General features: G+C 70.4%; 231 protein-coding genes, 4 tRNA genes and 1 pseudogene (1 of these 236 only partly in view). 140 read left to right on the plus strand and 96 right to left on the minus strand.

The window, feature by feature from the left end:
* Positions 1–268: 268 nt before the first annotated feature.
* Positions 269–646 carry a hypothetical protein gene (locus tag GCN81_RS06055; RefSeq protein WP_197287516.1) on the minus strand — a complete coding sequence of 126 codons (378 nt, stop codon included), beginning with the start codon at positions 644–646 and terminating at the stop codon, positions 269–271.
* Between GCN81_RS06055 and GCN81_RS06060 the strand changes: the two genes are divergently transcribed.
* Together GCN81_RS06060 and GCN81_RS06065 are read left to right on the plus strand one after the other, a co-directional pair.
* Positions 633–1,439: a helix-turn-helix domain-containing protein gene (locus GCN81_RS06060; protein ID WP_231626404.1), complete on the plus strand. Its 807-nt coding sequence runs from the start codon at positions 633–635 to the stop codon at positions 1,437–1,439. The genes GCN81_RS06055 and GCN81_RS06060 overlap by 14 nt on opposite strands.
* A gap of 1 nt (position 1,440) precedes the next feature.
* The gene (locus GCN81_RS06065; RefSeq protein WP_156722468.1) at positions 1,441–1,650 is read left to right on the plus strand and encodes a DUF397 domain-containing protein; all 210 of its coding nucleotides are present in this window, start codon (positions 1,441–1,443) and stop codon (positions 1,648–1,650) included.
* Between the two features lie 48 nt (positions 1,651–1,698).
* Here GCN81_RS06065 and GCN81_RS06070 read toward each other — a convergent pair whose 3' ends face one another.
* Positions 1,699–2,868: a steroid 3-ketoacyl-CoA thiolase gene (locus GCN81_RS06070; protein ID WP_156722469.1), complete on the minus strand. Its 1,170-nt coding sequence runs from the start codon at positions 2,866–2,868 to the stop codon at positions 1,699–1,701.
* Positions 2,869–3,074: 206 nt separating this feature from the next.
* Here GCN81_RS06070 and GCN81_RS06075 point away from each other — a divergent pair, with 206 nt between their 5' ends.
* A complete protein-coding gene (locus GCN81_RS06075; protein WP_156722470.1) occupies positions 3,075–4,322 on the plus strand; it encodes a cytochrome P450 in 1,248 nt (415 codons plus the stop codon).
* Between the two features lie 126 nt (positions 4,323–4,448).
* Here GCN81_RS06075 and GCN81_RS06080 read toward each other — a convergent pair whose 3' ends face one another.
* Complete coding sequence (locus GCN81_RS06080) at positions 4,449–5,522, minus strand: peptidoglycan-binding domain-containing protein (RefSeq protein ID WP_156722471.1); 1,074 nt, start codon at positions 5,520–5,522, stop codon at positions 4,449–4,451.
* 191 nt (positions 5,523–5,713) lie between these two features.
* On the opposite strand from GCN81_RS06080, the gene GCN81_RS06085 reads away from it, so the two are divergent.
* Positions 5,714–7,756, plus strand: coding sequence for an MFS transporter (locus GCN81_RS06085; protein ID WP_156722472.1), 2,043 nt, complete (start codon positions 5,714–5,716; stop codon positions 7,754–7,756).
* A gap of 50 nt (positions 7,757–7,806) precedes the next feature.
* Here GCN81_RS06085 and GCN81_RS06090 read toward each other — a convergent pair whose 3' ends face one another.
* The gene (locus GCN81_RS06090) at positions 7,807–8,313 is read right to left on the minus strand and encodes a GNAT family N-acetyltransferase (protein WP_156722473.1); all 507 of its coding nucleotides are present in this window, start codon (positions 8,311–8,313) and stop codon (positions 7,807–7,809) included.
* A 76-nt stretch (positions 8,314–8,389) separates the two neighbouring features.
* Positions 8,390–8,740 carry an antibiotic biosynthesis monooxygenase family protein gene (locus GCN81_RS06095; protein ID WP_156722474.1) on the minus strand — a complete coding sequence of 117 codons (351 nt, stop codon included), beginning with the start codon at positions 8,738–8,740 and terminating at the stop codon, positions 8,390–8,392.
* A gap of 168 nt (positions 8,741–8,908) precedes the next feature.
* On the opposite strand from GCN81_RS06095, the gene GCN81_RS06100 reads away from it, so the two are divergent.
* The 6 genes from GCN81_RS06100 (at position 8,909) to GCN81_RS06125 (ending at position 15,224) form a co-directional block, all read left to right on the plus strand.
* Positions 8,909–9,310 carry a hypothetical protein gene (locus GCN81_RS06100; RefSeq protein WP_156722475.1) on the plus strand — a complete coding sequence of 134 codons (402 nt, stop codon included), beginning with the start codon at positions 8,909–8,911 and terminating at the stop codon, positions 9,308–9,310.
* 354 nt (positions 9,311–9,664) lie between these two features.
* On the plus strand, positions 9,665–11,704 hold the full coding sequence (locus tag GCN81_RS06105; RefSeq protein WP_156722863.1) for a bifunctional glycosyltransferase 87/phosphatase PAP2 family protein: 2,040 nt from the start codon (positions 9,665–9,667) through the stop codon (positions 11,702–11,704).
* Between the two features lie 204 nt (positions 11,705–11,908).
* Entirely contained in the window at positions 11,909–13,288 is a 1,380-nt protein-coding gene (locus tag GCN81_RS31740) for a serine/threonine-protein kinase (protein WP_231626405.1), read from the plus strand.
* 92 nt (positions 13,289–13,380) lie between these two features.
* Positions 13,381–14,517, plus strand: coding sequence for a DUF6777 domain-containing protein (locus tag GCN81_RS06115; protein WP_156722476.1), 1,137 nt, complete (start codon positions 13,381–13,383; stop codon positions 14,515–14,517).
* A gap of 36 nt (positions 14,518–14,553) precedes the next feature.
* Positions 14,554–14,793, plus strand: coding sequence for a ribbon-helix-helix domain-containing protein (locus tag GCN81_RS06120; RefSeq protein WP_156722477.1), 240 nt, complete (start codon positions 14,554–14,556; stop codon positions 14,791–14,793).
* Complete coding sequence (locus GCN81_RS06125; RefSeq protein ID WP_156722478.1) at positions 14,790–15,224, plus strand: PIN domain-containing protein; 435 nt, start codon at positions 14,790–14,792, stop codon at positions 15,222–15,224. Before GCN81_RS06120 ends, GCN81_RS06125 begins: the two co-directional genes overlap by 4 nt.
* Before the next feature lie 32 nt (positions 15,225–15,256).
* Here GCN81_RS06125 and GCN81_RS06130 read toward each other — a convergent pair whose 3' ends face one another.
* Positions 15,257–15,931: an HAD-IA family hydrolase gene (locus GCN81_RS06130; protein ID WP_156722479.1), complete on the minus strand. Its 675-nt coding sequence runs from the start codon at positions 15,929–15,931 to the stop codon at positions 15,257–15,259.
* Positions 15,932–16,076: 145 nt separating this feature from the next.
* Complete coding sequence (locus GCN81_RS06135) at positions 16,077–16,658, minus strand: TMEM165/GDT1 family protein (protein WP_156722480.1); 582 nt, start codon at positions 16,656–16,658, stop codon at positions 16,077–16,079.
* A gap of 410 nt (positions 16,659–17,068) precedes the next feature.
* Between GCN81_RS06135 and GCN81_RS06140 the strand changes: the two genes are divergently transcribed.
* The 4 genes from GCN81_RS06140 (at position 17,069) to GCN81_RS06155 (ending at position 21,208) form a co-directional block, all read left to right on the plus strand.
* Positions 17,069–17,728, plus strand: coding sequence for an HNH endonuclease family protein (locus tag GCN81_RS06140; RefSeq protein WP_156722481.1), 660 nt, complete (start codon positions 17,069–17,071; stop codon positions 17,726–17,728).
* A gap of 96 nt (positions 17,729–17,824) precedes the next feature.
* Complete coding sequence (locus GCN81_RS06145) at positions 17,825–19,537, plus strand: alkaline phosphatase D family protein (RefSeq protein ID WP_156722482.1); 1,713 nt, start codon at positions 17,825–17,827, stop codon at positions 19,535–19,537.
* Positions 19,538–19,798: 261 nt separating this feature from the next.
* Positions 19,799–20,281, plus strand: a complete 483-nt coding sequence (locus tag GCN81_RS06150) for a DoxX family protein (protein WP_156722483.1) — start codon at positions 19,799–19,801, stop codon at positions 20,279–20,281.
* Between the two features lie 303 nt (positions 20,282–20,584).
* Positions 20,585–21,208 carry a DedA family protein gene (locus tag GCN81_RS06155; RefSeq protein WP_156722484.1) on the plus strand — a complete coding sequence of 208 codons (624 nt, stop codon included), beginning with the start codon at positions 20,585–20,587 and terminating at the stop codon, positions 21,206–21,208.
* A gap of 29 nt (positions 21,209–21,237) precedes the next feature.
* Here the strand turns inward: GCN81_RS06155 and GCN81_RS06160 are convergent, their stop codons facing one another.
* The 6 genes from GCN81_RS06160 to GCN81_RS06185 all read right to left on the minus strand — a co-directional run bounded on the left by GCN81_RS06160 (position 21,238) and on the right by GCN81_RS06185 (position 27,104).
* Positions 21,238–21,468, minus strand: a complete 231-nt coding sequence (locus GCN81_RS06160) for a DUF2277 domain-containing protein (protein ID WP_156722485.1) — start codon at positions 21,466–21,468, stop codon at positions 21,238–21,240.
* Positions 21,469–21,499: 31 nt separating this feature from the next.
* Positions 21,500–22,066, minus strand: coding sequence for a PadR family transcriptional regulator (locus GCN81_RS06165; protein WP_156722486.1), 567 nt, complete (start codon positions 22,064–22,066; stop codon positions 21,500–21,502).
* Between the two features lie 302 nt (positions 22,067–22,368).
* Positions 22,369–24,438 (minus strand): NADPH-dependent 2,4-dienoyl-CoA reductase, encoded by a 2,070-nt coding sequence (locus tag GCN81_RS06170; RefSeq protein ID WP_156722488.1) that lies wholly within the window; start codon positions 24,436–24,438, stop codon positions 22,369–22,371.
* Between the two features lie 146 nt (positions 24,439–24,584).
* Positions 24,585–25,085, minus strand: coding sequence for an NUDIX hydrolase (locus GCN81_RS06175; protein ID WP_156722489.1), 501 nt, complete (start codon positions 25,083–25,085; stop codon positions 24,585–24,587).
* Positions 25,086–25,281: 196 nt separating this feature from the next.
* Positions 25,282–25,653, minus strand: a complete 372-nt coding sequence (locus GCN81_RS06180; RefSeq protein WP_156722491.1) for a nuclear transport factor 2 family protein — start codon at positions 25,651–25,653, stop codon at positions 25,282–25,284.
* An 86-nt stretch (positions 25,654–25,739) separates the two neighbouring features.
* Positions 25,740–27,104, minus strand: a complete 1,365-nt coding sequence (locus GCN81_RS06185) for a DEAD/DEAH box helicase (protein ID WP_156722493.1) — start codon at positions 27,102–27,104, stop codon at positions 25,740–25,742.
* A 211-nt stretch (positions 27,105–27,315) separates the two neighbouring features.
* Here GCN81_RS06185 and GCN81_RS06190 point away from each other — a divergent pair, with 211 nt between their 5' ends.
* From GCN81_RS06190 to GCN81_RS31745, 5 genes and pseudogenes are all read left to right on the plus strand, one after another.
* On the plus strand, positions 27,316–30,906 hold the full coding sequence (locus tag GCN81_RS06190) for a DNA polymerase III subunit alpha (protein WP_156722495.1): 3,591 nt from the start codon (positions 27,316–27,318) through the stop codon (positions 30,904–30,906).
* On the plus strand, positions 30,903–31,949 hold the full coding sequence (locus GCN81_RS06195; RefSeq protein WP_156722497.1) for a DNA polymerase Y family protein: 1,047 nt from the start codon (positions 30,903–30,905) through the stop codon (positions 31,947–31,949). Before GCN81_RS06190 ends, GCN81_RS06195 begins: the two co-directional genes overlap by 4 nt.
* A gap of 140 nt (positions 31,950–32,089) precedes the next feature.
* Complete coding sequence (locus GCN81_RS06200) at positions 32,090–32,422, plus strand: hypothetical protein (RefSeq protein ID WP_156722499.1); 333 nt, start codon at positions 32,090–32,092, stop codon at positions 32,420–32,422.
* 82 nt (positions 32,423–32,504) lie between these two features.
* On the plus strand, positions 32,505–33,041 hold the full coding sequence (locus tag GCN81_RS06205) for a hypothetical protein (protein WP_156722501.1): 537 nt from the start codon (positions 32,505–32,507) through the stop codon (positions 33,039–33,041).
* Between the two features lie 299 nt (positions 33,042–33,340).
* Positions 33,341–33,601, plus strand: a pseudogene (locus GCN81_RS31745) (hypothetical protein); the annotation flags it as partial.
* Positions 33,602–33,882: 281 nt separating this feature from the next.
* On the opposite strand, the gene GCN81_RS06215 reads toward GCN81_RS31745, so the two are convergent.
* Entirely contained in the window at positions 33,883–35,343 is a 1,461-nt protein-coding gene (locus GCN81_RS06215) for an MFS transporter (protein ID WP_231626406.1), read from the minus strand.
* A gap of 92 nt (positions 35,344–35,435) precedes the next feature.
* A complete protein-coding gene (locus GCN81_RS06220) occupies positions 35,436–36,836 on the minus strand; it encodes an MFS transporter (RefSeq protein ID WP_231626407.1) in 1,401 nt (466 codons plus the stop codon).
* Positions 36,837–37,482: 646 nt separating this feature from the next.
* Between GCN81_RS06220 and GCN81_RS06225 the strand changes: the two genes are divergently transcribed.
* Positions 37,483–37,656: a hypothetical protein gene (locus GCN81_RS06225; RefSeq protein WP_231626408.1), complete on the plus strand. Its 174-nt coding sequence runs from the start codon at positions 37,483–37,485 to the stop codon at positions 37,654–37,656.
* Positions 37,657–38,026: 370 nt separating this feature from the next.
* Here GCN81_RS06225 and GCN81_RS06230 read toward each other — a convergent pair.
* Positions 38,027–38,098 (minus strand) — tRNA-Val (locus tag GCN81_RS06230).
* Between the two features lie 104 nt (positions 38,099–38,202).
* On the opposite strand from GCN81_RS06230, the gene GCN81_RS06235 reads away from it, so the two are divergent.
* On the plus strand, positions 38,203–39,606 hold the full coding sequence (locus GCN81_RS06235; RefSeq protein WP_407697944.1) for a coiled-coil domain-containing protein: 1,404 nt from the start codon (positions 38,203–38,205) through the stop codon (positions 39,604–39,606).
* Positions 39,607–39,751: 145 nt separating this feature from the next.
* On the plus strand, positions 39,752–40,330 hold the full coding sequence (locus GCN81_RS06240; protein WP_156722504.1) for a DUF4383 domain-containing protein: 579 nt from the start codon (positions 39,752–39,754) through the stop codon (positions 40,328–40,330).
* A gap of 43 nt (positions 40,331–40,373) precedes the next feature.
* Here GCN81_RS06240 and GCN81_RS06245 read toward each other — a convergent pair whose 3' ends face one another.
* From GCN81_RS06245 to GCN81_RS06265, 5 genes are read right to left on the minus strand one after another with little or no spacing between them, the layout of a single operon-like run.
* Positions 40,374–40,604 carry an FmdB family zinc ribbon protein gene (locus GCN81_RS06245; RefSeq protein WP_156722506.1) on the minus strand — a complete coding sequence of 77 codons (231 nt, stop codon included), beginning with the start codon at positions 40,602–40,604 and terminating at the stop codon, positions 40,374–40,376.
* A 44-nt stretch (positions 40,605–40,648) separates the two neighbouring features.
* Positions 40,649–41,308: an O-methyltransferase gene (locus GCN81_RS06250; RefSeq protein WP_156722508.1), complete on the minus strand. Its 660-nt coding sequence runs from the start codon at positions 41,306–41,308 to the stop codon at positions 40,649–40,651.
* A gap of 59 nt (positions 41,309–41,367) precedes the next feature.
* Positions 41,368–42,228: an HAD family hydrolase gene (locus GCN81_RS06255; RefSeq protein WP_156722510.1), complete on the minus strand. Its 861-nt coding sequence runs from the start codon at positions 42,226–42,228 to the stop codon at positions 41,368–41,370.
* Positions 42,225–44,840, minus strand: a complete 2,616-nt coding sequence (locus GCN81_RS06260; RefSeq protein ID WP_156722512.1) for a phosphoribosyltransferase — start codon at positions 44,838–44,840, stop codon at positions 42,225–42,227. The genes GCN81_RS06255 and GCN81_RS06260 overlap by 4 nt, the downstream gene beginning before the upstream one ends.
* Entirely contained in the window at positions 44,837–46,015 is a 1,179-nt protein-coding gene (locus tag GCN81_RS06265) for an HpcH/HpaI aldolase/citrate lyase family protein (RefSeq protein WP_156722513.1), read from the minus strand. Before GCN81_RS06265 ends, GCN81_RS06260 begins: the two co-directional genes overlap by 4 nt.
* A gap of 235 nt (positions 46,016–46,250) precedes the next feature.
* Between GCN81_RS06265 and GCN81_RS06270 the strand changes: the two genes are divergently transcribed.
* Entirely contained in the window at positions 46,251–47,165 is a 915-nt protein-coding gene (locus GCN81_RS06270; RefSeq protein WP_156722515.1) for a TerD family protein, read from the plus strand.
* Between the two features lie 49 nt (positions 47,166–47,214).
* On the opposite strand, the gene GCN81_RS06275 is transcribed toward GCN81_RS06270, so the two are convergent.
* The 6 genes from GCN81_RS06275 to GCN81_RS06300 form a co-directional block, all read right to left on the minus strand.
* On the minus strand, positions 47,215–47,961 hold the full coding sequence (locus GCN81_RS06275) for a TerD family protein (RefSeq protein WP_156722517.1): 747 nt from the start codon (positions 47,959–47,961) through the stop codon (positions 47,215–47,217).
* 91 nt (positions 47,962–48,052) lie between these two features.
* The gene (locus GCN81_RS06280; RefSeq protein WP_156722518.1) at positions 48,053–49,210 is read right to left on the minus strand and encodes a DUF475 domain-containing protein; all 1,158 of its coding nucleotides are present in this window, start codon (positions 49,208–49,210) and stop codon (positions 48,053–48,055) included.
* Positions 49,211–49,299: 89 nt separating this feature from the next.
* On the minus strand, positions 49,300–49,875 hold the full coding sequence (locus GCN81_RS06285) for a TerD family protein (RefSeq protein ID WP_156722520.1): 576 nt from the start codon (positions 49,873–49,875) through the stop codon (positions 49,300–49,302).
* Between the two features lie 101 nt (positions 49,876–49,976).
* The gene (locus GCN81_RS06290) at positions 49,977–50,552 is read right to left on the minus strand and encodes a TerD family protein (RefSeq protein ID WP_156722522.1); all 576 of its coding nucleotides are present in this window, start codon (positions 50,550–50,552) and stop codon (positions 49,977–49,979) included.
* Positions 50,553–50,731: 179 nt separating this feature from the next.
* Complete coding sequence (locus GCN81_RS06295) at positions 50,732–51,190, minus strand: peroxiredoxin (RefSeq protein WP_156722524.1); 459 nt, start codon at positions 51,188–51,190, stop codon at positions 50,732–50,734.
* Between the two features lie 176 nt (positions 51,191–51,366).
* Complete coding sequence (locus GCN81_RS06300) at positions 51,367–51,804, minus strand: DUF3052 domain-containing protein (protein WP_156722526.1); 438 nt, start codon at positions 51,802–51,804, stop codon at positions 51,367–51,369.
* A 428-nt stretch (positions 51,805–52,232) separates the two neighbouring features.
* Here GCN81_RS06300 and aceE point away from each other — a divergent pair, with 428 nt between their 5' ends.
* Both aceE and GCN81_RS06310 read left to right on the plus strand, forming a co-directional pair.
* On the plus strand, positions 52,233–54,977 hold the full coding sequence (gene aceE / locus GCN81_RS06305) for a pyruvate dehydrogenase (acetyl-transferring), homodimeric type (RefSeq protein WP_156722528.1): 2,745 nt from the start codon (positions 52,233–52,235) through the stop codon (positions 54,975–54,977).
* Positions 54,978–55,081: 104 nt separating this feature from the next.
* Positions 55,082–55,897: a potassium channel family protein gene (locus GCN81_RS06310; RefSeq protein ID WP_156722529.1), complete on the plus strand. Its 816-nt coding sequence runs from the start codon at positions 55,082–55,084 to the stop codon at positions 55,895–55,897.
* Between the two features lie 31 nt (positions 55,898–55,928).
* Here the strand turns inward: GCN81_RS06310 and GCN81_RS06315 are convergent, their stop codons facing one another.
* The gene (locus GCN81_RS06315) at positions 55,929–56,360 is read right to left on the minus strand and encodes a peptidase inhibitor family I36 protein (protein ID WP_156722531.1); all 432 of its coding nucleotides are present in this window, start codon (positions 56,358–56,360) and stop codon (positions 55,929–55,931) included.
* A gap of 280 nt (positions 56,361–56,640) precedes the next feature.
* Here GCN81_RS06315 and GCN81_RS06320 point away from each other — a divergent pair, with 280 nt between their 5' ends.
* From GCN81_RS06320 to GCN81_RS06340, 5 genes are all read left to right on the plus strand, one after another.
* Positions 56,641–57,852, plus strand: a complete 1,212-nt coding sequence (locus tag GCN81_RS06320) for an alpha/beta hydrolase (protein WP_156722533.1) — start codon at positions 56,641–56,643, stop codon at positions 57,850–57,852.
* Positions 57,853–57,937: 85 nt separating this feature from the next.
* Complete coding sequence (locus tag GCN81_RS06325) at positions 57,938–58,795, plus strand: DUF4429 domain-containing protein (RefSeq protein ID WP_197287504.1); 858 nt, start codon at positions 57,938–57,940, stop codon at positions 58,793–58,795.
* Between the two features lie 93 nt (positions 58,796–58,888).
* A complete protein-coding gene (locus GCN81_RS06330; RefSeq protein WP_156722537.1) occupies positions 58,889–60,229 on the plus strand; it encodes a sensor histidine kinase in 1,341 nt (446 codons plus the stop codon).
* Positions 60,226–60,906 (plus strand): response regulator, encoded by a 681-nt coding sequence (locus tag GCN81_RS06335; RefSeq protein ID WP_156722539.1) that lies wholly within the window; start codon positions 60,226–60,228, stop codon positions 60,904–60,906. The genes GCN81_RS06330 and GCN81_RS06335 overlap by 4 nt, the downstream gene beginning before the upstream one ends.
* Before the next feature lie 145 nt (positions 60,907–61,051).
* Entirely contained in the window at positions 61,052–62,185 is a 1,134-nt protein-coding gene (locus GCN81_RS06340; protein WP_156722541.1) for an alpha/beta hydrolase, read from the plus strand.
* Here the strand turns inward: GCN81_RS06340 and GCN81_RS06345 are convergent.
* Genes GCN81_RS06345 through GCN81_RS06355 form a run of 3 tightly spaced genes read right to left on the minus strand, consistent with a single transcriptional unit; the run spans position 62,163 to position 64,499 of the window.
* Positions 62,163–63,191, minus strand: a complete 1,029-nt coding sequence (locus tag GCN81_RS06345) for an aldo/keto reductase (RefSeq protein WP_231626441.1) — start codon at positions 63,189–63,191, stop codon at positions 62,163–62,165. The genes GCN81_RS06340 and GCN81_RS06345 overlap by 23 nt on opposite strands.
* An 8-nt stretch (positions 63,192–63,199) precedes the next feature.
* Positions 63,200–63,628, minus strand: a complete 429-nt coding sequence (locus GCN81_RS06350; protein WP_156722542.1) for a MerR family transcriptional regulator — start codon at positions 63,626–63,628, stop codon at positions 63,200–63,202.
* A 52-nt stretch (positions 63,629–63,680) separates the two neighbouring features.
* Positions 63,681–64,499, minus strand: coding sequence for a pentapeptide repeat-containing protein (locus GCN81_RS06355; RefSeq protein ID WP_156722544.1), 819 nt, complete (start codon positions 64,497–64,499; stop codon positions 63,681–63,683).
* A gap of 93 nt (positions 64,500–64,592) precedes the next feature.
* Here GCN81_RS06355 and GCN81_RS06360 point away from each other — a divergent pair, with 93 nt between their 5' ends.
* Positions 64,593–65,411, plus strand: a complete 819-nt coding sequence (locus tag GCN81_RS06360) for a serine hydrolase domain-containing protein (RefSeq protein WP_156722546.1) — start codon at positions 64,593–64,595, stop codon at positions 65,409–65,411.
* Positions 65,412–65,466: 55 nt separating this feature from the next.
* Here the strand turns inward: GCN81_RS06360 and GCN81_RS06365 are convergent, their stop codons facing one another.
* Positions 65,467–66,123: a pirin family protein gene (locus GCN81_RS06365; RefSeq protein ID WP_156722548.1), complete on the minus strand. Its 657-nt coding sequence runs from the start codon at positions 66,121–66,123 to the stop codon at positions 65,467–65,469.
* An 80-nt stretch (positions 66,124–66,203) separates the two neighbouring features.
* Here GCN81_RS06365 and GCN81_RS06370 point away from each other — a divergent pair, with 80 nt between their 5' ends.
* The 5 genes from GCN81_RS06370 (at position 66,204) to fabF (ending at position 71,138) form a co-directional block, all read left to right on the plus strand.
* Positions 66,204–67,424: a PucR family transcriptional regulator gene (locus GCN81_RS06370; RefSeq protein ID WP_156722549.1), complete on the plus strand. Its 1,221-nt coding sequence runs from the start codon at positions 66,204–66,206 to the stop codon at positions 67,422–67,424.
* An 89-nt stretch (positions 67,425–67,513) separates the two neighbouring features.
* Entirely contained in the window at positions 67,514–68,434 is a 921-nt protein-coding gene (locus GCN81_RS06375; protein ID WP_156722551.1) for an ACP S-malonyltransferase, read from the plus strand.
* A gap of 17 nt (positions 68,435–68,451) precedes the next feature.
* On the plus strand, positions 68,452–69,462 hold the full coding sequence (locus GCN81_RS06380; protein WP_156722553.1) for a ketoacyl-ACP synthase III: 1,011 nt from the start codon (positions 68,452–68,454) through the stop codon (positions 69,460–69,462).
* 63 nt (positions 69,463–69,525) lie between these two features.
* The gene (locus GCN81_RS06385) at positions 69,526–69,774 is read left to right on the plus strand and encodes an acyl carrier protein (protein ID WP_156722555.1); all 249 of its coding nucleotides are present in this window, start codon (positions 69,526–69,528) and stop codon (positions 69,772–69,774) included.
* A gap of 101 nt (positions 69,775–69,875) precedes the next feature.
* Positions 69,876–71,138, plus strand: coding sequence for a beta-ketoacyl-ACP synthase II (fabF, locus tag GCN81_RS06390; RefSeq protein WP_156722557.1), 1,263 nt, complete (start codon positions 69,876–69,878; stop codon positions 71,136–71,138).
* Positions 71,139–71,218: 80 nt separating this feature from the next.
* Here the strand turns inward: fabF and GCN81_RS06395 are convergent, their stop codons facing one another.
* Entirely contained in the window at positions 71,219–71,713 is a 495-nt protein-coding gene (locus tag GCN81_RS06395) for a DUF3145 domain-containing protein (RefSeq protein ID WP_156722559.1), read from the minus strand.
* 216 nt (positions 71,714–71,929) lie between these two features.
* Between GCN81_RS06395 and GCN81_RS06400 the strand changes: the two genes are divergently transcribed.
* Entirely contained in the window at positions 71,930–72,838 is a 909-nt protein-coding gene (locus GCN81_RS06400) for an SGNH/GDSL hydrolase family protein (protein ID WP_231626409.1), read from the plus strand.
* A gap of 41 nt (positions 72,839–72,879) precedes the next feature.
* Here GCN81_RS06400 and GCN81_RS06405 read toward each other — a convergent pair whose 3' ends face one another.
* From GCN81_RS06405 to GCN81_RS06415, 3 genes are all read right to left on the minus strand, one after another.
* Positions 72,880–75,387, minus strand: a complete 2,508-nt coding sequence (locus GCN81_RS06405; protein WP_156722560.1) for a glycoside hydrolase family 3 protein — start codon at positions 75,385–75,387, stop codon at positions 72,880–72,882.
* 131 nt (positions 75,388–75,518) lie between these two features.
* Entirely contained in the window at positions 75,519–75,944 is a 426-nt protein-coding gene (locus GCN81_RS06410) for an organic hydroperoxide resistance protein (RefSeq protein ID WP_156722562.1), read from the minus strand.
* Positions 75,945–76,012: 68 nt separating this feature from the next.
* Positions 76,013–77,032, minus strand: coding sequence for an NADP-dependent oxidoreductase (locus GCN81_RS06415; RefSeq protein WP_156722564.1), 1,020 nt, complete (start codon positions 77,030–77,032; stop codon positions 76,013–76,015).
* 92 nt (positions 77,033–77,124) lie between these two features.
* On the opposite strand from GCN81_RS06415, the gene GCN81_RS06420 reads away from it, so the two are divergent.
* On the plus strand, positions 77,125–77,556 hold the full coding sequence (locus GCN81_RS06420; protein ID WP_156722566.1) for a MarR family winged helix-turn-helix transcriptional regulator: 432 nt from the start codon (positions 77,125–77,127) through the stop codon (positions 77,554–77,556).
* Between the two features lie 60 nt (positions 77,557–77,616).
* Here GCN81_RS06420 and GCN81_RS06425 read toward each other — a convergent pair whose 3' ends face one another.
* Both GCN81_RS06425 and GCN81_RS31750 read right to left on the minus strand, forming a co-directional pair.
* Complete coding sequence (locus tag GCN81_RS06425) at positions 77,617–78,903, minus strand: helix-turn-helix domain-containing protein (RefSeq protein ID WP_156722568.1); 1,287 nt, start codon at positions 78,901–78,903, stop codon at positions 77,617–77,619.
* A gap of 5 nt (positions 78,904–78,908) precedes the next feature.
* Positions 78,909–79,061, minus strand: a complete 153-nt coding sequence (locus GCN81_RS31750; RefSeq protein ID WP_197287505.1) for a hypothetical protein — start codon at positions 79,059–79,061, stop codon at positions 78,909–78,911.
* A gap of 254 nt (positions 79,062–79,315) precedes the next feature.
* Between GCN81_RS31750 and GCN81_RS06430 the strand changes: the two genes are divergently transcribed.
* The 12 genes from GCN81_RS06430 (at position 79,316) to GCN81_RS06485 (ending at position 92,775) form a co-directional block, all read left to right on the plus strand.
* On the plus strand, positions 79,316–80,281 hold the full coding sequence (locus GCN81_RS06430; protein WP_156722570.1) for a DUF3068 domain-containing protein: 966 nt from the start codon (positions 79,316–79,318) through the stop codon (positions 80,279–80,281).
* Between the two features lie 270 nt (positions 80,282–80,551).
* Complete coding sequence (locus tag GCN81_RS06435) at positions 80,552–81,682, plus strand: glycosyltransferase family 4 protein (RefSeq protein ID WP_231626410.1); 1,131 nt, start codon at positions 80,552–80,554, stop codon at positions 81,680–81,682.
* A gap of 236 nt (positions 81,683–81,918) precedes the next feature.
* Entirely contained in the window at positions 81,919–82,590 is a 672-nt protein-coding gene (locus GCN81_RS06440) for a class I SAM-dependent methyltransferase (RefSeq protein ID WP_156722873.1), read from the plus strand.
* A complete protein-coding gene (locus tag GCN81_RS06445) occupies positions 82,587–87,158 on the plus strand; it encodes an alpha-(1->3)-arabinofuranosyltransferase (RefSeq protein ID WP_156722875.1) in 4,572 nt (1,523 codons plus the stop codon). The genes GCN81_RS06440 and GCN81_RS06445 overlap by 4 nt, the downstream gene beginning before the upstream one ends.
* A complete protein-coding gene (locus tag GCN81_RS06450; protein ID WP_156722574.1) occupies positions 87,155–87,340 on the plus strand; it encodes a hypothetical protein in 186 nt (61 codons plus the stop codon). The genes GCN81_RS06445 and GCN81_RS06450 overlap by 4 nt, the downstream gene beginning before the upstream one ends.
* Positions 87,337–88,725 (plus strand): condensation protein, encoded by a 1,389-nt coding sequence (locus GCN81_RS06455; protein WP_156722575.1) that lies wholly within the window; start codon positions 87,337–87,339, stop codon positions 88,723–88,725. Before GCN81_RS06450 ends, GCN81_RS06455 begins: the two co-directional genes overlap by 4 nt.
* Positions 88,722–89,453, plus strand: coding sequence for a class I SAM-dependent methyltransferase (locus GCN81_RS06460; RefSeq protein ID WP_156722577.1), 732 nt, complete (start codon positions 88,722–88,724; stop codon positions 89,451–89,453). The genes GCN81_RS06455 and GCN81_RS06460 overlap by 4 nt, the downstream gene beginning before the upstream one ends.
* Positions 89,454–89,467: 14 nt before the next feature.
* The gene (locus tag GCN81_RS06465; protein WP_156722578.1) at positions 89,468–90,376 is read left to right on the plus strand and encodes a DMT family protein; all 909 of its coding nucleotides are present in this window, start codon (positions 89,468–89,470) and stop codon (positions 90,374–90,376) included.
* Entirely contained in the window at positions 90,366–90,626 is a 261-nt protein-coding gene (locus GCN81_RS06470) for a Trm112 family protein (RefSeq protein ID WP_156722580.1), read from the plus strand. The genes GCN81_RS06465 and GCN81_RS06470 overlap by 11 nt, the downstream gene beginning before the upstream one ends.
* The gene (locus GCN81_RS06475) at positions 90,623–91,435 is read left to right on the plus strand and encodes an FkbM family methyltransferase (RefSeq protein ID WP_156722582.1); all 813 of its coding nucleotides are present in this window, start codon (positions 90,623–90,625) and stop codon (positions 91,433–91,435) included. The genes GCN81_RS06470 and GCN81_RS06475 overlap by 4 nt, the downstream gene beginning before the upstream one ends.
* Before the next feature lie 50 nt (positions 91,436–91,485).
* Complete coding sequence (locus tag GCN81_RS06480; protein ID WP_156722584.1) at positions 91,486–92,085, plus strand: hypothetical protein; 600 nt, start codon at positions 91,486–91,488, stop codon at positions 92,083–92,085.
* A gap of 39 nt (positions 92,086–92,124) precedes the next feature.
* Positions 92,125–92,775 (plus strand): maleylpyruvate isomerase N-terminal domain-containing protein, encoded by a 651-nt coding sequence (locus GCN81_RS06485; protein WP_156722585.1) that lies wholly within the window; start codon positions 92,125–92,127, stop codon positions 92,773–92,775.
* Between the two features lie 4 nt (positions 92,776–92,779).
* On the opposite strand, the gene GCN81_RS06490 is transcribed toward GCN81_RS06485, so the two are convergent.
* Positions 92,780–93,130 (minus strand): MerR family transcriptional regulator, encoded by a 351-nt coding sequence (locus tag GCN81_RS06490; RefSeq protein ID WP_156722587.1) that lies wholly within the window; start codon positions 93,128–93,130, stop codon positions 92,780–92,782.
* A 108-nt stretch (positions 93,131–93,238) separates the two neighbouring features.
* On the opposite strand from GCN81_RS06490, the gene GCN81_RS06495 reads away from it, so the two are divergent.
* The 11 genes from GCN81_RS06495 (at position 93,239) to GCN81_RS06545 (ending at position 107,441) form a co-directional block, all read left to right on the plus strand.
* Positions 93,239–93,838, plus strand: a complete 600-nt coding sequence (locus GCN81_RS06495; protein WP_156722589.1) for a flavodoxin family protein — start codon at positions 93,239–93,241, stop codon at positions 93,836–93,838.
* A gap of 61 nt (positions 93,839–93,899) precedes the next feature.
* Positions 93,900–95,381, plus strand: coding sequence for an acyl-CoA synthetase (locus GCN81_RS06500; protein WP_231626411.1), 1,482 nt, complete (start codon positions 93,900–93,902; stop codon positions 95,379–95,381).
* Positions 95,374–96,720 carry a carboxyl transferase domain-containing protein gene (locus GCN81_RS06505; protein WP_156722591.1) on the plus strand — a complete coding sequence of 449 codons (1,347 nt, stop codon included), beginning with the start codon at positions 95,374–95,376 and terminating at the stop codon, positions 96,718–96,720. The genes GCN81_RS06500 and GCN81_RS06505 overlap by 8 nt, the downstream gene beginning before the upstream one ends.
* A gap of 197 nt (positions 96,721–96,917) precedes the next feature.
* Complete coding sequence (gene mreB / locus GCN81_RS06510) at positions 96,918–97,955, plus strand: rod shape-determining protein (RefSeq protein WP_156722593.1); 1,038 nt, start codon at positions 96,918–96,920, stop codon at positions 97,953–97,955.
* 75 nt (positions 97,956–98,030) lie between these two features.
* On the plus strand, positions 98,031–99,650 hold the full coding sequence (locus GCN81_RS06515; RefSeq protein WP_156722878.1) for a GAF domain-containing protein: 1,620 nt from the start codon (positions 98,031–98,033) through the stop codon (positions 99,648–99,650).
* 72 nt (positions 99,651–99,722) lie between these two features.
* A complete protein-coding gene (locus tag GCN81_RS06520; RefSeq protein WP_156722594.1) occupies positions 99,723–101,408 on the plus strand; it encodes a ribonuclease J in 1,686 nt (561 codons plus the stop codon).
* A 168-nt stretch (positions 101,409–101,576) separates the two neighbouring features.
* The gene (locus GCN81_RS06525; protein ID WP_156722596.1) at positions 101,577–102,170 is read left to right on the plus strand and encodes a DUF998 domain-containing protein; all 594 of its coding nucleotides are present in this window, start codon (positions 101,577–101,579) and stop codon (positions 102,168–102,170) included.
* Between the two features lie 246 nt (positions 102,171–102,416).
* Positions 102,417–104,519 (plus strand): SpoIIE family protein phosphatase, encoded by a 2,103-nt coding sequence (locus tag GCN81_RS06530; RefSeq protein WP_156722880.1) that lies wholly within the window; start codon positions 102,417–102,419, stop codon positions 104,517–104,519.
* Between the two features lie 164 nt (positions 104,520–104,683).
* The gene (locus GCN81_RS06535; RefSeq protein WP_156722598.1) at positions 104,684–105,793 is read left to right on the plus strand and encodes a Gfo/Idh/MocA family protein; all 1,110 of its coding nucleotides are present in this window, start codon (positions 104,684–104,686) and stop codon (positions 105,791–105,793) included.
* Positions 105,790–106,704 (plus strand): DUF6807 domain-containing protein, encoded by a 915-nt coding sequence (locus tag GCN81_RS06540; protein ID WP_156722600.1) that lies wholly within the window; start codon positions 105,790–105,792, stop codon positions 106,702–106,704. Before GCN81_RS06535 ends, GCN81_RS06540 begins: the two co-directional genes overlap by 4 nt.
* A complete protein-coding gene (locus GCN81_RS06545) occupies positions 106,701–107,441 on the plus strand; it encodes a cupin domain-containing protein (protein WP_231626412.1) in 741 nt (246 codons plus the stop codon). Before GCN81_RS06540 ends, GCN81_RS06545 begins: the two co-directional genes overlap by 4 nt.
* Before the next feature lie 498 nt (positions 107,442–107,939).
* Here GCN81_RS06545 and GCN81_RS06550 read toward each other — a convergent pair whose 3' ends face one another.
* The 3 genes from GCN81_RS06550 to GCN81_RS06560 are packed head-to-tail and all read right to left on the minus strand — an operon-like array spanning position 107,940 to position 110,827.
* Entirely contained in the window at positions 107,940–108,467 is a 528-nt protein-coding gene (locus tag GCN81_RS06550; RefSeq protein ID WP_156722604.1) for a hypothetical protein, read from the minus strand.
* Between the two features lie 9 nt (positions 108,468–108,476).
* Positions 108,477–110,063: a site-specific integrase gene (locus GCN81_RS06555; protein ID WP_156722606.1), complete on the minus strand. Its 1,587-nt coding sequence runs from the start codon at positions 110,061–110,063 to the stop codon at positions 108,477–108,479.
* Between the two features lie 35 nt (positions 110,064–110,098).
* Complete coding sequence (locus tag GCN81_RS06560; RefSeq protein ID WP_197287506.1) at positions 110,099–110,827, minus strand: helix-turn-helix transcriptional regulator; 729 nt, start codon at positions 110,825–110,827, stop codon at positions 110,099–110,101.
* Between the two features lie 88 nt (positions 110,828–110,915).
* Between GCN81_RS06560 and GCN81_RS06565 the strand changes: the two genes are divergently transcribed.
* The 10 genes from GCN81_RS06565 (at position 110,916) to GCN81_RS06610 (ending at position 117,577) form a co-directional block, all read left to right on the plus strand.
* Positions 110,916–111,095, plus strand: a complete 180-nt coding sequence (locus GCN81_RS06565; RefSeq protein ID WP_156722610.1) for a helix-turn-helix transcriptional regulator — start codon at positions 110,916–110,918, stop codon at positions 111,093–111,095.
* Positions 111,092–111,430 carry a DNA-binding protein gene (locus GCN81_RS06570; RefSeq protein ID WP_156722611.1) on the plus strand — a complete coding sequence of 113 codons (339 nt, stop codon included), beginning with the start codon at positions 111,092–111,094 and terminating at the stop codon, positions 111,428–111,430. Before GCN81_RS06565 ends, GCN81_RS06570 begins: the two co-directional genes overlap by 4 nt.
* A 19-nt stretch (positions 111,431–111,449) precedes the next feature.
* Complete coding sequence (locus GCN81_RS06575; protein ID WP_156722613.1) at positions 111,450–112,109, plus strand: DUF6907 domain-containing protein; 660 nt, start codon at positions 111,450–111,452, stop codon at positions 112,107–112,109.
* Positions 112,106–112,639 (plus strand): hypothetical protein, encoded by a 534-nt coding sequence (locus GCN81_RS06580; RefSeq protein WP_156722615.1) that lies wholly within the window; start codon positions 112,106–112,108, stop codon positions 112,637–112,639. Before GCN81_RS06575 ends, GCN81_RS06580 begins: the two co-directional genes overlap by 4 nt.
* 109 nt (positions 112,640–112,748) lie before the next feature.
* Positions 112,749–113,063, plus strand: a complete 315-nt coding sequence (locus tag GCN81_RS06585; protein WP_156722617.1) for a hypothetical protein — start codon at positions 112,749–112,751, stop codon at positions 113,061–113,063.
* Positions 113,060–113,302: a hypothetical protein gene (locus GCN81_RS06590; protein ID WP_156722619.1), complete on the plus strand. Its 243-nt coding sequence runs from the start codon at positions 113,060–113,062 to the stop codon at positions 113,300–113,302. The genes GCN81_RS06585 and GCN81_RS06590 overlap by 4 nt, the downstream gene beginning before the upstream one ends.
* 101 nt (positions 113,303–113,403) lie before the next feature.
* A complete protein-coding gene (locus GCN81_RS06595) occupies positions 113,404–113,706 on the plus strand; it encodes a hypothetical protein (RefSeq protein ID WP_156722621.1) in 303 nt (100 codons plus the stop codon).
* Positions 113,703–116,336, plus strand: coding sequence for a hypothetical protein (locus tag GCN81_RS06600; RefSeq protein WP_156722623.1), 2,634 nt, complete (start codon positions 113,703–113,705; stop codon positions 116,334–116,336). Before GCN81_RS06595 ends, GCN81_RS06600 begins: the two co-directional genes overlap by 4 nt.
* A gap of 191 nt (positions 116,337–116,527) precedes the next feature.
* Positions 116,528–116,731: a hypothetical protein gene (locus tag GCN81_RS06605; RefSeq protein ID WP_231626414.1), complete on the plus strand. Its 204-nt coding sequence runs from the start codon at positions 116,528–116,530 to the stop codon at positions 116,729–116,731.
* 138 nt (positions 116,732–116,869) lie between these two features.
* The gene (locus GCN81_RS06610) at positions 116,870–117,577 is read left to right on the plus strand and encodes a hypothetical protein (RefSeq protein WP_156722625.1); all 708 of its coding nucleotides are present in this window, start codon (positions 116,870–116,872) and stop codon (positions 117,575–117,577) included.
* Here GCN81_RS06610 and GCN81_RS06615 read toward each other — a convergent pair.
* Entirely contained in the window at positions 117,528–117,701 is a 174-nt protein-coding gene (locus GCN81_RS06615) for a hypothetical protein (RefSeq protein WP_156722627.1), read from the minus strand. The genes GCN81_RS06610 and GCN81_RS06615 overlap by 50 nt on opposite strands.
* A gap of 185 nt (positions 117,702–117,886) precedes the next feature.
* Between GCN81_RS06615 and GCN81_RS06620 the strand changes: the two genes are divergently transcribed.
* The 37 genes from GCN81_RS06620 to GCN81_RS06795 all read left to right on the plus strand — a co-directional run bounded on the left by GCN81_RS06620 (position 117,887) and on the right by GCN81_RS06795 (position 143,449).
* Positions 117,887–118,045 (plus strand): hypothetical protein, encoded by a 159-nt coding sequence (locus GCN81_RS06620; RefSeq protein ID WP_156722629.1) that lies wholly within the window; start codon positions 117,887–117,889, stop codon positions 118,043–118,045.
* Complete coding sequence (locus tag GCN81_RS06625) at positions 118,042–118,362, plus strand: hypothetical protein (protein WP_156722631.1); 321 nt, start codon at positions 118,042–118,044, stop codon at positions 118,360–118,362. The genes GCN81_RS06620 and GCN81_RS06625 overlap by 4 nt, the downstream gene beginning before the upstream one ends.
* The gene (locus GCN81_RS06630; RefSeq protein ID WP_156722633.1) at positions 118,359–118,733 is read left to right on the plus strand and encodes a DUF6907 domain-containing protein; all 375 of its coding nucleotides are present in this window, start codon (positions 118,359–118,361) and stop codon (positions 118,731–118,733) included. Before GCN81_RS06625 ends, GCN81_RS06630 begins: the two co-directional genes overlap by 4 nt.
* Positions 118,730–119,842: a hypothetical protein gene (locus tag GCN81_RS06635; RefSeq protein WP_156722635.1), complete on the plus strand. Its 1,113-nt coding sequence runs from the start codon at positions 118,730–118,732 to the stop codon at positions 119,840–119,842. The genes GCN81_RS06630 and GCN81_RS06635 overlap by 4 nt, the downstream gene beginning before the upstream one ends.
* Positions 119,839–120,015: a hypothetical protein gene (locus GCN81_RS31755; RefSeq protein WP_197287507.1), complete on the plus strand. Its 177-nt coding sequence runs from the start codon at positions 119,839–119,841 to the stop codon at positions 120,013–120,015. Before GCN81_RS06635 ends, GCN81_RS31755 begins: the two co-directional genes overlap by 4 nt.
* Positions 120,012–120,329: a hypothetical protein gene (locus GCN81_RS06640; RefSeq protein WP_156722637.1), complete on the plus strand. Its 318-nt coding sequence runs from the start codon at positions 120,012–120,014 to the stop codon at positions 120,327–120,329. The genes GCN81_RS31755 and GCN81_RS06640 overlap by 4 nt, the downstream gene beginning before the upstream one ends.
* A gap of 96 nt (positions 120,330–120,425) precedes the next feature.
* Entirely contained in the window at positions 120,426–120,593 is a 168-nt protein-coding gene (locus tag GCN81_RS06645; protein WP_156722639.1) for a hypothetical protein, read from the plus strand.
* Between the two features lie 86 nt (positions 120,594–120,679).
* Positions 120,680–122,839, plus strand: coding sequence for a P-loop NTPase family protein (locus GCN81_RS06650; RefSeq protein ID WP_156722641.1), 2,160 nt, complete (start codon positions 120,680–120,682; stop codon positions 122,837–122,839).
* A 202-nt stretch (positions 122,840–123,041) separates the two neighbouring features.
* The gene (locus GCN81_RS06655; RefSeq protein ID WP_156722643.1) at positions 123,042–123,260 is read left to right on the plus strand and encodes a hypothetical protein; all 219 of its coding nucleotides are present in this window, start codon (positions 123,042–123,044) and stop codon (positions 123,258–123,260) included.
* 41 nt (positions 123,261–123,301) lie between these two features.
* Positions 123,302–123,481 carry a hypothetical protein gene (locus GCN81_RS06660; RefSeq protein ID WP_156722645.1) on the plus strand — a complete coding sequence of 60 codons (180 nt, stop codon included), beginning with the start codon at positions 123,302–123,304 and terminating at the stop codon, positions 123,479–123,481.
* Positions 123,482–123,647: 166 nt separating this feature from the next.
* The gene (locus GCN81_RS06665; protein WP_156722646.1) at positions 123,648–124,073 is read left to right on the plus strand and encodes a hypothetical protein; all 426 of its coding nucleotides are present in this window, start codon (positions 123,648–123,650) and stop codon (positions 124,071–124,073) included.
* A 26-nt stretch (positions 124,074–124,099) separates the two neighbouring features.
* Positions 124,100–124,354 carry a hypothetical protein gene (locus GCN81_RS06670; RefSeq protein WP_156722648.1) on the plus strand — a complete coding sequence of 85 codons (255 nt, stop codon included), beginning with the start codon at positions 124,100–124,102 and terminating at the stop codon, positions 124,352–124,354.
* 290 nt (positions 124,355–124,644) lie between these two features.
* Entirely contained in the window at positions 124,645–124,803 is a 159-nt protein-coding gene (locus GCN81_RS06675; protein WP_231626416.1) for an HNH endonuclease signature motif containing protein, read from the plus strand.
* Between the two features lie 160 nt (positions 124,804–124,963).
* Positions 124,964–125,437, plus strand: a complete 474-nt coding sequence (locus GCN81_RS06680; RefSeq protein WP_231626418.1) for a hypothetical protein — start codon at positions 124,964–124,966, stop codon at positions 125,435–125,437.
* Entirely contained in the window at positions 125,421–127,055 is a 1,635-nt protein-coding gene (locus GCN81_RS06685; protein WP_156722649.1) for a hypothetical protein, read from the plus strand. The genes GCN81_RS06680 and GCN81_RS06685 overlap by 17 nt, the downstream gene beginning before the upstream one ends.
* A 9-nt stretch (positions 127,056–127,064) precedes the next feature.
* Positions 127,065–128,546, plus strand: a complete 1,482-nt coding sequence (locus GCN81_RS06690) for a phage portal protein (protein ID WP_156722651.1) — start codon at positions 127,065–127,067, stop codon at positions 128,544–128,546.
* Positions 128,543–129,508 (plus strand): VG15 protein, encoded by a 966-nt coding sequence (locus GCN81_RS06695; protein ID WP_156722653.1) that lies wholly within the window; start codon positions 128,543–128,545, stop codon positions 129,506–129,508. Before GCN81_RS06690 ends, GCN81_RS06695 begins: the two co-directional genes overlap by 4 nt.
* Positions 129,509–129,564: 56 nt before the next feature.
* Positions 129,565–130,356: a hypothetical protein gene (locus GCN81_RS06700; protein ID WP_156722655.1), complete on the plus strand. Its 792-nt coding sequence runs from the start codon at positions 129,565–129,567 to the stop codon at positions 130,354–130,356.
* Between the two features lie 20 nt (positions 130,357–130,376).
* Positions 130,377–131,228 (plus strand): phage major capsid protein, encoded by an 852-nt coding sequence (locus GCN81_RS06705; RefSeq protein ID WP_156722657.1) that lies wholly within the window; start codon positions 130,377–130,379, stop codon positions 131,226–131,228.
* A gap of 18 nt (positions 131,229–131,246) precedes the next feature.
* Positions 131,247–131,615 (plus strand): hypothetical protein, encoded by a 369-nt coding sequence (locus GCN81_RS06710; RefSeq protein ID WP_156722658.1) that lies wholly within the window; start codon positions 131,247–131,249, stop codon positions 131,613–131,615.
* A complete protein-coding gene (locus GCN81_RS06715) occupies positions 131,615–132,211 on the plus strand; it encodes a hypothetical protein (protein WP_156722660.1) in 597 nt (198 codons plus the stop codon). The genes GCN81_RS06710 and GCN81_RS06715 overlap by 1 nt, the downstream gene beginning before the upstream one ends.
* A gap of 19 nt (positions 132,212–132,230) precedes the next feature.
* Positions 132,231–132,827, plus strand: coding sequence for a head-tail connector protein (locus GCN81_RS06720; RefSeq protein ID WP_156722662.1), 597 nt, complete (start codon positions 132,231–132,233; stop codon positions 132,825–132,827).
* Positions 132,824–133,183 carry a phage head completion protein gene (locus GCN81_RS06725; protein ID WP_156722664.1) on the plus strand — a complete coding sequence of 120 codons (360 nt, stop codon included), beginning with the start codon at positions 132,824–132,826 and terminating at the stop codon, positions 133,181–133,183. The genes GCN81_RS06720 and GCN81_RS06725 overlap by 4 nt, the downstream gene beginning before the upstream one ends.
* On the plus strand, positions 133,176–133,514 hold the full coding sequence (locus tag GCN81_RS06730; protein ID WP_156722666.1) for a hypothetical protein: 339 nt from the start codon (positions 133,176–133,178) through the stop codon (positions 133,512–133,514). Before GCN81_RS06725 ends, GCN81_RS06730 begins: the two co-directional genes overlap by 8 nt.
* Positions 133,515–133,516: 2 nt before the next feature.
* Positions 133,517–133,696, plus strand: a complete 180-nt coding sequence (locus tag GCN81_RS06735; protein WP_156722668.1) for a hypothetical protein — start codon at positions 133,517–133,519, stop codon at positions 133,694–133,696.
* Between the two features lie 6 nt (positions 133,697–133,702).
* Complete coding sequence (locus GCN81_RS06740) at positions 133,703–134,077, plus strand: HK97-gp10 family putative phage morphogenesis protein (RefSeq protein ID WP_156722670.1); 375 nt, start codon at positions 133,703–133,705, stop codon at positions 134,075–134,077.
* Between the two features lie 2 nt (positions 134,078–134,079).
* Positions 134,080–134,499, plus strand: a complete 420-nt coding sequence (locus tag GCN81_RS06745; RefSeq protein WP_156722888.1) for a DUF3168 domain-containing protein — start codon at positions 134,080–134,082, stop codon at positions 134,497–134,499.
* Positions 134,500–134,540: 41 nt separating this feature from the next.
* Entirely contained in the window at positions 134,541–134,975 is a 435-nt protein-coding gene (locus GCN81_RS06750; RefSeq protein ID WP_156722672.1) for a phage tail tube protein, read from the plus strand.
* 17 nt (positions 134,976–134,992) lie between these two features.
* Positions 134,993–135,400 carry a hypothetical protein gene (locus GCN81_RS06755; RefSeq protein ID WP_156722674.1) on the plus strand — a complete coding sequence of 136 codons (408 nt, stop codon included), beginning with the start codon at positions 134,993–134,995 and terminating at the stop codon, positions 135,398–135,400.
* 47 nt (positions 135,401–135,447) lie between these two features.
* Entirely contained in the window at positions 135,448–135,753 is a 306-nt protein-coding gene (locus tag GCN81_RS06760) for a phage tail assembly protein T (RefSeq protein WP_156722676.1), read from the plus strand.
* The gene (locus GCN81_RS06765) at positions 135,753–137,654 is read left to right on the plus strand and encodes a phage tail tape measure protein (RefSeq protein ID WP_156722678.1); all 1,902 of its coding nucleotides are present in this window, start codon (positions 135,753–135,755) and stop codon (positions 137,652–137,654) included. The genes GCN81_RS06760 and GCN81_RS06765 overlap by 1 nt, the downstream gene beginning before the upstream one ends.
* A gap of 3 nt (positions 137,655–137,657) precedes the next feature.
* Positions 137,658–141,143 carry a hypothetical protein gene (locus GCN81_RS06770; RefSeq protein WP_156722679.1) on the plus strand — a complete coding sequence of 1,162 codons (3,486 nt, stop codon included), beginning with the start codon at positions 137,658–137,660 and terminating at the stop codon, positions 141,141–141,143.
* 11 nt (positions 141,144–141,154) lie between these two features.
* Positions 141,155–141,568: a hypothetical protein gene (locus tag GCN81_RS06775; protein WP_156722681.1), complete on the plus strand. Its 414-nt coding sequence runs from the start codon at positions 141,155–141,157 to the stop codon at positions 141,566–141,568.
* A gap of 70 nt (positions 141,569–141,638) precedes the next feature.
* On the plus strand, positions 141,639–142,076 hold the full coding sequence (locus GCN81_RS06780) for a hypothetical protein (protein WP_156722683.1): 438 nt from the start codon (positions 141,639–141,641) through the stop codon (positions 142,074–142,076).
* Positions 142,077–142,086: 10 nt separating this feature from the next.
* Positions 142,087–142,962: a peptidoglycan recognition protein family protein gene (locus GCN81_RS06785; RefSeq protein ID WP_156722685.1), complete on the plus strand. Its 876-nt coding sequence runs from the start codon at positions 142,087–142,089 to the stop codon at positions 142,960–142,962.
* Positions 142,963–142,967: 5 nt separating this feature from the next.
* On the plus strand, positions 142,968–143,201 hold the full coding sequence (locus GCN81_RS06790; protein WP_156722688.1) for a holin: 234 nt from the start codon (positions 142,968–142,970) through the stop codon (positions 143,199–143,201).
* Positions 143,198–143,449 carry a hypothetical protein gene (locus tag GCN81_RS06795; RefSeq protein WP_156722690.1) on the plus strand — a complete coding sequence of 84 codons (252 nt, stop codon included), beginning with the start codon at positions 143,198–143,200 and terminating at the stop codon, positions 143,447–143,449. Before GCN81_RS06790 ends, GCN81_RS06795 begins: the two co-directional genes overlap by 4 nt.
* A 127-nt stretch (positions 143,450–143,576) precedes the next feature.
* On the opposite strand, the gene GCN81_RS06800 is transcribed toward GCN81_RS06795, so the two are convergent.
* From GCN81_RS06800 to GCN81_RS31760, 4 genes are all read right to left on the minus strand, one after another.
* Positions 143,577–144,095, minus strand: coding sequence for a hypothetical protein (locus GCN81_RS06800; RefSeq protein ID WP_156722692.1), 519 nt, complete (start codon positions 144,093–144,095; stop codon positions 143,577–143,579).
* Positions 144,096–144,333: 238 nt separating this feature from the next.
* Positions 144,334–145,185: a helix-turn-helix domain-containing protein gene (locus tag GCN81_RS06805; protein WP_156722694.1), complete on the minus strand. Its 852-nt coding sequence runs from the start codon at positions 145,183–145,185 to the stop codon at positions 144,334–144,336.
* Between the two features lie 25 nt (positions 145,186–145,210).
* Positions 145,211–145,738 carry a DUF6879 family protein gene (locus GCN81_RS06810; protein ID WP_156722696.1) on the minus strand — a complete coding sequence of 176 codons (528 nt, stop codon included), beginning with the start codon at positions 145,736–145,738 and terminating at the stop codon, positions 145,211–145,213.
* Positions 145,710–145,976, minus strand: a complete 267-nt coding sequence (locus tag GCN81_RS31760; RefSeq protein WP_197287509.1) for a hypothetical protein — start codon at positions 145,974–145,976, stop codon at positions 145,710–145,712. The genes GCN81_RS06810 and GCN81_RS31760 overlap by 29 nt, the downstream gene beginning before the upstream one ends.
* Positions 145,977–146,134: 158 nt before the next feature.
* On the opposite strand from GCN81_RS31760, the gene GCN81_RS06815 reads away from it, so the two are divergent.
* On the plus strand, positions 146,135–146,566 hold the full coding sequence (locus GCN81_RS06815; RefSeq protein WP_156722698.1) for a DUF6415 family natural product biosynthesis protein: 432 nt from the start codon (positions 146,135–146,137) through the stop codon (positions 146,564–146,566).
* Between the two features lie 379 nt (positions 146,567–146,945).
* On the opposite strand, the gene GCN81_RS06820 is transcribed toward GCN81_RS06815, so the two are convergent.
* The 3 genes from GCN81_RS06820 to GCN81_RS06830 form a co-directional block, all read right to left on the minus strand.
* Positions 146,946–147,019: transfer RNA gene (locus GCN81_RS06820), tRNA-Ile, on the minus strand.
* A gap of 167 nt (positions 147,020–147,186) precedes the next feature.
* Positions 147,187–147,259: transfer RNA gene (locus tag GCN81_RS06825), tRNA-Asn, on the minus strand.
* Between the two features lie 5 nt (positions 147,260–147,264).
* A tRNA-Asn gene (locus GCN81_RS06830) sits at positions 147,265–147,337 on the minus strand.
* A gap of 148 nt (positions 147,338–147,485) precedes the next feature.
* Here GCN81_RS06830 and GCN81_RS06835 point away from each other — a divergent pair.
* The 4 genes from GCN81_RS06835 (at position 147,486) to GCN81_RS06850 (ending at position 153,121) form a co-directional block, all read left to right on the plus strand.
* Positions 147,486–147,794 carry a YtxH domain-containing protein gene (locus GCN81_RS06835; RefSeq protein WP_156722700.1) on the plus strand — a complete coding sequence of 103 codons (309 nt, stop codon included), beginning with the start codon at positions 147,486–147,488 and terminating at the stop codon, positions 147,792–147,794.
* A gap of 77 nt (positions 147,795–147,871) precedes the next feature.
* Complete coding sequence (locus GCN81_RS06840) at positions 147,872–149,317, plus strand: FGGY family carbohydrate kinase (protein WP_156722702.1); 1,446 nt, start codon at positions 147,872–147,874, stop codon at positions 149,315–149,317.
* An 88-nt stretch (positions 149,318–149,405) separates the two neighbouring features.
* On the plus strand, positions 149,406–151,139 hold the full coding sequence (locus GCN81_RS06845; RefSeq protein ID WP_156722704.1) for an ABC transporter ATP-binding protein: 1,734 nt from the start codon (positions 149,406–149,408) through the stop codon (positions 151,137–151,139).
* The gene (locus GCN81_RS06850) at positions 151,139–153,121 is read left to right on the plus strand and encodes an ABC transporter ATP-binding protein (protein ID WP_156722706.1); all 1,983 of its coding nucleotides are present in this window, start codon (positions 151,139–151,141) and stop codon (positions 153,119–153,121) included. Before GCN81_RS06845 ends, GCN81_RS06850 begins: the two co-directional genes overlap by 1 nt.
* Positions 153,122–153,149: 28 nt before the next feature.
* On the opposite strand, the gene GCN81_RS06855 is transcribed toward GCN81_RS06850, so the two are convergent.
* From GCN81_RS06855 to GCN81_RS06890, 8 genes are all read right to left on the minus strand, one after another.
* A complete protein-coding gene (locus tag GCN81_RS06855; RefSeq protein ID WP_156722708.1) occupies positions 153,150–154,556 on the minus strand; it encodes an RNA polymerase sigma factor in 1,407 nt (468 codons plus the stop codon).
* A 133-nt stretch (positions 154,557–154,689) separates the two neighbouring features.
* Positions 154,690–156,591 (minus strand): DNA primase, encoded by a 1,902-nt coding sequence (dnaG, locus tag GCN81_RS06860; protein ID WP_156722710.1) that lies wholly within the window; start codon positions 156,589–156,591, stop codon positions 154,690–154,692.
* A gap of 29 nt (positions 156,592–156,620) precedes the next feature.
* Positions 156,621–157,883: an NAD(P)/FAD-dependent oxidoreductase gene (locus tag GCN81_RS06865; protein WP_156722711.1), complete on the minus strand. Its 1,263-nt coding sequence runs from the start codon at positions 157,881–157,883 to the stop codon at positions 156,621–156,623.
* A gap of 127 nt (positions 157,884–158,010) precedes the next feature.
* Positions 158,011–159,363 (minus strand): deoxyguanosinetriphosphate triphosphohydrolase, encoded by a 1,353-nt coding sequence (locus GCN81_RS06870; protein ID WP_156722713.1) that lies wholly within the window; start codon positions 159,361–159,363, stop codon positions 158,011–158,013.
* A gap of 43 nt (positions 159,364–159,406) precedes the next feature.
* Complete coding sequence (locus GCN81_RS06875) at positions 159,407–159,610, minus strand: hypothetical protein (RefSeq protein WP_156722715.1); 204 nt, start codon at positions 159,608–159,610, stop codon at positions 159,407–159,409.
* A 101-nt stretch (positions 159,611–159,711) separates the two neighbouring features.
* Positions 159,712–160,146 carry a gamma-glutamylcyclotransferase family protein gene (locus tag GCN81_RS06880; protein WP_156722717.1) on the minus strand — a complete coding sequence of 145 codons (435 nt, stop codon included), beginning with the start codon at positions 160,144–160,146 and terminating at the stop codon, positions 159,712–159,714.
* Positions 160,143–160,472 carry a divalent-cation tolerance protein CutA gene (gene cutA / locus GCN81_RS06885; RefSeq protein WP_156722719.1) on the minus strand — a complete coding sequence of 110 codons (330 nt, stop codon included), beginning with the start codon at positions 160,470–160,472 and terminating at the stop codon, positions 160,143–160,145. Before cutA (GCN81_RS06885) ends, GCN81_RS06880 begins: the two co-directional genes overlap by 4 nt.
* A 141-nt stretch (positions 160,473–160,613) precedes the next feature.
* On the minus strand, positions 160,614–161,261 hold the full coding sequence (locus GCN81_RS06890; protein WP_156722721.1) for an NADPH-dependent FMN reductase: 648 nt from the start codon (positions 161,259–161,261) through the stop codon (positions 160,614–160,616).
* Positions 161,262–161,313: 52 nt separating this feature from the next.
* On the opposite strand from GCN81_RS06890, the gene soxR reads away from it, so the two are divergent.
* From soxR to GCN81_RS06905, 3 genes are all read left to right on the plus strand, one after another.
* The gene (gene soxR, locus GCN81_RS06895; RefSeq protein WP_156722723.1) at positions 161,314–161,769 is read left to right on the plus strand and encodes a redox-sensitive transcriptional activator SoxR; all 456 of its coding nucleotides are present in this window, start codon (positions 161,314–161,316) and stop codon (positions 161,767–161,769) included.
* Positions 161,770–162,023: 254 nt separating this feature from the next.
* Positions 162,024–162,539, plus strand: coding sequence for a hypothetical protein (locus GCN81_RS06900; RefSeq protein ID WP_156722725.1), 516 nt, complete (start codon positions 162,024–162,026; stop codon positions 162,537–162,539).
* A gap of 117 nt (positions 162,540–162,656) precedes the next feature.
* A complete protein-coding gene (locus GCN81_RS06905) occupies positions 162,657–163,415 on the plus strand; it encodes a class F sortase (protein ID WP_156722727.1) in 759 nt (252 codons plus the stop codon).
* A 94-nt stretch (positions 163,416–163,509) separates the two neighbouring features.
* On the opposite strand, the gene GCN81_RS06910 is transcribed toward GCN81_RS06905, so the two are convergent.
* Positions 163,510–164,301: a sulfite exporter TauE/SafE family protein gene (locus tag GCN81_RS06910; RefSeq protein ID WP_156722730.1), complete on the minus strand. Its 792-nt coding sequence runs from the start codon at positions 164,299–164,301 to the stop codon at positions 163,510–163,512.
* 155 nt (positions 164,302–164,456) lie between these two features.
* Between GCN81_RS06910 and GCN81_RS06915 the strand changes: the two genes are divergently transcribed.
* The 6 genes from GCN81_RS06915 (at position 164,457) to GCN81_RS06940 (ending at position 169,735) form a co-directional block, all read left to right on the plus strand.
* Entirely contained in the window at positions 164,457–165,041 is a 585-nt protein-coding gene (locus GCN81_RS06915) for a TetR/AcrR family transcriptional regulator (protein WP_156722732.1), read from the plus strand.
* A 96-nt stretch (positions 165,042–165,137) separates the two neighbouring features.
* On the plus strand, positions 165,138–166,526 hold the full coding sequence (locus GCN81_RS06920; RefSeq protein WP_231626420.1) for an MFS transporter: 1,389 nt from the start codon (positions 165,138–165,140) through the stop codon (positions 166,524–166,526).
* A 73-nt stretch (positions 166,527–166,599) separates the two neighbouring features.
* Positions 166,600–167,364: an SDR family NAD(P)-dependent oxidoreductase gene (locus GCN81_RS06925; RefSeq protein WP_156722733.1), complete on the plus strand. Its 765-nt coding sequence runs from the start codon at positions 166,600–166,602 to the stop codon at positions 167,362–167,364.
* Positions 167,365–167,465: 101 nt separating this feature from the next.
* Positions 167,466–168,407 (plus strand): oxidoreductase, encoded by a 942-nt coding sequence (locus GCN81_RS06930; RefSeq protein ID WP_156722735.1) that lies wholly within the window; start codon positions 167,466–167,468, stop codon positions 168,405–168,407.
* A 366-nt stretch (positions 168,408–168,773) separates the two neighbouring features.
* Positions 168,774–169,277: a hypothetical protein gene (locus tag GCN81_RS06935; RefSeq protein WP_231626421.1), complete on the plus strand. Its 504-nt coding sequence runs from the start codon at positions 168,774–168,776 to the stop codon at positions 169,275–169,277.
* A gap of 128 nt (positions 169,278–169,405) precedes the next feature.
* Positions 169,406–169,735 (plus strand): hypothetical protein, encoded by a 330-nt coding sequence (locus GCN81_RS06940; RefSeq protein ID WP_156722739.1) that lies wholly within the window; start codon positions 169,406–169,408, stop codon positions 169,733–169,735.
* Between the two features lie 91 nt (positions 169,736–169,826).
* Here the strand turns inward: GCN81_RS06940 and GCN81_RS06945 are convergent, their stop codons facing one another.
* The 3 genes from GCN81_RS06945 to GCN81_RS32850 form a co-directional block, all read right to left on the minus strand.
* Positions 169,827–170,081, minus strand: coding sequence for a DUF7848 domain-containing protein (locus GCN81_RS06945; RefSeq protein ID WP_456115045.1), 255 nt, complete (start codon positions 170,079–170,081; stop codon positions 169,827–169,829).
* A gap of 219 nt (positions 170,082–170,300) precedes the next feature.
* On the minus strand, positions 170,301–170,438 hold the full coding sequence (locus GCN81_RS32235; protein WP_231626423.1) for a hypothetical protein: 138 nt from the start codon (positions 170,436–170,438) through the stop codon (positions 170,301–170,303).
* Between the two features lie 77 nt (positions 170,439–170,515).
* On the minus strand, positions 170,516–170,683 hold the full coding sequence (locus tag GCN81_RS32850) for a hypothetical protein (RefSeq protein ID WP_156722745.1): 168 nt from the start codon (positions 170,681–170,683) through the stop codon (positions 170,516–170,518).
* 631 nt (positions 170,684–171,314) lie between these two features.
* Here GCN81_RS32850 and GCN81_RS06960 point away from each other — a divergent pair.
* Positions 171,315–172,073 (plus strand): GntR family transcriptional regulator, encoded by a 759-nt coding sequence (locus GCN81_RS06960; RefSeq protein ID WP_156722747.1) that lies wholly within the window; start codon positions 171,315–171,317, stop codon positions 172,071–172,073.
* 234 nt (positions 172,074–172,307) lie between these two features.
* On the opposite strand, the gene cutA (GCN81_RS06965) is transcribed toward GCN81_RS06960, so the two are convergent.
* From cutA (GCN81_RS06965) to GCN81_RS06995, 7 genes are all read right to left on the minus strand, one after another.
* Positions 172,308–172,640 carry a divalent-cation tolerance protein CutA gene (gene cutA, locus GCN81_RS06965; protein WP_156722749.1) on the minus strand — a complete coding sequence of 111 codons (333 nt, stop codon included), beginning with the start codon at positions 172,638–172,640 and terminating at the stop codon, positions 172,308–172,310.
* Positions 172,641–172,859: 219 nt separating this feature from the next.
* Entirely contained in the window at positions 172,860–175,580 is a 2,721-nt protein-coding gene (gene ppdK / locus GCN81_RS06970; protein WP_156722751.1) for a pyruvate, phosphate dikinase, read from the minus strand.
* Between the two features lie 347 nt (positions 175,581–175,927).
* Positions 175,928–176,626 (minus strand): HAD family hydrolase, encoded by a 699-nt coding sequence (locus GCN81_RS06975; RefSeq protein WP_156722892.1) that lies wholly within the window; start codon positions 176,624–176,626, stop codon positions 175,928–175,930.
* A 65-nt stretch (positions 176,627–176,691) separates the two neighbouring features.
* Positions 176,692–177,804 (minus strand): ABC transporter ATP-binding protein, encoded by a 1,113-nt coding sequence (locus tag GCN81_RS06980; RefSeq protein ID WP_156722754.1) that lies wholly within the window; start codon positions 177,802–177,804, stop codon positions 176,692–176,694.
* Positions 177,805–177,809: 5 nt separating this feature from the next.
* Positions 177,810–178,721, minus strand: coding sequence for an ABC transporter permease (locus GCN81_RS06985; protein WP_156722756.1), 912 nt, complete (start codon positions 178,719–178,721; stop codon positions 177,810–177,812).
* Positions 178,709–179,641, minus strand: coding sequence for an ABC transporter permease (locus tag GCN81_RS06990; protein WP_156722758.1), 933 nt, complete (start codon positions 179,639–179,641; stop codon positions 178,709–178,711). Before GCN81_RS06990 ends, GCN81_RS06985 begins: the two co-directional genes overlap by 13 nt.
* Entirely contained in the window at positions 179,641–180,798 is a 1,158-nt protein-coding gene (locus tag GCN81_RS06995) for an ABC transporter substrate-binding protein (RefSeq protein WP_156722760.1), read from the minus strand. The genes GCN81_RS06990 and GCN81_RS06995 overlap by 1 nt, the downstream gene beginning before the upstream one ends.
* A gap of 296 nt (positions 180,799–181,094) precedes the next feature.
* On the opposite strand from GCN81_RS06995, the gene GCN81_RS07000 reads away from it, so the two are divergent.
* Positions 181,095–181,829, plus strand: a complete 735-nt coding sequence (locus GCN81_RS07000) for a GntR family transcriptional regulator (protein ID WP_267904566.1) — start codon at positions 181,095–181,097, stop codon at positions 181,827–181,829.
* Between the two features lie 72 nt (positions 181,830–181,901).
* On the opposite strand, the gene dusB is transcribed toward GCN81_RS07000, so the two are convergent.
* Complete coding sequence (dusB, locus tag GCN81_RS07005; protein WP_156722764.1) at positions 181,902–183,053, minus strand: tRNA dihydrouridine synthase DusB; 1,152 nt, start codon at positions 183,051–183,053, stop codon at positions 181,902–181,904.
* A 103-nt stretch (positions 183,054–183,156) separates the two neighbouring features.
* On the opposite strand from dusB, the gene GCN81_RS07010 reads away from it, so the two are divergent.
* Positions 183,157–183,783 carry a Uma2 family endonuclease gene (locus GCN81_RS07010; protein WP_156722766.1) on the plus strand — a complete coding sequence of 209 codons (627 nt, stop codon included), beginning with the start codon at positions 183,157–183,159 and terminating at the stop codon, positions 183,781–183,783.
* A 77-nt stretch (positions 183,784–183,860) separates the two neighbouring features.
* Here the strand turns inward: GCN81_RS07010 and GCN81_RS07015 are convergent, their stop codons facing one another.
* A complete protein-coding gene (locus GCN81_RS07015; RefSeq protein ID WP_156722767.1) occupies positions 183,861–184,052 on the minus strand; it encodes a DUF6243 family protein in 192 nt (63 codons plus the stop codon).
* 234 nt (positions 184,053–184,286) lie between these two features.
* Between GCN81_RS07015 and GCN81_RS07020 the strand changes: the two genes are divergently transcribed.
* The 3 genes from GCN81_RS07020 (at position 184,287) to GCN81_RS07030 (ending at position 186,536) form a co-directional block, all read left to right on the plus strand.
* Complete coding sequence (locus GCN81_RS07020; RefSeq protein ID WP_156722768.1) at positions 184,287–185,291, plus strand: aldo/keto reductase; 1,005 nt, start codon at positions 184,287–184,289, stop codon at positions 185,289–185,291.
* Positions 185,292–185,316: 25 nt separating this feature from the next.
* Entirely contained in the window at positions 185,317–185,940 is a 624-nt protein-coding gene (locus GCN81_RS07025; RefSeq protein ID WP_156722770.1) for a TetR/AcrR family transcriptional regulator, read from the plus strand.
* A 77-nt stretch (positions 185,941–186,017) separates the two neighbouring features.
* Positions 186,018–186,536 carry a hypothetical protein gene (locus GCN81_RS07030; RefSeq protein WP_156722772.1) on the plus strand — a complete coding sequence of 173 codons (519 nt, stop codon included), beginning with the start codon at positions 186,018–186,020 and terminating at the stop codon, positions 186,534–186,536.
* 31 nt (positions 186,537–186,567) lie between these two features.
* Here GCN81_RS07030 and GCN81_RS07035 read toward each other — a convergent pair whose 3' ends face one another.
* Complete coding sequence (locus tag GCN81_RS07035) at positions 186,568–186,873, minus strand: DUF6247 family protein (RefSeq protein ID WP_231626427.1); 306 nt, start codon at positions 186,871–186,873, stop codon at positions 186,568–186,570.
* Positions 186,874–187,066: 193 nt separating this feature from the next.
* Here GCN81_RS07035 and recO point away from each other — a divergent pair, with 193 nt between their 5' ends.
* Both recO and GCN81_RS07045 read left to right on the plus strand, forming a co-directional pair.
* Complete coding sequence (gene recO / locus GCN81_RS07040) at positions 187,067–187,816, plus strand: DNA repair protein RecO (protein WP_156722776.1); 750 nt, start codon at positions 187,067–187,069, stop codon at positions 187,814–187,816.
* Positions 187,817–187,847: 31 nt separating this feature from the next.
* The gene (locus GCN81_RS07045; protein WP_156722778.1) at positions 187,848–188,675 is read left to right on the plus strand and encodes an isoprenyl transferase; all 828 of its coding nucleotides are present in this window, start codon (positions 187,848–187,850) and stop codon (positions 188,673–188,675) included.
* A gap of 25 nt (positions 188,676–188,700) precedes the next feature.
* Here GCN81_RS07045 and GCN81_RS07050 read toward each other — a convergent pair whose 3' ends face one another.
* The 4 genes from GCN81_RS07050 to GCN81_RS07065 all read right to left on the minus strand — a co-directional run bounded on the left by GCN81_RS07050 (position 188,701) and on the right by GCN81_RS07065 (position 191,972).
* Positions 188,701–189,120: a Fur family transcriptional regulator gene (locus GCN81_RS07050; RefSeq protein WP_156722780.1), complete on the minus strand. Its 420-nt coding sequence runs from the start codon at positions 189,118–189,120 to the stop codon at positions 188,701–188,703.
* A gap of 88 nt (positions 189,121–189,208) precedes the next feature.
* Positions 189,209–190,096: a metal ABC transporter permease gene (locus GCN81_RS07055; RefSeq protein WP_156722782.1), complete on the minus strand. Its 888-nt coding sequence runs from the start codon at positions 190,094–190,096 to the stop codon at positions 189,209–189,211.
* Between the two features lie 13 nt (positions 190,097–190,109).
* Complete coding sequence (locus GCN81_RS07060; protein WP_156722784.1) at positions 190,110–190,886, minus strand: metal ABC transporter ATP-binding protein; 777 nt, start codon at positions 190,884–190,886, stop codon at positions 190,110–190,112.
* 27 nt (positions 190,887–190,913) lie between these two features.
* Complete coding sequence (locus tag GCN81_RS07065) at positions 190,914–191,972, minus strand: metal ABC transporter substrate-binding protein (protein ID WP_156722786.1); 1,059 nt, start codon at positions 191,970–191,972, stop codon at positions 190,914–190,916.
* Between the two features lie 140 nt (positions 191,973–192,112).
* Between GCN81_RS07065 and GCN81_RS07070 the strand changes: the two genes are divergently transcribed.
* Positions 192,113–193,495, plus strand: coding sequence for a glycine--tRNA ligase (locus tag GCN81_RS07070; protein WP_156722788.1), 1,383 nt, complete (start codon positions 192,113–192,115; stop codon positions 193,493–193,495).
* A 141-nt stretch (positions 193,496–193,636) separates the two neighbouring features.
* Here GCN81_RS07070 and GCN81_RS07075 read toward each other — a convergent pair whose 3' ends face one another.
* From GCN81_RS07075 to GCN81_RS07100, 6 genes are all read right to left on the minus strand, one after another.
* Positions 193,637–194,665, minus strand: a complete 1,029-nt coding sequence (locus tag GCN81_RS07075) for a hypothetical protein (RefSeq protein ID WP_156722894.1) — start codon at positions 194,663–194,665, stop codon at positions 193,637–193,639.
* Between the two features lie 146 nt (positions 194,666–194,811).
* Entirely contained in the window at positions 194,812–195,741 is a 930-nt protein-coding gene (locus GCN81_RS07080; RefSeq protein ID WP_156722790.1) for a dihydrodipicolinate synthase family protein, read from the minus strand.
* Positions 195,738–196,841, minus strand: coding sequence for an oligopeptide/dipeptide ABC transporter ATP-binding protein (locus tag GCN81_RS07085; protein WP_156722791.1), 1,104 nt, complete (start codon positions 196,839–196,841; stop codon positions 195,738–195,740). Before GCN81_RS07085 ends, GCN81_RS07080 begins: the two co-directional genes overlap by 4 nt.
* The gene (locus GCN81_RS07090) at positions 196,838–198,862 is read right to left on the minus strand and encodes a dipeptide/oligopeptide/nickel ABC transporter permease/ATP-binding protein (RefSeq protein WP_156722793.1); all 2,025 of its coding nucleotides are present in this window, start codon (positions 198,860–198,862) and stop codon (positions 196,838–196,840) included. Before GCN81_RS07090 ends, GCN81_RS07085 begins: the two co-directional genes overlap by 4 nt.
* Positions 198,862–199,821, minus strand: coding sequence for an ABC transporter permease (locus GCN81_RS07095; protein ID WP_156722795.1), 960 nt, complete (start codon positions 199,819–199,821; stop codon positions 198,862–198,864). Before GCN81_RS07095 ends, GCN81_RS07090 begins: the two co-directional genes overlap by 1 nt.
* A gap of 74 nt (positions 199,822–199,895) precedes the next feature.
* Complete coding sequence (locus GCN81_RS07100) at positions 199,896–201,533, minus strand: ABC transporter substrate-binding protein (protein WP_156722797.1); 1,638 nt, start codon at positions 201,531–201,533, stop codon at positions 199,896–199,898.
* A 145-nt stretch (positions 201,534–201,678) separates the two neighbouring features.
* Between GCN81_RS07100 and GCN81_RS07105 the strand changes: the two genes are divergently transcribed.
* Positions 201,679–202,431, plus strand: coding sequence for a FadR/GntR family transcriptional regulator (locus GCN81_RS07105; RefSeq protein WP_231626430.1), 753 nt, complete (start codon positions 201,679–201,681; stop codon positions 202,429–202,431).
* A 21-nt stretch (positions 202,432–202,452) separates the two neighbouring features.
* Here GCN81_RS07105 and GCN81_RS07110 read toward each other — a convergent pair whose 3' ends face one another.
* From GCN81_RS07110 to leuA, 6 genes are all read right to left on the minus strand, one after another.
* Positions 202,453–203,688: a sialidase family protein gene (locus GCN81_RS07110; protein WP_156722801.1), complete on the minus strand. Its 1,236-nt coding sequence runs from the start codon at positions 203,686–203,688 to the stop codon at positions 202,453–202,455.
* Positions 203,689–203,832: 144 nt separating this feature from the next.
* Positions 203,833–204,537 carry a response regulator gene (locus GCN81_RS07115; RefSeq protein ID WP_156722802.1) on the minus strand — a complete coding sequence of 235 codons (705 nt, stop codon included), beginning with the start codon at positions 204,535–204,537 and terminating at the stop codon, positions 203,833–203,835.
* The gene (locus GCN81_RS07120) at positions 204,534–205,793 is read right to left on the minus strand and encodes a sensor histidine kinase (protein WP_231626433.1); all 1,260 of its coding nucleotides are present in this window, start codon (positions 205,791–205,793) and stop codon (positions 204,534–204,536) included. The genes GCN81_RS07115 and GCN81_RS07120 overlap by 4 nt, the downstream gene beginning before the upstream one ends.
* Before the next feature lie 74 nt (positions 205,794–205,867).
* Positions 205,868–208,009 carry an MMPL family transporter gene (locus GCN81_RS07125; protein ID WP_156722806.1) on the minus strand — a complete coding sequence of 714 codons (2,142 nt, stop codon included), beginning with the start codon at positions 208,007–208,009 and terminating at the stop codon, positions 205,868–205,870.
* Positions 208,010–208,220: 211 nt separating this feature from the next.
* On the minus strand, positions 208,221–208,916 hold the full coding sequence (locus tag GCN81_RS07130) for a TerB family tellurite resistance protein (RefSeq protein WP_156722809.1): 696 nt from the start codon (positions 208,914–208,916) through the stop codon (positions 208,221–208,223).
* Positions 208,917–209,088: 172 nt separating this feature from the next.
* Positions 209,089–210,783 (minus strand): 2-isopropylmalate synthase, encoded by a 1,695-nt coding sequence (gene leuA / locus GCN81_RS07135; protein ID WP_407697947.1) that lies wholly within the window; start codon positions 210,781–210,783, stop codon positions 209,089–209,091.
* A gap of 409 nt (positions 210,784–211,192) precedes the next feature.
* Between leuA and GCN81_RS07145 the strand changes: the two genes are divergently transcribed.
* Positions 211,193–212,275 carry a M4 family metallopeptidase gene (locus GCN81_RS07145; RefSeq protein WP_156722813.1) on the plus strand — a complete coding sequence of 361 codons (1,083 nt, stop codon included), beginning with the start codon at positions 211,193–211,195 and terminating at the stop codon, positions 212,273–212,275.
* Between the two features lie 49 nt (positions 212,276–212,324).
* Complete coding sequence (locus GCN81_RS07150; protein WP_156722815.1) at positions 212,325–212,591, plus strand: protealysin inhibitor emfourin; 267 nt, start codon at positions 212,325–212,327, stop codon at positions 212,589–212,591.
* Between the two features lie 66 nt (positions 212,592–212,657).
* Here GCN81_RS07150 and era read toward each other — a convergent pair whose 3' ends face one another.
* Complete coding sequence (era, locus tag GCN81_RS07155) at positions 212,658–213,620, minus strand: GTPase Era (RefSeq protein WP_407697945.1); 963 nt, start codon at positions 213,618–213,620, stop codon at positions 212,658–212,660.
* Positions 213,621–213,713: 93 nt separating this feature from the next.
* Positions 213,714–214,067, minus strand: a complete 354-nt coding sequence (locus GCN81_RS07160; protein ID WP_156722819.1) for a cytidine deaminase — start codon at positions 214,065–214,067, stop codon at positions 213,714–213,716.
* A 45-nt stretch (positions 214,068–214,112) separates the two neighbouring features.
* Between GCN81_RS07160 and GCN81_RS07165 the strand changes: the two genes are divergently transcribed.
* The 5 genes from GCN81_RS07165 (at position 214,113) to GCN81_RS07185 (ending at position 218,905) form a co-directional block, all read left to right on the plus strand.
* Positions 214,113–215,396, plus strand: coding sequence for an ATP-binding protein (locus tag GCN81_RS07165; protein WP_156722821.1), 1,284 nt, complete (start codon positions 214,113–214,115; stop codon positions 215,394–215,396).
* Positions 215,393–216,472 carry a tetratricopeptide repeat protein gene (locus GCN81_RS07170; RefSeq protein WP_156722823.1) on the plus strand — a complete coding sequence of 360 codons (1,080 nt, stop codon included), beginning with the start codon at positions 215,393–215,395 and terminating at the stop codon, positions 216,470–216,472. Before GCN81_RS07165 ends, GCN81_RS07170 begins: the two co-directional genes overlap by 4 nt.
* Before the next feature lie 81 nt (positions 216,473–216,553).
* Positions 216,554–216,919 carry a histidine triad nucleotide-binding protein gene (locus tag GCN81_RS07175; RefSeq protein ID WP_156722825.1) on the plus strand — a complete coding sequence of 122 codons (366 nt, stop codon included), beginning with the start codon at positions 216,554–216,556 and terminating at the stop codon, positions 216,917–216,919.
* A 57-nt stretch (positions 216,920–216,976) separates the two neighbouring features.
* Complete coding sequence (locus GCN81_RS07180) at positions 216,977–217,882, plus strand: ribonuclease Z (protein WP_156722827.1); 906 nt, start codon at positions 216,977–216,979, stop codon at positions 217,880–217,882.
* 30 nt (positions 217,883–217,912) lie between these two features.
* Positions 217,913–218,905 carry an adenosine deaminase gene (locus GCN81_RS07185; RefSeq protein ID WP_156722829.1) on the plus strand — a complete coding sequence of 331 codons (993 nt, stop codon included), beginning with the start codon at positions 217,913–217,915 and terminating at the stop codon, positions 218,903–218,905.
* A 186-nt stretch (positions 218,906–219,091) separates the two neighbouring features.
* Here the strand turns inward: GCN81_RS07185 and GCN81_RS07190 are convergent, their stop codons facing one another.
* The 5 genes from GCN81_RS07190 to GCN81_RS07210 form a co-directional block, all read right to left on the minus strand.
* Entirely contained in the window at positions 219,092–219,445 is a 354-nt protein-coding gene (locus tag GCN81_RS07190; RefSeq protein WP_156722833.1) for an MmcQ/YjbR family DNA-binding protein, read from the minus strand.
* A gap of 31 nt (positions 219,446–219,476) precedes the next feature.
* Positions 219,477–220,826, minus strand: a complete 1,350-nt coding sequence (locus tag GCN81_RS07195; protein ID WP_407697946.1) for a hemolysin family protein — start codon at positions 220,824–220,826, stop codon at positions 219,477–219,479.
* On the minus strand, positions 220,772–221,269 hold the full coding sequence (ybeY, locus tag GCN81_RS07200; protein WP_156722837.1) for an rRNA maturation RNase YbeY: 498 nt from the start codon (positions 221,267–221,269) through the stop codon (positions 220,772–220,774). The genes GCN81_RS07195 and ybeY overlap by 55 nt, the downstream gene beginning before the upstream one ends.
* 12 nt (positions 221,270–221,281) lie before the next feature.
* Positions 221,282–222,307 carry a PhoH family protein gene (locus GCN81_RS07205; protein WP_156722839.1) on the minus strand — a complete coding sequence of 342 codons (1,026 nt, stop codon included), beginning with the start codon at positions 222,305–222,307 and terminating at the stop codon, positions 221,282–221,284.
* Positions 222,308–222,472: 165 nt separating this feature from the next.
* Positions 222,473–223,603 carry a carbohydrate kinase family protein gene (locus GCN81_RS07210; protein WP_156722841.1) on the minus strand — a complete coding sequence of 377 codons (1,131 nt, stop codon included), beginning with the start codon at positions 223,601–223,603 and terminating at the stop codon, positions 222,473–222,475.
* Between the two features lie 86 nt (positions 223,604–223,689).
* On the opposite strand from GCN81_RS07210, the gene GCN81_RS07215 reads away from it, so the two are divergent.
* Positions 223,690–225,000 (plus strand): 6-phospho-beta-glucosidase, encoded by a 1,311-nt coding sequence (locus GCN81_RS07215; RefSeq protein WP_156722843.1) that lies wholly within the window; start codon positions 223,690–223,692, stop codon positions 224,998–225,000.
* Positions 225,001–225,022: 22 nt separating this feature from the next.
* Here GCN81_RS07215 and GCN81_RS07220 read toward each other — a convergent pair whose 3' ends face one another.
* Positions 225,023–225,591: the final stretch of an MFS transporter gene (locus GCN81_RS07220; protein ID WP_156722845.1), read on the minus strand. Its footprint extends 859 nt past the window's final position; the window shows 569 of its 1,428 coding nt (coding positions 860–1,428); its start codon lies beyond the right edge, outside the window; it ends in the stop codon at positions 225,023–225,025.

Below are 225,591 nucleotides of genomic sequence, written 5' to 3' on the forward strand. Positions count from 1 at the left end.
CAACCAATCCGCACCCGGCACGCAAACACCCGCCCCTCCCCCACCCCTCCCGCTGCCCCGCTTTTGGGCCGCCCGGTGTACCTCGCCCTCGCGGGTCCGGGACGGGTGTCAAGGGTGAAGCGAAGCGCAATCGGCGAAGCCGACGCGACCAAAGGGAGCGCCCTTTACACCCGGCCCGGACCCGCCACCATCCGACGAACCGGGCGGCCACCGGCAACCCTCCAGTACTGGCCCACCACAACGCAGCCCCGCCCCACCCCCACCCCCGCTACCGGTTCAGTCGGCGGGCGCGCAGTGCGGCGGTCAGCATCGGGAGGGTGAACTCGCCGTGGGCGGTTTCCGGACTGGTTGCGAGGAAGGAGCGGATTCGGTGCTGTGTGACTTCTTGTTCCTGTTCGGGCATGACCAGCATCCCCGCGCGCGTTGCGAGTGTCGCGACGAGGGAGTCGGCGGTGCGGGGCTGCCCGTGTGGGAGCTCGGTCTGCTCCGGCGAGCCGAAGCACACGACGGCCGCGCCGGTCTTCGGGAGGTGGGCGTCGGCCATCTCGGCGCGCCAGCTGGCGGGGGTGTCACGCGGGCCGATGGCCGGGGCAACGGTGCGACGAGTGCAGCTCGGCTTGGAGCTACGCAGGTTGCGAGAGCGCACCGGTCTCACACTGGCCGAGGTAGCGAGGGAGCTGGGGTGTTCGGAAGGGCAGCTCTCGAAGGTCGAGAAGGGCATGTCCGGGATGTCCAAGTCCTCCGACGTGCAGTGGCTACTCAACCGCTACGGAGTAGCGGACGAGAGCGACGTCGAGTTCATACTCGACCTGCACCGCAACTCGTTGAGCCGTGAGTGGTGGGCTCCCTACCGCAACATCATGCCGTCCGGCATGCCCAGCTTCCTGGGCCTGGAGGGTTCCGCAACGTACATTCGCGCGTGGCAGCCGACCGTGGTGTTCGGGCTGCTCCAGGCCGAGGGCTACATGCGGGCGATGTTCGAGACGGCCAAGCCGGTGGACGAGCGGACCACCGCGTTCGTGGAGCACGCCATCCGGCTGCGCACTGCCCGCAAGGAGATCATCACGCGCGAGGACAACCCCACGCAGTTGTGGTGTGTCATGGATGAGGCGATGCTGCTGCGAGTCATCGGCTCGGCCGACGTGATGCGGGAGCAGTACGAGTACCTCGCGGAGATGAGCCGCCGGGACAACGTGCGAATCCAGGTCCTGCCAAGGAGGTCTACCGGCTACAAGACGAGCCACAACTTCCTCGTCATGGAGATGGAGAAGCCACTGCCCACCGTGGTGGAGTCCGACACCGCATGGGGCGCCTCAGCGGTCATCGACAAAGAGGCCGACGTATGGCTGTTCAACCGCAGGTTCGACGAGCTCCGGGCGAACGCCCTCGGGCCTGACGAGACCCCAACCATCATGAAGCGCCTGTCAGGAGAGGTCTGACATGAAACACGAGCACAGCGCAGCCGCAGCCGACTGGTTCAAGTCGTCCTACAGCGGGGACGACAGCGGCGTCTGCGTCGAGGTCGCCAACCTCGGCACAACCGTCGGCGTCCGCGACTCCAAAGACACCACCATCGGGCACCTGGCCATCACCAAGCACGCCTGGGCGACCTTCGTCACCCACGCCCGCGCCCACGCGACGCGCCACTGACAAGCCCGCGCTTGCCACGGCCGCCGCGCTCACCGCAGCCAACGCCGCCTACAACCGCTGAATGATCGTCCCCGTCGCGAGCGCGCCGCCCGCGCACATCGTGATGAGCGCGAACTCCTTGTCTCTGCGCTCCAGTTCGTGCAGCGCCGTGGTGATGAGGCGGGCGCCCGTCGCGCCTACCGGGTGGCCGAGGGCGATGCCGCCGCCGTTCACGTTCACCTTCGCCAGGTCCTGGTCGAAGACCTGGGCCCAGCTCAGGACGACCGACGCGAAGGCCTCGTTGATCTCGACCAGGTCGATGTCCTTCAGCGACATTCCGGCCTTGCCGAGCACCGCTCGGGTCGCGTCGATCGGACCGTCCAGGTGGTAGTGCGGGTCCGCGCCGACCAGGGCCTGGGCGACGATGCGGGCGCGGGGCTTCAGCTTGAGGGCGCGGGCCATGCGCTTGGAGGCCCACATGATGGCCGCCGCGCCGTCCGAGATCTGGGAGGAGTTGCCCGCGGTGTGGACCGCGGTGGGCATGACCGGCTTCAGGCCCGCCAACGCCTCCATCGAGGTGTCGCGCAGGCCCTCGTCGTGGTCGACCAGGCGCCACATGCCCTGGCCCGCGCGCTGCTCCTCCTCCGTGGTGGGCACCTGGACGGCGAAGGTCTCGCGCTTGAAGCGCTCCTCGGCCCAGGCTGTCGCGGCGCGCTCCTGGGAGATCAGGCCCAGCGAGTCGACGTTCTCGCGGGTGAGGCCGCGGCGGCGGGCGATACGTTCGGCGGCCTCGAACTGGTTGGGGAGGTCGACGTTCCACTCGTCGGGGAAGGGTTTGCCGGGGCCGTGCTTCGAGCCGCTGCCCAGCGGTACCCGGGACATGGCCTCCACGCCGCAACTGATCCCGATGTCGATCACTCCGCCCGCCACCATGTTGGCCACCATGTGGCTGGCCTGCTGGGACGATCCGCACTGGCAGTCGACGGTGGTCGCGGCGGTCTCGTACGGAAGGCCCATGGCGAGCCACGCGTTGCGCGCGGGGTTCATGGACTGCTCGCCCGCGTGCGTGACCGTACCGCCGACGATCTGCTCGACGCAGTCGGCGTGGATGGCGGTACGGGCCAGGAGCTCGCGGTACGTCTCGCCGAGGAGGTAGGCCGGATGGAGGTTGGCGAGTGCGCCACCCCGCTTGCCGATGGGGGTGCGTACAGCTTCCACGATGACGGGTTCCGCAGCCACCACAACTCCCCTTTGAACGAGCCGAGCCGTCAGTAACTAGTACGCGTTCTAGTTCTCCTGGCAGTTTCTCGGGTGCCCGCCGGTCGCCGCAAGGGTCTTGCACGCACGACCTGCGCAACAGATGCCGCCGCGGCCCTTGCCAGTTGTAGAACCCGTTACTACCTTGCGGGCAACTTCTGATGGGCCGTCAGACACTGGAGTTGCCCATGTCCTGCCCCGCGCTGCCCGAAGGGTTCGACGCCACCGACCCCGATCTGCTCCAAACCCGCGTACCCCACCCCGAGTTCGCGGAGCTGCGGAAGACCGCCCCGGTGTGGTGGTGCCCGCAGCGGCGAGGCGTCACCGGATTCGACGACGAAGGGTACTGGGCCGTCACCCGGCACGAGGACGTCAAGTACGTCTCCACGCACCCGGAGCTCTTCTCCTCCACCACCAACACCGCCGTCATTCGCTTCAACGAGCACATCGGCCGCGAACAGATCGACGCCCAGCGGCTGATCATGCTGAACATGGACCCTCCCGAGCACACCCGGGTCCGGCAGATCGTGCAACGCGGCTTCACCCCGCGCGCCATCCGCAACCTGGAGGCCGCCCTGCGCGCGCGGGCCGCGCGGATCGTCGAGGAGGCGACACAGGCCGCTGGGCCGGACGGCGACTTCGACTTCGTCACCCAGATCGCGGTAGAGCTGCCCCTCCAGGCCATCGCCGAGTTGATCGGCGTCCCGCAGGAGGACCGGGCCCGGATCTTCGACTGGTCGAACAAGATGGTCGCGTACGACGACCCGGAGTACGCGATCACCGAAGAGGTCGGCGCCAACGCGGCCATGGAGCTCATCGGGTACGCCATGAACATGGCCGCCGACCGCAAGAAGTGCCCGGCCAAGGACATCGTCAGCCAGTTGGTCGCCGCAGAGGGCGAAGGGAACCTGTCGTCGGACGAGTTCGGGTTCTTCGTCCTGCTCCTCGCGGTCGCGGGGAACGAGACCACCCGTAACGCCATCAGCCATGGCATGCACGCGTTCCTGACCCACCCCGACCAGTGGGAGCTCTACAAGCGGGAGCGGCCGGCGACCGCCGCCGAGGAGATCGTGCGCTGGGCGACCCCGGTGACCGCCTTCCAGCGGACCGCCACCGAGGACACCGAGATAGGCGGCGTACGGGTCAGGAAGGGCGACCGGGTCGGGCTGTTCTACTCGTCCGCCAACAACGACACCGCCGTCTTCGACTCCCCCGAGACCTTCGACATCACCCGCGACCCGAACCCGCACCTCGGCTTCGGTGGCGGCGGGCCGCACTTCTGCCTGGGCAAGTCGCTGGCCATCAAGGAGATCGACCTGATCTTCGACGCGCTCGCGGACGCACTGCCTGACCTGCGGCTGACCTCCGCCGACCCGCGCCGTCTGCGCGCGTCCTGGCTGAACGGCATCAAGGAACTCCGCGTCACACGCGCCTGAAAGCGACCTGAGCGCCCGTTTGAGCGCCCGCTTGAACGCGCCCTGAGCGCGCGCCTGACCTCGTGTTCCGCCCCCTCGACAGGGAGGCAGGGGCTCCCCCTACGCCCGCCCCTGCCTCCCTCCCCCTCACTCCTCGGTCTCGCCCTCCAGCGCGGCGCGGGTGGCCGGGCCGTAGACGCCCCCGGGGTCGCCCTTGATCTGGCGGGTGAGCTGGTACGTGCGTACCGCGTCCTCGGTGGGCTGGTGGAAGTTGCCGTGCGGCCGGTCGAGGTACAGCGCCACCTGACGCAGCCGCCGCTGCAACTCCTCGACCTCGGGGCCCCTGTCACCGCGACGCAGCACGGTCGGCTCCTGGTCCTGATCCTGGTCGGGGGTGTCCGAAGCGGTGGTGGAGGCCTTGGGCGAGGCATTGCCCACGGGCAGCGCAGAGGAGGCGGAGGCGGAGGGCGCCGCGTCCTCGTCGGCGTCCGTCGACGAGGACGCGGACGGCTCCGACGTCGCGTCCGCCGACCCGGAAGCCGCCACGGACTCGGTCGCCGAAGCCGAAGCGGACGCGGAAGCGGACGCCGACGCCGACGCCGAGTCGGTCGCGGGTGGCCCGCTCGGGGCAAGCGTCACCGCGGCGCTGCTCGCCTGGTCGGGCCGGACCCGGTCCGATGCGTTCTCCTCGGAGTCCGAGGAGAACAGACCGCTCGCCACCCCGGTGACCGCCAGTACGGCGACGACGCCACCGGCGACCGCGAGCAGCCCGGTACGCCGCCCGCGCGCACCCGGCCGCCGCCCGCGCCCATGCGTCTCCCCAGCGTCCCCGGCCTCCCCGAGCTCGTATGCCGCGGTGACGTCCGGCCCGTACGGGTCGCCATCCCCCTGCCCGTCGGCGCCGCCCGCTTCCGGCCTCTCAGGGACGCCGGAGTCGGCGCCGGGCCCCGGTGCCGGGCCGCCATGGTCCACGACCCCGTCCGGGCCCACCACGCCCCCGGCCACGTACGGACCAGCCCCGGAGTCCGGGGGCGGCGGCTCCGAGGGCTCGGGCAGCTTCACGTACGGGCGTATCCGCAGCGGGTCGTAGCCCGCGGGGTCATCGGCCGGAGGGTTCCCGGCCGGGGGTATGGCCCCCTCGGCGAGACCCGTACAGGCGCAGGCCGGTGACTGCCCCGTACCGCTGGGCGTACCGCAATCGGGACACTGTCGTCCGCTCACTGTCCGGGTCCCTCCCTTGAGTTCCCAGCGATTATCCAGACCGGAACGCGGCGGTCCACAGCGCCTCCCCCAACGGGCACGTGCCCGGCGGTACTCGACAGGCCATAAGCGGGCACACCGCCCAGGATGGAAGGTGGAAGAGGACCCAGCGCGTACCCAGGCGGGTCCGCGGAGGCCTCAGGGAGGCGTCGATGGCCCAGGAAGCGAGCGACCAGGCGGCCGCGCCGGAGACGGAACACCCACGGCGCACCGTCCTGGTGTCGATCGGTGCGCTGCTGCTCGGCATGCTGCTCGCGGCGCTCGACCAGACCATCGTGTCGACCGCCCTGCCGACGATCGTCAGCGAACTCGGCGGGATGCAGCACCTGTCCTGGGTGGTCACGGCGTATCTGCTGGCCTCGACCGCCGCGACGCCACTGTGGGGCAAGCTGGGTGACCAGTACGGCCGCAAGAAGCTCTTCCAGATCGCGATCGTGATCTTCCTGATCGGCTCGGCGCTCTGCGGCGTCGCGCAGAACATGCCGCAGCTCATCGGGTTCCGCGCGCTACAGGGCCTGGGCGGCGGCGGTCTGATGGTGTTGTCGATGGCCATCGTCGGCGATATCGTCCCGCCGCGCGAACGCGGTAAGTACCAGGGGCTCTTCGGCGCCGTCTTCGGCGCGTCGAGCGTGCTGGGGCCGCTGCTCGGCGGGCTCTTCGTGGACCATCTGAGCTGGCGCTGGGTCTTCTACATCAACCTGCCGATCGGCGTGATCGCCCTCGCTGTGATCGCCGCGGTGCTGCACATCCCGGCTCGCCCGTCCAAGCACACCATCGACTACCTCGGCACCTTCCTGATCGCCTCGGTGGCCACCTGTCTGGTGCTGGTCGCCTCGCTCGGCGGGAGCACCTGGGGCTGGGGCTCGGCGCAGATCGTCGGGCTGGCGGCGCTGGGGGCGGTACTGCTGGTCGTCTTCGTCGCCGTCGAGCGGCGGGCGGCCGAGCCGGTTCTGCCGCTGAAGCTGTTCCGTATCCGTACTTTCGTGCTCGCTGCGGTGATCAGCTTCATCGTCGGCTTCGCGATGTTCGGCGCGATGACCTATCTGCCGACGTTCCTCCAGGTCGTGCAGGGTGTCTCGCCGACCATGTCGGGTGTGCACATGCTGCCGATGGTGCTCGGCATGCTGCTGTCGTCGGTCGGGTCCGGCCAGGTCGTCAGTCGTACCGGCCGTTGGAAGGTGTTCCCCATCACCGGCACCGCGGTCACGGCGGTGGGCCTGGTGCTGCTTCACCAGATGACCGAGGACAGCTCCGACCTCGCGATCAGCGCCTTCTTCTTCGTCTTCGGCCTCGGGCTCGGGCTGGTCATGCAGGTGCTGGTGCTCGTCGTGCAGAACGCGGTCCCGTACGAGGACCTGGGTGTGGCCACATCAGGGGCGACGTTCTTCCGGTCCATCGGTGCCTCGTTCGGCGTCGCGATCTTCGGCACCATCTTCACCAACCGGCTCGACGACAAGCTGCGCGCCGCCTTCGCTGGCCAGGACCTGCCGCCGACGACCGTACCGACGCTGGAGGCGGACCCGCAGGCCATCGCCGAGCTGCCGCCCGCGCTACAGCCCCCCGCCGTGCACGCGTACGCGACGGCGATCACCGACGTCTTCCTGTACGCGGCCCCGGTCGTCCTGATCGCGTTCGTGCTGGCCTGGCTGCTGCGCGAGGACAAGCTGCGGACCGCCGTCACCGCGCCGGATCTGAGCGAGACGCTGGCCAGCAACCCCGTCGAACGGTCGTCGCGGGACGAGGTGCTGCGCGCCCTGTCAGTCCTCGGCACCCGTGAGGGCCGCCGCGACGTCTATGTGAAGACCGGCGCGAAGGCGGGCTACGACCTGCTGCCCGCGGCCAGTTGGATGGTGCTGCGGATGGACCGGGACGGCTCGCTGGAGCCGGGCAAGCTGGCCGAGGACACCACCGTGCCGCTGGGGGTCGTGACGGCCGCGGCCCGTCAGGTGGAGGAGCGGCACCTCGCCGAACGTCGGGGCGTTGAGCTGTTCCTGACCGACCAAGGGCGGGAGGCGGCCAGGAAGCTGGGCAAGGCCCGCGAGGAGTCACTCGCCGAACTGCTCGGCGACTGGTGGGGGCCCGGCCGCCCCACCGACCTGGTCAAGCTGGTCGAGGAGCTGAGCGCCGAGCTGAACGGCTCGGACGAGGAGGGCCCCCACGACGGCCCACCGGGGGACCACGCCCTGCATGGCTGAGGGAGCTCTGTGGGGGCGGTGCGGGGCGGTGCGGTGTCGGGCGTGGACGCTTACAGGTCCTTGCCGTACCAGATCTCGGCGTACGGGTTGTCCTCGCCGTCGTTGTACGCGGGGATCTCGCGGTACCCGTGCCGGCTGTACAGGGTGCGCGCCTCGATCAGGTCGAGCCGGGTGTCCAGCACCGCGCGCTCCGCGCCGAGGGCCCGGGCCACGTCCTCGACGGCCGGTATCAGGACCCGGCCCGCGCCCTTGCCTCGCATCTCCTTGCGGACGAACACCCGCTTGAGCTCGGCCGTCCGTACGTCGATCAGCCGCACCCCGGCGCACCCGGCCGCCTCGCCGTCGTACCGGGCGATGAGCAGGGCGCCGTTCGGCGGCGCGAGGTCGGCGCCGGTCTCTGCGGCGATCTCGCGCTCCAGTTCGTCGGCGGGCGTCGAGTGCCCCGGCCCGTACTCGCGCTCGAACCAGCGGTCGCTGACCTCGGTGTAGTACGCGGCCCACAGGGCGGCCGCGTCGGCGGAGTCGACGTCTTCGGGTGCGATGGTCCAGGTGGTCATGGGGAAGATTGTCGCGGCCCGCCCGGGACGGGCCGCAACCGAATTACGACGTCAGTCCTTGGTCAGTGGCCGGTGGTCAGTCCTTCTTGGGCGCGGCCTGCTGGACGACCTCGAAGGACCAGACCGTGGACCCGGACGCGGCGGGCTTGGGCCGCTCGCCGCCCTCGCCTCCACTCTCGGCGCCGCCCTGACCGCCGCCCTGGTGGGCCGCCTTCATGGGGCCCTCCATCCACGCCTGGAAGGCGGCCTCGTCGCGCCAGCGCGTGTAGACCAGGTACTGGTCGGTGCCCTCGATGGGACGCAGCAGCTCGAACCACTCGAAGCCGTCGGAGCTCTCCACGGTCCCGGCGCGCGACGCGAAGCGCTTCTCCAGGATCTCGCGCTGCTCTTCCGGCACGGTCAGGACGTTGATCTTCACGATGCTCATGGGGTCCATCCTCGCGCACGGCCGCGCGGAGCTGCGCGGCGGCCGGGCGGTACGGCGGCCGGGCGGTGCTGTGCGATGCGTCACTTCGTGGGATGCTCCGGCCACTTATCATGCGGCGGCGCGTCCACCAACGTAGACGATGGCCCATCAGACGACGAGGGAGCGTACGTGCTGGAGCTGACCATGGCCACGGTGTCGGAGGCCGACGCGGGTGCGACGGCGGGCATGGTGATGGCCGACGAGCCAAGTGCTCCCGGCGCCGTGCTGCGGGTGGGGCGGGACCGGAGCGTGTGCCGACTGACGGCCCCCGATGACTGGCTGTTCGTGTCGCGGGCGCACCTGGAGTTCCAGTGCGGCCCCAGCGGGGCCTGGACCGTCACCTGGCTGCGGGGCTCGCATCCCGACCCCGCGTCCGAGGTGCGGGTGGTGCTCGGCGGGACGGCGCTGCCCCTCTCGTACGGCGGGAGCACGGCCCTCCCGGTGGGCGCGTCCGGTGAGGTGGTCATCCAGGACAGGACCGGGCCACGCAGCGTGAACGTGGGCTTCTACCACGAGGTGCCGGGGTCGTAGGGGGCCTGGGGGGCGTAGGGGGCCTGGGGGGCGTAGGGGGCGCGCGTTCGCGCTCCCGCCACCTGTGATGTTTGTCGCGCCCTCGCGACGCAACCCCACGCCGAGCCAAGCCCTCCGCATAAAAAGCCGGTCAATGCCGGTGGACAGGCAGGTGAAGGCGGGGTTGCCTGCGTCTGTGCGGAGGGGCATCGGGCGCCCCTTAGTATCCGGGGAGTGCCCGGTGACGGGACGACGGTCCGGCCAACGCGGTCAGGCCAGCCCGGTCAGATTCAGGCGGAGGGCCGAAGAGGCGTGGCGAATGCGGAGCAGAGCGGGCTGAGGGGCGCCCTCGGGGCAGTCGGCCTGACCACCAAGATGGGGGCCACCAGGGCAGCACTCTGGCTAGCCGCCGCCGTACTGGCGGCGCGGCAGCTCGTGGTCGTGCTGGGCAGCCCGAAGGGCGAGCGCCTCACCGAGCTGGAGACCTGGGTCGGCCCGGAGGGCGTACTGCGGGTGAACGGCTCGCTCTACGACACGGACTCGTTCTCCGGTACGCCGTTCGCCGGGCTCGCGCTCAAACCCCTGACCCGCGCCGCCGAGCAGGCACTCGGCGTCGCCTGGACGTTCGGGACTCTGCTCCTCGTCGTCGTGCTGGGGCTGGTCGCGGCGCGCGCCCTGCCCACCCCGGTGTCCCGGCGTACGTCCGTACTCGCCGCGCCCGTCGCGATCTGCCTGCTGATGCTCTCGCTGCCGGTGCGCAACACGCTGCACCTCGGCCAGACCAGCATCATCCCGGTGCTGCTGGTCCTCCTCGGCTGCTTCGCGGTACGTGGCGAACGCGCGTCCGGCGTCCTGATCGGCATCGGCGCCGCCCTGCAACCCACGGTGCTGCTCTTCGTGCCGCTGCTCTGGTTCACCGGGCGCCGCCGGGCCGCGCTGTCCACCGGTGCGACCTTCGCGGCCGCTACGGCGCTGGCCTGGGCCGCGCTGCCGCAGGACTCATGGACGTACTGGGTGCGCCAGCTCGCGGGCACCGGTCTGGGCAACAACCCGGACAGCGTCGCCAACCAGTCGCTGCACGGCGCGCTGCTCCGCTTCGGCCTCCAGGGGCCCCTGGAGATCGCTCTGTTCGTCACCCTCGCGGTAGCCGTCGCGGTGGTCGGACTGCGTCGCGCGGTGCGCTACGCCCGCGACGGTCAGCTGCTGCTCGCGGTCGCGGTGACCGGCTGTGTCGCCGTGGCGGTCTCCCCGACGGCCTGGCAGCACCAGCTGCTGTGGGTGCTGCTCGCGGTGGTCGGGCGGATCGGCAAGCGGGCGTCGGACCGGCTGGTCTGGCCGATCGCGATCGTCATCACGATGACGCTGCCCGCCAAGATGATGCTCCCGGACATGGGCTTCGCCCACCCGATCCGGGACAACGCGCTCCTCCTCGCGGCGCTCGCCGCCGCCTGTGTGCTGCCGTTCCTGGCGCGTACGTCGCCGTACTTCCAGACGCCGGAGCCCACCGCGTACGAGACGCGCGTCCCAGGCCGGTGGAAGTGGGTGCCGCTGGTGCCGTTCTGGCGGCGGGCACTCAGCCGCCCGAACCTGCTCCTCGAACTGCTGCTGATCCGCGTCGGTTACTCGATCTACCAGCAGACCCGCATCCTGGCCGCGGGCAGCCGCTCCACGGCCGAGGAGCACGGCAGTCAGATCCACTCGATCGAGCAGACGCTGTTCATCGACATCGAGCACTGGTTCAACCGGGTCACGGTGGACACCCCGTGGCTTGAGTCGTTCCTCAACTTCTACTACACGTCGTTCCACTTCGTGGTGCCGCTGACCGTGCTCGGCGTCCTGTACGCCCGCCGCCCCGGCGACTTCCGCTGGGCCCGCAGCGCGCTCGGCTTCGCCACGGTGCTCGCGCTGCTCGGCTTCTGGCTGTACCCGCTGGCCCCGCCGCGCCTGATGCCGGACCTCGGCTTCGTGGACACGGTGCACGGTGTGCAGGACTTCACCAAGCCGGACTACGGGACGCTGACCAGCGTCACCAACCAGTACGCCGCGATGCCCTCGCTGCACTTCGGCTGGTCGTTGTGGTGCGGGGTCGCCATCGTCATCCTGGCGCCGAAGCTGTGGATGAAGCTGCTCGGCCTGCTGCATCCGGCGCTGACCCTCGCCGCGATCGTCGGCACGGGCAACCACTGGGTGCTGGACGCGGTGGGGGGCGCGGCTGTCGTCGGCGCGGGCTTCGGGTTGGTGTACGTGTTGTTCGGGCCTCGGGCGAAGCACTCCGAGCAGGCTGAACAAGCTGGACGAGCTGGACGAGCTGGACGAGCTGGACAGGCCGAACCAGCCGAACCAGCTGAGGCCAAGGTGCGGCTGCCACAGCAGGTCGGCGATTCACCCGGCGTGCCAGACCGCACCTCAACGTAAGCCGGGCGTACGCCGGTGCGGAGCGCGAGCCTCCGCACCACCACACCCCGGCCCCGCCGGGAACCGGCCGCTCCCCCCGCTCCGTCTTGTCTGACTGTCGGACGGATGCCACCGTGAGACGGGCTGCGGGAGGGGGCGTACAGCATGGAAATCCGCAGGTCAACGTCCATTTCAGGGCCAACACCAGACCCACCGGAAACAGCCGTGCCGTCCCTGCTCGTGGGCCGCTACCGACTCCTGGAACAGCTGGGCGCGGGCGGGATGGGGGTCGTCTGGCGTGCCGTCGACGAGCTGCTGCACCGCGAGGTCGCGGTGAAGGAAGTGAAGGCACCGGACCACCTGCCCGAGGACGGCGTACGGCGCCTCTACGAGCGGCTCCGGAAGGAGGCCCGGGCCGCGGCGCAGATCACCCATCCGCAGGTGACGACCGTGCACGACATCGTGGAGTGCCTCGACCGGCCCTGGATCGTCATGGAGCTGATCCGCGGCCGCTCCCTCCAGGACACCCTCCAGGAGCACGGCGCGGTGCATCCCGCGCACGCGGCCGACGTGGGGCTCGCCGTCCTGGGCGCCCTGCGCTGCGCGCATGACGTGGGCGTACTGCACCGCGATGTGAAGCCCGGCAACATCCTGGTCGAGGAGAGCGGCGGCCGGGTGGTGCTCACCGACTTCGGTATCGCCCAGATCCACGGCTCGGCCCAGCTCACCCAGGCGTACGAGATCGTCGGCTCACCCGAGTACCTGCCGCCCGAGCGGGTGTGCGGCAGGCCCGCCGAGCCCGCCAGCGATCTGTGGTCGCTTGGCGTGACGCTGTACGTCATGGTCGAGGGCCGCTCACCCTTCCGGCGAACGACCGCGCTGAGCACGCTGCAGGCGGTCGCCACCGAGGCGGTGCCGCCGCCGGTACGGGCCGGGGCGCTGGCCCCGGTGCTGGCGGCGCTCCTCCGTAAGGACCCGGCGGCGCGCCCCGGTCACGCGGAGTTGGAGCGGCTGCTGCGGGCGGTGGCGCATCCGGCGACGGTCATCTCCCGGACCCGGCCGGGCGCCACGGCACAGCCAACGACGCGCTCGGCCATGCCTCAGACGCCGCGAACGCCGCGGACGTCGCGGACATCGGTCCCGCCCGCGCCCGCCCCGCCGCCACCGGGACCGCCGCCACCGGGACCGCTGCCCTCAGGAGCGCTGCCCTCGGCGGGTCCGAGGGGCGCGTACGGGCCACCGCCACCTAGATCGAGCACGTCGGGCACCTCAGGCACGTCGTCCACGCCCAGCGCGCTGCGCACGCCGAGCACCGGGCCGCGGCACGGCGAACCACCGCCGCGCAGGCGGCGATTGACCATGCTGGCCGTGGCCCTCGCGGTGGTGCTCGCCATCGGCGCGGGCACCGCGGCCGCCGTACTGAACCAGCAGACCGGCAACGGCAACCGGCCGGGCGCGGACCAGAGCAGCCCTGCGGCGAACCCCAGCGACACCGGGGACGAGCCGAAGGGGCCCGGCGCGTCCGGTGATTCGACGGGCGCCGGGGAGACACCGGATTACACGGGCGGTGACTGCGAGGGCGGCTGGCTGCCCTGCGAGGACTGAGAGCGGGCCAGAACGGGCGCACACCGCCAGGAACAGCGGGAACAGGCAAGAGCGGGCGGCGGATTCAGCCGCCTTCGGGGGGAGACCAGGCCATGGGACCACGCAGCACCGTGCCACGCCGTGACCAGATCACCATCGGGTCGCTGCTCGCGGCGATCGTGATCCTGGTGAGCGCGATCGGCTGGTACGTCTACGCGGGCGGCGACGCACCCAACGACGCGCGCGGAGACGGCACAGGCGTTCGCCTGGAGGCCACCGGCGACAGCGGCCCAGGGCCGTTCGTCAGTGTGCCGGACACCGACACGGACGGCGTGTCATCAACCCAGCTGGGCGGCGGCAGCCGGGCAGGCGACAGCCCCGGCACCTTCGGCCGCACCGGTCGACCCGACCAGTGTGACAAGCAGCGCCTCCTCAAGGGCCTGGACAGCGACCCCCAACTCGCCGACACCTGGGCACGCCTGCGCGGCATAGACCCCGCCGACATCCGCCCGCACATCGACGGACTCACACCTGTGGTGCTCGTACGGGACACAGTGGTGCGCAACCACAGCTATCTGGGCAAGGGCAAGACCTCCACCTACCTGTCAGTACTCCAGGCAGGAGTGGCGATCCTCGTGGACGCCTACGCCCGGCCAGCGGTGAAGTGCAACTGCGGCAACCCCCTCCAGCCCACCACCAAGAAGGTCGATCACCGCGCCTCCTACGAGGGCACACCCTGGAAGGAGTTCGCCAAGGACCGGGTCGCCACGGTGGAGCCACGGCCCGAAGAGCAGGGCCCGGTAGAGGAATTGACCCTGGTCGATCCCCACAAGCCGACCGAGGCCGTCGACCGCCCGGTGGGCACGGACGGGGAAGAGGACAGCACGCCGACGACGATCGCACCGCCCACCGAGAAGCGACCCCAGGAAGCCCCCTCAACAAAGCCCGGCACCACGGAGCCCGTGACGCCCACCCCCGACCCAGCAGAAGGGGCAAGGGAAGGCGAAGAGAAGGAGGAAAGGGAAGAGGAACGGGAACGGGAAGGCGGAGGCGGAGGCGGAGGCGGAGGCGTAAGCGAAGGCGGAGGCGAAAAGTCAGGCGGCGCATCGCCAGGCGGCCAACCCGACCCACCAGCGGCCAACACCCCCACGGACTCCCCCGACTCATCAGCCCCGGAGCAGCTTCCCACCCCCTCCTCCTCCCGGCCCCCGTCCCCCACCTCAGACGAGACGCCCCCGCTCAGCAGCTAGAACGCCAGCCACGTATGCCGGATGTAGCATACGTGCATGACGATGAAGCGGACGACGGTGTACGCCGATGCCGACGACCTGGCCACGATCAAGGCCGCCGCCGCCCGTCAGGGCATAAGCGAAGCCGAGATCATCCGTGAGGCGCTGCACCTGGCAGCCCTCCGCCACCGTCGCCGTGAGCGGCCGCTCGGCCTTCGGCGCTTCAACAGCGGTGACGCGACCCTCGCGGACCGGGCGGACGAGGTCGTACGCGACACGATGGGTGCCGAAAGTTGATCGTCATCGCCGGCACCTCCGGGACGTTAGCCGCGTTCGACACCGCCCACCCCCTCAGCGCCCCTGCCTACCGGGTGCTGGACGAGGCCGGGCTCACAGTGTTCTCACCGCTGGTGCTCGCCGAGCTCGACCATGTCGGGCGGCGCGAGCTCGGCGAAGTCCGCGCACGGCAGATGCTGGAGGACGTCGTGGGCGCGGCGGCGCGGGGTGACTTCGCGATCGCCGCCATCGAGCCCGAGCTCCTCCAGCGGGCACAGCAGGTGCAGTCCAGGTACGCCGGACTGTCGCTGGACCTGGCGGACGCGGTCAACGTGGCGCTGGCGGAGCAGTACGAGACCGACGCGATCCTCACCCTCGATCGCAGGGACTTCCAGACTGTCCTGCCCCTCACCGAACACAAGGCCTTCCGGGTCCTGCCCGACGACCTGTGAGGGCGGGGCCAGCCGCCCGGCAGTGATCCCTCTCAACCGACCCGCAGCCGCAGCCCGCCGTCACCGGCCTCACCGGCCACCTCGACCCGCACCCGGGTAAGGTCCTCGACCTGCACCGTCGGCCCGTACGCCGCCGCCCGCGGCCCGATCCCGACGACCCGCATCCCGGCCGCGAGCCCCGCCTCGATGCCCGCCTGGGAGTCCTCGAAGACGACACAGTCGGCCGGGTCGACGCCCAGTTCGGCCGCGCCCTTGAGGAAGCCCTCCGGGTCCGGCTTGCTGGCGCCGACGGACTCCGCGGTGATCCTGACGTACGGCATCGGCAGTCCGGCGGCGTCCATCCGCGCCTGGGCCAGGGCCGCGTCCGCTGAGGTCACCAGCGCGTGCGGCAGGTCGGCGATGGCCGCCAGGAACGCGGGCGCGCCGCCGATCGGGACCACGCCCTCGACGTCGGCGGTCTCCTCCGCGAGCATCTCGCGGTTCTCGGCGTGGTTCTCCGCCATGGGCCGGTCGGGCAGGAGTACGGCCATCGACGCGTAGCCCTGACGGCCGTGGACGACCTTGATGACCTCGGGGAAGTCGAGCCCGTGCCGCTGTGCCCATCGGCGCCAGCAGCGCTCCACCACGGCGTCGGAGTTGACGAGCGTTCCGTCCATGTCCAGCAGCAGGGCGCGGGCGGTCAGAACGGTGGCGGTGGTGGCCGTCATCGGCAAACTCCAGAGGGAGGAAGAGAAAACAAGCGGCCTCGCCCGCCGGTCAGGGAATACGGGCGAAGCCACTTTGTTCCTCCACGATACAAAACAAATCCCCAAAGCGCCACCGACCGCCCCCTCACGGACCGACACGGCTCACTCACGGACCGACGGCCTCGAACAGACTGAGCCCCGCGAGCGCCAGCATCACCACGGCCGCGACCTTGGTGATCAGCCGCAGCGGCACCCGCTTCATCAGCGCACGACCGCCCAGGATGCCGATTCCAGCGACCGTCCACAGGGCGAGAACCGCGCCAAGACCGACCGAGACCGGATCGTCGTAGCGGGCCGCGAGGTTCGCCGTCATGATCTGCGTGAGGTCACCGAACTCGGCGATCAGGATGAGCATGAAGCCCGCACCCGAGACCTTCCAGAAGCCCTGGTTGGCGGGCTGACGCACCTCTTCCTCCGTCTCGTCCCGCTTGAGCAGCAGCATCGCCGCACCGGCCAGGAACAGCACACCGGTCAGCGCCGCGACGAGCCGGTTCGGCAGCAGGGTCAGTACGCTGCCCGCCGCGATGGCGAGCGCGACATGCACCGCGAAGGCGGCGGCGACACCGGCGAAGACGTACGACGCGCGGTAGCGGGTGCCGAGAACGAGGCCCGCGAGGGCGGTCTTGTCCGGGAGCTCGGCCAGAAAAACGACACCGAACACCAGCGCCGTCACACTGAAGCTGATCAAGATTCCTCTATCGGTCGAGCGTGCCGCCCTACCGAGAGTTGCTGCGCGCGACGCCTCGGCATGGCAGCGCGCAGGGGGTACCTGGGAACCCCTGGGCCATCCCGGCCGAGGGGCGTCGCACTGCTTGCCGAAGGTCTCGCTGGCGGACCGTGGTCCGCTCCGGGCGCCGGCCAGGCTCAAGAGCCCGGCAGTATGTCGACGGTCCGGCGAAGAGCTACTCCCCTTCTGCGCGGCCAAGTGTACGCGACGCACCCGGCCTCGCCGCCCGGGAGAAAGCCGCGACCGACCCCTTGTTTGCGCAATCAACTTGACGCGACCCTGACACTCAGCGCTCACCTCACAGAAACCCACGAGCGCCAGCATTGCCCTGCCCGGACGGCCAACGTTCCCCCACCAACAGGGAGTTCACCGTGTCAGAGAGCTACGCGCGTCGACCCATACCCCGTCGTATCAGCGTGCTCGCCGCGCTCGTCGGACTCATCTCGGCGATCGCCCTCCTCACCGGCCCGCCCGCCCAGGCCGCACCCCCCACCCCGGTCAGCGCGGCCACCGCCCGCAGCTACCTCGCCTCGCTCACCGTGCGCGCCGAGGGATCGATGTCCGGCTACAGCCGTAGCCTCTTCCCGCACTGGAGCGCCCAGTACGGCAACTGCAACACCCGCGAGGTCGTCCTCGAGCGGGACGGCACGAACGTCGTGCAGGCCGACAACTGCTCGGCGGTCAGCGGCCGCTGGTACTCCGCGTTCGACGGCGCCACCTGGTACGCCGCGTCCGACGTCGACATCGACCACATGGTGCCACTCGCCGAGGCCTGGCGCTCCGGCGCGAGCGGCTGGACCACCAGCAAGCGGAAGCAGTTCGCCAACGACCTGACCCGCCCGCAGCTGATCGCCGTCACCGACAACGTCAACCAGTCCAAGGGCGACAAGGACCCGGCCGAGTGGATGCCGCCGCGCACCGCGTACCACTGCCTGTACGCCCGGATGTGGGTACACACCAAGTACCACTGGAACCTGCGCGTGGACTCCGCCGAGAAGAGCGCCCTTCAGTCGACGCTCAACGGCTGCTGACACCCACCGTATTGACGCGGTGACGACCTGATGGGAACCGCGCCCCCCTCCTCCGGCGTTCCGTACCGTACGGGGCGACGGAGGAGGGAGGTCACCATGGCCCGGCTGCGCCTGGGACCGCTGCTGAGGTACGTCGACCAGGGGGCCGCGACCGTCTGGGTCGAGGCGGGACGGCCGTGCACCGCCACGGTGCGCTGTGCGGACGGGGCGGGCGGCGAGTCCCGTACGTTCCAGATCGGCGGCCACCACTACGCGCTGATCCCGGTCACCGGCCTGACCCCGGACACCGAGACCGCCTACGAGGTGCTGCTCGACGGCCGCCGCGTCTGGCCGCTGAACGACCCCGCGCTGGCCGACTTCCCCCCGTCCACGATCCGCACCCCCGCCCACCCCACCACCCTCACCCCCACCACCCCGACCACCCCGACCACCCTCGCCTCCACCGACGAGCTGCGGATCTCCTTCGGATCGTGCCGCTGGGCGGTCTCCCCCACCGGCCGCTGGGACCCCATGGGCCCCGACGCGCTGGACACCCTGGCCGTACGCCTGTCCACCGAGCCGGACGCCGAACGGCCGGACCTCCTGGTGCTCCTCGGCGACCAGGTGTACGCGGACAAGGTGTCGCGGGTGACCCGCCGCAGACTCGCCGCCCGCCGCGACCTGCGGGAACCACCGGGCGCTCAGGTCGCGGACTACGACGAGTACTGCGCGCTGTACGACGAGTCCTGGCGTGACCCCGAGGTGCGCTGGCTCCTCTCCACCGTGCCCAGTTGTCTCATCTTCGACGACCATGACGTGATCGACGACTGGCACACCAGCGCGGCCTGGCTGGCCGAGATGCGGACCACGCCCTGGTGGCACGAGCGGGTGGTGAGCGGCCTGATGTCGTACTGGGTGTACCAGCACCTGGGCAACCTCCCGCCGGACGAACTGGCCACCGACCCGCTGTACGCGGCCGTGCGCGCGACCCCGGACGGCACCGAGGCGCTGCGCGCCTTCGCCGCCGCGTCCGCGCACGCGCCCGAAAGCAGCCGCTGGAGCTACCGCCGCGACCTCGGACGGACGCGGCTGCTGATGGTCGACACCCGCGTCGGCCGCGTACTGGAGGAGTCCCGGCGCGCGATGCTGGACCCGGCCGAGGAGCGGTGGCTGCGCGAGCAGGCGCTGGACGGTGGCCCCGGCTCGTACGACCATCTGCTGATCGGCACCTCGCTGCCCTGGCTGCTGCCGCACCTGGTCCACGACGCCGAGGCATGGAGCGCCGCGCTGACGCGAGGCGAACGGGGCGGGCGCTGGGCGCGGTTCGCCGAGAATCTGCGCAGACGGGCCGATCTGGAGCACTGGCCCGCGTTCCCCGCGTCGTTCGACGCGCTCACCGGGCTGATCGCCGAGGCGGGCGGCGGCGCACGGCCACCGGCGTCGGTCTGCGTGCTGTCCGGTGACGTGCACCACGCCTACATCGCGGAGCCCGTCTGGCGCGACGGCACCGGGCCCGCCGCGCGCGTACTCCAGCTGACCTGTTCCCCGCTGCACAACTCCATCCCGGCCGTGATCCGGCTCGGCTTCCGCTTCGGCTGGAGCCGAGCGGGGCGGGCGCTGGGGCGGCGCTTCGCCCGGCATGGGCGCACCAAACCGGCCGCCGTCGACTGGCGCCGGACGGGCGGCCCGTGGTTCGGCAACCAGTTGATGACGCTCACCCTGCGCGGACGGGGCGCGACGTTGCGCCTGGAGCGGGCGTCGCGGTCGGTGCGGGGCGGGCGCGCGCGACTGCGGACGGTGGCAGAACTGGCCATCGCCAAGCGACGTTGAGGGCTCCCCCCTCACCCCTTGACAGGTTCCTGCCCAAACGGAATGTTGAACTTGCAAGTAATGCTTAGGGCTGCCTAACGTGTAGCCCCGATCGGTTTCCCCGCACTCGCACCCGCACTCGCACACCGGCACCCGCACCCGCACCCCCGAAGCCGAGGGAATCCGTGGCTTGTTCGTGCGCCTCGACCGAGCGTCAATGACGACTGCTTAGCCTGCGGACCGCTGGCCGGTTCCCGTCCCCACCACCGAAGGAGTCCCACCATGATCGAACGCCTCAACAGCACCCAGCCGTACGCCATAGGCCTCTTCCGGATCGTCGTCGGACTGCTCTTCGCCTGCCACGGCGCCGCCTCGCTCTTCGGTGTGCTCGGCGGCGCGATGGGCGGCGGCACCGTCGAGACCGGCAGCTGGCCCGGCTGGTACGCGGCAGTCATCCAACTCGTCGGCGGTGGCCTGGTGATGCTCGGCCTCGGCACCCGCGCCGCCGCGTTCATCTCCTCCGGCTCGATGGCGTACGCGTACTTCGACGTCCACCAGCCGACGGCGCTGTGGCCACTGCAGAACGGCGGCGAGGCCTCGGCGATGTTCTGCTGGGCGTTCCTGCTGCTGGTCTTCACCGGGTCCGGGGCGCTCGGCCTGGACCGGCTGTTCTCGCGCGCTGGCGCGACGTCCGGGAGCGCGTCGGGTGTCACGGGCGGAACCTCGGATGCCGGGTCCCCGGAGGCGGTACGCGCGTCCCGCTGACGCAGGACCCCCAACGCGTCGTCCCGTGCCACCCGTTCGCGGCACGGGACGACTCAGGCCACCATCTGCTCCCCTCCCCCTCCCCCCTCCCGTGCAGGGATATTCCCGGCGCCTCCCTCCCCAGAGCGCGCCGTCAGGAAAACGCCAGAGCAGGCGGTCAGGTAAACATCCGGTGGCAGTCACCTGACCCCCATGAACCACAGCCGCACCTGTGGGCGTACGCTGCATGGCTGACCACCAGGCCGCCCCGGACGCTCCCTGCGACTAGAGGCGTTGCACTAAAGACAATCGGGGAGTCAACGGGTGCTCGAGAGTTTGGGGACGCTGACCGGCAGCCCATGGATCTACGCCATCGTGGCGGTTTCCATCCTCTTCGACGTGTTTCTGCCGGTGCTGCCGAGCGGCTTCCTGGTGATCACCGCGGCCACCGCGGCGGCCGCCGGTACCGGCGCCGCGGGGCGGGTGTCCGCCCAGGAGGTCCCCGACATCCTCGCGCTCGGCCTGTGCGCCGCGACCGCGTCCGTACTGGGCGACCTCGTCGCGTACCGGCTCGCCCGGCGCGGCGGCGACCGCTTTGACCGTGTCATCGCCCGCTCCCGCCGCCTCAACGCCGCGCAGGAACGACTCGGCGCGGCCCTCGCACGCGGTGGCGGCTTCCTCGTCATCATCGCGCGCTTCGCCCCGGCGGGCCGTTCGGTGGTCTCGCTGGGCTCGGGAGCGGCACACCGCACGGTGCGGGAGTTCCTCCCATGGTCCGTCCTGGCGGGCGTGATCTGGGCGGGGTACAGCGTCGGGATGGGGTACCTCGGCGGCCAGTGGCTCGGCGCGACCTGGCTGGCCACGGGCGTCTCACTGCTCGCACTGGTCGCGGCGGGCTCGGGGGCGGCGTACCTGATGCGACGGCGCCCGGTTACGGCGGCCGACTAGGGCTTGTCTGGCCTGTTCGGCGCGTTCGGTCAGCGCTTGGCCGTGGTGGTGCCGCCCCTGACCTCCAGGTCCTGCAGCAGCTCGCGGGTCGCGTCGGCGACGGCGTCGACCGCACGGTCAAAGACCTCGCGGTTGTGGGCCGCGGGCGCGCGGAACCCGGACACCTTCCGTACGTACTGCAACGCGGCGGCGCGGATCTCGTCCTCGGTGGCCTCCTCGGGGAGCGCGGGCGGGCGGAGGGTCTTGATACTGCGGCACATACCTCCAGTGTGCCGCCTGTGTGCCGCCTGCCTAGCCGGCGGCGCCCTGTTCCGGCATCTGCTCTGGCATCTGCTCGACCGCCGCGAGTGCCTCCATCAGCCAGGCGACCCAGAAGGTCTCCAGCTGGATGCCCCCGCGCAGCACCAGATGCCGCAACCGGTCCTCGACCTCGTCCGGCACCGCCGGGAAGTGCCGCTCCTCGATGCCGGTGTACTTCTCCAACTGCGCCCGGTGCAGATCCAGATGACGGCGCAACTCAGCCTCAAGCCCCTGCGGCCCCACCACACCCGCCGCGCGCATCCGCAGCAGCAGCGGGTCACGGATCTGCTTGGGCTCCTCGGTCCTGGCCACCCACGCGGTCAGTTCCTCGCGCCCGGCGGGCAGCACCTCGTACTCCTTCTTCTGCCCCCGCGTCGGCTGCACCGGCGGCAGCGCGCGGATCAGCCCGGCGGCCTCCAGTTTCCCCAGCTCGCGGTAGATCTGCTGGTGCGTGGCCGACCAGAAGTAGCCGATCGACTTGTCGAAGCGGCGGGTCAGCTCCAGCCCCGACGAGGGCTTTTCCAGCAGGGCGGTGAGGATCGCATGCGGGAGGGACATGCCCCGCATCCTAAGCGCGAGCCGAGGCACCCCAGCCCGGGCCAAAGCCCAAAGCCGTCGGCTGAGCTCTCAAGCGGGGACGGGGGAGCAACATGAGAGTTCAGGACACCGCAGACCCCGTATTTGGGCCCGTCGGCTGTCCTAAACTCTCATGTTGCTGGCACTCCCCCGTCTGCGACCCCAGCCGACGAAAGTCAGCCCCCAGCGGGCCGCGGTCGGGAGCGAGACGGAACCATGTTCCAGCAACCACCCACCGAGCCCAGCCACGCTAATCGCTTTTGGCTTCTCGTCGTTCGGCCGCGTCAGACCGCCGCGGCCAGCTCCGTTCCCTGCCGTACCGCCCGCTTCGCGTCGAGCTCCGCCGCGACGTCCGCGCCGCCGATGACGTGCACCGTCTGCCCGGCCGCGTGCAGCGCGTCGTACAGGTCGCGGCGTGGCTCCTGACCGGCGCACAGGACGACCGTGTCCACCTCCAGGACCTCAACGCGCCCGTCGGCGTGGGTGAGGTGCAGCCCCCCGTCGTCGATGCGGTCGTAACTGACGCCCGCCAGCATCGTCACGCCGCGGTGGCGCAGTTCGGTGCGGTGGATCCAGCCGGTCGTCTTGCCGAGCCCCGCACCGACCTTGGTGGTCTTGCGCTGGAGCAGGTGGACCTGACGCGGCGGCGCGGGCCGCTCGGGCGCGCGCAGCCCGCCGCGCTCCTGGTAGCCGGTGTCGACGCCCCACTGCCGGAAGTACGTCTCGGCGTCCAGGCTCGCCTTGTCGCCGCCGTCCGTGAGGTACTCCGCGACGTCGAAGCCGATCCCGCCCGCACCGACGATCGCGACGCGCTCGCCCACCTCGGCGCCGTCCCGCAGCACGTCGAGGTAGCTGAGGACGCGGGGGTGGTCGGCGCCGGGGATGTCGGGGGTCCTGGGGGTCACGCCGGTGGCGAGCACGATCTCGTCGTACGGGGCGCCGAACGTCCCGTCCGTGAGGGTCTCGGCGCTGACGCGGGTGTTCAGCCGTACGTCAACACCCTTCAGGCCAAGCTGTGTACGGAAGTACCTGACCGTCTCGTCGAACTCCTCCTTGCCCGGAATCCGGCGCGCGATGTTGAGCTGCCCGCCGATCTCACCGGCCGCGTCGAAGAGCGTCACCTCGTGCCCGCGCTCGGCCGCCGAGACGGCGAAGGCGAGCCCGGCGGGGCCAGCGCCGACCACGCCGATGCGCTTGGGGCGACGCCGTACGCCGTCCACCGGGACCAGTACCAGCTCGGTCTCGTTGCAGGCGCGCGGGTTCACGAGGCAGGAGGTGATCTTGCCGCTGAAGGTGTGGTCCAGGCAGGCCTGGTTGCAGCCGATGCAGGTGTTGATGGCGTCGGCCTGGTCGTTCTTGGCCTTGGCGACGAACTCGGGGTCGGCGAGGAAGGGCCGGGCCATTGACACCAGGTCGGCGTTCTTGTCGGCGAGCACCTGCTCGGCGACTTCCGGGGTGTTGATGCGATTGCTGGTGACCAGCGGGACCGACACCGCGCCCATGACCTTCTTGGTCACCCAGGTGTACGCGCCGCGCGGCACCGAGGTCGCGATGGTCGGGATGCGTGCCTCGTGCCAGCCGATACCGGTGTTGATGATGGTGGCGCCAGCGGCCTCGATGGCCTTGGCGAGGGTGATCACCTCGTCCAGGGACGAACCACCGGGCACCAGGTCCAGCATCGAGAGGCGGTAGATCAGGATGAAGTCGGGGCCGAGGCGCTCACGGGTGCGGCGGACGATCTCCACCGGCAGCCGCATCCGGTTCTCGTACGAGCCGCCCCAGCGGTCCTCGCGCTGGTTGGTGCCCCCGGCCACGAACTCGTTGATCAGGTACCCCTCGGAGCCCATGATCTCGACGCCGTCGTACCCGGCGTGCCGGGCCAGTTCGGCGGCCCGTACGAAGTCCTCGATGGTCTGCTCGACCTCGTCGTCGGTGAGGGCGCGCGGTACGAAGGGGCTGATCGGCGCCTGGAGGGCGCTGGGGGCGACCAGGTCCTGGTGGTACGCGTACCGCCCGAAGTGCAGGATCTGCATCGCGATCCTGCCGCCTTCGCGGTGCACGGCCTCGGTGACGACGGCGTGCTTCTCCGCCTCGGCCTCGGTGGTCAGCTTGGCGCCGCCCTCGTACGGGCGTCCCGCGTCGTTGGGCGCGATGCCGCCGGTGACGATGAGGCCGACTCCGCCGCGGGCGCGCTCGGCGTAGAACGCCGCCATCCGCTCGAAGCCGCGCTCGGCCTCTTCGAGGCCGATGTGCATCGAGCCCATGATCACCCGGTTGGGCAGCGTGGTGAAGCCCAGGTCGAGCGGGCTCAGCAGATGCGGGTACGGGCCTTGGGGGCGCGGGCTCTGGCTCATCGGGGTCTCCTCGCGGGGGTGTCGTCACCCTTGTTCTAAACCACGCGCTCCCCGTTATGCAACAAGTTGCAAAACATGTGACGACAATCGCTCTGCGCGCATGAGGAGCATGAGGAGCATGAGCATGAGGAGATGACCTGGTCCTGTCAGCCGGGGGCGACCCGGCCGCCGACGAACCCGAGGTCGACCGGCACGGCGGGCGGCCCGTCCCTACGCACCCCGGCGAGCAGCTCGGGCAGCTGCGGCGGCCACAACGGCTCGGCGTCGTCGGCCGTGAGCCCCTCCGGGGACCACCACCGCCAGCGCAGGATCTTGTCCTCCGCGTGCGCGGCGGCCACGTCTGCGGTCACGTCCCGGCGAGGGCCGTACGTGAGGAAGATGTGCTCACGCTGACGGACTGGCACCCCGGCCCGGGTGAAGTCGTGCTCCCACAGGCACAGCAGAGCCCCGTCGAGCGCGAGGTCGGTGCACCCGGTCTCCTCCCGCAACTCCCGCGCGGCTGCCCGCAGCGGCGTCTCCCCCGGGTCCATGCCACCGCCCGGCATCGCCCAGTGGACGCCGACCTCCTCGTTGTCGTACCGGAACATGAAGACGGACCCGGCGGGGTCCAGTACCGCAACTCTGGCTGCCTGCCTGGGAATACGCATGGGGCTAGCCTGCCAGGCCGGTGACATCATCCGACTTCGGGGCAGGCGGAACAGGTCAGACGGGCCCGGAGGCCGTCGCGTGGTTCAAGTCCTCGGCGCGCGTCGGCTGCCGGATGCGAGCGCGCGTCGGCCGCCCGCGCCTCGGTGCTGACGGATCAGTGCCGAGAGATCGGCCCTAGCGGAGGGTTGGGGGTTCCTACGTTTCGTCGTCCCATTCCTGCATCAGGGTCTGGTCGATGATCTTGCCGTCCCGCAGCGACATCATCGAGCTGGCGAGCACCTTGGTGCCGTCGGGGTACTCGCAGGCCTCCGTGTAGGCCACGTGGTCGCCCTGGACTACGCACTGTTCCAGTTTGTGGGTCATGTCGCGGCTGAAGACGTCGTTGAGCATCTCGCTGATCTGCTCGCGCCCGTGCATGACCATCGGGTGGCTGGGCTGGGTGTTGCGGTCGATGACGCGGAGCTCCGCGTCATCGGCGTACAGCGAAAGGAGTGTCTGCGCGTCCTGGGACTCAATGCCCCGGCGCAGGGTGTCGGTGTCGAAGCCTGGGCCTGTCGCGGTGCCCATGATGGACCTCCTAAGGGACCTGAGCCGTCTTCTCCCTTCGAGCGTCCTCCGGCTCTGTGGCCGCCGCAAACGCGCGGCGGCGGCCCTCAGCGGCCGCGGCGTACCAGGGCCGCCTTGCGGGCGTCGGCCAGCTTGCGGGCCTCGTTGGCCTTCCGGGACTTGCCGCCGGTGCCGCCAGTGCCGCGGGAGGTGTCCTTGCTGGTGCCCAGGCCGCGGAAGGGGGTGTTCGTGTTCTTGGGCCGGGGGGCGGCGGGGCCGCCGTCGAGCGGCGTGCCGGAGGGCTTCTTGGCGCCGGTGATCCGGCTCAGCTGCGCCTCGCCGGAGCGCACCTTCGTGGTGGTCGGCTCGATGCCGGCCGCAGCCATCAGCTGGCTCATCTCGCGGCGCTGGCCCGACAGCACCAAGGTGACGACGCTGCCGGACTCACCGGCCCGGGCGGTGCGGCCCGCGCGGTGCAGGTAGTCCTTGGGGTCGGTCGGCGGGTCTACGTTGACCACGAGATCGAGGTCGTCGACGTGCAGGCCACGGGCCGCGACATTGGTGGCCACCAGGACGGTGATCTGGCCGTTCTTGAACTGCGCGAGGGTCCGCGTGCGCTGCGGCTGGGACTTGCCGCTGTGCAGGGCCGCGGCGTGCACTCCGCTGGCCCGCAGATGCCGGGTGAGCTGGTCGACGGCGTGCTTGGTGTCCAGGAACAGCAGGACGCGGCCATCGCGGGCGGCGATCTCCGTGGTGACGGCGTACCGGTCGGGGCCGTGGACGACCAGGATGTGGTGGTCCATGGTCGTGACCGCGCCCGCGGACGGGTCGACCGAGTGGACGACGGGGTCGTGGAGGTAGTGCTCGACCAAGTGGTCGACGTCACGGTCCAAGGTGGCCGAGAACAGCATCCGCTGGCCGTCGGGAGGCACTTGGTCGAGCGCCTCGGTGACCTGCGGCAGGAAGCCCATGTCACACATCTGGTCGGCTTCGTCGAGGACGGTGATCCGCACCCGTCCCAGGCGGCAGGCCTTGCGCTCGATGAGGTCGTGCAGACGGCCGGGGGTGGCGACGACAACCTCGACTCCGTCGCGCAGCGCGGCGGCCTGGCGGCCGATCGATATGCCGCCGACGACTGTGGCCATCCGCAGCCGGAGCGCCTCGGCGTACGGCGTGAGCGCCTCGGTGACCTGTTGGGCCAGCTCCCGGGTGGGCACCAGGATCAGCGCGAGGGGCTGCTTCGGTTCGGCGCGCCGCCCGGCGGCCGCCGTCCGCGCGAGCAGCGGCAGGCCGAAGGCGAGCGTCTTGCCCGATCCGGTGCGCCCGCGCCCCAGGACGTCGCGTCCCGCGAGGGCGTTGGGCAGCGTGGCCGCCTGGATCGGGAAGGGCTCGCGCACGCCGCGTTCGGTCAGCGTTCGCAGCACTGCGGCGGGCAGTTCGAGGTCGGCGAAGGAAGCGACGGGGTGGTTCATGACGAGCCTTCCGCAGGGGGATCAGCACACCGAGGAAGGCCCGGCCGGAATGAGCAGAGTAACGCGATTCGCCCTTCTTCACGATCCGCTCATGATCCGTCATTCGAGATTCGCACTAATATTCGAACACTGCCTATGGTGGTGGTAGTGAGGCCATCGGGAGCACGGATACCGGAGGGGGACGGGTGAGCAGGGAGGACAGGAGGTGCGTATGTCGTCGTTTACGCACCTGCGCGCCGCCTCCGGGTTCTCCGCCCGGTACGGCGCGTCGCACCCGCGACAGCTGGTCGAGCGGGCCGCCGAGCGCGGGATGGCCGCCCTCGCGCTGACCGACCGGGACGGCGTCAGCGGCGCGGTGCGGTTCGCGCTGGCCTGTGCGGAGGCGGACGTGCGGCCCGTGTTCGGGGTGGATCTGGCCGTACCGGGCGAGCCGGACCAGGCCGTACCGGGCGAGCCGCGGCGCCCCGGTGCCCCTCGGGTGCGGCAGCCCGCGCGGGGTGGGGCGTATGTGGATGAGTCGGCGCCGCGTGCGGTGTTTCTGGCGCGTGAGGGGGCGGCCGGGTGGGCTGGGCTGTGCCGACTGGTCACCGCCGCGCACGCGGAGCGTCCGGAGCGGCCCCGGCTGGAGTGGGCGGGGCTCGACACCAGCGCGGACAGCGGGCTGACCGTACTGCTCGGGGCGGACTCCGAGGTGGGGCGCGCCCTGTCCGCCGGGCGTACGGACCACGCGGCGCGGCTGCTCGCCCCCTGGCGGGAGCGCTTCGGGGACGGGCTGCGGCTTGAGGTGGTGTGCCATGGGCGGGCCGGTACCGGCGCGGGGTCGGTGCGGCTCGCGGCCCGGATGTTCGGCTTCGCGTCCGAGCAGGGCGTACGGGCCGTACTGAGCAACGCCGTCCGGTACGCCGACCCCGGCCAGCACCGGCTGGCGGACGTCCTGGACGCCGCCCGGCTGCTGCGCCCGGTCCCCGTACGCCGCCCGGAGCTGCTGGACGGCGGCGAGCGGTGGCTGAAGGACCCGGCCGCGATGGCCCGGATCGCCGAGCAGGTGGTGGAAGCGGCGGGCGAGCGACGCGGCGCCGCGTCCGCGCTGCTGGCCGAGACCGAGCGGACCGCCGCCGAGTGCCGGGGCGACCCGGCCCGCGACCTGGGCATCGGAAGCGTGCACTTCCCCGAGACCGAGCTGGTCACCACGGCGGGCCGCAGCGCGGAGCGCACCCTGCGCACGTACTGCGCGGCCGGGATGATCCAGCGCCGCTACGACCACAAGGAGGAGTACTGGACCCGGCTGACCGAAGAGCTGGACACCATCGAACGGCTCGGCTTCGCCTCGTACTTCCTGACCGTCGCGCAGGTGGTGGAGGACGTCCGGGCGCGCGGTATCCGGGTCGCGGCGCGCGGCTCGGGCGCGGGTTCGCTGGTGAACCACCTGCTGGGGATCGCCCATGCCGACCCCGTCGAACACGGGCTGCTGATGGAGCGCTTCCTGTCGGTGCGCCGCCACGTACTGCCGGACATCGACATCGATGTGGAGTCCGCGCGCCGGATCGAGGTCTACCGCGCGATCATCGACCGCTTCGGCACCGAGCGGGTCGCCACCGTCGCGATGCCCGAGACCTACCGGGTACGGCACGCCATCCGGGACACCGGTCTCGCCCTGGGCCTGGCACCGGCCGAGGTCGACCGGCTCGCGAAGTCCTTCCCGCATATCAGGGCCAGGGACGCGCGGGCGGCGATGGCCGAGCTGCCGGAGCTGCGCGAGGTCGCCGCCGAGGCGCGGGCGGGGCGGCACGGAGTGCTGTGGGAGCTGGTCGAGGGTCTGGACGGGCTGGTGCGCGGGATGGCCATGCACCCGTGCGGGGTGCTGCTCTCGGACTCCTCACTGCTGTCCCGTACGCCGGTGCTGCCGACCAGCGGCGAGCAGTTGCCCATGTCCCAGTTCGACAAGGACGACGTGGAGCACCTGGGGCTGCTGAAGCTGGACGTTCTGGGCGTACGGATGCAGTCGGTGCTGGCTCACGCGGCGGGGGAGGTCGAGCGGGTCACCGGGCGGGAGCTGGACCTGGACGATCCCGAACAGGTGCCGCCCGGCGACCCGGAGACGTACGAGCTGATCCGGTCCTCACGGACGCTGGGCGCCTTCCAGATCGAGAGTCCCGGGCAGCGGGACCTGATCGGGCGGCTACAGCCCGCCTCCTTCCACGACCTGGTGGTGGACATCAGCCTGTTCCGGCCCGGCCCGGTGGCCGCGGATATGGTGCGGCCGTTCATCGAGGCGCGGCACGGGCGGCGGGCGGTGCGCTGTCCGCATCCGGACCTGGAACCCGTACTGGCGGACACGTACGGCGTGGTGGTCTTCCACGAGCAGATCATCGAGATCCTGAGCATCATGACCGGCTGCGACCGGGCCCGCGCGGACGAGGCACGGCGCGCGCTGGGGGACGCCGGGCGGCAGCCGCGGGTGCGCGCCTGGTTCTTCGAGCGGGCGGCCGCCCGTGGCTATCGGCCCGGTGTGCTCGAACGCACCTGGGAGATCGTGGAGGCGTTCGGCGCGTACGGGTTCTGCAAGGCGCACGCGGTGGCGTTCGCCGTGCCCACGTATCAGTCGTCCTGGCTGAAGGCGCATCACCCCGCGGCCTTCTTCGCGGGAATCCTTAACCATGATCCCGGTATGTACCCCAAGCGGGCGCTGCTCGCTGACGCGCGGCGGTGTGGGGTCGCGATCCTGCCGCTGGATATCAATCGGTCGGCGGCCGCTTACCGAATCGAACTGGTGTCTGAAAGTGGGGAGAGTAGCGAGGAGAGTGAGCCGGTGTTCGGGGTGCGGCTGGCGCTGTCCGAGGTGCGGGGCATCAGTGAGGCCGAGACCGCCCGTACGGTGGCCGGGCAGCCGTACGCCTCACTGGGCGACTGGTGGCAACGCGCCCGCCCCAGCCTGCCGGTGGCCGAACACCTGGCCCGTACCGGCGCGTTGGACGCCTTCGGCGGCAACCGGCGCGACCTGCTGCTGCACCTGACCGAACTGCACCGCGGGCAGCGCGCGCGTGGCGCGCGCGGGGGCCAGCTCCCGCTCGCCGAGCACACGCACCCACCGGACCCGGCCGGGCTGCCCGACCTCGACCCTGGTGAGCGGCTCGGCGCGGAGCTGGAGGCGCTGGGCATGGACGCGTCCCGGCATCTGATGGACGATCACCGGGCGCTGCTACGGGAGTTGGGCGCCCTGTCGGCCGAGCGGCTGCGCGGCGCCGAGCAGGGCGCCACCGTACTGGTCGCCGGGGCCAAGACCGCGACCCAAACCCCGCCGGTCCGCTCCGGCAGGCGGATCATCTTCGTCACCCTGGACGACGGGAGCGGTCTGGCGGACCTGGCGTTCTTCGAGGACAGCCACGCGGCCTGCGCGCACACCGTGTTCCACAGCTTCCTGCTGCTGGTACGTGGCACGGTCCAGCGGCGCGGGCCGCGCAGCCTCACCGTGACCGGGGAGATGGTCTGGGACCTGGCCGAACTCGCCGCGCTGTACCGCGAGGGCGGCATGGCGGCGGTCGCGGACCGGCTGGCGCGGAGCCCGGACGACGCCGAGTACACGACCGACGGGCACGCGGGCGACGGACACCCGACGGACGGGCACACGACCGAAGGGCACGCGGCTGACGGGCACCCGGCCGACGGGCGCCCGGCCGACGGGCGCCGTATCCGGATGTCCACCGGCTACCAGATGCACCCCTGGGCCGACCTCAGGCCCGCGGGCGACCCCAGCCCCAGCGGCCGCAAGCTGTGGCACTCAAGCCCCGGGAGCGCCGGATGAACACACCGACTGTGCCCGCGCACGCATCCGCGCACGCATCCGCGCCCGCGCCCGCGCCCCACGTCCTGTACGCGCACTTCACCACCCTCACCAGGACACCGCTCCCCGAGGAGCGCTACCCCACCCTGCTCACCCTCCTGGCCGACATCACCCCCACCGTGCAGGCGCTCCCCCCGGACGCCGCCCTGGCCGACGTGAGCGGCAGCCTGCGCTACTTCCACCGCACCGCCACCGACCTCGCCGCCCTGCTGCGTGCCCGCGCCCTGGCCCACCACGGCGTGGACGCCACCGTCGGGGTCGCCTCCAGCGTGCTGCTCGCCAGGATCGCCGCGTACGACGGACCGCCCGGCGCCGTCCGCACCGCGCCGACCGCCCCCGACGCCGTCGCCGCCTATCTGGCCCGCCGCCCGGTGGCCACCCTGCCCGGCATCGGCCCCGCCACCGCCCGCACCCTGTGCCACTACGGCCTGGACAGCGTCGGCCGCCTCGCCGCCGCACCGCCCACCACCTTGCAGCGCATCCTGGGCGCCCCCGCCGCCCGCCGCGTCCGGGACCTGGCCCGCGGCATCGACCCCACCCCCGTCACGCCCAGCGCCCCGGCCCGTACCGAGTCCGCCGAATACCGCTTCGACCACGACGAGTTGGCCCCCGACCAGCAGCGCCGCGCCCTGCTCCACCTCACCGACGAACTCGGCCTCCGGCTGCGTACCGCCCACCAGGTCACCCGTGCCCTGACCCTGACCGTCCGCTACGCCGACCGCAGCACCACCACCCGCACCCGCGCCCTGCCCGAGCCGACCGCCCACACCCCGGCCCTGACCACGACCGCCTACGCCCTGCACCAGTCCCTGGCCCTGCAGCGAGCCCGCGTGCGCTCCCTGGCCCTGCGCGCGGAGGACCTCACCGCCTCCGCCGACGCCGCCCACCAGCTCACCTTCGACCGCGCGGCCACCAACACCCACGCCCTGGAACCGGTCCTGGACCGCGCCCGAGCCCGCTGGCCGGACTCGATACGCCCGGCCACACTCGCGGCAGCCCCCTGACCCCCGCGCCCGCACCTCTCTCCGTCTCCTCCCGCACCCACCGCTCGTTGTCCAGTAAGCGACGCCCTCGCACTGAACAACCAACACCCCACACCCTCACACCCCGCACCCCGCACCCCGCACCGGAGACGGAGACCCAGATGCCCCCCGCCCAGCGCACCCGCATCGCCATCCACATGACCGCGGGCCTCTGTCTGGCCTTCGTCACCGTCCAGTACGCGCTGTACGGCCCGTGGCCACTCGCGCTGCTCTTCGGCATCGTGTCCGTGGCCCCCCTGGACGCGGCGATCTACCTAGCCGTACACGCGACACCCACCACCGAAGCCCGCCGCGCCGCACCGCTCACCCCCGAGCACTCCGCCGCCCTCGTCCGCGCCGCGCTCAACCAGGCCTGCTGCGAACGCTGGTGGACAGCGCTCGGCACCGACCACGACCCCACCTGCCACAACAGGCAACGCCGCAAGGCCGCGTAGCGTCCTCTCCTCTCGGCGATTTACAGTACGGACACGCCGCGTTGCCCACCGTGCCCGCCGTGGCCGTCTGAGGAGGAAGCCCGTGTCTTCGCCCTGCGACCCCCAGCACGCTCCCGTCGGCGATGTGGGCGCGGCAGTCATGATGATCGACTCTCGGCTCAAGGCCATCCGCGACTCGAGGACGGAGACCGACGCCGAAGAACAGGCACTGACCGAGCAGTTCGCCGCTTCCCTGGGTCCCGGCGGAGTCGACGACCTGCTGGACGGCACCTGCACGATCATCTACATGTTCGCCCAGTGGCTGCGGGAGGCACACGAGGACCACGACAAGGACGTCATCGAGTACGTGGTACCGACCCTCGTGGCCACCATGCGCAGGATGCCCAAGAGCATCCAGCCCGAGGCCATCCCCACCATGGCCGGCCTGGTCGTCGCCGCGTGCATGGGCCTGAGCCCCAACCTGTGGCGCCAGCAGTACGGAGACTGGACGGAGGAGGAGATGAACCCCCTGGAAGCCACCGCCTTCCTACTCGCGGAACACATCAACCGCATCACCGACGACCCCGACTTCGCCATCCGCATGATCACCGAAGCCCTGTCCGCTCTGGACCAGGACTGACGCGACCAGCCAGCCTCGGCGGAGCGCGCTGGTTACGCTGCGCAAGGAGGGACCACCGCCCACTCCGCACTTCACCATCTGAGGCGCCTCGATGAAGGTCGACGTTCTGGCCGAGACCGTGATCGCGCTCCCCTGCACCGAGGTCGCCGCCTACGCGGCCGACCCCACCCACGCACCGGAGTGGTACGAGAACATCTCCTCCGTCGAGTGGCGGACCCCGCCGCCCGCCGCGATCGGCTCCCAAGTCGCCTTCGTCGCCCGCTTCCTCGGGCGAAGACTGGCCTACACATACGACCGCATACGAGCCGGGGCGCCGCCTGGTGATGCGGACGGCCCAGGGCCCCTTCCTCATGGAGACCAGCTACACCTGGGAGCCGTACGGCGAGGGCACGGACCACACCCGTATGACCCTGCGCAACCGCGGCGAGCCCCGCGGCTTCGCCGCCCTCGGCACGCGCGTGATCGCCGCCGCCATGCACCGCGCGCAGCGCAAGGACCTGGCGGTACTCAAGGCCCTGCTGGAACGGCGAACCCGAAGCGCCGACGGCCCCGGACTCTGAGGCCCACACCTCGACGGGAACTCGAACAGAAAAGGTCCCCTCGGAGTGGTCTCCGAGGGGACCTGCTGACCTTGTTCCAGTGGTCAGACCCGGTGGGCGCGGACGGTTTCGAACCGCCGACATCCGCCTCGTAAGTTCCGGCTGGAGGCCGTTGAGCACCAACGCGGGCCCGGTTGCGACCGCCGCCAGATGTTCACGCTCGTCCACCGCTGTTCGTCGACGTGGTCACGCAGTTAGATACTCACCCTGCGCGCGCCTTGAGTGAGGCACAGCCGCAGTCGTCAGCTCTGCCGCTTGGGCAGGAAGAACATCAGGGCCCACATCAGGGCGAGGGTGCCGCCGACCCACCACAGCACACTGGTGAAGGCGTCGCGGTTGATCGCGCCTTCGGGTGAGCCATCGGTGGCGGAGAAGAACACGAGTGCGGTCAGCGCGGTGCCCAGGGCCATGCCCAGGTGCATCGCGGTGTTGAACAGGCCGGAGGCGGAACCTGCGTTCTCGTGCGGCACCTTCGCGAGGGACATGTCGGCGAGCGGTCCGCCGACCATGCCGAGGCCGAAGCCGATCAGTACGACCGGGACGGTCATCGCGAGGAGGGTCAGGTCGGCCTGCGTACTGGCGGTCTGGAGTCCGTAGGCGGCCATCGAGGCGAGTGCGGTGAGTGCCCCGGCCTGGGGCAGGAGACGCCCGAAGCGTCCGGCGGTCCTCATCGCGACCGTTGCACCGGCCAGCTCGCCGAGTGCGAGCAGCACGAAGGCCGCGGCCGCCATCAGCGGGTTCATTCCCAGGCCGCGCTGGAGGTAGAGCGTCCAGGTCATGAAGAACAGGCCGCACAGCAGGCCGAGCATCAGCTGCGCGGACAGGCCACCGGAGAACTGCTTGCCTCGGAAGAGAGCCAGTGTCACGAGTGGGGCGTCGTCCCGCCTGCGCTGCTGGTGGCGCAGGAAGACGCCGAGCACGAGGAGACCGGCGCCGAGCATGGCGAAGCACCACCGGGGCCAGTGGTGGGTGTGGCCCTCGGCAAGCGGGAAGAGGATCAGGATCACGGCCACCGCGGACAGCAGCATGCCGGTCAGGTCGAGCCGGTCGGCCTTCCGCGCGGTCGACTCAGGAATGAACCGGCGTCCGAGGAGTATGACGGCGAGGCCGACGGGCACGTTGACCAGGAAGACTGGCCGCCAGGACAGACCGAACAGGTCGGCCTCGGTGAGCACGCCGCCCAGGACCGGGCCCAGGACGGAGCCGAGCGACAGGACGGCCCCGTAGAGTCCGAAGGCTCTGCTGCGGTTCTCGCCGTCGAAGGTGACGTGGAGGGTGGCCAGGACCTGCGGAATCATCAGGGCGACACCCGCACCCTGGAGCACGCGGGCAGCGACCAGGACACCGGGGCCGGTGGCGAGGCCGCACAGCAGCGAGGCCAGGGTGAACACGACGGTGCCGATGACGAGGATCTTGCGTCGGCCGTAGAGGTCGCCGAGCCGTCCGCCGGTGATCAGCCCGACGGCGACGGTCAGCGAGTAGCCAGCGGTCAGCCACTGCATCGCGGCCGGTCCCGCGCCGGTCGACGACTGGATCGCGGGCAGGGCGGTGAGAACCACCGACTGGTCGAGGATGTCCATGAGTTCGGCGACCAGGAGCACCACGAGGGCGATCCGGGCGGCCCGGGTCATCTTCGACGAACGGCCCGGTGGCGAGGGTTCGGCGGGGTGCTGCGGATCGGTGCCGAGCGCGGGAGAGGGCACGATGGAACTCCTGATTCAAGCAAGAGGGCAGACGGAGACGGGCCTGGGGTGGCGGCATCCGGGGCCGGGTGCCGCCACCCCAGGGAAGTGGCTCAGTCGGTCTGGCTGTCCGCGTGCTTGGGCAGGCAGAACATCAGGGCCCACATCAGGGCCAGGAGGCTGCCGACCCACCACAACACGGTGATGAACGCGTCGCGGTTGAGTCCGGCGTCGGGCGAGCCCTTAGTGGTGGCGAAGAACACCAGGGCGGTCAGCGCGGTGCCCAGCGCGATGCCCAGATGGATCGCGGTGTTGAACAGACCCGAGGCGGAACCCGCGTCCTCGTGCGGGACCTTGGCCAGCGACAGGTCGGCGAGCGGACCGCCGACCATGCCGAGACCGAAGCCGATCAGTACCACCGGAGTGGTCATCCCCAGCAGGGTCAGGTCCGCCTGGCCTCCGGCGGCCTGGAGTCCGCAGCCGGCCATCGCAGTGATCGTGATGAGAGCTCCGGCCTGGGGAAGACGGCGGGCGAAACGCCCGGCACTCTTCGCCGCGATCGTCGCGCCGGCCAGTTCTCCGACGGAGAGCAGCACGAAGGCCAGGGCCGCGTGGACGGGGCTCATGCCCAGGCCGCGCTGGAGGTAGAGGGTCCAGGTCATGAAGAACAGCCCGCACAGCAGGCCGTGCATCAGCTGCGCGGCCATGCCGCCGGAGAACTGCCGCCCCTGGAAGAGTGTCAGAGGCACGAGGGGTGCGTTGTCCTGCTTGCGCTGCTGGTGGCGCAGGAAGACACCCAGGACGAGGAGACCTGCGGCGAGCATGGCGAAGCACCACAGCGGCCAGTGGTGAAGGTGACCCTCGCTGAGCGGAAAGACGATCAGGACGATGGCCAGTGCGGACAACGCCATGCCGGTCAGGTCGAGCCGGTCGGCCTTCTTCACGGTCGACTCGGGGATGAACTTGCGTCCCAAGAGGATCACGGCGAGGCCGACGGGAACGTTGACCAGGAAGATCGGCCGCCAGGACAGACCGAACAGGTCGGCCTCGGTGAGCAGGCCGCCCATCACCGGGCCCAGGACGTTCGCGATGGAGAGAACGGCCCCGTACAGGCCGAACGCCTTGCTACGGTTCTGGCCCTCGAAGGTGACGTGGATGGTGGCCAGGACCTGCGGGATCATCAACGCGACTCCCACGCCCTGGAGCAGGCGGGCACCGACCAGCACGCCCGGCCCGGCAGCGAGGCCGCACAGCAGCGAGGCCGCGGTGAACACGACGGTGCCGATGACGAGGATCTTGCGTCGGCCGTAGAGATCGCCGAGGCGTCCGCCGGTGATCAGCCCGATGGCGATGGGCAGGGAGTAGCCGGTGGTCAGCCACTGCACCGCGGCCGGTCCGGCCCCGGTGGACTCCTGGATCGCGGGCAGCGCGGTCAGGACGACCGACTGGTCGAGGATGTTCAGGAGCTCGGCGCCGAGCAGCACCAGGAGGGCGATCCAGGCCCCCAAGGCCATCTTCGAGGGGCCAGGTGATGGGTGGGTTGAGGTTTGGGTGGTGGTGTGCTGTGGCTCGTCGCCGAGCGCGGAGGAAGACAGAACGGGAACTCCTGATCCAAAGGAATCGGGGAGCCCTGCCGACAGCCGCACCGGGGCCAGAAAACACGAAACCCGGGGCAGAAGGCAGAGCTGCACCCGGGAAAGAGAACTGCGGGGATGGGTGACGCAACTCAGGCCAGCGCGACGTCCGCCCCCGGACATGTGCGACAGAAACAGCACATGGGGAACGCGGACGGCTACATGGCCTGGTTAATAGGACGTCACCTCAAGATCGACACAGAAGGAACAGAGAATCCAGTCACTGTCACCGACACCTCGGCACAGGAACCCATCCACAATACGACACCCTCGGATTCCACGCACACCAGGTCGCGAGCCTGCCCCCTGCCGGTCCGACCGCGCACTGCGCCAAGCCCTGTCACAACTCGTTGTCACCCAGAAGGCGAACCGGGCCGGTTCTGGGAATGGTTCGTGACAGACCGCGGCCCCGGCCAGCCATGGCGGCCCGGCACCCCGGTGCCCGCAGTTCGAGGCCGCCCTCGCCGCCGCCAGGGAGATCAAGGCCCACGCCCCGCACTGCCGGGTGATCTTCACGGTGAACGAGATGAAGAGGCTGGGACGCGACGCCGCAGAGCTGACCACGCTCGCCGATCACCTCACCGCCCACGGCCGGGAGTCCCCCCTCGAAGGGCCCGACGCCGCAGCCCGCAAGAGCAACCACGGCGGGATGCCGCCGGTGATCACCGGCGGCATCCCGCACACCGTGCTCTCCCAGTAGGCGCCATCTATCGCTCTCACTCGGTCAGAGCGGACCGTCCCACCCCGGTGGGGTGGGACGGTCATGTTTGCTGCGAGACCTCCGGCGCTGCTGTCGGCGGGGGCCATCGCCCTGCGGGCCGGGCCCCCGCCCGGACGGCGCAGGTGGTGACGAGCTCGTGTCTGACGCGCGCGGGGAGGCGCGTCGGCCCTCGTCTCTGCCTGCGCTCCAGGGTCGGGGCGCCGTTGTCTCACTCCCTCGATCAGGTAACCCCACGTCGAGATCGCTGGGCGATGTGGACTCTTAGTGGACATTGGTCACGGAAAAGCCCCCCAGTCGATCATGACTGGGGGGCTCGAATGCAGGCTCTCACCTGCCACTTACCTTCCGGTGGGCGCGGACGGTTTCGAACCGCCGACATCCGCCTTGTAAGGGCGGCGCTCTACCACTGAGCTACGCGCCCGGGGGATGTCGGACACCTTACCTTGCCTCCGGCGGTGCCCCGCAAACGGCATAGGGTGGGAGGATGGCAGTCGGGGCGGGCAGCGTGGACGACGGACGGGACCAGTGCGGGAGAGGGACTTGACGGCGACGACACCATCACAGCCGCGTGCGCGGCGAGTTGTAGGCCACCGTGGGTCCGCGGGTGCCCTTCGGGATGTCGTGGCGTTGGTGGTGCTCCCGTTGCCGTTGCTGGCTGTGGTGGTGCCTGGGGCGTTCGCGGGTGGGGGTACGCGGCGGTGGTTCGGGGGGCGGGGCGAGAGTCAGCGGGCCGATGCGCAGGCCGCCAAGGACGACGCGGCCGCGGCGTTCTACGAGCTGGATACGGCTCAGCGTGAGCTGCGGATCTCGATAGAGACGATCGCCGCTGTCGACAACTCGCCGCCCGCACGCCGGGTGGCGTCCGACTTCGCGGCGCTCGGGCAGCGCATCGACGAGGTCAGCCATGAGTACATCAGTGCCGTCGATGCTCATGATCTCGATCGGGATGATCTTGAGGCTTCGGTCGCGGCGCGGGCCCGGACCGAGCTGGCGCGGGTCAAGGACGAGCTGGTCCGGGTCAAGCGGGAGCTGGAGCGGTTCGGGCAGGGGCTCGGGCCGTTGCTCGACAAGGCGGAGACCCAGCTGGCCCGGGTAGCGCCCGCCATCGAGCGGGCCCGGCAGGCTCTGCTGGGCGCGAGCACCGCTCTCGACGCGGCGCGCGGTGCGGGGCTGCGGGCGGATGACCTCGCGGCGCGGCTGGCGGCCCTCGGGCCTGAGCTGACCCGGCTCAACCAAGGTGCGGGGCAGCATGGCGTGCAGGAGACCCTGCACCGGGCCGACCAAGTGCTGCGGGAGGCTGAGGCCGTACGGGCCGATGCCGCGCGGCTGCCGGAGCAGGCGGCCGAGATCGACCGGCGGCTGGTGTCGCTGCGTACCCGCGCGCAGGCCCTGCACACCCGGTCCACGCAGGTGGAGCCCGTGCTGAGCGAGCTACGGCGACGGTTCACGGCCGCCTGCTGGCAGGACCTGCAGCCCGTGCCCGAGCAGGCCGCCGACGCGGTACGGCAGGCCGAGCTGAAGCTGTCCGAGGCCCAGCGGGCCCGGAGCGAGCAGCGCTGGGCCGACGCCACGTCGCGGCTGAGTACGGTGCGGGCGCTGCTGAACAGCACGGATGAGGCGGTCTCGGCGGCGGGCGACCGGCTGCGGCGGCTCAATGCCGTACAGAAGGACCCGGAGCAGGAGATCCAGCGGACCCGGTTCGCGATCCGCGACGCGCAGCGGCTGGCCATGGCGGGGCGGCAGACCCCCGATCCACGGCATGCCCGCCCGCTGGACGACTCGGTGGCGCGGCTTGAGCGTGCGATGGAGGGCCTGCAGGGCAGGCATCCCGACTACTGGCACTTTCTGACCGAGACGGACGCGGTGCGGCAGACGGTGGCCCGGGTGGTCGCGCAGATCCGGGACGAGCGCGGGGGCGCTGGGGCGTAGGGCTGCGCTGGCGCTCGGGGCGCGGGGCCCGGGGCTCGGTCCTGTGGATTTGTCGGGTTTCCCTTGTGGGCGGATGCTGGGTGTACGTACGTGCGCGTGCGCGGCACGTGCGCTTGGCCTCCGCGAGCCCAGGGAGGGCGACACTATGGCCACGCACATACTCCACGGCCCCCGGCGGCGTGTCAGGCTCAACGAGCACCTGCCCGTCGACCACCGGCTCAGCCAGGTCTACCGGGTGGGCGCGGGACTGACCGGGCTGGTGCTGCTGGCGTTCGGCATCCTGGGGCTGATCGACAAGGTCGGCTTCTTCGACACCGGCGACAACACGATCGCCGGGCTGAACAGCAACGGCGCGCTGAGCGTGCTGTCGATCGGCGTCGGGCTGCTGCTCTTCGTCGGGATGGTGATCGGCGGCAACTTCGCCTCGACGCTGAACATGACGCTCGGCATCCTCTTCATCCTCAGCGGCTTCGTCAATCTCGCGCTGCTGGACCGGGAGTTCAACCCGCTCAACTTCCGCATCCAGAACGTGCTGTTCAGCTTTGTGGTCGGCGTGATGCTGATGTTCTTCGGCATGTACGGGCGGGTCAGCGCCACGCTGCCGCACGACAATCCGTACTGGAAGGCCCGCCACCCCGAGCAGGCGGCCCGGGAGTCGCGGCGGGGCACTCGCAGGTCGCTCAGACAGCGCCGCGAGAACCGGCAGGGTCACGAGGCCCCGTAAGGACCACAAGACCCGTAAGGCCCACAAGACCCTTAAGGTCCTGTCAGCCGCAACAGCCTCCGCCGCAGCACCCGCCACCGCCACCCGCCGCGGGCGACGCCTTAGCGGCGGACGGCGCCGCCGACGCGGAGCCGCCCACGGCCACGGTCGACAGCAGCTTTACGGTGTCGTCGTGCCCCGTGGGGCAGGACGCGGGCGCGGCGGACTCGGCCATCGGGCGGCTGACCTCGAAGGTGTCGCCGCAGGTCCGGCAGCGGTATTCGTAACGGGGCATGCCCTACAGGCTAGCGCCTGCGGGGCTGGGCTGGTCTTGCTGGGCTAGCGCTTGCGGGCCAGGGTCAGGCCGTCGACCACCGGGAGCATCACGCTGTCGACCCGGTCGTCCCTCTTCACCCGCTCGTTGAACTCCTTGATCGCCGCCGCGGGGCCGGTGGCGTCCGGGTCGGTGACCCCGCCGTGCAGGAAGACGTTGTCCACGACCAGCAGGCCGCCGGGCCGCATTCTGGGCACCAGTTCGTCCCAGTAGCCGATGTAGTTTTCCTTGTCCGCGTCGATGAACGCCAGGTCGATGTGCGGCTCCTGGGGCAGCGCGCCCAAGGTCTCCAGCGCGGGCGCGATCCGCAGTTCGATCCGGTCCGCGACCCCGGCCTTGTCCCAGGCCTCGCGGGCGTGAGCCGTCCACTCCTCGGAGACGTCGCAGGTCAGCAGCGTGCCATCGGGTGGGAGGGCCTGGGCCATCGACAGCGAGGAGAGACCGGTGAACGTGCCGACCTCGACCACGCGCCGGGCCCCGGTCAGCTTCACCAGGAAGGCGAGCAGCGGGCCCTGCTCCTCGGCGACCTGCATGCGCGCACGCGTCGGGAACCTGGTGTGCGTGACGTCCACGAGCATCCGCTGTACCGGGTCGAGCGGCGGATTGTGGCCCAGCATGTAGGCGTAGAGCTCGTCGGTCAGGGGTGTGCTGTTTCCCTTGGACATACGGAGCCGTCTCCTCGCGTCGGGGCCGTCGTACGCACGTGATTACCGTCGTACGCACGTTACTCCGGCCCGGCCGCGGACAGCAGCAGGCGCAGGATCTCCTCACCCGCGGCGGCGCCCCGCGTGTCGAGGGCGGTGAGGTTCGGTGCGGTCCAGCCGGTGTCGGCCAGTTCGCCGTGGCCGGGGCGCCAGGCGCGGTCGGCGGCGGCGAGCAGGTCGGCGTCGAGCAGCGAGTCCCCTGCGGCGAGGGTGAGTTCCGCGTCGGTGCGGCGGGCCACTTCGCGCATGGCCGCGCTCTTGGTGAGCGGGCGCGGTACGGCGTAGATCTTGCGGCCCTGGAGGGAGACCGTCCAGCCTCGGGGCTCGGCCCACTCGGCGAGTTCCTTGACCCAGCCGTCGGGGAGCGCCGCGCGGTCGACGACGAGATAGGCGAAGAGGTCCTCGGCGACCCGCTCCTTGAGCAGCCAGGCCTCGTCGGCGGTACGCAGCAGATGGGCGCGGACCTCCGCCAGTGGGGCGGCTTCGGCGGCGAGCCGGGCGGCGACCTGGCGCTGCCAGTCGGGATCGGAGATGCCGTCGACGAGGAGGTGGCCGCCGTTGGCGCAGATCGCGTAGCGGGGGGTGGGGCCGGGTCCGGTGACAGTGACGGGAACGGGTCCGGGGACCGGGAGGTGGATGCGGCCGTACTGCTCGCGGGTGCGGGTGGTGGTGGGCACGAAGTCGGTGCGGCGGGCCAGCTCCGTGAGGAGTCCGGCCGCGGTCTCGGTGAGGTAGGAGAGCGGCTTGCTCTCGTACACCTCGACGCAGAGCAGCCGGGGGGCCTCGGCGTCGGGCATCGGGAGCTGGAGGGCCGCCGCGGAGTAGATCAGGGTGCGGTCGAGGTCGCTGGCGACGAGGACGCGCCTGGGGTCGCTGCTCACTTCGCTGCCACCGCCTTGCCGTCGGCGCCGGTCGCGCCGCGCGTGTACTGGGGGTGGATCAGCCCGACGCAGGTGTACGGGAGTCCGTCCACCTCCTCGACGGGTACGCCGCGTTGCTCCGCGAGCAGGCGTACGTGGTCGAGGTCGGGCCCGGCGTCACGCTGGGCGAGGATCTTCCAGGGGACGCGGCGCAGCAGGACGCGGGTGGTCTCGCCGACGCCCGGCTTGACGAGGTTGACGTCGTGGATGCCGTACTCCTCGCTGATCCGCTCGACGGCGGCCCAGCCTTCCCAGGTGGGTTCCCTGTCCCCCGCCCGTACCTCCTTGAGCTGGGCGTCCACTGCTTCCGTGACCTCGTCGAAGCAGGCCTCGACGGTGTCCAGGAAGTGCCCCGAGACATCCGCTCCCGCGAGTTCGCGGTAGAACTTGGCGCCGTGGAAGTCATCGGGTCCGACCAGGTCGGCGCGGAGCACGGTGCGGGATATCAGCCCGGACACGGTGGAGTTGAGGCAGGCGGAGGGGATCAGGAAGTCCTCGCGGGTGCCGTAGACGCGTACGCAGGAACCGGGGTCGGCGAGTACCGCGATCTCCGGGCGGAAGCCCGCCGCTCCCCCGGCCTTCTCGAACTCCGTGACCGCCTGGGCGAGTTCACGGGTGATGGCACCCTTGCCGGTCCAGCCGTCCACGAAGACGACGTCGGCCGGGTCGTGGTGGGCGGCGAGCCAGCGCAGGGCGTTGGCGTCGATGCCGCGGCCGCGGACGATGGACACGGCGTAGTGCGGCAGGTCGAGCCCGTGCCGGTGGGCCGCCCAGCGGCGCATCAGAACGCCGACGGGGGTGCCCGCGCGGGCCAGTGAGACCAGTACGGGGCGAGGCGTGCGCTCGGCGATGACCGTCTCGGTGACGACGCCGACGGCCTGCGCGATGCGGGCGGCGGAGGTGTCCAGCGCCGCGCGGAACAGCTCCTGGTACTGGGCGGTCGGCTGGTACTCGACGGGCAGCGACTCCGCGTAGTGCGCGCCGCCGCTCTGGATGGCCTCCTCGCGCTCCTCGGTCGGCGCCTCCAGTTCGGCCGCGGAGAGGTCCTGGAGCAGCCAGCCGACCTCGTCGGGCGCGTACGAGGAGAAGGTGGGGCCGCGAAGGGGCTCGGGCAGCATGGCGGGTTCCTGCCGTTCGGGGACGTGCGAGGGGGTGCTTGGGGAGGTGCTTGAGGGGGCGCTTGAAGAGGGGACGTACGAGGGGATCACGGCCAGCAGGACGTGCTCGGTGTGTTCGGCGAGCCGGGCCAGCAGCCCGTCGGGGGCGTGCAGTTCGGGGGTGTCGGCGGTGGAGTCGACGACGGCGACGATCGCGTCGAAGCCGCCGCCCGCGACGTTGTACGCGTACCGGGTGCCGGGTCCGTCGGCCGGGTTGTCGTGCGCGGGGAAGGTGATGCGGCTGCGGATCGCGTAGCCGGGGTCGTCCACGGCGAGGACGGGCGAGCGGGTGGTGGTCGAGTACCGCACCTCGGCGTGGTCGCCCAGATGGTCCTCCAGCGCGGCGGCCAGGCGGAGGGGCGCGTACATCAGCTCCTCGAAGCCGAGTACGAGGACGCGGCGAGCGTCGGCGGGCACGGCGTCGACGACCCGGGCCGCCGTCGCGGGTACCGCGCGCTCCAGGCGCACCCGGTGCGCGGGCGTGAAGCCGTGCCGCCCGCCGTCGGGCACGGACACGGGCCAGCCCAGGTCGACGCGACTGACAGTGCCACCAGCGGAACCCGAACGCGGTGCGGGGGCGGGGACCGAAGCCAGATCCGGGGCCGAAGCCGGGACCGGGGCCGAAGCCGTGGTCGGAGCCGGGGTGTCAGGCGTCTCGTGTTCGGCGACCAGGGCCTGGCCCCTCTCCAGTACGCCCTCCGGCAGCCGGACCGTCCCCGCGGCCGCGGCCACCAGCTCGACGCGCGCGCCAATCTCGGCGGCGAAGTCCGTGAGCCGGTCCTGGTCCGCGGGGGAGCGCATGTCGACGAGCGCCACGATGACGTACCGCTCGCGCGGGTAGCGCTCGTGCAGGGCGCGGACGGTGTTGAGCACGGTGTTGCCGGTGGAGAACTCGTCGTCCACGAGTACCAGCGGCCCGTCGCCCGCCAGCAGTGCCGGGTCCTCGGGCAGCAGCAGATGCGAGGTGGCGTGTGAGTGCGACTCCTCGAAGCCGCCCGCTCGCGCCACGCCGTCGACCTCGCGCCGGGTGGAGTGCAGATACGGGGCGAGGCCGAGCCCGTCCGCGACGCAGTGGCCGAGTCCGGTGGCGGTCTCCGCGTAGCCGAGGACGACGGCGTGGCGGGCCTGATCGTCGCCCAGCAGTGCGCGGACCCGTACGCCGAGGTCGTGCCCGGCCGCCCGTACCACCGAGGGCCGCTGCGGCACATGCTTGCCGAGCACGTTAGAGACGAGCAGATGCGCGCGCTTGGGGTTGCGGCGCAGCGCGAGTCCCAGCAGCTCGGGCAGTCGCGCGTCGCCGACCAGCTCGACGCCCAGTCGCTGGGCGACCCACGTCCCGGACCACACCACGATGTTGGATTCCTTGTCGTTCGCGTTTGCGTTGGCGTTCACGATCACGTTCACGTCGGCGTTCATTCGCTCTGCCCGGCCGGGGCGCGACCAGCAGTGAGGAGCTCCACGAAGCTGACGTCGGCGTGCGCGACGCCGAACACCTCCGCACGCCGCATGGTCCGTTCGGCCCAGGCGCGGTGCGGCTTCACCTCGTTCATCTTGTTGGTGTACGTGGAGCGCAGCACCCCGCCGCCGTCCTGCCCCGGGCGCAGGATGTCCTGGGCGTCGCTGAACTCCTCATGGCTGACCACCGACAGCGCGTGCACCGGCAGCACATGTGAGGGGTGGATACAGGTCTTGCCCTGGAGGCCGTTGGCGCGGTCGAGCTCGATCTCGCGGAGCAGTCCGTCGATGTCGTGCTCGATGAGCGCGGCCCGCAGCTCCTCCGCCCGGCCGGAGAAGGGACTGGCGCGCAGTTGGGGCTTGAAGATCCGCTCCTGGGTACGGAAGTACTCCCAGACGGGTCCGGTCACCGTGAAGCCGGTGCCGTCGGCCCGCCCCAGCACGTTGACCACGTCCCCGATCGCCGAGGCCACGATGTTGACGTCGTACGCGGTCATGTGCGGCGGTCGGCGCAGTCCGTACGCGGAGCAGAAGTCGGTGACGCCGAGGCGCAGGGCCAGTACCCGCTCGCGGTACTTGTCGACGGTGCGGGCGATTCCGGCCAGGACCTCGCCGCGGGTCTCCAGGTGGAGCAGTTCGGGTGATTCCAGTACGGGCATGGCGAACAGCCGCTGCCCACTGGCGGCCTCCGCCGCGGTGAGCGCCTCCAGGAACAGCACGCCCCGCTCCTCGGTGAACTTCGGCAGGACGAAGCCGGACAGCAGTCTGACGGCGGGGCCAAGCCTGCGGACGAGGTCGGATATCTGTGCGGGCTCGCGCACCCGGATGAACAGCAGGGGGAGCTCGGACGGGCCGCCGTCGGCCAGCGCGGTGAGCTGCCTGACCAGGTTCTCCTCGGCTTCCACCACCTCGGAGTCGTCGATAGAGTCCTCGAGGCAGAGCACCATCGAGACCACCCCCGCGCGGGCTTGGCGCAGGATGTCACGGACCATCCGGGGCCGGGTCGCCGGACTGTACAGGGTGGCGCCCAGGGCCATGGCGAGCAGGTTCGCCGGGTCGTCGGCGGTGAACTCGCACGGCTCCACATGGAACAAGCGATTCCGAACCTCAGGCGCGAGATGCCCGAAATGACGCATGTGACTCCCCGTGTTGGCCAGGCGGCCGGATCGAACCGCCTGGTTCCGGACTGATTCCGGACTAGATGCAGCCGGTAATAGTACGTAGGGGCGTAGGCCATCGGTTCCCCTCGGTACGTGAAGTTCCGGTAACCGCGACGGGTCGGGGAGCTGTGCACACCGTGGTCGTGGGTCCGAGTGGGTCCGAGTGGCCCCCGCGTTGTCCCTGCCGGTGCCGGGAAGGCAGGATGACGCCATGACGCACGCCATGCTGAAGGGGTCGAACGTCCCGCTGAAGGCCACGGCGGTCCGTGCCGTGCTGCGCTGGACCCCGGGGCCCGAGGCTCCGGATGTCGATGTCGACGCGTCGGCGCTGCTGCTGTCCGCCGACGGCCGGGTGCGCTCCGACAAGGACTTCGTCTTCTACAACCAGCCTCGGCATCCCTCGGGCAAGGTCTGGCGGCTCGGCAAGAAGCGGCTGGCCGACGGGCTCACCGACACCGTCCAGGTGGACCTGGCGGGGCTCGACGCGGAGGTGAGCCGGGCCCTGATCGTCGCCTCGGCGGAGGACGTCGCCTTCCGGCATGTACGGGAGCTGCGGATCTCGCTGTACGACGCGGCGACGGCCGTGGACGGCGAGCCGTACGCGTACTTCGACGTGAAGCCGGAGACGGGCGCCGAGACGGCGTTGATCTGCGGTGAGCTGTACCGGCGCGGGGATACCTGGAAGTTCCGGGCGCTGGGCGAGGGGTACGCGAACGGCCTGGTCGGGCTGGCCACGGACTTCGGTATCTCGGTCGACGACTCCGAGGGCGCCGAGGACGCCGACTCCGAGGGCGCGGACCACGGCGCCGACGCGGCCGACAGCGGCACCGGCACCGGCGGCGGCGGCGAGGCTGACGCGGGCGCCGCCCAGCCGGACGCACCGCGGCGCGTACCGGAGCAGTCCGCGGCCACCCAGCCGCATGCCCCGCAGCCACCGCCACCCCAGCCCGCCCCCGCACAGCCAGCGCAGCCCGCCTACGGCTACCCCCAGCCCGTGCCAGCCCCCGTCGCCGCCCCGCCGCAGCCCGCGTACGGCTACCCGCAGCCCGTCACCGGCCCTCCGCCAGCGGCACCCGACCCGGGCTTTCGGCTCCCCCCACAGGGACCGCAGTTCATCGGCCGCTAGCGGGCGTCTCCCCCCTGGGGCGTCTCCCCCTGGGCGGAAGCAGCGGCCGCTACCGCTCCCCCGACCTGGCCTTGTACCCCCTCCCCCACTGAAGCCCCCAGCCGTACAGCCGGTCGAGCTCCGCCTGGAAGCCATAGACGAACCTCACCTGGCGGTGCACGGTCAGCTCGCCCTTGACGTTCTCCAGCGAGAACACCGCGCAGGAGCGGGCCTGCGGCGCGCGCTCGTCGAGGTCTATCTCGATCCGTGGGCCGTTGCTCGGGTAGAGCGTCATCTTGGCGTGCGTACGGTCGAACGCCGGAGTCTGGTCGTAGATGTAGACAAAGAACAACAGCCGCTTGATGGACTCGCGCTGGTCCAGGTTGACGTAGATCGTCTCACCCGATGGCGAGCCGAACCGGTCGTCTCCGCTGAGCTTCACATACGGCGCGTCGTTGAGGTCGCCGAGGAAGTTGCCCAGCGGCTGTACGACGCCTTTGGCGCCGTCGGTCAGCTCGTAGAGGCAGCCGATGTCCAGGTCGACGTTGACGACGCCCTGGGTGTGCGCCTGTACGACCTCGGGCTGGAACATCTTGAGCGGGTTCTGCAGCAGCTTGCCGCCCTGCCGGGACCTGCCCTCGATGTCGGACGTACGCATCCGCCAGGAGAGGTTGACGCGCAGATTGCCGTTGGCGGCGCCCTGTTTGTTCAGGGACACCGACGGACTGCGTTTGGTGAGTTCAATGCAGTTGGTCGCGGCGCTGCCGGACTCGAACTGCGCGCTTCGGCCGCGTAACAGCCCTTCCCAGAAGGCCATGCCTGCCCCCAATACCGACAACGGTGAAGGGGCGGCCCAAGGCTCGCGCCTTAGGCCGCCCCGCACAGAGCGTTCCGCATTTATCCCGGGATCACACCCCGGAGGACACTTCGGCCTTTCGGTCCGGACTCGGCCCCTCGCCCTCGTCCTCCCCGGCCGCGGCCAGTGCGCGATTGCGGCGCACCGACGACCAGAACGACCAGAAGATCAGGGTGACGCCGATCAGGCCGGTGATGAGCTCGTGGATCTCGTGCTGAATCGTGATCATCAGGATGACGGCGAGCGCGCCGATGGCGTAGTGCGCGCCGTGCTCCAGGTAGACGTAGTCGTCCAGGGTGCCCTGGCGGACCAGGTAGACCGTGAGCGACCTGACGTACATGGCGCCGACGCCGAGGCCGATCGCCATCAGCACGATGTCGTTGGTGATGGCGAAGGCGCCGATGACTCCGTCGAACGAGAAGGACGCGTCCAGGACCTCCAGGTAGAGGAACATGAAGAACGCGGCCTTGCCGGAGAGCGCGATCACCGAGACCTGCTTGCCCTTGCGCCTGGCCTCTTCCTCCACCTCGTGCTCGTGTTCCTCGGCTTCCTCGAGTTTGTTCTCGAAGAAGCCGGAGAGCCCGCCCACGATCATGTACGTGATGAGTCCAGCGATTCCGGAGAGCAGCACCGTGCCGGACTTGTCGACGTGCGCTCCGCCGTGCTGGTGGGCGTTGACCGCGAAGGTCATGGACGTGACCAGCAGCACGATCAGCGCGACGCAGGGGGCCAGCATGTCGACGCTGCCCAGCTTGGCCAGCGGGCGCTCCAGCCAGCCGAGCCACTTGATGTCCCGGTCTTCGAAGATGAAGTCCAGGAAGATCATCAGCAGGAACATGCCACCGAACGCGGCGATGGCCGGGTGCGCGTCGGTGACGTACTGCTGGTAGGCATCCGCGTCATTGATCGCCAGGTCGACCGCTTCGATCGGTCCGAGCTGGGCGCTGATCGCGACGATCACCACGGGGAAGACGAGTCGCATACCGAACACGGCGATCAGGATGCCGATGGTGAGGAAGATCTTCTGCCAGAAGGCATTCATCTTCTTCAGGATTCCGGCGTTGACCACCGCGTTGTCGAAGGACAGCGAGATCTCGAGGATGCAGAGGATCGCCACGATGCCAAAGGCTTCCCACCCCCCGATGAACACCGCTGCGACCAAGCCGATCGCGGTCACCGCGAACGACCAGCCGAAGGTTTTCAAGATCACTGGCTACCCCATCGATGGTTACGTGCGGGGTCTTCCCCGCACCGCGCTCGGCCGCGAAACCCGGCCACCGGGCCGAGTCTGGCCTGGTGTTACGAGACGTTGACTCCGAAGTCTAGAGCGATGCCGCGCAGACCCGACGCGTACCCCTGCCCTACGGCCCGGAACTTCCACTCGCCGCCGTAGCGGTAGACCTCGCCGAAGATCATCGCGGTCTCGGTGGAGGCGTCCTCGGAGAGGTCGTAGCGCGCCAGCTCCAGGCCGTCGGCCTGGTTCACCACGCGGATGAACGCGTTGGCCACCTGGCCGAAGGTCTGGCCACGGGTGTCGGCGTCGTGGATGGAGACCGGGAAGACGATCTTGTCGACGTTGGCCGGGACTTTGGAGAGGTCGATCAGGATCGACTCGTCGTCACCGTCGCCCTCACCGGTGATGTTGTCACCGGTGTGCTCCACGGAGCCGTCCGGGCTCTTGAGCTGGTTGTAGAAGACGAACCAGTCGTCGCCGAGTACCCGCCCGGCGTTGCACAGCAATGCGCTGGCGTCCAGGTCGAAGTCGGCTCCGGTGGTGGAGCGTGCGTCCCAGCCGAGCCCGATCATGACCTGCTTGAGGTCGGGTGCGGCCTTGGAGAGGGAGACATTGCCTCCCTTGGCGAGCGTGACGCCCATGTGCGGTTTCCTCCCCGGTGGATGGCGTTGCGGTGTCGACCGCGTCCGGCGCCGCACTCGGTGTGCGGCGCCGGACGACAGGCAGTAAAAGGACGCTCAGCTCAGACGTTGACGCCGAAGTCCTGCGCGATGCCGCGCAGGCCGGAGGCGTAGCCCTGGCCGATGGCGCGGAACTTCCACTCCGCGCCGTTGCGGTACAGCTCACCGAAGACCATGGCGGTCTCGGTGGAGGCGTCCTCGGAGAGGTCGTAGCGGGCCAGCTCGGCGCCGCCCGCCTGGTTGACCACGCGGATGTACGCGTTGCGCACCTGGCCGAACGACTGCTGGCGGGACTCGGCCTCGTAGATCGAGACCGGGAAGACGATCTTATCCACGTCGGCCGGGACACCGGCGAGGTTCACCTTGATGACCTCGTCGTCGCCCTCGCCCTCACCCGTGAGGTTGTCACCGGTGTGCTCGACGGAGCCGTCGGGGCTCTTCAGGTTGTTGAAGAACACGAAGTTCTGGTCGTTGGCGACCTTCCCCGCGGTGTTCGTCAGCAGCGCGCTGGCGTCGAGGTCGAAATCACCACCGGTGGTGGTGCGGGCGTCCCAGCCGAGACCGACGATGACGGCGGTCAGGCCGGGGGCCTCCTTGCTCAGTGAGACGTTGCCACCCTTGCTGAGGCTGACTCCCACGGGTCCTCCCTTGTGTGATGTCGAGGGCCGGGCCCCCGGTAGTGCGTGTGCATTCGGATCAACGATCCGATCCTAGTGACCGGTTCCCGCCCGAGACAGAATCCGGGCCGGATCAGGGCCTTATCAGGGCTGGATCAGGGCCGTGTCAGGGGCTGGACCAGGGTTGGACCAGAGCTGGATCAGAGCGAGCTGAGCGCCTTGACGTAGTCGCTCAGGTCACGGGCGTCCGGGAGGCCGTTGACGACGGTCCACTGGATCGCGCCCTCCTTGTCGATGATGAACGTGCCGCGCACGGCGCAGCCCTTGTCCTCGTCGAAGACGCCGTACGCGCGCGAGACCTCGCCGTGCGGCCAGAAGTCGGACAGCAGCGGGTACTCAAGACCCTCCTGCTCGGCGAAGACCCGCAGGCTGAACGGCGAGTCGTTGGACACCGCCAGCAGCTGCACGTCGTCGTTGACGAACTTCGGCAGTTCGTCGCGCAGCGCGCACAGCTCACCCGTGCACACGCCGGTGAAAGCGAACGGATAGAAGAGCAGCACCACGTTCTTCTCGCCACGGAAGTCCGAGAGCCGCACGGTCTGGCCGTGCTGGTCCTTCAGCTCGAAGTCCGGGGCCTTGGTGCCAGCTGCGATCGCCATGAATACGCGTCCCTTCAGCGGAGCGGACCCTGTGGCCGTGTCCGTTGGACCACAGGGGTGAGTCCGCCCCACCCTACGCATCGCGCGGCGTGTCCGGGGGGACAGGGCGGAGCCCCCGCCGACCGAGGTCGGCGGGGGCTCCGGAGCGGGTGGGCCCGCGGGGCGCGGGCGGCGGCTCAGCGCTTGGACTTCGCCGCCTTCGGCGTGACGAGACGGCTGCCCGCCCAGTCCTTGGCCACGCTCAGGCTCTTGGTCTGTGAGAAACCCGCGGTCTGTGCGGCTTCGTTGATGTCGCTGGGCTCGACATAGCCGTCACGGCCGGTCTTCGGGGTCATCAGCCAGACCAGGCCACCGTCGTCGACCAGCTGGGTTGCGTCCACCAGCGCGTCCGTCAGGTCGCCGTCGTCCTCTCGGAACCACAGCACCACAACATCGGCGACGTCGTCGTACTCCTCGTCGACGAGCTCACCGCCGATGAGCTCTTCAATGGACTCGCGGAGTTCGTGATCGACGTCGTCGTCGAAGCCGATCTCCTGGACCACCTGCTCGGGCTGGAAACCCAGCCTCGCGGCAGGGTTGGTCCGCTCCTCCGCGTGGTCCGCGGTCGCGCTCACGGGTTGCCTCCTGATCATGTTTTGGAAGTGCTTTTCGGCCTCGCGCATACGCGAGGTACTGGCCGTAGTCCACACGGGCGGGGCGGATCGCGCAAGTACCCGGCCGCCGAGACCGCCGAAACGGTGACGTTCCCGGCCGTGTCGCCGCAACTCAATCCCCGGCCCTGTGTCCGATTCGATGCCCGATTTAAGCATGATCGGTGATTCATCCGACATTCCTGGGCCAGCCCTGCGGCACCGTCGCCCCCCGGCGACCTCCCGGCGACCCCCAGGCGCCCCTCGGTAACGCCGACGAAGCCGCGCCGCGTCGGAGGTTACTTCCCAGTACAGATGACGTTTGCGTCGCCTGGGTAGACGATGGGGACCGGCGCCAACCCCATGCGACGCCCACCTCAGGCAACCAGCACGACCGACAGTGAAGGAACAGCGTGGCTTCCGGATCAGATCGCAACCCGATCATCATTGGCGGCCTTCCCAGCCAGGTCCCGGACTTTGATCCCGAAGAGACTCAGGAGTGGCTCGAGTCGCTTGACGCGGCCGTCGACGAGCGCGGCCGCGAGCGCGCCCGCTACCTGATGCTCCGGTTGATCGAACGGGCCCGCGAGAAGCGCGTGGCCGTACCCGAGATGCGCAGCTCGGACTACGTCAACACGATCGCCACCAAGGACGAGCCGTTCTTCCCCGGCAACGAGGAGATCGAGCGCAAGATCCTGAACGCGACCCGCTGGAACGCGGCCGTGATGGTCTCCCGCGCCCAGCGCCCCGGCATCGGCGTGGGCGGCCACATCGCCACCTTCGCCTCGTCCGCCTCGCTGTATGACGTGGGCTTCAACCACTTCTTCCGCGGCAAGGACGAGGGTGACGGCGGCGACCAGATCTTCTTCCAGGGGCACGCGTCGCCGGGCATCTACGCCCGCGCGTACCTCCTGGACCGGCTGAACGACCAGCAGCTCGACGGGTTCCGCCAGGAGAAGTCGAAGGCGCCCCACGGCCTGTCCAGCTATCCGCATCCGCGTCTGATGCCGGACTTCTGGGAGTTCCCGACCGTCTCGATGGGCCTGGGCCCGCTCGGCGCGATCTACCAGGCCCGGATGAACCGCTACATGGAGGCGCGCGGCATCGCCGACACCTCCAAGTCCCATGTCTGGGCGTATCTGGGCGACGGTGAGATGGACGAGCCCGAGTCGCTCGGCCAGCTGTCCATCGCCGCCCGCGAGGGCCTGGACAACCTCACCTTCGTCGTCAACTGCAACCTCCAGCGCCTGGACGGCCCGGTACGCGGCAACGGCAAGATCATCCAGGAGCTGGAGTCGCAGTTCCGCGGCGCTGGCTGGAACGTCATCAAGCTGATCTGGGACCGTTCCTGGGACCCGCTGCTGGCCCAGGACCGCGACGGCATCCTGGTCAACAGGATGAACAACACGCCGGACGGCCAGTTCCAGACGTACGCCACCGAGACCGGCGCGTACATCCGCGAGCACTTCTTCGGCGACGACCACCGGCTGCGCGCGATGGCCGAGGGCATGACCGACGACCAGCTGCTGCACCTGGGCCGTGGTGGCCACGACCACAAGAAGATCTACGCGGCGTACAAGGCGGCCAAGGAGCACAAGGGCCAGCCGACGGTGATCCTGGCGCAGACCGTCAAGGGCTGGACGCTCGGCCCGAACTTCGAGGGCCGTAACGCCACCCACCAGATGAAGAAGCTGACGGTCGACGACCTCAAGCACTTCCGCGACCGGCTGCATCTGCCGATCCCCGACCAGGAGTTGGAGAACGGCGCCCCGCCGTACTACCACCCGGGCCGGGACTCGGAAGAGATCCAGTACATGCACGACCGCCGCAAGGGCCTCGGCGGTTACGTCCCGATCAGGGTGGTGCGGGCCAGGCCGCTGGCCCTGCCGGACGACAAGGCGTACGCGGCCGCGAGGAAGGGCTCCGGGCAGCAGTCGATCGCCACCACCATGGCGTTCGTCCGCATCCTCAAGGACCTGATGCGGGACAAGGAGATCGGCAGGCGGATCGTGCCGATCGCGCCGGACGAGTACCGCACGTTCGGTATGGACGCCTTCTTCCCGAGCGCCAAGATCTACAACCCGCTCGGCCAGCAGTACGAGTCGGTCGACCGCGAACTGCTCCTGGCGTACAAGGAGTCGCCGACCGGCCAGATGCTGCACGACGGCATCACCGAGGCGGGCTGCACGGCGTCGCTGATCGCCGCGGGTTCGGCGTACGCCACCCATGGTGAGCCGCTGATCCCGGTGTACGTCTTCTACTCGATGTTCGGCTTCCAGCGCACCGGTGACCAGTTCTGGCAGATGGCCGACCAGCTCGCGCGCGGTTTCGTGCTGGGCGCGACCGCGGGACGTACGACGCTGACCGGTGAGGGTCTCCAGCACGCGGACGGCCACTCCCAGCTGCTCGCCTCGACCAACCCGGCCTGCGTCGCCTACGACCCGGCCTACAGCTACGAGATCGCGCATATCGTCAAGGACGGTCTGCGCCGGATGTACGGCCAGGCCGCCCCCGGCGAGGACGCGGACGTCTTCTACTACCTCACCGTCTACAACGAGCCGATCCTGCACCCGACCGAGCCCGCCGACGCGGACATCGAGGGCATCCTCAAGGGCATCCACCGCGTCCAGGCCGCCACCGCGGGCACCATCTCGGCGCAGATCATGGCGTCCGGTGTCGCGGTGCCGTGGGCGATCGAGGCGCAGCGCATCCTGGCCGACGAGTGGAACGTCAAGGCGGACGTCTGGTCGGCGACCTCCTGGAACGAGCTGCGGCGGGACGCAGTCGAGGTGGAGAAGCACAACCTGCTGCACCCCGAGGAGGAGCAGCGGGTGCCGTACGTCACACGGAAGCTGACTGGTGCCGAGGGGCCCTTCGTGGCGGTCTCGGACTGGATGCGCTCGGTACCGGACCAGATCTCGCGCTGGGTGCCGGGCCGGTACACGTCGCTGGGCGCGGACGGCTTCGGCTTCGCGGACACCCGCGGCGCGGCGCGGCGGTTCTTCCACATCGACGCGCAGTCGATCGTCCTGGGGGTGCTCACCGAGCTCGCCAAGGACGGCAGGATCGACCGCTCGGCGCTCAAGCAGGCCATCGACCGCTACCAGCTGCTGGATGTCTCGGCGGCCGACGCGGGACCGCCGGGCGGCGACGCCTAGGGCCGGACAGCCGGACAGCCGGACAGGCCTTGGACGGCTGGCGGGCGAGGGCGGCGGTACCTACCTCGGGTACCGCCGCCCTCGGCGTTGCCTACCATTCCCCCATGACCGAGCCGCCCGCCACCGCGCTGGACCGCTGGGAGCGGCGTACTCAGGGCCCGCTCCTGGTGTTCGCGCTGCTCTTCGCCGTCGCGTATGCCCTGCCGATCGTGCGGCCTGACGCCCCCGGGGTGGTGCTGAGCGCGTGCCGGGCCACGAACTGGGCGGTGTGGGGGCTGTTCGCCCTCGACTACGCGGTCCGCCTGTGGCTGGCGGAGCGCCGGATGCGTTTCGTCCGCGAGAATCCCCTGGCGCTGCTCGCGGTGGTGCTTCCGATGGTGCAGCCGCTCCGGCTGCTGCGGCTGGTCTCGCTACTGCTGCTCGTCGGGCAGCGGGCCCGGATGGCTACCCAGGTCAGGGTCACCACGTATGTCGCGGGCTCGTGTGCGGGGCTGCTGGTCTTCGGCGCGCTGGCCGTACTGGAAGTGGAGCGGGATCGTCCGGACGCCACGATCCAGTCGCTTGAGGACGCGGTGTGGTGGGCCTTCACCACGATGACCACCGTCGGATACGGGGACATGGCGCCGACGACCGGGCTCGGGCGGGCGCTGGCCGTCGGGCTGATGCTGTCCGGGATCGCGCTGCTCGGTGTGGTCACCGCGAACATCGCGGCCTGGTTCATCTCGCGCTTCGAGAAGGACGACGCGCAGGAGCGGCGGCAGACGGCGGCGATCGAGGAGCTGACCCACGAGGTCCGCTCGCTCCGCGAGCAGGTCGCGGAGCTGTCGGGCGGCGGTAGCGCGACGGTTCCCAGGCCGTTGGGGCCAACCGAGGCTACGGACGGGCTCCCCGCGAGCCCGTCCGGCGATCAGCTCTCCTAGATCAGCTCCCCTAGATCAGCTCTCCTCGTTCCTAGTACTCCCAGATCTTGAAGGCGCGTACCCGGTACGGGGCCTTCGGGACCCAGGTGCCAGAGCCCGGGTACGTCTCGAACTCGCCCGTCTCGGCGCACACGGCCGACTGGTACGTGGTGACCGGCCGGCCGGTACGGTTCGCGAGGGCCTGCGCGCTGCTCCCCTCCGGCAGCGCGACGCAGCTCTCGATGTCCGTACCGGCCAGCTCGTGTACCTGCCGGTCGCCGCCGAAGTCCGGCCGCTCCCAGAGGCACAGTTCGCCGGGCCCGCACGCGCCGAGCGCCGCCGTCGACGTCGGTGTCGGCGTAGGCGTCGCCGCCCCCGCGGCGGGCGCGGCGGTCAGGACGGCCGCGGCCAGGGCGGTGCCTAAGGCCGCGGTCCGGAGCGTGCTGCGGGTGACGGTCCGAGTGGTGGTGCTATGGCTGTACATGGTGGTGTTTACCCCCGTCTGGTCGGTATCTGATCAGATTGGTCGGTCTGATCTCCCTGTCGGCACTCTGGCCTGCGAGGCAGCCCCCACGGAAGGGGGGATTCGGACGTACCACCCTGATAGGTGACTCAACACCCTCCGTGAACACCCTCGAACAAAGACACGGAACGTCACCAACCCGCACCCTGCGTGGGGCAGTTAACCGCATGACACGGAGGAAAACGTGATCTGCCCCACCCCTCGCACGAAGGGCCGAGAGGGTCTCCTACGCTGTCCCGCAGTGACTTCCTTCGACTCCTCACCTCAGGCAACGGTGACGCGCGCCCTGCTGGCGCTCGCCGTTGTCTTCGTCATGCTGGCCATCACCGGCTGGACGACCGTGCACCACAACCGCGCGGGCAGGAGTCCGCTCCAGGTCGCGCTCGACGCCTGGGAGCGCGGCGGCATCAACGGCCACCAGCTCCCCGCCGCCGACGCGCCCACGACCCGTATCGCGGAGTTCTTCGACTCGCTCACCGCAGGGCAGCGGCACCGCCTCGCCGCGCGCTATCCGCTGGTGGTCGGCAACCTGAACGGCGTGCCGCCACGGCTGCGCTACCGCGCCAACCGCCTCGCCCTCGCCGAGGCGCGCGAGGCCGAGCGCGAGCATGTGGACGACCAGCGGCTGTCCGACGAAGGGCGCCGCACGGTCCGCCGCCGGATGCACAGATTCACCGCGCTGCTCCACGAGGACCGGCAGATCCTCGCCTTCGACCCCACCGGCTCCGGCCGCGTCGCCGAGGTGTTCGGCGACCTCGAGCGGGCCCAGCGGGTCTCGGTCGTGGTCCCGGGCGTCGGCACCGACCTGCTGACCTTCCAGAAGACCGAGGGCGAGTACACGGCACCGGTGGGTATGGCCCGTTCGCTGTACGACGCGGAGCGTACGGAGAGCCGCGACACCCGTACCGCGGTGATCGCCTGGGCCGACTACACCGCGCCCGCCGGGATCGGTATGGAGGCGGCCACGTCCAAGCGTGCCGAGGACGGCGCGCGGCGGCTGGACAGCCTGGTGTGGGCGCTGCCCGGCTCCTCGTCGGTCACGCTGTACTGCCACAGCTACGGCTCGGTGGTGTGCGGCGTCGCCGCCCGTGGGCTGTCGGCCCGCGTCACCGATATCGCGGTCGCGGGCAGCCCGGGCATGGGCACCGAGAGCGCCGCCGGACTCGGCACCTCCGCCCGCGTGTGGGCCGTGCGGGGCGCCGACGACTGGATCGGTGACATCCCCCACCTCAAGCTGGGCGGGCTCGGCCACGGCGCCGATCCGGTCTCCCCGGACTTCGGAGCGCGGGTGCTCGCGGCCGGGGATTCGGGCGGCCACACCGGTTACTTCCTGCCGGACAGTGCCAGCGTGCGCAATCTCGCGCGGATCGGCGTTGGCGCGTACGACGCGGTCCGGTGTGACGGTGGAGGAACGGCCTGCCGGAAGACTTCTTCCGGTTTCGCGGCGTCCTGACGCGCGTAGAAGCACGTCGGTACGGGAAATGACAGGATCGTCGCGCGGGGGGACGAACCCGCGCTCGGCGCATACGATGACCCGCATGGGTGACGTTCTGGCTGGATTTCAAGCCGCCTGGGAGTTCGACTCGGACTCCGTGCTCATCCGCTTCGAACGGGGGATTCGCACACCGAAGCTGTTCCAGACACTCGGTGAACGCCGTATCCCGCACGAGGCGCTGGCGGCGGTGACACTGACGCCCGGCAAACGCGGCACGGTGGTGCTGCACGCCGTGCCAAGACCGGGCGCCGACCCGCTGATGGAGGCGGCGGCGGGGCAGCTCAAGGAGCCTTGCGACCCGTACCGCCTGGTGCTGCCCGCCGAGCGGGAGACGCTCGCCGAGTACTACGCGGACGAACTGCGCGCGCTGCTGACGCCGACGGCCGGGCCCGCCGACCAGTACCTGGTCGCGCCGCCCGAGGGTCCGGCGCAGTTCAAGGCGTACGACGGCAAGGCGTCCTTCGACGGGAAGACGGTGTTCTTCCGCTGGTTCTGGACGGGCGCGTCGTCGGCGAAGTGGAAGGCGGGCGACCAGGCCATCCCGGTCAGCGAGCTGACCGGCGTCGAGTGGCGCTCCCCGGACGCCTTCGACGGCCATCTGCGGCTGCTGCGCCGCGCCCCGGCCCAGCCGCAGCCCGCCCAGGCCGACCAGGACCCGGCCGCCGTGCTGTTCGGACTGGGGTACGGCCCGGTGCACGACTCGCTGCCGTTCGCCGCGTCCATCCTCGCGGCGGTACGTGACGCTGGGCCCCCGGTGGCGGTGGAGGCCCGTACGGCGCCGCGCCGGGACCCGGCGGACATCGCGGACCGCATCCGGCACCTCGGCGACCTGCACCAGGCGGGGCTGCTCACGGACGGCGAGTTCACGACGAAGAAGGCGGAACTGCTGGCCGAGCTCTGAGAGCCCGCCGTTGCTCATACCTCGGTATGAGCAACGGCCCGCTACCTCGGTATGACGCCCGTCTGATCCCCGTCCGCCTACGCTGATCAGGCCATGAGTACCTCACCACCGCCCGGCCCGGACGAGCCCCCGAGCGACGTCCCGGTCCCGCGCGCCCTGCTCACCGCAGCCCGTACCGGGCTCCGGGACCTGGGCGCCGCCCTGACCCTGCCCACCGGGTCGGGCAGGGTGCCACTGGCCGGGGCGCCCCGGGCATGGCAGCGGGCGCTGCCCTACGTCGTCGCGTTCGGGTTCGTCGCCGTCCTGCTGCCGGTGACCATCACCGTCCTGACGGGGGACTACCGGGTTCCCGGTGCGCTGGCCGGGGCACTCGCCGTGGCCCAGACCGTGCCCCTGCTGCTCGCCCTGAAGCGTCCGCTGCACGCCTGGTGGATCATCTTCGCCGCGCAGGTGGTCGGCGCCTTCACTGTGCTGGCCACCGACCCCGCGACGGCCCCCCACTCCTGGCCCTGGACCCCGATGACCATCGTCGGCTACCTGCTGCTGATGGTCCTGCTCGGGGTGCGCGAGTCGCGTCGTACGCTGCTCGCCGTCTGGTTGGCGACGGGCGCGGCGGGGCTGCTCTTCGAACTGATCTCGCAGGAACGCAGCGACGGCGGCCACGTCTTGCTGTTCGTCCTCAGCGGCGTCGTCCTGGTCGTCACCACGGCGCTGCGCGAGCGCGGCGACGCCCAGCGTCGGCTGGTCGAGCAGGAGACGATCAGCGAGGCCGAGCGGGCCCAGCGCACGCTGCTGGAGGAAAGGACCCGGATCGCACGGGAGTTGCACGATGTGGTCGCCCATCACATGTCCGTGATCACCGTGCAGGCCGACTCGGCGCCGTACCGCATCGAGGGCCTGCCACCCGCGGCGCGGGAGGAGTTCACCACCATCGCCGCCAGCGCCCGCGAGTCGCTGACCGAGATGCGGCGGCTGCTCGCGGTGCTGCGCAGCGAGGACGCCCAGGGCGAGCGGGCACCGCAGCCGGGCCTGGACAAGCTCCAGCAGCTGGTGGAGACGACGGTACGGGCCGGGGTTCCGGCCGAACTGTCCCTCGCGGCCGACCTGTCGGGCGTGCCCCAGGCCGTGGACCTGTCCGGGTATCGCATCGTGCAGGAGGCCCTGTCCAATGTGGTGCGCCACGCGCCGGGCGCCGCGACCCGCGTCTCGGTCTCGGTCTCATCCGACGATGAGCAGTTGACCGTCCTGGTGGTCAACGGCCCCGCCACCACACCGGGTTCGGCGCTGGAGACCACCGGCACTGGGCACGGGCTGGTCGGCATGCGCGAGCGCGTACGGTTGACCGGCGGCTCGCTCGACGTGGGACCGCTGCCGGACGGCGGCTTCCGGGTCGCGGCCCGGCTTCCGCTGCGCACGAAGGGCACCGCTCCGTGACCATCCGGGTGATCATCGTCGACGACCAGGCCATGGTGCGGGCGGGGTTCGCGGCGCTGCTGTCCGCGCAGAGCGACATCGACGTGGTCGGTGAGGCGCCGGACGGCAGGCAGGGCATCGAGGTCAGCCGCGCCGCGCACCCCGACGTCGTGCTGATGGACGTCCGCATGCCCGAGATGGACGGCCTCGCCGCCGCCCGCGCGCTGTTGGACCCGCCGCCGGGTGTCGTACACCGCCCCAAGGTCCTGATGCTCACCACCTTCGACGTGGACGACTACGTGTACGAGGCACTGCGCGCCGGTGCCTCCGGCTTCCTCCTCAAGGACGCGCCGCCCGCCGATCTGATCTCCGCCGTCCGGGTGGTCGCCTCCGGGGAGGCCCTACTCGCGCCGTCGGTGACCCGCCGCCTGATCGCGGACTTCGCCCAGCAGCGCCCCGCGCCGCGTAGGCAGCCCGCGCTGCGACTGAACGGCCTCACCCCGCGCGAGACGGAGGTACTCGAACTGATCGCGCGCGGGCTCTCCAACCAGGAGATCGCGGGGCGCCTCGTCCTGGCCGAACAGACCGTCAAGACCCACATCGGCCGGGTGCTGGCCAAGCTGGACCTACGCGACCGGGCACAAGCGGTGATCTTCGCGTACGAGTCGGGTCTGGTGGCTCCGGGCGACGCGGCCTGACGGCCCAACTCGCCTACCTGGCCCACCCCCTACCCCGGTATGACCCCGTGGTTGGCCCTCCGGTGTGACGCGCGCGCCCAGGCCGTCTTCCTACCTTCCCCTCCTCCGCGAACGACGCAGAGGACGAAGAGGGAGACAGCCGACGATGCGAAGCAGCACCCGTTTCCAGCGCACCCTGGTGGCCGCCGCGCTCACGACGACCGCCATGGCCGGTACGGCGGGCTGGGCCCTCGGAAACGAGCAGCGCCCCGTCACCGGGCCGGTCCCCGGTGTCAGCTCCTGGCGCGCCGACCGCGATCTCGGCCGTCAGCTGCCCGACCCGGCGACCGCGTCCCCGGCGAAGGTGGCCGCCTTCTTCGGCTCGCTCACCGCCGACGAGCGCCGTGCGCTCGCCGAGCGGCACGCCTTGGTCGTCGGCAACCTGGACGGCGCGCCGGTCGCGTTGCGTTACGCGGCCAACGCGCGGGCGCTCCGGGAGGAGCGGGCCAAGGCGCGGACCTACGCCAGCGACCCCGACCTGCCCTCCCGGGACCGCGCGGCGGCCCGCGCCCGGGCCGAGCGCTACACCGGACTCCTCGCGGCCGGGCGCCAGATCCTCGCCTTCGATCCGCGCGGGCGCGGCCAGGTCGCCGAGGTGTACGGCGATCTGGCCGGGGCGTCGCGGGTCGCGGTCATCGTCCCCGGCTCGGACATCGACCTGGCCACCTTCGACCGTACGGAGAACCCCTACGGCACTCCGGCCGGGATGGCTCGCTCGCTGTACGCGGCGACCGGGCAGCGCACGGCCGTGATCGCCTGGACCGGCTACACCACGCCGGTCGGGATCGGCCCGGACGCGGCGACCGGCCGCCTCGCGAAGGCCGGGGCGCCACGGCTGGCCCGCTTCGTCCAAGGGCTCACCGCGTCCGGCGCCCCGGACCCGGCCGTGTTCTGCCACAGCTACGGCTCGGTGGTGTGCGGGCTGGCCGCGCCGGACCTGCCCGCCACGGACATCGTGGTGGCCGCGTCGCCGGGGATGCGCGTGGCCAAGGCCAGCGACCTGAAGACGTCGGCGCGGGTCTGGGCCGTCAAGAACGACACCGACTGGATCGACAACGTCCCGAGCGTCCAGGTACTGGGTCTGGGCCACGGCGCCGATCCGGCGGCCCGGGACTTCGGGGCCCGTACCCTCCCGGCCACCAAGGCCCGTGGCCACAGCGGCTACTTCGTCCCCGGCACGGACTCCCTGGACGCGTTCGCCCGGGTGGCGCTCGGCGCTACTCCCGGCCCGCCGAGGTGAACGCCATGTCCGCGTACCGCCCACCCACCACCTTGCCCGCGATCGGCTCGAGCAGCGCCAACTCGTCCTCGGTGAGGGTGATCCGGGTCGCCGCCGTGTTCTCCTCGACACGGCTGGGCTTGCGGGTGCCCGGGATGGGCACCACGGACAGCCCGTGCTCTCGCGCCCGCCGCTGCACCCACGCCAGCGCGATCTGCCCCAGGGACGCCCCGCGCGCCTCGGCCACCGCGCGCACCGGCTCCAGGAGCGCCGCGTTGGCCGCGGCGTTCTCCTCGTTGAAGCGCGGCATCGTACGCCGGAAGTCGTCGGCGCCCAGCTCCGCGCTGGCGTTGACGAACGCGCCGGTCAGAAAGCCCCGGCCGAGCGGCGAGTACGGCACGAACGCGACGCCGAGCCGGGCGGCCGTGGGCACCACCGCGGCCTCCACGTCACGACTGAAGACCGACCACTCGGACTGCACGGCGGCGATCGGGTGCACGGCGTGCGCGGCGGCCAGTTCGGGTCCGGTGACCTCGCTCAGGCCGAGGTGCTTGACCTTGCCCTCCGCGACCAGCTCCGCCATCGCGCCGACCGTCTCCTCCAGGGGGACGTTCACATCGCGCCGGTGCATGTAGTAGAGGTCGATGACGTCCGTGCCGAGCCGCCGCAGGCTGCCCTCGACGCACTGTCTGATGTACGCGCGGTCGTTGCGGACAGCGCGTTTCGTCGGGTCGTCGCGGTCGAGGACGATGCCGAACTTGGTGGCGAGGACGACGTCCTCGCGGTGCGCCTGGATGAACGGCGCGATGAACTTCTCGTTCTCCCCGAAGCCGTACATGTCCGCGGTGTCGTAGAGCGTGACGCCCAGTTCAAGCGCCCGCTCCAGCGTGGCCCGCGCCGCGTCCTCGTCGGTCGGGCCGTACGCGAAGCTCATGCCCATGCAGCCGAGGCCCTGTACGCCGACCTCCGGGCCTTCCGTCCCCAGCCGCGCCTTGGCCATGACACCCATGTCACTCATCTCGCCCATGTCACTCATCAGCTTGTGGCCCCCTCTGGTGCACACGGGGCGGCGCCCGCGCCCGCGTAATAGTTGATCTTGTAGTCGAGTACGGAGAGCGCGTCCTGGAGCTCCGAGATCCTGGCCCGCACATCACGTCGGGTGTCCTGAAGGAGTTGCTGGCGTTCGCCGAAGGTGTGCTCGCCCTGGCGTACCAGCTCGGCGTAGCGCACCATGCCCGCGACCGGCATCCCGGTCAGCCGTAGCTTGCCGACGAGTTCCAGCCAGTCCAGGTCGCGGTTGGTGAAGCGCCGTTGGCCGGTGTGCGACCGGTCGACATGCGGCATCAGGCCGATCCGCTCGTACCACCGCAGGGTGTGTGCGGTCAGCCCGGTGAAGGCCGCGACCTCGCTGATCGTGTAGCGGTCCTTACCGTCGGGGCGTGGCGTGCTCTCCGTCACCGTCATGGCGCCAACGCTAGGACGTTGGAGTGCACTCGAAGCAAGCGAGTTGGGCGAGTTACCAGTGGGCGGGGCGGCTGAGCTCCCCCGGCAGCCGGGTCTCGGCGTCGCCCTGGGCGGCGTTCAGCTGGGCCTGGGTGACGAAGACGGCGTCGGTGAGGTCGGCGCCGCGCAGGTCGGCGTCCCGGAGGTCCGCGCCGATCAGGTCGGCCGTCCGCAGGTCGGCGCCGCGCAGGTTCGCGGCGATCAGCAGGGCGCCGCGGAGGTTGGCGCCGCGCAGGTCAGCGCCGCGCAGGCGGGCCCCGATCAGGTCGGCGGCGCGGTGGTTCTTCCTGCGCCCGGGAATCTGCGCGCGTACCAGCTCGCTGGCGCGCAGCAGCAACTCGCTGATGTCGCCGCGCAGCTGCGGCACGTCCAGGTCAAGCAGCGTGTCCGCGTCGGCGGCGGTGTGGCGTTCCAGCGCGTCGAGGGCATGGCGCAGTTCGCCGTGTACGGGGCGGGCGCGCGGGAGTCGCAGGGCTTCGGTGACGTACCAGAGCAGCTCGTGGAGCTGGCGCATGACGGGGAACACGTCGTACATCTGCCGGGCGGTGTCTGGGGCCTGGCGCCAGTCCTGCCCGCCGAAGGTGACCTGGGACACCTGCTGGCCCGCGCCGAAGCAGTCGAAGACGGTGCAGCCGGAGTAGCCGCTCTCGCGCAGCCGGGCGTGGATGCCGCAGCGGAAGTCGGTCCGCAGGTGGGTGCAGGGGGTGCCCGCGGGCTTGCTGGCCGCGAAGTCGGCCGAGGCGGCGAAGGGCAGCGCGACACAGCAGAGCCCGAAGCAACTGCCGCAGTCAGCCGTCAGCTTGCTGGTCGGGGGGTCGGGCTGCTGGGACAAGGGTGCGTACTCTCCTACCGCGCGCGGACGTCAATGCGAGCGCCGAACGGGGCGCCGAGCGTCCATTGTCCCCGACAGATTAGGCTCGTACGTATGCAGAGCCTGGCGATGATCGAGAACTGGCCGGTACCCACCGCGGCCGCCGCCGTCGTCCGTGCGGACGGCACCGTGGTCGGGGCCCATGGCCCGACGGGGCAGCGGTTCGCGCTCGCCTCGGTGACCAAGCCGCTGGCCGCGTACGCCGCGCTGATCGCGTACGAGGAGGGCGCGGTCGAGCTGGACGAACCGGCGGGGCCCGAGGGCTCGACGGTGCGCCATCTGCTCGCGCACACCAGCGGTCTCGCGTTCGACGAACACCGGGTGACGACACCGGCCGGGACCCGTCGGCTGTACTCGAACGCGGGCTTCGAGGTGCTGGGCGACCACATCGCCAAGGCGACGGACATCCCGTTCTCCGAGTATCTGCGGCAGGCGGTGTTCGAGCCGCTCGGGATGGCGCAGACCGTCGTGGAGGGCTCGCCCGCCAAGGACGGGTACTCGACCGTCGACGACCTGGTCAGGTTCGCCGCCGAGTTGCAGGCCCCACGACTGCTTGACGCGCGGACGGTCCTGGAGGCGATGACCGTCGTGCACCCCGGGCTGTCCGGGATACTGCCCGGCTACGGGCACCAGAAGCCCAACGACTGGGGGCTGGGCTTCGAGATCCGGGACGGCAAGTCGCCGCACTGGACGGGCGCCTCGTCCTCGCCCGGAACCTTCGGCCACTTCGGGCAGTCCGGTACGTTCCTGTGGGTTGACCCGGCCGCGGGCGCGGCCTGTGTGGCGCTGACGGACCGGGACTTCGGCCCGTGGGCCGCCGAGGCCTGGCCGCCCTTCACCGACGCGGTACTCGCGGAACTCTCGGCGGTCTAGAACCTTGGGCGGACTAGAACCTTGGGCGGACTAGCGGACTAGCGGCTAGGGCGGCCTACAGCTCCCAGAGCAGGAGCTCAGCGGCCGCGTCATCCGCCGCCACCAGCTCAAGCCCGCTCTCGGCCTCGACACGCGCCGCGTCCCCCGCCGTCAGTGTCACGCCGCCGAGTGACGCCTGGCCGCGCACGACGTGGACGTACACCCGTGGCGCGTCCGGCACCGCCGCGCGCTCTCCCGGCGTGAGTCGGCGCACCTGGAGCAGCGCGCCCGCGGCTGGCACCGCGTACGGGGTGGCGTCCGAGATGCCGTGGATCACCTCGTACGCTGGATCGCCGCCCGCTTCCAGGGGGGCCAGCCAGGTCTGGACGAAGACCAGCGGGACGTCGCCGTCGTTGCGCTCCACATGCCGCACCCCGGCGCCGGAGCTCAGCCGCTGCACATCGCCCGGGCGCACCACCGACTCGTGTCCGGCCGAGTCGCGGTGGGTCAGCTCGCCCTCGACGACCCAGGTGACGATCTCGGTGTGGCTGTGCCGGTGCTCGTCGAAGCCCGCGCCGGGCGCGAGCCGCTCCTCGTTGCAGGCGATCATCGCGCCGAAGCGCAGATTGTCGGGGTCGTAGTGGGGGCCGAAGGAGAAGGCGTGCAGCGACTCGATGCCGGTGCCCGGCTCCCCACCCCGATAGCGCTCACCAGCGCGTCGTACGTCTATCACGCCCCCAACGGTAGGGTGCGTGACGCGGGCTCTCGGGCCCTGGTCGCCGTGTGGCTGTCCGGATGAGGCAGTCTTGTCCCGTGCCCCAACCCGAATCGTCGCAGCCCGAACCGTCCAGGCCGCAGCACGCGGCGCGTCACACCCACTCGCATTCGGCCACCCTGAAGCGGCTGGAGAAATCCTCCGGCAGCCTCGCCGCGCAGGCCATCGCGCGGATGGACGAGACGCTGCCCTGGTACCGGGCGATGCCACCGGAGAACCGGTCCTGGATCGGTCTGGTCGCGCAGGCGGGCATCGCCGCGTTCACCGAGTGGTTCCGGCGGCCCGACGCCCCGCAGGCGATCTCCACGGATGTGTTCGGCACCGCGCCTCGCGAGCTGACCCGGGCGATCACCCTGCGGCAGACCGTGGAGATGGTGCGGACCACGATCGAGGTGATGGAGTCCGCGATCGACGAGGTCGCGGCTCCGGGTGACGAGTCGGTGCTGCGCGAGGCGCTGCTGGTCTACGCCCGCGAGATCGCCTTCGCCACCGCCCAGGTGTACGCCCAGGCGGCCGAGGCCCGCGGCGCCTGGGACGCCCGCCTGGAGTCGCTGGTCGTGAACGCGGTGCTGTCCGGTGAGGCCGACGAGGGCGCCGTGTCCCGCGCGGCCGCGCTGGGCTGGAACTCCCCGGAACATGTGTGTGTGGTGCTCGGCACCGCGCCCGACGGCGACAGCGAACTGACCGTCGAGGCCATCCGCCGGGCCGCGCGCCACGCGAAGCTCCAGGTGCTGACCGGTGTGCTGGGCAACCGGCTGGTGGTCATCGCCGGGGGCAGCGACAACCCGCTGGCCGTCGCCAAGGGACTGATCGGGCCGTTCGCGGCGGGTCCGGTGGTCGCCGGACCCGTGGTGCCCGACCTGCTGGCCGCCACCAAGTCCGCGCAGGCCGCCGCGGCCGGACTCAAGGCCTGCTCCGCCTGGCAGGACGCCCCGCGCCCGGTACTCGCGGATGATCTGCTGCCGGAGCGTGCGATCGCCTCAGACCCTGCTGCCAGGGAGCAGCTGGTGGAGGAGATCTACAGACCGCTGGAGGAGGCCGGGTCCGCGCTGCTGGAGACGCTGAGCGTGTATCTGGAGCAGGCGAGCAGTCTGGAAGGCGCCGCACGGATGTTGTTTGTGCACCCCAACACCGTTCGCTACCGGCTGCGACGTGTGACTGACGTCACCGGATGGTCGCCGTCTGATGTCCGCTCGGCGTTCACGTTGCGGATCGCGCTGATCCTGGGGCGGCTCGCTGACGCGGATCAGCCTGCCTAGTCTTTTGTCGAGGACATACAATTCCCCCCGCGGTTCTTCGTCCCTGTCCCCACGGGCGGCACACACCGTCCACAAGAGAGAGTGTGAGAGTGCTCGTACTCGTCGCTCCCGGCCAAGGCGCTCAGACGCCCGGCTTCCTGACCCCCTGGCTCGACCTCCCCGGCGCCGCCGAACGCGTCGCGGCCTGGTCGGACGCCATCGAGCTCGACCTTGCCCACTACGGCACCGAGGCTGACGCGGACGCGATCCGCGACACCGCCGTGGCCCAGCCGCTGCTGGTCGCGGCCGGACTGCTGTCCGCGGCCGCGCTCGGTGACCTCAAGGACATCAACCCGTCCGCTGTCGCGGGCCACAGCGTCGGTGAGATCACCGCGGCCGCGTTCGCCGGTGTCCTGGACGACACGTCGGCGCTGCGCCTGGTCCGTAAGCGCGGCCTGGCGATGGCCGAGGCCGCCACCATCACCGAGACCGGTATGTCGGCGCTGCTCGGTGGCGATCCCGAGACCACGGTGCCGCATCTGGAGAAGCTGGGGCTGACCCCGGCCAATGTGAACGGCGCCGGTCAGATCGTCGCCGCGGGCACCCTGGAGGAGCTCGCCGCACTGGCCGAGAACAAGCCCGACGGTGTGCGCCGGGTGGTGCCGCTGAAGGTCGCGGGCGCGTTCCACACCCGCCATATGGCCCCCGCGGTCGCCGCGCTGGAGACGGCCGCCCGCGAGCTGGCTCCGGCCGACCCGACCGTCACGTATATCTCCAACAAGGACGGCAAGGCGGTCGCCACCGGTAGCGAGGTGATCTCCCGTCTGGTGGGGCAGGTCGCCAACCCGGTCCGCTGGGACCTGTGCATGGAGACCTTCAAGGAGCTGGGCGTGACCGCCCTCATCGAGGTGTGCCCCGGTGGCACCCTCACCGGTCTCGCCAAGCGCGCCCTGCCGGGCGTGCGGACCCTCGCGCTGAAGACCCCCGATGACCTCGACGCGGCCCGCACGCTCGTCGCCGAGACGGCCTGACAAGGAGCCCGCAGAGCATGTCGAAGATCAAGCCCAGCAGAGGTGCACCGTATGCGCGCATCCTGGGTGTCGGCGGTTACCGCCCGACCCGGGTCGTGCCGAACGAGGTGATCCTCGAGACGATCGATTCCTCGGACGAGTGGATTCGTTCCCGCTCCGGCATCGCGACCCGGCACTGGGCCAGCGACGAGGAGACGGTGGCCGCGATGTCCATCGAGGCCTCCGGCAAGGCGATCGCGGACGCGGGGATCACCGCCGAGCAGATCGGTGGCGTGATCGTCTCGACGGTCTCGCACTTCAAGCAGACCCCGGCCGTCGCCACCGAGATCGCCGACAAGCTCGGCACGGACAAGGCCGCGGCCTTTGACATCTCGGCTGGCTGTGCGGGCTTCGGCTATGGGCTGACGCTGGCCAAGGGCATGGTCGTCGAGGGGTCGGCCGAGTACGTCCTGGTGATTGGCGTGGAGCGGCTGAGCGACCTCACCGACCTGGAGGACCGCGCGACGGCCTTCCTGTTCGGCGACGGCGCGGGCGCTGTCGTCGTCGGCCCGTCCCAGGACCCGCAGATCGGCCCGACCGTCTGGGGCTCGGAGGGCGACAAGTCCGAGACGATCAAGCAGACCGTGCCGTGGTCGGACTACCGCGGCGTGTCGGCCGAGGACCTCCCCAAGTTCCCCGCGATCACTCAGGAAGGCCAGGCGGTGTTCCGCTGGGCCGTGTTCGAGATGGCGAAGGTCGCCCAGCAGGCGCTGGACGCGGCCGGAATCAGCCCGGACGACCTGGACGTCTTCATTCCGCACCAGGCCAACATGCGGATCATCGACTCGATGGTGAAGACCCTCAAACTGCCGGAGCACGTCACGGTCGCCCGTGACATCGAATCCACCGGCAACACCTCGGCCGCCTCGATTCCGCTTGCTATGGAGCGGCTTCTGGCGACCGGCGAGGCGAAGAGCGGCGACACCGCGCTCGTCATCGGCTTTGGGGCGGGTCTCGTGTACGCCGCCACGGTCGTTACCCTCCCCTAGGCGCCTTCCGGATTCTCCGGCAGGCGTCGACAAACCACCTGATACATACGAAGGAGCGCCAACATGGCCGCCACCCAGGAAGAGATCGTTGCCGGTCTCGCCGAGATCGTGAACGAGATCGCCGGCATCCCGACTGAGGACGTCCAGCTGGACAAGTCCTTCACCGACGACCTGGACGTCGACTCGCTGTCCATGGTCGAGGTCGTCGTCGCCGCCGAAGAGCGCTTCGACGTGAAGATCCCGGACGACGACGTCAAGGGCCTCAAGACCGTCGGCGACGCCGCGGACTACATCCTCAAGCACCAGGCCTGAGCCTGACGCGCGTGTCCTGACGCGCGTGTAACGCCACCCGGCGGTGGCGCCGTCTGTTCGGCATCCATCGCCCCATTCCAAGACGTGGAGAAAGAATTCCTGTGAGCTCGACCAATCGCACCGTGGTCGTCACCGGTATCGGCGCAACCACACCGCTGGGTGGCGACTCCGCATCGACCTGGGAAGGTCTGCTTGCGGGACGCTCCGGCGTCAAGCCCCTCGAGGGGGAGCGCTTCGCCGACCTTCCGGTCCGTATCGCCGCCCCCGCGGCGGTCGATCCGGCCGATGTGCTGCCCCGCCCGCTGGCCCGCAAGCTGGACCGCTCGGCGCAGTTCGCGCTGATCGCGGCCCGCGAGGCGTGGGCGGACGCGGGTTACACCGCGAAGGCCGGTGAGGACGAGTCGATCGTCCCTGAGCGCCTCGGCGCGGTCATCGCCTCCGGTATCGGTGGTGTCACCACCCTGCTCGACCAGTACGACGTGCTCAAGGAGAAGGGCGTACGCCGCGTCTCCCCGCACACCGTCCCGATGCTGATGCCGAACGGCCCGTCGGCCAACGTCGGCCTTGAGGTCAACGCCCAGGCCGGAGTGCACACCCCGGTCTCGGCCTGCGCTTCGGGCGCCGAGGCGATCGGCTACGCCGTCGAGATGATCCGCACGGGCCGCGCCGACGTGGTCGTCGCCGGTGGCACCGAGGCGGCCATCCACCCGCTGCCGATCGCCGCCTTCGCCAACATGATGGCGATGTCCAAGAACAACGACGAGCCCGAGAAGGCCTCGCGCCCGTACGACAAGGCCCGTGACGGCTTCGTACTCGGCGAGGGCGCGGGCGTGGTCGTCCTGGAGTCCGCCGAGCACGCCGCCGCGCGTGGCGCCCGGGTCTACGCCGAGGTGCTCGGCCAGGGCCTGTCGGCCGACAGCCACCACATCGCGCAGCCCGAGCCGACCGGCCGCGGGGTCGCCGCCGCGCTGCGGAACCTGCTCGACAACACCGACCTCAAGCCCGAGGAGGTCGTGCACCTGAACGCGCACGCCACCTCGACACCGCAGGGTGACCTCGCCGAGATCAAGGCCCTGCGCAAGGTACTCGGCGACGCCATGGACCACATCGCCGTGTCCGGTACGAAGTCCATGACCGGCCACCTGCTGGGCGGCGCCGGTGGCATCGAGACCGTCGCCACGGTGCTCGCGCTGCACCACCGGATGGCCCCGCCGACCCTCAACGTCGATGACCTCGACGACGAGGTGGACGCGGACGTCGTACGGGGTGAGGCCCGCGCGCTGCCCGAGGGCACCATCGCGGCGATCAACAACTCCTTCGGCTTCGGCGGCCACAACGTGGTCCTCGCCTTCCGGAGCGTGTGAGCGCACCGTACGTGAGAGGAGGGCCCGCCCGGGACAACCGGGCGGGCCCTCCTTTTGCGTACGGCTCCTTTTGCGTACGGCTACACCACCTGGTGCAGCCAGCGGACCGGGGCGCCTTCGCCCGCGTAGCGGAACGGCTCCAGTTCGTCGTCCCAGGGCTTGCCGAGGAGCTTGGCCAGCTCGGACTCCAGTTGCGTCTCGCCGCGCTGGGCGCGGGCCAGCGCGGCGCGCAGCCGGTCCTCGGGGATCATGATGTCGCCGTGGATGCCGGTGACCGCGTGAAAGATTCCGAGCTCGGGCGTGGCGCTGTAGCGCTCGCCCTCCGCGCCGGCGCGCGGCTCCGACGTGACCTCGAAGCGCAGCAGCTGCCAGCCGCGCAGCGCGGAGGCCAGCTTGGAGGCGGTGCCCGGCTCGCCCTGCCAGGAGAACTCGGATCTCCAGGTGCCGGGCGACGCGGGCTGCCTGATCCAGTCCAGGCTCACGCGGACGCCGAGGACCCCCGCGACCGCCCACTCGACGTGCGGGCACAGCGCCCGCGGGGCGGAGTGCACGTAAAGAACTCCACGGGTCGTCACCGGGACCTCCGCAAAATCCAGGAAAATCCAACAAACCGGACAGATCTGACGTGATGTAATTTAGCGGAACCGAGACAGTGGTGGGTCACTGGGTCGACTGGGGCCAAGCTACCGTGCGGCACCGGCCCGAGTGTGACGTACCGTCGCTCCAACGGGCAGGAAACACCTAGCTTTCACTCGGCAGGACGCCCTGGCGTCACAGAGGGGACGGGAACAATGGGGAAGAACGGCCGAAGCCGTACAGGCGCCGCCGTCACGGCGATGGCGCTGGCACTCCTCACCGGGACGCTGGCTGGCTGTGATCCCACCGGAGGTGCGGCGTCCGCTCCGGTGAACGACTCGACCACCGGAACGCCCTCAGCGGAGCCCACCCCGCGGTGGAACCCCAAGCCCGCGTCCCTGGCCGCCGTCGGCGACTCGATCACCCGCGCCTTCAACACCTGCAAGGTACTCTCCGACTGCCCCGAGGAATCCTGGGCGACCGGCACCGACGACGGCGTGAACAGCCTGGCGATACGGCTACTCGGGGAGGACGCGGCCGACAACAGCTGGAACTACGCCAGGTCGGGCGCCCGGGTGTCGGCCCTGACGGAACAGATGAAGCAGGCCGCGGAGAAGTCGCCCGAGCTGGTGACGGTGTTGATCGGCGCCAATGACGCCTGCCGTGGGGACGTGACCGCGATGACCCCGGTCTCCACGTTCCGGGCGGACTTCGAGGACGGCATGCGGGCCCTGCGCCGCGAGGAGCCGAAAGCCCAGGTGTTCGTGGCGAGCGTGCCGGACCTGAAGCGCCTCTGGTCCGAGGGGCGGAGCAGCGCGCTGGGCAAGCAGATGTGGAAGCTGGGCATCTGCCCCGCGATGCTCGCCGACGCGGACGCGATGGACAAGGCGTCGGTCACGCGCCGGGACACCGTGCGCAAGCGGGTGATGGAGTACAACGAGGTGCTGCGTGACGTGTGCGCCGAAGACCCGCTCTGCCGGTACGACGACGGGGCGGTCTTCGACTACCGCTTCGGCACCAAGGAGTTGAGCCGGTGGGACTGGTTCCACCCGAGCAAGGCCGGCCAGTCGCTGCTCGCGGAGGTCGCCTATCGCGAGGTGACGGGGCAGAAGCCCCCGGCGTAGGGACGCGGGCGGGTGCCGGGCCTGCCGGGGGCCCGCGTACGTCAGACGGTGAGGCGTGCCGTCAGTTGGGTGTCTACGAGGGAGCGGCTGGCCTGGACCTCGTAGTCGCCGCTGACGAGGGACCAGGCCCCTTCGGTCTCGTCCCAGATCTCGAAGGCGCGGCGCGGCAGTTCGACCCGTACGTCGACGCTCTCACCGGGTGCCGCCGCCACCGAGGCGAATCCGGCGAGCCAGCGGGCGGGACGCTCCACGCGGTCCTGTGCCAGGTAGACCTGGATGACCTCGCGACCGTGGCGGGTGCCGGTGTTGCGGACGCGGACCGTGGCGGCGGTGGGGGTGACCTCCAGGGACTCGTACGCCCAGTCGGTGTAGCCGAGTCCGTGGCCGAAGGGGTAGGACGGGGTGGCTCCGGACTCCTCCCAGGCCCGGTAGCCGATGAACAGCCCCTCGGTGTAGGCGAGTTCGCCGTCCGTCGGGGTGACTTCGGTGACCGGGGCGTCGGTTAGCGCGCCCCAGGTGGTGGGGAGACGGCCGCCCGGCTCGGCGGCGCCGGTGAGGACGTCGGCGAGCGCGGCGCCGCCTTCCTGGCCGGGGAACCAGCTGAGCAGGATGGCCGCGACGTCCTCGCGCCAGGGGAGTTCCACGGGTGAGCCCGCGTTGACGACCACGACGGTGTTCGGGTTGGCGGCGGCGACCGCGCGCACCAGGTCGTCCTGACGGCCCGGCAGCGTCAGATCGGCGCGGTCGAAGCCCTCGGACTCGACGCGGTCGGTTGTGGCGACCACGACGACCGCGACGTCGGCGTCCCGCGCGGCGGCCACGGCTTCCGCGATCAGTTCGTCGGAGTCGCGCCGCGGCTCGCGGTGGACGAGGGAGAAGCCGACGGCCTGGATCGGGGCGTCCGCCAGCTTCGCGACGGTGTAGGTGAGGCTCACCTCGGTCTCGGTACCCGCGGTGAGTTCGACCTGGCCGCGCTCGACGGGCGCCCCGAAGAACGCTTCGAACGGGTCGGTCTCGTCCCCCGGGCCCTGCGCTCCGGTGAAGAGTTCGCGGCCCCCGACGGTGAGCGTGAAGCCGCCGAGCCCGCGGGTGCCGAAGGAGTGGGCGCCGCTCTCGCGCGGGGTGAAGGTGCCGGTCAACTCCACGCTGTGCAGGGCGTCGTAGGTGACACCGTCGGGCAGGTCGCCGCCGAGCCACTGGATCATGCCGCTGGGCGCGGTGGCGCTGCCGAGGGTACGGCCAGCGGCGTCACGGCAGATCGCGTGGAGGGTGAACCCCTGGTCGGCGACGGTGAGTTCGTCGTTGGGGTCGGCGCCTACGTGATAGCTGAGGGCGTCGCCCGGGAGTGCGGCGGTCAGCCCGTCGAGCGGTGTGGCGATCCGCTCCGGGAAGACGGTGGCGGAGCCGCCGCCGAGCACCCGGGCGTCCCGCGCGGCGGCGCCGCTGAGGGCGACCCGGCGCACGGCCGCGGGGTTGATCGGCAGAGAGCCGTGGTGGTTGCGTACGAGGACGAAGGAGCGGCGGGCCACCTCGCGGGCGAGCGCCGTGCCGTCGATGGCGGCGGGCGGCGTGGCGACCACGGGCTCGGCGCCTTCGAGTGCCCCGGCCCGCGCGGCGAGCCGCAGCACCCGCCGCACGGCCTCGTCGACGGTCGCCTCCTCGACCTCACCGGCCCGGACGGCGGCGGCGAGCGCGGGGCCGTACACGGTCTGAGGTCCGGGCATGGCGACGTCGAGGCCGCCCTCGATCGCGCCCTTGGTGCTCCTGGCCGCCATCCAGTCCGAGACGTTGGCCCCGTCGAAGCCCCACTCACCGCGCAGGATCTCCTGGACCAGGTACCGGTGTTCGGTCATGGTCGTCCCGTTGACCTGGTTGTAGGCGGTCATGATGCCCCACGGGCGGGCGTCCGCGACGATGGCTTCGAACGGCGCGAGATAGAGCTCGCGCAGCGCGCTGGCCGACACGGTGTTGTTGACCGTGAAGCGGTCGGTCTCGGCGTCGTTGGCGACGAAGTGCTTGACCGTGGTGCCGACACCGCCCTCCTGGACGCCGCTCACATAGCCGATGCCGATCCGCCCGGTGAGGTAGGGGTCTTCGGAGTAGCACTCGAAGTGCCGTCCGCCGCGCGGTGATCGGTGCAGGTTGACGGTGGGCGCGAGCAGGACGTGCACGCCTTTGCGGCGGGCCTCCTGGGCGAGCAGCAGCCCGGTTTCGCGGGCGAGTTCCGGGTCCCAGGTGGCGGCGAGCGCGGTCGGTGACGGCAGGGCGACTGACGGGTCGTCAGCGCTCCAGCGCACGCCTCGTACCCCGATCGGGCCGTCGGACATCACCAGGGACTTCAGCCCGATCTCCGGGGCCTCGGGCAGGGTCCACATGTCCTGCCCGGCGAGCAGCCGGGTCTTGGCGTCGAGGTCCAGCTTGCCGATGGCCGCTTCGATGATCGCCTCACGGCGTTGGTCGCTGGGGTCAGTTGAGGCGCTGGGGTCAGTTGAACCGCTTCGGTCGCTCGGGTCACTCCGGTCGCTCTGGGGGCGCGTGCTGTCCGCCATGGCCGTACCTCCTCGGTGAAGTCCGCTGCTTCCTCCGCACATCCTGCACCGGGGCAGGCATCCGGGGTACGCGTAAGGGCCGCACCTCCGCCGAGGTGCGGCCCTTATGTCGCGCTATGCGACGGGAAGGATCAGGCGATCGCGAGGTCCACCGTGATGTTGCCGCGGGTCGCCTTGGAGTACGGGCAGACCTGGTGCGCCTTCTCGAGCAGGGCCTTGGCGGTGGCCGCGTCGACGGTCGGGATGGCGGCCTTGATCGCGACGATGATGCCGAAGCCCTCGTCGTTCGAGCCGATGCCGACCTCGGCGGTCACCGTGGAGCCGGTGATGTCTACCTTCTCGTTCCGCGCCACGACGCCGAGGGCACCCTGGAAGCAGGCGCTGTAGCCGGCCGCGAAGAGCTGCTCGGGGTTGGTGCCTTCGCCGGAGCCGCCCATCTCCTTGGGCGGGTTGACGACGACGTCGAGCGTGCCGTCGTGGGTGGCGACGCGGCCGTCGCGGCCGTTCTCCGCGGTGGCGGTCGCGGTGTACTTCACGTCAGACTGCTGGATGGCCATAAGAAGCTGTTCCTCCTGTTGTACGCCGCCGCGGCTCGCGCCCACGACCCCGACGGCTGCAACAGAGCCTAACGGGTCGGGCTGACGATCATCTTTCCGGTGTTGTCACCCCGGAGTACGCCGAGGAACGCCTCGACGCCGTTCTCGATGCCCTCGACGAAGGTCTCGCCGTACTTCAGCTCGCCGGAGGCGATCCAGCCCGCGACTTCCTGGACGAACTGCGGCTGGAGCGCCGCGTGGTCGCTGACGAGCATGCCCTGCAGGCGCAGCCGCTTGCCGATGATCATGGCCATGTTGCGCGGCCCGGGGGTGGGCTCGGTGTCGTTGTACTGGGCGATCATGCCGCAGATGGTGGCGCGGCCGTGCACGTTCAGGCGGCCGATGGCGGCTTCGAGATGCTCGCCGCCGACGTTGTCGAAGTAGACGTCGATGCCGTCCGGGGCGGCCTGCTTGAGCTGCTCGGCGACGGGGCCGTCCTTGTAGTTGAAGGCCGCGTCGAAGCCGTACTCCTCGATCAGCGTCTTGACCTTGGCGTCGGAGCCCGCCGAGCCGATGACGCGGGAGGCGCCCTTGAGCTTGGCGATCTGGCCGACCTGGCTGCCGACGGCACCCGCGGCGCCGGAGACGAAGACCGCGTCGCCCTCCTTGAAGGATGCGACCTCCAGGAGGCCCGCGTAGGCGGTCAGGCCTGGCATGCCCAGGACGCCGAGGTAGGCGGAGAGGGGGGCCAGCGAGGCGTCGACCTTCTTGGCGTGCTGGGCCGGGACGTCCGCGTAGTCGCGCCAGCCGAGGCCGTGCAGGACATGGTCGCCGACGGCGAAGCCCTCGGCGTTGGAGGCGATGACCTCGCCGACCGCGCCGCCGTCCATCGGCTCGTCCAGTTGGAAGGGCGGGACGTAGGACTTCACGTCGTTCATCCGGCCGCGCATGTAGGGGTCTACCGAGAAGTGCAGGTTCCGGACGAGAATCCGGCCTTCGGCGGGGGCGGTGACCGGGATGTCACGCAGGGCGAAGTCGGCCGGAGTGGGCCAGCCGTGCGGGCGGGCTACCAGGTGCCAGGCGCGGCTGACGGTGGGGAGTGCGGACATGGGGGTGGCCTCCAGCCTCGATTACTTCAGGTACTGAAACAACCATGCTCCTACATATTTCATGTTGTCAAGTAAATGGGTAAGCTAAGGGCATGGCCAGCACTCGCACAGACCCCCTGTCCCTCGAGGTGGTCGAACTCATCGGCACCGTCGTGTCGCGGTATCACACGGAGTACGACCTCGCGGCGGGTCGGCACTCGCTGACCGGCGCGCAGGCGCGAGTGCTCACGCTGCTCGCGATGGCGCCGATACCGATGCGGCGGATCGCCCAGACACTGAAGTGCGAGCCGTCGAACATCACCGGCATCGTGGACCGGCTGGAGGCGCGCGGCCTGGTCGAGCGGCGTCCCGACCCGGCCGACCGGCGGGTGAAGCTGGCGGCGGCTACCGAGGAGGGACGGCAGACCGCGCGGGACCTCAGGGACGGCCTGGACTTCGCCCGCGAGCCACTGGCGCAGCTGAGCCACGAGGACCGGGTGGCCCTGCGGGACCTGCTCCGCAGAATGCTCGGCGAACAGCCATAGTCCGCGAACCGCGGCGAGGCGCGAACCGCCGCGAGGCGCCGCTCAGCCGTACGGCACCACTCAGCCGCCGAGTGCCCCACGCAGCCGCTGCGCGCGCAGCACCAGTTCCAGCTCGAAACGGCGGTCCGGGTCGTCGACCTCGTCGCCCCACAGCTCTCTGATCTGCCGCAGCCGGTAGCGGACCGTCTGCGGGTGCACCCCGAGCCGGGCGGCGACCTCCGGGGCGCCGCCCCTGGTCTCCAGCCAGGCCAGCAGAGTCTCCGCGAGGCGTCGGCCGTGCGCCGGGCCGCAGTGGGTGAGCGGGGCCAGACAGCGGCGGGCCAGGTCGTCGATCAGTTCCTCGGGCTGGAGCAGCACCAGCGCCTCGGTGTGCTCGGTGCAGAACAGCACCTCACCGCCGGGCAGCAGCCCGCGCTCCATGAGGCGTACGGCCGCCTCCGCCCAGCGCAGCGACTTGGCCGCGTCGACCAGCGGCACCGGTGGCCCGATCGCGCCCGACCAGCCGGTCATGGCGCGCTTCAGCAGCTCGGGGCGGCCCGCGGCGTCCGGCTCGGGCACGACCATCCGGGGCTGCTCGGTCTCCATGTCGAGCAGCACGCCCTGGCTGACGGCGGGCGCGACGGCCTCCCTGGCCGGGCGCAGCAACACCCCGACGGCCACGGTCTCCGGCAGCGGCCAGCCGATCCGGGCGGCCCGCTCCCCCAGCGCGTCCAAGGGGTCGGCGCCCCGGTGCTCGGCGAGCAGCAGCTCCATCAGCTTGCGCTGGAGCCGTAGCCGCTCACCGGCCTGGCGCGCCGCGGCTTCCGCGTAGCCGCGTACGGACTGGTCCACGAGGCCGTCCAGATACTCGAAGCCCGCCTCGGCCAGCTCGTACATGGCGGGTGGCGGGATCTCCACCTGCTGTCCGATCTCGGCGAGGCGGCGCCAGGCAAGGCGGACCCCCAGCCGGTAGACGGCCTGCAGCGAGTCGAGGGAGCGGCCGTGCAGGCCCTCGCCGCGGCCGAACTCCTGAAAGACCTCCGGGTGGTAGCGGGGCCGGTTTCCGGCCAGGGCGATCTGCTGGAGGAAGCCCTCCAGCGCGCGCCGGATGCCGACGAGCGCCATCGGCTCGCCGTAGTCGTCCAGGACGAGCGGCAGCTGCGGGTACTCGCGGCGGATCTCGCGCAGGATGTCCTCGGCGAGTACCGGCACCTCGTCCATGGCCAGGGCCGCGAACTGCTTGAGCTGGAGTTGCGGGACCTCGGTCCAGGCGGAGCGGGACACCGCGACCGGGGGGCGTACGGAGCCGCTCCCCGGCAGGTCGGCGGGCGGCGGAGCGGGTACGGCAGGGGGGTGGCGCGGGGGCATGGAGGTCAACGTTCCTGTTGCGCCGTCTCGTGAGTGACCAGCGGATTGTTCGGCTGGTCCGGTGTGGCGTCGAGCAGCGCCACGATGCCAAAGGCGGCACCAACGGCTAGCGCGGCGGCAAAAGCCGTGGTCAGCGCGGCGGCGAGCAGTCTGTGCATGGCTGGGTCAGCCTCTCTTTCGGGCACCCACCAAGGTCCCCTGCCGGCCCCACCCGGCAGTTGCTCAGTGTCGACAATGGATTGACAGTTCGTCAAGGGTGCGCTTACGTTCCCGCCCCATAAAGGTATGCGCAGATTCTCTGCCGCCACTGCGCCCTCGTGTGGCCCCCGCGTGGCACCTGTAGCCGCCGCGAATTGCCTCGAGTTCCCCGCAGTCGCCTCGAAAATCCTCCTCGAAACCCTGGAGTGCACGGATGCGCCGTACAGCCTCCCCATTGTCGCTGACCCTACTCGGCCTGGGCGTGTTCCTGCTGGTCCTGGGCCCCATGCTGGCCTGGTACGTGGCTCCACGGGCCAAGGTCACTCCGATTGATATCGATACGACAACGGTCTTCACCGGCAAGGGCTCGTATTTCGATCAGGGCAAGGTCGAAACGGTCGACGGCCAGGACCTCACGATCACCCGCAAGGTGCGCGGCGCCGTCGCCGAGAGCGAGAAGAGCGGCCGGGCGATCTGGGACGTCTCCACGACGGTGGACCACGACGGCACGCTGCCCGCGGCCGAAACCCGTGACGCGCTGCAGTGGACCGTGGAGCGCTGGGTGACCGACCGGAAGACCAACCGGCCGGTGCACTGCTGCAAGGAAGAGCCCTACTACGAGGGCGAGGCGTACCTGAAGTTCCCGTTCGACGTGGAGCCCAGGGACTACCGCTGGTGGGACAACACCGCAGGTCAGACGGTCGTCGTCGAGTACCAGGGCAAGAAGGAGATCCAGGGCTACGCGGGGATGCACTTCACGGCCAAGATCGAGAAGCCGATCAAGACCGGCACCCGGCAGGTCCCGGCCGCCCTGGTGAAGGCCGGTGAGGGTCAGGTACACGCCGAGGAGTGGTACCAGAACCACGGCATCGAGCTGGTCGCTGACCAGCGCACCGGCCGGATCATCTACGCCCAGATCGGCCCGAAGAAGACCCTCCGGGCGCCCGGCAGCGACAAGGACGCGGTCGTGCTGCTCGACAGCAAGAAGATCGCGTTCACCGAGGAGACCCAGAAAGCCCAGGTCAAGCTCGCCAAGGCGGACAGCAAGCGGCTGAAGCTGGTCAGCGAGACGCTGCCGGTCGGCGGCGGCGTGGCCGGTCTGGCCCTCGTCCTGGTGGGCGGATTCCTGGTCGTTCGGGGCCGCGAACGCCCGTTGACGCAGGAACCCTCCACGATGTGATGAGTTCTCAGCTCCAAGTGGGTCCGAAATTGTCACTTAGGTGAGTAGCCCGATCGAACAGCGCGGCGAAAACTGTCCATCCCCACCGCACACACACGGCCACTCACTCCCGAGTGGCCGACGGACCCGCACCCACCCGCACGGCCCCGCTCACGGTTTTTCCCGCTCACCTGATTTCCCCCGCTTCCGATCCGCACCCCGAGACGAGTTGGAGCACGGATGCCCCAGCACGTACCTCCTTCGCTGCGCGACTCAGCCCCGCTGGGCGCCATGACAGAAGGAGCTCCGCTCCGCACCAGGGCCGGAGTGGTTCCCCCCCACCCGCGCCGAATCGTCTTCCTCGCCCACCGCGACCTCGGCAACGAGGCCGCGGGCGGCTCGGAACTGCTCGTCGACCAGCTGGCCGACGGGCTGACCCGGCAGGGTCACCAGGTCACCCTGCTGTGCGGGGGCCCGGCGGCCTACCGCGACTACCGCGTGGTGTCCGCCGGTGGTACCTACGGCCACTTCCTCAAGGCCAGGACCGCCTTCGCCCGGCAGGTCGGCGATTGCGACCTGCTGGTCGAGGTCGTCAACGGTATGCCGTACCTGGCGCCGCTGTGGCACCGGGGACCCACCCTGTGCCTGGTCAACCACGTACACACCGACCTGTGGGGGATGCGCTACCCCGCTCCCGCGGCCCGCCTGGGCCGAAGACTGGAGCAGTGGGCGCTCACCGGCGCCCAGCGCGACAACCTGCTGGTCGCCGTCTCCCCCTCCACCGAGACCGCGCTGCGCGCCATCGGTGTACCCAAGGACCGCATCCGGGTCGTGCACAACGGCGTCGAGGAGCCGGGGCCGCTGGCGCCGCGCTCCGAGGAGCCGCTGTTCCTGGCGATGGGGCGGCTCGTCGAGTACAAGCGCATTGATCTGCTGCTACGGCTGTGGGAGCGGGTCCGCCCGGTCACCGGCGGCCGTCTGGTGATCGTCGGTGACGGTCCCGAGCGGGAGCGGCTTGAGCGGATGGCGGGACCGTCCGTCGAGTTCGCCGGGCATGTCTCGGAGGCCGAGAAGCACCGGCTGCTGTGCGCGTCCTGGCTGCTGCTGCACCCCTCGGCCGTCGAGGGGTGGGGCCTGGTCGTCACCGAGGCCGCCACTCGGGGCACCCCCGCCATCGGCTTCGACGTACCGGGTCTGCGGGACTCCATCGAGGACGGTGTCACCGGGCTGCTCGCCCGCGGCGAGTCCTCGTTCGCCGCCGCCTGGTGCACGCTGGCGCTGTCAGCCGAGCGCCGCGCCGCCTTCGGTAAGGCCGCGGCCGACCGGGCCGCGGACTACCGCTGGTCGAACACCGTGCGGCAGTTCCGCGCGGTCGCCGCCGAGGCCACCGCCGCCACACCCACCGCGATACGGCGAAGGTGACCCTGTACGTGTCGAACGAACCCACCCCCGAGCGAACCGCGCACCCGGCCGAACCAGCCGCCTCCGCCGCCCCCGCCGCGCCCCGCACCGCGCGGCAGCCGTCGGCGACCGCCCCGGACGCCTCCCGCGCCAGACCGCGGCCGACGAACACCACCGCGAAGGCCCGCCCCGAGCGGGCCATCGGCCGATTCAAGGACCCGTCGCTACGGCGCTCCGTCGCGCTGTTCCGCGCGTTCATGAACGAGCAGCAGGACCCTCAGCACTGCTACACGCTGCTCGCCCAGGACGCCGCCGACCAGGTCGAACGCCATGAGCCCCTGGCCGGGAAGACCGTCGTCGACATCGGCGGCGGTGGCGGCTACTTCACCGAGGAGTTCCGCCGCCGCGGCGCGCAGAGCTATCTGTTCGAGCCGGACGTCCAGGAGCTGGGCAGCGGCCCCGGCACCGGAGCCGTCCTGGCCGACGGCTATCTGCTGCCCCTCGCGGACGGCGTCGCCGACGTCTCCTTCTCCTCCAACGTCCTGGAGCATGTGGACGACCCGCAGACCTTCCTCAGCGAAATGGTGCGGGTCACCCGGCCAGGCGGCCTGATCTACGTCTCCTTCACCAACTGGTACTCGCCATGGGGCGGCCACGAGTGGGCCCCCTGGCACTACCTCGGCGCCGACCGGGCGGTGGCCCGCTACCAGCGACGCACCGGCCGGCCCGCCAAGCACACACTCGGCGAGAACCTGCACGCCATACACATCGGTCCCACCCTGCGTCAGGTGCGCTCTCGCGACGACGTCACCGTCGTATCGGCACGCTCCCGCTACTGGCCGTTCCTGGCCAGTGCCGTCACCAAAGTGCCGGGTCTTCGCGAGTTCGCGACCTGGAATCTCCTTCTCATTCTTCGGCGGTGTCCATGACCACGGTCCAGACGACCCCTCAGCTGCCACCACAGGCACCGGTTCCGACGGGGGGTCCCGCGCAGGGGCCGCCCCCTGACGGACCTCGGTCCCGACGGTGGCTTCTGGGGTTCTGGGCTGTCGTGTTCGTCCTCTTCCTGGTGGTCTCGCCGGGACGGATGACGTTCGAGACCAAGCTCGGGGTGGCCCTCGACCCCTGGAAGTTCCTCAGTGAGCTGGGTCAGCTCTGGCAGAGTCAGGGCGGATTCGGCGGGCTCACCAACCAGTACATCGGCTACGCCTTCCCCTCGCTGCCGTTCTACGCGCTGGCCGACCTGGTGGCGCTGCCGGTGTGGCTGGCCGAGCGGCTGTGGATGTCGCTGATCGTGGCGGCCGCGTTCTGGGGGGCGATGCGCCTCGCCGAGCGGCTGAACATCGGCAGCTCGGCCACGCGCCTCCTGGGCGCCGCGGCGTTCGCGCTGTGGCCGACGTACACCATCGTCGTCGGCTCGACCTCGGCGGCCGCGCTGCCCGGCGCGATGCTGCCCTGGGTGCTGCTGCCGCTGACCAACGACAAGGTGAGCGCACGGATCGCGGCGCTGCGCTCGGCCGCGCTGATCCCGTTGATGGGCGGTGTCAACGCGGCCTCGGTGCTGGCGTCCCTGCTGCCCGTCGCGCTGTATCTGCTGTCCCGGCCGGGTGGTCCGCGTAAGCGGAAGCTGATCATCTGGTGGGTGCCGGGTGTGCTGCTCGCGACCGCCTGGTGGGTCGTCCCGCTGCTGCTCCAGGGCCTCTACGGCGAGAACTTCCTGCCGTACGTCGAGTCCGCGCAGACCACGACCGACACCATGTCCGCGACCGAAGCGCTGCGCGGCGCCGGCAACTGGGTGGCGTATCTGCACTTCGGCGACGCCTGGCTGCCCGCGGGCTGGACGGTCGCCACCGGCGCCCTGGCCATCCTGGGCTCCGCGATAGCCGCCGCGCTGGGCCTGGCGGGCCTGGCCCGGCGCGATCTGCCGGAGCGCCGCTGGCTGGTGCTGACCGTCGCGACGGTCGCGCTGATCACGCTCGCCGGATACGGCGGCACCTTCGGCGGACTCTTCCACTCGACCGTGCAGGACTGGCTGGACGGCTGGCTGGTGCCGTTCCGCAACATCTACAAGTTCCAGACCGGGCTCGCCCTGGCGCTCGCCTTCGGCCTGATCCACCTGGTGGCCGTGGCCGCCGAGCGGCGCGGTGCCCGCCCCGTGCCCGGCCGCCGCTTCGTCCCGGCGATCGCGGCGCTGCTGGTGATACCGGGGCTCGCGCTCCCCTATGTCAACGGCTCGATCCTGCAGCCGGGTTCCTTCCAGGAGCTGCCCAAGTACTGGAAGACCACGGCGGGCTGGCTGGAGAAGTACTCCCCCGACTCGCGCGCCCTGGTGGTCCCGGCCACCGCGCACGGCATCTACACCTGGGGCTCCCCCATCGACCAGCCGCTCGACGTGCTCGCCGACTCCCGCTGGGCACAGCGCGACTACGTTCCCTTCGGCACCCCGGGCAACCGGCGCGCCATGGACGCCGTCGAGCAGGCGCTGCTGACCGGTGGCACGGTGCCGGGCCTGCAGGACTACCTCAGCCGCTCCGGGCTGCACTTCGTCGTCGTACGCAATGACCTGGACCCGGACCAGGTGGGCTACGTGCCCACCACGACCGTGAAGCGGACCCTGGAGGCCTCCGGGTACGAGCGGGTCACCGGATTCGGCCCGGAGATGACCGGCGGCCGGATCGCGGACAAGACGCCGCTCCAGGTCGAGGGCCTGTACCCGAGGCAGCGGGCGGTGGAGATCTACCAGCCCAGCGACCAGACGCACCGCCCCGGCCAGGTCGGCGTGCAGCCGGTCGCCGACACGGCCGTGGTCAGCGGTGGCCCGGAGGCGCTGCTTCCGCTGTCCGCCGACCCGGCGATGCGCAACCGTCCCGTGGTGCTCACCGGGGACAACCACCCGGGCCTCGGTTCGCCTTCGCTGCTCGCCGTGGGCGACGGACTGCGGCGCGCCGACACCCGCTTCGGCCTGGTCAACTCCAATACGTCGTACACCTACACACCCGACGAGAAGAACCACAGCGGGAGCCTGCAGAACCCCGGCGAGAAGCCGCTGCAGATCCTGCCGAGCAAGGGCGTCGAGCACCAGACGACGGCGGTGATCGCCGGTGCGAAGTCGGTGACCGCGTCCTCCAGCGGCAACTGGCTGTTCCATCTGCCGCAGTACGACCCGGTGAACGCCTTCGACGGCAACGGCGACACCGCTTGGGCCGAGGGCTCGGCGGGCAAGCCGGAGGGCCAGTGGCTGCGGGTCGACTTCGACAAGAAGGACAGGCCCGAGATCCCGGGCACGCTCGCGGTCCGGCCGCTGGCGCAGGACCAGGTGCGGGCCGCGCCCACCAGGGTGCGCGTGGAGACCGACCGGGGGAAGGTCGACAGCGTTCTGCTGCCGAACGGCACCCCGCAGGAGATCAAGGCGCCCAAGGGCGAAGCGAAGTGGCTGAAGATCACCATCCTGGACGTCGAGGAGGCGAGCCCCGGACTCTCCGGCGCCGGGTTCTCCGAGATCACCATCCCGGGCGTCACGGTGAACCGCGTACTGGCACTGCCCAAGGACGCGGAGGACGTCAAGGCCAAGTCGACGATGTACTCGATGCACCGCGCCGCCGACCCGGGCGGCCTCGGCCCGAACGCCGCCGAGATGGGCCTGCACCGGCAGTTCACCACCAAGGAGTCCGGCGAGTACACGTTCAAGGGCAGCGCGATCGCGGTGCCCGGCAACGAGCTGGACGAGCTGCTGTACCGCGTGGCACCCGAGACCAAAAGCGGCAAGCAGCTCAAGGTGACCGCCGACTCGACGGCCCCACTCGGCCCGAACGTCTCGCCGCGCAACCTCAGCGATGGTGACCTGACCACCGCGTGGATCGCCGGGGACAGTGCCGTACTGCACCTGAGCTGGCCCGACAAGACGGCGGTCGGCGAGATCGTCTTCGCCGCGGCCGGGGGCCTGTCGACCCGGCCCGAGAAGATCAAGATCAGCTCCCCGGACGGGTCCACCACCGCGGGCGTCGACGAGAACGGCATGGCGCGCTTCGAGCCGATCACCACCAACCAGATGGACATCACGATCACCAAGACGGCACCGCTGACGCTGCACAACTCCCTGGCGGACAAGGAGTTGCAGCTGCCGGTGGGCCTCACCCTGGTGCACGTCCCGGCGCTCTCGCAGGAGGGCAACGACCACCGCACCCCGCAGCCCGACCCGGAACGCAGCTTCGAACTCGCCTGCGGTGAGGGCCCGGAGGTCGCCATCGGCGGCGAGCTCTACAGCACCAGCGCCAAGGGCACGGTGGGCGATCTGACGCAGCGCAGGCCCATCGACGTGACGCTGTGCACGACCGAAGAGGCGGACGGCACGGTCCAGCTCGGCGCGGACACCCACCGGGTGGACGCGGCCGACAAGGGCCCGCTGGTGATCACGGACATCTCGCTGACGCGGGGCGCGGGCCTGGAGACGGCTTCCGGCTCCACGACCGCGGACTCGACCGCGAACGCCGACCGTGACGTGAAGGTCAGCGACTGGGCGGGCGACCGCCGCGCCCTGACCGTCGGCGCGGGCGACGCCTCGTATCTGTCGATGTACGAGAACGCCAACGACGGCTGGAAGGCCACCCTGAACGGCAAGGAGCTGACCTCGCTGCGGCTCGACGGCTGGCAGCAGGGCTGGCTGATCCCGGAGGGCGAGGGCGGCACGGTCAAGCTGGAGTACCGGCCCGCCCAGGTGTACCAGGCTGGGCTGATCGGTGGTGGCGTGGCGCTGCTGGTCCTGCTGGGGCTGGTGCTGTACCGCCGCGACGAGGAGAACACGGACGGTCCGTCGCCGGTGGCTCCGGCTCCGGGGCTGATCCTGGGCACCGTGGCGCTCGCCGTGATCGGCGTCGTGATCTCCGGGCCGTTCGGTCTGCTGGTTCCGGCGCTCGCGGTGGTGGCCTGGTGGCGGCGTTCGCTGCTGGTGCCGATCGCGCTGGTGGCGATGGCCGGTGCGGGTATCGCCGCGGCGATCGGTGCCGGGCAGACGGTGTCCGAGGGCGAGGGCGCGTTCTCGCCCGTGGCTCAGGTCCTGGCCCTGGTGGCGCTGTTCGCAGCGCTGGTGACCGGGCGCGAGGAGTCGTCCCAGGCCCGGGAGACCGAGCCGCCGGTTCCGTCGGTGACGCCGGTCCCGGCCGGTGCCACGCTGCCGCTTGGCCCGTACGCGCCGGGGACGATCCCGGCGGCTGGTCCGGGTACGGCACCGCCGCGGCCCGGGCCGCAGGTTCCGGCCGAGGGTGCGACGAGCCGCGAGGCCGCGGGCCCGGGCCCGTCCGTACCGCAACCGGCTCCGGAACCGGCACCGCAGCCGACTCCGGAACCGGCCTCGGCACCGGACGATCCGGCGACGACCAGCTTCTCGCTGCGCAAGCCCGACCAGGGGGAATCCCCGTCCGCCGCGGCCGCCCCGGCCGAGTCCGACCAGGGCCCGTCCGACACCCCGCCCCACGACCCGAGGGAAGGTAACGCCCCGTGACCGGACCCGCCCGCTCCGCCCGCCCCGCCCCGGACTTCCGGTCACCCCTGCGCACCGGCTGGGCCGGACGGCCCATACCGGGCACGGTGGAGACCTGGACCTGTCCAACGGACCGGGCCGGACGGGGCGGGCGGCCCGTGCGCCACTCCCGCACCGTCCCGCGCGGGGAGGCGCGTCAGTGACAGCCGTACAGCAGTCGGCCCCGCGCCCTGGCACTCCGGTGCCCGGGGCGCGGGTGCCGTTTCCCGTAGTCGACGAGGTGTCCCGGCACTGTCTTCAGGACGAGGAGCCGGAGACCATCCACATAGAGGTGCATCTGCCGGGCCGCCTGGACCCGGCGCGGCTGCGCGCGGCCTTCAACGAGGCACTCGCCCGGCACCCCCGCGCGCTGATGCGGGAGGTTCCGGGCCGCTGGTACCGCAGGCGGTACGAGTGGGAGCTGACCGGCACCCCCGACGTGGACCCGGTGCACGTCCCGCCCGCCGGACCCGACGCCCTGCGCCTGGCCCGTGAGCGCTCACTGACCGAGGCGCCGTCCCTTTCGGCCTCGCCGCCCGTCCGGCTGGAACTGGTCCAGAACTCAGCCGACCCAGCCGACCCGGGCGGCTGCGTCCTGATCCTGGTGATCCATCACACCGCGATGGACGGCCCGGCCTGTATGCGCGTCCTGGCCACCGCCGCCGAGATCTACGGCGGCCGGGACAACGCGCCCGCCGCGCCCCGGTCCCGTCCGGCCGCCGCGTCCGAGCCCGGCCGGGACCCGGTGGCGATGCCCAGCGGCTGGTCCAGGCCCGCGCATGTGGCCCCCGGCACCCCCGAGGGCACGCCGGGCAACCGCATGCTGCTGGTGGACCTGCCGGTGCCGCGCCGCCCGAAGGGCGTCCCGTACACCGTCAACGACCAGCTGATGGTCGCCACCGCGCTGATGATCGCGCACTGGAACCGCGAGCACGGCCGCCCGACCGGGCCGATGCGGATCACGATGCCGGTCGACGACCGCAGCCGGGGCGTCGATATGCCCATCGGCAACGGCACCCGGCTGGTCGAAGTCCCGTACACCGCCGACGAGCTGGCGCTGGCACCCGCCACCAGCACCAGCACCAGCACCAGCACCGACACCGTCTCCGCTGACCAGGTCAGGGAGCTGCTGCGGCGCACCACCGAGCGCACCCGCGCCCTCAAAGCCGCCCCCCGCCCCCAACTCGGGTACGGTGCCGCGCTGCTCACCGCGCCGGTGCTGCCCGTCGCCTGGCGGGCCGCGTTCACCCGGGGCCTGCGCAGGGCGGCGGGCCCCTGGGCGTCGACGACCCTGCTCAGCAACATCGGCAGGATGCCGTACCCGATGGACTTCGGCGAGACGGCGGGCCGGGCGACGGCGGTGTGGTTCGCCGCACCCGCCCGGCTGCCACGTGGACTCGCGGTGACCAGCACGTCCACCGACGGACGGCTGCACCTGGCCCTGCGCTGGTCCAGGCGGCTCCTCGGGGAAGCCGACGGGGCACGGCTGCGCGATCTGTTCGAGCACTATCTGCATGCCACCGAGCTTCTGGCCGAGGGGACCCCATGACCACCACACTCCCCAGGAACGGACTGCGGGACTTCTACGAGGACCCGGCCGTACCCGTCGCGTCGGGCGACGCCCGCAGCCTCCGCCAGGCCCAGATGCTGGCCCGGGCACTCGGCCCGGCTGGCGCCACGCCCGCCACCGTCCTGGACGTCGGCTGCGGTGACGGCACCGCGGCCAGGACCGCGGCGCCGCTGCTCGCGGGCCACCGCGTGATCGGCGTCGACTGGTCACAGGACGCGCTGAAGCGGGCCCAGCGGCACATGACCCATGTCGTACGGGGTGAACTGACCGACGGCGGGCTGCCGTTGGCGGACGGTTCGGCCGACGCGGTGCTGTTCAGCGAGGTCATCGAGCACCTGGTCGACCCGGACAGCGCCCTGGACGAGCTGCGCCGCGTCCTGCGGCCGAAGGGCCACCTGATGCTGTCCACGCCGAACCTGGCCGCCTGGTACAACCGTGCCCTGCTGCTCGCCGGGGTGCAGCCGGTCTTCTCGGAGGTCAGCCTGCGCGGCATCCACGGCCGCCCGGGCACCGAGGTGGTCGGCCACCTGCGGCTCTACACGGCCCGTGCGCTGCGCGAGTTCCTCACCGCGTCGGGATTCGAGGTGGTACGCGTCGCGGGGGCGCCCTTTCACGGGGTGCCGCGTCCGCTGCGCGCCCTGGACCGGCTGGCCTGCGTCCGACCAAGTGCCGCCTCGATCCTGCTCGTCCACGCCCGCAGGACCTGACGGTGTGGTGGGGTGTGGCGGCCGCCCTGCTGGCGAACACGCTGTACAGCGTGGGCTTCGTCCTGGAGAAGCGGGCGCTGTCCACGCTGCCTTCGCTGTCCACGCGGCGCCCGCTGACGCTGCTCAGGCATGTCCTGCGGACCCCGCTGTGGATCGGCGGGTCGCTGGCGTTGGCCGCCGGATTCGGGGCGCAGCTCGCCGTGTACCGGACGCTGCCGATCGCGGCCGCGCAGGGCATCTTCGTCTCGGGTCTGGTGCTGCTCGTCCTGCTGTCGTCCCGGCTGCTCGGCGAGCGGACGTCGGGCCGCGAGAAGTACGCGATCGGGGCGATCCTGACCGCGCTGCTGATGGTCGTCCTCTCGCTGCGCGAGGACGCGGACACGGTCAGTCAGCACGCGCCGACCGGCCTGATCCTGCTGATCTGCGTGCCGTCGCTGGCCGCGGGCCTGTGGCTGTACGGGGCGGCCGAGCGCCGCTCACGGCACCGGCACCGGCTGCCGTCCAGCGGGGTCGAGTACGGGGTCGCCGTCGGCCTGTTGTACGGGGTGAGTTCGCTCGCCATCAAGGGCGTGTCCAGTCATCTGACGACGTCCGACATCGGCGGCGCGGTCCGCGACCTTCTGGCGTCCCCGTACCCGTATCTCCTGCTGTTCACCGGGGTGTTCGGGCTGATCATGTCGCAGGCCGCCCTGCAACGCTCCCGCGCCTCGCTGATCGTGCCCGTCTGTACGACGGTCACCGCCCTGTTCACCGCCGTGCTCGGCACGCTGGCCTTCGGCGAGCCGCTGCCCGAGGAGCCGCTGCGGCTCACGCTGCGGCTCGCGGGAACGGCGCTGGCGGTGTCGGTGCTGCTCGCGCTGCCCCGGCACGACCCCCCTCAATCTGACCCACCCACCAAGGAGCTGACCAGCCATGAATCCTGACGACCCGCTGCTGAAGATCCTGGCCTGCCCGCTGGACAAGGGCGCCCTGCATCTCCTCACACCGGAGGACATCCTCTACAACCCCCGGCTGCGCCGCCGCTATCCGATCATCGACGGCATACCCCAGCTGCTGCCGTCTTCCGGCGAGCAGGTCGAGGGTGACGAGCACGAGCGGCTGCTGAAGCGGATCGAAGGCGCCGAGCAATCCGAGCAATCTACGGGAGAGGGCGCCGAGACGGAGCTCTCATGACGGTCGCCGCACGCATCGCACCTCTGCTGCCGCCGCGGCTGGTCGGCGCGGCGGCCGCGTTACTCTACCCGCGCTTCGAACCGGAGTTGGCCCGTCTCGCCGAGATCTGCCCGCCGAACTGCGGGACGGCGATCGACGTCGGCGGCTGGTACGGACCCTGGTCCCGTCGGCTGGCCCGGCGCGCCCGCCGCGTGGTCACGGTGGAGCCGGTACCCCGCCTGGCCCGCACCCTGCGGGCCGCGGTGCCGCACAACGTCCGGGTCATCCAGGCGGCGGCGTCGGACCAGACCGGCACCGCGCGGCTGTGGCTGCCAGCGGGCGACCGGGGAGAGCGCGGCGTGTCCTCGCTGGTACGCCGGGATATCCACGCACGGGCCGTGGACGTCCCGTGCCTGACGCTGGACGGACTCGACCTGCGTGACGTCGACTTCATCAAGATCGACGTGGACGGTAACGAACTGCCGGTGTTACGCGGGGCCGCCCAGCTCCTGGACCGGGACCGTCCGGCCCTGATTGTCGAGCTGGAGGCCCGTATCCAGCCGATGGCTCCCGTACTCGACCTGCTCGCCGAGCACGGCTACCGCGGCTGGGTGCTGCCCGCTGCCAGCTGGGTCCCGCTGGACGACTTCGACCTGGAATCCCACCAGTCCCGTACGGCCCATGTGGTGACCCGCGGCCTGCTGCGCCGGGTCCTTCCCTTCCGGGGCCCGCGCTATGTCAACTCGGTCCTCTTCCTCCCGGACGGCCGCCGCCCGGGCACCGCGAAGGCCGGGCCGTGCGACACCGCCACGTCACACAGGCAACCATGACACCCATCGGGCTGTGAGGTGAGTCGCCGTGGTGGCGGCCGGGCACCACCATGGGCCTCATGCCCGAACACACCACGGCTCCCTTCACGCCTCGCGACTTCCAACTGGTCCTGCTGCGCCGCATGGCCGACCACCACGCCGACCTCGTCGAGGACGCCCGCCGTGAACTCGGCGCGTCCGTCGCCGAGATGCGCGAGGCGAATCGCCGCTGGCAGGCGATGACCCGCTCGCCCCGCGCACGAGCCGCGGCATCCCGGTACCGCTCGATCCTCGGCCCACCGGAGTCGACCCTCCGCCGCCGCATCGGCGACCTGGACTGTGAGGCTCTGCTGTGGCCGCTCCCGCTCTGGCCTGACTTGCGCTTCGAGGTGCTGCTCTCCCCGGACCGCACGGTGTGGAACGCGTGGCTGGTGCGCGCTCCGGGTGCGCAGGCCCCCAGGCTGGAGTCCCTGACCGACCTGCGCCCCTGGTCCTGCACGGTCGACGAGGTGGCCCGCGCCTTCCCCCCGGCCCGCCCGATGGAGGGCACGGCCCCGACCCGGTGGCGGCTACGCGTCACCGCACCGGAGGCGCCGACGGGCGAACTGCGCGACTGTGTAGTGGAGTTCACTTGGGGGCTCCTCCAGCGGGTGTCCTGCCTGGGCGAATAGCGGGTGCCCTGCCGCACCCATGCACGGTACGGTCCGGCCATGTCTCCCACCACCGAGCGACCTCCGCTGCCCGTCACCGCCGACGACGTGGATCTCGCCGTCCACCTAGCCGTCGGAACCCTCCGCGAGGCACCTGCCACCGGCTGGGACGCGGCGGCGGGTTCGGTGGAGTGGTCCTGCTGGGAGACGGTCGAGCACCTGGCCGACGACCTGTTCGCCTACGCCGCCCAACTGGGCCCCAAGGTGCCCCCGTTGGACGGTCATGTCCCCTTCATCTGGGAGTCGCGCAGGCCTGGTGGGCCGGAGAACGCCGTCCACGCGGACCGGTCGGCGGGCCCCGCCGGGCTGCTGCGCGTCCTGGAGGCGAGCGGCGCGCTGCTGGTGGCGATGGTCCGTACGACGCCACCGGAGACCCGCGCCTTCCACAGCTTCGGGGTCTCGGACCCGGCGGGCTTCGCCGCGATGGGTGTGGTCGAGACCCTCGTCCACACCCACGATCTGGCCACCGGCCTCGGCCTTGACTGGACGCCCCCCGCCGACCTCTGCGCCCGCGCCCTGCACCGCCTCTTCCCCGACGCCCCTCAGGACACGGCCCCTTGGCCGACCCTGCTGTGGTGCACGGGCCGCGCCGACCTGCCGGGCCGCTCGCGGGTGACCCGCTGGCGCTGGTACGGCGCGCCACGAGGGTGAGTCGTCAGGGCTTCGCCAGGAATCCGGCCAAGGCCTCGCGGTTGCGCCGCAGGCCGTCGATACGCTCGTCCGTCGCGGCCAACTCCCGGGCCAACAGGGCCCGCAGATCCGCGCACCAGTCGAAGCCGAACCCCTGCTGCTCACCCCGGAAACACGGCAACACCGTACGGATCACCTCCGTGGAGAGGCCGGCGTCCAGCAGGGTGCGGACGTGCCGCACGGTGAGCACCGTCTCATCGGCGTAGTCGCGGTAGCCGTTCGGCGCGCGTCCCGCCTTCAACAGCCCCTGCTCCTCGTAGTAGCGCAGCAACCGCGGGCTCACCCCCGTACGCCGGGACAACTCCCCTATCAGCATCTGACTCCGCCCCCTGTGATGGTTGACCTTCTCACTGATGTGAGGCTTTAACGTCACTCCACGAGCAAGCATTCCGCACCAGATCCGCACTCATGGAGTGAACGAGCCATGCCCTCTTCTCCTGCCTCCACCGACCGCTCCTTCCTCTTCGTCCTGGGCAGCTCCCGCCCCGACGGCAACACCGAGATACTCGCCCGGGCCGCCGCCGAGCAGCTGCCCACGGACATACCGCAGCGCTGGCTGGATCTGACCGCCCTGCCGCTGCCCGACTTCCAGGACGGGCGGCACGAGAGCGGCGGCTGGTCGGGCGGGGAGCACGAGGAGACGTTGCGGCAGGCCACGCTGGAGGCCACCGACATCGTCATCGCCTCGCCGCTGTACTGGTACTCCCTGTCCGCGCAGACCAAGCGCTACCTCGACTACTGGTCGGGCTGGCTGACCGCGCCAGGATCGGACTTTAAGGAGCGGATGGCGGGCCGGACCCTGTGGGGCGTTACGGTCATGGCGGACCCGAACCCGGTCGTCGGTGAGGCCCTGGTGACCACGCTGAACCACTCGGCGGCGTACCTTCGGATGCGGTTCGGTGGGGTGTTGTTCGGCAACGGCTCCCGGCCGGGCCAGGTGCGCGACGACGAGCGGGCGGCGCTGCACGCCAAGACGTTCTTCCAGCGTGACACCCCGCTCGCCCGGTTCCCGCACGAACAGTGAGGAGTACGTCTTGAGCTCCCTCCCCTCCCCGTCCCCCTTGTTCCCGGGCTTGTTCCCGGGCTTGTTCCCGGGAACCGCCACCGGCGGCGACCGGTCGGCGCTGCGCTTCGGTGAGCGCTCGCTGACGTACGCGGAGCTGGCCGCCGTGGCCGGGGCGCTGGCCGTACGGCTGGACCGGGAGCACCGGGTCGCCGTATGGGCGACGCCGACACTGGAGACGGCGGTCGGTGTGGTGGCCGCGCTGCTGGCCGGGGTTCCGGCCGTGCCGCTGAACCCGAAGAGCGGGGAGCGGGAGCTGGGGCACATTCTGGCCGACAGCGCGCCGAGGGCCGTACTCGCCGCTCCGGGCGAGGTACTCCCTCAGGCGCTGGGGGCGTTGGAGCGTCTGGAGGTCACGGTCGCCGCCCCCGGGACCAGCGCTCCGCTGCCCGCCGAGCCGGACCCCGCGTCCCCCGCCCTGATCGTCTACACCTCCGGTACGACCGGCCCGCCCAAGGGCGCCGTACTGCCGCGCCGTGCCATCGCCGCGACGCTGGACGCTCTGGAGGACGCCTGGCAGTGGACCGCCGACGACGTACTCGTCCACGCGCTGCCCCTCTTCCATGTGCACGGGCTGATCCTCGGCATCCTCGGGCCGCTGCGGCGGGGCGGCGAGGTGCGTCACCTCGGCCGGTTCACCACCCAGGGGGTGGCGCGGGAGCTGCGCGACGGGGCGACGATGCTGTTCGGCGTGCCGACGATGTACCACCGGATCGCCGAGACGCTCGACGTTGACGCTGACAGTGAGCTGGCCAAGGCTCTGTCTGGGGCGCGGCTGCTGGTGTCCGGATCGGCCGCGCTGCCCGTGCACGACCATGAGCGGATCGCGGCGGCCACCGGTCGGCGGGTCATCGAGCGGTACGGGATGACCGAGACCCTCATGCTGTGTTCGTCCCGGGTCGGTGTCCGGGCCAACGGTGAAGGTGACGCTGCGGGTGAGGCCCGGGCCGGGACCGTGGGGGTGCCGCTGCGCGGGGTCGAACTGCGGCTGGTCGACGAGGCGGGGGACGCCGTCGCCGCGGGTCCGGAGGCCATCGGAGAGATCCAGGTGCGGGGCCCGAACCTGTTCACGGAGTACTTGAACCGGCCGGACGCGACCGCCGACGCCTTCACCGCCGACGGCTGGTTCCGTACGGGCGACATGGCCCTGCGCGACCCCGACGGCTCGGTACGCATCGTGGGGCGCAAGGCGACCGACCTCATCAAGAGCGGCGGCTACAAGATCGGCGCGGGCGAGATCGAGAACGCGCTGCTCGACCACCCGGGCGTACGGGAGGTGGCCGTCACCGGTGAGCCGGACCCCGACCTGGGCGAGCGGATCATCGCATGGATCGTCCCCGCCGACCCCGAACGGCCACCCGGGGAGGAGGAGTTGGCCGCCCATGTGGCGGCGCAGCTCGCCCCGCACAAGCGCCCCCGCGTGGTGCGGCAGCTCGACGCGCTCCCCCGTAACGACATGGGCAAGGTCATGAAGCGCGCCCTGGGCGGTGGTCTCGGTGGCTGACCGTATGACCGCCCGCGAGGCGATCGCCGAAGTGTCGGACGCCTTCACTGAGTTCGCGGCGGACGACGGCGTCCGCAAGGAGAACGGCCCGATCGACTGGCCGGGCTACGACGACTCGCGCGCCCGCGCGGCCCAGCGCACCGGCGAACAGGAGTCCGTCGTCTGCGGTAGGGCGGAGCTGGCGGGCCGCGCCCTGGCGCTGGTGTCCTTCGAGTTCGGCTTTCTCGGCGGCTCGCTCGGCGAGCGCACCGGTGACCGGCTGGAGGCGGCCCACCGGTACGCGCGCGAGCACCGGCTGCCCGTCGTCTCGCTGATCGCCACGGGCGGCAGCCGAATGCAGGAGGGGATGCGGGCGCTGGCCCAACTCCAGCGCGTGGCCCGGGAGTCGGCGCTGACCCGGGCGGCCGGGCTGCCGCAGATCGCCGTCCTGCGCGACCCGGCCACCGGGGGCGGCTGGGCCACCCTGGGCGCGGGAGCCGATGTGGTGCTCGCGCTGCGCGGGGCCCAGGTCGGCTTCGCGGGCTCCCGGGTCCGCCCGGCCGACGCCGACCCGGTGGCGTACACGGCGGAGTCCCAGTTCAGCGCGGGCCATATCGACGCCGTCGTACGGCATGGGGAGCTGCGCGCGGCACTGGCGCTGCGGCTGGCCCTGCTGACGGGAGGCGCCGCGCCCGGTTCCGCGCCGCCGGTGGCGGCCGATCCGCCCGCCGCGCTTGGCCGTAGCGACCTGCCCGCCACCGGCTGGGACGCGGTCCAGCGCACCCGCGCGGCGGAACGCCCGCGTGCCCCCGCCTACCTGGACGCGTACTTCGCCGAGCGCGCCCCGATCCAGGGCGACCGCTGCTCAGGCGCCGACCCGGGGATGCTCTGCGGCTTCGGGCTGCGCGAGGGCCGGACGATCGCGTACGCGGCCCAGTGCGGGACCGCGACGCGGCCGTCCGGCTATCGGACCGCGGCCCGCCTGATCCGGCTCGCGGAACGCCTTCGTATCCCGGTGCTCACCCTGGTCGACACACCGGGTGCCGCGAACGACGCGGCGGCGGAGCGGGCGGGCGCGGGCGCGGCGATCGCCGACCTGTTCGCCGCGGTCGCCGAGTGCTCCGTACCGGTGACGACGCTGGTCATCGGCGAGGGCGGTTCGGGGGGCGCACTGGCGCTGGCGGCACCGGACAACACCTGGGCCACGCCGGACAGCTACTTCTCCGTCATCGCCCCGGAGCTGGCGGCGGCCATCCTCAAGCGCGACGTGTCCGAAATCCGGTCGACGGCCGACGACCTCCGGCTACGCCCGCAGGACCTGGTCGAACTCGGCGTCGTCCGAGGCCTGGTCTCAGCCTGACGGCGCGCACGCCCCGGCCCACTCCCTCCCGACGCACTGTCAGGACCTGCCAGGACACCCGCCAGGACGCCCTGGCAGTGCGTACGACCACCCGCCCGGCACACTCCAGCGCGCGCATCCCGCGCCCCGCGCGCACGATGAGAAAAGGACCGCCACCCGGCGGCTCCGCACGGTCTGCGCTCTCGGGAGGATCTGCCATGACCGTCAGCCTTGATCAGCTGCGTCGCTGCCATGTCGCCGTCGACCTGGGGGCCGCCAGGACCCGGGTGTTCGTGAAGGGCGTCGGTCTCGTGGTCGACGAGCCGAGTGTCGCCGCGGTCAACACCCGTACCGGCGCCCTGATCGCGGTCGGTGAGTTCGCGGAGCGGATGACGGGGCGTACTCCCGCCTATATCCGTGTCGTACGGCCGGTGAACGGCGGCACCGTCGTCGATATCGACATGGCGCAGCGCATGCTGCGGCAGCTGATCGGCGAGAAGCTCCGCCGTACGCTGCGCCGCAAGCCGCGGCTGCGGGCCGCCGCCTGTGTCCCGCACGACGCCGATCCGCTGGCACAGCGCGCCGCGACCGAGACCCTGATCGGCCTGGGCGCCCACCGGGTCGAGCTGGTGGACACACTGATCGCCGCCGCGGTCGGCTGCGGGATGCCGGTGGAGCGGCCGGAAGCCACGATGATCATCGTGTGCGGGGCCGCGACCACGCAGGTCGCTGTGCTGTCGATGGGGGCGATCGTGACGGCCGACCGGGTTCCGGTGGGCGGCGACGCGATCGACCACGCCGTGGTGCAGCATCTGCGCCAGCATCACGAGCTGATGCTGCCCAGCCAGTCGGTACGGCCCCTGCAACTCGCGCTCAGCGGCAACGGTCTGACCCAGCAGGGGCCCGAGTCGACCGAGATCCACGGGCGGGACGTGGCCACCGGTCTGGCCCGCTCGGTGCAGGTGCGCACCGCCGCCGTACGGGATGCCATCCACACTCCGCTGACCGCGGTGCTGGACGGCATCGGCAGAGTGCTGCGGGACTGCCCGCCCGATCTGGTGGCCGATCTCGTCGACCGGGGCATCATGATGGTCGGTGGCAGCGCGCGGCTTCCGGGGCTCGACCAGATGCTGCGGAACGCCACGGGGATGCCGGTGAACATCGCCGAGCGGCCGGATGTCTGTTCCGTGCTGGGGCTCGGCGCCATGCTGGAGGGCCGGATGGAGCCGATGCAGCTGGACCCGCTGACCGACTGAGCCGGCAGGCGCATCGTGGGTGACGGGCCGGGGTCGCGGCAGGTCACGGTGGAGGCCGCGGCGCGGCGCGGGCCGATGCTGCTCGAAGCGGTCATCGGCGTCGGTACGAACCTCGAGCTCCGGGCCACACTCCAGCACCTGGTGGACGCCGCGACGGAGCTGACCGGCGCCACGTACGGCGCGCTGGGTGTCATCGACCCGGACCGTCCCGAAAGAGACCGGGTCACCGAGCTGTTCACGGCGAGGATCGACGCGGCGGCCCGGGCCCGGATCGGCCGACTGCCGTGCGGGAACGCCGGGGTGCTCGGCGCGCTGGTCAGGGACCCCCGGCCGCTGCGCGTCGCCGATCTGACCACCGACCCGCGCTCCTGCGGGATGCCGGACGGCCACCCCGAGATGCACAGCTTCCTCGGGGTCCCGGTCCTGGTCCGCTCCGAGGTCTTCGGCAATCTCTATCTGGCCGAGAAGCGCGAGGGGCCCTTCACGGCCGAGGACGAGCAGCTGGTGCGGGTGCTGGCCGCACAGGCCGGTATCGCGATCGGCAACGCCCTGCTGTACGAGACGGCCCGCCAGCGGGAGCGGTGGATCGAGGGCACGGCCGCCGTCACCACGGCCCTGCTCAGCCATGAAGCCCCCACGGACGCGCTGATGGTCGTCGCCGAAGAGGCCAGAAAGCTGGCGGACGCCGCCGCCGGAGTGATTCTGCAACCGACCGGCGACGGCGGCATGGAGATCGTGACGGCCTCCACGCACGACGACCCGGGCGCCCTGGTCGGCACCACCATCGCCCCCGGCAGCCCAGTGCTCGAACAGCTTCTGGGCGGCGAGGCGGTGTTCGTCGACGACTCGGCGACCGACCCCCGGATGACGACGCCGGTACGGTCACGCTTCGGCCCGAGCATGCTGCTGCCGTTGCAGAGCGGGGGCCGTCTGATCGGCACGCTGGCGCTGCCCCGTACCCGTGGCGCCCGCGGCTATACGGCGGTGGAGCGCCAGCTCGCCACCCAGTTCGCCTCGGGGGCGGCGCTCGCGCTGGTCCTGGCGGACGGCCGGGAGAGCCGTAAGCGGCTCGCGGTGTTCGAGGACCGCGATCGCATCGCCCGCGATCTGCATGACCTGGTCATCCAGCGCCTCTTCGCCACCGGCATGATGCTGGAGTCCACGCGGCGCCGGGCCCAGGACGCGGGCGGGGGCGGGGACGCGGGCGTCGCGGAGACGATCGGCGCGGCCGTCGACGAGCTGGAGTCCACCATCCAGGAGGTCCGTACGGCGATCTTCGCTCTCCAGCAGCCGCCCGCCGACGCGCCGACCAGCTTCCGGAGCAAGGTGCTGCGGGAGGCGGCCGGGGCCGCGGCGGTGCTGGGGTTCCAGCCGTCCACGCGGTTCACCGGGGCCGTGGACAGCCTGATCGGTGAGCGGGCGGCCGCGCGGCTGCTGGCCGCCCTGCGCCGGGCGCTCACCACGGCCTCGCGGCGTCCGCGGGTCTCCCGGATCGACATCGCCGTGGACGCCGAGGCGGTCCTGCCGGACGGCCGGGCCGGGGTCCGCCTGACAGTGTCCACGGACGCCACGGCCCCGGGCACATCGGACGCCACGGCCCCGGACACCCCGGTCACATCGGGCACCTCGGACCCGGGCACTCCGGACACCTCGGGCACCTTGGGCACCACCGAAACCTGGCAGTCCCCCCTCTAGGCCGGGCATCATGGAGCAAACGTTCGCAGCAGCAACGCGTCACTCGATGCGACCCTCCGGTAGCGTCGCGGTATGAGTCATCCGCATCCAGAGCTAAAAGCCGCCCCTCCCCTGCCCGAAGGAGGCCTGAGGGTGGTCGCCCTCGGCGGCCTCGGGGAGATCGGCCGCAACATGACCGTATTCGAGTACGCGGGCAAGCTGCTGATCGTCGACTGCGGGGTGCTGTTCCCCGAGGAGCACCAGCCCGGTGTCGATGTGATCCTGCCGGACTTCACCTCCATCCGCGACCGCCTTGACGATGTCGTCGCCCTCGTACTGACCCACGGTCACGAGGACCACATCGGGGCCGTGCCTTACCTGCTGAAGGAGCGGCGCGACATCCCCGTCGTCGCCTCGAAGCTGACCCTGGCGTTCTTGGAGGCCAAGCTCAAGGAGCATGGCATCCGGCCGCGCACGACGCGGGTGAAGGAGGGCGACCGGCGCGGGTTCGGCCCGTTCGACTGCGAGTTCGTGGCAGTCAACCACTCCATTCCGGACGGCCTCGCGGTCGCCATCCGTACCGGCGCCGGAATGGTGCTGCACACCGGCGACTTCAAGATGGACCAGTTCCCGCTGGACGAGCGCATCACCGACCTGCGCGCCTTCGCCCGGCTCGGCGAGGAGGGCGTCGACCTCTTCCTCACCGACTCCACCAACGCCGAGGTGCCCGGCTTCACCACCTCCGAGCGCGACCTGAACCCCGCGATCGAGCATGTGCTGCGCACCGCGCCCCGCCGGGTCATCGTCTCCAGCTTCGCCAGCCATGTGCACCGCATCCAGCAGGTCCTGGACGCCGCCCACCAGCACGGCCGCAAGGTCGCCTTCGTGGGCCGCTCCATGGTCCGCAATATGGGCATCGCCCGTGAGCTCGGCTATCTGAATGTGCCGTCCGGGCTGGTCGTCAGCCTGAAGGAACTGGAGAAGCTGCCGGATCACAAGATCACGCTGGTCTGTACGGGGTCCCAGGGCGAGCCGATGGCGGCGCTGTCCCGGATGGCCAACCGCGACCACATGATCCGTATCGGCAAGGGCGACACGGTGCTGCTGGCCAGCTCCCTGATCCCCGGCAACGAGACCGCGATCTACCGCGTGATCAACGGCCTGACCCGCTGGGGCGCGAACGTCGTCCACAAGGGCAACGCCAAGGTGCACGTCTCAGGACACGCGAGCGCCGGCGAGCTCGTCTACTGCTACAACATCGTCAAGCCCCGCAACGTCATGCCGGTGCACGGCGAGTGGAAGCACCTGAAGGCCAACGCCGACCTGGCCATCAAGACCGGCGTCAACGCGGACAACGTGGTGATCGCGGAGGACGGCGTCGTCGTCGACCTGGTCAACGGCCGGGCGTCCATCACCGGCAAGGTGCCCGCGGGCTACGTCTACGTGGACGGGATGACGGTCGGCGGCGCCACCGAGGCGTCCCTCAAGGACCGTGTCACCCTCGCCGAGGAGGGCGTCGTAACCGTCGTCGCTATCGTCGACGCGGACACCGGGGCCCTGGCCGAGGCGCCGGACTTCCTGGCCCGCGGGTTCGTCCACGACGACTCGACCTTCGAGCCGGTCATCCCGGTGATCGAGAAGACCCTGGCGGCCGCGGCCGAGGAGGGCGTGGGAGACGCGCACCAGCTCGAGCAGCTGATCGCCCGCGCGGTGGCGAACTGGGCCTTCCGCACCCACCGCCGCAAGCCGCTGATCATCCCGGTGATCATCGACGCCTGACCCCTGCCCACGGGGTGGGACGACCCAGGGCCGCCCCCACGGGGCCCGCGTCCCCCACCCCGTCACCAGCCCGTCACCGCCGCGCCGTCACCCCGCCGCCACCCCGCCGTCACCTCACCGTGCGGTGTGGCACCCTCCGTCAGAGACGCGGGTATTTATGGTGGCTTGATGAGGTTTGTACCTTGGTGGGCCGTGCTCTCGTCCGGGTGCGCGCCTCTCCTGTTGGTCGGCGGCTGGACGGTCGCGGCCATGCTCCAGGGGCCCAGCTACGACCCGGCGACGGAGACCATCAGTGTCATGGCGGCTGACGGAGCCGCCGGACGCTCGGTGTTGACCGGGGCACTGGTGGCGCTGGGGGTCTGTCACCTCATCACCGCCTGGGGGCTGCGCGCGGCCGCGCCCGCCGGGAGGGTGGCGCTCGGCTGCGGCGGGGTGGCGGTGATCGGGATGGCACTGTCCCCGGTTCCGAGTAGCGGGGGCTCCGTAGTGCACGGTTGGGTGGCCGGGATCGGATTCGCTCTCCTGACACTGTGGCCCGTCCTGGCAGCGGATCGCGGCGGAGCCGCGCCGTGGGGACTCCAGCCCGCGTTGTCGATCGCGGTGTGTGTGCTGATGGGAGTCGGCGCGGTGTGGTTCCTCGTCGAACTGCACCGCCCAGGAGCCGCCGGAGTGGCCGAACGCGTCCTGACGACCGCTCAGACGGCGTGGCCCTTCGTGGTGGTGGCCTCCTGCCAGCGCAGCCGCCCGAGGGCTGCGGCGTAGCCGTCTGTCGGCGGCGTCGGCAGGCGCGGCTGGTGAGCGGTGGCGGAGGGTGCGGAGGGTGCGGAAGAGACCGGGAGCACCCCGCGCCGACTGGCCGCGCTTCCCTGATCACGCGGAGTATCGGCGTATCGTCGCAATATATGAGGGACACATGTGATGGATGTCAGGTAATTCCCCTCCGTCGTTGCCCGTCCTCGTGGATGGGGATGTGTGGTGTCCAGCCGGGGTGAGAGACAAGCCGTGGGGATGCTGGACGACGCGCTGACCGACACCATGCGCCGTACCGGGGCTTCCGCGGGCGGGATCTACCTGCTGGACGAGACCGCCCAGGTCCTGGCGCTTGTGGTGCTGTGCGGCGTCCCGGCAGAGGTGGCGTGGCCGTGGCGGCGAGTGCCGCTGGGCGCGCCCGTGCCGGTGAGTGACGCGGTCCGCGAGGACCGTCTGGTGTGGGTGGGATCCCAGGACGACATGGCCCGCGCCTATCCCCGCACCGCGGCAACCCTGCCCTACCGGTTCACGCTCGCCGCGGCCCCACTGCAGGGCCGTGCCCGGTGCTGGGGCGCGCTGGTACTGCTGTGGCCCGCCAGTCACCCCGCCAACGCCACCGCACGCGAGCGGGGCCACATCGGCGCCGCGGCCCGGCGCGTCGCTCGCGTCCTGGACGAGGCCGTCGTACCGCCTGCGGTACCGGAGCACCCTCGGCTCATTCCGGCCGACGCGGTCGCCCGCCGGTACGGCGGACAGGCGCCACAGGCCGCCGCGGACTACATCGAGCGCCTGCCCGAAGGAGCGGTGGCCCTGGACCTCCAGGGCCGGATCACCTTCCTGACCGCCTCGGCGGAATCGCTGCTCGGCGTCGATGCGGGACGGCTGCTGGGCACCCGGCCCTGGCAGTCCCTCCCCTGGCTGGACGACACCCATGTCGAGGACCACTACCGCACCGCCGTCATCAGCCGTGAGCCGGTCACCTTCACCGCCCTGCGTCCCCCGGACACCTGGCTGGACTTCCAGCTCTACCCGGACGTCAGCGGCATCAGCGTTCGTATCACCCGCACCACGGCACCCGAAAGCGACCGGCCCGTGCCCGGCCGGGCGTCGCGTTCCACCGGTGCCGCGGCTACGAGCCCCCCACAGGTCGGGCGCCTGTATCAGCTGGTGCACCTGGCAGCCGCGTTGACCGAGACGGTCGCCGTTCGCGACGTCGTCGAACTCATCGCCGACCAAGTACTGCCCGCCTTCGGCGCCGACGGCCTGGTGCTGTCGGCCGCCGACGCCGGCCGCCTGAAGATCACCGGGCATCATGGTTATGACCAGCGGACGATCGACCGACTCGACGGCCTGCCACTCGACACCGACCTCACACCCGCCGGGCAGGCTCTCACCGACGGCACCCCCTCCTTCTTCGCCAGCCCCAGTGAGATGGCTCGCCGCTACCCCAGGGCGCCGCGGATCAGCGGCAAGCAGGCATGGGCCTTCCTGCCACTGGTCGTCTCCGGCCGCCCCGTCGGCTGCTGCATCCTCTCCTACGACGAGCCCCACGCCTTCAACGCGGACGAGCGCGCCGTACTGACGTCGCTGGCCGGACTGATCGCCCAGGCCCTGGACCGTGCCAGGCTCTACGACGCCACCCGGGACCTCGCCCGAGGCCTTCAGCAGGCTCTCCTTCCTCGCAGCCTGCCCTCCCTGCCGGGCTTGGAGAGCGCCGCGCGGTACCTGCCCGCCAGCCATGGCATGGACATCGGAGGTGATTTCTACGACGTCATCCGCATCGACGCCACCACCGCCGCAGCCGTCATCGGCGACGTCCAGGGCCACAACGTGCCGGCCGCCGCCCTCATGGGCCAGGTGCGCACCGCGATCCACGCCGCCGCCGGCGCCCCGCCCGACCAGGTCCTGGTCCGGACCAACCAGGTCCTTGCCGATCTGGAATCCGACCTTCTCGTCTCCTGTCTGTACGCGCACATCGACCTCGCCCGCCAGGAAGTCGTCCTGGCCAGCGCGGGCCACCCGCCGCCGCTCGTGCACCACCCCGCCATGCCGCCTGGCGTCATGGAACTCGACCCCGGCCCCCTGCTCGGCATCGACCCCGGCCTCGCCTATCCGCTCACCACGCATCCACTCCCCCCGGGCACCACCCTCGCCCTCTACACCGACGGTCTCACCGAAGCCCCCGGCACCGACCCCGACCAGGCCGCCAACAGCCTCGCCCGCCACCTCGCCCAGCACAGCGGTCACAGTCTCGACCGCCTCATCGACGCCCTCCTCCACCACGCCCGCCCCACCGCCCACTACACCGACGACATCGCCGTACTCCTGCTGCGCACCGGACCACCGCCCACGGGCGACTGAGACGGGTGGCTGGCCGCGCGGTGTGAGCCGACGACGTGCGGTGGTCGGCCCTGCCCCGCGGGTCCCACGCCCGAGGGCTTGCGGCCGTGCCACTCGCCACCTAGGGTCACCGCGTACGCAAGCGCTTTCTACCGTCCGCTTCGGGCCTCTTGAGGAGCCGGTGTATGTCAGTCCAGCCTCGTCGAGCACGCGTGGCTGTCGTCGGCACGGGCGCGATCGCGAGTGGCGGACATCTGTCCGCCCTGCGGGCCCACTCCGACCGGGTGGAGCTGGTCGCGGCCGTCGATGTGGACACGGAACGGCTTGCCGCGTTCCGTGGCCGGGCAGGAGGGGGTGTCGCCGGGTACACCTCGCTCGGCGGGATGCTCGACGTGGAGCGTCCCGATCTCGTCCTGATCGGTACGCCGCCGGCTCTGCATCGTGAGCAGACGGTGGCCGCGCTCGCGGCGGGCTCCTGGGTGTTGTGCGAGAAGCCGCTGTGCCTGTCGCTCGCCGAGTACGACGCGATCGCCGCGGCGGAGCGGGACTCGGGCGCGTACGCTTCCGTGGTCTTCCAGCACCGCTACGGTTCCGGCGCCGTCCACGCTCGCGGCCTCATCGCCCGCGGTGAGCTGGGCGCCCCACTGGTCGCGCACTGCCAGACGACGTGGCACCGCGATCACGCCTACTACGCGGTCCCGTGGCGCGGTCGCTGGGACACCGAGGGCGGCGGTCCGACCATGGGCCACGGCATCCACCAGTACGACCTGCTGCTCCATCTGCTCGGCGACTGGACCGAGGTACGCGCCATGGCGTCCCGGCTGGTCCACGACACCGAGAGCGAGGACGTCTCCACGGCGCTGGTGCGCTTCGCCAACGGCGCCCTCGCCACGGTTGTCAACAGCGTCGTGTCGCCGCACGAGGTAAGCCGTATCCGCGTCGACTGCGCCGAGGCGACCGTCGAACTCACCCACCTGTACGGCCACAGCAACGACAACTGGGTCTACACCGCCGCCCCGCACGTCCCGCCCCAGCGCGCCGCCGCCTGGCGGACGCCCGACGCCGATGTGCCCAGCTCGCACACCGCCCAGCTCGGCGTCGTTCTGGACGCCCTCGAGCGGGGCCTCCGTCCCCCGGGCAGCGGCGACGAGGCGCGCACGACCCTGGAGTTCGCCGCCGCCCTGTACAAGGCGGCCTTCCTGGGGACAGCGGTGCGCGCGGGCGAGATCGCTCCCGGTGACCCGTACTACGCGGTCATGCACGGCGGCCATTCCGAATGGAGTCCCGCTCGATGAGCGTCCAGTTCACCCACGCCCACGGAGAGCACATCGCGGTCGGTTTCCGCGGTGTCGAGCTGCTGCGGTACGTCTACCGGCCCGATCCGGTCGCCTTCGAGTCGCCCAAGCCGTACGTCCACCCGTTGCGCACCCTCGCCGGGCACACGGTCACCGGATACCGGCCCAGCGACCACCGCTGGCACAAGGGCCTGCAGATGACGGCCAGTCATCTGTCGGGGCAGAACTTCTGGGGCGGCAACAGTTACGTTCCCGGCTCGGGGTACCAGGAACTGCCCGAGCGGATCGGCTCGATGCGGCACGACGGCTTCCCCGTCCTGACGGCCGAGGACCACCGCGCCGGACTGACTGAAAATCTCACCTGGATCGCCCGCGACGGCGAGGAGTGGGCCCGCGAGCGGCGCGGTCTGCTGGTCCACTCGGTCGACGCCGAGGCCGGCTCCTGGGCCCTCGACTGGACCATCCGCCTCACCAACCTCCGTGACGAGCCGCTGCGCTTCGGCTCACCGACCACAGCGGGGCGGGAGATGGCTGGTTACACGGGGTTGCAGTGGCGGGGCCCGCGCGACTTCACCGGCGGCACCGTCTTCGGCCCGGCGGACGCCGGGTCCCTGATGGGCACGCGGACGGAATGGCTGGCCTTCACCGCGGAACGTGACGCCGTCGACGCGCACTCGACGCTCGTCTTCGCCCACGCCCCGGAGAACCTCGACCCGTCCGTCGCGATCCACCCCTCTCACTGGTTCGTGCGGTCCGAGCCGATCCCGACCGTGGCGTTCTCGTGGGCCTTCTTCGCGGAGTTCGCCCTTCCACCGGGGGCTTCCTTCGCCTACCGCTACCGGGTGGTGGTCGCCGACGGCGTCTGGGACCGCGACCGGGTCGCGGCCCACCTGAAGGATCTGCCGTGGTGAGCCCGCACCCACTGCCGGGGGCGGTCGGCCTGTCGCACCTGATCCCCTACGACTGGGAAGCGGCGGACGGAGTGTGCGGTGGCAGCCCGCACCTGCACCTGGCCTGCACGGAGGCGTACGTCGTCACGGGTGGCCGCGGCACGGTGCAGACCCTCACCCCCGCCGGCTACCGGGAGACCCGGCTGGAGCCCGGATCCGTCGCGTGGTTCACCCCGGGCACGGTGCACCGCATGGTGCAGGGCGAGGGTCTGCGGGTGACCGTGCTGATGCAGAACAGCGGCCTGCCGGAAGCCGGCGACGCCGTCTTCACCTTTCCGCCCGAAGTGCTGGCCGACCCCGAGCGGTACGCGGCGGCCACGGCGCTGCCCCCGGGCACCGGCCCGGACACGGAGCAGGCCGCCCGGCGCCGCCGCGACCTCGCCGTCGAGGGCTACCTCCCCCTGCGCGAGGCTCTCTGGCAGGGCGACCCGGCCCCGTACCTCGCCTTCCAGCGCTCCGCCGCCCGCCTGGTCCGCGGCAAGGTCCCCGCCTGGCGCGCCCGCTGGCGGGCGGGCGCCCTGGCCGCGGCGGAACGCACCGGCGCCCACCTGGACGCTCTGGAGTCGGGCGACCCCGCCTACCTGGCGGCCGCTGACGCGTACCAGGCCGAGCCCACCCAGCGCGGCGGCTACGGCATGTGCGGACACCGCGACACGTACGCTCCGGGCAACAGCACGCCACCGAGCGGCGGGGCGTGACGGGGCGCCACGCCTCCCCGTGTTCCTGGGGCGAGCCTTCCCGGGGGTCGTCACCGATTCGCCCTTGACCGGCTGATCAACACCAGTCACCAAGCGATCAGCAGCGGCCCCAGCTACAGACCGGACCGGACTAGCGACCTGGAACACACACGGGGGCCATGGGAACCAACACCGTGGCTCCCGCCCAGATTCCACCTAAAGCCCCAGGTCAGATCGTTTCTGCACCCGGGGCGAAGAGTGGGGCGGGTGGGACTCGAACCCACGGCCGACGGATTATGAGTCTTCGGGAGCGGACTACTGCCTAGTTACGGGCCATACCGCCCTGTGTCGGATTCTGCCGAAAGCGCCTGCTCATCAGGCCAGTCAGCCGCGACGCAACCGCGCCTTGATGCTGTCGCGTATCGCTTCGAATCGGCGCGTTCCGGAGCGTTCGGGCCAGCAGCGGGCCAGCAGAAAGGCCCCCTCTACCTGCGGTGAAGGGGGCCTGCATGTCCAGCTTCAGTCTACCGTCTCGCCACTGTCCCCCCACGGCTTCGTGTTCAGGGGGGAACCCGTCCGGTTCTGCTCGGCGGCGAACCAGTTCGCAATCTCGTCCACGGTGTGACGGACCGGTTGACCCTGCAGATACTGGACGTAGTTCTCACGCTGTCGCCGACTCTCCCGGTCGAATTCCGGGAGTTCGTCCGCGCGGATCCATCGCACTTCCTCGAACCGGAAGGGGAAGGTCACAGGCCACTGTGCCCCCTCGGTCTTCTGCAAGAACATGGGTAGTTGGTGGGTCGCGGCGTTCCGGGCATGTCGGGTGCCGTGCATAATCCGCCGACCGTACTCGCTGCACATCTCATACCAGGCGTCCCTTTTGGCGAGCTGCTCGTCGAGGGTGCACGACCAGTAGACGACCTCCATCGCGTGGATGATCAGCTGTTCCTCGTCGTGGCCGACGGTGAGATCTTGGCGATACCGCTCCCTGGCGGCGTGGAAGCCTGTGAGGGCGATCGTAAGCATGTCGGGCGTAGCTTCAGCCATGCGCGCACTCTAGGCGTTTGGTGTGAGGGCAGCCCCGTACCTCGGCCTGCGTGCCCTGGGCACGATCGCCGCCGCCTTCTCCGCGATCTCCAGATCAACCTCCTTCAGGAGAGACGTGTACGTGTCCGACGCCAGCTTGATCGTGGAATGCCGCAGCGTCTCCTTGATGGCGTGCAGGTCCCCGCCGCCCGCGTGAATGAGGGTGGCCGCGCAGTGCCTGAGGTCCCGCAGGTTGATCGGGGGCAGGTCCGCCTGCTTGCAGATCCGGCGGAACGCGTCCGACACCTTCTCTGGGTGCAGCCAGCTGCCGTCCAGGTCCACGAACACCTTGCCCGTGTCCACCCAGTCCGCGACGTCCTTGCCGTCGGCCCGCTCCTGCTTGGCCTCCGCGTTCCATGTGTCGCGCTCCGCCAGCTGCCGCGCCCGGTGCTCGCGCAGTACACCCACGTTGACCGAGTCCAGCGCGATGGTGGCCGCGGCCCCGTCGGTCTTCGGCAGGGACTCCGTGGGCGTCCAGCCGTCCGTGATGATGGTCTTGGCGATGGTGATGGCCTGCCCGTCGAGGTCGACGTTCACCCAGTCCTGGCCGACGCCCTCACCGCGCCGCAGCCCCCGGAACGCGATCAGGTGGAAGAACGCGTACAGCCGGTCCGACTCGGCCTCATCCAGGAACGCGCCGATCTGCTGCGGCGTCCACACCATGACCGGGCTCGGCTTCTCGCCGGTCTTCCGCCAGTGCTCGACATGCAGGTCGGTCCACAGCACAGCCTTCGGCCGCTTCCCGGAATCGAGCTCGACCCACGCGGCCGGGTTGAAGGTGATGAGCTGACGGCGGATCGCCGCGTTCAGCGCAGTCCGCAGCGTCGCCCGGATGCGCTGCTTCGTAGCCGGGCCGGTGATGAGCCGGTACGGCGGCATCTCGGCGAGCTTCTCCCGCTCGAGCGCCAGGCGCGCGGACTCGGCGGCCGGTGGCCGGGAGTTCTTGCCCCACTTGCAGCGGGCTTCCTGCTCGCGGCGGGCCTGGTTCTCGGCGGCGACGACCTCGTTGGCGTCGTCGATCGCGTCGAAGAACTCCTGCCCGTGGCCGACGTTAAAGCGGTCGAGCCGGTAGTGGCCGACGCCCGGCTTCAGGTGCACGCGTATGTGGGAGCGATAGCCGTTGGTGGTGGTCTTGCGGGTCTTCTTCGACTCGACCCAGGTATCGAGCCACTCCCCCACGGTCATCGCCCCGTCGAGGGGCACGCCGACGCCTATGCGGCGGGATACCTCGGCGGCCTCGGGTATGTCGAGGCGGTCGCGCATGACGTTCTGCAGGAGGTCGCCGACGCGTCGGGCCGCGTCCTCGTCGTCGCCGGGCAGATCGAGGATGGCCTGCAGCTTCGACAGGTCGCTCTGCGCGTCCGTCACCTTGGCGTACCCGGTGCGCCGGAACGGCCGCCGCTTGCCGTCGGCGTCGAGCGGGAGTTCCTGGCGCAGCTGCACCGCGCCGTGGTTCTTCTTCGACAGCTGCGGGCACGTCTTGCCGAGCAGCTTGCCGTCCGGGCTGCGGCACTCACACCGCTTACTGATGCCGCCAGCGCGGCGAGATGCGGGCATACGCTTATCCTCCTCCGTCGCTCGCTGCCTCGCGGTTACTCGTCCTCGGATCGCTCAGTCTCATATTGAGTGGCAAGGTCGTCGCCGTTCATATCGAGCGCATGGGCCAGCTTCCGGATGTATTGGTGGGCCTCGTCGCCGCTGAGCGAAGAGAAGTCATTTCGCTCGATGGCCTTCAGGGTCGGCTCAGCCTCCGCCCCCAAACCAGCCCTGAGCACCAGGACGAGGGTGTTGTAGCCAGCAGACAAGCGAGCTGCCGCGATACGAGTGCCAACGGGGGGGCGCGGACTAGATCGATGCCCATACGCACCCACCGAATGCAATGCGTCCAGGCGCACCTCTTCCCGCGCCTTCCTTTGGAAGAGCGTCGCACGTTCGTCTTCCAGTTCGCGGACCCTAGCCTTGGACTCCTCCAACTGTTCGTAGTTTGCGGAAATCAGTTCCTCAAGCTCGACCAGCTCGTTCACTGAGTCTTCGAGGACGATGGACACTTCATCGCCTGCCAATCCTTCGATTGGATCACTCATCATTTCCTGAAGCGTGACTTGCAGGATGTCCGAAATGATTCCTGCTTCATCGAGCCGAATCGACCTCTTGCCTGACTCGATGCGGGCAACGGTCTGCTGGGGCATCGACATCCCCGCCTTCGTGATCCGGTTCGCCAAGTCCGCCTGCGACAGGCCGAGGGTCTCGCGGATCACCCGGAGCCGTCGAGCGAAGTGCGCCTCCGCCGATCGCCCCTGCCTGCCTTCAGCACTTGTCATAAACAGCAAGCTACAACACCACGTTGTAGGTAGGCCACATGACCTGTAGTACGCTCTCAGCGGTGACACTCCAACAACAGGAGGATGTATGTGCCGCTTGCTCACCATGCCCGAGGTGGCCGAGCAACTGCGACGCCCCGTAGCCACACTGCGCCACTGGCGCTGGACCGGGTCCGGTCCAGCGTCCTTCCGGCTGGGGCGTCGAGTCGTCTACCGCGAAGAAGACGTGTCGGCGTGGATCGAAGACCAGCGGAAGGCGTCCGTATGAGCACCGCAGGCCGCCGCAAGACACTGTCGGCCGCCGAAGCCCTAGAGCTTCCGGTGATGTTCGACGTCTGGCCGACCCTCGGCGCCGCACTCGACATCAGGCGCACCACCACATACCAGCTCGCCCGCGAGGACGCCCTGCCTATCCCAGTCATCCGGGTCGGTAAGCAGCTCCGCGCGCGGCGCAGCGACCTTCTGAGCTTCCTCGGCCTGACCGAGGAAAGCGGCGTCGTTCCCGAGGTCCAGTCGGGGACGCCTGTCGCCGGAAACGACGAAGCGACCCGGGGTCCAGCCGGGTCGCCTCTGTCGAGCGAGTCCGCACCTACCAGCAAGTAAGAGATCGGAAGTAGCTCGTATGCACAGCATCGCACAGGCGTCAACGGCCACGCCGTCTGACCAGCGCCCCAGCATTTCGCCGCAGCTGATCACCACTGTGGTCGCCGCGCTCACCGCGTCGGACGCTGCCCCCGCGATCATCACCGAGGCCCGGCGGATGATCGCCACCGGGCAGGTCCACGAGACTGCCTCCGAGGTAGTCCGAAAGCAGGACAACGAGAGTCTCCGCGAGTTCTTCGCCTGTCTCGACGTCATCATCGGTCGCGTCGTCGACCACCAGCCGCTCACCCCGCTCGTGAACGCGGCCGAGCACGTCACCCAGACGGCCGCCGCTGATCGCGCGCCCGGGCACTACCCGTGGTGCCAGCCCGGCCAGTGCACCAACCTCCGCTACGACGGCGACGGCGGTGAGCCGTACTTCGAGCACGTCGGCCCCCACGTCGACTTGCCCCTGCCCGACGGCATGGACTGCGACCACAACGAGCTGCTGTCCGCCGAGCTCGGCGACGCCGACGACGCGATCGGTGGGCCCCTCGTCTCGTTCAACTCCGGCGGGAACGGAGTCCTCCTAGACCCCGACGATCTGACCAAGGTCATCGGCGACCTGGCCGCGTTCACCGACAGCCTGCGCGCCATGCACCGCCAGATGACCGCCCAGCAGGCGGAGGCGACGGCATGACCGCCACCGGCCGCCCCACATCCGTCTGCGTCTACGACGGCACCCCGAGCGTCGTCGTCCGCACCGGCGACGCCGGACACCCGTACGGCCTGTGCGCCTCCTGTCTCCGCTGCACCTCGCTGGAGCCGGTCACCGTCGACAGCGTCCGCACCGAGATCCGCGAGATCCTCACCGCCCGCTCCCTCGACTACGCCACCCAGGACAACGGCGACCAGCGGGCGCCCGGCGTCCGCGCCCTCGACATCTACAAGGCCGCCCGCCTCGGCCTCGAGGACGTCCAGGTCGGGGGCAGGCAACAGGCCCAGCACAACGACCCGCACTGCGAGACCGTCCGACCGACGGTCAGCGACCTATACAACGTGCGGCTCGGAGACCTGCTCTGCGGGGACCTGCGCCGACTGTTCGAAGCCTGCGCGGACGCCGCCACCCAGGAGGGGCGCAACGTCGAACGCGAGGTGACGTGGCTCGCTGACACCGTCAACGGCGTCCTGGCCGACGTCGTCGAGGGCGTGTTGAAGGCCCACGTATGACCGCGCAGACGAACGCCGCGACGGCCGGGGACAACCTCCCCGGCCGCCCGGCCACCGACCCGTACTGGGCACTCATCCACCAGCAGCCCGCAGCAATCAGGGAGGCGGCGTGAACACCCCGCTCGACACGTTCCTGTCCGACCAGGCCCTCGCCGCCGCCCGAGATGCGGCCACGGACCCGGGCACCATCCCCGTCGCGGTCACCGCCACCAACGGCGAACAGTGCACCTGGTGCGACTGCCCCGACGGGCCCAACTCGCCCCACAACCAGCGCGGCTACCGCTGCCCCGGCTGCCCGGCCACGGCGAAGAACGTCGTCAGCACGTTCTCGGGGCCGAACCTCCGCTACGACTTCCCGGCCTGCGACCGGCACACCACCGACATCGTGGCGTCCGTCGCCCAGCTCGTGGGAGGAACCCGATGACCGACTACAGCACGGGCGAGTGCCCGGCAGACGAGCCCGTCGGCCTCATCCCCGACGACCTGTACCTGAAGCGGGCCGCCGAGCGCGGCCGTCACGAGATCGTCCTCGGATCGATCCGGGCGCACCTCGCAGAACAGCCCACCCCGAACGCGGTGAACGCCGCCGTCCGGCGCTGGATCAGCGACCTCTTCGCCCTCGGCGAAGAGGTCGCCAAGAACAAGCGGCAACCCTCCGGCTGACCCGGGGAAGCGCACTGCGGCCCCGGGCCATCCCCCCTGGCCCGGGGCCGCACGCGCACTCACGAACACCACTGGCCCCGCTCGTAGAAGAGAGCACGTTCGTGAACAGCACCACCACCGTCCTCCCCCTCTTCCAGGAGGACGGCACCCCGGACGAGGCCCCGATCCAGTCGCCGCCCGTCCACCTCGGCATGGCCGCCGCCGCGGCCCGCCTCGTCGCCTACCGCGACACACACAACGAGGACAGCGAGCAGCACGCACTCCTCGTCGTCGACTGCCCGTTCTGCCACCACCAGCACATCCACCCCGCTGGCCGCGCCGACAAGCCGCGCCTCTGCCTCAGGCGCTCACGCTGCGTCGGACGCCCGACCGGCGTCTACTTCTTCCCGGCGGTGCACCAGTGACCCAGGCCCCACCCGCAGAACTCCTCGCAGACCAGCAACTGGTCCACTCGTCGCTGGCCTACCACTTCCAGGGCGTCCCCGGCCTGCTCAGCGTGTGCTCCGACGCAGACCGCTGGGTCGGCCGCCGCTTCACCACCGACGAGGCAGGTATCGCCGCGGCCACCGAGTACGTGGCCGACCTCGACACACGCAGCCCGAAGGGCATCTACGCACAGGTCACCACCCTGCGCGAGCACCCGGCGAAGGGGCGCGGCGGCAAGGACCTGGCCCACGGGCTGACGTTCCTGTGGGCGGACGGTGACTTCGGTACGGCTGGGCACAAGCCCGGACTCGACGACATGCCCCACCCCATAGACGCGGACCACGTCCGAGACATCGTCCTGTCCTGCGGGCTCCCCGATCCGAGCGGCTGGTGGCTGTCCGGCGGCGGCTACAACCCGATCTGGGTCCTCGCCGAGCCGCAAACCATCGGAAGTGACGAGGACCGGACGGCCATCGAGCAGTTCACCATGGGCCTGCAGGCCGTCCTCGGCGGTTCGGCGTACTCCCACGGATGCTCATGGGACACGCAGATCGGAAACCTCGACCGGCTGATGAGAATCCCCGGCACGGTCAACCGGAAAGGCGAGGCCCGGCCGACGGGCAGCTTCCCGGGTACGGGCGAGCCCGTCGACCTGGCCGTGATGCGCGAAGCCGTCCAGCGGCTGGAGCCCGACGCGCGGGCGCTGTTGGAGAAGGCCGCGGCGGAGAAGCGGGCGCGGCACGACGCGCGCACCGGCCGGACAACGACGGCCCCGCCCCCGCGGCGTTCCGCCTTCCCCCGCTCCGGGGGTGGCACGAGCGTCTTCGACATCCTCGCGGCCGAACTGACGTTCCGGGACATCCTGGAGCCAGCGGGCTGGACGTACCGCGGGACGGCGGCCGACGGACGTGAGAAGTGGCTGCGTCCGGCCGGGTCCGAGGGTACGGCGGACAGCGAGTACAGCCTCGTCTGTGACGACCACGTTGCCGTGAATTGGTCCGAACGTTCCGGCCTGCCCACCGGGCAGCAGCCTCCCGGCCGGAAGCTCACCGTGCCCACCCTGTGGGCCCATGTCCACTACGGCGGCAACGAGCGTGAGGCCACCCTTGATGTGCTGCGCGCCGCGTTCGACCAGGACGCCCAGGCGCCCGCCCGCGCACTGCCGTCGGCGGTACTCACCCGCGTCCGGCAGCACTGCCGCCCACCCACACAGCGCAGCGACTCCCCTACCCCGCCACCCGGCGACATGTGGACAGGCGATCCCCTCGCGGACTCGCCGCCGCCGGACGAGACCGCCGACGAGCAGGAGCCCAATCGGCCGCGCGGGTTGCTGCCAGAGGAGTTCTGGGCCGCGCGTCCCGTGCACCAGCACATCCGGCAGGCCGCGCACGCCGAAGGCTCCAGCGGCGACGTGCTCTTCTACTCGCTACTCGCCCGCATGTCCTCGATGATCTCCCACAACATCGCGGCCGTCTCCGGCATCGGCGGCCGTGCGTCTCTCAACCTGTTCGTCGCCGTCGTCGCCGCCTCCGGTGGGGGCAAGTCCATCGGCACGAAGGTCGCGCGGTCCCTACTCCCCCCGCTCGACCCCGAGTTCCGCGACGGCTTGCCCATCGGCTCCGGCGAAGGAATCGCCGAGGCCTTCATGGGCACGGTCGACGAGGAGACCGGCGAGATCCACGCCAAAGGCCCACTCAAGGGCGACCCGGTCACCAAGAAGGTACGCAAGCAGGTCCGGCACAACGCCTACTTCTATGTCGACGAGGGCCAGACCCTCGCTCGTCTCGCTGAACGTTCTGGCAGCGTGCTCGGCGAGACACTCCGGCGCGCAGCCATTGGCGAGACTCTCGGCCAGACGAACGCCTCGGAGGAGCGGACCAGGTACGTGGCCGCGGGCTCCTACAGCCTCGGCATGGTCGTCGGGTTCCAGCCGTCGACAGCCATGCCGGTCATCGCGGACGCCAGCACGGGCACACCGCAACGGTTCCTGTGGGCATGGGCAGCCGACCCGTCAATTCCTGACGAGCCGCCTACCACGCCCGGCCCGCTCCCCGTGAACCCGGCTTCACTCCAGCCTGGCGACTCGCTGGACATCGTGCTGCCTGAGCGCATCCGCCGGATGCTGTGGGCCGAGCACGTCGCGCGCAACCGGGGTGAGCTGGCCATCGACGAACTGGACGGCCACGCCAACCTGATGAAGGTGAAACTCACGGCGCTCCTGGCCCTCCTCGACGGTGGACGCACAGACGCCACAGAAGAGGACTGGGAGCTGGCAGAGGTCGTCTGGACCTCGTCGTGCGCCGTGCGCGGCGCGCTGATCCAACGTGCGGAGCGGGAAGCGGAGGCAGCCCGGCGCCGCGAGCAGGACGCCAAGGTCGCGCAGGAACTTCGCACCCACCAAGCGAAGACAGACACCGACCGCACGCTGGAGCGCATTGCCCTGCTCGTGAAGAAGCACGCGTCCGCGGTCGGCGGCATCACCTTCGGAGAACTGAACCGCCGTCTGCGGAGCAGCGACCGGGACTTCCTCCGTCGCGCCGTGGATGTTGCGGAGGCCCACGAGTGGGTGTTCGTCGAGGGCGAGCGGGTCTGTGTCCAGACGGAGTGAGCGATGTGGACATGTGGACGGCTGTCCACGTCCACCTGTTCCGAGATCTAACGAGCCCCCAATTAGTACATATACGGACAAACAAACTTCCAATTTCACTCCCGCGACGCGAGACAGGCCCATGTGGACAACGTCCACGTTGTCCACGTCCACATCCGCTGTCCACGTTGCCCCACCCGCAGGAGGCACACATGTTCCCCGCAGACCGACCCGTGAACGTCGACGACATCGTGGCCGAGAAGATCGCCGCCGCCCGCGCCCGCATCGAGGCGAACAAGCGCCGCCGCACAGCCCTCAATGCCGCCCGGCAGCACGGCCTCGCCCACCGGCACGCCGCCAAGCTCCGCAACCTCGCCGACACCGAGCGGCGCGGCCAGAACCACGACACCACCTGAGTCATCTGGCCTCAATGTGAGTGGCCCCACATCCGGGTGCTGTACCGGACGTGAGGCCCCGAGCGTCGCAGCCAGCAGACGCTGATAGTGATCCATCCACCGTACCGACCGGCAACGACAACGCCCCTGGAGGAGCGCATGACGTTGATCAGCGAAGAGGAGGCCGAACTGGTCCGACCCTCTGGGGCCGAGTGTCTGCTCTGCGGGCAGTCGCTTGAGCACGGGTACCTCTGCAACGGCGACACCTTGGCCACCGCCCGCCGCCTGGACCGCATGCCGCGCCTATACGAGGCTCTGGCCGCGTTCCTCCACCCGTCCGGCCGCCGTCCCGAACTCGGCCGTACACGGCCCGCAGAGGCGCCCCTGCCGGTCAGTGAGACGGTGCTCGGCCTCCGAGGGCCTGGTGGGATCGTCGGGGTCCTGGAGGACTGGCGGTCCGCGATGCAGGACGACCGCGGCTGGTCCGAGCCCGCCATCGCGGGTACCACCGGGCGGCGGGTGGTCGTGGCGGCCCGCGCGCTCGGCATGAACCTGGAGTGGATCGCGTCCAGTTGGCCGATGGCGGGCGCGTTCGCCGAGGAGATCCGCGACCTCGAGCGGGATGTCGCCTCGATCATCAACCCGCCGGAACCGTCGATGCGGATCGGGAACTGCCCGGCTGTGTACGCGGATGGCCAGGTGTGCGGTGCGGTGTTGCGGGTGCTGGCGGGTACGACCGAGGTCGCGTGTCGCTGGTGCGGGTGCGAGTACGGGCCAGAGTCCTGGCTGGCGTTGAAGTCCTTCCAGCCCGACGCGGCTACTCCGGGCGGGGCGGGCGCTCTGGAAGCTCGTCCGTCTCGTGCGTGAGCCAGCGCAAGAAGCTGCGGATCGCTTCGCCGCGGTTGCGAGGGCCGACCGCCTGCCCGGCCTTGTCCCACAGGTCCTTGTCGACCCGGATGGTCTGGCGGGGCGTCTTCTCGACGTTCGGCATCAGTTCTCCACTCTCGTCATGACACCCGAGGTTAACCCTTGCGGTGTCATGACACCAGAGCTATGTTGGGTGTCATGACACCGGCCGTAAGGCCTCGTCACCACAACTGAAGCGGCCCCCGCCGGTGCTACGAACACCGGACGAGGGCCTGACCGAACTCCCTGATCAAAGCAAGGAGACGGCTAGTGCCTGATCTTTCCATGCCCGCGCCGCCGCGCGGCACCACCCCGCCCCGGCGCATCATCGCCGCGGGCCTCATCCGCCGCTCCCCGGGCCGCACCCTCACCGTGCGCGTCACCGCGGCCGGAGTCACCGGGACCATCGCCAAGGCGGTGACCCGGTGAACGACACCCGCGAACCCCTCTACGGCCCCGCCGCCGCCCGCGTCCGGGACCAGCTGCGCGAGCCCGGCGACCTCGCCATCGCGATCAGCGTCGCCCAGAAGATGCTCGCCGCCTACAGCGACACCAGCAGCTTCGGCGAGTTCGGCTACGCCCAGGCCCACGGCGCCCTCTCCGAGTCCCTCCGCATCCTCCTGCGCGCCCTCGACGCCGAGCCCCTCACCGAGGCCGAGGCCGCCCGCCGCTCCGTCGACCGCGCCTTCCCCGCCGTCGCCGCATTCCTCGACGCCGAGCACACCACGCGAGGTGAGGGCCAGTGAGCACCGAGCCCCGCAGCGTGATCGTCAACGTCCTCGTCGCCAGCGCCCTGGAAATCGACGAGCCCACCTGGTGCGTCGACCCCCACACCGGCGCCCAGTTCAAGCCCGACCTCACCCACAACGGCCCCGAGATCAACGCCCAGTTCGACACCCGCCACGGCACCGTCGAATACCTCACCGCGTGGATCTCCCACAGCCCCTACGCCGACCTCGACCCGGACCCGCTGCCCACCGTCGCCATCGAGATCGACGGCGTAGCGTCCCTCGACCCCGACCAGGTCCGCGCGTTCACCGCCACCACCCGCACCCACCTCGACGCCCTCGACCGCCTCGCCGACGAATGCGACCGCATCCGCGGAGGTGGCCAGTGACCACCCCCACCCGCCTCACCCGGGGCCAGACCATCGTCCTGGGCGGCTCCGCCGTCCTGATGGTCGCCGTCGGCAGCCTCGGCGCCTGGGGTACATACAGCAATGTCACCGCCGAGTTCGGCCGTGCCGCCACCGCCGCGGGTGTCGTCGCCGCCGGTGAGGGCCTCACTCTCATCCTGGCGCTCACCATGCTCGGCCTGACCATGCTCGGCCAGCCAACCCCCACCGTCGTGCGCATCGGCCTGTGGCTGGTCCCGGTCGCCGCGTGCTTCACCGGACTGTCGCTGGCCGACACGGTCACCGAGGCCGTCGTGTATGCCGTCACCCCGCTCGCCATGAGCGGCGCCGCCGAAGGCCTCGGCCTCATCGCCCGCCGCATCGTCGTCCACACCACCGGCGTCGACATCGAAGCGCAGCGACGCAACGCCGACGCCGTCCAGCAGCTCGCCTTCCACCAAGCCCTCGCCGCCCGCCACCCCGACGAAGACGTGCGCGAGTCCGCGCTCAGGAAGTCGTGGAAGCTCGCCGAACATGTGGGCCGCGGTGACGCCGGGCTCGGCGGTGGCCTCGTCCAGGTGCAGCGCCAGCGGCTCACCCAGGGAGCGGATGCGGCCCTGGCCACCATGTACGGCGGACAGACCGACAAGCCGTCGGCCAGTCCCGCCCGCCCGCACTCCGCGCAGGAGGTGCTGCGCCGCAAGTTCGCCGAGATGGACCCAGCGGATGCGGTCCGCATCGCACACGATGCGCAACCGGATATGCCCCCCGCCGAACTCGCGTCGCTGCTCGTGTCCTACGGGGTCGTCGTCGATGCCGTGCAGGTCGCGCTGATCCTCGGCAACCAGCCCCCGGAGTACGAGGTGCATCGACCTGATGCGGTTGATGCGCTGCAGGTCAACGCACTGGAGCCCGTGACCGTCGAGGCTGCCGTGGTGGAGGCCGCATCCATCCTCGGCCCGGACGCCAAAGCACGCGAGATCGCCGAGCACCTGGAGCGTCACCGCCGCCTCGTCGTCGGCGAGCCGTACATCCGCACCGCCCTCTCACGGGCCGCGAAGAAGCCCCAGGACACCGCCCCGGCCACACCGATGGAGGGTGGATACGCATGATGCGCATCATCTTCGGCGCGATCCTCGCCCTCCTCGTCGCCTTCCCGACGCTCCTGGCGATCGTCCTCGCCGTGGTCGCCGCCCTGGTCTCACAGCCCGCCGTCGTCGCGTTCGCGCTCGGTGTCCTGCTCTGGCCGCGCCTCGCCCGACGCGTGCAGGGGTGGACGGCATGAACGAGCCCGTACAGCGGCAGCAGATCGGCTACGACCTGGCCGGTAACCCCATGTACGCAGGCCAGGTGTTCAGTTCTGAACACCTGCTGCCCGCTCAGCAGCCCCCGCTCCAGCCCATCCAGGCCCGTCCGTGGGGCGCGTACCTCGCGGGCGGCTGCCTCGCCCTGGTCGCCCTGGTCGTCGTCGCCTTCGTGCTGGTGGCGATCCTCATCGGCCTGTCCATCGCCCTGGTCGTCCTCGCCATCGCACTGGTCGCGCTGGTGGTGTGCCTGCTGATCCTGCGGGACGTGTGGCGCAGCACCCGCAAGGGCTGACCTGCCCTTCCGTGCCACCGGTGATCACTATGTGGGCGCGCAAAGTGATCACCAGGGGCGCGGTGGGGCCGGACAGTCCGGCCCGGGAAGGACCCCATGCCGATCAGCGACAAGGACCCGATCAACCACCGCGAACTGGCCCGCATCCTCGGCATCACCGCCGCCGCGGCCCTGCGCGGAGGGAAGTTCAGCGCGGCCCAGCAGCGGCGTATCGACCGCATCGTCGAGGACGCCAAGGCCCGCGAGGCGAAGCGCGCCAAGTGACCACGCCCAGGGGCGGCCGTCCACCACCACGCGAGCGGCCGCCCCTTGGCTCCCCACCCCTTGAACTGAGGCAGGAAAGCACCAGCATGGCTGACACCACACTGCGTCTGGTCGAAGACGCTCCCCCCGCGCCCCAGGACACCGTCCCGGCCGCCGAGGACGCCCATCCGGCCGAGGCCGCCCCCACGGCCGTGGAACAGACCGTCGTCGACGTCGTCCAGGACGCCCGGCCGCGTCCCGTCGACACCCCCCAGACGCAGGCGGACGCAGGAACCTGGGTCGCCGAGCGGCGCGCCCAGCTGGCCGACGCCCCGCCCGTCATCCCCACCTTCCTGCGCAACGCCGCCGAGTTCACCCACGCCACGAAGTGGACGGCCGCCTACTACGGGCACGCCATCGCCTTCCACACCATCCGGGTACCCGTGTACACGCTGCGCCTGGTGCGCCAGGCCCCGCGCGGCGCCGGACGGTACATCGCCCGGTGGGGGAAGTGGGTGGCCGACACCGAGGCCCGCCCCGTCGAGGCCAAGGCCGCGTCCAGCGCCGACATCGAGGCGTGGCTTGCCCTGTCCCGCGAACACTCCCGCCGGGTGCGCCCGCGGCGCATCGCCTCGGTCGCGGTGGCGACCCTGACCGGCATCACCACCACCGTCGCCGGGTTCCTGGTCCCCGGCTGGACCCTCGCCGCCGCTGCCGCCGGTCTGCTGTTGTGCGGGCTGAACGGGAAGAAGACCGACCGGCCTCTGATCACCCGCTACGTCACTACCCGCACCCTGCGTCCGCTGGACTCCACCGAGGTGTTCGAGGCGCTGGCCGCGATCGGCATCGGCGGGAAGAAGGGCCGCGGCGGCGTCGAGTTCGCCGCCGAGGTCCAGCGCGACGGGCCCGGCTGGCGCGCCGAAGTCGACCTCCCGCGCGGAGTGGAGGCCGCCGCGGTCCTGGACAAGCGCTCCGCGCTGGCCGCCGCCATGCGCCGCCCCGTCTCCACCGTGTGGCCCGAAGGGGACCGCTCCGCGCACCCCGGGCGCCTCGTGCTGTGGGTGGCGCAGCAGGACCCGGCCAAGGCCGCCCGCAAGCTGTGGCCGTTGATGAAGTCTGGGCAGGCGGACGTGTTCGCGCCGCTGCCGTTCGGCTTCGATCCGCGCGGCAACCTCGTCACCATCACCCTCATGTACTCCAACCTGCTGGTGGGAGGTATCCCCGGCTCGGGTAAGACGTCCTGCGCCCTGGCGATCGTGCTCGGTGTGGCCCTCGACCCCACCGCACAGCTGTGGATCTACGAACTCAAGGGCTCCGGTGACCTCGACGCGGTCAAGCCGGTCTGCCACCGGTACATCTCCGGTGACGATGACGAGGACATTGCAGCCACCATCGCCGGTCTGCGCTCCGGTATCGCCGAGCAGCGCCGCCGCGCCAAGTTCATCAAGGGGTTGCCCTCCAGCGAGACCCCCGAAGGGAAGCGGGTCACCCGCGAACTGGAGGCCAAGTACCCCGAACAGAACCTCGGACCGCGCGTCATCGTCGTCGACGAGGCACAGGAGCTGTTCACGCACTCCGAGTACAAGGACGAGGCCGCCGAGCTGTGCACCAAGCTCATCAAGAAGGGCCGCGCCTACGGAGTGATCCTCATCCTCCTCACACAGAACCCCGACGCGCCGTCCCTGCCGTCGTCGGTGTCGTCCAGTGTCGGCACCCGCCTGTGCTTGGCGGTGATGGACTGGCGGGCCAACAACAACGTGCTCGGTACCGGCGCCCACGAACGCGGCCTGCGCGCCACCGACATCTCCATCGACGAGCAGGGCACCGGCATCCTCGCCCGCGGCCGCGAAGGCACCACCGTCCGCGCGGCGTTCATCAAGCAGACCGAAGCCGAGGACATCGCCAAACGGGCCCTGGCCCTGCGCACCGCCGCCGGGACCCTGTCCGGCCAGGCCGCCGGGCAGCACGTCGAAGAGGTCGACGTGACCACCGTGGTGGACCACCTGCGGGCCATCTGGCCAGACGGCGCCGAAGCCGTCCACTCCCACCGCCTGGCCGAAGCCCTCGCCGCCTACCGGGCCGACCTATACGGGCCGTGGATGGCCGAGGAAGACACCGCGGCCCGCTCCACGGCACTCTCCGCAGCGCTCAAGCCGCACAAGGTACCCACCCGGCAGATCACCCTTCGGGAGTGCTGCGGCGGCGCCAAGGGCGTCCGGCACAGCGACCTCCCCGAGCAGTTCGAGGGCACCACCGAAGACGACTGAGAGACGACGCGAGGCCGGTTTCGGCAAGGGCAGATGGTTTCACCCCAACCCGAAACCGGTTTCGACCCCGATATCGGCCAAAACCGGCCCTGGCCTGCCCTGATTTCAGGTTTCGGGCCCGTGCGACAGATCCACAAAGAGCTCGCCAACCAGCCTCCTGGAGATGCTTCGCACGCCGACATCACTGCGAGAGGATGACCTCATGGACGACGTCACCCTCACCGTCACGGGCGCCGTGTACGGGCAGCCCTGCATCGCCACCATGCGGTACCCGCGCGGCGTCTGGGACGACGTCAGCGAGGAAGACCGCGAGGAGCTACGGAACATCGCACGCTGGCGCTTCGCCAACTGGGCGCGCGCCGGATACGACACCCAGCTCGCCGACGAGAACGTCGCGCAGTTGCCCGTCACCGCGGCCTAACCTCACCGCCGGGCCCACGCGGGGCGGGGCACACTGAAGCCATGCAGCAGCCCGTCCTCGTCGACCTCTACGCGGCCCACGCGGCGACCGGTATCAAGCCGGGAACCATCCGCGTCTGGCTCCACCGCGGCAAACTCACCCACCACGGCCACGACTCATCCGGCCGCGACCTCGTCGACCTGCGCGAACTCCAGGCCCACACGCCCTCCAAGGCAGCTTGACCAGCCTGATCGCACGGTGTAACACTCAAGGCACGTCCGGCATGCCCGGACACAGCAGCCCCGCCACCGCGCGGCTCACCTGTGTCACAGACCAGCAACACCCCACACACCGCGCGTGACCACCCAGCAGACTTCCCCTTCCGGCCCGGACCACCCAAGGGGAACCATGCGCACCCGCATCACCACCGCCGCCGCGATCGCCGTACTCGCGATCGCCCTCGTCGGCTGCAGCAGCGAAACCGACCCGGAGAGCGCGGCCAGCGACATTCCGACGCTCAGCGCCGAGGACAAGGCCAAGGCCCGCGAAGCCGCTGGACTCCCGCCCGAGCCCGACGCAGCCACGACCGACGCCTACATCAAGGCACTCAACGCCATCAGCCCGGACATCGTCGACGGCAAGATCGACAAGGCCGTCAGCCGCGGACTCAACCAGTGCAGCTCCATCAAGTCCTCCCCCGACGACCGGGAGAAGCTGGCACAGCTGGCCCTCGACCGCTTCACGATCTCCACACGCCTGCCTGACCTCAACACCCCAGACACCGGCGGCAAGGTCCTGGACGCCGTACACAAGCACCTCTGCCCCGACTTCTGACATCAGAAGCACCACGAGGAGATCGTGTGGCCAGCAGAGATCGCGGATTCGACGAGTTGGGGTGCTTCGGGGCCTTCCTCGCACTCGGATTCGCCGAAGTGCTCTACCAGGTAGTCGCAGTCTCCTGGCGCCGAGGTGAATACGGCCCGGCCGTCATCCTTGCCGCTCTCGTCGCCGCTGTGGTCGTCACGGCCTGCGCCGTCTGGTGGGTGCGGGAGTTCGGCATCGCCATCTGGAACCGCCGCCGAGAACGGCAGCAGAAGCGGCACCGGGCGGACTGACTACGCCCGTATCTGCGTTCCGGGGGGATCATGTCGCATCCTCGCCTCACGTCCCGCCACCGCACGGGGCTCACGCACGCACAGGGGGCCTCATGCCGCGCAAGGCGATGCAGGTGTGCCCCACCCCGGGGTGCCCCACTCTCACCCCAGGGGGGAGGTGCCAGCCCTGCCAGACCCAGGCCAGGGCCGCACGTCCTACCCCCCACACGCGCGGCTACAACGCTGCCTGGCGCAAGGCCAGTACCGCATACCTGCGCGATCATCCGTACTGCGAATGCGAGCAGTGCGTAGTGCTGCCCCAGCTGCAGCGTGACCTCGCTACTGAGGTCGATCACATCGACGGCCTCGGACCACTCGGCCCCAGAGGCTTCGACCCGGCCAACTGGCAGGCCATGAGTAAGCGCCATCACTCACGCAAGACCGCGCGAGAGACCTTCGGCACCTCGTAACCATCCGTGACCGGACCCAGGGGGTGACCCCCAACCGGCCAGGGGGTCCAGAGCGCGGGGGAGGGCGCTCAGAGGTGCGCCGGGTTCAGAGGGTCCACCGCTGTCACGCAAGGTGACGACACTCGGTGCTGCGCAACGCAGCGATGAGGGAGTGATCGACATGCCCCGTGGAGGAGCACGCGCGGTCTCCGGTCCGGCGCCTGACCCGCGGTCACTGCGCAGTTCGAAGGCTGCGGACAAGGGCGGGTGGCGGACGCTTCCCGCAGAGGGCCGCCAAGGCGAGCCGCCCCAGTGGCCGCTGACGACGGCCGCCGAGCGGGAGCTGGACCTATGGGACGAGCTGTGGGGCAAGCCGCAGGCGGTGGCGTGGGAGGACATGGGGCAGGAGCTGGAGGTGGCGCTGTTCGTACGGACGCTGGCGGAGGCGGAGCGGGCGGACGCGCGGGTGGATGTGAAGAAGATGATCCGCAGCTACCTCGATTCTCTCGGTCTGAGTGTGGCGGGGATGAACCGGAACCGGTGGAAGATCGCGCCTGCTGAGGAGCCTGAAGAGCTGGCCCCTGCTGCGGCGACTGGGCGGCGGCCTGGTCCGCGTGACCGGCTGAAGGTCGTGCCCAGTGGCGAAGGCGTCTGACGCCGCCGCCGAGTTCGTCGTCGACTTCCCCACGCTGTGGGTCGTGCCGTACTGGATCGAGGCTCACTGTCCGGTCCCGGACGGCTTCCGGGCGGGCGAGGATCTCGAGCTGTACCCGTGGCAGCTGTGGTGCACGGTCAACCACTACCGAGTGCGCCCGACCGCGCGTGTGGGCCAGCTGGCGCCCGCGTTCCACTACCGGCGCAGTCAGGTGGTGGCGCCGCAGAAGACCGGCAAGGGCCCGTGGTCGGCGACCATCGTCCTGGCCGAAGCCGCGGGCCCGGTCGTGTTCGACGGGTGGGCTCGCGGCGGCGAACGGTACCGGTGTGCGGATCACGGATGCTCGTGCGGCTGGTGGTATGAGTACGAGGCGGGCGAGCCGATGGGGACGCCGTGGCCGACACCGTTGATCCAGCTGACCGCGACGTCTGAGGACCAGGTCGCGAACGTGTACCGGCCGCTGAAGAGCATGGTGAAGCGGGGACACCTCGCCGGGCTGATGACGGCTGGCGAAGAGTTCACGCGGGTCGGGGACGACGGCCGGATCGACGTGGTCACCTCCTCGGCGTTGTCCCGCCTCGGCAACCCGATCGTCTTCGCGCTGCAGGACGAGACGGGCCTGTACACGGAGGCGAACAAGCTACGCCGGGTTGCGGAGACCCAGCGGCGTGGTGCGGCCGGTATGGGCGGCCGGTCGATGGAGACGACGAACGGGTGGGACCCGTCCGAGGACAGCGTTGCTCAGCGCACCTCGGAGGCGAAGGCGAAGGACATCTTCCGCTACCACCCGCAGGCGCCCAAGACGCTGTCCTACAGGAACAAGCGGGAGCGCCGGAAGATCCACGCGGTGGTGTACGCGGGCAGCGCGCATGTGGACCTGGACGCGATCGAGGCCGAGGCCGCCGAGATCATGGAGAAGGACGAGGCGCAGGCCGAGCGGTTCTTCGGCAATCGGTGTGTGGCTGGCTCTGGGTCCTGGCTGGACGGCGCCAGGTGGGCGGCCAAGGCTAAGCCGCGCCGGGTGCTGCCGATGACGCGGATTGTCCTGGGCTTCGACGGCTCCGACGTGGACGACTGGACGGCGATCCGCGCCGAGACGATGGACGGCTATCAGTTCACTCCGGTGTACGGGGATGAGGATGAGCCGACGATCTGGAACCCGGCCGACTTCGACGGGCAGGTCCCGCGCGCGGAGGTGCGCGCTGCGGTGGACCAGCTGATGCGCCGTTACGACGTGGTCCGCCTCTACGCCGACCCGCCGTACTGGGACACCGAGGTCGACGAGTGGGTCGACAAGTACGGCGAGGAGCGGGTGATCCGCTGGCACACCCGCCGCATCATCGCGATGCACGCCGCCTGCGAGCGGCTGAAGACGGACGTGCTGAAGCGCAACAGCGAGGGCGCGTCGTTCACGCACGACGGCTGTGAGATCACCGCAGCGCATCTGGCCAACGCCCGTGCGGCGGCCCGTCCGTCGGACCGGTACGTGCTGCGCAAGGCGAGCCCCACGCAGAAGATCGACGCGGTGATCCCGAGCATCCTCGCCCACGAGGCGCTGGGCGACGTGATCGCGGCGGGCCTGGCTGAGCGTGAAGTGTCCTACTACTACGGCAGTTGAGGAGGGCTTATGGCTACGCAGGGGCAGGCTCTCCAGCTCGTCGGCTTGCTGGAGTCGGAGCTGATCCGGCGCCGGTGTGGCATCGACCGGAACAACGACTACTACCGGGGCAAGCAGCCGCTGAAGTTCGCGTCCAAGGACTTCGCGAAGTTCCACGGCGACCGGTACCGGGACTTCTCCGACAACTGGGTGCAGGTGGTGGCCGATTCCCCGGTGGAGCGGCTGACGGTGACCGGGTTCCAGGCGGCCGACGAGCAGCGGGCGGACAAGGACCTGTGGCGGGTGTGGCAGGTCAACGGGCTGGACGCCGACTCTCAGCTGGGGTTCCTCGGCGCGGTGAACTCCGCGCGCAGCTTCGTGCTGGTGTGGGGCAACCCGGACGACGAGGAGATGCCCGAGGTCACCTTCGAGGACGCAGCACAATGTGTCGTGGTCTATGAACCCGGCTCGCGGCGCAGGCGGCGGGCGGGGCTGAAGCGGTGGCAGGACGGTAACCGGGACTTTGCCACGCTGTACCTGCCGGGTGAGCTGTGGAAGTTCGAGCGCCCGCTGGCGAGGCAGGACAAGACGCCGCAGATGGCGGACGTGGACGAGGAGCTGCGTACCTGGGAGCCGCGGGAGCTGGGCGACGAGCCGAACCCGCAGCCCAACCCGATGGGCGTAGTGCCGCTGGTGGAGCTGCCCAACAAACCGATGCTGGTGGAGGAGCCGATCTCGGACGTGTCCGGGGTGGTGGCGATGCAAGACGCCATCAACCTGGTCTGGGCCCAACTGTTCACCGCAAGCGATTACGCGTCGTTCCCGCAGCGCGTCGTCCTCGGGGCGGAGCGGCCGATGATCCCCAAGCTCAACAGCGCGGGGGAGATCATCGGCAAGCAGCCGGTGGACCTGGACAAGTTCGCGATCGACCGGGTGGCGTGGATCACCGGCAAGGACGCGAAGATCGCCGAGTGGCAGGCCGCGAACCTGACCGCGTACACCGGCATCATCGAGGTCGCCGTCGGGCACCTGGCCGCCCAGACCCGCACCCCGCAGCACTACCTCATCGGAAAGATGGCCAACCTGTCCGGTGACGCGCTGCTGGCCGCCGAGACCGGTCTGGTCAAGCGGGTGGATGAGAAGAAGCTGTGGTTCGGTCAGGCGCTGCGGGAGGTCGCCCGCCTGATCCTGCTGGCTCGCGGCGAGGACGCCAAGGCGAAGGCCATGCGCGCCGGTGCGGTCCTGTGGGCCGACTCCGAGTCCCGCAGCCACGCGCAGATGGCGGACGCGCTGCTGAAGCTGAAGCAGCTCGGGTTCCCCTTCGAGTGGCTGGCGCTGCGCTACGGGCTCACCCCCACGGAGGTGGCCGACGTGGTGGCGATGCGGGAGAGGGAGGCGGAGATGGACCCGGTCGCGGAGATCAGCCGCATGATGGCCGAGCAGCCCGCCCCGCCCGGCGGCGAAGGCGACGACGCCGAGGACGAGACCGGTCCGCCTGGGGTGGCCGCGTGAGCCCGACGCCGTCGGCCATCGCGCATGCCGAGGCGCGGCTGAGGCTGGCCGCGGCCGCCTCCCGCGCGGCGCGCCGGATCTGGCTGCAGGTGGACCGAGACGATCTGTATGAGTCGTGGCTGGGGCTGCTCACGTCGGTCCTGACCGTGGTGGCGGGCGGGCAGCTGGCGGCCGCGCAGGCGGCCGAGCCGTGGCTGGAGCAGCTGCTCGGCGGTGATCCGGAGCGGCCGGAGGGCGATCGGCTGGACCCGGCCGCGCTAGTCGGGGTGGACGGCAGCGGGCGCCCGTTGGCCGGGGTGTTGATGGCTCCCGTGTGGTCGGCGCTGCGTCTGGTGACCCAAGGCGCCCCGGTCGCTCAGGGGATGGCGCGCGGTCAGATGCTGCTGGACCTGGTGGTGCGTACCGCGGTCGCCGACGCAGGGCGGGCAGCCGACTCGGTCGCCATGATCAGTCGACCCGGGGTGACCTCGTATGTGCGGGTGCTCGAGGGGGGCTCGTGCTCGCGCTGCCTGGTCCTCGCGGGCCGCGAGTACAGCGTCTCGAGCGGCTTTCAGCGGCATCCGCGCTGCGACTGCGGCATGGAGCCGGTCACTCGCACGCACCGGCCGACACCGGTCGACGCACGGGATGTGTACGACCAGATGTCCACGGCTGAGCGGGACAAGACGTTCGGCAAGGACGCGGTCAAGGCCATCGCCGCAGGGGCGGACATCGCGCAGGTGGTCAACGCGCGCCGCGGCATGGCCACCGCGACCGTGTTCGGCAGGCGGGTACAGGCCACGTCCGAGGGCATCACCCGCCGCGGCCTCGCCGGGCGACGGCTGAGGAACTTCCAGAAACAGCCTGGGCAGCGCTACCGCGTCTCTCAGACCCCGCGCCTGATGCCCGAGCAGATCATGCGCCTGGCCGACGACCGAGCGCACGCCGTGCGGCTGCTGCGCCAGCACGCCTACATCCTCTGACCTGCCTCGCGCGCAAGGCGCGGGGCTCTCACCTTCACCCGCAACGGGAGAGCAGCATGAGCAGCACGATCCTGCCCGTCCACCCGGTCACCGGTATCCACGCGGTGGGCTGGCGCAAGGCCCGCTCCGGCGAGGACCCCGACCAGCGGTATCCGATCTGGCCCATCCTCGGCGCAGCAGACGACGACCCCGACGAAGACGGTCAGGACGACACCGACGACCAGGACCAGGACCAGGACGACGGCGACGGCGAGGACGGCCAAGGCCGCGACGCCGCCGACGACGACCAGGGCGGCGGGAGCGACACGGGTGCTGCGGACGACGGCGCCGACCAGCTCGGTGACCGGGGCAAGCAGGCCCTGGACCGCATGAAGGAGAAGCTCAAGGCCGAGCGCACCCGGCGCCGCGAGGCCGAGGGCAGGCTGGCCCAGGGCCAGGACACCGGCAGCACGGACAGCGAGGCGATCCGCCGCCAGGCCGAGCAGGCCGCAACGGCCAAGGCCAACAAGCGGATCGTCCGCTCCGAGGTACGCGCTGCGGCGGCCGGGAAGCTAGCCGATCCGCGTGACGCGCTGACCTTCCTCGACCTCGACCAGTTCGAGGTCGACGAGGACGGCCAGATCGACGAGGACGAGATCGCCGACGCGATCGAGGACCTCGTCAAGAACAAGCCCTACCTGGCAGCCGCAACGGCCAAGAGGTTCCAGGGCACCGGCGACGGCGGCGCAGCGCGCAAGGCGGGCCGCCCGAGGCAGCTGACTGAGCAAGACCTCAAGACCATGACGCCCGAGCAGATCGACGAGGCGGCCGAGGACGGCCGTCTCGAGGACCTGCTCAAGGGCGGCTGACTTCAAGGGAGGGCCACACGATGGCGATCACGAATTTCAAGCCGCAGATCTGGAGCGCGAGGCTCCTGGTCGCGTGGCGCAAGGCACTCGTCTACGGCGGCCCGATGGTGGTCAACCGGGACTACGAGGGCGATATCGCCGAGTCCGGAGACGTCGTCAAGATCACGTCCATCTCGGACCCGACGATCTCCGACTACACGGCGAACTCCACGGTCATCACGCCGGAGGAACTCACCGACGCCCAGCGGAACCTGCCCATCGACCAGTCGAAGTACTGGGCGTTCAAGGTCGACGACGTCGACAAGCGGCAGGCGAAGGGCAACGTCATCCCCGAGGCCATGAGCCGGGCCGCGTACCGGCTCGCCGACACCGCCGACCAGTACATCGCAGGTCTGTACACCGGCGTCGCCGCGGCCAACGACCTCGGCACCGTGGCCGTCACCGCCGGCACTCCGACCGACGCCTACGACGAGGTCCTGGTCCCGCTGAAGGTTCTCCTGGACGAGGCCGACGTGCCCAAGCAGGGCCGCTACTGCGTGGTCCCGCCGTGGTTCGAGGGCCGCCTCCTACGCGACGACCGGTTCGTCTCCGCGGAGAAGGCCGGAACCACCGCGGGCCTGCGCAACGGCATGGCCGGACGCGCCGCCGGTTTCACGATCATGGTGTCGAACAACGTGCCGAACCCGGCCGGTGACGACTACGTCATCCAGGCTGGCGTCAACGCAGCGATCTCCTTCGCCGAGCAGATCAACAAGACCGAGGCCTACCGCCCCGAGAACTCCTTCGCGGACGCGGTCAAGGGCCTGGCGCTGTACGGGTCGAAGCTCATCCGTCCCGACGGCATCGCCATCGCTACCGCCTCCCAGACCTGAGCAGGAAGGAGCCCGCCCATGGCCACCACCCAAGTGCCCTACAGCGATCTCGTCGCCAACGGCAATCTCGCCGAGCCCGCCGGTACGACTCTGGTCGTCGCGCCGACAGACAACCTGCAGATCTCCGACGCGCTGCCGGAACAGACCGTGCTGCGCGTGGTGAACACCGGCGTCGAGCAGGACATCACGATCAAGGCGGGCGACAACCCGCCCGCGCTCGCCGCCGGGCAGGGCGACCTCGTGGTCACCGTCGCCGCGACCACCGGCGTGCAATTCATCGGCCCGTTCGAGTCGGGCCGGTTCCTGCAGTCGGACGGCTCCATGCTCATCGAGGCCGAGACCGCCGACGGCACGATCACCGCTTTCCAGATCCCGAGGTACACCTGATGAGCGATCACGCCCCGCTGGCCGACGCCACCGAGGAGGAACTGGCCGCAGCCCTGGCGATCGTCCGCAGCCGCCGACAGCACGCGGCCGAAGAGACGATCTTCGTGCGCGGGGAAGGGGGTGCCGTCTTCGAGATGGCGCCCTCCCGCATGACCGCCGAGACCCGGCGGCGCATGCAGATGGGCCGCCTGCGCCGCGTCAACGCCGACGGCAGCCCCTACCGCGCGCACGCACTCGTGAGCGAGACCCCGTCCGCGCCTGCGGGCGGAAGCGCACTCACCGACGGGCGGGTGCCGCGGCCAGCGAAGTCCGCGCCGAAGAAGGACTGGGTCCTGTACGCCGTCGCCGCCCTCGGCCTGGACGAGGAGCGGGCGCTGGAGATGACCCGGCAGGAACTCATCGACCTCCCGCCGGACCACGCCCAGCACCCCGACACCGTCCCGGACGGCGACGACCCGCCCGCCCCCGCGGGCGGGCGGCCCGCCGAGGACGCCCCGAAGAAGGCGTGGATCGACCATGTCGCCAGGCTGGGCCTGCTCTCCCGCGAGGACGCCGCCGTCTACACCAAGGACGACCTGATCGCCATGGTCTCCTGACCAGAGAGGGGGTGCGGCTGTGGCGCTCGCTGCCCTGGCAACGACTGCTGATCTCGCCGCGCGGGGCCTGACCGTCGCGGCCGGGGAGGAGACCACGGTCGCCACCACCTACCTTGACGTCGCCTCCACTGCCGTACGGGAGGCCGCCGGGGTACCGATCTCCGAGACGACCTCGACCGTGAGCCTGGAAGGCCCGGTCACCCAGTGGCTGACGCTGCCCGGCCCGCCGGTCCTGACGGTGGCGTCGGTGGCCATCGACGGAGAGACGGTCACGGACTGGCGGCTACGCTCGCACCGCCTGTGGCGCCCTGACGGCTGGTCACCGTCGTGCGAGCCGTCAGACGTCGAGGTCACTCAGACCCACGGCCTGGACCCGGTGCCGTCGGACATCGTGGACCTGGTGTGCCGCCTCGCCGCGGCCGCACTGTCCGACTACAGGGCCGACCCTGAGGGCGCGGGCCTGGCGGCGGGGGACATCCGCGCCGAGCGGATCGGCGACTACGCCGTCACTTACGGCAGCCATGGCCTGATCACCACCATGGAACTGCCCGACTACCTCCGCGAACGCCTCGCCGCCCGCTTCGGCGGCGGCGCCGCGCTGGTGAGGTCACGGTGAGGGCCCGGATCGGCCGGTACCTGAACCGCTCGCTGCAGGTATGGCGGCCGTCGTCGGCCGACGACGGACACGGCGGGCAGGAAGTCACCTACGTCCTGCAGGGCAGCGTCCGCGCCAAGGTCGATCAGCCCTCGCCCACCGAGCGGCTGATCGCGCAGCAGGCCGAGTCCCGGCACTCCCACAACGTGTACGTCCTGCCGCAGGCGGATGTGCGGCGCGGTGACGAGCTGCGCGGCACCGACCAGATCGGGCAGGCGCAGGCCTTCCGGGTGCAGTCCGTGGTGCAGCCCTCCACGCCCGTGTACTCCAAGGCCCTGTGCGAGCTCACCCAATCCGAAGGAGAACCCGATGGCTGACCTGAGCCTGACCACGGTGCCGGTCGATGCCGGTATCGCCGACGTCGCGGGCCAGGCGGCGGCCGCGGACGCGGGCGGGGATACCGCCCCGGTCGGACCGCACCGGTTCCTGTACGTCGCGAACGCGGACGCGTCCCCGCACACGGTGACCGTGGCCACCCCCGGCACCGTCAAGGGCCTCGCGGTGGCCGACGCGTCGCTGGTCGTCGCGGCCGGGGACCACGGCATCCTTCCCCTCAACAACGTCTACCGAGGCGCCACCGGCCGCGCCGCCATCACCTACGACGACGTCACCTCCGTGACAGTCGCGGCGTTCGAGCTGGAGACCTGAGCGTGGCCGGGCCGGAGCCGCGGCGTCTGCCTGAGCTGGAAGCGCAGGAGTGCCGCCGCCGGGCCGAGGACTGCCTGGGGCTGGGCGAGGTGGATGTCGACGTGCCGCGTGCGATCGCGTTCGGTGTGCTGGCCATCGCTGCCGAGCTCCACGCGATCGGCCGACAGCTGCGGAAGAGGTGAGCGCCGGTGGCACGCAGACGCGCACGCGTCGAGGTGATCGGCATCGACCGGCTGCGCCGCCGTCTGGCCGAGGTGCTGCCGCAGCTGAAGGAGGCCGCCCAGACCACGGTCAGGGAAGCGGGCGAGGCTATGGAGCGCGATGTCAGCCGCAGCGTGCGCATCGACTCCGGGAACCTCAAACGCAGCGTGAAGGCCACCTACGAGAAGGACGGCCTGCAGACGTCGGTGGGCTGGCGCGACCAGGACGACCTGTACGCGGTCTTCCACGAGCGCGGCACCAGGCGCACGCCCGCGAACCCCACGCTCATCCCGGCGCTCGAGCGGGAGGGCAGCGAGCTGGTGGCGCGGCTGCGGGCCGAGGTACGCAGGGAGCTGCGGTGAGCATGCCCATCGCCGCCTCCGCTGACGGCCCGGTCCAGGACGCCGTACTCGCGCTGCTTCGTGCCGACACCGAGCTGATGGCCCTGGTCACCGTCGTGGCCGACTGGGTCAAAGAGAAACAGCCCTACCCCTACGTGAAGACCGGCGAGAGCGTCGAGACGCGGGACAACACCCACGACAGCCACGGCTCCAGCACAGTGATCACGCTGCATGTGTGGTCGCAGTACCGCGGCTACTCCCAGGCCCGCGCGATCGCCTCCCGGCTGCGGGCACTGCTCGAGCACCGGCCGCTGACGATCGTCGGGCACCGGCATGTGGCCACCTACTTCGTGTCACAGCAGACGCTGACCGACCCCGAACCACCGGGCGACATCCGGCACATACCGATCTCGTTCCGGGTCCTGACCGAGGTCCAGGCCTGAGCCACGGAGCGACCCAACCGCAGGAAGGAAGTGACTGACCCATGGCCGGTGAAGACGCAACCGGAACCCAGCTCAAGCGCGACAGCACGGGCGGCGGGGTGTTCGTGACGGTGGCCAGTGTGGAGGACCTGTCGGGTCCGTCCCGCTCCCGCACCATGATCGACACCTCCGCGCACGACTCCCCGGACAAGTACAGGGAGTTCAAGAAGGGGATGAAGGACGGCGGGGAGGTCACCGCGACCATCAACTACCGGCCCGGCGAGACCACCCACCAGCAGCTCGACGCCGACTTCGAAGAGGACGACCTGCGCGCCTACCAGCTCGTCATCCTGCCCGGCGATCCGGACGAGCACACCTGGGACTTCAACGCGGGGATCAGCGACATCAGCGACGAGTTCCCCCTCGACGACAAGATGGCCCGCGAGGTCACCTTCAAGATCAGCGGCAAGCCGACCCTGACACCGACCGGCGTCTGAGACAGGAAGGGACCACCGTGGGCAGCATCAAGGACGCCATCCGCGCGGCGCAGGACATCAAGGTCGAGCCGGACGTGGACATCCCCGAGTGGGGCGTCACCGTGGACGTGTGGGGCCTGCCGTCCGGCGACTGGGAGGCCTACCAGAACAAGCTCAACAAGATCCGCTTCCAGGAAGGCAGAGACGGCGCCGAGATGGCCGTCAAGTCCCGCCGGGCGGAAATCGTCGCCAAGTGCCTGCACGAACCGGGCACCCAGACACGGGTCTTCCCCGACACCGCCGAGGGCATCGCGATCCTGTCCGAGAAGGGCCCTGGAACGGTCGACGGCCTGTTCAAGCTCTGCCGTCACCTGTCCGGTGAGGACCGGAACTTCGAGCAGAAGGTGAAGGACGCGGAGGGAAACTCCGGCGGCGACCAGAACTGAAGCTCCTGTATGACCTGTCCGTCGCCTACCAACTCCCGCCCGACGAGGTGCTGGAGAAGTTCAGCGACGAGCAGATCGTGCACCTGGTCGCCTACCAGAACCTCTACGGGCCCATCACCCCCAAGCGGCTGGACATGCTGCTGGCCCGGCTCGCGATGGACCTCATCAGCCCCCACCTGAAACGCGGCCGCCGCTCCAAGCTGCGGGACCACCTCATGGTGTGGTCGCAGGCCGACCGGCCACGCCAGTCCGGCCGGGACCACCTCGGCATCGTCCAGCAGATGCAGCGCCAGTTCGAGCACGACGAGGACCGGCGTACCCACCGCACACGGCGCAGGAAGCAGGGGGCGTGATGGCTGTTCTGGACGAGCTGCTGGTGCGGCTCGGCGTCGACATGTCCGAGGCCGACGACGAGATCGACCGCGGCTCCCGCCGCATCGAGGGCCGACTCAACGGACTGACTGCTGTGGGCGGAGCCGCGGCGGTCGGGTTGGGTGCGGCGTTCGTCATGGGCCTGGAGTCCGCGATGGACATCACCTCGGTGACCGACCAGCTGCAGAACCAGCTGGACCTGACCGACAACGAGGCCGCCCGCGCGGGCGCGATCGCCGGGGATGTGTTCGCCGACGGGTTCGGCGGGTCGCTCGGCGAGGTCGGCGAGGCACTCGACTCGGTGGCCTCGTCGATGCACGAGTTCGGCTCCATCTCGGACAAGGAGATGCAGCAGCTCACCAAGGAAGCCCTCGCGCTGGAGAAAGCCTTCAAGTTCGACGTTGCGGAAGCCGCGGTCGGTGCCGGAAACATGATCAAGTCGGGGCTGGCCAAGGACGGCGCCGAGGCGATGGACCTGCTCGCCGCGACGGCGCAGAAGCTGCCCACGGCGATGCGTGAGGAACTGCCGGTCCTGACCAAGGAGTACTCCGAGTTCTTCGGGCAACTCGGCTTCACCGGCCCGCAGATGATGGGCCTGCTCGCCGAGGCCAGCAAGAACCCGCTCTTCGAGATCGACAAGCTCGCCGACTCGATCAAGGAATTCGCCCTGCGGGTCGCCGACACCGATGCGGTGTCCGAGCCGCTGAAGGAACTCGGCCTGGACGTCAAGGACATCCAGAAGCTGGTCAACACCGGCAAGGGCACGCAGGCATTTGACGAGGTCAACGAGGCCCTGCTGAAGGTCGGGGACCAGACCAAACGCACCGCCCTGCAGGCCGAACTGTTCGGCGGCCCCGGCGAGGACATCGGCAACACGCTGCAGGCCATCTCCGAGGCCGGAGGCGCGGGCGGCGCCAGCCTGGGGGACTTCGCGGGCAAGGCCGGGGAGATGGCCACCGCGATGGAGAACTCCCCCGCGCAGCAGTTCGACGCCCTGATGCGCACGGTGTCGACGACGCTCGGGGAGATGCTGCTGCCCGCGCTGCGGTTCGTCTCCGAGCTGTTCAAGGAGCACCCCGGGCTGCTGCAGGTGGCGATCCCGCTCATCCTGGCGATCGCCGCCGCGCTGACAGTGGCCGCGATCGCCCAGTGGGCGATGAACTCCGCGCTGCTCGCCTCCCCGGTGACGTGGATCATCGTTGCGATCGCCCTGATCATCGCCGCCATCGTGCTGATCGCCACCAAAACGACCTGGTTCCAGGACCTGTGGCGGACCGTCTGGGGCGGGATCAAGGGCGCGGCCGAGGCGGTCGGACGCTGGTTCTCCGGCACCCTGATGCCGTGGATCACCGGCGTGTTCACGGGCATCGGCCGCGGCGCGGGGAACATGTGGCGCACCATCAAGGGCTGGTGGGACACCCTGGTCAGCTACATCTCCGGCATCCCAGGGCGGATCAGCCGCATCGCCAGCGGCATGTGGGACGGGGTGAAGTCCGCTTTCCGGTCAGCGATCAACTGGATCATCGGGAAGTGGAACGGCTTCTCGTTCTCGATCGGCGGCGGCAGCTTCATGGGCGTCAGCATCCCCAGAGCCACGATCAGCACCCCGGACATCCCCTACCTCGCCGACGGTGGCATCGTCACCGGGCCCACGCTCGCGATGATCGGCGAGGGACGGGAGGACGAGGCGGTCCTGCCGCTGTCGAAGCTGGACCAGCTGCTGACCGCGCAGTCTCCTGCGGCCCGCATGGTCCAGCCCGCTGAAACACGCATGACCATCGGGTTCGAGCCGGGCGGCGACGACCTGCTGGCCGACCTGCTGCAGGAAATCATCCGCGTGAAGTTCGGCGGGGATGTCGACGCGCTCAGAGCGGAGGCGTAGACCATGGTGGACTGGCCGCTGGAGCACATCGGGGAGATCGAGGTGGACGGCTCCTGGCAGCGCGTGCCCACCCGCGAGAACCCGAAGGTCACGATCACCCGCGGGTACAGCGCCCAGGGAAGCCGGACGCTGCCCAAGCCCGGCGAGTGCTCGATCACCATCGACAACCGCGATGGCGAGCACTCGCCGCGCAACCCGAACAGCAGCCTGTTCGGGAAGATCGGGCGTGGTACGCCGTTCCGGTTCCGCGTGGGCGACCTGCCCGACGACCCCACGCCCATACTGACCGACACCTTCGACCGGACCGAGACTGACGGTTGGGGCAATGCGGACACAGGCCAGACCTGGACGATCTACGACCCGTTCGGGGCGTTGCCGCCTACGTCGGACTTCTCGGTCGACGACGGGACCGGCCGCCTGGAGCTGGACACCGTCAACGGGGCCCGGATCATCCGCAACGAGGATGCTGACCTGGCTGACCTGGAGGCCACGTTCACGGTCGCCACCGACGAGGTGTCGGTCAGCGAAAACACGCGTCATGCCGTGTTCGCGCAGTTCATGACCCGAGTCGATGCCGTGGAAGACAACTGGTACGAATGCTCGATCGGGTTCCGGACGGACAGCGGCCTGCCCAACGGCCAAGGCCGCCGGGTGTCCGCCCAGATCGGCACCGTCCAGGGCGCCGTCCTGCAGGCCTCCACCAACCAGCAGACGGTGCCCGGACTGCTCTACTCACCGAATGTGCCGCTGCGGGTGCGCGTACAGGCCATCGGCCCCGAGCTGCGCCTGCGGGTATGGGCTGACGGCGAGGACGAGCCGTCTATCTGGCACAGCCAGCTCTACGACGAGGCCCTGACGACAGGGGAGATCGCGTGCCGGGGTCTGGTCACCTCCGACGGCACATCCCTGCCGGTGACCGTGCACTTCGGTGACCTTCAGATCGTGGAGCCGGTCGCGGATACGGGCGTCGTGCGGATGCGCGGGGAGATCCCCGAGTGGACTCCGAGCCGGGACCTGTCGGGCGCGGACCTGCGCGTGCCCGTCAAGCCTGCGGGGATCCTGCGGCGCCTCGGAACGGGTCAGCAGCTCCTGCAGTCCACCATGCGCCGTCACATTCCCCTGGTGCGGCCTCTGGCGTACTGGGCGATGGAGGAAGGGCGGCAGGGCGAGAACCAGATCGCTGACGCCACCGCAGACGGCAACGCCGGGCCGCTGACCGTGTCCGGGTTCGACTTCGCGAAGGATGGCGACCTGATCGGCTCGGATCCGCTGCCTCAGCTGATCGGCGGAGACCAGAACACCGACTTCATGGTCAGCGACACGATTCCTGGCGAGGCTACGGGTTCGTGGTCGGTGGAGATGATGTTTCGCATCTCCGAGCAGGACTTTCCCGCCGGATCCGACGAGAAGACCATGCTGGAATTCACCACGACCGGTTCCGGCGCGCGGCGGTATGTCGTTTCGCTCCTCACGGTCTCCAGCGATCCCAGAATGCAGCTGACCATCCTGGATGGTGAAGGCGCAGAGCTGGGCTCGGCGCAGGCCGGTCACGGCGCGGCCGTGACAGCGGGGGCTCCCGGTCTGCTGGATGAGTGGCGGCAGGTGCGTGTCAACGTTTCCGAGGACGGCTCTGACCTGGACTGGCGTTTCGACTGGTTCAACATCAGCGGCGACAATTGGGGTAACGGTGGCACGATCTCCAGTACCAGCGCGGGCCGGGTCAGCAAGATCGGCACATTCTTCGGCAGCGACGAGGCGACGGACAACAGCCTGAAGGGGCTGGGGCTGGGGCACCTGACGGTGTGGGGCGTCCGGTTCCACTCCGGGTTCTTCGACAATCCGTTCATCTCGGCAGCGGGCCTACGGGGGCAGATCACCCGCGCGTGGATGCGACGCCTGCACGTCGACGCCAACGTCCCGCTGGAGATCTCCGGCTTCGGGGCCGAGCGGCTCGGGCCGTACCCCACGGGCGCGTTCCTGGACCTGCTGGGCCTGGCCGCGAGGACGGAGATGGGGCTGCTCACTGAGTCCCGCACCGCACCGGGCCTGGCCTACCGGACCCGGGAGACCCTCTACAACCAGGACACGGCGCTCGTCCTGAACTGGGCCAACGGAGAGATCTTCAAGCCGTTCACGGCCACCGACGGTGACAAGAACGTCCGCAACAGGATCACCGCCAAGCGACGGGAGGGCTCGGAGGCCACCGCGGAGCTCACCGAGGGCCGCCTGTCGACCAAGCAAGCGCCGGACGGGATCGGCCTGTACGACACCAGCATCGAGACCATCGTCAACGAGGACGACCAGCTGGGCGACCAGGCGATGTGGCGCCTGCACGTGGCGACCGTCGACGAGATGCGCGTCACCCAGCTCACCCTGAAGATGGGCAACCCCCGCATGCGCGGCCTGGTCGACGCTGTCCTCACCCTGGACGTCGGCGACCGCATCAAGGTCGAAAACACGCCCTTCGAGTACTCCCCGGACGGCTTCGATCTCCTCATCCTCGGCTACAAGGAGACCTTCGCCGAGGGCGTGTGGGACATCACCTTCACCTGCGAGCCCTACACCCCCTACGTCGTGGCCGTGACCGACGACAGCGACCGCGCCAAGGCCGACACCGACGGCTCCTCCCTGGCCGTGGCCGCGGACTCCGCCACCACCTCCCTGGCCGTACTCACCCAGGCCGACTCGGCGATCTGGGTCGACGACGCCACCTACCCCGACGACTTCCCGATCGACATCCGCATCGGCGGCGAGCGCATCACCGTCTCGGGCATCGCACCCCTGGGCTCGGACACCTTCACCCGCAGCGAGACCGACACCTGGGGCACAGCCACCTCCGGGCAGGACTGGACCGAAACCTCCGGGGCCGCGTCCGACCGCAGCGTGGACGGGGCGGCCGGGGTCATCACCCTCCAGGACACCGTGGACACCGTGCGCCTACAGCGCCTAACCCAAGCGGTGGGCGACTGCGAGGTCCTGGTCAAGCTCAGCGTGGACCAGGTCGCCACCGGGGCGAGCATCATCCCCGGCGTGCTGATGCGCTACACCGGTGTCAGTGACTGGTACCGGGCGCGCCTGCACTTCTCCACCGGCGGCAACATGTTCGTCGCCGTCACCCGAGGCACCACCGTCGTCGGCAGCACCCCCCAGCTCGACCTCACCTACACAGCTGGCGAGGAGTTCTGGCTGCGCGTCAGCCTCGTTGGCCACACGGTCAGGCTGCGCGTGTGGGCGGACGGGGACGTGGAGAGCAGCGACTGGGACCACGAGGTGACCATCACCACCGACATCATCGACACCGGCGAAATCGGCGTCACCTGCTCCGCGTTCGCGGGCAACACCAACACCGACCCGGCGGTGTCCTACGACGACTTCCAGGTCGTCAACCCGCAGACCTTCACAGCTGCCCGATCGGTGAACGGCGTCGTCAAGGCCCACGCCGCCAGCGCGAAGGTCCGGCTGTTCACACCCGCCATCGTGGCTCTCTAGAGGGGGACGACGTGACGAACTGGCTTGCCGGGATGGACATCACCGCGGACCGGCTCAACGACGGCGTCGACGCCACCACCACCAGCTCCGGCGCGACAGCCGCCACCGACTTCACCGTGACCAGCTTCTCCGGCCGCCGCTCCGGGAAGCTCGTCACCATCACCATCAGGTGCAACTACACCGGCACCTCCATCCCCGAGTCAGTGGCTGGTAACGGCAACATCCTCGACACCGCCATGGCCACGCTGCCCTCCGGCTGGCGGCCCCCCGAGCTCATGGAAGCGATCTGGGACTCCGGGTTCAACGACGGCGGCGCCACCATCGACACCGACGGCACGATCACGCTACGGACCACCTCGGGGTCCGACGGGGTCGGCAACAACCACAACCCGCGCGTCTCCGCCACCTGGATCGCCGACGACTAACCCCCCGCACGCCCGCGCCCCGGACCGCACGGCCGGGGCGTTGTCTATGCCCGCAGGAGGACCGACCGGTATGGCCACACAGTGCAAGCTCCTCACCAACATCGCGCAGACGTGGACGCCGATCCGGTTCGACCAGGTGCTGCGCAACGACGGCGGGATGTACCAAGGCACCGGCGATGTCGCGGACCCGGAGTCCGCGCTGATCCAGCCCTCGGCCGACGGTGACTTCATCTGGCACCGGTTCGTGCACTGGGCGCCGATCCAGGTCGACGAACACGACTCACGCGAGCGCCAGTTCCTGTCCCAGTTCTGCCGCGACCCGTACACGAACCCGGACTCCACCGGGTCCACCGACGCCGACCACACCGCGGGCAAACAGTTCCACCTCGCCTCCTGGGCCTTCTACGGCCGCGACCACCAGCCCGTAGCCATCCGCGTCTGGCACGACCACGACCAGCCCGTCGACATCATCCACGCCCAGTTCACCGCCCAGACCTGGGACTACTGAGGAGGACGCCATGGCCTGGTACCCGGGCGCCATCAAGATGGAACTGCAGCCCGAGTCGGACGCCCAACCGGCGATCCGGCCGACGCAGTTCATCGTCCACAGCATCGTCGCGCCGTGGACTGCTCGCCGCACCTACGAGTACTGGCGCGACTCCACCAACCTCGAGTCGCACTTCGGCGTCGACTACCAGGGCGACGTGGGCCAGTACATCGGCACCGAAACCCGCGCGGACGCCAACGCGGGCGCCAACCGTAGGCACGACGGGACCGGCGCCGTCTCCGCCGAGACCGCCTCGAACCTCGAGGCCTCCGACCCGTGGAACGCGAAGCAGATCGAGAACCTGATCGCGATCGGCGTGTGGCTGCACGAGCGGCACGGCATTCCGCTACGGATCTGCCGCGGTCACGGCGACCCCGGGTTCGGCTACCACAGCATGTTCCCGCAGTGGTCCACGTCGGGCACCGCGTGCCCGGGCCGCGCCCGTATCCGGCAGTTCCGCGAGGTCGTGTTCCCGGGCATCGTCGCCCGCGCCAACGGCCACACCACCCCGCAGGAGGACGACATGGCCCTGACCCGCGAAGACATCGAGAAGGTCGCCCAGCGCGTGTGGGAGAAGGACCACTTCATCAACGTGCCCTGGGGCACTGAGACCAACGGGCAGTGGATGGCGAAGTCGATCCTCGTCGACAACGGCGCCCGACTGCGCGCCTTGCAGGCCGCGGTGACCGAGCTGGCGGCGCGGGGCGCTGCCCGTGACGCGGTGCTGGCCCGGCTCGCTGAGGGCGGCGGGTTGAGCGCTGCGGACGCGCAGCGGGCCGCGGAGGCAGGCGCGACCGCGGCACTGGACCGGCTGGCGATCGCGCTGGCCGCAGAGGGAGAGGGCTGATCACCATGACTACAGGTGCTTTCTGGAAGGCCACGACGGAGCGGGCGGTGCGTACCGCTGCGCAGACTCTCGTGGCGGTGCTGGGGCTCGACACTACGGGGGTCCTGGACGTCGACTGGGGTGGCGGGCTGGCGCTGGCTGGGTCGGCTGCGCTGCTGGCGGTGCTCACCGCGGTCGCGTCGTCCGGTGCGGGCGGTGAAGGGCCGGGGCTGGCGGAGACCGTACGGAGCCGGGAGTGACCCCGCCCGAGCCGAACGTCGCGCTCGAACTGGAGCGGCTGCGCGGGGCAATGGAGGTCGGGTTCGCCCAGCTCAACGGACGCCTCGACGTTTCCCTACAGCGCACCTCGCAGACGGAGGCCGACATCGACCAGCTCGAGCAACGCGTCGAAGCGCTCGAGCGGGCCCGCTGGCCCCTACCGTCGCTCGCCGCGCTCGTCGGCCTGGCCGCGCTGGGCCTGACTCTGTACGAGATCGCCGCCCGCTGAAGCGCTTCTGCCCCCTCTCGCCTTTGGGCGGGAGGGGGCCTTGTGCTGTTGGCACGGAGCATCAGGACTGCGGCTGGGTTTCAGGGGGCAGACGCCGCATCCTCGCCAGGGGCACCACAAGGGGCCGCTACGTCGTGCCGAATGTCACCCAGAAGATCACCGCCAGCGTGATCAGGATCGCCAGAACCGCAAACGTCGAGACAAACCAGCGACGCTTCCACGCTAGGACCCGATCGTTCGTTGCGATGCCATCCTTCGCGTCCAAGATGAGCTGTTCGATGCACTGGTCTACGGTCCGGTTCGGCACACCGCACCAGTCGGGCTTGGTGTGGGCAATCGTCCAGTCTGGCGCCTTCCACCCCGTCGGCAGCAAGATCATGCAGGTAGCGGCCAGGCAGTAGGCCACCCCGATAAGCAACAGAATGACCATCCATCGCTCCAGCCCGCCATCGGAGGCCCCAAAGCCGAAGACGATCGCCGATCCAAGGATGACGACCTCAAGGAGTGAGAGCGACCGGGCACGCAGCCCTGTGAGGATGTCATTTTGCAGGTCACGGCGTTCGCGTGCGAGGTCCAGAGCGAGCTTCAGCCGCGGGTTGGGGCCGACTGACGAAGATGCTGACCTCCGCGGAAGCATTTCGATCATCTCGCTGCCATCTGGCTGGGCGGTGCCCCTCCCGGCAATTTCATGATGCGCTTCCAGTCCATGGGGCGCGAGCGCAGCAGGGCTGAAACGGCACCACCAGAGCTAGACACCGCCACCTCCCGCGTCACCAGTTCCTCGTACCGCCCGCTTGAACGACGACGCCCCCTGCACGGTCCACGCGGCCGTGCAGGGGGCGTTTCGTTATGCCCCAAGGGTGGGCGCCAGTGCCCACCCCTTGTCAGTGGAGTCCGTCGATGGCCTTCACTACCAGGGCCCGTGCCTCCGCCCCGTACACCGCCAAAGCGCGGAGCTGCTCGAACGCCTTCAGGTATTCGGTCACCTCGGACGGCTGGGTGACGGTCACTCGGGCCGTCAGTAGTTCAACAGCCACAAGGACGTCGTCGTAGACATGAAACGCCTCCAGGGGCCGGATTGGCCTCTCGGGCAAGTCAGCGGGGATGACACCCAACGACACGGCTGGCAACGCGCCCGCCGACAGCAGGTGGCCAAGCTGGGCGGCCATGGCTTCCGAGTCGCCCATCCGGTAGTGCAGCGCCGACTCCTCGACGAGCAGCACGAACCGACGGCCGGATTCATGAATGACGCGCGAGCGCTGAAGGCGCGCGGCCGCAGCGGCGGCCGAGTCGTCCGGCGCACCGTGGAACGTCGCGATGGTGTGCAAAAGGGCTGCGGCGTAGCCCTCGGTCTGCACCAGACCAGGAATGATCCTCGACGAGTAGATGCGGAACAGGTGGGTCTTCCGGAACAGGTCACCGTAGGACTCCTGTACCTGCCGCAGCCCTGTGCGCATCTTCCGGCGCCACTCGGTGTACATGGACTCAGCATTGCGGGAGGCGTCAACCAGATCCGCCGCCTGGTCGCTGGCGTCGCACGCCTGGCACCAGGCCCGGATATCAGCAACCGAGGGCGCTGTGCGAGCGGTCTCGATGCGGGAGGTCTTGCTGTAGTGCCAGCCGCACCGTTCGGCCAGCTCGATCACAGTCAATCCGGCGTCTTGCCGTAGCTCCTTCAGACGCTTTCCTACGGCCTCTCGCGCGGCCTGCGCCGAGGACGACGGTGATGTGGGCATGAGCTGACCTGTCCGGTGCGTGCTGTCAGTGGAGCTCGTACTCGTCGTGCGGGACGGCCCGTTCCCACACTGCCTCGAACGCGGCCGTGCACAGCTTCACTGTGGCTGGGTCCTCGTTGAGTTCGTGTCCGATGAGGGCGCCGTCGCCGCTGAAGAACCCGAAGCGGACCAGCTTCCCATCGAAGATCCAGAAGTCATTGCCCGGCAGTGCAATGTCCGAGGCGTGGCGGCGCGGCAGCCACCGGACTTGTTCACCGGCTGCGAGGTTGACCGGTGTTCCGGCGTGCTCGTAGCGGATGTACTCCGTGACCGGCTCGGAGACAACGCGGGCCCGACGCACCGCAGCCCCACGGGCCGATGCGCGCCGTACCGTACTCGTCCACTCCCGCCAGTAGTCCGAGTCTGGGTCGTTGGGGCGTTCGCCGGTTTCCTGCCAATGCTGGAAGTGGCTGTTCTCCTTGGATACGGCGTACACGTCCCGCATCTCGAGGTGCACCGCGGAGTGCTGGGCGGCATCAAGCAGTTCACCGATCGGCGGAACGGTCGAGGTCATCGCATGCCTTCCTGATGATGTGCGTCATACGGGCGGGGATTCGAATGATGGTCTCGTGCGGCGGGACCCCGGGGGCGTGGCCGGGTGCGGTTCCGCCTTCGCTGTAGATGCGAGCCTCCTCGTCCGGTGTCGCAGTCCAGCCCTGGAACAGGAGCTCTTGCTTGTCTGTGTCGACCCATACCGTTGGGCTGTCACCGGTTTCGGTGTCGGGATCGATCCCGACGAACAGTAGTGGCACGTCAGCCTCCGACGATCAGCTTGTGCATGTGTTTGCGACACCGTCCTGCTGGGACGAGTTGACGTCAAGGGCGTGAAGTGGCCAGGCCCAGGACACTTGAAATCATGTGCAAAAGAATGCACAAGAGTGGTGGTGCTGCACGGCGTCTCTCTAGCGTCGTGACCTGCGGCAGCCCCACAGTCCTGGCCGCGCACACGCCGCACATCCAGGCCGGGCGGACCACTTCACCGGAAGGCATCCGGATGACCACCACCCACGACGCCAGACCAGCAACTCCTGTGAGCTCCATCGCCGTGCTCATCGATGAGGCGCTGGACGCGACGGGCATCCTCCCCCCGCACGAACGGCTCGTCGAGCTGAACGACCAGTTGCGCGCCGAGCTGGAGCGTCTCCTGCCGATCGTGCAGCAGCACACTGACGGCCTGCCCCGCGGCGGCATGCAGTGGTACGGGCGGCAGTGCGTCCTGGACGACACCCGCGAAGTCCTGGCCCGCGACCTTGGTACCGGCCTGCGGTCGGCCGCGATCCAGGTACATCGCCTAGCGCGGCACTGTGTCTGGCTGGCCGAGTACGCGGAGGAGGTGCGGTGAAGATCTGCGGACGTTGCGACCGGTCGATCCGAGACGGCGAGCCGTACACCTCGCATGACATCTGTTCGGCGTCAGGCGGGGGCGCGACCGTCTACCGGCACGTCGCCCTGTGCCCGAAGGTGCCGACCCAGACCACTCAAGGGTCCGTGCGCCACTGAGGCTCCCGTCCGTCCTTGTACCCCGTGAGCTCCTGGGGATAGACGGGACCAGGCCCCGGCCGGACGCCGATCCGGCCGGGGCCACTGCATGTCTTGATCGCCAGCCTCTCGGGCCAGCAGCGGGCCAGCTAGCGATCTCCAGCCCACAAGAAAGGCCCCCACCTCGGTGGGGGCCATCGCGTTGTGCCTGCTTAAAACGTTCCTGCAGGGGCAACGGAGAGTGGGGCGGGTGGGACTCGAACCCACGGCCGACGGATTATGAGTCCGCTGCTCTAACCGGCTGAGCTACCGCCCCAAAGCGGCGTGTCGCGTACACGTGTGCGCGCCGTCTGCCGCAGCATAGCCGCTCATACGATCTCTCGCGTCGGATGGTCGGCTCTGCACGACCATGAGGACCGCGCTGCTGCCCGCGCGGTTCCCTCAGGCATGAAAAAGGACCCCAGAGGGGTCCTCTTCCACCAGCTCTCCCGACTGGACTCGAACCAGTAACCTGCCGGTTAACAGCCGGCTGCTCTGCCAATTGAGCTACAGGAGACCGAGCTCCCCCGACTGGACTCGAACCAGTAACCTGCCGGTTAACAGCCGGCTGCTCTGCCAATTGAGCTACAGGGGAACGCCTCGTTGCAGCAAACTCACCTACCTGGGGTTTCCCGGGCGGCGTGTGCTCGCTGCGACACATACATTAGCGCAAGCAGGGGGGTGCTCCGCCAATCGGTATCGGCAGGTCGGCAACGACCGGACGGAAGGGAAGGGTGGCAGCCATGCGGTACAAGCTCACGTTCGTCGCCGGACTGGCCATCGGGTACGTCATCGGAACCCGGGCGGGGCGAGAGCGCTACGAGCAGCTCAGGAAGTCCGCCCGGGAGCTCGCGCAGAACCCGGCCGTGCGGAACGCGGCGGAGTCCGCGGCGCAGGGCGGCCGGGAGTTCGCGGGCAAGGCCTTCACGTCGGTGAGCGACAAGGTCGGGGACAAGATGCCCGACTCGGTCGCCGAGCGGGTGCGCTCGCTCAGGGAGAAGACCCAGCGCGGTCTGGGCGAGGAGGACGACTGGGGGACGAGCAACACCTGAGAGGCGACGAGAGGCGTGTTGTGGTGCGTGGGGCTCCGGAGGGCCGCGTGGTTCTGGCGTAGGGCAGACTCTCCGGCATGGGGATAGTCGCCGGGTTGGACAGCTCGTCCGAGTTCACACGCATCATCGTCTGCGACACCGACACGGGTGCCGTACTGAAGCAGGGCTACGCCCCGCATCCGCTCGAAGGGCGCCCGTCGGACGTGGATCCACAGGCCTGGCTGCTCTCGCTGGGCGAGGCCGCCGCCGGTGGGCTGCTGGAAGGCGTGCAGGCCATCGGCGTCTCCGCGCAGCAGAACGCGGTCGTGCCGCTGGACGCGCAAGGCGCTGTCGTACGCCCCGCGATGACCGGGAGCGACAAGCGCGCCCAGGTGGCCGCGGCGGATCTGGTCGAGGCGCTGGGCGGGCGGCAGGCCTGGGCCCAGGCGGTGGGCTGCGTACCGCAGGCGGCGCAGCCGGTGGCCAAGCTGCGGTGGCTGGCGCGGACGGAACCCGAGGCGGCCCAGCGCACCGCCCTGGTGATGCAGGCCCACGACTGGCTGGTGTGGCAGTTGCTCGGCCGCCCAGCGCGGCAGACGGCGGACCGCGGCGGGGCGTCGGGGACGGGCTACTGGTCGGCGACGACCGGCGCGTACCGCCCGGATCTGGCGGAGCTCGCGCTCGGTCACCCGGTGACGCTGCCGGACGTGCTCGGCCCCGCGGAGTCCGCCGGGACCACCCCGGAGGGACTGCTGATCTCGGCGGGTACCGGCGAGACGATGGCGGCGGCCTTCGGGCTCGGCATCGGCCCGGGAGACGCCGTGGTGTCGCTCGGCGCGTCCGGGTCGGTGATGGCCGTCCACCACGAAGGGCTGCCCGACCCGAGCGGCATGATCACCTCCCTCGCGGACGCGACCGGGATGCAGCTGCCGGTGGTACACACACTGAATGCCGTACGGGCGCTGCGCGGCACCGCCGACCTGCTGGGCACCGATCTTGAGGGGCTCTCCGCACTGGCGCTGAAGTCGACGCCCGGCTCGCACGGCTTGGTGCTGTTGCCGTATCTGGAGGGCGAGCGCACCCCGCAACTGCCGCACACCGCGGGCACCCTGAGCGGGCTGCGCCGGGAATCGATGAAGCCGGAACATCTGGCACGGGCGGCGTTCGAGGGCATGCTCTGCTCACTCACGGACGCGCTGGACGTGCTGCGCGGGCGCGGCGTCGAGGTACGCCGGGTGTTCCTGCTCGGCGCGGCGGCCGAACTGCCCGCGGTGCAGGCCGCGGCACCGATGCTGTTCGGAGCGCGGGTCGTCGTACCGCAGCCCGCCGACTACGCGGCGCTTGGCGCGGCGCGGCAGGCCGCCTGGGCGCTCGGCGTCTCGCAGGGGACACTCTCCCCGCACTCCCCGCCGGTCTGGCAGGAGGCCACGGCGCAGGTCTTCGAGCCGGGTGACGAGCTGGCGGTGGGGCAGGCGGTGCGGCAGCAGTACGTGGCGGTGCGGGAGCAGACCCATCCGGGGGCCTTCGGGCACGGCGGTTCTTGACCAGGGATTGAGCTATTTCGTTGGGCTCTGGACCAGGGTGTGTCGGAAGATGGGGGAATCCAGCCCCGGCGACGGCGATAGGTAGCGCGTGCTCATACGACTCCTGCGGACACATCTGACCCCGTACAAGAACGCCATCGGGCTCCTGGTGCTGCTGCAGTTCCTGCAGACCTGCGCCACGCTCTATCTGCCCACCCTGAACGCGGCGATCATCGACAACGGCGTCGTGAAGGGGGACACGGGCTACATCCTCGGCTACGGCGCCATGATGATCGCGATCACCGTGGTCCAGGTGGTGTGCAACATCGGCGCCGTCTTCTACAGCGCGCGGACCGCCGCGGCCCTGGGCCGGGACGTACGGGCCGCGGTGTTCGACCGGGTGCAGTCGTTCTCCGCGCGCGAGGTGGGCCAGTTCGGGGCGCCGTCGCTGATCACCCGGACGACCAACGACGTCCAGCAGGTGCAGATGCTGGTGCTGATGTCGTTCACGCTGATGGTGTCGGCGCCGATCATGTGCGTCGGCGGCATCGTGATGGCGCTCAGCCTGGATGTGCAGTTGTCCTGGGTGCTGGTCGCCGTGGTGCCGCTGCTCGGGATCGCGGTGAGCCTGATCGTGCGCCGACTGCGGCCGCTGTTCCGCCTGATGCAGGAGCGCCTGGACACCGTGAACCGGGTGCTGCGGGAGCAGATCACCGGTAACCGCGTCATCCGGGCCTTCGTACGGGACGCGTATGAGAAGGAGCGCTTCAAGGGCGCGAACGCCGAGCTGACCGAGGTGTCGCTGGGGACCGGGCGGCTGCTCGCGCTGATGTTCCCGATCGTCATGACGGTGGTCAACCTCTCGTCGATCGCGGTGGTCTGGTTCGGCGCGCACCGGATCGACGGCGGCGGGATGGAGATCGGCGCGCTGACCGCGTTCCTGGCCTATCTGATGCAGATCGTGATGTCCGTGATGATGGCCACCTTCATGTTCATGATGGTGCCGCGCGCCGAGGTCTGCGCCGAACGCATCGAAGAGGTCCTGGACACCTCGTCCAGCGTCGTTCCGCCGCGCGAGCCGGTGCGGGAGCTGCGACGGCAGGGCCATCTGGAGATCCGCTGCGCCGGGTTCTGCTATCCGGGCGCCGAGGAGCCGGTCCTCAGGGACGTACAGGTGGTGGCCAGGCCCGGTGAGACGACCGCGGTGATCGGCTCCACCGGCAGCGGCAAGTCCACCCTGCTCAACCTGGTGCCCCGGCTGATCGACGCGACGTCGGGGCAGGTCCTGGTGGACGGTATCGACGTACGCGAGCTCGATCCCGGCACGCTGGCCAGGGCGGTGGGCCTGGTGCCGCAGAAGCCGTACCTCTTCTCCGGCACAGTGGCGACCAATCTGCGCTACGGCAATCCGGACGCCACGGACGAGGAGCTGCTCAAGGCGCTGGAGGTGGCGCAGGCCCTGGAGTTCGTGGAGCGGCTAGAGGGCGGCCTCGACGCGCCGATCTCGCAGGGCGGTACGAACGTGTCCGGCGGGCAGCGGCAGCGCCTGGCGATCGCCCGGACCCTGGTACAGCGGCCCGGGATCTACCTCTTCGACGACTCCTTCTCGGCGCTGGACTACGCGACGGACGCCGCGCTGCGGGCCGCCCTGGCCCGCGAGACCGCCGAGGCGACCGTGCTGATCGTGGCCCAGCGGGTCTCCACCATCCGGGACGCCGACCGGATCGTGGTCCTGGACGAGGGCCGGGTGGTGGGCAGCGGGCGCCATCACGAGCTGATGGACGGCAACGAGACCTACCGGGAGATCGTGCTCTCCCAGCTGACGGAAGCGGAGGCGGCCTGATGTCCAGCCCGATGGCGGCGCGGATGACGGCGGGCGGCGGTCCCGACGAGCGCTCGATGGACTTCAAGGGCTCCGGGAAGCGGCTGCTCGCGCAGTTCCGGCCGGAGCGGTTCACGATGTACGGGATGCTGCTGGCCGGTGTGCTCAGCGTCGCGTTCTCCGTGGTCGGGCCGAAGATCCTGGGCCAGGCGACGGATCTGGTGTTCGCCGGGATCGTCGGACGGGACATGCCGGATGACGCCTCCCGCCAGCAGGTGCTCGACCAGATGCGCGAGGACGGTGACGACGGCGCCGCCGACATGCTCTCCGGGATGGACTTCACGCCAGGCCAGGGCATCGACTTCACCGCTGTGGGCCAGGTGCTGGGGCTCGCGATCGGGGTCTTCCTGGTGGCCGGGCTGCTGATGGCGGTCGCCACACGGCTGTCCAACCTGGCGATCAACCGCACCGTGTTCCGGCTCCGCAGGGACATCCAGGCGAAGCTGTCGCGGCTGCCGCTGTCGTACTTCGACCAGCGCCAGCGCGGCGAGGTGCTCAGCCGCGCCACCAACGACGTCGACAACATCGGTCAGACGCTCCAGCAGACGATGGGGCAGCTGGTCAACTCGGTGCTGACGATCATCGGCGTACTGGTGATGATGTTCTGGATCTCGCCGCTGCTCGCGCTGGTGGCGTTGGTGACCGTGCCGCTGTCGTACGTGGTGGCCACCCGGGTCGGCAAGCGGTCGCAACCGCACTTCGTCCAGCAGTGGAGGTCCACCGGCGAGCTGAACGCGCACGTCGAGGAGATGTACACCGGGCACTCGCTGGTGAAGGTCTTCGGACGGCAGGAGGAGTCGGCGAAGGCCTTCGCGGAGCAGAACGAGGCGCTGTACCAGGCCAGTTTCCGGTCCCAGTTCAACAGCGGGATGATGCAGCCGCTGATGTTCTTCATCTCGAACCTGAACTATGTGCTGGTGGCCGTGGTGGGCGGGCTGCGCGTCGCGTCGGGTTCGCTGACCATCGGTGATGTGCAGGCCTTCATCCAGTACTCGCGGCAGTTCTCGATGCCGCTGACGCAGGTCGCCTCGATGGCGAACCTGGTGCAGTCGGGTGTCGCGTCCGCCGAGCGGATCTTCGAGATCCTGGACGCGGAGGAACAGGACGCGGACCCGGTGCCGGGCGCGCTGCCCTCGGTGGACCGGGGCAAGGTCGCGCTGGAGCGGGTGGCCTTCCGCTACGACGCCGAGAAGCCGCTGATCGAGGACCTGTCGCTGTCCGTCGAACCCGGCCACACGGTCGCGATCGTCGGCCCGACCGGCGCGGGCAAGACCACGCTGGTCAATCTGCTGATGCGGTTCTACGACGTGACGGACGGCCGGATCCGCCTGGACGACGTGGACATCGCCACCATGTCGCGGGACGCACTCCGCTCCAGGATCGGGATGGTGCTCCAGGACACCTGGCTGTTCGGCGGCACGATCGCGGAGAACATCGCGTACGGGGCGGCAGGAGGAGGGGCGGCGCGAAGCGCCTCGGGCAAGGGCGGTGGCGGGCGACGGGAGGGCGTCACCCGCGCGGACATCGAGGAAGCGGCGCGGGCCGCGCACGCGGACCGGTTCATCCGTACGCTGCCGGACGGCTACGACACCGTGATCGACGACGACGGGACGGGGGTCAGCGCCGGGGAGAAGCAGCTGATCACCATCGCGCGGGCGTTCCTCTCCGATCCGGTGATCCTGGTCCTGGACGAGGCCACCAGCTCCGTCGACACCCGTACCGAGGTGCTGATCCAGCAGGCCATGGCGCGGCTGTCCCACGGGCGCACGTCGTTCGTGATCGCGCACCGGCTCTCCACGATCCGGGACGCGGACATCATCCTGGTGATGGAGGAGGGCTCGATCGTGGAACAGGGCACCCACCAGGCGCTGCTGGAGGCGGGCGGCGCGTATGCCCGCCTGTACAAGGCGCAGTTCGCGGAGGCGGTGGCCGAGGTCGACTAAGGCCTGAGCGGCGTCTGGGGGGTTGGCGTCAGTCCAGGTAGCCGCGTAGCTGGTCGGCGAAGGCGTGGTCGCGGAGCTTGTTGAGGGTTTTCGACTCGATCTGGCGGATGCGTTCGCGGGTGACGCCGAAGATACGGCCGATCTCCTCCAGGGTGCGGGGGCGGCCGTCCGCCAGGCCGTAGCGGAGCTGGACGACCTTGCGTTCGCGTTCGCCGAGGGTGGAGAGGACCGCTTCCAGGTGCTCGCGCAGGAGGAGGAAGGCGGCGGACTCCACGGGGGACGCGGCATCGCCGTCCTCGATGAGGTCGCCGAGCGCGACGTCGTCCTCTTCGCCGACCGGGGCGTGCAGGGAGACCGGCTCCTGGGCGAGGCGCAGCACCTCGCTGACACGTGCGGGCGGCAGGTCGAGGTGGGCGGCCACCTCCTCGGGGGTGGGTTCGTAGCCGCGTTCCTGGAGCATGCGGCGCTGGACCCGGACCACGCGGTTGATCAGCTCGACGACATGGACCGGGACCCGGATGGTGCGGGCCTGGTCGGCGAGCGCGCGGGACATGGCCTGGCGGATCCACCAGGTCGCGTAGGTGGAGAACTTGTAGCCGCGGGCGTAGTCGAACTTCTCCACCGCCCTGATCAGGCCGAGGTTGCCCTCCTGGACCAGGTCGAGCATGGTCAGTCCGCGGCCTACGTACCGCTTGGCGACGGAGACGACCAGGCGCAGGTTCGCCTCGATCAGGCGGCGCTTGGCCATCCGGCCCATGACGACCAGTTTGTCGAGGTCCAGGGCGAGTTGGGAGTCGAGGTCGGAGGCGCCCGCGAGCCTCGCCAGCTTCTCCTCGGCGAAGAGACCGGCCTCGACGCGGCGGGCCAGCTCGACCTCCTCGGCGGCGGTGAGCAGCGGAATCCTGCCGATCTCGCGCAGGTACTGGCGGAAGAGGTCCGCTGAGGGGCCCGAGGTGTCGGGGCGGACTCGGGGCTCGGGCGGTTCCGGGGCCTCGGGGAGGTCGGCGGGCACGGCTAGCTCGGCTGGCTCGGGGGCTGCGACGGGCGCGGCTAGCTCGGCGACTTCCGCTGACTCGGGGGGCGTTGACTCAGGGGACGTTGGCCGGTCCGGGTCCGCGTCGGAGTGACGTTCGGGGTGGTGGGTCGCCCGGCTCTGTGGCGGGACGGCGGTGATGACGTCCGCGCCGGTGCCCGGGGAGTCGGCCGATTCGGCGGGTTCGCCATGGGTCTTGAGCAGCGCGCGCGGGTCGGTCTGCGGCTGGGTCTGGGTCTGCACGGGGGCGACCTCCAGGGTGATCGCTGCCGGTTCGGGGGCGTGCGGCAGCGGAACGGGGAAAGCGGCCAGGCCGCCGTCCGTCCCGTAATCGATGAGCGGATCCGCGGGGTTGTCGAGCCCACGTCCGGTGGGCCGGCCGCGCTCCGAGGACTCAGGCACCGCACCCAGTGTGGAGTACGACACATCTCCGCCACGAGGGGCGTGCGGTGACTTTTTGAGTCCGGCCCGTTACCGCCTGGTTACCCACACTCGAAACACCTCTAACGGGTGGTGTGGGAGCGCGTGGTCGCGCTCAGAGCGCGGCCGCGCCCTGGACCCGTAGCGCCTGGCCGTACTGCTGGAGGACCCACAACTCGTTCTGTGCCGCGGCCAGTTGTCCGGGGTCGGCGCTCGCGCCGAGGCGGGCCAGCGCGCCGTGCAGATCCTGGATACGGCGGTCGACGGCGCGCAGCCGGACGCGGACCAACTGCTCGCCCGCGTACACCTCGTCGACCTTCTTGTGCATGATCGCCTCGACGGCGAGCTCGGTGACCATGGCGCGTACGGTGTCGTTCGGCGCGGTCTCGCGGACCTGGGCCAGGTAGCCGGGGGCGTCCTGGACGCCCTGCTCGGCGCCGCCCGCCTGCTCGATGGCCTGGCGTACTGCGGCGTAGGGCGGCGCGGTGAACTCGTCGGCGCCGTACGCGTCGAAGGCCGGGGAGACCAGGTCGGGGCGCTGCAGGGCCAGTTTGAGCAGCTCGCGCTCGGTGCGGTGGGCGGGGCTGCGCAGATTGAGCGCGGGGCCGCCGGGCGGGCTCGGGGCTTCGGTGTACGTGGGCTGGGGGCCGCGGTGCGTGGGCTGGGCGGGACCCCGGCCGCCGCGGTCGCGTGCCCAACGAGCCAGCTGGCCGACCCGCTTGACCACGAACTGGGTGTCCAGGATGCCGAGCATTCCGGCGAGCTGTACGGCGGACTCGTGCTGGATGGCGACGTTCTTGATGTGCGCGACGATCGGCGCGGCCTCGTCCAGCGCGGCGGCCCGCCCGGCCGGGGTGTCGAGGTTGTGCCGCTTCACGATCTGCCGGATGGCGAACTCGAAGAGCGGCGTACGGGACTCGACCAGGCCGCTCACCGCGCCGTCGCCTTCGGCGAGGCGCAGGTCGCAGGGGTCCATGCCGCCCGGGGTGATCGCGATCGAGGTCTCGGCGGCGAACTTCTGGTCGTCCTCAAAGGCGCGCAGGGCGGCCTTCTGTCCGGCCGCGTCACCGTCGAAGGTGAAGATCACTTCGGCCGTCGCGTGGTCCATGAGCAGGCGGCGAAGGATCTTGATGTGGTCGCCGCCGAAGGCGGTGCCGCAGGTGGCGATGGCGGTGGTGACCCCGGCGAGATGGCAGGCCATCACGTCCGTGTAGCCCTCGACGACCACGGCGCGGCTGGTCTTGGCGATCTCCTTCTTGGCCAGGTCGATGCCGTAGAGAACCTGGGACTTCTTGTAGATCGCGGTCTCGGGGGTGTTGAGGTATTTCGGGCCGTTGTCGTCGTCGCGCAGCTTGCGCGCGCCGAAACCGACGACCTCGCCCGAGATGTCCCTGATGGGCCACATCAGGCGGCCGCGGAAGCGGTCGATCGGGCCGCGTCTGCCCTCCTGGGAGATCCCGGAGAGCACCAGTTCCTTGTCGGTGAAGCCCTTGCCGCGCAGGAAGCGGGTGAGATGGTCCCAGCCCGCCGGGCTGTAGCCGACGCCGAAGTGGGTGGCGGCCGCCTGGTCGAAGCCGCGCTCGGCCAGGAACTTGCGGCCGATCTCCGCCTCGGGGCCGTCCAGCTGGTCGATGTAGAACTGTGTGGCGATCTTGTGGGCCTCGATCAGGCGGATGCGTTCGCCGCGCTGGTGGGCGGGGTTGTAGCCGCCCTCCTCGTACCGCAGCGTGATGCCCGCCGTTGCGGCCAGGCGCTCGACCGTCTCCGAGAACGAGAGGTGATCGATCTTCATCACGAAGGCGATCGTGTCGCCGCCCTCCTGGCAGCCGAAGCAGTGGAAGAGCCCCTTGCTGGGGCTGACCTGGAAGGAGGGGGACTTCTCGTCATGAAAGGGGCACAGGCCCTTGAGGTTGCCGCCGCCGGCGTTACGCAGCTGGAGGTACTCGGACACCACGGCGTCGATCGGGACCGCGTCCCGTACCGCCTTCACGTCCTCGTCATTGATCCTGCCAGCCACGCGGTAAGTCTACGGTGGCGCGCTGATACTCATTCGATGAGGGAGGTGAGGGGGACGGAGGGGTCGGCCAGGCGCTCGGGGGCTGGGCGGGTGCCGCTGCGGATGAGCTGTTGGATGGGGGTCGTGACGTCCCACACGTTGACGTTCATCCCGGCCAGCACCCGGCCCCCTGCCAACCAGAAAGCGATGAACTCGCGCTTTCCGAGGTCGCCCCGGATGAGCACCTGGTCGTACGAGCCCGGGGGCGCCCAGCCGGAGAACTCGAGCCCGACGTCGTACTGGTCGGAGAAGAAGTACGGCACACGGTCGTACGACACCTCCTGGCCCAGCATCGCGCGCGCCGCGGCGGGGCCGCTGTTCAGCGCGTTGGCCCAGTGCTCGACGCGGAGCGGGTGGTCGTAGAGCGGGTGCTGGGCGGCGGCCACGTCGCCCGCCGCGAAGATGTCCGGGTCGCTGGTCCTGAGCGCGGCGTCGACCGCGATGCCGCCGCCGTGTGTCCGGTCGGCCAGAGTCAGGCCCGCGGCCTCGGCGAGTCCCGTGCGCGGGGCGGCGCCGATCGCGGCGAGTACGGCGTGCGCCGGGTGCTCGTCGCCGTCGTCCGTGCGGGCGGCCAGCACCATGCCGTCCTGGCCGGTGATCTCGGTGAGCCTGGCGCCGAAGTGGAAGCGGACGCCGTGGTCCTGGTGCAGATCGGTGAAGAGGCGGCCCACCTCGGGGCCGACGACGGCGTGCAGCGGGGTGGGCTCCGGCTCGACGACAGTGACCTCGGCGCCGTACTCCCGCGCCGCCGCGGCGACCTCCAGGCCGATCCAGCCCGCTCCGGCGATGAGCAGATGGCCGTTGTCCCGGCCCAGTGAGGTGAGAACGCCGCGCAGCCGCTCGGCGTGCGCGAGGCGGCGCAGGTGGTGCACCCCGGCCAGTTCCGTGCCGGGGATGTCCAGGCGGCGGGGCTCGGCGCCGGTGGCGAGCAGCAGCTTGTCGTAGCGGACCGCGGTGCCGTCGCCGAGGCGCACCGCCTTGGCCTCCCGGTCGATGGCGACGGCGGGCTGGCCGAGGTGCAGTTCGACGTCCGCGCGCGCGTACCAGGCTGGTTCGTGCACGAAGACGCTGTCGCGCTCCTCCTTGCCCAGGAGGTAGCCCTTGGACAGCGGCGGGCGTTCGTAGGGGTGGTCGCGCTCGTCGCAGATGAGTATCACCCGGCCGGTGAATCCCTCGGCGCGCAGGGTTTCGGCCGCCTTCGCTCCGGCGAGACCGCCTCCGACGATGACGTATGTCTGATCCGCGTCGACCACTGGTGCCTCCTTACGCCCTGCCGCTTTTTACCCATGTGAGCGTCCCGCACACGGCGTGCCACGGGAAGAGGCAGGATCTGTTCCTGACTCGATCACATCATGAGGCTCTGACATCGCCGTGCGGGATTCACAGGTGCGTCCCAGTGAACTGGGCGTGCAGGGAGCGCGCGGACGCGTCGGTGAGCGCGGCGAGCTGATCGACGATCACCCGCTTGCGTGCCCGGTCGTCGGGGGCCGCGTCGAACAGCGCACGGAACTGCGGGTCCAGGCCCTGCGGGGCGCGGGCGGTCAGGGCCGCGGCGAGTTCGGCGATCACGACGCGCTGGTCGGCGCGGAGCCGCTCCTGTTCGTCGCGCTGCATCACATAGCGGTCGGCGACGGCCTTCAGTACGGCGCACTCCAGGCGGGTCTCGTGCGGTACGACGAGCTCGGCGGCGTACCGCGTGAGGCGGCCGGTGCCGAAGGCGGCGCGGGTGGCGGCCTCGGCGGCCAGGCAGAATCGGCCGATCAGCTGACTGGTGGCGTCCTTCAGGCGTGCCTGGGCGACGGCGGACCCGTCGTAGCCGTGCGGCCACCACTCCTGTTCCAGGAGGCGGTCCAGGGCCTCTGCCAGTTCGGCGGGGTCGGTGTCGTCGGGTACGTACCGTCCGATGGCCACGGCGAAGACCTCGCGGCGCTCGGCGTCGGCGCGCAGGGCGCCTGGGTCGAGATGGCCCGCGTGCAGGCCGTCCTCGACGTCGTGTACGGAGTACGCGACGTCGTCGGACCAGTCCATCACCTGGGCCTCGAAGCAGGTGCGGCCGTCGGGGGCGCCTGCGCGGACCCAGCCGAAGACCGGCAGGTCGTCCTCGTACACGCCGAACTTGGCTGATTTTGGCTGGGTGGGGTGGTCGCCGCGCGGCCAGGGGTACTTGGTGGCGGCGTCCAGGGCCGCGCGGGTGAGGTTGAGGCCGACGCTGACGGGTTCGCCGGTGTCCGGGGAGCGGGCGAAGCGCTTGGGTTCGATCCGGGTGAGCAGCCGCAGCGACTGGGCGTTGCCCTCGAAGCCGCCGCAGTCCTCGGCGAACTCGTTGAGTGCCTGCTCGCCGTTGTGCCCGAAGGGTGGGTGGCCCATGTCATGCGACAGGCAGGCCGCCTCCACCAGGTCCGGGTCGCAGCCCAGCGCGGCGCCCAGCTCGCGGCCCACCTGGGCGCACTCCAGGGAGTGCGTCAGCCGGGTGCGGGGGCTGGCGTCCCAGGCGGGGAGTGGGGTCTCCCCCGCTCGGGCGAGGCCGGGAGCTTGGGAAGGGGTGCCGGGGGTGACGACCTGGGTCTTGCCCGCCAGGCGGCGGAGCGCGGCGGAGTGCAGCACCCGTGCGCGGTCGCGCTGGAAGGCGGTGCGGCCCGGGCGTTTGTCGGGCTCGGCGGCCCAGCGCTCGACGGCCGCGTCGTCGTAGGACAGGTCGGGCTTGTCGGTGGTGGTGTCGTGCGTACCTTCCATGCACTGACACTAGACGGCCGGGGCGGCCGGACGCGGACAGGTACTAGGGGTGGCGGTGGGCGCTGAGTGAGACTCGGCCGAGCTGGCTGCCGAGCTGGGCCGTGATCCGGGTCAGGAGCTGGGCCGTGGTGTCGAGGGTGCCGTCGGTGGCTTCGGTCGCGTGGGTCGCGTGGGTGGCGTCGATGGTGGGTGGCTCGCGGTGGTCGAGCCGGTCGCGGTGCGCGCGGTGAACGTTCGACTCCGTCATAGGGCAAGCCTGGCGTGCGGAGGTTGCCGCGTCGTTGCGCGGGGGTGACGGGTGCTGTGCGTGGGGCGTGGCGGCGGTCGTGGCGGATTTACCCGCCCGGGTTACCCGCCCGGGTGGTGGGCGAGCCAGTCGCCGCTGGGGATCGGGGTTCCGGTGGCCCGCAGGTGGCGGGCCACGCGGGCGGACGCGAGGTAGACCCAGGCCCGTACCGCCGTCCCGTCGGGCAGCCGGGTCACGTCTCTGGCCACCCGGTCATAGAGGCTGCGGGGGTCGCCGGGGACGTGGTGCTCCAAGCGGTCGAGGTCCTGGAGGAGGGCGGGGTACACGGCGGGCAGCGCGGTGAGCAGTTCGCCACGCACCACTCCGCCGCACCCGGGCTCCTCTACGGCGTACGGATAGCCGGGGCCCTCGAAGAGCACCGTGTCCGGCAGCTGTCCCGGCTCGGTAGCCGCTAGCCGCTCGTGCAGGAGGAGCGCGTGGTGGTTGCGGGCGCCGGTGCGCAAGGTGCCGTAGACGAAGAAGGGCAGCGGTGTCACCGGGCGGTCTCCTGGGCCACCCACTCCAGGTAGGCGGCGCTGCCGCGCAGGACAGGCGTGGCGATGATCTCCGGGGTCTCGTAGTCGTGGGCCGCGGTGATCCACTCCTCCAGCTCGGGGTACCGCTCCGCCGTCGTCTTGAGGAGCACCTGCCACTCCTGGTCGGTCTCGATGTCCCCGTTCCAGCGGTAGACGGAGGTGACCGGGCCGGAGATCTGGGCACAGGCGGCGAGCCGCGCGTCCACCGCCCCGCGGGCGAGCGCTTCCGCCTTGTCCGCGGCGTCCGTTGTCGTCAGCACCGTCAGTACGGTGAGCGCTGTCTGCACAGCCAGTCCTCCAGTCCTCTCAGCGGTCGTCCCGCGGCCGGGTGGCCGGGGTCCACCGCTTTGATTGTGGCGGTCGATCCCCGGCCATCGTGACCGTGCGGGCAGGACGCGGCGGGACAGCGGAACTCGGCAGGGCTCGGGCTACGCCCCGTACGGGTGGACCGCCTTCGCGTCGCGCAGGGCACGCGCCCACCAGTGGAGCTGGTCGAGCATCGTCTTGGCGGCCGCGTCGGCCTGGGCCGGGTCCCGGTGCCTGCCGCTGTCGTCGAAGTGCGCGCCCGCGTTGTGGAAGGAGACCGTGTCCCGGACCGTGACGGCGTGCAGTTCGGCGAAGACCTGTCGCAGCTGCTCCACCGCGCGCAGCCCCCCGGACATCCCGCCGTAGGAGACGAAGGCAACGGGTTTGGCCTGCCACTCGCCGTAGTGCCAGTCGACGAGGTTCTTCAGCGACGCCGGGAAGGAGTGGTTGAACTCGGGGGTGAGGACGACGAAGGCGTCGGCGGCGGCCAGCTTCGGGGTGATCGTGGCGAGCGCGGACTCCGCGTCGGGTGTCTGGCGGAAGGAGGTGGGCAGCTCGGCCTCGGCCACGTCGACGAGGTCCACCTCGAAGTCCGCGTGCGCGCGGACCCGGGAGAGGAACCAGTCGGCGATCACCGGCCCGAAGCGGCCTTCGCGGTTGGAGCCGATGATCACGGCCACCCGCAGCGGGGCGTCGGCGGTGGAGTCGGCGGCGAGGTCGGCAGTGGAGTCGGCGGGGGCAACGGTGGTGTGCTCAGCGGTTGTTGTCATGCCTTCAGGGTGAAACTTAAACTTTGGTTTAAGTCAAGCTAGAATGGCGCGCATGACGCACCTCACATCCGGGAGCCGGGAAATCACCGTCGGGGAGCTGGCCGAGCGCAGCGGCGTCGCGGCCTCAGCGCTGCGTTTCTACGAGCGCGAAGGCCTCATCACCAGCCGTCGCACCACGGGCAACCAGCGCCGCTACAGCCGGGAGACACTGCGCCGGGTCGCGTTCATCCGTACCTCGCAGCGGCTCGGCATTCCGCTGGCCACGATCCGCGAGGTACTGGGGCTGCTGCCGGACGACCGCACCCCGACCCGCGAGGACTGGGCGCGGATCTCCGCGTGCTGGCGCGCGGACCTCGACACCCGTATCCGCACCTTGCAGCGGCTGCGCGACAACCTCACCGACTGCATCGGCTGCGGCTGCCTCTCGCTGGACCGCTGCGCGCTGTCCAACCCGTACGACGAACTCGCGAGCCACGGGCCGGGCCCGCGCCGCCTGATCGAGGACTGAGCTCAGCCCCGTCGGCCACGCCCCGACGGTCACCCGTTCACAGCCGTAGCAGCCAGGCTTCGGGTTCTTTCCGTCGACACGCCGGTGACCTGCTGCGACGTTGCCACCGGTGCGTCAGGGACCGCCCGTTCGCCAGGTTTCTGACGCCTCATCGACAGGCGTGGCGCCGCCGGACGCAGTTACCTCGGTAGCAAGGGCGCGACCGACGCAGCGGCACATGGGGGTGCCGCGGGCCGTACCCGCGGAAGGAACACATGGGCACCGCCACCCGCCTGCTGACCGGTACCGCGCTCGCCGCCGCCGCGGCCTGCCTGTGCGCCACGCCCGCCCTGGCGGCGGACCCGGCCGCCTTGGAGATCGATCCGCCGCGTGCGACACCCGGCACCGAGGTGACGGCTAACACCACCGCCTGCGGCGCGGGCGGCACAGCAGCGGGGGACGCGAGCGCGGTCGGCGCGGGCGCGTTCAAGCTGGCGCCGAGCACGCACCAGGAGGACGCGGTCGGACAGTTCAAGATCCCGACCTCCGCGACGCCCGGCACGTACGCGATCCGCGCGAAGTGCGTCACGGGCAGGGAGGTGTCAGGCGACCTGGTCGTCACCCTCACCGCCCCGGCGCAGGTGACCCCGAAGGGGCATGTGAAGACGGGGGTCGGTGGCGCACTCGGCCCCGACCCGGTGAAGACCGCGGCGGGCGTGGCGGCGCTGGCCGTCGCCGCCGCGGGCGGTACCTGGCTCCTGCATCGCCGCGCGAGAGGCGACGGGATCTGACCGGACATCCTCCGCTGTCCGTCCACCGGTACCGCCAGCCCGCCCCCTTCGAGTCTGCGGCCGCACGCGGCTCGAAGGGGGACCGGGGCACGGGCGTCACACTCGAGGGGACCCCTCATGCACCCTGCGCACCGGACACCACACGACGAGCCGTACGAGCAGCCGTACGAGCCGCGCGAGCAGCCGCACGACGAGCCGCACGACCAGTTGTACGAGCAGCCGCCCGGAACGTCGTCACGTAGCGCCCGAAGGAAAGCCATCAGCGCGACCATAGGAGCAGTCAGCGTCGCCGCTCTGTGCTCGGGCGTCTGGCTGCTCCAGAACGGCGCCGACACCCGCCCGCCCCCGCAGCCCTCCGCCGCCCAGGCCGCCGACCGCCCCGCGAGCAGGGCCGCCGACCTGGTCGCCGCCCCCGCGCTGGCCGCGTCCCCGCCCACCCGGATACGCATCCCCGCCCTGCGGATCGACGCCCCGCTGATGGGCCTCGCCCTCAACGCCGAAGGCGGCCTGAACGCGCCGCCCGCTGACCGCCCCACGCTCGCCGGGTGGTACGAGGCGGGCACCGCGCCGGGCGAACGCGGCACCGCCATCGTCGCCGGGCACGTCGACAACGCGGACGGCCCCGCGGTCTTCTACTCGCTGGGCGCGGTGCAGAAGGGGCACACCATCGAGGTGGCCCGCGAGGACGGCAGGACCGCGGTGTTCACCGTGGACGCCGTCGAGGTGTACGACAGCCACGCCTTCCCGGACGAGAAGGTGTACGGCGCCACGGACCGCCCCGAACTGCGGGTCATCACCTGCGGTGGCGGCTACTCCAAGGAGACCGGCTACCTGGGCAACGTGGTCGTCTTCGCCCACCTCACGGGCACCCGCTGAACACGGCACCGGCACCCGCCGAGCACGTCACCGGGACCCACAGAGCGCGACACCGGCACCCGCCGAGCGCGACACCGGCACCCGCCGAGGACGCTCACCCCACCCACTGCTCGTACGCCAGCTTCGCCACCAGCGAGACGACGACCACCACCAGCACCCCGCGCACGAACCCACTCCCCCGCTTCAGCGCCATCCGCGCCCCGGTCATGCCACCCACCAGGTTGAACGCCGCCATCAGGGCCGCGAGTTGCCAGTACACCGTGCCCTGGTAGGCGAACATCGCGAGGGCGCCCAGATTGGTGCACACGTTGACGATCTTGGCGGTGGCCGAGGCGTGCACCAGGTCCATATGCAGGATGGCGGACAGCGCCAGCACCAGGAAGGTGCCGGTGCCGGGCCCGAAGAGCCCGTCGTAGAAGCCGATCCCCAGCCCCGCCAGCACGATCGCGGCGATCACCCGCTGCCGGGTGGGCGGCCCGGCGACGGCCGCGGAGCCAGCGGAGCCGAAGGACGGCTTCAGCATCACGAAGGCGAGCACCCCGAGCAGCACCACCATGATCATGGGACGCAGTACGCTCTGGCTGATTCCCCCGGCGAAGAACGCGCCGACCATCGACCCGCCAAGCGCCGCGAGCCCGATCCGCACCGCGGTCCCCACCTCCACGGGCGCCTTCCGGACGAAGGTCACCGCCGCGCCCGTGGTGCCGACGATCGCCACCGCCTTGTTCGTACCGAGGGCATACGCCGGTTGGGTGCCCGCTGGCAGCCCGAGCAGCAGCGCCGGAAGCAGCAGCAGTCCGCCACCGCCCACCACGGCATCGATCCATCCGGCCGCGAGAGCAGCGAGGCACAGGACCACGACCATGGTCAGCGATATGTCAGGCATGATCGCGACACTATGGAGGATTTAGGTGTGCCGTCCATGAATCGCTGGTGACTTGAGCGTCTTCAGAGGTTCGCAGCGGACCCCAGGGGGCCGGGAGAACGTTCTTGACCGATAATTCTTGACCGATCGTTCTCGATAGACCTAGAGTTGCCACCATGGCCAGGACCAAGGAGTTCGATCCGGACGCCGCGCTACAGTCAGCCCTCGAGCTGTTCTGGCGGCGCGGATACGAGGCGACGTCGATGGCGGATCTCGTGGCGCACCTCGGCATCGGTCGCGCCAGCCTGTACGCGACCTTCGGCAACAAACACGAGCTGTACCTGAAGGCCATGGACCGCTACACGGAGACCCGCGACCCGGTCCTGCTGGACGCACTCTCCCAGCCGGGACCGATCCTGCCCGCGGTCCGCACGCTGGTGCGCCAGTTCGCGTCCGAGGCCGCCACCGAAGACGTACGCCAGCACGGCTGCCTCATCACCAACACCGCGGCCGAGCTCGCCCCGCACGACCCCGCGGCGACCCGCCGCGTCGAGCTCAGCTGGGAGCACCTCGAGACCCCACTGCACTCCGCGCTCGTACGGGCTCAAGCTCAGGGCGAACTGCCCGCGGGCCGGGACCCGCTGAGCCTGGCCCGGATGCTGCTGGTGCTACTCCAGGGGATACGGGTGGTCGGCAAGGCGTCGGGGGACCCGGCTCGGGTGCGGGACGCCGCGGAGCAGGCTTTGGCGCTGCTGGACTGACAGACCACTGACTCGGAGGCGCGGCGACGTGAAGTCGCGCCACCGCGCCTTCTTACGCCCAAATAATGGAATGAACGGTCAAGAAAGAGGGGGATTGTGACCACCACCCAAGAGGCGCCGCCACCGCCCGATACCCGCACGCCTCGGCCGCCGTCCGGCCCGGCGTTCGCACTGCTGGCGAGCGTGCAGGTCACCCTGATCTACACGCTCGCCGCACTGGCCGTGCCACTGCCGCACATCGGGCGCGAATTCGGGCTCGACCGGGGCGACTTGATCCTGCTCAGCGCCGCCTACGGGCTGACCTTCGCCGGACTGCTGCTGCTCGGCGGGCGGATCGCCGACCGGTACGGCGGGCGGCGGGCGCTGGCCGTGGGGCTGTCGCTCTTCGGCGCCGCCTCGGCCGCCGCGCCACTGGCCCCGTCCTTCGACGCGCTGCTCGGCGCGCGCTTCGCTCAGGGGGTGGGCGCCGCCCTGGTCGCGCCTGGTGCGATGGCCGTTCTGCGTACCGTCTTCCCCGCGCCCGCCGCGTACGGAAAGGCCATGGCGACCTGGGGCGGACTGTCCGTACTCGGCGCCACGGCGGGCAATCTGGTCGCCGGGGTGATCTCGGCGCTGTGGTCATGGCGGCTTGCTTTCGTGGTGCCGATCGTGGTGGCGGCGCTGGCGCTGGCACTCGCGCCCCGGCTGCTGCCGACGACCGCGCCCGGCGGCGGGCGGAACCTGGACCTGCGCGGGGCCGCGCTCGCCACCGCGGGGATCATCGCGGCCAGTTACGGGCTGGTGGCGACCGACGCGTTCGGCTGGACCTCGCCCAGGGTGTGGGTTCCGCTGACGGTCGGGACCGTACTGATCGCCGCCTTCCTCGGCGTCGAACGGCGGGCGGGCGACCCCCTGTTGCCGCCCGGCTTCATCCGCGTGGGGCAGCGCCCGCTCGGCCTCGCCGCCACCGCCGTCACGGCGGCGGGCACCGCCAGCTCCTTCGTCCTGTTCTCGCTGCATCTACAGGACGGGCAGGACGGGCGCGGCTGGTCGGCGCTGGAGACGTCGGGCGCGTTCGTGCCGTACGCGCTCGCGCTGATCGCGTCGGGGCGGGCGGCGAGTCCGCTGATCGGGCGCTATGGCGCGGCGGCGGTGACCGGTGGCGGGCTCTTCACCGGGGCGACCGGGCTGGCCCTGCTCGCGGCGACCGGGTTCGCTCCCCAACACCCTTACCTGTACGGCCTGTTGCCCGGTCTGGTGCTGCTGGCCGTCGGGGGCGCGCTGGCCTTCGCGGGGTCCGCCGTGCTCGCCACCGCGGAGGTCGCGCCAGCGGACGCGGGGCTCGCGGGCGGTGTGTTCAACACCGCGATGGAGAGCGGCGCGACCGTGTTGTTCGCGGCGCTGATCGCACTGGGCGGCTCCGCGGCGAGCATCGCGGCGGCCGCGACGCTGTTCGCCGTGCTCGGCGCGCTGACGACGACCTCGCGCCTGGGCGCCCGGCGCTGACAACCCGCTCCCCCACCACACACGAACACCACGTCACCTCACTTCACCGCACTTCACTAACAAGGAGTTACTCATGACCCGCAACCGCTTCTCCGGCAAGACCGCCCTCGTCACCGGTGGCGGCACCGGCCTCGGCCGGGCCATCGCCCTCGCCTTCGCCGCCGAAGGCGCCAACGTCGTCGTCGCGGGCCGCACCGTGGCCCCGCTCGACGAGACCGCCGCCCTGATCGAGCGGGTGGGCGGCAAGGCGGCCGTCATCCCCGCCGACGTCACCCGCGCCAGCGACGTACGAACCCTCATCCAGGAGACCACCGCACGGTTCGGCTCCCTCGACGTGGCCGTCAACAACGCCGGAGTACTGCGTGGCGCGGTGCCGGTCGCCGAGGTCAGCGAGGAGGACTGGGACACGGTCCTGCGTACGAACGTGACGGGTGTCTGGCTGGCCATGAAGTACGAGATCGCCGAGATGAAGGCCAACGGCGGCGGCACCATCGTCAACATCTCCTCCAACCTGGGCGCCCACCAGCGCATCCCGAACGCCGCCGCGTACATCACCTCCAAGGCCGCCGTCTCGGCGCTGACCCGCGCCGCCGCCCTCGACCACATCGGGGACGGTGTGCGGATCAACGCGGTGAGCCCCGGAGCCGCCGACGGCCCGATGTCACTGCTGCCCGGCGAGACGAAGGACGAGCGCGCCGAGCGGATCAAGAGCCAGAACCCGCTGGGGCGGATCGCGGGGGCCGACGAGATCGCCGCGGCGGTGCTGTACCTGGCCTCCCCGGACGCCGCGTCCGCCGTCGGAACGGACCTGGTGATCGACGGGGGTAGCGCTGCCTGACGCCACGCCCGGCCAGTCGTACGCTGAGTTAATCAAAGCGCCACCCACGGAAGCCCAAAGTCCGAAGCCTGAAGCCTGAAGCCTCTCCAGAGGAGCTCCCCATGACGGGCTGGAACGCGAGCGACATCCCCGACCAGCGCGGCCGTACGGCGGTGGTCACCGGCGCCAACAGCGGCATCGGCTACGTCACCGCCCGCGAACTGGCCCGTCATGGCGCCCGGGTACTCCTGGCATGCCGCAGCGAGACCCGCGGCAAGGGAGCCCAACACCGCCTCCGCTCCGAAATCCCGGAGGCAGACGTAGAGTTCGTCCCCCTGGACCTCGGAGACCTCTCCTCCGTACGGAAGTTCGCGTCCGTGTACGGAGACGAGGGGCGGCTGGATTTGCTGATCAACAACGCGGGCGTCATGGCCCTGCCGTACGGCACGACGGCGGACGGCTTCGAGAGGCAGTTCGGCGTCAACCACCTGGGGCATTTCGCCCTCACCGGCCTGCTGCTCCCCCAGTTGATGGCCACGCCAGGCGCCCGCGTGATCAGCGTATCCAGCGCGATGCACACCCTGTCGAACATCGACATCCGCGACCTCAACAGCGAGCGCACATACGGCCGCTGGATCGCGTACGCCCGCTCCAAGACTGCCAACCTGCTGTTCATCCACGAGCTGGCGCGCGGCCTCAAGGCGGCGGGCTCGGACGTCGTCGCGGCCGCCGCGCACCCCGGCTACGCGAGCACCAACCTCCAGACGGCCGGGCCCCGGCTGGAGGGCCGCCGGTTGTGGGAGCGCGGCATGCGGCTCGCCAACCAGCTCATCGCCCAGTCCCCCGACGCGGGCGCCCTACCCACCCTGTACGCGGCCACCGCACCCCGCGTACGCCCGGACTCCTTCACCGGACCGAGGCTCCAGGGCTGGCGAGGCACGCCCGCAAAGTCCTGGCGGGCTCCCTGGACGCGGAACGACGTCGCGGGCGAACGCCTGTGGGCAGCCAGCGAGCGCCTGACGGGCGTCACCTACGATGCCCTCAGAAGCTGTCTCGGGTCCTGAAAATGCGGCCGGGATCGCGCCGTGAGGCGCCGCCGTTGCCTGCGGGGCAACCGCTCCGCCCCGGCCCACATTTCGCAGACGCTCGCGCAGGCTCGGACAGGCAACGGGAACCGGCCATACCGACCCGCATGGGAAGCTCGGCCCGGTCACCGCCGTCCCTGCAAAGCCCAAGGTCACCCACCCGTCCCGCTGGGGTCCGGGTAGCGAGAACACGCCATGCCGTTGCGGAACGCCGCCCTCCATGATCGTCCGAAGTGTTTGATGCTTGGTGGCCCGAGCGCCGGACTGACTAACCGGTGTGGAGCGTTGGCCATGAATCGAGGGGGGACCATGGGACGCATGAGAACCGCCGCAGCATCGATCGGTGTGGCATCAGTGATCATCGCAGGGGTACTGCCCGCGACCGCGTACGCGGCCGACGGCAACCCAACCCCGCAGGGCGAGGAAGGCATCTGCGGCGGCGGCTGGAAGAAGAACATCTACGGCTACAAGGCAAAGCACCACGGCAAGGGACCGATCTACAAGGACGGACCGGGCGGCACCATCGTGGTGACACGGGTCAAGGCGGGGTCGCGTGATTCGACGCTGAGCGGCACATCCAGCATCTCAGTGAGCTACCTGATAGCAGAAGCGAAGCAGGAAGTGGACTACGGGTCGACGAAGACGGCCAGCTGGGGGTCCGAGCACCAGTACCGCCGCAATATCAGCAAGGGCAAGTACGGCAACGTCCAGTACGGCTCCTGGGGTCACACAGCCCGGTGGGAGCGGTACTACGAACTGCCGAACTGTAAGAAGTCCCAGCGCAGCAGCGGTCCGGCGAAGGTGATGAACAACCACGTCGGGTTCAAGTACTGGCAGACGAGTCAGTGAGGCGTGCGGCGGCCGGGGCCCTGACAGCGGTGCTGCTGGCAGTTGCCGGATGCACAGCGGACGACACCCCCAGTCCGGAGCCTTCTCCTACGGCCAAGGCTCCGTCGCCTACGGCGACGCCCGAGAAGGTGACCCTGCCCGAGGTGCGCAAGGGCTACCGCACGGCAGCCCAGGCAGGGCCGCGCCTCGCAAACGGCGGGCTCGGCATCGTCGAGTTCGGCAAAGGGGTGACCTGGGTCGGCGTCTACTGCCGTTCCGAGGGGCGTTCCCCGGAAAAGCTCTCCGTCGTGATCGATACGATCGGCGAGTTCACGACCGTCTGCCCCACAGGTGAGGTGCAGCACGAGCTGCACCAGCTCAATCTGACGGAGCCCTTCGACGGGCAGGTGCGGATCGAGACCGCCGACGACGTCCGATGGGCGGCGAACGTTCAGGTATCCGCTCCCGCCGACAGCTGACACGCATGAGCGTCTTGAGCCGGGGTACTGCCCGCACGGCAGTACCCCGGCTCAAGACGCTGAACGGCCACGTCCGTGGACGTGGCCCCGGTCAGTGCTGCTCGCCGTTGGCCGGGGGCGGGATCTCCGCGTACGGGTTCCCGTCGGCCGGGACCGTCCGCCAGTACGTCTCGGCGGTCAGCTTGAACCCCCGGTGCCCGGGATGGCGCCCGGTGTGGGCCAGGGCCCAGTCCTGTTGCACCGTGGTCGAGTTGTCCGTGACCGGCGATTCCTGATGGCACGTCATGCACGCCAGTTGGAAGATCCCGGCCGGACTCCGGGGCGAGTGTCGGCCGATACCGTCCACACCGCGTACGCGAACCGTCTGCGCGGGCTCATCAGACCCTCCTGGTGGCGCAGCGCGAGCACCGGCACGGGGGCCAGGCCATCGACTCAACAAGGCGCTCGGGGTCCGGGCGCCCGGCGACCGTGCGGGGCCCGAACACGCTCACCTGCTGGCCATCGGCCGTGAGCCGGTAGGTGTGCAGCGTCATGCGCGAGGTGCCGCTAGGCGGGGTTCCGGCGTTCACCGCGCCCTCCGCTCTCCGGCGCCCGGCAGCAGGGCCGCTACGTCGGGCAGTACCGGGAAGTGCGGCGCGCAGTCGGGGCAGGCGTAGACGCTGAAGCCGGGCCCCGAATTCTGGTGCACGTCAGAGACGAGCACCGGCCGGTCCGTGAGTCCGTCGCATCGCGTGCACGCCCGTTGCCGCGCTCCCGGTGTCCTGCTGCTGGCCGCGTCCATCAGGCCACCCCCGCCGCGCCGACGAGATGCCGGTCAAGATCGACACCGAAGTCGGCCGCGAGCACCAGGGCCAGGCACCGCCGCCGCTGCCGGGCCCGTTCCTGCCGCCGCTCATGCTCAACCAGGTATGGGCGGACCAGCGCGGTTTCCTCGCCGTCGAGCGGCACGTTCCAGCCCGTACGGCGAGCGGGGAGCCGGAGGCCACACCCGCTCGCGCCGAGGCGCGACGGGAACGGGCACGGAGCACGAGGGAGCCCGGTCGGGCGCGGGAAGAACGGCGGACCCGGCACGGTGACGACCGCACCCCCGCAAGCCGAAGATCAAGATCGCCCACAGGATCAGGGCATGGATAATGCTCACTGTCGTCAACTCCACTTCAGTTGGTGGCCACGCCCCGGGGCCCTGCCAGGCCGCCGGGGCCTCCTGTTGCTGAACCGCGGTCGATCTCCGCCCACACCGACGCGGCGTCAACGGTCACGTCGTGGCCGTATCGATCGGCTTCCGCCAGAGCCGCCAGCAGTGGCATGCGGGCTACATCCGGCAGAGGGTCCGGTAGGCCGACCTCCACCCGAACGTGCGGTGGGTGGTCGTAGGTGCGTGGCTCACGCCCGGTAAGTGCCTCCAGGTGGGCAGCGAGCGCCTCAACCCGTGACCTGAAAGTGCACACAGGCATCCCCCGTGAACGCGTGACCACGTACCGTATTTCTACTTAAGTAGCTTTCACCTGATGCAGTAGCTTGTCAATGTCGACTGCACGCGCACCGCCCGCCCCCAGCAGGGGCACTGGGAGAGCTACCAATGGCCCGTGAGGCTCCGTACCTGGAGGTAGCTGACGCCCTGCGCGCGCGAGTTCTCGCAGGTGAATGGGCCGTCGGGGAACGGCTGCCCTCCCGTGCTCAGCTGGCAGCCGAGTACGGCGTCGGCCGGAACGTCACGCAGCGGGCCGTGGATCGCTTGATCGTTGAAGGGCTTCTCGAAGGCCGGGCAGGCTCTGGCACGTACGTACGGAGGCCGCGCGAGCGAATGCGGATGGTCCGTTCCCGCCACCGCGAGCGCCGAGGCGGCTCCCCCTTCCGTGCGGACATGAAGGAGCACGGGAAGGCTGGCACTTGGGAGGCTCACAGCACTGCCCGCACCCCGGCATCTGAGCGGATCGCGGAGCGTCTGGCCATCGAGCCCGAGGATCTTTGCGTCGTTACGCGCTATGAGTTCATGGCCGACCATCAGCCGGTGCAGCTTTCCGAGTCCTGGGAGCCCATGGCCATCACGGACGGCACCCCGATCGTGCTGCCCGAGATGGGGCCGTTGGCAGGCAGGGGCGTGGTGGAGCGGATGCGCTCCATCGGCGTCATCATCGAGACCGCCGTCGAACTGCCTCGCCCGGACCGCGCCACCCAGGAGCAGGCGAACCTCCTTGGCATCCACCCCGGGGACTTGCTGCTCGTGATCGAACGGACCTACTACGACACCGACGGCCGCCCCGTCGAGACAGCCGATATCGTCGTGCCAGACATCCGGTGGGAAGTGGCGTACGAGTTCGGCATCGACCGCCTGTAACGGGGGCGCCCTATCCCATGGCCGCTACGGATGCCGGGTACCTTGTCCCGTGCGTGAGCATCGTCGTAGTGAGCTAGGGCGGGGACCGCGCGGAGTAGGCGGCGGAGTTCCGTCCCAGCAGCGGCCGGTCATAATCCGTAGTTCATCCTCGTCGCCCCAGGCGGCGCAGTCGGGTTGCGGCTCGTCGCTTGGTTCGGCGAGCGCGGCTCCTCGAGAGGGCCAATGCGTGACGCGTTACGCCGTCGAGTCAGGAGCCGTGGTCCTGGCCACCCACCGGAGGTACGCCTCTGACCCCGCCACGATCGGCACCGCCGAGACCTCCGGGTTCGTCCACGGACGGTGCTTCAGCAAGTGCGACTCCACATCCCCGTACCGGTCGGCGCTGGTCTTCAACAGGAGCTGCCACTCCTCGCCAGTACCGAACTCACCCTTGTGCCAGAAGGCGGAGATGACGGGGCCGATGATCTGCGCCCCGGCCACAAGTCGGCTCATCACCACCGACCGAGCCAGCTCCACCGCCTGCCCTTGGCTCTCCGTCGCGGTGGACACCTGAAGGTAGTCAGCCATGCCCGCGACCCTATCGGCAGGCAGAGCATGAGCACCGGAATGCCAACCGGCACCCAGGGCACATGACAGCCACGGAACATGACAGAGGGGGCACCCCCGCACAGGGTGCCCCCTCTCTGTGGACCGGGGCCGTCACCGATCGGTGAGGGTCGGGGACCAGTGACGGCCCCGGAGTTCAGTGGGGCAGACGGGTCTGACCCGTCCGCCCGGTCTGACCGGTCAGCGGCTGTCGCTGCCCTTCGCCTCGGCGGCCGCGCGGCCCGCCTCCAGGCGCGCCACCGGGATGCGGAACGGCGAGCAGGAGACGTAGTCGAGGCCGACCTCGTGGAAGAAGTGCACCGACTCCGGGTCGCCGCCGTGCTCTCCGCAGACGCCCAGCTTCAGGTCGGGGCGGGTCGCCCGGCCGTCGCGTACGGCGTTGCGGACCAGGGAGCCGACGCCGTCCTTGTCGATGGTCTCGAACGGCGAGACCCCGAAGATGCCCTTCTCCAGGTACGCGGTGAAGAACGAGGCCTCCACGTCGTCGCGGCTGAAGCCCCACACCGTCTGGGTCAGGTCGTTGGTGCCGAAGGAGAAGAACTCCGCGGCCTCGGCGATCTGCCCGGCGGTGAGCGCGGCGCGCGGCAGCTCGATCATCGTGCCGAGTGCCAGCTTGAGGTCGATGCCCGTGGCCTGCTGGACCTCGGCGATGACCTGCTCGGCCTCGTCCCGGACGATCTCCAGCTCCTGGACCGTGCCGACCAGCGGGATCATGATCTCGGCGCGCGGGTCGCCCTTGGCGTTCGCCCGCTCGGCGGCGGCCTCGGCGATCGCCCGTACCTGCATGGTGAACAGGCCGGGGATGACCAGGCCGAGCCGGACACCGCGCAGGCCCAGCATCGGGTTCTGCTCGTGCAGGCGGTGTACGGCCTGGAGGAGGCGCAGGTCGTTCTCGTTGGGGTCCCGGCGGGACTCGGCGAGCGCGACCCGTACCGACAGCTCGGTGATGTCGGGCAGGAACTCGTGCAGCGGCGGGTCGAGGAGACGTACCGTCACCGGCAGGCCGTCCATCGCCTCGAAGAGTTCGACGAAGTCTTTCTTCTGGAGCGGGAGCAGGGCCTTGAGAGCCTCTTCGCGCTCGTCGTCGGTGTCGGCGAGGATCAGCTTCTCGACCATCTCGCGGCGCTCGCCGAGGAACATGTGCTCGGTGCGGCACAGGCCGATGCCCTGCGCCCCGAACCGCCGGGCGCGCAGCGCGTCCTCGGCGTTGTCCGCGTTGGCCCGTACGCGCAGGCGGCGCACCCGGTCCGCGTACGCCATGATCCGGTGCACGGCCTGGACCAGCTCGTCGGCGTCGTCGGCGCCCGCGTGCATCCGGCCCTCGAAGTACTCGACGACCGGCGACGGTACGACCGGTACCTCACCGGCGTAGACCTTGCCGGTGGAGCCGTCGATCGAGACGACGTCGCCTTCCTCGATGACCACACCGTCGTGGGTGGTCAGCCGACGGCGCTTGGTGTCGACCTCCAGGTCCTCGGCGCCGCAGACACAGGTCTTGCCCATGCCGCGCGCCACCACCGCGGCGTGCGAGGTCTTGCCGCCGCGCGAGGTGAGGATGCCCTCGGCGGCGATCATGCCGTCCAGGTCGTCCGGGTTGGTCTCGCGGCGGATCAGGATGACCTTCTCGCCCGAGCGCGACCACTTGATGGCGGTGTACGAGTCGAAGACCGCCTTACCAACGGCGGCGCCCGGCGAGGCGGCGATGCCGCGGCCGATCTTCTCCACCTTGGCGCCGTCGTCGAAGCGCGGGAACATCAGCTGCGCGAGCTGCGCGCCGTTCACCCGCTGGAGCGCCTCGGCCTCGTCGATCAGGCCCTGGTCGACCAGCTGGGTGGCGATACGGAAGGCGGCGGCGGCCGTGCGCTTGCCGACGCGGGTCTGGAGCATCCACAGCTGACCGCGCTCGATGGTGAACTCGATGTCGCACAGGTCCTTGTAGTGCGTCTCGAGCGTCTCCATGATCTGCATCAGCTCGGTGTACGACTTCTTGTCGATGCCCTCGAGGTCGGCGAGCGGCACCGTGTTGCGGATACCGGCGACGACGTCCTCGCCCTGGGCGTTCTGCAGGTAATCGCCGTACACGCCCTGCTGGCCGCTGGCCGGGTCGCGGGTGAAGGCGACACCGGTGCCGGAGTCGGGGCCGAGGTTGCCGAAGACCATGGAGCAGATGTTGACGGCCGTGCCCAGGTCGCCAGGGATGCGCTCTTGGCGGCGGTAGAGCTTGGCGCGGTCGGTGTTCCAGGAGTCGAAGACCGAGCGGATCGCCAGGTCCAGCTGCTCGCGCGAGTCCTGCGGGAAGTCCCGGCCCGCCTCGGCCTTGACGATCTTCTTGAACTGCTTGACCAGCTTCTTGAGGTCGGCGGCCTCCAGGTCGATGTCGCTGGTGACTTTCTTGGCGTGCTTGGCCGCCTCCAGCGCGTCCTCGAAGAGGTCGCCGTCCACGTCGAGCACCGTCTTGCCGAACATCTGGATGAGGCGGCGGTACGAGTCCCAGGCGAAGCGCTCGTCGCCGGACTGCTTGGTCAACCCGACCACCGACGCGTCGGACAGGCCGATGTTGAGGACGGTGTCCATCATGCCCGGCATCGAGAACTTCGCACCGGAGCGTACGGATACCAGGAGCGGGTCGTCGGCCTGGCCGAGCTTCTTGCCCATCTTCTGCTCAAGCGCGTCCAGATGAGCACTCACCTCGTCCCGGAGGGCCGCGGGCTCGTCGCCGCTGGCGAGGTACTCCTTGCAGGCCTCGGTGGTGATGGTGAAGCCGGGAGGCACCGGGAGACCCAGGTTGGTCATCTCGGCGAGGTTCGCGCCCTTACCACCGAGGAGGTCCTTGAGGTCGCGGTTGCCCTCGGTGAAGTCGTAGACGAACTTCACTGCGTGGCGATCTTTGTTTTCCGACACGGGTCTCGGCTCCTCGAGGACTCGGTGGCTGCCCTGACGGCGAGGAATCTACCCAGATCAAAGGCGTCTGGGTACGGCCACTTGTGGGTCATGCGGCCGTAACCACCCGTCCGCCAGCAGATCGAAAGTGACTCAGCGGTAGGGAGGCTTAGGTGCACGCCTTCACTACCTGAAGGGTCAACCCTCGTAGACCTGGGGTTTCGCTCACATGAGCAGCTTCAACTCATATGTGATTTCACTTCTTGAACACAAAAGGGGTGGCACCCGGTGCCACCCCTTGAGGAAGTACAGCCGCCTCAATACCGCTCATCTGAGCATGACCCCTATCAGGGGTGGCGAGAATCACGCTACGCGAGGCGGCTGGATTTCACGATCCGGACCGCGGCCCTCAGCATCCCGAGATCCACCTCCTCCAAGCTGGCCGCGAAGACCCGCGCGGGTGACGGCGGCACCGGCAGAGCTGAGGGCACCACCAGCACCCCACACCCCGCCGCCTCCGCCGACGCCGTCCCGTCCGGCGAGTCCTCGACCGCCACACAGGCGGCGGGCGCGGCCCCGAAGCGGTCAGCCGCCGCCTGGTAGGGGTCCGGATGCGGCTTGGTCCGTACGGTGTCGTCGGCGGACAGCGTGAAGGCGAACGGCACGTCGGCCAGCGCTCCCCCGACCACCGAGTCGACCACCACCCGAGGCGAGGCGCTCACCAACGCGAAGGGCACCCGGTGTCGCTCCAGCGAGGCCAGCAGCCGCCGGGCGCCGGGGCGGAGCGGGGCGCCCTGCTCGACGCGGCGGAAGAAGGCGCTGGTCAGCGCGGCGGCGACCGGATGGGCGACCGGATGGGCGACCGGATGGGCGGCGGAATCGGCGACCGGCTGGGTGACGGGGGCGCGCGCTCCCGCGACCCGTATCAGATGAGCGGCCGTGTCCTCGACCGCCCGCCCGACCACCTCGGGCCCGTCCGCGTCACCCAGCACATGCCCGAGCCCCGCCGCGACCTCCGCCGTCGCCTCCCACCACAGGCCCTCGGTGTCCACCAGCGTGCCGTCCATGTCGAACAGCACGGCGGCGGGCAGCGCGGCCGTGGCCGACCCCTCGACGGCCCGCACGGGGGCGCTCACGACGCCGCCGCGACGACGAGCACCGGCTGCTCGGCGAGGCCCACGGTGGCGCGGACGCCGGGAGCCAGCGCGCCCGCGTCCCGCGAGGCCAGGTCGGCCTTGACGGACACTCCACCGGGCAGGTCGAGCAGGACACGGGTGACGGAGCCGAAGAAGGACGCCGCGACCACGGTGGCGTCGCCGTCGGGCTCCACGGTCGCGGTGACGTTCTCGGGGCGTACGAGGACCTCGACGTCACGGGCGCCCTCGGGAGCGGCGCCGTCCACCGGTTGCTCGGTGCCCACAACCGCGACCCGGCCGGAGTCCGTCATCCGTCCCGGCAGCCGGTTCATGGTGCCGACGAACTCGGCGACGAAGGCCGTGGCGGGCCGCTCGTACAGCTCGGAGGGGGCCGCGCACTGCTCCAGCCTCCCGGCGTTGAGTACGGCCACCCGGTCCGCCATCGACAGGGCCTCCTCCTGGTCGTGCGTGACGAAGATCGTCGTGATGCCGAGCGAGAGCTGGAGCCGCCTGATCTCCTCGCGCAGGGTGAGCCGGACCTTGGCGTCCAGCGCGGACAGCGGCTCGTCCAGGAGCAGGACGCGCGGCTCGAGGGCGAGCGCGCGGGCCAGCGCGACGCGCTGCTGCTGGCCGCCGGACATCTGGTGCGGGTAGCGGTCGCCGTGCTCGGGCAGGCCGACCAGCTCCAGGAGTTCGGCGGCGCGGGCGGCGCGCTGGGCGGCGGGGACCTTGCGGACCCGCATCCCGAAAGCCACGTTGTCGCGGGCGCTGAGGTTGGGGAAGAGGCTGTACGACTGGAAGACCATGCCCGCGTCACGCCGGTTGGCGGGCACCCGGGTGATGTCCTCGCCGTCGACCAGCACTTCGCCCGCGTCCGGGGTCTCGAAGCCCGCGATGACGCGCAGGGCGGTGGTCTTGCCGCAGCCGGACGGGCCCAGCAGGGCGAGCAGTTCGCCGGGCTCCACGGTGAGGTCGAGGCCGTCGAGGGCGACGACACCGGAGCCGAACTCCCGGCGCAGGCCGCGGAACTCGACGCGGGCGCCGCCGCCACGGGTCGCGGCGGGCTCGGTACGCCCGGCCACCGCTGCCGCTGTTGTTGATACGGACATACGCGTTACGACTCCTTGCTGGAGGCAGGCGAGGCAGAGGAAGCAGGGGAGGCAGACGACGTACCGGTCCCCGCGCGGGACAGGACCAGCAGCAGCACCCAGGTGATCAGAAGGCTGAGGATGGACACGGCCACCGACATCCGCGCCTGGGCTCCGGAGATCGTCACGATCCACACCGCGAAGGGCTCGTAGCCGAGCAGCGCCGCGATGGTGAACTCACCGAGCACCAGGGCCAGGGTGAGAAAGGCGGCCCCGGCGAGCGCGGCGCGCAGATTGGGCAGGATCACCCGGACGACGACCTGCGGCCAGCTGGCGCCGCAGTTGCGGGCCGCCTCCACCAGGGTCGGTACGTCGATCGCGCGCAGCCCGGCGTCCAGCGACCGGTAGACGAACGGCAGCGCGAGCACCGTATAGGCGAAGACGAGAACGAGCGGGAAACTCTCGTCCTGGACCGCCAGGAAGGTCTGGTAGAGCGGGGTGTGGGAGAGCTTCTCCGGCCCCCAGCGCAGCACCGTGGTGATACCAGTGACCAGCGCGATCGGCGGCACCACCAGCGGCAGCATGCACATCACCTCGATGACCGGCCGCAGCCCCGGCGAACCGAGGCGCACCGCGACCAGCGCGGGCACCGCGAGCAGCAGAGTGAGCGCGATGGTGGCCGCCGCGAGGCCGAGCGACAGCAGCAGACTGTCCGTGAAACCCTCGGCGCCGACGATCCCGGTGTACGCCTCGAAGGAGACGCCCTGGCCCGGCACATGCACGGTGAAGACGAAGGACGAGACCAGCGGCAGCAGGAAGTAGAGCCCCGCCAGTCCGAGCACGGCCCCCCGCCAGACGCGCGGGCGGCGGCGGGTCCGGCGTACCGGCGCGGCGTCGTCCAGAGAGGCAGCGGTGGAAGTGGAAGTCAGTGCAGCCATCGGGCGCTCCGTCGCTGGAGGGGCAGATAGACGGCCATGACCAGTCCGGCGATCAGGATCATGTCGAGGCCGAGGGCTAGCGCCACGTTCTCCTGGCCGACCATGACGTTGCCGGACAGCGCGTCCGCGATCTTCAGGGTGACCAGGGGTACGGAGCCGCCAACCAGCGCGGCGGCGGTCGCGTGCGCGGCGAAGGCGCTGCCGAAGAGCAGGACGAACCCGCCCATCAGCGAGGGCGCGAGCACCGGCAGCCCCACCAGCCGCCAGAACTGCCACCCACTGGCGCCGTTGTTCTGCGCGGCCTCGCGCCACTGGGGCCGCAGCCCGTCGAGGGCCGGGATGATGACGAGCACCATCAGAGGGGTGAGGAAGTACAGGTACACCACGGCGAGGCCGCTGAAGGAGTACAGGTTCCAGCCCAGGTCACCGAGGTTCGCGAGCTCGGTGACGACGCCGGAGATGCCGAGCGTCGCGATGAACGCGAACGCCAGCGGCACCCCACCGAAGTTGGCCAGTACCCCGGACGCGGTGAGGGTCGCGCTACGCAGCCACTGGCGGCGCGACGTGACGATGGCCTGGGCGATCAGCACTCCGGCGACCGAGCCGATCACGGCGACCAGGGTGGCCAGCTGCACGCTGCCGATCAGCGAGTTCAGGTACGGGCCCTGGAGGGAGCGTTCTACGTGTTCACCGGTGAAGCTGGTGGCGCCGGTGTCCGGGTCGTCGCTGGTGAAGGCGCCGTACAGCAGGGCGGCGACGGGGAGTCCGAAGCACAGGCCGGTGAAGGCGAGCAGCGGGACGGTGGCCAGCCAGGTACGCGGGCCACGCGTGCGCGGGCCACGCCGCCCCCGGCGGCCGGCGCCGCTGGTACTGCGGCTGCCGTCGGGGGCGGACGTGACGGACGGGGCGGAAACGGACATCAGGAGAGAGCCTTGTCCCAGTTCTTGGCGAGGTCTTCCTGGGCCTTGTCGAGGTCCTCGGACGACGGGAACTCCGGGGTGCCCTCGACCTCGGGGAGCTTGGCGAGGAACTCCTTGTCGGCGGTGCCGTCCTCGGTCATCGCGGGCAGCAGTACGGGGCGGGCGTAGCCCTTGAGCCAGAGGTTCTGGCCCTCGGGGCTGTAGAGGAACTCCATCCACAGGCGGGCGGCCGCCGGGTTGGGGGCCTCCTTGTTGATGGCCTGCGAGTAGTACTGGGCGTAGACGCCGTCGCTGGGGACGGAGACCTGCCAGTCGACGCCCTTGTCCTTGAACTGGTCGGCGTAACCGGCGTTCAGGTAGTCCCAGTCGATCGAGATGGGCGTCTCGCCCTTCTCGACGGTGGCCGGGGTGGACTCGACGGGGATGAAGTTGCCGCTCTTCTTCAGCTTGGCGAAGAAGTCGATGCCCGGCTGGATGTCGCCGAAGGAGCCCTTGTTGGCGAGCGACGCGGCGTAGACGCCACCGAAGGCGGAGCCGGACTTGGTCGGGTTGCCGTTCAGCGCGACCTTGCCCTTGTACTCGGGCTTGAGGAGATCGGCGAAGGTCTCCGGGCACTTCTTGATGCGCCCCGCGTCACAGCCGATGGAGACATAGCCGCCGTAGTCGTTGTAGAAGCGGCCGTCGGCGTCCTTCTGGGTGTCCGGGATGTCGTCCCAGGTCTCGACCTTGTACGGGGCGAACAGGCCCTCTTCGGAGGCGCTGCGGGCGAAGGCGATCCCGAGGTCGAGGACGTCCGGGGCGCGGTCCTGGCCCTTGCGCGACTTCACGGCGGCGATCTCGTCGGCGCTGGAGGCGTCCGGGTTCTCGCTGTTGACCTTGATCTTCGGGTACTTCTTCTCGAAGGCCTTGATGACCTCGCCGTAGTTCGCCCAGTCCGGCGGCAGGGCGATCACATTGAGCTTGCCCTCCTTCTCGGCGGCCGCGACAAGCTCCTTCAGGCCGCCGAAGTCGGACGCGGAGGCGGTGGAGCCCGCCTTCACCTTGCCGTCACTCCCGGCGTCGGCCGAGTCGTCGGGGGCGGCACCACAGGCGGTGAGGGTGGTGAGGACGGCGGCACCGAGCAGCGCGGCCGCACCACGGCCGGAAGGTCTGAACACGGTCTCTCCCAGAGACGAGGAAGCGGGGGTGACAGCACTTGTCTGTACAAGCTGGCATCAGTTCGCCCGGGGCAGCTGTCCGCCGCATTAACGGCTCATGACATCCACCACACAGTCGCCGGAAGATCCCGTGGGACGTCGAACTACCCATGGTGGGAGCGAGGTTAGGGTGAACAGGGAAGCGGAACACTCCGCGACCATCCGCGAGCCTGACCGCACACAGCTCGGAACACAGCTCGGAACACAGCTCGGACCGGACCTGGGGGGCACCCGCGTGGGGGGGCACGGCACGCTATCTGGAGATCGCGGACGCACTGCGCCGGTCGATCCTCGGCGACGCCTATCCGGTGGGAGCCCAGCTGCCGACGGAGAGCGATCTGGCCACCGAGTGGTCGGCCTCGCGCGGTACGGTCCGCCAGGCCATCGCCGTACTGGTCGCGGAGGGCCTGATCGGCTCCCGGCAGGGCGCGCGCCGGATCGTGCTGCGCCGCGAACGCCGCCACAGCTTCGCGGAGTTGAACAGCTTCGCGCAGTGGGCCCAGAGCGTGGGCTACGCGACGTCGAGCCGCTTCCTGTCCCGCACCCGCCGCCCCGCGACCCCCACCGAGTCCGAGCGCCTGGCACTGCCCGACGGCTCCGAGATCCTCTACGCGTTACGACTGCGGCTCCTGGAAGGCGAGCCCGCCATGCTGGAGCGCACCGCCTACGCGGGCTGGGTCGCACCCGCCGTGGAGGCGCTCCCGGAGACCTGCCCGTCGGTCATGAACAGCATCGCCGACGAGCACGGCATCGTCGCCCAGTACGGCGAACACCTCCTGGACGCCCTGGCGGCGAGCGGCGCCGACGCCCGCCTGCTGCGGATACCCGACGGCACCCCTCTCCTGCGCCAACGCCACCTCACCCGCACGGCGGCGGGCCGCCCCATCGAGTGGACCGACGACCGCTATGTGGCGGGCAGTGTGACGTTCAGCGTGAGCAACTCGGCGGATATCGCCCCGCTGTCGCGGCACGCGGGCCCACTGGACGGCTGAGCCGCGCCACCTGCCGTACCCGGCCCCGGGGACTCGGGCCCGGGCCCTTAACCGCCAGACCGGACCCTCGGCTCAGCCGCCTGAGGTGTCCAGCTCGGCGTCCGCGCCGACCCCCGCGCAGTCGTACGGGTCGTTCAGCCAGCCGTCCGGCAGCACCACGCGGTTGTTGCCCGACGTACGGCCACGCGGCCCGTCGGCGCCCACGGGCCAGGCCTGGTCGAGGTCCAGCTCGTGCAGCCCGGCCTCCAGCTCGGCGAGTGACGAGGTGATGGCCAGTCGCTTACGCATCTCGGACCCGACCGCGAAGCCCTTCAGATACCAGGCGACATGCTTGCGGAAGTCGATGACACCGCGCGCCTCGTCCCCGATCCACTCGCCCAGCAGCTGCGCGTGCCGGACCATCACGGCCGCGACCTCTCGGAGTGTGGGCGCTGCGGGCCCCTCGGTCCCCTCGAAGACACTCACCAGGTCCCCGAACAGCCAGGGCCGCCCCAGGCACCCGCGCCCCACGACCACGCCATCGCACCCGGTCTCGCGCATCATCCGCACGGCGTCATCGGCCGACCAGATGTCGCCGTTCCCGAGCACCGGGATCTCCGGAACGTGCTCCTTGAGCCGTGCGATGGCGTCCCAGTCGGCGGTCCCGCCGTAGTGCTGGGCGGCGGTGCGGCCATGCAGCGCGATCGCGGTCACCCCCTCCTCGACGGCTATCCGCCCGGCGTCGAGGTAGGTGAGGTGATCGTCGTTGATCCCTTTACGCATCTTCATCGTGACGGGGATCTCACCGGCCCCGCTCACGGCCTCGCGCAGGATCGCCCGCAGCAGGTTCCGCTTGAACGGAAGGGCTGAGCCGCCGCCCTTCCTGGTGACCTTGGGAACGGGACAACCGAAGTTCAGGTCGATGTGATCGGCCCGGTCCTCCTCCGCGATCATGCGGACCGCCTTGCCGACGGTGACCGGGTCCACGCCGTACAGCTGGATCGACCGGGGCTTCTCGCTCTCGTCGAAGTGGATCAGCTGCATGGTCTTCTCGTTGCGCTCGACCAGCGCCCGCGTGGTGATCATCTCGCTGACGAACAGCCCCTTGCCCCCGGAGAACTCCCGGCACAGGGTGCGAAACGGCGCGTTGGTGATCCCCGCCATGGGGGCGAGCACCACGGGCGGCTGCACGGTGTGCGGGCCGATGGTGAGGGGGGCGGGGGTCGCGGGGGCGAGCGTGGTCATCACCCCATTGTGACGCAAGGGTGTGCCACCCCCTCCCACTACTCTGGGTGTCGATCTGATTACATGCCGGGCCGTCTGGCCCGAACCCCAGGGAGGGCGCATCATGACACTGATGCTTGAGCGACCGCAGACGATAGAGGTCCCCCACGGCTCAGCGCGCTTCGAGGCGCTGTGCCGGACTCTGCTGACCATGGATGTGCCCGAGGGATACCGGGCGGAGATCGTCGGGGGAAACATCGTCATGTCGCCGTGGTCCAAGGGGTTCTACCTGCCCATCATGCGTTCGATCCGGACCCAGCTCGAACCGCACGCTAGTAAGGGCCATCTCGTCGATCACGCCCCGTTCCTCTTCACCTTCCCCGGCGAAGAGCGCGCCTACGGCCCCGACATCTACGCGGCCGCGTCATCCGCGTTCCGCACCCATGAGCGGTATGTCGACGGTGAAGCCCTGTCCTTCGTCGCCGAGCTCACCTCCGCGTCAACGCGCGGCGTGGGCTGGGGGGACAAGGTTCCGGTCTACGGCCGGGCAGGCGTTCCGGTCTACCTGCTGGTCGACGTGCAGGACGAGACAGCTACGGTCTTCTCAGAACCGTCCGGGAAGGGCTACCGGTCCCGGACCACGGTGCCGTTCGGCTCGAAGCTGCACATCCCCGCGCCTTTCGACTGCGACCTCGACACGGCGGAGTTCGAACTGCCCGCCGAGGAGAGTTCCGAAGGCGCCGACGCGTAGCGCGAAGCCGCGATGGCCCGTAACCCCCGGGGGTTACGGGCCATCGCGGCATCACATGCCGATGCCGATACCGGACGTCAGGACTGCGCGTCGTCGTCCTGCTTCGGGGCGCCCTGCGCACGCTCACGCATCTTGCGCAGCAGCTCTTCCTTCTTCTCGGCGGCCGTCATGCGGTCGGCGTTACGCGCCGGACCGGTGCCCTGCTGGTCGGCGCGGGACAGCTTCTTGCGCTGACCCCCTACGCCGAGGAGGTTGTTGCGCTTTGCCACGGGGATCTCCCATTGAGGTGAGCAGTGATTCTGGCTTCGTAGGTCGGGGGCCGGTGTGTGCCGCCCGCCGGGCTCTCACTCGTAAATCTGGAAGAGGTTCATGGCACGGACGCTACCGCGAAACAGGTGGGCAGAGCATCTGAAATCCGCCGGCATGACGAATGACAGATATTGAAATCTGTCAGCTGTCATGCCATAGTTGTCATGCGCTACCCCCTCATTCAAGGAGCAACCATGCGAATCCGCACCCTTGGCACCACCGGCCCGCAGGTATCCGCTCTCGGGCTCGGCTGCATGGGCATGTCCGCCCTTTACGGAGAGGCCGACCGTGCCGAGTCGATCGCCACCATCCACGCCGCCCTCGACACCGGGATCACCCTGCTGGACACCGGCGACTTCTACGGCATGGGGCACAACGAGCTGCTGATCAGCGAAGCGCTGCGCACCGCGCCCGCCGCGTCCCGCGAACAGGCCCTCACCAGCGTCAAGTTCGGCGCGCTGCGCACCGTGGAGGGCGGCTTCACCGGGTACGACGGCCGGCCGGACGCGGTGAAGAACTTCGCCGCGTACTCGCTGCAGCGGCTCGGCGCCGACCACATCGACCTCTACCGGATCGCCCGTGTCGACCCCGATGTGCCGGTCGAGGAGACCGTCGGAGCCATCGCGGAGCTCGTGGCCGCCGGGCATGTGCGGCACATCGGGATGTCCGAGGTGGGCGCGGAGACCCTCCGCCGGGCCGCCGCCGTCGCCCCCATCGCCGACCTGCAGATCGAGTACTCACTGATCTCGCGCGGCATCGAGGACGAGATCCTGCCGACCGCCCGTGAGCTGGGCATCGGCGTCACGGCGTACGGCGTGCTGTCCCGCGGTCTGATCAGCGGCCATTTCACCCGTGACCGGCAGCTCTCACCCGGCGACTTCCGGGGTATCAGCCCGCGCTTCCAGGGTGAGAACCTCCAGCACAACCTCGATCTCGTCGATGCCCTGCGGAAGATCGCCGAGCAGAAGGGCGTCTCGGTCGCGCAGACCGCCATCGCCTGGGTGCTCTCGCGCGGCGAGGACATCGTGCCGCTGATCGGCGCCCGCACCCGCGAGCGGCTGGCCGAAGCCGTGGGCGCCCTCGACGTGACCCTGGACGACGCCGATCTCACCGCGATCGAGCAGGCCGTGCCCGTCGGGGCCGCCGCTGGCGAGCGCTACCCGGCGGCCCAGATGGCACACCTCGACAGCGAGCACTGACAGACCCAGCCCGGCCGGTACGGTCTTGACCATGGCAACAGAACCCCTGACCGCCGAGCGCATCCTCGAAGTGACCGAGGACGTGCTGCGCAAGTACGGCCCGGCCAAGGCCACGGTCGTCGACGTGGCCCGCGCGCTCGGCGTCAGCCATGGCAGCGTCTACCGCCACTTCCGCACCAAGGCGGCGCTGCGCGAAGCGGTCACCAAGCGCTGGCTGGACCGTACGGCGAAGCAGCTCCGGTTCATCTCCGAAGGAGCCGACCCGCAGGGGGGTTCGCCCACGGACAGGTCGGCGGAGGCCAACCTGTCCGACTGGCTGAAGGCCCTCTTCGAAGCCAAGCGTCACAAGGCGGGCGACGACCCCGAGCTGTTCGCGACGTATGAAGTACTGCTGAGCGAGCACAGCCAAGTTGTCGAGGAGCACATCAAGGAGCTGATCGGACAGCTCGCGGTGATCGTCGACGACGGTTTCCGCCGGGGCGAGTTCACCTCCGTGCGGCCCGATCCCACCGAGGTCGCCCGGGCGCTCTTCGACGCGACGGCCAAGTTCCACGACCCGCAGTACGCGCCCTACTGGTCGCTGCCCGGTGTCGAGGCGGACTTCGCCGCCGTACTCAGCCTGCTGCTGCGCGGGCTGCGCGTCAGGTAGCGCCTCCCCCGTTCAGCGGAGGCACCTCACCACTCGGGACGACGCGGCATCACACGGCACACCAGCAGCCTGTTCCCATGACAACGACCGCCACGACCGCCACGACCGCCATCACGCGACCCACCCCCCGCTGGGCTCGCCGGGCCGCACACGCCATCGCCCTCTGCGCCGTACCCTCCGGGCTGTGGCGGATCGCCATGGCCTGCGGGGTGTATGTGGGCTACAGCGACGCGGTGCTGCACGAGCGGTACGGCATTCCCGGCTGGGGCATCGCGTACGTCGTCGGCCTGTCCGTCCTCATCGAGTGCGCCGCGCTGCTGCCGCTGCTCCTGGTCAGCGACCGGTGGCGGCCGCGGCGCCCGGGAGCCGTGGGTGTCGCGGCCATCGCCGCGACGGCCGCGGTGATCCTGCTGGAACTGAGCCAGGTGCTGGTCTACTTCACCGTCGAGAGCCAGTCCTACCTGTCCGGCACGGCGAGCACAGTGGCCGGTCTCGCCTTCGCCCCCCTGTTCGCGGTCGGCCCGCTGGCGGCGCTGGTGACGTGGTCGTACTGGCGGCGAGTGGTGGCGGCCCTCGCGGTCAGCCGTACCAGGTGATGTTGCAGACGTAGACGCATGGTCCAGTCGGTCACAGGCCGATCTCGGCTTCCGCCGACTCGCGGATGCGACAGATCTCAGCGATCGCGTCCGTGGGGTCCTGCTCACCGGCGTCCACGATCCGCTCCAGCTCGCGCAGGCGCGCGGCGCGTTGCGGATGCCGTTCGATCGCCACGAAGACGGCCCAGGAGTGGATGAAGGCCCGAAGGGGCGCGAGGCTCTGCGTCTGCTGGGCGTTGGTCGTCGCCTCGAAGAGATGCTGAGTGAGCGCGGGCACGCGGCTGGGCGCGATCCGGGCGACGGCGGCCCGTAGCGCGTCGGGGGTCAGCTCTGGCATGGGGATCAGCGGCCCGTAGGGTCCATCGGACTGAGCACTCACGGGGGGGCCTCCGGTACGGATGGGGCTGACCTCTGTACGGTAGCGGCCCGCCCGCCGTGGCGAGTGGCGTACTCGCAGACAGCCGCGACCGCAATGTGCACTCGATCGGGTGGGCCATGGCCCGGCCAGGCCGTAGGCGACAATGGACGCCATGAGCCTGTTCCGTGATGACGGTGTTGTGCTGCGCACCCAGAAGCTGGGTGAGGCGGACCGGATCATCACGCTGCTCACGCGTGGGCATGGGCGAGTGCGGGCCGTGGCGCGGGGGGTGCGGCGGACCAAGTCGAAGTTCGGGGCGCGGCTGGAGCCGTTCTCGCATGTGGATGTGCAGTTCTTCGCGCGCGGGAGTGAGTTGATCGGGCGCGGACTGCCGTTGTGTACGCAGAGCGAGACGATCGCTCCGTACGGTGGCGGAATCGTCGCCGACTACGCGCGCTACACGGCGGGTACGGCGATGCTGGAGACCGCCGAGCGGTTCACCGATCACGAAGGCGAGCCCGCTGTGCAGCAGTATCTGCTGCTGGTGGGTGGGCTGCGGACGCTCGCGCGCGGGGAGCACGCGCCCCACCTCGTACTGGATGCCTTTCTGCTGCGGTCGCTTGCCGTGAACGGTTACGCGCCGAGTTTTGGCGCCTGTGCCAAGTGCGGGATGCCGGGGCCCAATCGGTTCTTCTCGGTGGCCGCTGGCGGGGTCGTCTGCGTGGAGTGCCGGGCGCCGGGAAGCGTCGTACCCTCTGCGGAGGCCGTCACCCTGCTGGGGGCGCTGCTGACCGGGGACTGGGAGACTGCGGACAAGGCCGAGGCGCGGCATGTCCGGGAGGGCAGCGGGCTGGTGTCGGCGTATCTGCACTGGCATCTGGAGCGCGGGCTGCGTTCGCTGCGGTACGTAGAGAAAAGCTAGGCAGAGAAAAGCTAGGGAGACGAGAGACCACATGGCACGACGCGGGATTCTGGGGCGCACCCGCCGCGAGTACAAGGCACCCGAGCCACATGAGTCGGGCGCGCGTCCGCCGAAGCTCTCCAGCGAGCTCGTCCCCAACCATGTGGCGGTCGTCATGGACGGGAACGGCCGGTGGGCCAAGGACCGTGGGCTGCCGCGTACCGAGGGGCACAAGGTCGGTGAGGGCGTCGTGCTGGACGTCCTGAAGGGGTGCCTGGAGATGGGCGTCAAGAACCTCTCCCTGTACGCCTTCTCGACCGAGAACTGGAAGCGGTCACCTGAAGAAGTGCGCTTCCTGATGAACTTCAACCGGGATGTGATCCGGCGCCGTCGCGACGAGATGGACGCGCTGGGTATCCGGATTCGCTGGGTGGGCCGGATGCCCAAGCTGTGGAAGTCCGTGGTGGAGGAACTGCAGATCGCCCAGGAGCAGACCGCGCGGAACGACGCGATGACGCTGTACTTCTGCGTCAACTACGGCGGCCGCGCCGAGCTGGCGGACGCCGCGCAGAAGCTGGCCGCCGATGTGGCGGCGGGGAAGCTGGACCCGGCGAAGGTCAACGAGAAGACGATCCAGAAGTACCTGTACTACCCGGACATGCCGGACGTGGATCTCTTTCTGCGGCCCAGTGGTGAGCAGCGGATCTCGAACTACCTGATCTGGCAGAGCAGTTACGCCGAGATGGTGTTCCAGGACGTGCTGTGGCCGGACTTCGACCGGCGCGACCTATGGCGGGCCTGCGTCGAGTACGCCTCTCGGGACCGCCGCTTCGGTGGGGCGATCCCGAATGAGGAGCAGCTGGCCAACGGCCAGAGGTAGACGGACCGGGAGTGGCGTGCGTGGCTCAGGCCTTCGTCTGAGCCGCGCACTCCGCGCAGGTGCCGAAGACCTCGACGGTGTGCGCCACGTTGACGTACCCATGCTCGACGGCGATGCTCTCCGCCCATCTCTCCACGGCGGGGCCCTCCACCTCGACCGCCTTGCCGCAGACCCGGCACACCAGATGGTGGTGGTGCTCGCCGGTGGAGCAGCGGCGGTAGACGGACTCGCCGTCGCTGGTGCGCAGGACGTCGACCTCGCCCGCGTCGGCGAGGGACTGCAAGGTGCGGTACACCGTGGTCAGCCCGACCGAGTCGCCCCGGTGTTTGAGCATGTCGTGCAGCTCCTGCGCACTGCGGAACTCGTCCACTTCGTCGAGCGCCGCCGCCACTGCGGCACGCTGTCGGGTCGATCGGCCGCGCACTGGGGGTCCAGCGGTGGTCACCGTTGCCTCCTCACCTCTGCTGCCGGGCCATTGTGCCAGGTCCGTCAGTCACGTAAGGCATGCCTACCTGTCGGGGCCCATACAAGCATCACACCCTGACGTCGTCCGAAGGTCCTCGGGTACCCGGAAACGTACACTCCGCCTCGGCCGCCGCGACGGCCCGCGCACGGTACCTGGCCAGCGGCGTCGCGACCACCGCGAGGACCAGGAAGACGGCGATGGCGAGCAGCACGATGGCCGCGCCCGAGGGGGCGTCGACGTAGTACGTGGTCACGGTGCCACTCAGCGCGACCGTGACCCCGATGGCCATGGCGAGGCCGAGGGTCGCGGTGAAGCCGCGGGTGACGCGCTGGGCGGCGGCGACGGGGATCACCATCATCGCGCTGACCAGGAGCAGGCCGACGATGCGCATGGCGACGGTGACCGTCACGGCCGCGGTGACCGCGATCAGCAGGTTGAGCAGCCGCACCGGCAGGCCGGTGACCCGGGCGAACTCCTCGTCCTGGCAGACGGCGAACAGCTGGCGGCGCAGGCCGATGGTGAACGCGATGACGACGGCGGCCAGGGCGCAGATCGCGGTGACGTCCTCGGGAGCGACCGTGGTGATCGAGCCGAACATGTACGTGAGCAGGTTGGCTGTCGAGCCGTTCGGCGCGAGGTTGATGATCATGACGCCGCCCGCCATGCCGCCGTAGAAGAGCATGGCCAGCGCGATATCGCCGCTGGTCTTTCCGCGGGAGCGGATCATCTCCATGGCGACCGAGCCGACGATGGCCACCAGGGTCGCCATCCAGATGGGGTTGGTATGCATCAGGAAGCCGAGCGCCACACCGGTCATCGCGACATGGCCGATGCCGTCGCCCATGATCGCCTGGCGGCGCTGGACCAGGTAGGTGCCGATGGCGGGGGCGGTGAGGCCGACCAGGGTGGCCGCGATCAGGGCCCGCTGCATGAAGGCGTAGTCGAGGATGTCCATTACGTGATGTCCATTACGTCAGCAGGCCTGTCCTGAACGGCTCGGCCTCGTGCGGCGCGTGCGGGTGTACGTGGTCGTGGCCGGGCAGCGCGTGCTGGCCGACGGCCTCCGGGGGCGGCCCGTCGTGCACGACGCAGCCGTCGCGGAGTACGACCGCACGGTCGATCAGCGGTTCCAGGGCGCCCAGCTCGTGGAGGACGAGCAGCACGGTCGCGCCGGTCGCGACCTGGTCCCTGAGCGCTCCGGCGAGTACCTCCTGGCTGGTCAGGTCGACGCCCGCCATTGGCTCGTCCATGATCAGCAGGTCGGGTTCACCGGCCAGCGCGCGGGCGATCAGCACCCGCTGGTGCTGGCCGCCGGAGAGTGCGTTGACGGAGTCCTTGGCGCGATCCGCCATGCCGACCAGCTCCAGGGCGCGGTGGACGGCGGCGCGGTCGGCGCGGCCCGGCCAGCCCAGTTTCGTACGCGCCAGACGGCCCGCCGAGACGACCTCGCGGACAGTGGCGGGGACGCCGGAGGCGGCGGTGGTGCGCTGCGGTACGTAGCCGACGCGGGCCCAGTCGCGGTAGCGCTTCAGGGGCGTACCGAAGAGCTCGATGGTGCCGCCGGTGAGCGGGACCTGGCCGACGGCCGCGCGTACGGCGGTGGACTTGCCCGAGCCGTTGGCGCCGAGCAGCGCGACGACCTCACCGCGGGACACGGTGAGGTCGACGCCACGCAGCACGGGGCGCGAGCCGAGCGAGGCGGAGGCCCCGCTGATGGCTATGACGGGCTCACGCTGTGCGGGCATGGCTGCACCTTTCGGCTTGCTGCTGGATCACTTGGCTCCGAGTGCCTTTTCCAGAGCCGTGAGATTGGCCTGCATGACCTCGAAGTAGTCATCGCCCTTGGACCGGTCGGTGATTCCCTCGAGCGGGTCGAGGACGTCCGTCTTGAGGCCGGTGTCGGCGGCGAGGGTCTTGGCGGTCTTGTCGCTGGCCAGGGTCTCGAAGAAGACGGTGGTGACGTCCTCCGCCTTGGCGACCTTCTGGAGCTCCTTCATCCGGGCCGGGCTGGGCTCGGACTCGGGGTTGAGGCCCGCGATGCCCTCCTGGTCCAGGCCGTAGCGGTCGGCGAGGTAGCCGAAGGCGCTGTGGGCGGTGATGAAGGTCTTGGTCCTGGTGTCCTTCAGGCCGGTCGTGAAGTCGGTGTTCAGCGCGTCCAGCTTCTTGACCAGCTTGGCGGTGTTCGCCTTGTAGTCCTCGGCGTTGTCCGGGTCGGCCTTCTCGAAGGTCTTGCCGACGCCCTTGGCGACCTCGGCGTACTTGACGGGGTCGAGCCAGACGTGGGGGTCGCCGGAGCCCTCGTCGGCGTGGCCCTCGCCTTCGTCGGCGTGGCCCTCGTCCTCGTGGGCGTGCTCATCGTCCGCGTGCTCGTCGCCGTGCTCGTCCTCGGCGTGCTCGTCACCGTGGCCGTGGTCGTGGCCGTCGCCCCCGTGGTCCTCCAGCGCCGTCAGCTTCGCGGCGTCGACCGTGTGCTTCACGCCCGCCTGCTTGACGGACTCGTCAACCGCCGGCTGCACCCCGGCGAGGTACAGCACCACGTCCGCCTCAGTGAGCTGGGCGGTCTGCTTGGCGGTGATCACCAGGTCGTGCGGCTCGGTGCCCGGCTTGGTCAGGGACTGTACGGCGACGTGCTCGCCGCCGATCTCCTTGGCCAGGAACTCCATCGGGTAGAACGACGCCACGACATCCAGCTTGCCGTCACTCCCTCCCGCACTCCCTCCCGCCGCGTCGGAGGTGCCGCAGGCGGACAGGGTGAGCAGGCCGAGGGCGGCGGCTCCGGCGACGGCGGTGGTCCCTATTCGGGGGCGGCTGAGGTGACGACGTACGTTCATGACACTCATTTTCAACTATTCTGGAAACGATTGTCAACAAAGCTCAGACCAGCCCATACAAGGAACCGATTTGATCCGGGGGGTCCCGCCGCCGGTACCCTGTTTTCTTCGCTGCCGTCCGTCGTAATGAAGAGAGCACCGTGGCCGCCGACAAGATCGACACCATCGTCAGCCTGAGCAAGCGCCGTGGCTTCGTATACCCCTGTAGTGAGATCTACGGTGGCCAGCGTGCCGCCTGGGACTACGGCCCGCTCGGCGTCGAGCTCAAGGACAACATCAAGCGCCAGTGGTGGCGCTACATGGTCACGTCCCGCGAGGACGTCGTCGGTATCGACTCGTCGGTGATCCTGGCCAGCGAGGTCTGGCAGGCCTCCGGCCATGTCGCGACCTTCAGCGACCCGCTCACCGAGTGCACCGCGTGCCACAAGCGCTACCGCGCGGACCACCTCGAAGAGGCGTACGAGGCCAAGCACAAGCGCCTCCCCGAGAACGGCCTCGCCGACATCAACTGCCCCAACTGCGGCAACAAGGGCCAGTTCACCGAGCCCAAGCAGTTCTCGGGCCTGCTCTCCACCCACCTCGGCCCGACCCAGGACTCCGGCTCGATCGCCTACCTGCGCCCCGAGACCGCCCAGGGCATCTTCACCAACTTCGCCCAGGTGCAGACCACTTCGCGCCGTAAGCCGCCGTTCGGCATCGCCCAGATCGGCAAGTCCTTCCGGAACGAGATCACTCCGGGCAACTTCATCTTCCGCACCCGCGAGTTCGAGCAGATGGAGATGGAGTTCTTCGTCAAGCCGGGCGAGGACGAGAAGTGGCAGGAATACTGGATGGAGCAGCGCTGGAACTGGTACACCGGCCTCGGTCTCCGCGAGGAGAACATGCGGTGGTACGAGCACCCGGCCGAGAAGCTCTCGCACTACTCCAAGCGCACCGCTGACATCGAGTACCGCTTCGCCTTCGGCGGTTCGGAGTGGGGCGAGCTGGAGGGCGTCGCCAACCGCACGGACTACGACCTGTCGGCGCACGCCAAGGCCTCCGGCCAGGACCTCTCGTACTTCGACCAGGAGGCGGGCGAGCGCTGGACTCCGTACGTCATCGAGCCCGCGGCGGGCCTGGGCCGCTCCATGCTGGCCTTCCTGCTCGACGCGTACATCGAGGACGAGGCGCCCAACGCCAAGGGCAAGCTGGAGAAGCGCACCGTGCTGCGCCTTGACCCGCGCCTGTCGCCGGTGAAGGTCGCGGTGCTGCCGCTGTCCCGCAACCCCGAGCTGTCCCCGAAGGCCAAGGGCCTGGCCACCGCGCTGCGCCAGCACTGGAACATCGACTTCGACGACGCGGGCGCCATCGGCCGCCGCTACCGTCGCCAGGACGAGATCGGTACGCCGTTCTGCGTCACGGTCGACTTCGACACCCTGGACGACAACGCGGTCACCGTGCGCGAGCGCGACACCATGAAGCAGGACCGCATCTCGCTCGACCAGATCGAGTCGTACCTGGCGGCCCGCCTCATCGGCTGCTAGTCACCCCGCCGGGGGGCGGATTCGCTCCCCGGCGCCTGCCTTCCCCAACGGCCGGACGGGCTCGATCACTTCGAGCCCGTCTGGCCATTCTGGTGTGGTGGAGCCCCGGGGAACTCCGGGGGCTCCGAGAGACTCAGGGGACTACTCTTCCCCGAGCGCCCCGCCCATGGCTCCCCCGAGGAAGCCCGCCATCAGCTCGTCCATGTTCACCTCGGTGGCTCCCTTAGGAGCGGTGGGCTTGTCGCCCTTGCCCACGCGCAGCACCAGCGCGAGCTTCTTCACCTTCGCGTCTTCCGCCAGCTTGGCGAGATCCACGGATACCTCGGTCAGCGCTCCGTTGCTGAGCGTGAAGCGGGCCGAGACCTTCTTGTCGGGCACCTCCTTGAGGTCCTTATCCGTCGGCAGCGCGGCACCCGGAAGCGGCAGGTCCTTCGCCAGCGGGCGGATCTCGTCGATCAGCTCGGTCAGCAGGGTGCGGAAGGGGGCGGTGGCGGTGATGTGCTCGGTGCCGTCCTTCCCGCCGGTGGTCCGGAACTCGACCTCACGGGCCACGACCGCCTTGAGGGCCTTCATGAGCTTCTTCTGCGTCTTGGCGTCGAGCATGGGCTCCGCGGAGGGCTCCCCGCCTTCCGAACCCTCCATCTCGTCCATGCCGTCCATGCCATCCATCTCGCCGCGGGTCTCCTCGAGATCCTTCGTCGAGACCTTGACCCATTCGCCCTCAAGCAGCTTCTTGAAGGCTCCAGCGCTGTCGGGCAGCTCGTCGGCAGGCGGCATGGGAGTGCCCATAAGCTCCCCGAAACCTTCCGCGTCGATGCGGAAGTACGTGTAGTCGCCGACGATCCGGTACTCGAGCAGGTCACCGTCCGGGCCGCTGAACTTCATGGCCATGCCGGTGAAATCCTTTTCGCCGGACTCGTCGAGCGGCTTCTTGGACTGCACGGAGACGGAGAGCCGCCCGCCGCTAAGCAGCTCGACGGCCTCGTCCGGAATCTCCTCGCCGGGCTCCGCATCGGCGTCCAGCGCCTTCAGCGTCCTGGCGTCGGTGTCCAGGTCGAGCTCGAAGGAGAGCGAGTGCTCCTTGCCGAGTTCCTCGAAGGCCTGGTCGAGCTTCTGCCCGGCGGACAGGTTCTCCACAGTGCCGCAGGCTGTGGAACCGGCCAGGACCATGCTGGCGACGGCGGTGGCGGTCAGGGTCTTGCGTATCGCGGAAATGACGTTCTCCTCTAGGGTGCGACCACAGTGGTGGTCGCTGAGGGGACTCACCAACCCCGCAAAAGGTTGCACGCCACAGGTGACTTCTTGGTCACATCCGTCTACAGCAGCCCCGCCGCCGTCAGATACTTCCCCACCCGGCCCATCTCCTCGGCGGACAGCGGGATCTGCGGGTCGGCGGTACGCGGGCAGTCGATGACGCCGCGCAGGTGCAGGGCCGCCTTGAACGCGCCGAGGCCGGAGGAGCTGCGGCCCATCCGGTCGGGCGGGCCGACGGCGACCATGCCGAACAGGGCGCACAGCCGCTCCTGCTCGGCCCGGGCGGCGGCCAGGTCGCCGTTTCGGCAGTGCTGGTAGAGGCGTACGTAAGCGTCCGGGTCCACGTTGCCCAGGCCGGGGACGACGCCGTCCGCGCCCATCGCGAGGGCCGCGTCGACGGTCGTCTCCGAGCCGGTCAGGACGCTGAAGCCGGGGGCGCGGCCGCGTGTGCCGAGGATGACTTCGCGGAAGTTGCCCTCGTCGCCGCTGGAATCCTTGAGTCCGGTCAGCACGCCGTCGGCGACCAGTTCGAGCACCAGGTCCGCGTCCAGTGTGGAGTGGACCGAGGCCGGGAGGTCGTAGGCGAACAGCGGTGCTTCGCAGCGTTCGGCCAGCAGGCGGAAGTGGCGGGCGATCTCGGCGGGGTGGGTGCGCGTGTAGAAGGGCGCCACCGCCACGATCCCGTCGGCGCCCGCGGCGAGTGCCGTGCGGGCGTGGTCCAGGACGCGCGGCGTCGTCATGTCGATCGCCCCGGCCAGTACCGGGAGTTGGCCCGCCAGATGGCCGATCACCGTGTCCAGAACCGTCCTGCGGTGGCGGTCGGGGAGATACGCCACCTCCGATGACGAGCCGAGTACGAAGAGGCCGTCCACACCACCGGTCACCAGATGGTCGACCAGTCTGGTCAGCGATGCGGTGTCCACCTCGCTGTCCGGCGTCAGGGGGGTGCAGACGGGCGGAACGACACCGGTCAACGGGGTGGGAAGGGTCATCGGCGCTCCTGAGCTTGGGCGGCTTGGGCGGCTTGGGCGGCTTGGGCGGCTTGGGTGACCAGGTCGTGCGTGGACTGGTCATCGCGTACGGGGTGGTGGCAGCGGTAGCGGCCCGTACCGCTCACCGGGTCGTCCGAGGCCGCCCTGAAGTCCGGCATCGTGGCCGCGCAATCCGCGTCAGCCTTCCAGCAGCGGGTACGGAACGGGCAGCCGCTCGGCGGGCGGGTCGCCGACGGCACCGGTCCGACCAGCGGGATCGGATCGATCGGGTCGAGCAGTCCCGGAGTCGCCGAGAACAGCGCACGGGTGTACGGGTGCCGGGCCCGGCCAAGGACCTCGTCGGCCGGTGACTCCTCGACGATGCGCCCCAGGTACATGGTGACGACCCGGTCGCTCATGCGCCGGACCGTCTGGATGTCATGCGAGACGAAGACCAGCGCGAGGCCGAGCCGGGACTTCAGGTCCAGGAGGAGGTTGAGGATCTGGGCGCGTACGGAGACGTCCAGCGCGCTGGTCGGCTCGTCCGCGACGATCAGCTCCGGCTCCAGGGCGAGCGCGCGGGCGATCGCGACGCGCTGCCGCTGGCCGCCCGAGAGCTGTCCCGGCAGCGCGTCCGCGAGCACCTTCGGCAGGCCGACCAGGGCCATCAGCTCGCGTACCCGCTCCTCACGCGCCGCGGGGGTGCCGCGCCGGTGGACGTCTAGCGGGTCGCGGAGAATCCCGCGCACGGTCAGCCGCCGGTTCAGGGCCGTGGACGGGTCCTGGAAGACCATGCCGGTGTGCTGGCCGATGGTGGCCCGGCGCTCGGCGGCGCTCATGGTCCACAGGTCACGGCCGTGGAAGGACACCGTGCCCGACGTGGGCCGCCGCACCCCGACCAGCACCTTGGCGAGAGTCGACTTGCCGCAGCCGGACTCGCCGACCACACCCACCGTTTCCCCGGCTGCGATCTCCAGATCGGCGCCGGTCAGGGCGTACACCCGGTCGCGGGAGAACGGTCCGCCGGTGCGCGCCCGGTGGACCACGTGCACATCGGCGACGGAGAGCACGGGGAGCGCGGGGAGTGCGGGGAGTGCGGAAAGCACAGGGCTCAGCGTCATGTCACGGCCTCCTCGTTGCCCCGGGGAGCGGGCGGGCGCAGGGCGATCGCCGGATGGTGGCAGGCCACCGAGTGACGCCGTCCGTCGCCGCGCGGCGGGGGCGCCGTGGTGCGGCAGGTGGGGCTGGCCAGCGGGCAGCGGTCGGCGAAGCGGCAGCCCACGGGAAAGTCGGCGGGCGAGGGGACGACGCCCTTGATCTGGGTGAGGCGTTCGGCCGCCGACTCCAAGGAGAGTACGGAGCCGAGCAGCCCGCGCGTGTAGTGGTGCGCAGGGGTCTCGACCAGGTCGGCGGTGACGCCCGTCTCGATGATCTGGCCGCCGTACATCACCACCACCCGGTCGGTGACGTCGGCGACCAGCGCCAAGTCGTGCGAGACCAGGATCAGCGCGAAACCCAACTCCTCGCGCAGGCTGAGCAGTAGCTGGATGACCTGGGCCTGCACGGTGACGTCCAGGGCGGTGGTCGGCTCGTCGGCGACGATCAGCTTCGGGTCGCGGGACAGCGCCATGGCGATCAGCACGCGCTGGCGCTGGCCGCCGGAGAGTTCGTGCGGGTAGCTGCGCAGTGTGCGGTCCGGGTCCAGGCCCACCAGGTCGAGCAGTTCGCGGGAGCCGCGGCGGCCCCCGCGCCGTACCACCTGGGCGAGCTGCGCGCGTACGGTCATCGCGGGGTTGAGGGACGACAGCGCGTCCTGGTAGATCATCGCCATGTCGTGGCCCAGGAGTTTGCGGCGGGCTCGCATCGGCAGGCCGATCAACTCCTGGCCGTCGAAGGTGACGCTGCCGCCGATCCGCGCCCCTTTGGGTTCCAGGCCCATCACGGTCAGCGCGGTCAGCGACTTGCCGCACCCCGACTCGCCCACCAGGCCCAGCAGTTCACCGGGGCGTACGTCGAAACTGATGCCGTCGACGATGTCCACGCCGCCGTGCCGGGCCTCGAAACCGATGGCGAGGTCCCGGACCGTGAGGACCGGCGGGCCCTGCGGCAGGGGCCTGGCCCGCTCCCGCAGCCGGGCCGCGGCCTCGGTGAGTCCGGGCAGCGGCAGCACCTCGCCGGTGCCGGGCTCGGGAGCCGTCGACGTGTCCTCGCCCAGGGCCTCGCGCGCCGGTACGTCGCGGGCCGTGGGCGCGGCCCAGGCGTCCGACACGCCCTCGGAGAGGATGTTCAGGGCCAGTACCGTGATCAGCATCAGCAGGCCGGGGAAAACGGTGGCCCACCAGCCGCCGGTCAGCACCATGTTCTTGCCGTCGGCGATGACACTGCCCCAGGACGGGTCGGGGGGCCGTACACCCGCGCCGATGAAGGACAGCGAGGCCTCGAAGACGATGGCCTCGGCGACCTGGACGGTGCAGAAGACGAGGATGGGCGCCGCGCAGTTGACGGCGACATGCTTGATCACGATGTGCGGGGTGCGGGCGCCGATGACCCGCTCGGCGGTGACGTAGTCCTCGCCGTACTGATCCAGCACGTTGGCCCGTACGACGCGGGCGATGGGCGGGGTGTAGAGGAAGGCGATGGCGCAGATCAGTACGGGGATGCCGCCGCCGAAGACGGAGACCAGGACGGCGGCCAGGGCGATGCCGGGGAAGGCCATCACCACGTCCAGGCAGCGCATCAGGGTCTCGTCGACCGCCTTGCGTGAGGTGGCCGCGATCGCGCCCAGCACGGCGCCCGCGAGCAGCCCGAGCAGGGTGGCGCCCAGCCCGATGGCGAGGGACCAGCGGGCCCCGTACATCAGGCGGCTGAGGATGTCGCGGCCGAGGCTGTCCTGGCCCATCCAGTGCTCGGCGGACGGCCCCGACGCGCTGCCGTCAGCCTGGAACGGGGCCTGCTCAAGCGGGTCGTGTGGGGCGATGAGCGGGGCGAGCAGGGCCATCAGGATGACGACGGCGAGGACCGCGACGGCGATCCGGGAGAGCACCGGAAGGCGGGTGAGGCCGCGTACCCGGATGCCGGGGGTGGCGAGGCGCTCGGTGAAGCGCTCGGTAAGGCGCTTGCGGCTCAGGACGGTGATCGGCATCAGGCGGCGCTCCTCAGCCGGGGGTTGACCAGGAGATGCAGGACGTCGATGACCAGGTTGACGACGACGAAGCCGACGGCGGTGGTGAGCACCACGCCCTGGACGACGGCCGGGTCGCCGTTGCGTACCGCCTCGATCATCAGCTTGCCCATGCCCGGCAGCGCGAAGATCGTCTCGATGACGACCGCCCCGCCGAGCAGGTAGCCGACGCGCAGGCCGAGAACCGTGAGCGGGTTGATGAGCGCGTTGCGCAGGACATTGCGGCCGACCACGACGACCGGTGGCAGCCCGCTGCCGATCGCCGTACGGACGTAGTCCTTGTCCAGCTCCTCGACCACGGCCGTGCGCACGATCCGGGTCAGCTGGGCGGCGACCGGGAGGGAGAGCGCGAACGCGGGCAGGGTCATGGTCTTCAGCCAGCCGCTGAGCGAGTCGCCCGGGTTGACGTAGCCGCCGGTCGGGAACCAGCCCTGGCCCACGGCCAGATACTGGATCATCAGCAGCGCCAGCCAGAAGCCGGGCGCGGCGACCCCGGTCAGTGAGACGACCCGGATCAGCTGGTCGGGCAGCCGGTCGCGGTAGATCGCGGCGGTGACGCCGAAGACCAGGGACAGCACGACCGCGATACCCAGCCCCAGGAAGGTCAGTTGGAGGGTGAGCGGCAGCGCGGTGGTCACCTGCTCCACGACCGGCTGCCGGGTGAGGGCGCTGATGCCCATGTCGCCGTGGAGCAGGTCGCCCACGAAGCCGATATAGCGGACCGGCAGCGGGTCGTTGAGTCCGTGCTGCTCGCGGAACTCGTGCAGTTGCTCCGGTGTCGGGTTAGCGCCCTGGAAGAACGCCGAGGCCGGATCGCTGTCGGAGAACCGCATCACCAGGAACACGAACAGCACGATGCCGAGCATCAGCGGGACGAGCAGGGCGATGCGGCGGGCCAGAATCCGGACGATCGCGACCACGTACGCTCCTGTTCAGTCCTAGTCGTTCCTATTCGGTGCTATTCGGTGCTATTCGGTGCTGTTCGGCGAGCCGGTCAGTTGGCCGACTTGGCCTGGAGCAGGTTGATGCCGGGATAGGGCTGAGCCCTGATCCCGTCCAGCTTCCTCGGGTCCCAGGCCGTCATCAGTTCGTTGTGCACGACCGGGTAGATCACCACGTTCTCCGCGACGACGTCGAGGTATTCCTGCGTCATCCGCTTCTTCTTGTCGGCGTCCGGTTCCCGTGCCGCCTGGTCCATGAGCCTGAACAGCCGCTTGGCCTCGGACGATCCAGACCACCTGGCGTAGCCCATCCAGATGTTGTCCGGCGCGTAGTTGTAGTGCATGACGAGGTCCGCGTCGAGGCCGAACTGGTTCGGGTTCGACGCGCCCGCCACCACCTGGTAGTCCTTCTTCTGGTCCAGTTTGGTGAAGACGGCGGTGGTCTCCTGCGGGTCGAGGGTCGTCTCGACGCCGATCGCGTCCCAGGAGGCCTTGATGGTGGGCAGGCAGTCGACCACCCAACTGACGTTCACCGACATCAGATTGATCTTCAGCCCCGTCACCCCGGCGTCGGCGAGCAGCCGCTTCGCCTTCACCGGGTCGTAGGCGTAGTCCGGACTCGCCTTGCGGTAGGAGGGGTTGTCCTCGTTCAGGAACGAGGTGGCGGGCCTGCCATGGCCCTTGAGCCCTGCCCGGATCATTTTGTCCCGGTCGATGGCGTAGTGCAGGGCCTGGCGTACGCGTACGTCGTCGAACGGCTCGCGGGCGGTGTTGAAGAGCAGGAAGAGGTGGTTCATCCCGGCGCCGCCCTCGACCTCGCGGCCGTCCTTCTCCAGCTGGGCGATGTTTGCGTACGGGATGTTGTCGACGATCTGCGCCCCGGGGCCCGCTCCGGAGATCTTCGCGACGCGTGACGCGGCGTCCACGATCGTCAGCCAGTTCATCTTCTCGAAGGCCGCCTTGCGCGGGCCGTTGTAGTCGGCGAAGGCCTCGAAGGTGGTGTGCGACTTCGGGGTGTGCCCGGTCTGCCGGTACGGGCCCGAGCCGACCGCCTTGCCCATGGCGGCGTCGTCCCAGGCGCCGGGCCTGCCGTAGATGTGCTTCGGCATGATCTTGGCGAGGGTGAGGCGGGGCGCGCCGTCCGGGAAGGGGAACTTCAGCACCAGTTCGACGCTCGTCGCGTCGGTCTTGTTGACCTCCTTGAGCCAGGAGGCGAAGAAACCCTTGACCAGCGTGGTGGTGTCCGGGTCGAGAATCCGCGCGAAGGTGAACACCACGTCGTCGGCGGTGACGGGCTTGCCGTCGTGCCAGGTGGCGCCCGCGCGCAGGGTGAACTTCCAGGTGGTGGCGTCCAGATCGGGCGGTATCTCGGTCGCCAGCGCGGCGTACGGCTCCCGGCTGATCGGGTCGGTGTCGAGCAGGCCTTCGTAGATGTGGTGGTTGGCGGCCATCGCGAACGCGGACGCGGTCTGGGTCGGGTCCCAACTGCCGTCGTTGCCATAGCCGATGACGGCGGTGAGCGTCTGGAGGGAGCCGTCCTTGCCGTCGCCGCCGTCGGAGTGGTTGGTCGACTCCGGGCCCGACGAACAGGCGGACAGGGTCGTGGAGATGGCGGCGGCGGCGCCCAGCGCTCCGGTGTACCGCAGAAACGACCGGCGACGCGGTGCCGATCCGAGGGTCACGTCGCTCACGGTGCTTCCTCCATGAGAGATCCCACGTCCTACGTCTGGACTGGTAGCGCGACCATAGGAGGGGGTCTAGGGGTGGTCAAGGGTGCGTGCGGGAAGTTCCCTCAGATATGGGACGTGGGATGTCCTGCCCCGTACGATGAGCGGCATGCCTGAACAGCTGAGGAACGCCACGGTGCCCGCGGTCAGGGAACGGCGGGTGGGCGTCCAGATCCAGCGCGAGGTCATGCAGTTGATCCTGGACAGGGGGCTGCGGCCCGGTGCGCCGATGCCCACCGAGGCCGAGCTGATGGAGAGCCTCGGCGTGAGCCGGAACTCGGTACGCGAGGCGCTCAAGGCCCTCCAGGCCCTGGACATCGTGGAGATCCGGCACGGCTACGGCACCTATGTCGGCCAGGCCTCGCTGACCCCGCTGGTGGACGGTCTCACCTTCCGCACACTCGCCACGACCGACGGCGACAGCCGCGACGCCACCCATGCGCTCGGCGAGATCCTCCAGGTCAGGGAGGTACTGGAGGAGGGGCTCATACGCCGGGTCGCGGAGACCCTCAGCGACGCCGAACTGGACCGCCTGGAGGCCGTGATCGTACGGATGGAGGAGGCGGCCCTGGCCGGGGAGTCCTTCCCCGACCTGGACCGCGAGTTTCACGAGCAGCTCTACCAGTCGCTGGGCAACGCCCTGGTGCCGCAGCTCCTCGCGGCGTTCTGGAACGTCTTCCACCGGGTCGCCGGGGCGCGCGGCTGGGACCAGGACCCGGCGCCCGCCGTGACCGCGCGCAGGCACCGGGACATCCTGACCGCGCTGCGCGCCCGGGACGTGGAGGGGGCGCAGCGCGCGATGGCGGACCACTTCCGGGGCATCGAGGCCCGCGCCTGGCAGGGGTCGCTGGGCGTCAAGTGAGAGCCGGTTTCTGAGGGGGGCTCAGCGCGGCTCGCGCAGCTCGCGCAGGGGGACGCGGCGGAACTCGATGGTGTCGTAGGTACCGCTGGCGCCGGTCTCGTAGAGGATTCCGATCTTCCGGCGGTCGAGCTGCACCAGGTCGGAGTAGGCCGCGCGCTGCGTGGAGAGCGTCTTGACCTTGGTGAAGGAGACCCCCGCGTCGTCGCTGCGCCAGATGGCCATCGACCGCCTGGCAGTCGGCACGGAGGGGCCGGAGAACAGCAGGGGCGCACGCCATCCGGCCGCCTGCAGGACGCTGCCCTGGACGACGGGGACGTCGTTCAGGTCGCTCTGTACCTGGTAGGAGCGGTCGACGGTGTGCCCTCCGTCGCTGGAGTAGGTGTCGAGGCGGTTGCCGATGCTGGTGCCGTGCTGGTCGCGGGAGTTGAAGTACAGGCGGCCGTCGGGGAGCTGGGCCACGGTGGACTCGTTAGCGTTCACGGCACCGCCGTACGCGTCCTCGACGAAGCCGAGCGTCCAGGTGCGGCCGCCGTCGTCGCTGTGGAGGGCGTGGGCGCCGTAGTACCTGGGCTCCTGTCCGGTGTGGCCGGAGTCGGCCGGTGGGGTGGTGGAGTGGTTGGCGGGGACGACGAGGCGTCCGGCGTGCGGGCCCCGGGTGAGGGCGATGGCGTGGCCGGGGCCCGTCGCGTACCAGCGCCACTGCGGGAGTTTGATGGTGGCGGTGATCTCGCGGGGGCTGCTGAAGGTCCGGCCGTCGTCGCGGCTGGTCTGCACGAACACCCGGCGGCTCTGCTCGGGGGTGACCTCGCCGCGCATGATCTGCGCTTCGGTGACGGCTCCGCTGTTGTACGAGGTGACCAGGACGACCTTGCCGGTCCTGGGGTCGACGACCGGTGCGGGGTTGCCACGGGTGTCGCCGTTGCCCGCGGCGACGACGCTCAGCGGCCCCCAGGTGCAGCCGCCATCGGTGGAACGTCTGAGGACGACGTCGATATTGCCGGTGTCCCCCGCCCCGCCGACTCGGCCTTCGGCGAAGGCGAGCACGGTGCCCGTGCGGGTCCTCAGGGTGGCCGGAATCCGGTAGGTGTCGTAGCCGTCGGTGTCCTTGGCGTACGGCACGGACGAGGTGCAGGGCGGGCTAGGGGCGACGGCGGCGCTGGCAGGGGTGGGAGCGACGGCCGCGAGTGCGGCGAGTGCGGTGGCTACGGCGAGTGCGGTGGCTGCGGCGAAGGCGGTCAAGCGGCTCGTTCGGGGCATCGCTCTCCCTTTCACGGAAGACGAAGACATGGGACGTGGGATGTCCAGCGACCCCGCGTGAACCTATAGCGCTCCCGGAGAGACGGCAATACCCCTGCATCCAGGGCGAGTCGCGGGCACTCCGGACGTCACGGGCCCTTTAGGTCAGTTCGAGCCAGGCGTGACAAGCCCGGACTCGTAGGCCGCGATAACCAGCTGGGCGCGGTCACGGCTGCCCAGCTTGCCCATGATCCGGCTGACGTGGGTCTTCGCGGTGAGGGGGCTCAGACCGAGTGCCTCGGCGATCTCGGTGTTGTTGAGCCCTCGGGCGACCAGCGTGAGGACCTGCCGTTCGCGCTCGGAGAGCCCGTCAGGACCGCCGACACTGGGCGCCTCGGGCCCTGGGGCGCGCAGCACGCGGGCGATCAGGCGGGCGGTGGGCCCGGGTGAGAGCAGCGCGTCACCCGCCGCTACCGTCCTGATGGCGTCGAGGAGTTCGGCGGGCCTGGTGTCCTTGACGAGGAACCCGGAGGCACCGGCCCGTAGCGCCTCCAGCACATGGTCGTCGGTGTCGTACGTGGTGAGGACCAGCACCCTGACGCCCGCGAGGTCGTCGTCGGCGGCGATCAGCCGGGTCGCCTCGATGCCGTCCAGGTCCGGCATCCGGATGTCCATGACGACCAGGTCGGCGCGCTCGCTGCGGGCCAGGGCGACCGCTTCGTGCCCCGTGCCCGCCTGCCCGACGACGGCCATGTCCGGTGCGGATTCCACCAGCATCGCGAAGGCGGCGCGTACCAGAGTCTGGTCGTCGGCGAGCAGGACGCGAATGGCGGGGTGGGAGGGGTGGGAGGGGTGGGCGGCGTCGGTCATCGGGTCTCTTCCAGTACGGGGACGGTCAGCGGCAGTACGGCGGTCACGGCGAAGCCCGCCGCGCCGGGACGCGGGCCCGCGTGCAGCGTTCCGGCGACGCTACGAGCCCGCTCGCGCATCCCGACCAGACCAAAGCCACCGCTGGGATGGGAGTTGGGGTGGGAGTTCCCGTTCCCGCCGGAGCCGTCGTCCGTGACCGTCACGGTCAGCGCGCCGCCCCGCGCGCGGACGCCGACGTCGATCGCGACCTCGGGGCCCGCGTGCCGCACGGCGTTGGTCAGGGCCTCCTGCACGATGCGGTAGGCCGCGGCGCCCACCGCGGGCGGTGCCTCGTCGACCTCCATCGACAGGTCGACCTTCGCGCCCGCCGTACGGGCCGTCGCCGCCAGGTCGGCCAGGCCGTCCAGGGCGGGCAGCGGGCCCTTGCCGTTGCCGCTGTCGGTGCCGTCCGCGCGGAGCACCTCCAGGGTGGTGCGCAGCTCGCCGCGTGCCGTACGGCAGGTCTCGGAGATGTCGTCCAGCGCCCTGCTGATCGCGGCCCGGTCCAGGCGGTCCGGGTCGACGGTCAGTACGTGCGACGCGACCGACGTCTGGACCCCGATGAGGGTGATGCTGTGGGCGAGCAGGTCGTGCAGGTCGCGGGCGATCCGCAGCCGCTCCTCGGCGACGCGGCGGGCGGCCTCCTCCTCGCGGGTGCGTTCGGCGCGTTCGGCGCGCTCGACGACGGCACGGACGTACCGGCGATAGATCCGTACGTCCGCGCCGAAGGCGAGCACGGCGACCATCCAGCCGGAGATCCGCAGCAGTTCCACGATCTCCTTGGAACCGCCGTTCTTGACCATGATCAGTCCGACCACGGCGACGACGGCCACCCCGACCAGCGCGGAGCGCAGCACCGTGCCGGTGGCGGCCACCGTGTACAGGGCGAACATGGCGGCCGGGACCGCCGCGACGTGCTGGTAGTCCTGGCCGTGGTACGGGGCAACGATCAGCACCACCAACACCAAGGCCAGCAGGGGCCGCTGCCGACGCCACACCAGCGGCACCGTGCTGGCGAGCAGCAGCGTCCAGCCGAGTGCGTCCAGCGAGCGCCCGTCCTGGGCGGTCAGGGCGAGGACGACGGCGATCGCGGCCATCGCGGCCGCGATCCACGCGTCGTTGCGCCGGGCGTGGGGCGCGGTGAGCGGTTCGCGGGTGAGGGCGGCGATGACACGGTCCGCGCGGGTCGGCGGGGCGGCGGCTGCGGGCTGGTCCACGGCCCCATCGTCCAGCACCCGACGGGTGCGTGACCATGGGCGCGGCCGCCCGTGGTCGCGCACCCGTCCGGGCCTCACCCGCGTCCCGCCGGTTCCGGCGCGCGGGAGTCCCCCGGCCTGGCGGGCCGTTCCCCCTCGCTCGACATGCCCGATGTACCGGATGCACCGGATGCACCGGACGGGTCCTTCGACAGCGGACCCGGCCACCACACCCGCCGCTTCAGCAGCATGCTGGCCGACGTCACCAGGTACGTACGCACCAGGAAGGTGTCGAGCAGTACGCCGACCGCGACCAGGAACCCGAACTCGCGCAGCATCACCAGCGGCAGGACCAGCAGCACCATGAAGGTGGCCGCGAGCACCACACCGGCGGAGGCGATGACGCCGCCCGTGGTCCGCAGCGCGGTCAGCGCGGCGTCCCGTGGCTCGGCCCCCGTCAGGGCTTCCTCCCGCATCCGGTGCATCAGGAAGATGCCGTAGTCGACGCCGAGCGCCACCAGGAAGACGAAGGACAGCAGCGGGATGGACGGGTCGACTCCGGCGAAGCCGAAGACGGGCTCGAAGAGGAGTCCGCCCAGGCCCATCACCGACGCCCAGACCAGCACCACGGCCCCGACCAGCATCAGCGGTGCGACCAGGCTCCGCAGCAGCAGAATCAGGATCAGCAGGACGGCGGCGAGCAGCAGCGGCATCACGATCAGGCGGTCGCGGGCGTTGGTGTGCTCCAGGTCGACCTGCTGGGCGCTGGGGCCGCCTACGTAGCTGCCGTCCAGGGCGTCGCGCAGTCGCTCGATCGTCGCGGTCTCCCCCGGTGTCTCGGGCGCGTCCTTGGCGAAGACCTTGAGTTCGCTCCAGCCGTTGTCGCCCGTACGGCCGCGTTCGGCCGTGGCGACTCCGTCGGTCGAGCGGGCGGTGTTCAGGGCCCGGTCGGCTTCATCGGTGGGCGCCAGCACGGCGATCGGCTGGCTGCCGCGCTCCGGGTAGGCGTCGGCGAGTATCTCCATGGCGGCCACGGACTCGGGCTGGCTGGTGAAGGAGTCCTCCTGCCTGAGGTTGCCCGGCAGGTTGAACGCGCCCATCGCCATCGCCCCGAGCAGGACGACCCCACTGACCAGGACGGCGACCGGGCGCCGCCCCGCGGACCCGCCCATCGCGGCGAACAACGACCGCCGGGGCGCGGCCTCGACGCCGTACTCGGGGATCAACGGCCAGAACACGCGGCGGCCGAGCAGCACCAGGAGGGCGGGCAGCAGCGTGAGCATCGCGACCAGCGCGCACAGCACCCCGATCGCGCCGACGGGCCCGAGGCCGCTGCTGCTGTTGAGGTCGGCGGCGAGCAGGCAGAGCAGTCCGGCCGCCACGGTCCCGGACGAGGCGAGTACGGCAGGTCCGCAGCCACGCAACGCGGCCAGCATCGCCTCGTAAGGCCGCTCGATACGGCGCAGTTCCTCGCGGTAGCGGGCGACGATCAGCAGGGCGTAGTCGGTGCCCGCGCCGAAGACCAGGACGGTCATCACGCCGACGGTCTGGCCGCTGACCGTGAGGTCCATGCCGAAGCCCTCGACCAGGGCGTAGATCAGCGCCCGTGAGGTGAGGGCCGCGGCGGCGACGCCGACCAGCGGGATCAGCCACAGGAACGGGCTGCGGTACGTGAGGATCAGCAGGATCGTGACGACGAGCGCGGTCGCGATCATCAGGGTGCCGTCGATGGTCGCGAAGACTTCCTCCATATCCGTCTGGAGGGCGCCCGGCCCGCCGACCTGGACGCTCATCCCGTCCTCGCCGGACACCGCCGCGCGGACGTCCTCGACGAAGGCGTTACGCAGCTCCTCGTCGCCGCCCGGCTCGGTCGTGGAGACCGGGTACATCAGGGTGGTGCCGTCGGTGGACTCGACGGCCCGCGGGCGGGCGGTCAGCTCGTGCGCGGCGGCGATCTCAGCGACCTGCGCGTCCGCCACCGCCTGGTCGGCTCCCGTGAGCTTGCCGTCGCGCTGGTAGACGAGGACCAGCTCGGTGGCCTCTCCACCAGGCAGCTCCTGCTGCAACATGGCGACCTGGGTGGAGTCCGCGCTGGCCGGGAGGTAGTCGATGGCGCCGTTCTCCTCGATGTCACCGAGTTTCCCGGCGAACGGCGCGGCCAGTGCCAGTACGGCGATCCACAGCGCGAGCACCGCCCAGGGCAGGGCTCGGCGACGGCGGTCTGTTGCGGCCCTCATACGGGGGCTCCCCTCGTGGACGGCGGTCGGGCTGTCGTCCACCAGACTTCCGTCGCCAGGGCGCCTTTACGTCGCGCCTACGGCCGAACCGCGCCGTACTCCCGCGGGAGTTGAGACCCGCCGACTACTCCCCCGGGAGTACCGGGCTCCTACACCGTCAGGCTCTCGGGGGTCCGGGTTCCCGGATCCAGGCTCTCGGGTCCGGGGCGCCTCAGGACGGCGTACGCCCCGACGCCAGCAGCCGCGACACGGCGTCCTGCTCCAGCCGCAGCGCCCCGCCCACCGTCGCCAGGACCTCGCGCTCGGCCGGGGTGTACGGCCCGTCGGCCAGGGCGATGCGCGCGGCCTGGACGAGGATCAACTCGCGGCCAGCGGGCGCGAGATGGGGGGCGAGCGGGTCGAGCGCCTCGTGCAGCTCGATGGCGAGGGTGATCGCGGCGGGTCCGGCCGGGCCGCCGGTGATCCGGCCGGTGTCGGCGGCGAGTGCGTCGATGAGGGTGGTCAGCTGGTCCTCGGTGCAGTCGTCGTACCCGGCGGTGCGGACGGCGCTGACGGCGGACGCGAGGGCCGTACGCGATGAGGTGCCGCCCGCTGCGAGGACGGCGAGGGCGACGGTGTGCACCGCGTCCTTGAGCATCGCCGAGAAGCGGAGACTGGTCGGGTGGTCCAGGACGTCCATGCCGAACCTGCCCTGGCAGGCGGCGCATTCCACGACAGGCCCGGCGTCGCCGCGCGCCAGCAGCGGGATGCCGAGCAGGGCGAAGCGGCGGCGGCCCGTACGGCGGCGGTAGTTGCGGTCACCGCCACAGTCGGGACAGAAGAACTCGCCGTCCCCCACCGTGGTCCAGGCGACCCGGGTCCCCCACACATACGGTTTCCAGCCGCTTGGTCCCCACGCTGGCAGCATGCCGCACCTCCGTAACGCTTTCGGCAACCTTGCCGCGCTGGCGTGATGTTAGCCACATCTGTGAGGCGCCGTCAGTACCCCGCACACCAGATGGCCAAGACCGGCTGTACGACACACCGTGGCCGCCCCCGCCACCTGGACGGGAACGGCCACGAAATCCGCAGGTCGCGGGTCAGCGTGCGGCGCGGTTGACGGCCGAGATGACCGCCTTGAGCGAGGCGCGCGTGGTGTTGCCGTCGATGCCGATCCCCCACAGGACCTTCTCACCAATGGCGCATTCGATATAGGCGGCGGCCTGTGCGGAGGCCCCCTCGCTCATCGTGTGCTCCTGGTAGTCCAGCAGGCGTACGTCGATGCCGATGGCCTGCAGGGCGTCGAAGAAGGCGGAGATCGGGCCGTTGCCGGTACCGGTCAGTACGACGTCGGTGCCGTCCACCACCGCGTCGGCGGTGAGCGTGTCGATGCCGTCCTGGTCGGTGGTGGTCTGACCGGAGCGCAGCTGCACCCGGCCCCAGGCGTTGTCCGGGTTGGGCAGGTACTCGTCCCGGAAGGCGGACCAGATGGCGGCCGGGGTGACCTCGCCGCCCTCGGCGTCGGTCTTGGCCTGGATGATCTTCGAGAACTCGATCTGCATCCGGCGCGGGAGGTCCAGCTTGTGGTCGTTCTTCAGGACGTACGCGATACCGCCCTTGCCGGACTGCGAGTTGACCCGGATGACGGCCTCGTAGGAGCGGCCGACGTCCTTGGGGTCGATGGGCAGGTACGGGACGGCCCACTCGATGTCGTCGACCGTGACGCCCTTGGCCTGGGCGTCGGCCTCCATGGCGTCGAAGCCCTTCTTGATGGCGTCCTGGTGGGAGCCGGAGAAGGAGGTGTAGACGAGGTCGCCGACGTAGGGGTGGCGGGCGTGCACCGTCATCTGGTTGCAGTACTCGGCGGTACGGCGGACGTCGTCGATGTCGGAGAAGTCGATCTGCGGGTCGACACCCTGGCTGAACAGGTTCATGCCCAGGGTGACCAGGTCGACGTTGCCGGTGCGCTCGCCCTGCCCGAACAGGCAGCCCTCGATACGGTCGGCGCCCGCCATCAGCGCCAGCTCGGCGGCGGCGACGGCGGTACCACGGTCGTTGTGCGGGTGGACCGACAGGCAGACGTACTCGCGGCGGGTGAGGTTGCGGGACATCCACTCGAAGCGGTCCGCGTGGGTGGACGGTGTCGAACGCTCCACGGTGGCGGGCAGGTTGAGGATGATCTCGCGGTCAGGGCCCGGCTGCCAGACGTCCATGACGGCCTCGCAGACCTCCAGGGCGAAGTCCAGCTCGGTGTCGGTGAAGATCTCCGGCGAGTACTGGTAGCCGAAGGTGGTGCGGTCGTCCAGCAGCTTCTCGGCGTACTCCATGACCAGCTGCGTACCATCGACGGCGATCTGCTTGATCTGGTCCTTGGAGCCGCGGAAGACGACTCGGCGGAAGACGGGGGCCGTCGCGTTGTACAGGTGGACGGTGGCGCGCCTGGCGCCGACCAGGGACTCCACGGTCCGCTCGATCAGGTCCTCGCGGGCCTGGGTCAGTACGGAGATCGTGACGTCGTCGGGGATCGCGCCCTCTTCCTCGATGATCGAGCGCACGAATTCGAAGTCGGTCTGTCCTGAGGCCGGGAAGCCGACCTCGATCTCCTTGTAGCCCATCTTCACGAGCAGGTCGAACATCTCCCGCTTACGGGCGGGGGACATCGGGTCGATCAGCGCCTGGTTGCCGTCCCGCAGGTCGGTCGACAGCCAGCGAGGGGCCTTGGTGACGCGGTTGTCGGGCCAGGTGCGATCGGGGATCTCGACGGCGTCATAGCCGCGGTACTTGTGGATCGGCATCCCGGAGGACTGCTGGAGGTGCGTCGCGGTGGTGATGGGCGCGGGACGGCCGGCAGGGTTCGACATGTGCGTAGGGCTCCTCGTATGTCCGCTGGGGAACGGCCGACGGGTGCGGAAACACCGCAGCACCTCACTCCGCGGGGAGGGGGTCGGCCTACGACTACAGACCCTCGCCGCGGCAGCTAAGGAGAAGCAGCCCGAAACGCATGATGCGCCGCAGCCTAGCGGAGCCGCGCGATGTGCGCTGGCGTGTATCAGTATGCGGGACTACGGGCCGGTAACGGCCTCGGCGTGGGCTGTCTCACTCAGGACACCCTCAGGGCATCTCAGGCGCCGTTCTGTCACTCTATTTCAGGAATCATGGTCGCAGGTAGTGACAGCCTCATAACCCAGTGCCACTGTGCGTGCCATGACCACCACCCGTGCAGGCATCGAGCCTGTCTTCTGCACCATCGTGCCGCCGCATGTCCTCGACAAGCTGTCCCAGGCCGAGGACCCTGCACTCTCCGGGCCCGCCCGGCGCACCCTGGAGCGCGACGCCCGGGAGCGCACCCACCGCCGGATGACGACCGTGGTCGGCGCGCCCGCCGTCGCCGCGCCGAAGGAAGCCGCCGAGGGGAAGCCGCACCGTACGATCCACGACGCCAAGCACCGGACGGAGCTGCCCGGCCGCAAGGTGCGCGAGGAGGGCGGCAAGCCCGGTAAGGACGCCACCGTCAACCGCGCGTACGCCGGTCTTGGCGCCACGTTCGAGCTGTTCCTGAAGGCCTTCGCGCGCGACTCGATCGACGGCCGGGGGCTGGCGCTGACCGCGACCGTGCACTACGACGTGGACTACGCCAACGCCTTCTGGAACGGCGAGCAGATGGTGTTCGGCGACGGCGACCGTGAGGTCTTCCTGGACTTCACCATCCCGGTCGACGTGATCGGCCACGAACTGGCCCACGGCGTGACGCAGTACACCGCGAACCTCGCCTACTTCGGGCAGTCGGGCGCGCTCAACGAATCCCTGTCCGACGTGTTCGGCTCGCTGATCAAGCAGTACGCCCTGGGGCAGAGCGCCGAGGCGGCCGACTGGCTGATCGGCGCGGGACTGCTCGCGGAGCGGATCAACGGCAAGGCGCTGCGCTCCATGAAGGAGCCGGGCACCGCCTACGACGACCCGCTGCTCGGCAAGGACCCGCAGCCGTCGACGATGGACGGGTACGTCCGTACTGGCCGCGACAACGGCGGGGTGCACATCAACTCCGGCATCCCCAACCACGCCTTCTACCTGGTCGCGATGGCCCTCGGCGGCAACGCCTGGGAGCGCGCGGGCCAGATCTGGTACGACACGCTGACCGGTGGGAATCTGGAGGTAGACGCGGACTTCGAGGCCTTCGCCCAGGCGTCCGTGGCGGCCGCGAGCGCCCGCTACGGCGAGGGCGAGGAGCACGAGGCCGTACTGAAGGCCTGGTCGCGGGTCGGCGTGACGACCCTCCAGACCGAGTGAGCCGCAGAGCCGCAGAGTCGTAGAGAGCGGAGAGGGGTAGACGGGACCCATGCGTATCCACGTGAGGCGTACGGGCGGATTCGCCGGTTTCGACCGGCACGCCGAGATCGACACGACGGGCCGGGACGACGCCCCCCAGTGGCACTCCGTCGCCGAGGACGCCCTGGCGGCAGGCCGCACCGAGCCCCCCGTCGGGGTGCCGGACGGCTACTGCTACCAGATCACCGTCGACGGCCGCACGGTGTACTGCGCGGACCCGCGCCTCACCGAGGAGCAGCGCAAACTGATCACGTGGGTCCTGAAGGAGGGCGCGTAGCCCTCAGGCCCCAGAAGGCCCCAGGCCCCAGGCCCCCGAAGGCCTCAGAACGGACCTGGAACGGACCTAGAACCCCAGCTTGCGGAGCTGCTTCGGGTCGCGCTGCCAGTCCTTGGCGACCTTGACATGCAGGTCCAGGAAGACCGGCGTGCCGAGGAGCGCCTCGATGTGCTTGCGGGACTTCGTACCGACGTCCTTGAGGCGCTTGCCCTTGGGGCCGATGACGATGCCCTTCTGGCTGGACCGCTCGATGTACAGGTTCGCGTGGATGTCGAGCATCGGCTTGTCCGCCGGGCGGTCCTCGCGCGGCAGCATCTCCTCGACGACGACCGCGATGGAGTGCGGCAGCTCGTCGCGTACGCCCTCCAGAGCCGCCTCGCGGATCAGCTCGGCGACCATGACCTGCTCGGGCTCGTCCGTGAGGTCGCCCTCCGGGTAGAGCGGCGGGCTCTCCGGCAGCAGCGGCACCAGCAGGTCAGCGAGCAGTTCCACCTGCTGGTCACCGACCGCCGACACCGGGATGATCTCCGCCCATTCGAAGCCGAGCTCCTTGGCGAGCTGGTCGATGGCGATCAGCTGCTCGGCGAGCGCCTTGCTGTCGACGAGGTCGGTCTTGGTGACGATCGCGATCTTGGGGGACTTGCGGATGGCCGCGAGTTCCTTGGCGATGAAGCGGTCGCCGGGGCCGATCTTCTCGTTCGCCGGGAGGCAGAAGCCGATGACGTCGACCTCGGCCCAGGTGGTGCGGACGATGTCGTTGAGCCGCTCACCCAGCAGGGTGCGCGGCTTGTGCAGGCCGGGGGTGTCGACCAGGACCAGCTGGGCGTCCGCGCGGTGCACGATGCCGCGCACGGTGTGCCGGGTGGTCTGCGGCCGGTTGGAGGTGATGGCGACCTTCGTGCCCACGAGGGCGTTGGTCAGGGTCGACTTGCCCGCGTTCGGCCGTCCGACGAAGCACGCGAACCCCGCGCGGTGCGGGGTTGCCTGCGGCTCGGGCCTGGTCGAGGAAGGTGCGCTCATGCGGTCCATTGTCCCCGATCCGAACCGGGCCGCCGACCAGGGCCCGCGCTGCCCGCCCTCCTGCCTGCCCTTCTGCCTGCCCTTCTGCCCGCCCGCGGCGCTTCAGCCAGCCGCCACCGTCGTCCGTACGGTCCCGTCGGGACCGGCGAGCAGGACCGGGGTCTTCGGCCCGCCCAGGTCGCGTACCGCCGCGCGGTCGTCATCCGCGACGGCGTCAGCCGCGGAGACCACGGCCGCGGCCTCCAGCGAGGTGGCTCCACTCGCCACCGCCATCGCGACCGCGGTCCGCAGCGCGCTCAGCTTCAGCGAGTCAAGGTCCACGGTGCCCGCGACATACGTACGTCCGGTCTCGTCCCGTACGGCCGCGCCCTCCGGGACGCCGTTACGGGCCCGGGCGGAGCGGGCGAGGGTGACGATCTTCTGGTCCTCGGGGGCAATCGGGGTGCTCTCGGTCATCCCCCGAGCATACGGATCACCCTGAAGATCCCTAAGGTAAGGCCCATGCCGGATGACTCCCCCCTCATACAGAGCTTGCGAACGGCCGTCGCGGCGGCACCTGGTGACGTAGCGCTTCGGCTGCACTTCGCGGAACTGCTGCTGGACGCGGGGCAACAGGACGCGGCGGTCGCGGAGGCGGCCGTCGCGCTCCAGCACGCGCCGGGTGACGCCCAGGCTCGGGCGCTGATGACGCGCGCGATGAGAGCCCCGACACCGGCTTCGGCACCGACACAGGCACAGGCACCGGCACCGGCACCGGCACCGACGTCAGAGTCCGCTCCAGACCCGCGGCCCGGTTTCGACTGGCGGGCCGCCGAGCACGAAGTCGGCGATGTCCTGCCGCCGCGCTTCGTCGAGGCACCCCAGGCCGCCGACGGCAGCGGCGACCCCGGTGACGCCGAAGCCTGGGACGTCGACCAGCCCGGCACCGTACGCCTCGCCGACGTCGGCGGCATGCAGGACGTCAAGGACCGCATCGAGGCCGCCTTCCTGGCCCCGCTGCGCAACCCCGAGCTGCGCAAGCTGTACGGCAAGAGCCTGCGCGGCGGGCTGTTGCTGTACGGTCCGCCCGGCTGCGGCAAGACGTTCGTGGCGCGGGCGGTGGCGGGTGAACTCGGCGCCAGCTTCCTGTCCGTGTCGGTCAACGACGTCCTGGACATGTGGATCGGCAACTCCGAACGCAACATGCACCAGGTCTTCGAGACCGCCCGCCGCCAGGCGCCCTGCGTCGTCTTCCTCGACGAGCTGGACGCGCTGGGCGCCAAGCGCAGCCGCAGCCAGCACAACGGCATGCGCAACACCGTCAACCAACTCCTCACCGAGCTGGACGGCATCGACTCCGCCGCGAACGAGGGCGTCTTCGTCCTCGCCGCCACCAACGTCCCCTGGGACGTGGACATCGCGCTGCGCCGCCCGGGACGCCTGGACCGCACCCTGCTCGTCCTGCCGCCCGACGCGCCCGCCCGGGAGGCGATCCTCCGCTATCACCTGCGCGAACGCCCCATCGAGTCGGTCGACTTGAGCAAGCTGGTCAAGGCCACCGACGGTCTGTCCGGCGCCGACCTCGCCCACCTCTGCGAGTCGGCGGCCGAGCTGGCGCTGCTCGACTCGGCCCGCACCGGCACGGTCCGCCTGATCGGCATGCCGGACCTGCTGGCCGCGGCGAAGACCATCACCCCCTCCACCGAGCCGTGGTTCGCGGCGGCCCGCAATGTCGCGATGTTCGCGAACGAGGGCGGCATGTACGACGACCTGGTGGCCTACCTCAAGAAGCGGCGGAAGCTGTGAGCGCCTGGGCTCCCGCGGTGCAGCGCGCCGGTGCGCTGCACTCCGCGGGGCGGTACGCGGATGCCAAGCCCGTGCTGGCCGCCCATCTCTCCGAGGAACCGGACGACCACTGGGGCTGGCAGCTGCTCGCCGTGGCCCACGAGCGGTTGGGGGAGTACGCGCTGGCGGAGCGGGCCGCGTCCGAGATGCTGCGGATCGCTCCAGGGCATGTCGGCGCGCTGGACATCCTGTCCCGGGTCCTGGTCCCGCTGGGACGGCTGCCCGAGGCCAGGACAGCGGCCGAGGAAGCCGTACGCCTGGCGCCGGACAAGTGGGCGTCGCACTTCGCGCTGGCCTCTGTACTGATCGCCGACCCGTCGGCGCCACCAGCCGATCACGAACGCGGCTACCTGGCGGCGTTCGAGGCGCTGCGCCTGAGCCCCGATGAGCCGGACTCGCACAAGGTCCTGTGCTACGCCGCCGTACGCACCGGGCGGCAGGACGTGGCGAAGCAGGCCCTGGTCGAGTGGCTGCGGCTGGATCCGGCAAACCAGACAGCCCAGGCCATGTACGCCGAAGCAATGGCCACCGGGCCGAACGTCACCGCTGCTCAGGCCGCTGACCTGTACTCGGCTGGCCTGGCCACAGCGCCCCATTCCACGATGCTGCGGGGCGGCCTCGACCATGCCACCTACCGCCTGCTGCGCGGCACCCGCTGGCTCGCCCTGGTCTGCCTGGCGGCCGCGGGCTCGATGGTCGACCTCTACGCCACCTCACGGCACCCCACGCTGCGGGAACTGCCCGTACCGCTCGGCAACCGCCTCTGGGTACTCACGGTCATGGCCGCGATCTGGGGGTTCGGTGCCTGGCTGCGCTACCGCAAGATGCGCACGGGCGTCCAGCTGAACCTGCGTTCCCTGGTGCGCCGCAGGATATGGGCGCGCGTCGTCCTCGCGCAGTCGGCGCTGGTCATGCTCTGCGCCGTGGCGATGGCACTCGTGCCGTGGACCGAGCGGACTGTGCCGCAAGCCCTCTTCTGGACCGGGCTGTTGGCGGTCCTGTCCACGATCTGGTTCGACCGGAAGAAGATCGAGTGAGGCGAGGGCGCGCCCGTGGGCGAGTCCCGGGCGGATAGCATGCGGTGGGACTGATCAACAGGGCCGAGGAGGGTCTGACGTATGGCAGACGAACCACAGGGCGAGCGGCAGGCGGACTGCCTGTTCTGCAAGATCGTCACGCGTGAGGTTCCGGCGACCGTCGTCCGGGAGACCGAGACGACGATCGCCTTCCGGGACATCAACCCGCAGGCGCCGATCCATGTGCTGGTGATCCCGAAGGCGCACCACCGGGACGCCGCCACCCTCGCCACCGCCGCACCGCAGCTCGCCGCCGACGTACTGCGCGAGGCGGGCGAGGTCGCGGCCGAGGAGAAGATGGAGAGCTACCGGATGGTGTTCAACACCGGTTCCGGCGCTGGTCAGACCGTGTTCCACGCGCACGCCCACGTCCTGGGCGGCCGCGGCATGCAGTGGCCTCCGGGATAACCGGGATAACCGGGATAACTGGGATAACCGGGATAAGGGAAGTCGAGATAACGCGTCTTGTCCGTACGTGAACTGGTGATACTCGGCACCGCCAGCCAGGTCCCCACCCGGCACCGCAACCACAACGGCTATCTGCTGCGCTGGGACGGCGAGGGCATCCTCTTCGACCCCGGCGAGGGCACCCAGCGCCAGATGCTGCGCGCCAAGGTCGCCGCGCACGACATCAACCGGATCTGTGTCACGCACTTCCACGGCGACCACTCGCTCGGCCTGGCCGGGGTGATCCAGCGGATCAACCTGGACCGGGTGCCGCACGAGATCACCGCGCACTACCCGGCGAGCGGACAGCACTTCTTCGACCGGCTGCGGTACGCCACGGCCTACCGCGAGACGGTGGCGCTGAACCAGGCGCCGGTCGCCGCCGACGGCGTACTGGCGGCGACATCCTCGTACACCCTGCGGACGCACAAGCTGTCCCACCCGGTGGAGTCGTACGGCTACCAGCTGAGCGCGCCGGACGGGCGCCGCATCCTGCCCGAGCTGCTCGCCCGGCATGGCATCAAGGGCCCGGACGTGGGCCTCATCCAGCGCGACGGCGTGCTGCGCGGCGTCACGCTCGACGAGGTGAGCGAGCCCAGGCGCGGCCAGCGCTTCGCGTTCGTGATGGACACCCGGCTGTGCGAGGGGGTGTACGCGCTCGCCGACGGCTGCGACCTGCTGGCCATCGAGTCGACGTTCCTGGACGAGGACGCCCAGCTCGCCGCCGACCACGGCCATCTGACGGCCGGACAGGCGGCGCGCGTGGCCCGCGACGCGGGCGTACGGCACTTGGTGCTGACGCACTTCTCGCAGCGGTACGCCGACCCGGCCGACTTCGCGCGGCAGGCCCGCGCGGCCGGGTTCGAAGGCGAACTGACCATCGCGTCCGACCTGCTGAGGGTTCCGCTGCCGCCGCGCCACTGACCGCGCGGGAACCAGCCCTAACATGGGCGAATGCCCCTCCCCAAGGCCGAACTCCACCTCCACATCGAAGGCACCCTCGAACCCGAGCTGGCCTTCGCGCTCGCCGCGCGCAACGACGTACCGCTCCCCTACGCGGACACCGAAGAGCTGCGCCGCGCCTATCTCTTCGACGACCTCCAGTCCTTCCTTGACCTGTACTACGGGCTGATGGCCGTACTGCGCACGGAGGACGACTTCGCCGAGCTCGCGGACGCCTATCTGGCCCGGGCCGCCGCCCAGGGCGTACGGCACGCGGAGATCTTCTTCGACCCGCAGGCGCACACCGCGCGCGGCGTTCCGCTCGACACGGTGATCGATGGTCTGTCCCGCGCGCTGAACGCGAGCCAGGAGCGGCACGGCGTCTCCACCCGGCTGATCCTCTGTTTCCTGCGCGACCAGTCCGCCGAGTCCGCGCTGGCGACCCTGGAGGCCGCGAAGCCGCATCTGCACCGGATCACCGCGGTCGGCCTGGACTCGGCGGAGGTGGGGCACCCACCAGCCAAGTTCCGCGAGGTGTACGAGATGGCGGCGGCGCTCGGGCTGCGCCGAGTCGCGCACGCGGGCGAGGAGGGCCCGCCCGAGTACATCCGGCAGGCACTCGACATCCTGGGCGTGGAGCGGATCGACCACGGGCTGCGCTGTGTGGAGGACCCGGAGCTGGTCGCGCGGCTGGTACGGGACCGGGTTCCGCTGACCCTGTGCCCGCTGTCCAACGTACGGCTGCGCGCGATCGACGTCCTGGAGGCCCATCCGCTGCCCCGGATGATGGAGGCGGGCCTGCTCTGCACGGTGAACTCCGATGACCCGGCGTACTTCGGCGGCTATGTCGACGACACGTTCCACGCGGTACGTGAGGCACTGGGCCTGAGCGAGGAGCGGCTGCGCGAGCTGGCGCGGAACTCCTTCGAAGCGGCGTTCCTGGACGACGACGAGGCGCTGCGGCAGCGCTACCTCGCCGAGGTCGCGGCGTACGAGTTCGCCTAGGTCGTGTCCGCAAAGTCCCGTCGTCGCCCGGAGGGCGGCCCGGCGGCGTCTGGTGCGTGCGATCGCAAGGCGCCGGAGCGCCCTCGTGGCGGAGTCACGTGGGCGTTTCGGCAACGCCGCGAGCGTGCGTGCCAGACGCCGCCGGGCAGGCGGGACTTTGCGGACACGGCCTAGGGGCTGCTTCGACTAGGGCCTGTCCAGACGGAGCCGCTGTGCCTTCGGCAGGCCCGCCACCACCAGGTCGTACGAGTCCTCGACGAGCTCCCTGACCAGCACGGCGGGGAGCTCGTCGACGGTCACCGTGTTCCAGTGCCGCTTGTTCAGGTGGTAGCCGGGGACGATCCCCGGGTGCTGCTCCCGCAGCCGGACCGCGATCTCCGGGTCGCACTTGAGCGAGACCGTCAGCGGTCGCGCGTCCAGGTCGCCGAGCGCGAAGATCTTGCCGCACACCTTGAAGACCGAGACCTCGGGGGTGAACGGAAACTCCTCCACCGCGGCGTTGAACGACAGACACAGCGCCCTGAGTTCGTCCGCCCTCATGCCGTTCCCGTTCCCGTTCCCGTTCCCACGCTCACGCCTCGTCCGCCCCGGATGCCGCCGCTTCGACGGGCTCCACGAGCACCGTCGTGATCTTGTTGCGGCGGCCCGCCGTGGCCTCCGCGGTCAGCCGCAGCGACCGTCCGTCCGGCAGGTCGACCACCGTCGCGGCGCCCGCGATCGGGACCCGGCCGAGGGCCTTCGCCAGCAGCCCGCCGACCGTCTCCACATCCTCGTCGTCGAACTCCTCGATGCCGTACAGGTCGCCGAGGTCACCGAGGTCGAGGCGCGAGGTCACCCGCAGCCGTCCCTCGCCGAGCTCCTGGACCGGCGGCAGCTCACGGTCGTACTCGTCCGTGATCTCGCCGACGATCTCCTCCAGGATGTCCTCGATGGTGACGATCCCGGCCGTGCCGCCGTACTCGTCGATGACCACGGCGACGTGGTTGCGCTGCTGCTGCATCTCGCGCAGCAGGTCGCCCGCGTTCTTGGTGTCCGGTACGAAGGCCGCGGGCCGCATGACGGTGGAGACCAGGTCGGCCTCGGACTCGCGGTTGATATGCGTCCTGCGGGCCAGGTCTTTCACGTAGACGATGCCGACGACGTCATCCTCGCTCTCACCGGTCACCGGGATACGCGAGAAACCGGACCTGAGCGCCAGCGTCAGCGCCTGCCGGATCGTCTTGTAGCGCTCGATGACGACCAGGTCGGTGCGCGGCACCATCACCTCGCGCACCAGGGTGTCGCCGAGCTCGAAGACCGAGTGGACCATCCGCCGCTCGTCGTCCTCGATCAGCGACTCCTTCTCGGCCAGGTCGACCATCGCGCGCAGTTCGGCCTCGGACGCGAACGGCCCCCGGCGAAATCCCTTTCCGGGCGTGAGCGCGTTACCGATGAGGATGAGCAGGGGCGGGATCGGGCCCATCACGCGAGCCAGCGGCAGCAGGACGTACGCCGCCGCGGTGGCCGTGTTCAGCGGGTGCTGGCGGCCGATGGTCCGCGGCGAGACCCCCACCGCGATATATGACACCAGGACCATCACGGCGATCGCCACGGTCAGCGCCTGCCACGTCTCGTCGAAACTCCGCAGACAGACGTACGTCACCAGGACGGCGGCGGCCATCTCGCAGCCGACCCGCACCAGCAGCGCCACGTTCAGATAGCGGGTCGGATCGGCCGCCACCTGCACCAGCTTGGCGCTGCCACGGCGGCCGGAGCGCACCGCCTCCTCGGCCCGGAAGCTGGAGACCCGAGCCAGGCCCGCCTCCGCGCAGGAGGCGAGCCAGGCGGCGATGACCAGCAGGACCGCCCCGAATACCAGTTGGGCGGTCACGACAGAGTCGGGGCCGGGGAGGGCCCGGTGATCCCCTTCTCCTGCCGCCATCCGTCGACGATCGCTGACTGAAGTCCGAACATCTCGGCCTTCTCGTCCGGCTCCTCATGGTCGTACCCGAGCAGATGCAGCACGCCGTGGACGGTCAGCAGTTGCAGCTCCTCGTCCATGGAGTGCCCCGTCGGGGCCTCCTCGCCCTGCTTCTTCGCGACCTCAGGGCAGAGCACGATGTCTCCGAGCAGCCCCTGCGGGGGCTCCTCGTCCTCCTTCAGCGGCGGACGCAGCTCGTCCATCGGGAAGGACATCACGTCCGTGGGGCCCGGCAGGTCCATCCACTGGATGTGCAGCTGCTCCATCGCCTCGGCGTCCACGACGATCACCGAGAGCTCGGAGAGCGGGTGGATGCGCATGCGCGCGAGGGCGTAACGGGCCACGTCGAGGATCGCCTGCTCGTCGACCTCGGTGCCGGATTCGTTGTTGACGTCGATCGACATGGTGGTTCTGGACTACTTCCCGTCGCGGCCGCTTTGGCTGTCGTCGTACTTCTCGTACGCGTCGACGATACGGCCGACCAGCTTGTGCCGGACGACATCGTGGGAGGTGAGCCGCGAGAAGTGGACGTCCTCGACGCCCTCCAGGATGGCCTGCACCTGCCGCAGACCGCTCTTGGTGCCGCCCGGCAGGTCGACCTGGGTGATGTCGCCCGTGATGACGATCTTCGAGTCGAATCCGAGCCGGGTCAGGAACATCTTCATCTGCTCGGGGCTGGTGTTCTGCGCCTCGTCCAGGATGATGAACGCGTCATTCAGGGTCCTTCCCCGCATGTAGGCCAGCGGCGCGACCTCGATCGTGCCCGCCGCCATCAGGCGCGGGATCGAGTCCGGGTCCAGCATGTCGTGCAGCGCGTCGTACAGCGGGCGCAGGTACGGGTCGATCTTCTCGTACAGGGTGCCGGGCAGGAAGCCGAGGCGTTCGCCCGCTTCGACCGCGGGGCGGGTCAGGATGATGCGGTTGACCTGCTTGGACTGGAGGGCCTGGACCGCCTTGGCCATGGCCAGGTACGTCTTGCCCGTACCGGCGGGGCCGATGCCGAAGACGACCGTGTGCTTGTCGATGGCGTCGACGTACCGCTTCTGGTTGAGCGTCTTGGGGCGGATGGTGCGGCCGCGGGACGAGAGGATGTTCTGGGTGAGTACCTCGGCCGGGGTTTCCTCCGGGCCGCCGTTCTCGCTCGCCCTGAGCATGGCGATCGAGCGTTCCACCGCGTCCTCCGTCATCGGCTGTCCGGTGCGGAGCACCAGCATCATCTCGTCGAACAGGCGCTGTAGGAGGGCGACTTCGGCCGCCTCGCCCACCGCGCTGATCTCATTGCCCCGGACATGGATATCGACCGCCGGGAAGGCCGATTCGATCACGCGCAGTAGTGCGTCTCCGGAGCCCAGTACGGTCACCATGGGGTGCTTCGCCGGGACGGTGAAGTGCGCTCGGGACTGCCCCTGAGCAGGGGTTCGGGCTGTGTGTGTCTGAGTCATGGGCTGGCTCGTAGGCCTGCTCACTCCCCTTCCTTCGCGCCTGAACCGGCGTCGCTCTCGCGGACCTGGTCTTGCACTGCAAGGGTACGACGCTGGACTGACATAGCCGAGGGGTTTTCGGCCCCGCCCCGGCCACACGCACGGACCACACGCGCGGCCCGCCGCTCACGCCGAGCGGCGGAAGCCGATCGTGGGGACCGCTCGCCGTAGCGGCCAGGGATGGCTGACCGCGGGGAGCAGCCCGTCCAGGAAGCCGTACCGGTGCAGCGCCACGGGCGCCTGGTCGTCGTAGGACTGGACGTGCCGCCACCACGCGGCGATCTCCGACCAGCCGGGCGCGGAGAGTGAGCCACCGAACTCCTGCACCGACAGGGCGGCGGTCAGCCCGGCGAAGGCCAGCCGGTCGGCGAGCGGCCAGCCCGCGAGGGAGCCGGTCACGAACCCGGCGACGAAGACATCCCCGGCGCCGGTCGGGTCGAGGGCCTCGACCGCGATGGCGGGCACCTCGGCGGTCTCGCCGGTCCGGCCGTCCACCGCGTACGCCCCCTCGGCGCCGAGCGTCACCACGGCCACCGGGACATGCTCGGTGAGCGCCCGCGCGGCGGCCCGGGGGCACTCCGTGCCCGTGTAGCGCATGGCCTCCTGGGCGTTGGGCAGGAAGGCCTCGCAGTGCGCCAGGTCAGGCAGGCCCGCCAGGTCCCAGCGACCGCTCTCGTCCCACCCGACGTCGGCGAAGATCCGGGTGCCCTTGCGGGCGGCCACGGCGATCCACTCCTCCCGCGTGCCGGGGGTCAGGCAGGCGACCGCGCCGCGCGCGCGAGGCGGGCACTGCGGCGTCGTCGCCACCGGTGGCGGCTCGTGACCGTGCGAGACCATCGTCCGCTCGCCCTCGTACGCCATGGAGACCGTGACCGGGGAGTGCCAGCCGGGCACGGTGCGTGACAGCTCCAGGCCGATGCCCTCGCCGTCGGCCAGGGCGTCCCAGCAGTACTCGCCGTAGTGGTCGTCGCCGAAGGCCGCGGCCAGTGAGGTGCGCAGGCCGAGCCGGGCCAGCGCGGTCGCCATGTTGGCCACCCCGCCCGGGCTTGATCCCATGCCGCGGGCCCAGGACTCGGTGCCGCGCACCGGGGCGCTGTCCAGGCCGGTGAAGATGATGTCGAGGAAGACCGTGCCGGTCAGGTAGACGTCCCAGGGCGGGGAGTCCGGGGCCCGCAGGGCGCTGAGCGGGTCGAGGCGGGCCGCTTCGTCCGGCCGCCCTGGGTGGTCCGGCCGCTCCGGGTGGTGGGGTGTGCTCACCGTCCGCTCAGCTCCTTGCGTGCTCTCCTGCGATTGTGGCCAGTGTGCCCCATGCCACTGACATCCCCTGAGGTACGTTCCGCGGCATGAGGCTGACGATTCTTGGTGGTGGAGGCTTCCGGGTGCCGCTGGTGTACCGGGCGCTGGCGGGCTCCGGTATCTCGGAGCTGACCCTGTACGACACCGACCCGGTACGGGTGGGCGTCATCCGGTCGGTGCTGGACGGGCTGCCGGACGGGCTGCCGGACAGTCCCGGCGTACGCGTCGCGGCGGATCTCGACGACGCCCTGCGCGGCGCGGACTTCGTGTTCTCGGCGATCCGCGTCGGCGGCACCGCGGGCCGGGTACGGGACGAGCGCGTCCCGCTGGAGGAGGGCGTGCTCGGCCAGGAGACGGTCGGCGCGGGCGGCGTGCTGTACGGGCTGCGCACGATCCCGGTGGCCCTGCGGATCGCCGAACGGGTCCGGGCACTGGCCCCCGGCGCGTGGGTCATCAACTTCACCAACCCGGCCGGGATGGTGACCGAGGCGATGGCCTCGGTGCTCGGTGAGCGGGTCATCGGCATCTGTGACTCGCCGGTGGGGCTGGTCCGCCGCGCGGCTCGGGCCGCGGGCGCCGACCCGGACGCGGTGACGTACGACTATGTGGGCCTCAACCACCTCGGCTGGCTGCGCGGCCTGGAGTACGACGGCCGGGACCTGCTCCCCGGGCTGCTGGCGGACGCCGCGGCCCTCGGCTCCTTCGAGGAGGGCAAGCTGTTCGGCGCCGAGTGGCTGCGGGCGCTTGGCGCGCTCCCGAACGAGTATCTGCACTACTACTACTTCCGCCGCGAGACGCTGGCCTCCGTCGCCGCCGCCGACGAGACCCGTGGCGAGTTCCTCGCCCACCAACAGGGGGATTTCTTCACCGCGGCGGCGGCGGACCCGTCCAGCGCCGCCGAGCTCTGGGAGCACGCTCGCCTGGAGCGCGAGGAGACGTACCTGGCCGACAGCCGTGCCGCCACCGGTGGGTGGCAGCGCGACAGCTGCGACCTGGACGGCGGCGGCTACGACCGAGTGGCGCTGACCCTGATGCGGGCGATCGCCTCCGGCGCCGGGGCGCGGCTGATCCTGAACGTACGCAACGGCACGACCGTCCCCGAACTCCCCGCCGACGCGATCATCGAGACGGTCTGCGAGGTGGACGCGTCGGGCGCCCGCCCGCTCCCCTGCGCCCCGCTCGGCCCGGCCGAACTGGGCCTGATGCTCCAGCTGAAGGCGGTGGAACGGGCCGCGATCGAGGCGGCCCTGTTCAAGGACCGCGACGCGGCCCTGAGAGCCCTGGCCCTGCACCCGCTGGTGGACTCCCCGGCGGTGGCCTCGCGCATCCTGGACCGCGCGGCGGGCGACATCGCTTAGGCCCCGTCTCTCCGAGACAGCCCTAGCCACGCGTGGGGCGGCCGCGCAGTCCCAGGGCCACCGCGGCCGCCGTGGCCAGCACGATCGACGCGTTGATCGCCAGCACCAGCCGGGTGCCGGTCAGCAGGTCGGGGCCGGTGGTCGCGAGGACGCCGAGCAGCGGGATGCCGATCGTGAGGCCCACCTGCTGGGTGCTGGTGAGCAGGCCGGTGGCCAGCCCCTGCTCCGCGTTCGGGACACCGGAGGTCACGGTCAGGCCGTACGAGATGATCGCGCCGAGGTGGCACATGCTGGCCAGCGAGACGGCGACGGTGGCCAGCCAGACCGACCAGCCGCCAGTGCCGACGCCGAGCAGCGCGGCCACGAACACACCCTGCCCGAGCAGCGAGCCGACCAGGGTGCGGCGGGCGCCGTAGCGGCCGACGACCCGGGCGGCGAACGTGCCCGCGACCGCCGAGGCGACGCCCTGAACGCCGAAGACCAGGCCGGTCTGGAACGCGGAGAGGTCGAGCACGTCCTGGAGGTACAGGGTGAGGACGAAGACGACCGTGCTCATCATCGCGAAGGTGACCAGACCACCCAGGTTCCCCC

Source organism: Streptomyces apocyni (genome assembly GCF_009739465.1).
In the GTDB taxonomy this organism is placed as follows: Bacteria; Actinomycetota; Actinomycetes; order Streptomycetales; family Streptomycetaceae; genus Streptomyces; species Streptomyces apocyni.

Coding starts and splice junctions, on each gene's coding strand:
- GCN81_RS06065 (WP_156722468.1), top strand. CDS start 1,441: ATGAAACACGAGCACAGCGCAGCCGCAGCCGACTGGTTCAAGTCGTCC.
- GCN81_RS06075 (WP_156722470.1), top strand. CDS start 3,075: ATGTCCTGCCCCGCGCTGCCCGAAGGGTTCGACGCCACCGACCCCGAT.
- GCN81_RS06085 (WP_156722472.1), top strand. CDS start 5,714: ATGGCCCAGGAAGCGAGCGACCAGGCGGCCGCGCCGGAGACGGAACAC.
- GCN81_RS06090 (WP_156722473.1), bottom strand. CDS start 8,313: ATGACCACCTGGACCATCGCACCCGAAGACGTCGACTCCGCCGACGCG.
- GCN81_RS06095 (WP_156722474.1), bottom strand. CDS start 8,740: ATGAGCATCGTGAAGATCAACGTCCTGACCGTGCCGGAAGAGCAGCGC.
- GCN81_RS06105 (WP_156722863.1), top strand. CDS start 9,665: ATGGGGGCCACCAGGGCAGCACTCTGGCTAGCCGCCGCCGTACTGGCG.
- GCN81_RS06115 (WP_156722476.1), top strand. CDS start 13,381: ATGGGACCACGCAGCACCGTGCCACGCCGTGACCAGATCACCATCGGG.
- GCN81_RS06120 (WP_156722477.1), top strand. CDS start 14,554: ATGACGATGAAGCGGACGACGGTGTACGCCGATGCCGACGACCTGGCC.
- GCN81_RS06130 (WP_156722479.1), bottom strand. CDS start 15,931: ATGACGGCCACCACCGCCACCGTTCTGACCGCCCGCGCCCTGCTGCTG.
- GCN81_RS06145 (WP_156722482.1), top strand. CDS start 17,825: ATGGCCCGGCTGCGCCTGGGACCGCTGCTGAGGTACGTCGACCAGGGG.
- GCN81_RS06150 (WP_156722483.1), top strand. CDS start 19,799: ATGATCGAACGCCTCAACAGCACCCAGCCGTACGCCATAGGCCTCTTC.
- GCN81_RS06160 (WP_156722485.1), bottom strand. CDS start 21,468: ATGTGCCGCAGTATCAAGACCCTCCGCCCGCCCGCGCTCCCCGAGGAG.
- GCN81_RS06165 (WP_156722486.1), bottom strand. CDS start 22,066: ATGTCCCTCCCGCATGCGATCCTCACCGCCCTGCTGGAAAAGCCCTCG.
- GCN81_RS06170 (WP_156722488.1), bottom strand. CDS start 24,438: ATGAGCCAGAGCCCGCGCCCCCAAGGCCCGTACCCGCATCTGCTGAGC.
- GCN81_RS06175 (WP_156722489.1), bottom strand. CDS start 25,085: ATGCGTATTCCCAGGCAGGCAGCCAGAGTTGCGGTACTGGACCCCGCC.
- GCN81_RS06180 (WP_156722491.1), bottom strand. CDS start 25,653: ATGGGCACCGCGACAGGCCCAGGCTTCGACACCGACACCCTGCGCCGG.
- GCN81_RS06185 (WP_156722493.1), bottom strand. CDS start 27,104: ATGAACCACCCCGTCGCTTCCTTCGCCGACCTCGAACTGCCCGCCGCA.
- GCN81_RS06190 (WP_156722495.1), top strand. CDS start 27,316: ATGTCGTCGTTTACGCACCTGCGCGCCGCCTCCGGGTTCTCCGCCCGG.
- GCN81_RS06195 (WP_156722497.1), top strand. CDS start 30,903: ATGAACACACCGACTGTGCCCGCGCACGCATCCGCGCACGCATCCGCG.
- GCN81_RS06200 (WP_156722499.1), top strand. CDS start 32,090: ATGCCCCCCGCCCAGCGCACCCGCATCGCCATCCACATGACCGCGGGC.
- GCN81_RS06220 (WP_231626407.1), bottom strand. CDS start 36,836: ATGGCCTTGGGGGCCTGGATCGCCCTCCTGGTGCTGCTCGGCGCCGAG.
- GCN81_RS06225 (WP_231626408.1), top strand. CDS start 37,483: ATGAAGAGGCTGGGACGCGACGCCGCAGAGCTGACCACGCTCGCCGAT.
- GCN81_RS06240 (WP_156722504.1), top strand. CDS start 39,752: ATGGCCACGCACATACTCCACGGCCCCCGGCGGCGTGTCAGGCTCAAC.
- GCN81_RS06245 (WP_156722506.1), bottom strand. CDS start 40,604: ATGCCCCGTTACGAATACCGCTGCCGGACCTGCGGCGACACCTTCGAG.
- GCN81_RS06250 (WP_156722508.1), bottom strand. CDS start 41,308: ATGTCCAAGGGAAACAGCACACCCCTGACCGACGAGCTCTACGCCTAC.
- GCN81_RS06260 (WP_156722512.1), bottom strand. CDS start 44,840: ATGAACGCCGACGTGAACGTGATCGTGAACGCCAACGCAAACGCGAAC.
- GCN81_RS06265 (WP_156722513.1), bottom strand. CDS start 46,015: ATGCGTCATTTCGGGCATCTCGCGCCTGAGGTTCGGAATCGCTTGTTC.
- GCN81_RS06270 (WP_156722515.1), top strand. CDS start 46,251: ATGACGCACGCCATGCTGAAGGGGTCGAACGTCCCGCTGAAGGCCACG.
- GCN81_RS06275 (WP_156722517.1), bottom strand. CDS start 47,961: ATGGCCTTCTGGGAAGGGCTGTTACGCGGCCGAAGCGCGCAGTTCGAG.
- GCN81_RS06285 (WP_156722520.1), bottom strand. CDS start 49,875: ATGGGCGTCACGCTCGCCAAGGGAGGCAATGTCTCCCTCTCCAAGGCC.
- GCN81_RS06295 (WP_156722524.1), bottom strand. CDS start 51,190: ATGGCGATCGCAGCTGGCACCAAGGCCCCGGACTTCGAGCTGAAGGAC.
- GCN81_RS06310 (WP_156722529.1), top strand. CDS start 55,082: ATGACCGAGCCGCCCGCCACCGCGCTGGACCGCTGGGAGCGGCGTACT.
- GCN81_RS06315 (WP_156722531.1), bottom strand. CDS start 56,360: ATGTACAGCCATAGCACCACCACTCGGACCGTCACCCGCAGCACGCTC.
- GCN81_RS06325 (WP_197287504.1), top strand. CDS start 57,938: ATGGGTGACGTTCTGGCTGGATTTCAAGCCGCCTGGGAGTTCGACTCG.
- GCN81_RS06330 (WP_156722537.1), top strand. CDS start 58,889: ATGAGTACCTCACCACCGCCCGGCCCGGACGAGCCCCCGAGCGACGTC.
- GCN81_RS06340 (WP_156722541.1), top strand. CDS start 61,052: ATGCGAAGCAGCACCCGTTTCCAGCGCACCCTGGTGGCCGCCGCGCTC.
- GCN81_RS06345 (WP_231626441.1), bottom strand. CDS start 63,191: ATGGGCGAGATGAGTGACATGGGTGTCATGGCCAAGGCGCGGCTGGGG.
- GCN81_RS06350 (WP_156722542.1), bottom strand. CDS start 63,628: ATGACGGTGACGGAGAGCACGCCACGCCCCGACGGTAAGGACCGCTAC.
- GCN81_RS06360 (WP_156722546.1), top strand. CDS start 64,593: ATGCAGAGCCTGGCGATGATCGAGAACTGGCCGGTACCCACCGCGGCC.
- GCN81_RS06380 (WP_156722553.1), top strand. CDS start 68,452: ATGTCGAAGATCAAGCCCAGCAGAGGTGCACCGTATGCGCGCATCCTG.
- GCN81_RS06385 (WP_156722555.1), top strand. CDS start 69,526: ATGGCCGCCACCCAGGAAGAGATCGTTGCCGGTCTCGCCGAGATCGTG.
- GCN81_RS06400 (WP_231626409.1), top strand. CDS start 71,930: ATGGGGAAGAACGGCCGAAGCCGTACAGGCGCCGCCGTCACGGCGATG.
- GCN81_RS06405 (WP_156722560.1), bottom strand. CDS start 75,387: ATGGCGGACAGCACGCGCCCCCAGAGCGACCGGAGTGACCCGAGCGAC.
- GCN81_RS06410 (WP_156722562.1), bottom strand. CDS start 75,944: ATGGCCATCCAGCAGTCTGACGTGAAGTACACCGCGACCGCCACCGCG.
- GCN81_RS06415 (WP_156722564.1), bottom strand. CDS start 77,032: ATGTCCGCACTCCCCACCGTCAGCCGCGCCTGGCACCTGGTAGCCCGC.
- GCN81_RS06420 (WP_156722566.1), top strand. CDS start 77,125: ATGGCCAGCACTCGCACAGACCCCCTGTCCCTCGAGGTGGTCGAACTC.
- GCN81_RS06425 (WP_156722568.1), bottom strand. CDS start 78,903: ATGCCCCCGCGCCACCCCCCTGCCGTACCCGCTCCGCCGCCCGCCGAC.
- GCN81_RS31750 (WP_197287505.1), bottom strand. CDS start 79,061: ATGCACAGACTGCTCGCCGCCGCGCTGACCACGGCTTTTGCCGCCGCG.
- GCN81_RS06430 (WP_156722570.1), top strand. CDS start 79,316: ATGCGCCGTACAGCCTCCCCATTGTCGCTGACCCTACTCGGCCTGGGC.
- GCN81_RS06435 (WP_231626410.1), top strand. CDS start 80,552: ATGACAGAAGGAGCTCCGCTCCGCACCAGGGCCGGAGTGGTTCCCCCC.
- GCN81_RS06440 (WP_156722873.1), top strand. CDS start 81,919: ATGAACGAGCAGCAGGACCCTCAGCACTGCTACACGCTGCTCGCCCAG.
- GCN81_RS06445 (WP_156722875.1), top strand. CDS start 82,587: ATGACCACGGTCCAGACGACCCCTCAGCTGCCACCACAGGCACCGGTT.
- GCN81_RS06460 (WP_156722577.1), top strand. CDS start 88,722: ATGACCACCACACTCCCCAGGAACGGACTGCGGGACTTCTACGAGGAC.
- GCN81_RS06470 (WP_156722580.1), top strand. CDS start 90,366: ATGAATCCTGACGACCCGCTGCTGAAGATCCTGGCCTGCCCGCTGGAC.
- GCN81_RS06475 (WP_156722582.1), top strand. CDS start 90,623: ATGACGGTCGCCGCACGCATCGCACCTCTGCTGCCGCCGCGGCTGGTC.
- GCN81_RS06480 (WP_156722584.1), top strand. CDS start 91,486: ATGGGCCTCATGCCCGAACACACCACGGCTCCCTTCACGCCTCGCGAC.
- GCN81_RS06485 (WP_156722585.1), top strand. CDS start 92,125: ATGTCTCCCACCACCGAGCGACCTCCGCTGCCCGTCACCGCCGACGAC.
- GCN81_RS06490 (WP_156722587.1), bottom strand. CDS start 93,130: ATGCTGATAGGGGAGTTGTCCCGGCGTACGGGGGTGAGCCCGCGGTTG.
- GCN81_RS06495 (WP_156722589.1), top strand. CDS start 93,239: ATGCCCTCTTCTCCTGCCTCCACCGACCGCTCCTTCCTCTTCGTCCTG.
- mreB (WP_156722593.1), top strand. CDS start 96,918: ATGACCGTCAGCCTTGATCAGCTGCGTCGCTGCCATGTCGCCGTCGAC.
- GCN81_RS06515 (WP_156722878.1), top strand. CDS start 98,031: ATGCTGCTCGAAGCGGTCATCGGCGTCGGTACGAACCTCGAGCTCCGG.
- GCN81_RS06520 (WP_156722594.1), top strand. CDS start 99,723: ATGAGTCATCCGCATCCAGAGCTAAAAGCCGCCCCTCCCCTGCCCGAA.
- GCN81_RS06525 (WP_156722596.1), top strand. CDS start 101,577: ATGAGGTTTGTACCTTGGTGGGCCGTGCTCTCGTCCGGGTGCGCGCCT.
- GCN81_RS06530 (WP_156722880.1), top strand. CDS start 102,417: ATGCTGGACGACGCGCTGACCGACACCATGCGCCGTACCGGGGCTTCC.
- GCN81_RS06535 (WP_156722598.1), top strand. CDS start 104,684: ATGTCAGTCCAGCCTCGTCGAGCACGCGTGGCTGTCGTCGGCACGGGC.
- GCN81_RS06540 (WP_156722600.1), top strand. CDS start 105,790: ATGAGCGTCCAGTTCACCCACGCCCACGGAGAGCACATCGCGGTCGGT.
- GCN81_RS06550 (WP_156722604.1), bottom strand. CDS start 108,467: ATGGCTGAAGCTACGCCCGACATGCTTACGATCGCCCTCACAGGCTTC.
- GCN81_RS06555 (WP_156722606.1), bottom strand. CDS start 110,063: ATGCCCGCATCTCGCCGCGCTGGCGGCATCAGTAAGCGGTGTGAGTGC.
- GCN81_RS06560 (WP_197287506.1), bottom strand. CDS start 110,827: ATGACAAGTGCTGAAGGCAGGCAGGGGCGATCGGCGGAGGCGCACTTC.
- GCN81_RS06565 (WP_156722610.1), top strand. CDS start 110,916: ATGTGCCGCTTGCTCACCATGCCCGAGGTGGCCGAGCAACTGCGACGC.
- GCN81_RS06570 (WP_156722611.1), top strand. CDS start 111,092: ATGAGCACCGCAGGCCGCCGCAAGACACTGTCGGCCGCCGAAGCCCTA.
- GCN81_RS06575 (WP_156722613.1), top strand. CDS start 111,450: ATGCACAGCATCGCACAGGCGTCAACGGCCACGCCGTCTGACCAGCGC.
- GCN81_RS06580 (WP_156722615.1), top strand. CDS start 112,106: ATGACCGCCACCGGCCGCCCCACATCCGTCTGCGTCTACGACGGCACC.
- GCN81_RS06590 (WP_156722619.1), top strand. CDS start 113,060: ATGACCGACTACAGCACGGGCGAGTGCCCGGCAGACGAGCCCGTCGGC.
- GCN81_RS06605 (WP_231626414.1), top strand. CDS start 116,528: ATGTTCCCCGCAGACCGACCCGTGAACGTCGACGACATCGTGGCCGAG.
- GCN81_RS06610 (WP_156722625.1), top strand. CDS start 116,870: ATGACGTTGATCAGCGAAGAGGAGGCCGAACTGGTCCGACCCTCTGGG.
- GCN81_RS06615 (WP_156722627.1), bottom strand. CDS start 117,701: ATGCCGAACGTCGAGAAGACGCCCCGCCAGACCATCCGGGTCGACAAG.
- GCN81_RS31755 (WP_197287507.1), top strand. CDS start 119,839: ATGATGCGCATCATCTTCGGCGCGATCCTCGCCCTCCTCGTCGCCTTC.
- GCN81_RS06640 (WP_156722637.1), top strand. CDS start 120,012: ATGAACGAGCCCGTACAGCGGCAGCAGATCGGCTACGACCTGGCCGGT.
- GCN81_RS06645 (WP_156722639.1), top strand. CDS start 120,426: ATGCCGATCAGCGACAAGGACCCGATCAACCACCGCGAACTGGCCCGC.
- GCN81_RS06650 (WP_156722641.1), top strand. CDS start 120,680: ATGGCTGACACCACACTGCGTCTGGTCGAAGACGCTCCCCCCGCGCCC.
- GCN81_RS06655 (WP_156722643.1), top strand. CDS start 123,042: ATGGACGACGTCACCCTCACCGTCACGGGCGCCGTGTACGGGCAGCCC.
- GCN81_RS06660 (WP_156722645.1), top strand. CDS start 123,302: ATGCAGCAGCCCGTCCTCGTCGACCTCTACGCGGCCCACGCGGCGACC.
- GCN81_RS06665 (WP_156722646.1), top strand. CDS start 123,648: ATGCGCACCCGCATCACCACCGCCGCCGCGATCGCCGTACTCGCGATC.
- GCN81_RS06680 (WP_231626418.1), top strand. CDS start 124,964: ATGCCCCGTGGAGGAGCACGCGCGGTCTCCGGTCCGGCGCCTGACCCG.
- GCN81_RS06690 (WP_156722651.1), top strand. CDS start 127,065: ATGGCTACGCAGGGGCAGGCTCTCCAGCTCGTCGGCTTGCTGGAGTCG.
- GCN81_RS06700 (WP_156722655.1), top strand. CDS start 129,565: ATGAGCAGCACGATCCTGCCCGTCCACCCGGTCACCGGTATCCACGCG.
- GCN81_RS06705 (WP_156722657.1), top strand. CDS start 130,377: ATGGCGATCACGAATTTCAAGCCGCAGATCTGGAGCGCGAGGCTCCTG.
- GCN81_RS06710 (WP_156722658.1), top strand. CDS start 131,247: ATGGCCACCACCCAAGTGCCCTACAGCGATCTCGTCGCCAACGGCAAT.
- GCN81_RS06715 (WP_156722660.1), top strand. CDS start 131,615: ATGAGCGATCACGCCCCGCTGGCCGACGCCACCGAGGAGGAACTGGCC.
- GCN81_RS06730 (WP_156722666.1), top strand. CDS start 133,176: ATGGCTGACCTGAGCCTGACCACGGTGCCGGTCGATGCCGGTATCGCC.
- GCN81_RS06745 (WP_156722888.1), top strand. CDS start 134,080: ATGCCCATCGCCGCCTCCGCTGACGGCCCGGTCCAGGACGCCGTACTC.
- GCN81_RS06750 (WP_156722672.1), top strand. CDS start 134,541: ATGGCCGGTGAAGACGCAACCGGAACCCAGCTCAAGCGCGACAGCACG.
- GCN81_RS06765 (WP_156722678.1), top strand. CDS start 135,753: ATGGCTGTTCTGGACGAGCTGCTGGTGCGGCTCGGCGTCGACATGTCC.
- GCN81_RS06770 (WP_156722679.1), top strand. CDS start 137,658: ATGGTGGACTGGCCGCTGGAGCACATCGGGGAGATCGAGGTGGACGGC.
- GCN81_RS06780 (WP_156722683.1), top strand. CDS start 141,639: ATGGCCACACAGTGCAAGCTCCTCACCAACATCGCGCAGACGTGGACG.
- GCN81_RS06785 (WP_156722685.1), top strand. CDS start 142,087: ATGGCCTGGTACCCGGGCGCCATCAAGATGGAACTGCAGCCCGAGTCG.
- GCN81_RS06790 (WP_156722688.1), top strand. CDS start 142,968: ATGACTACAGGTGCTTTCTGGAAGGCCACGACGGAGCGGGCGGTGCGT.
- GCN81_RS06800 (WP_156722692.1), bottom strand. CDS start 144,095: ATGATCGAAATGCTTCCGCGGAGGTCAGCATCTTCGTCAGTCGGCCCC.
- GCN81_RS06805 (WP_156722694.1), bottom strand. CDS start 145,185: ATGCCCACATCACCGTCGTCCTCGGCGCAGGCCGCGCGAGAGGCCGTA.
- GCN81_RS06810 (WP_156722696.1), bottom strand. CDS start 145,738: ATGACCTCGACCGTTCCGCCGATCGGTGAACTGCTTGATGCCGCCCAG.
- GCN81_RS06835 (WP_156722700.1), top strand. CDS start 147,486: ATGCGGTACAAGCTCACGTTCGTCGCCGGACTGGCCATCGGGTACGTC.
- GCN81_RS06840 (WP_156722702.1), top strand. CDS start 147,872: ATGGGGATAGTCGCCGGGTTGGACAGCTCGTCCGAGTTCACACGCATC.
- GCN81_RS06850 (WP_156722706.1), top strand. CDS start 151,139: ATGTCCAGCCCGATGGCGGCGCGGATGACGGCGGGCGGCGGTCCCGAC.
- GCN81_RS06870 (WP_156722713.1), bottom strand. CDS start 159,363: ATGGAAGGTACGCACGACACCACCACCGACAAGCCCGACCTGTCCTAC.
- GCN81_RS06875 (WP_156722715.1), bottom strand. CDS start 159,610: ATGACGGAGTCGAACGTTCACCGCGCGCACCGCGACCGGCTCGACCAC.
- GCN81_RS06890 (WP_156722721.1), bottom strand. CDS start 161,261: ATGACAACAACCGCTGAGCACACCACCGTTGCCCCCGCCGACTCCACT.
- soxR (WP_156722723.1), top strand. CDS start 161,314: ATGACGCACCTCACATCCGGGAGCCGGGAAATCACCGTCGGGGAGCTG.
- GCN81_RS06900 (WP_156722725.1), top strand. CDS start 162,024: ATGGGCACCGCCACCCGCCTGCTGACCGGTACCGCGCTCGCCGCCGCC.
- GCN81_RS06905 (WP_156722727.1), top strand. CDS start 162,657: ATGCACCCTGCGCACCGGACACCACACGACGAGCCGTACGAGCAGCCG.
- GCN81_RS06910 (WP_156722730.1), bottom strand. CDS start 164,301: ATGCCTGACATATCGCTGACCATGGTCGTGGTCCTGTGCCTCGCTGCT.
- GCN81_RS06915 (WP_156722732.1), top strand. CDS start 164,457: ATGGCCAGGACCAAGGAGTTCGATCCGGACGCCGCGCTACAGTCAGCC.
- GCN81_RS06925 (WP_156722733.1), top strand. CDS start 166,600: ATGACCCGCAACCGCTTCTCCGGCAAGACCGCCCTCGTCACCGGTGGC.
- GCN81_RS06930 (WP_156722735.1), top strand. CDS start 167,466: ATGACGGGCTGGAACGCGAGCGACATCCCCGACCAGCGCGGCCGTACG.
- GCN81_RS06960 (WP_156722747.1), top strand. CDS start 171,315: ATGGCCCGTGAGGCTCCGTACCTGGAGGTAGCTGACGCCCTGCGCGCG.
- cutA (WP_156722749.1), bottom strand. CDS start 172,640: ATGGCTGACTACCTTCAGGTGTCCACCGCGACGGAGAGCCAAGGGCAG.
- GCN81_RS06975 (WP_156722892.1), bottom strand. CDS start 176,626: ATGGACGGCACGCTGGTGGACACCGAGGGCCTGTGGTGGGAGGCGACG.
- GCN81_RS06980 (WP_156722754.1), bottom strand. CDS start 177,804: ATGTCCGTATCAACAACAGCGGCAGCGGTGGCCGGGCGTACCGAGCCC.
- GCN81_RS06985 (WP_156722756.1), bottom strand. CDS start 178,721: ATGGCTGCACTGACTTCCACTTCCACCGCTGCCTCTCTGGACGACGCC.
- GCN81_RS06990 (WP_156722758.1), bottom strand. CDS start 179,641: ATGTCCGTTTCCGCCCCGTCCGTCACGTCCGCCCCCGACGGCAGCCGC.
- dusB (WP_156722764.1), bottom strand. CDS start 183,053: ATGACCACGCTCGCCCCCGCGACCCCCGCCCCCCTCACCATCGGCCCG.
- GCN81_RS07010 (WP_156722766.1), top strand. CDS start 183,157: ATGACACTGATGCTTGAGCGACCGCAGACGATAGAGGTCCCCCACGGC.
- GCN81_RS07020 (WP_156722768.1), top strand. CDS start 184,287: ATGCGAATCCGCACCCTTGGCACCACCGGCCCGCAGGTATCCGCTCTC.
- GCN81_RS07030 (WP_156722772.1), top strand. CDS start 186,018: ATGACAACGACCGCCACGACCGCCACGACCGCCATCACGCGACCCACC.
- GCN81_RS07035 (WP_231626427.1), bottom strand. CDS start 186,873: ATGCCAGAGCTGACCCCCGACGCGCTACGGGCCGCCGTCGCCCGGATC.
- recO (WP_156722776.1), top strand. CDS start 187,067: ATGAGCCTGTTCCGTGATGACGGTGTTGTGCTGCGCACCCAGAAGCTG.
- GCN81_RS07045 (WP_156722778.1), top strand. CDS start 187,848: ATGGCACGACGCGGGATTCTGGGGCGCACCCGCCGCGAGTACAAGGCA.
- GCN81_RS07055 (WP_156722782.1), bottom strand. CDS start 190,096: ATGGACATCCTCGACTACGCCTTCATGCAGCGGGCCCTGATCGCGGCC.
- GCN81_RS07060 (WP_156722784.1), bottom strand. CDS start 190,886: ATGCCCGCACAGCGTGAGCCCGTCATAGCCATCAGCGGGGCCTCCGCC.
- GCN81_RS07065 (WP_156722786.1), bottom strand. CDS start 191,972: ATGAACGTACGTCGTCACCTCAGCCGCCCCCGAATAGGGACCACCGCC.
- GCN81_RS07075 (WP_156722894.1), bottom strand. CDS start 194,665: ATGGTCCTGGCCGGTTCCACAGCCTGCGGCACTGTGGAGAACCTGTCC.
- GCN81_RS07080 (WP_156722790.1), bottom strand. CDS start 195,741: ATGACCCTTCCCACCCCGTTGACCGGTGTCGTTCCGCCCGTCTGCACC.
- GCN81_RS07085 (WP_156722791.1), bottom strand. CDS start 196,841: ATGACGCTGAGCCCTGTGCTTTCCGCACTCCCCGCACTCCCCGCGCTC.
- GCN81_RS07090 (WP_156722793.1), bottom strand. CDS start 198,862: ATGCCGATCACCGTCCTGAGCCGCAAGCGCCTTACCGAGCGCTTCACC.
- GCN81_RS07105 (WP_231626430.1), top strand. CDS start 201,679: ATGCCTGAACAGCTGAGGAACGCCACGGTGCCCGCGGTCAGGGAACGG.
- GCN81_RS07110 (WP_156722801.1), bottom strand. CDS start 203,688: ATGCCCCGAACGAGCCGCTTGACCGCCTTCGCCGCAGCCACCGCACTC.
- GCN81_RS07115 (WP_156722802.1), bottom strand. CDS start 204,537: ATGACCGACGCCGCCCACCCCTCCCACCCCTCCCACCCCGCCATTCGC.
- GCN81_RS07125 (WP_156722806.1), bottom strand. CDS start 208,009: ATGAGGGCCGCAACAGACCGCCGTCGCCGAGCCCTGCCCTGGGCGGTG.
- GCN81_RS07130 (WP_156722809.1), bottom strand. CDS start 208,916: ATGCTGCCAGCGTGGGGACCAAGCGGCTGGAAACCGTATGTGTGGGGG.
- leuA (WP_407697947.1), bottom strand. CDS start 210,783: ATGCCGATCCACAAGTACCGCGGCTATGACGCCGTCGAGATCCCCGAT.
- GCN81_RS07145 (WP_156722813.1), top strand. CDS start 211,193: ATGACCACCACCCGTGCAGGCATCGAGCCTGTCTTCTGCACCATCGTG.
- GCN81_RS07150 (WP_156722815.1), top strand. CDS start 212,325: ATGCGTATCCACGTGAGGCGTACGGGCGGATTCGCCGGTTTCGACCGG.
- era (WP_407697945.1), bottom strand. CDS start 213,620: ATGGACCGCATGAGCGCACCTTCCTCGACCAGGCCCGAGCCGCAGGCA.
- GCN81_RS07160 (WP_156722819.1), bottom strand. CDS start 214,067: ATGACCGAGAGCACCCCGATTGCCCCCGAGGACCAGAAGATCGTCACC.
- GCN81_RS07165 (WP_156722821.1), top strand. CDS start 214,113: ATGCCGGATGACTCCCCCCTCATACAGAGCTTGCGAACGGCCGTCGCG.
- GCN81_RS07175 (WP_156722825.1), top strand. CDS start 216,554: ATGGCAGACGAACCACAGGGCGAGCGGCAGGCGGACTGCCTGTTCTGC.
- GCN81_RS07185 (WP_156722829.1), top strand. CDS start 217,913: ATGCCCCTCCCCAAGGCCGAACTCCACCTCCACATCGAAGGCACCCTC.
- GCN81_RS07190 (WP_156722833.1), bottom strand. CDS start 219,445: ATGAGGGCGGACGAACTCAGGGCGCTGTGTCTGTCGTTCAACGCCGCG.
- GCN81_RS07195 (WP_407697946.1), bottom strand. CDS start 220,826: ATGGCGGCAGGAGAAGGGGATCACCGGGCCCTCCCCGGCCCCGACTCT.
- ybeY (WP_156722837.1), bottom strand. CDS start 221,269: ATGTCGATCGACGTCAACAACGAATCCGGCACCGAGGTCGACGAGCAG.
- GCN81_RS07205 (WP_156722839.1), bottom strand. CDS start 222,307: ATGACTCAGACACACACAGCCCGAACCCCTGCTCAGGGGCAGTCCCGA.
- GCN81_RS07215 (WP_156722843.1), top strand. CDS start 223,690: ATGAGGCTGACGATTCTTGGTGGTGGAGGCTTCCGGGTGCCGCTGGTG.